The following is a 230,686-nucleotide window of genomic DNA, read 5'->3' as shown; positions in this document are numbered from 1 at the left end:
GCGCCGTCCCCAATTACTTACGCAGCGACCTTCTCGGCGACCGGTTCAGACTGTTTCAACCACGGGGCGGCCAACTTGCTCCAGCACGGGTTGTTCAAGGTCATATCCATGTCGCGGGCGAAGATGGCGAAGCCGTCGTAGCCGTGATACGGGCCGGAATAGTCCCAGCTGTGCATCTGGCGGAAAGGGATGCCCATCTTCTGGAAGATGAACTTTTCCTTGATGCCGGAGCCGACCAGGTCGGGCTTGACGCGCTTCACGAACTCTTCGAACTCGAAGCCGGTGACGTCGTCGTACAGCAGAGTCGAGTTGCCCATCTCCTTGATGGTGCGGTCGTAGTCATCGTTGTGCGCGAACTCGTAACCGGTGCCGACCACTTCCATGCCCAGATCTTCGTAAGCGCCGATGATGTGGCGCGGACGCAGGCCGCCGACGTACAGCATCACGCGCTTTCCTTGCAGGCGCGGCTTGTACTTGTCGATGATGCCCTGCATGATCGGCTTGTACTTGGCGATGACCTTCTCTGCATTCGCCTTGATCTTGTCGTCGAAGAAACTGGCGATCTCGCGAATGGATGCCTCGATCTTGGTCGGACCGAAGAAGTTGTATTCCATGTACGGGATGCCGTACTTCTCTTCCATGTGACGGCTGATATAGTTCATCGAGCGGTAGCAGTGCAGCAGGTTCAGCTTGGCCTTCGGGGTGTTCTCCATCTCGGCGATGGTGCCGTCGCCGGACCATTGCGCGATCACGCGCAGTCCCATGTCTTCCAGGATGGTGCGCGTCGCCCAGGCGTCGCCGCCGATGTTGTAGTCGCCGATGATGGTCACGTCATACGGAGTAGACTCGAACGCCTGGCCGTCGCGGTTGCCCAGCACCCAGTCGCGGATCGCGTCGTTGGCGATGTGGTGGCCGAGCGATTGCGACACGCCGCGGAAACCTTCGCAGCGCACCGGCACGACCGGCTTGTTGATCTCCTTGGCCGCCTTCTTCGACACCGCCTCGATGTCGTCGCCGATCAGGCCGATCGGGCACTCGGACTGCACCGAGATACCTTTGTTCAGCGGGAACAGGGTCTCGATCTCACCGATCAGCTTGGCGAGCTTCTTGTCGCCGCCGAACACGATGTCCTTTTCCTGGAAGTCGGAAGTGAAGTTCATCGTGCCGAATGTGTTCACGCCGGTGGTACCGACGTAGTAGTTACGGCGACCGGCGCGGGAATACTGGCCGCAGCCGACCGGGCCGTGGGAAATGTGGATCATGTCCTTGATCGGGCCCCACACCACGCCCTTGGAACCGGCGTAGGCGCAGCCGCGAATGGTCATCACGCCCGGCAACGATTTGCGGTTGGAGGTGATGCACTTCTTGGACTGTTCGATGGATTGATCGTTGACCGCCAGATGCTTGGCGCGGTCTTTCTTCGCTTTCTCGGGATAGACCTCGAGCACCTCCTGGATGAGGGCTTCGGTCTCTTCGCGTGTCAATGCAGACATTTCGTTCTCCTTTGACGACCCACCAATATGTGGAGACGTCTATCAGGTTTAGTCTCGGTAAGGATGGCGGGCCGTACCCAACAACCAACGGCCCGCCGTCCTTAACACCTTGCTATCAGGCTGCGGCAGCAGCCTTGCCGATGATGGATTCGTCTTCCGCTTCCATGATGCCGAACTCCATCAACAGTTCTTCCAACTCGTCCATGGTGATCGGAGTGGGGATAACGAACTTCTTGTTGTCCACCACCTTGCGAGCCAGAGCGCGGTACTCGTCGGCCTGCTTCGCCTTCGGGTCGTATTCGATCACGGTCATGCGGCGGATCTCGGCGTGCTGCACAGCGTTGTCGCGCGGCACGAAGTGGATCATCTGGGTGCCCAGGCGCTCGGCCAGCGCGATGATCAGCTCGTCTTCGCGGTCGGTATTACGGCTGTTGCAGATCAGGCCGGCCAGACGCACGCCGCCGGAGTTCGCATACTTCACGATGCCCTTGGCAATGTTGTTGGCGGCGTACATCGCCATCATTTCGCCGGAGCAAACGATGTAGATCTCCTGCGCCTTGTTCTCGCGGATCGGCATCGCGAAACCGCCGCACACCACGTCACCCAGCACGTCGTAGAACACGAAGTCGAGTTCGTCGTCGTACGCACCTTCTTCTTCGAGGAAGTTGATGGCGGTGATCACGCCGCGGCCGGCGCAGCCGACGCCAGGCTCAGGACCACCGGACTCGACGCACTTCACGCCGCCGAAACCAACCGACAGCACATCTTCGAGTTCCAGGTCTTCCACGCTGCCCGCTTCGGCCGCCAGTTCCATCACGGAGTTCTGTGCCTTGGAGTGCAGGATCAGGCGAGTGGAGTCAGCCTTCGGATCGCAGCCGACGATCATTACCTTCTTGCCGGCTTCGGCCAGAGCCGCCACCAGATTCTGGGTGGTAGTCGATTTACCGATACCGCCCTTCCCGTAAATTGCGCATTGACGCAGTGCCATGTTAGTCTCCTTAGAGGTTGCTGAATTTGAATCGCGATTGAAAACTGTCGCTCGCCCCCCTACTTCCGCAAGCTCCATGCCAGTCCGCGCCACGCCACTCAACACATTGAAATGCAAACGGAAAATCATTCCACCTCAAGCGCAAAAGCGGATGGGGAACGCGACAAAGAAATCGGCTTTGTAGGAGTGCCGACAACGTCCGGTGCCCCGGCGATCCCGCTGCCGAAGTCCGCGCGCCTGCCGATCAACCGTTGCAACCTGCCCGCCGCCATCCTCGGCAGCCTCACCTTCCAGCACGCGCCCGTAGCGCTCGAACTCGACGGCGTGAAGGAACTGCATCGCGGCCTGTTCGAACTGCTGGATAAACTCGACGACGTAAAGGAGCGCGCACATGCCTTCATGCTGCACATGAACGCCTCGTTCTTCCTGGGCCAGCCGGAACAGGCCGGTTTTACCGCCGACTCCACGCTGGACCGCAGCCGGGCGGATTACCTGAGGATGGTGCGCGGCTGGGCATTCGATGCGGACGGGCGCGAAGGCGCGGTGATGAAGGGCTGGGTGGAATCGCGCTTCGGCCTGTTGCAGCGCTACCACGGCGGGCCGATACGCGACTTCTCGGACGACACCTACCGCCGCTACCTGGAGATGCGCTCCGCCGGCCTGTATGGAACCAATGCGCTCGAAGCGCAGCTCGACCTGCTCTACACCTATTGCCAGTACGAACTCGCACGATCGCATCCAGGCAAGATGCACCTCACTCTATACCGCGGCGTGAACCGCATGGACGACCACGAGACGCTGGCGCAACTGGACGGCAAGCGCCGCGTGGTGCTGCTCAACAGCCTGAGCTCCTTCACCGCCAATAAAGAACGCGCCGACGAATTCGGAGACTACCTGCTCACCGCCGAAGTGCCGCTGAGCAAGATCGCCTATTACACCCGGCTGCTGCCGGACATGCTGCGAGGGGAAGAGGAATACGCGGTGATTGGCGGGTTGTATGAGGTGGGGATGGCGGCGTATTGAAAGGTGGGCACGCTGTCGCGCCCACGCGGAATACCCAACAGCGTGGGCACAGAATACGTGCCCACCCTACAGGAAACTAATGGGGCAGCATCGCTGTTCCACCCTGGCGCGACACCCGCAGGCATTGCGCCCTTCCGCTTATTTCACGATACCGAGTTTTCTTGACCACCACGGCGTGATTGCCGGGAGCAGGGTCAGTGTCCAGATGACGACCCAGGCGGTCAGCGGCATGAGCTGCGTCATTTCCGGGAACTGCGCGACGGTGATGACGGCCAGCACCACCGGGATGACTCCCGTCTCGCGCACCGCGCTCAAGAAGAGTTTGTCCTTGATGCTGAGGTTGGTGGGCAGCATGGAGAGCAGGACGGCCACGGGGCGGGCGATGAGAATGAAGGCGAGCGACACCAGCAGCCCGAGCACGGCGGTCTCCCACAGGTTACCCAGCGAGACGAAAGGACCGACCATCATGAAGATGGTGGGCTTGGCGATACTCTCGATCTTGATCTCCATGGTGTGCAGGGTCTTGTGGAAGTATTCCTTGCCATGGTTGTAGTTGGCGAGCAGACCGGCGACGAAGGCCGCCAGGAAGCCGTTGCCGTGGATCATCTGCGCCAGCAGGAAGGTGACCAGCGGGATCGCCAGCACCATCGCGAAGTCGTAGGCAGTCTCACCCACGTTGCGTGCGTTGTCACGCGATTTGTAGATCTCGTATCCGTACATGGCGACCCAGCCGATGACACCGGCGAAGGCGCCGAACAGGAACTGGCCGCCGAGGTGCATCATGTTCTCGGCGCTGAACAGGCCGGAAACAAGAGCGCCCAGCGAATCCAGTGAATTGCCCGCCAAGATCATGGAAGCGATGGCGGCCACGAAGATGGCGCCCACCGCATCGTTGATGGCGCTTTCGGCCACCGAAATGTTGGCGAGGCGCTTGTACTCGTCCTTGAAAGCAATGGCTTTCAGGGTCGGGATCAGCGCCGCCGGGTCGGTGGAGCCGATGATGGCGGCGAGCAGGGCCGCGAGCTTGCCGTCGAGTCCTAGCGCCAGCAGGATGGGGAACATGACGAAGAAGGTGATGAGATAACCCACCAGCGCGATCATCACGGTGGGAAAAGCAATCTTCACGAAATCGCGCCGGTCGACCTCGTCGCCGCCGCCCTTCAGGATGATGGCGGCAAGCGCGGTACAGACAACCACAGCGAGCATCATCTGCGAGGCGATGGGCGCCAGTGCATCGTGCAGGACGATGCCGATCAGAAGTTGCAGGGTGAAGCTGGGGAAAACGGTGCCTTCGGCGAACTTGCTGCACGCCCAGCCGAATCCCAGGAACAATCCCAGACACCACAGGGAGTTGGCGATGGCCGTTTCCGTGCCGCCCAACTCGGCTATGCGTTCAAGCAGGGTCGGAGCAGCGAGATCCAACATATAAGCGACAACGAACAGGACTGCGATCTTCAGGTATTTCATTTTGAAATTTCCAGGGATAACGAAAACGGGGGGGGAAATCAGGGGCGGATTATTTGATATGGGTGTGCGCTTGTCCATCAAATTTGTCGGTTCTTTGGTTTGGTGAATATGCCATCAAAAATCTGTTGGGATCGAATCCGGATGAGCGGCAACTGCACTTCAGCTTCCGGCGATCTGGCCCTCTGCTGCGGTGTTTGCAGCCGCAAAGCTCCCTACCCCCGCCCCTTGTGCGACAAGCATTTCGACTTTGTCGTATTCGCTCCAAACCCCACCCCACTGCAACCAGCGCCGATACTGGATGCACGCGCTGGCGCGATTATTGCGAATGATCCCGCATCAACGCCACAAGGAGTCATTCCTATGAGTACCGCATTTGAAAGCATCTTTTCCGGCCTGTCCGAAGGCAGCGTAGTCCCCTATCTCGGCCCCGGCGCGCTCGACGGTGTGATCGACCCGGCAACCGGCAAGACCATCCCCGCCGACAGCGACAGCCTGATCCTGGCTATGAACAACGGCCAGCCGATGGCACCCAAGCTGATGTTCGAGTTCCCGCGCGCGGCGATGAACGTGGAACTGAAGCGCGGCCGCTCGACGCTCAATCGCTTTCTCGACACCACTTACCGCGATACGCAATGGAGCAACTCCGCACTGCACGGCTGGCTGGCGCAACAAAAACTGCCCTGCATCGTCGACGCCAACCGCGACACACAGCTGCAAAAGCAATATGCCGCCACGCCGCACACGCTGGTCGTCGGCGTCGCGCGCATCTCCAGCAAGGAATACCGCTTCCGCCTCTTCCACTACGATGGAGCTAGTTATTCTGCCGTCGAGCAGGAAGCGGTGGATGCCAGTCTGCCCATCCTGTTCAAGCCGCTGGGCACGCCCTTGCCGGAATCGAACTACATCGCTTCCGATGCCGACTTCGTCGATTACATCACCGAGTTGATGGGCGGCTTCGCCATTCCTTCGTTCGTCAAACGCATGCGCCAGAACAAACGCTACCTGCTGCTGGGCCTGCGTCTCAACCGCGACACCGACCGCATGGTGTTCTCCGACATCATCTTCGGCGCGGACAAGCCCGCCGGCTGGGCGCTCATCCCCCATCCCACCGACAAGGAGAAACGTTTCCTGGGAAGGCTCAACATCGAGATCGTGAATGCCGACGTGGCGGACTTCCTCACCGCCGCACAAAGCCTGGACGGCAGCCTCGCCGCAGCATGAGCAAGCATCACGCGATCTGGAATGAATCGCGCCACGCGCTGAATGTGGCGCAAATGGATCTCACCCATCAGGAGTTCATCCGGCAAGTGGCCGCGTTGATCGGCGCGAGCGACGCGGAGTTTCCCGCCCTGTTCCAGGCTTTGATCAACCATACCCGCATCCACTTCACCGAAGAAGGCCGGTTGATGCGCGCCTCGAAATACAGGGGGCTGCCGGAACACGAAAGCGAACATCACCGCGTGCTGGGCGAACTGCAACAGCTCAACCGCAGCCTCAGGCGCGGCCGCATCCTGCTGGTGCGGGCATATGTGCGGGAAGGATTGATGGAATGGTTCGACTCACATCTGGCGATGATGGACAGCGCGCTGGCGATGCATCTGAAAAGCGCGTCGAACGGGGAATATGTGAACGGATTCTCATCCTGCTTGATTGCTGGCGTTGCGGGAACTTAACTTCCCCCTTGGGCGGCAGTCAACTTTTCCGAGACGAACTCGGCCCTTGATGTGGCGTTGTTTTCCTGGCTGTTCAGCGCGCACCACGCCGCAAACTCTTGCGGAGCTATCAGGCATTCGATCGCGCGCACCCCGGAACGCTGAAACTCTCTGCGAGCCGAGACGGCCATTGCTTTCCACTTTGCAAATGACTCCTCGAAACATTCCGGATCCGATGCGGTAGCCTTTACCTCGGCCCAGGTTTCCTCGGTGTACCAGGTGAGTCCTATCACAAGCGACTGGCTGCGTCTCTTTGCCCTCAGGCGCTGATGTAATGTTGGTTTTTTCATGTTCGAGTAGTGGAAGCCGGGAAATGGTCGCGCTGCTATTCGTCGTCATCGCCGGCGATCACGCGGCGCGGCACAGTTGCCGGATCGGCGGTGATAGCGCGATAGATCTCCACCCGATCTCCTGGCCTGAGCGCCGCATCCAGTTCAGCCACTTTGCCGAAGATGCCGACCTTGTATTCCGCCAGATCGATATACGGAAATTTCTTGAGGATGCCGGACTGCTCGATGGCTAGTTGCACGGTGGCCTCCTCGGGCACTTCGATGCGCAGCCAGAGTTGTTGTGCGGGTTCGGAAAAAGCGACGCCGATTTGCATGATCTCTCCTAACTCGCTGCCGATTCGGCAGCAACCAATTGGGCACGCGCCGCGCGGCGGCTCTCGAGGACGCGCTTGCCTGCCAGCAGGAATCCCAGCACCATGAAACCGCCCGGGGGCAGGATCATCAGCAGGTAGCCCTTGTATTCGGGAATCACCGTGGTCTCCAGGAATGCGAAAGTCTGTCCCAGCAACAAATGAGCATTTGCGAATAGCGTGCCCGCACCCAGCAGTTCCCGGATACCGCCAATCAGCGTCAGCGCGAAGGTAAATCCCAGTCCCATCATCAAGCCGTCCATGGCCGAAGCGGCCACGCCGTTCTTGGCGGCGAAGGCCTCGGCGCGTCCGAGCACGGCGCAGTTGGCCACGATCAGCGCGATGTACAGGCCGAGCACCTTGTACAGGTCGTGCGCCCATGCATTCAGGCTCACGTCCACCAGCGTCACCAGTGTGGCGATCAGCACGATGTAAACCGGGATGCGCACGTCCGGGCTGATGAGGTCGCGCGCCGCCGAGATGATGGCGTTGGCGGCGAGCAGCACTGCCGTGGTCGCCAAGCCCATGCCAAGGCCGTTGGTGGCGCTGCTGGTCACGGCCATGGTCGGGCACATGCCGAGTATCTGCGCGAAGACGATGTTGTTGTCCCACAAGCCGTCGCGCGTGATGCGTCCGTAGTTCTCGCTCATTTCTCGCCTCCTTCCGTTGCCGCACCTTCAAGCAGCGCGGTTCGATTCTGTTCGAAGAATTCCAACCCGCCCTTCACCGCCTTGACCACGCCGCGCGGGGTGATGGTGGCTCCGGCGAACTGGTCGAATATGCCGCCGTCTTTCTTCACCGCCCATTTCTCCAGGGGCGGGTCGCCCAGCCAACGCCCCTCGAAAGCGTGTATCCAGTTGCCCTTGGCCGGCTCGATCTTGTCGCCCAGCCCCGGCGTTTCCTTGTGGCTGATGACGCGCACACCGAGGATCTTGCCCTCGCGCGACACACCCATCACGCACACGATGTTGCCCGCGTAGCCATGGCCGATCACGCGATACACGACCGCTTCGACCTTGCCCGCACGGCGTCCGCGATACACCAGCACCGCGCCCTCTTTGCCGGGCAGTTTGATCGTGTCCTTGAGCAGGTCGTTTTCGTATTCGCCCGGCAGCACTTGCGTCAGCGACAGCTTGAGGTCAGCTGCTTCCGCCGCCTTGATGTCCGCTTCGGTGATGCGGGCCGCATAGGCCAGCGCCGCGCTGGTCAGCAGTGCCACGCCACCCAACAGGATGCCCTGATAACTCAGCTTGCCGCGCAATTCTTCGAGTTTCATCTCACGCCTCCTTTTTCACGGGCATCGCTGCGCCCTTGCGGTCGCGTCCATAGATGCGCGGCTTGACGTATTGGTCGATCAGCGGCGACACGGTATTCATGATCATTACGGCGAACGCCACGCCTTCTGGATAGCCGCCCCAGGTGCGGATGATCCAGGTCAGCAGGCCGCAGCCCAAACCGAAGATGAATTGCCCCAGCGCGGTGTTGGGCGAAGTCACCGGATCGGTGACGATAAAGAACGCCGCCAGCATCAGGCCGCCGGAGAGCAGGTGGTACATAGGCCCGGCGTAATGGTTTCCGTCGATGGTGTTGAACAGCAGCGCAGGCACGGCCACCCCGAGCAGCATGGCGACCGGCGCATGCCAGGTGATGATGCGGCGCGCGATGAGGAACAATCCGCCTGCCAGCAGCAACACCGCAGCCGTTTCGCCCAGACTGCCCGCACGGCTGCCCCACAGCATATCCATCGGCGAGTAGTAACCAGTAAGCGCCTGTTCCAGTCCGATACCGCGTGTGAACTCGGTCTTCACATGGCCGAGCAGCGAAGCACTGGCCATGCCGTCCAGTGGCTGGCTGAGAAAGGTTATGCGCAGGCTTTCCAGCAGGCCCGGCGCGTGCGCCGAACCGAATGGTGCGGGTGCGACCCAGGTGGTCATCTCCAGCGGGAAAGAGATCAGCAGCATCACGCGCGCCGCCATCGCCGGATTGAACACGTTCTGCCCCAGCCCGCCGAATACCTGTTTGCCGATAACGACCGCGAACAGGCTGCCCAGCACGGCAATCCACCAGGGCGCGAACGGCGGTAGGGAGATCGCCAGCAGCCACGCGGTCAAGATGCCGGAACCGTCCATCAGTGCGGGACGCACGGCACGTCCTTGCAGACGTACTGCGAAGGCTTCGCCGACGATGGCTGCGATCAGCGACACCGCCCACAGATTGATCGCAGGCCAGCCGTACAGCCAGAAACCGAAAAACGTGGCGGGCGTGAGCGCAAGCATCACCGTTCCCATCACCTTGCCTATGGAAACGGGTGCGTGCGCGTGCGGGGAATGGGCGATGGGATTCATGCGGTCTCCGTTGCAGCTTGATCTTGGGCTTTCTGGGCGGCTTCCTTCGCGGCGCGCTCTTTGGCTTCACGCGCCGCCTTGCGCTTCGCCGCCGCTTCGGCGCGTTCTCGCTCGATGCGGGCCATGCGCTCGTTGCGCGCGTCCGCCAGTTTCTTCGTGGCTTCCTGTTTCAGCTTGGCGCGTTCCTGCGTGGCGAGGTCGCCTTTGGCGTAGTTGAAGAAATGCACCAGTGGGATGTGCGCCGGACAGACATATGAGCATGAACCGCAGGAGATGCAATCCTTGAGTCCCAGATCGACCGCACCGGACAAGTCGGAAGCGCGGATATGCGCCGCCATCTCCAGCGGCAACAAACCGACCGGACAAGCACGAACGCAGGTCGAACAGCGGATGCATGGCGAAGCTTCCGTCTGCCCGATCTCTTTTGCCGTCAGCGCGAGTACGCCGCTGGTGCCCTTCACCACCGGCACTGCGGTATTGGTGAACTGCTGCCCCATCATCGGCCCGCCCAGCACCAGGCGTGCCGCAGGCTGGGTATAGCCGCCGGTGTACTCGATCAACTCCTGCACGGGGGTGCCGATCAAGACTTCCAGATTGCACGGCTGCCTGATCGCGCCGCCGCTGACGGTGGCGATGCGCGAGATCAACGGCCTCCCGTAACGGATCGCCTGCTGCACGGCAAAGGCAGTCGCGACGTTGTGCACCAGCACGCCGATGTCGGCGGGACGTCCGCCTGCGGGAATCTCCTTGCCGGTGAGCACCTGGATGATCTGCTTCTCCGAACCCATCGGGTACATGCTGGGCATCGCCACCACCTGCACCGCGCTGCCCCTCGCCGCAGCCTGCATCGCGGCGATGGCTTCCGGCTTGTTGTCCTCGATACCGACCAGTACTTCTTTCGCTGCGACGGCGTAGGCGATCAGGCGGATGCCCTCGACGATCTGAACCGCGCGTTCGCGCATGATGTGGTCGTCGCAGGTGAGATAGGGTTCGCATTCGCCGCCGTTCATGATGAGCGTCTGCACGCCGCTGCTGCGGCTGAGATTGAGTTTCAATGCAGCCGGGAAAGTCGCACCGCCCAGACCGACGATGCCTGCAGCACCGACGCGCGCGGCGATGTCTTCCGGGGAAAGTTCGAACGGATCGGCCACCGCTTCCATCTCGATCCACCGATCTTCGCCGTCGCTTTCCAGCGTGATGGTCGGCACCGGCAAACCGGAAGGATGCGGCGCTGGATGGTCGCCCAGCGCAACGATCACGCCGGATGTCGGCGCATGGATGGATGAGGACACCGCGCCTTGCGCCGCCGCAATGAGCTGGCCTTTCAGCACCTGGTCGCCGACGTTCACCATGGGTATCGCCGGTGCGCCGATGTGCTGCTGCAAAGAAACATATAGTCGCCTGGGCAACGGCAACGAACGGATGGGACGGTCCGCCGACAACTCCTTGCGGCCCTCCGGATGCACGCCGCCGCGCAGATTGAACAGTTTGGCTACGGCGTTACCTGAAGGTAAGCCTGCGCCGCAACAAGTCGCTACGCGCCGTGTTGTCATGCTGCACTCCCTGTCTGTGGTTTATGCCAGTGCCACGATTGCAGCGTCACCGGGATGGGCTGCAACTTGATCGACTCGGTCGGGCACACCTCTTCGCATTTGCCGCAGGCGGTGCACGCCTCGCGGAACACCACATGGATCTGCTGCGCAGCACCCATGATGGCGTCGGTGGGACAGACCTTGAAACAGCGCGTACAGCCGATGCAGATTTCTTCCTTCACCTCGGCCATCATCGGCACGCTGTCTTTCACGTCGGACAGATTGGCTTCGACCCCCAGTTTAGCTGCCAGCGCCTGCACCACCGCACGGCCGCCGGGCGGGCACAGCGTGATGGGTGCATTGCGATCCGCCAATGCCTGCGCCGCACCCGCGCATCCGGGGAAGCCGCATTGCCCGCACTGCGACCCAGGCAGGATGGCCTGTATCTCGGCAACCAGCGGATTACCCTCCACTTCGAGGCGGCGCGCGGCATAGCCGAGGAACAGCCCCATGGCCGAACCGAGAAGAGTCAGACTGACGACAGCGATGAACATTTCTTTCTCCCGTTAAACAAGTCCGGCAAAACCCATGAAGGCCAAGGCCAACAGGCTGGCGGTGATAAAGCCGATCGGCGCGCCACAGAATGCGGGCGGCACCTGCGCCAATGCCAAGCGCTCGCGCAGCCCGGCGAATAGCACCAGCACCAGGGTGAAACCCGCAGCCGAACCGAAGCCGTACAACAGACTTTCCACAAAGGGCAGCTTCTCTTGCGTGGTCAATAGCGGAATGCCCAGCACTGCGCAGTTGGTGGTGATGAGCGGCAGGTAGATACCCAGCACCTGGTACAGCGCCGGATTGGTCTTGCGCACCACCATCTCGGTGAACTGCACCACGACGGCGATGACCAGGATGTAGACGAGGATGCGCAGATACAGCATGCCAAGCGGCACCAGCAGCCAGTGCTCCAGCATCCAGCAGGACGCCGAGGCCATGGTCATCACAAAGGTCGTGGCCAGCCCCATGCTGAGCGCGGTATCGACCTTCTTGGAAATGCCCATGAACGGGCACAGCCCCAAAAACTTCACCAGCACCACGTTGTTCACCAGCACGGTACTCAGCAACAGCAACAGGTATTCGCTCATATCGATCATCTCCTGCCCCTTCTGTTGCAAACGTCATGCCAGCGCCCACACACGAAACGGAGGCACACAAAATCAGGCGCTTGATGCATGAGCGCACCAATGGGGTGCAAAAAACCTTTGTCGTTGTCGGGGCGACACATGCACCGATGTCGCAAACGCGACAACGGGCCTGCATTGAGAGAAAACAGAAAATCTGCGGCATGGATATTGCTGAATTGCTTGTGTCACCAAGAACCGGAGCCATCATGGCCAAGCAACCCGCCGCACCGAATACGCCCGCAGAAACAGGCGACGCCTTGCCGGCGCACATTTTCCGCCAGGCAGTGGAGCAATCCGCGCTGGCGATCTCCATCACCGACGGGGACGCCAACATCCTGTACGCCAACCCATCATTCCAGCGCACCAGCGGCTACGAGCAGCAGGAACTGGTGGGGAACAACGAGTCCATCCTGTCCTACCGCGTCACGCCCAAGCTGGTGTACGAAACCATGTGGGCTCAGATCAAGCGGCAGCGCCCATGGAACGGCCTGCTGGTAAACCGGCGCAAGGATGGCAGCCGCTATCTCGCCGACCTGACCATCTCGCCGGTGGTGGACGAGGACGGCAACACCACGCATTACCTCGGCATGCACCGCGACGTCACCGAGGTGCACCGGCTAGAACGTCAGGTGCAGAACCAGAAGACCCTGATCGAATCGGTGGTGGATGCGGCGCAGGTCGCGATCGTGCTGCTCGACGAGCGTGAACACGTGCTGCTCGACAACCAGGAATACAAGAAACTGATCGGCGACCTCGGCAAGGAACCTGCCGTGAAGCTGCTCGCCGCTCTGCGCGAGCAGATGGGGGAAGCATTCGCGAAGGCCTATGACAAACACCGCAACATCGCCGCGCGCGAGGTGTGCATCGAGCTGCCGAAGCGGGCTTCGCGCTGGTTCTCCTGCTCGGTGTCCTGGTTCGAGGAACAGGATGCCGGCGCGGATGCCTTCTACGAACCGCTGCGCCGCCATTACCTGCTGCTCACCATCCAGGACATCGGCGAACTCAAGCAGCAGCAGGAGACGATACGCATCAACGGCCTGCGCGCGCTGCTGGCGGAACAGGAGCGCGTGCAGGGGCTACGTGAGACGCTGGCGGGCGCGGTCTACCAGCTGGAAGAACCGCTCAACATGCTGAGCGCCGTCGCCAACATGCTGGAACGCCGCCGCGACGCGGGCAGCGAACTGCCTGCCGTCAATGCGCTGGAAGAAGCCATGAAGAAGAGCCGCGAGGCGCTGGAAACCTTGCGCGCCTGCATCCCGAGCCAGGACGGCGAGGCGATGCAGCCTACCAACCTCAACGAGATATTGCCGGACGTGCTCAAGCTCGCCACCGCCAGCCTGCTCGGCGCGGGCATCGTGGTGGAATGGCTGCCGTCGGATGTGTCTGCCGTGGTGCACGGCCATCCGGCGCAACTGACTAACCTGTTCAAACAGCTCGTCGCCAACGCCATCGAAGCGATCAACGAGCGGCGCAGCGGACGGCGCGAACTGCGCATCGCCTGCATGACGCGGCCGGATTGCATCGAGGTGTACGTCGAGGACAGCGGCCCCGGCATCGCCGAAGAACTGCGCTACAAGGTATTCCAGCCATTCTTCACCACCAAGGGCGCGGCAAGGCAGCATCTGGGCCTCGGCCTGGCAATGGCGCAGGAGGTCGCGACGCACCACGGAGGGGCCATCGACATCGACCCAGACTACCGCAACGGCTGCCGCGTGCGCGTGCAACTGCCACGCTCGGGAGAACATCATGGTTGAGCACGATACCAACGCACTGCGCGAAGGCTGGTCCGAGCTCGAACTCGAGATGCTGCGCACCGAGCTGGAGACGCTGTACCAGGTGAGCCGCGTGCTGTCGCGCTCGCTCGATTTCAAGCAGACGCTGGACGGCGTGCTGCACGCGCTGCACGACGGCGTCGGGCTGGAGCGCGGCATGGTCAGCCTGATGGACGCGGAGAGCGGAGAGCTTCAGGTGTCACTGGTGTACGGCGTGTCCGATACCATCACCGAGGAGGTCAGCTATCTGCCCGGCGAGGGCGTGGTCGGCTCCATCCTGAAGACCGGCAACAGCATCGCGGTGGAGCGCATCATGGACGAGCCGCGCTTCCTCTCCCGCCTCGGCATCTACAACCCGATGGGCGCCTTCGTCGGCGTGCCGATCCGCGTCGGCAAGAAGGTGGTGGGCGTGCTCGCGGCGCAGCCGGCGCCAGGCGCGGAGATACTGCTCAACGAATACGAGCGCTTCCTGGAGATGGTCGCCAACCTGATCGGCCAGAGCGTTCGTCTGTCGCAGGACGTGGCGCAGGAGAAGCGCGAACTGACCGAGGAGCGCGACGTGCTGCGCCGCACCGTGCGCGGGCAGTACGGCTTCGACAACATCATCGGTCATACCCAGTCGATGCGCCGCATCTTCGAGCAGGTTCGGCTGGTGGCGAAGTGGAACACCACCGTGCTGATCCGCGGCGAGACCGGCACCGGCAAGGAGCTGATCGCCAACGCCATCCATTACAACTCGCCGCGCGCGCGAGGCAACTACGTCAAGCTCAACTGCGCGGCGCTGCCCGAGACCCTACTGGAAAGCGAACTGTTCGGCCACGAGAAAGGTGCGTTCACCGGCGCGGTGGCGCAGCGCAAGGGACGCTTCGAGCAGGCCGAGGGTGGCACGGTGTTCCTCGACGAGATCGGCGAGATCTCCGCCTCGTTCCAGGCCAAGCTGCTGCGCGTGCTGCAGGAGGGCGAGCTGGAACGCGTCGGCGGCACGCAGACCATCAAGGTCGACGTGCGCGTGGTCGCCGCCACCCACCGCGACCTGGAGGCCGAGGTCGAAGCCGGCCGCTTCCGCGAGGACTTGTACTACCGCCTCAACGTCATGCCGCTTTACCTGCCGCCGCTGCGCGAGCGCATGGAAGATATCCCGGAAATCGCGCGCTTCCTGGTGGAGAAGGTCGGCACGGGGCAAGGCCGCCAGCTCGGTCTTACCGACACCGCGCTGCGCGTGCTGATGCACCACGACTGGCCGGGCAACGTGCGCGAGCTGGAGAACTGCCTGGAGCGCGCCGCAGTGATGACCGAAGGCGACACCATAGACCGCGACGCCATCCTGCTCACCGGCATCGACGAAAAGATATCGGCGAGCCGGGGCGCGATCCAGACGCTGGACCTCGACGACCCCAACCTCGACGAACGCGAACGCGTCATCGCCGCGCTGGAACAAGCCGGCTGGGTGCAGGCCAAGGCCGCGCGCCTGCTCGACATGACCCCGCGCCAGATCGCCTACCGCATCCAGACGCTGAACATCAAGGTGAAACAGATTTGAACGTGCACACCCAACCGTCCCTGCTGGCCGAGATCGGTATCGATGACGACGAGATCACACAACGGCAAGCCTTCCTGTCATTCGACGAACACGATGCAGCCATGCTCCAGTCCCTGCACGGCATACTTGAAGGCCAGCGCGAAAGGCTGATCGAGGCGTTTTACGACCACCTGCAGCTCTTTCCGGAAATACGTCCGCTGCTGGGCGACGAGGCCAAGCTGGCGCGGATGAAACAGTCGCAGATGACGTATTTCAGCCAGCTGACCGAGGGCCGCTACGACCGCGCCTATGTGGAGAACCGCCTGCATATCGGCGTGGTGCATCAGCGCGTCGGTCTGACGCCCAAGTGGTACATGAGCGCCTATTGCAAGTATCTCAGCGAGGTCATGCCGCTGGTGCTGGAGCATCACGCCGACTCGCCCAGGCTCGCGCTGGACGCCTGCCGCGCGCTGCTGAAGGTGGTGTTCTTCGACATGGGGCTGGCGCTGGACACCTATTTCCATGCCGAACACAAGGCGCTGACGCTGGCCCGAAGCTACACCGAACAGATCGTCAGCAGCATGCCTATCGGCTTCATCGTGCTGGACGCTCAAAGCCGCATCCGGCTGGTGAACAACGCCGTGCTGCAGATGTTCGAGCTCACCGGCAACGAGTCATGGCGCAACAGGACGCTGGGCGCGTTCCTCGATGTCCCCGCCCTCGACGAAAAGATCGTCAAGGTCATCACAAGCGGGAAACATTGCAACGAGCACGGATTCGACCGCCCCATCGGCGGGAAGATGCGTTCCTTCCTGGCCGACATTTCGCTGGCGCACATGGGCGAGGAGCATGTCGTGCTGTTCATGGTGCAGGACATCACGATACGCAAGCAGTCCGAGGAGGAGATCCATCGCCTCGCGTTCTACGATGCGCTGACGCAGCTGCCCAACCGCCGGCTGCTGCACGAACGCCTGCTGCAAAGCATGGCCATCAGCGCGCGTAGCGGCAAGCACGGGGCCGTGATGTTCATCGACCTGGACAACTTCAAGACGCTTAACGACACGCAGGGGCACGACGTCGGGGACCTGCTGCTGAAAGAGGTCGCCCGGCGGCTGACGCGCAATGTGCGCGAGGGCGATACGGTGGCGCGCCTCGGCGGGGACGAATTCGTCGTGGCGCTGGAATCGCTGAGCGGCGTCGAACAGGATGCCGCGGCGCAGGCTGAACTGATCGCCGAAAAGATCCGGGCCGAGCTCGTCCAGCCTTACCGGCTCAAGGATATCGAGCACCAGAGCTCGCCCAGCATCGGCGTCTGCCTGTTCCGCGGCCACCAGAACAGCCTGGACGAGGTGCTGAAACAGGCCGACCTCGCGATGTACCAAGCCAAGTCGTCGGGCCGCAACATGGTGTGCTTCTTCGATCCGGAGATGCAGGCCGAAATGGAACAGCGCGCCGAACTGGAAAAGGACCTGCGCGCCTCGATCCGCCTGAATCAGCTGATGCTCTACTACCAGATGCAGGTGGACGAATCCGGACGCATCGTCGGCGCGGAGGCACTGATCCGTTGGCGGCACCCGCGCCGCGGCATGGTCTCTCCCGCCGAATTCATCCCGCTGGCGGAAGAGATCGGCATGATCATCCCCATCGGCGACTGGGTGATCGAACAGGCCTGCGCACAGCTCAAGCGGTGGGAAATGGAGCCCGCGATGCGCAAAATCTGCCTGTCCGTCAACGTCAGTCCGCGGCAACTGAGCCAGCCCTGGTTCGTCGAACAGGTGAAGGATGCCATCGAAAAGACCGGCATCCGCGCCTCGCGGCTCAAGCTGGAACTGACCGAGAGCTTCGTCCTGGACGATGTCGAGGAGGCCATCGAGAAGATGCAGGAGCTGCGCGACATCGGCATCCGCTTCGCAATGGACGATTTCGGCACCGGCTATTCCTCGCTGGCCTATCTCAAGCGGCTGCCGCTGGAGCAGCTCAAGATCGACCAGTCCTTCGTGCGCGACATCGCCTCGGACAAGAGCAACGCGGTGATGGTGCGCACCATCATCAGCATCGCGAACAACTTCGGCCTGGAGATCGTCGCGGAAGGCGTGGAGACCGACGACCAGTTCGCATTCCTGATCCAGTATGGCTGCAACCGCTTTCAGGGCTACATGTTCGGCAGGCCGGTGCCGCCGGACGAATTCGAACGACTCTGCAAACCATCCGGAGAACCGCAAACATGACAGAGACCATCCGCCATTTCGTCACTTATACCGGCATCAGACTGCCGTTCCGGCTGGTCAATGAGCTGGAGCAGCACGAAGTGCAAAACCGCAATACCTTCTTTCGCGGCTATTTTGACGCGCAGGAAAGGATCACCGGATTCGACATGTTCTCTTACGGCGAGATCGAACTCGCGCACCACTACGAATACCACGGCAACGGCAAGCTGAAGCAGGCCGAGATCACCGACATCGACGGCGACGTGACGGTGCTGGAATTCGATTCGGACGGCAATCCCGCATAGGGCACGGACATTGAAAACGAATGCACGCATCGATCCGGCGCCGTTTGTCGCCTTCCCCACAAGCCCCGCCGGATGTCATGTGCCGTTTGCAACAGTTGAGCGCACCCCAGGCGTACGCCCCATATAAAACAACAGGTTAAAAGCTCGTTTTATCCGGGCACGCAGTTTGCTTTTATTCCTTCAGACCCACCATGAAGGAGCAAACGTGGAATTGCCAGTCATCAATAAAGCCTCAGCCGAAGCCCCCAAAGGCGGATGTTCCGCAGGTTCGTGCGGCTCGACCGACGACCAGATGAGCCATCTGCCGGAGCACATCCGCCAGAAGGTGTTCAACCATCCCTGCTATTCCGAAGAAGCACACCACTACTTTGCGCGCATGCACGTGGCGGTCGCCCCTGCGTGCAACATCCAGTGCAACTACTGCAACCGCAAATACGACTGCGCCAACGAATCGCGCCCCGGGGTGGTGTCCGAGGTATTGAAACCGGTGCAGGCGGTAAAGAAGGTGCTGGCCGTCGCGGCGACCATTCCGCAGATGTCGGTGCTGGGCATCGCCGGCCCCGGCGATCCGCTGGCCAACCCGGAACGCACATTCGAGACGTTCCGCATGCTTTCCGAACAGGCGCCGGACATCAAGCTGTGCGTTTCGACCAACGGCCTGTCGCTGCCCGAACAAGTGGAAGAGCTGGCGAAGTACAACATCGACCACGTGACCATCACCATCAACTGCGTCGATCCCGACGTGGGCGCACAGATCTATCCGTGGATCTTCTGGAGGAACAAGCGCATCAAGGGACGCGAAGCGGCCGAGATACTTATCGAGCAGCAACAGAAAGGGCTGGAGATGCTGGTGGCCAAGGGCATCCTGGTCAAGGTGAACTCGGTGATGATCCCCGGCGTGAACGACAAGCATCTGGAAGAAGTCTCGAAGATCGTCAAGGCCAAGGGTGCGTTCCTGCACAACGTGATGCCGCTCATTTCGGAAGCCGAACACGGAACCTTCTACGGTCTCACCGGCCAGCGCGGTCCGACCAACGAGGAACTGCAAGCCTTGCAGGATGCCTGCGAGGGCGACATGAACATGATGCGGCACTGCCGACAGTGCCGAGCCGATGCGGTGGGCTTGCTGGGCGAGGATCGTGGTGCCGAGTTCACGCTGGACAAGATCGAATCGATGGACATCGACTACCCTGAAGCGATGAAGATGCGCGCCGAGGTGCATGCGGCCATCAATGAAGAGCTGGAGAGCAAGCGTCTGGCACGCGAAGCCAAGGTACAACTGGTCAGCATCCAGGGCACCAAGACCAAGGAAGGGGCGCGTCCGGTACTGATGGCCGTGGCCACCAAGGGCGGCGGCATCATCAACGAACATTTCGGCCACGCCGGCGAGTTCCTGATCTATGAAGCTTCATCTTCCGGCGTACGTTTCATCGGCCACCGCAAGACCATCCCCTACTGCGAAGGTGGCGACACCTGCGGCGACGGCGAAAGCGCGCTGGACAAGACCTTGAGAGTATTGGTCGGCTGCGAAGTGGTGCTGTGCAGCAAGGTCGGCTACGAACCCTGGGGGCCGCTCGAAGCCGCCGGTATCCAGCCCAACGGCGAACACGCGATGGAACCCATCGAAGACGCCGTGACTGCGGTATACGAAGAGATGCGGGTAGCGGGCAAGCTGGCACCCAATCCACCAGAACAACAAAAGGTCGCCTGAGGAGATAGACATGGCACTCGAAATCATCGAATCCTGCACCAGCTGTTGGGCCTGCGAACCGCTGTGCCCGAGCAAGGCGATCTACGAGGCGAAACCGCACTTCCTGATCGACGCAAGCAAATGCACGGAATGCGCGGGCGATTTCGAAGACCCGCAGTGCGCCACCATCTGCCCCATCGAAGGCGCCATCCTCAACGAAGACGGCGTGCCGCTGAACCCGCCCGGTTCGCTCACCGGCATCACGTTACAGAAGCTGGCGGCCTGAGGAGATCGAAAATCATGGCGACGGTGATCTTTTACGAAAAGCCCGGCTGCGGCAACAACATCAGACAGAAGGTGTGGCTGGCCGCGTCCGGCCACACCGTGCTGGCGAAGAACATCCTCACCGAGAAATGGACTGCGGATCGGTTGCTCGCCTTCTTCGGCAAACTGCCGGTAGCGCAGTGGTTCAACCCGGCCGCGCCGCGCGTGAAATCGGGCGAGGTCGATCCTTCCGCGCTGGACGAAATCGAAGCGCTGGAGCTGATGCTTTCCGAACCGCTGCTGATCCGTCGCCCGCTGATGGAAGTGGAAGGCGTGCTGTGCGCCGGCTTCGACGCCAAGGCCGTAGATGCGTGGATCGGCCTGAACGATACTCATCCGAAAACAGAACCCTGCCCGGTGTGCCATCGTTCCGAACCCTGCCCGCCACCCGAGGAGGCCAGCCATGCCTAAAGCAAACGTCACTTTCGAGAAACTCGGCCTCACCGTCACCGTGCCTGCCGGAACGCGCCTGATCGAGATTTCCGAAAAGATCGGCGCGGGCATCACCTACGGCTGCCGCGAGGGCGAATGCGGAACCTGCATGGTGCGCATCGTCTCCGGCATGGAGCACATGAGCGAACGCTCGGTGCTGGAAGACAAGGTACTGCAGGAGAACATGGCCGGCCGCGACCACCGCCTTGCCTGCCAGGCGCAGGTGCTGGGCGGCGACATCGTGGTGCGCGGCTGAGGACTCCATCATGCAACCCAACGTCATGCTTCCGCAGAAATCTCCCGCACAGCCCAATGGTTTGTATGCTGAGCTGATGGTGCACGCGGTGGGCCTGCCAAACGACGAACTGTTTGCGCAGATGATCTCCAGCCAGATCAATGGCATTGGTGCGCTGCCGCCTGGACTCAGCCTGGATGAAAAAGGCTTCTCTGAGCTGCTGACGAACCACTTCCCCGGAGTTGAACTGGTGATCCGCTGCACGGAGAATGTTCCCGATCCGCGCGCACTGGAGCGCGACGACGTCCTCGCGCTGCTGCTCGAACACCGCGCATTCAAGGACAGCTCGGAAGAATGGATGGCCGGGATCGTCACCGCCGCCTGCATGGCCAGCGACCACCTGTGGCAGGACCTCGGCCTGTGGTCGCGCGACCACCTCAGCCGCCTGATGATGCAGAACTTCCCTGCCCTCGCGGCGAAGAACGTGCACGACATGAAGTGGAAGAGATTCCTCTACAAGCAGTTGTGCGAACGTGAAGGCATCAACGCCTGCCGCGCGCCGAGTTGCGAATATTGCGCCGATTACCTGAAGTGCTTCGGGCCGGAGGAATGATCCCCCGTAGGGGCGCGATTCATCGCGCCCATTTTTCGATGGCATGTCAGGGCGCGATAAATCTCGCCCCTACGAGAAACGCATGACCACCGACCGCGCCATCGCCGCCTACCTCGGCCTCGCCATCGGCGACGCGCTGGGCGCGACGGTGGAGTTCATGACGCCGCGCGAGATCGCCGCGCAATACGGCGTGCACGACAAGATGATCGGCGGAGGTTGGCTGCACCTCAAGCCGGGACAGGTCACCGACGACACCACCATGTCGCTCGCACTGGGCGAGTCCATCCTCAAGCAAGGCAGGGTGGATGCACTCGCCGCCGCACAGGCCTTCGATGCCTGGATGCGTGCTAAGCCCGTGGACATCGGCAACACTGTACGGCGCAACCTGCTGCAGTTCCGCAAGACGGGCAACCCGGAAGCGCTCTATTCCGACCATGACGCCGGCAACGGCGCCGCGATGCGCGTGCTGCCCGTCGCGCTGGCTACCTTCGGCCAGACGGAAGAAGCCGTGCGCGCCGCCTGCCGCGCACAGGCCCACGTCACCCACTACAGCACTCTCTCCGATGCCGCCTGCGAATGCTTGGCGTTCATGGTGCAGGACGCGCTACGCGGCGCAAGCAAGAACGATCTGCTGCATAAACACGCCCACCCGCTCGCCGCACAGCATCCCGAATTCAGGTTCCGCGCAGTACGCCAAAGCCGCAACCCCAGCGGCTATGTCGTCGACACGCTGCAAGCCGTGTTCCAGAGCTTCTTCGACACCGACGATTTCCGCGACTGCCTGATCGACGTGGTCAACCGCGGCGGCGATGCCGACACCACGGGGGCGATCGCGGGGATACTGGCAGGGGCGGTGTATGGGCTGGAGGCGATACCCGAAGCATGGCTGAAGGCACTAGATACGAACATCCGCCGGTCATGCGAGGGGCAGGCATGGGCGCTAATTAAACTGGCAGGTAAGTCGTAGAATCTTTCGCGGATAGTCAAAACACGTCAACTCCGGTACATTTGGAACATCCAACCAACCACAATCACCTGTGACGACATTTGCCGACCTATTCACATCCCTGAAGGATGAGCTTGCAGCGAGATATAGAAGCCCAGTTTGGGGCGCCGCCCTTATCGCACTCGCTGTATATCACTGGAAAGTGATCGTATTTTTCCTTACTGAAAATCCGAGCGCCAAAGATGCAATCGCGTTTATTGAAGCAAACGTCTCTGGCACTAGCATCACCGCCGCCATCGCAATTGCGTTGTGTTATGTCATCACATTCTCTTGGGTTGAGCTCTTCATTGCACGCACTGCGTCATTTGGGAAACGCGCGCGTAACGACTTCCATACGGAAGAACGTGAGCGGGAGATTGGACGGCGCAAGCTGATCGCTCAAAAACAAGCCCAACTAATTGAGATAGAACTCAAAACCAAGAGCGACCAATCAAAGTTGGCTGACATTGACTTAGCTAAGAGCTACCAGAATATGCTTTCAGGAGAGAACTTCGGAAGGTGGCTGAAGGATTTACAGAATGGCGCTATTAACAGCAGCCTGAGTGGCTCAATATTCAGCTACCTAAACAAGGTGGACACAATTGAAGGGAAATTTATTAATCCAGAAATCGAGTTAGCTCACGCCAACTTTGTGAGTAATCTTTCTTCGCTGGGATCTGCACTCAGTGAAGGAGGTCTTACAATGGACGAAGCTCGGCAAGCAAACCTTATAAAATTTAGCCGCAATGTTATTGATTCTCAAAAAGACTACCGCCAAAAAGTTCGCGACCTGCTTGGAGTTTAAGAAAGCAACGTTGAGATCTGAAATTGGCAGATGCGATGGTTTCTTCTAGGTCTTCTCTCAGTCGCCTTTCTATTTTTTCTCCAGCAACTGCTTGACCCACGCCTGCTGACAAACCCGTTTGCGTTTCTGTTCCATCAGCTTGCGGATGTGAGGACGGGCCTGGGACAGACTGAGCACGCCGGCTTCGGTGATGACGTCGCAGCGCAGGACGTGGAAGCCGAGTTCGGACTCCAGCACGCCACTCACCTCACCCGCATTCAATTCGAATAAGGCTTTATCCAGTTCCGGGAAAAGCTTGCCGCGCGGCAGGTCGCCCAGTTTTCCGCCGTCCAGCGCGGTCGGACACTCGGAGTGCTTTAGCGCCTGTTCCTCGAAGCGCTGGGGTTCTTTCGCCAGCCGCGCGGCGATGGCATCGATGCGCTGCCGCGCCGCCACTCTCGTGTTCTCGGCGATGTTCTCGTTGATGGTGATGAGGATGTGGCGCGCCAGCCGCGTCTCGGGACGGCGGAACTGGTCCGGGTGGTAGTGGTAATACAGCTCCACGTCCATGTCGCTGATGTGCGCGGCGCGCGTGCCGACTTTTTCCAGGATGGCCTCGACTTTCAGCTCGCGCTCCAGCGCGGCGGCAAAGCCCGCCTCGTCCAATCCATTACGCTCCAGATCGCTGAAAAAGTCTTCCTCGCTGGGATAGCGGCCGCGGATCTCATCCATCGCCGCGCTCAGCGTGGCGGGCGGCACCATCGCGTCGCGCGCTTCGGGAGCGGCAAGCACGCGAGTTTCGAGTTGATGCTGCTGCTGCGCCATACTCTGCACGCGTTCGAACTCGTCCGGTTTCAGGGCATCCGGGATCTTGCCGTAAAGCTTCTGGGCAGCCTTCAGCGCAAGATAAGCCACGCCGGACTCAATGACTTGCGGCATTCGTCACCTCTTCGTCGTCATAGACATGCACCGCCTCCAAAGCGGCTTCCGGCACTTGCAGCACATGGTCGTGGAAAATGACCTGGTACTGCACGCCCCCCGCTTCGTCGCGCAGCACCTTCAATATCTCGCCTTCCGCCCCGGGCGTGGCGCGCACGCAGCCTTGCACGGCGAGCGTGACCTTGCTGCGCACCTTCTCCCGGCTCTCGAATCGGCTTGGAACCCAGGGTTCTGCGATGCCGATGAGTTCTTCTTCGCGAAAGCCGACGATCTTGTCCTGGTCGAGGAAGTTCACGGTGTAGATCAGCTGGTCCTGCAGGAAGGTGCCGACGTTGATGACGAAGCCGGTGCTGCCGCGCCGGATCAGCAATTGGCCCGTGGGCACGCCGGGATAGGTGCCGTCGTTGCGCACGTTGCGGATGATGCGGACTTCTTCGCCGAATTCGAATTTAGGCAGCATGGAGGGTTCCTTGCTCACTCATCCAATGTTGTCCATTTGGGTACCACAGGCCGTTCGTGGTGAGCTCGTCGAACCATGAATGGCCCTTCGACATCGCCTTTAGTCCTGAGCTGGGTCGAAGGATCAGGGCGAACGGTTGGCATGAACAGTCTGGATTCATCACACCCCCGCTTTGTTCACCGTGATCGAACTCAGCGGCACGAATTTCACCTGCGGCTCGTGCATGTGGAACACCTTGAACACCTTTTCGGTGAGCGCGTCGGATTTCACGAAATCCTGGTACGCCTGCTGCAACAGCGTGGCATACACCACGCGCCGCGCCGCCTCGACCGCAGACTGCGTTCCTGCCTTGGCGAGGTAGTCGTGAAAGCGTTGCAGGATGTGCAAACGGTTTACCTGCACCACCGACGGTTCGTATTCGATGCCGAAGTATTCGAGAAAATCCTCAGCGGTCGACAACTCCTCGAGCGCCTCGTCCAGTGTCAGTTCGTCCATCATGCGCTCCTTTCCAGAGATTCGTAACTCGCGGCCAATTCAGTGCGTATCAGTTCCAGCAATGCCTTCCCTCCGATGCGGTCATGGCTGTCCAGTTCGACCAGTTTCTCCAGCATCGCCTGCCCCTCTGCATAGTTGCCTAGCCGCAGGTTGACGTATCCGGCGGCCTTCAACACCATCAGGTAGAAACGCACCAGCCCCATCGACTGCATCACGCCCGAGCTCACATTCGCGATGCGCAGATGCATCCAGTTGTAGGGAAATTCCAGCCGACGCCCGGCCACAGCCAGCGTGCACTCCGCCACCAGCAGAGCGTCTTCGAGGCGGTGCTGGTAATAGTAATAACGGTACAGCGCGACCAGCACCGTCAGTTGCCGCGGCGCCATGAAGTTGGCCAGCAACAGTTTAGACTCGGCCTCCTCGCTGCCGTAGCTGTTCGCAGCCTCCTGCAGCAGCTGGGCAACCTCCGCGCTAAGCGGCTCGTCGAAATAAAGCTCCGTCTGTTCGAAATCCAGCAAGTCCATCATTCTTTCCTCAATTGACGCGCCACTTCGGTGCCGCATAACTCGTCCCCCTCACAGGTGCGGCATTGCCCGTCCACCTGATCAGCCTGCTTGCACAACTGTCCTTCCAGCACCTCGATGCGTTCCATCAGGCAGGCGATGGCGCGCCCCACCGGATCGGGGATCAGGTGATGGTCGAGGTTGATGCCGTAGATGTTGTCTGCGTTTGCTTCTTCGGTGCGTAGCACAACCTTGGCGGGAATGCCGACCACGGTGCGGTGCGACGGCACATCTTTCACCACCACCGAGTTCGCACCGACGCGCACATGCTCGCCCAGCGTGATCGCCCCGAGTATCTTCGCGCCCGCGCCGACCACTACGCCGCTTTCCAGCGTCGGATGGCGCTTGCCCTTGTTCCAGGTGGTGCCGCCCAGCGTCACGCCGTGATACAGCGTCACGTCGTCGCCGATCTCTGCGGTCTCGCCGATCACCACGCCCGCGCCGTGGTCGATGAAGAAGCGCCGGCCGATGGTGGCGCCCGGATGGATGTCGATGTTGGTGAGCAGGCGCGCGAACCAGGAGAGGAAACGCGCGGGGTAGCGCAGCTTCACTTTCCATAAACGGTGTGCAATGCGCTGCAGCAGGATGGCGTGCACGCCGGGATAGGTGGTCAGCACCTCGAAGCGCGAACGTGCCGCCGGGTCGCGCTGGAACACGCAGCTGACGTCTTCGCGCAGCAGCCGCAGCAACGAGGGCTGCGCTGGTTTTTCTATCACGGCTCCGGCTGTCATCACTTCGTCCATGATGTCCCTCTAATGTCCAGCGCCGGGCTGAGTGCGCCCGATGTAGCGTTGGTAAAGGAACAACAGTTCCTGATCGGCTGGCGAACGCTTCGCGCGCTCGGCGAAGGCGCGGATGTCCGGCAGCAGCGCGCGCGCTTCTGCCTGGCTCAGGTTCAGCCCCATGCCGGCATAGGCGGCGATGACGCCTTGCGCGCCGGAATGCTTGCCGACTACCAGCTTGTGGCGGCGGCCGACCTCGACGGGATCGAAGCCCTGATAGGTATCGGGGTCCTTCAGCAGACCATCGACATGGATGCCCGCCTCATGCGTGAACACCCCCTCGCCCACCACGCTCTTCTGCCAGGGCACCGGGCGGCCCGAAGCGGCGGCGACCTTCTCCGACAAGCCGGTGAAATGCGCGAGGTCAATGCCGGTTTCCATGCCGTAGAGCTTTTTCAGTCCCAGTGCAACTTCTTCCAGCGGCGCGTTGCCGGCACGCTCGCCGAGTCCGTTCACCGTGGTATTGAGGTGCGTCGCGCCCGCCAATGCGGCGGCGAGGCTGTTGGCGGTGGCCAGTCCGAGATCGTCGTGCGCGTGCATCTCGATCTCGAGGTCGCAGGCGGCACGCAATGCTGCAATGGCCTTGTGCACGCCGAACGGCTCCATCACCCCCAGTGTATCGGCGAAGCGGATGCGCTGCGCCCCTCCAGTCTGCGCAACCTCGGCCACCCGCAACAGGAATTCGGGATCGGCGCGCGAGGCGTCCTCGCAGCCGACGATGATGCCCACGCCCTGATCGCAGGCGAAGGACACCAGGTCGAGGACAGTATCCAGCACCCAGTCCCGGTCGCGCCCCAGTTTCTTGCTGATCTGGACGTCCGATACCGGGATACAAAGGTCGATGAGCTGCACGTCGACTTCTTCTGCAGCCAGGATGTCTTCCCTGCACATCCGGCACCACGCGATAAGTTTCGCATTGAGGCCGAGTGAAGCCACGGCGTTGATGCTGTCGCGCTCTTCCTCGCCCATTGCCGGGATGCCGACTTCCAGTTCCGGCACGCCCAGCGCATCGAGCTGGCGCGCAATGTCCAGCTTCTCATCCAGCGTGAACGCCACCCCGGCGGTCTGTTCGCCGTCGCGCAGGGTGGTGTCGTCGATGATGATGGTGCGGGACATGATGTTTGCCTTACGCGTAGGTCGGCGCGAACGCCTCTTCCTTGGGGCCGTCTCCATCCCAGTACGGCGACAGCTTGCGCAGTTGCGCGATGATCTCGGGCACCACGGCGATCACGCGGTCCACTTCGGCCTCGGTGCTGTAGCGCGACAGCGAGAAGCGCACCGTGCCGTGCGCGGCGGTGTACGGGATACCCATCGCGCGCATCACGTGCGACGGCTCCAGAGAGCCGGAGGTGCAGGCGGAACCCGAACTCGCGGCAATGCCAAACTTGTTGAGCAGCAGCAGGATGGCCTCGCCCTCGATGAACTCGAATGCGATGTTGCTGGTGTTGGGCAGGCGGTCGTCCGGATTTCCGGTGACGAAGGAACGCGGCACCTTCGCGAGGATGCCCGCCTCCAGCTTGTCGCGCAGGCGCTTCACCTCGGTGTTCTCGTATGCCATCGCTTCCATCGCCATCTCGGCGGCCTTACCCAGCCCGACGATGGAGGTGGTGTTCTCGGTGCCCGCGCGGCGACCTCGCTCCTGATGGCCGCCGCGCAGCAGTGGACGGAAACGCGTGCCGCGCTTCAGGTACAGTACGCCGATGCCCTTGGGCGCATGCAGCTTGTGGCCGGATACGGAAAGCATATCGATCTTGGTGTCCTTCAGGTTCAGCGGCACCTTGCCCACGGCCTGCACCGCATCGGTGTGGAACATCGCGCCGGCCGCGTTCGCCAGCTCGGCCATTTCGACCACGGGGAAGAACGTGCCGGTCTCGTTGTTCGCCCACATGGCCGACACCACGGCGACCTGGTCGGTGAGCCGCCTCCTGTATTCGTCCAGATCGAGGCGTCCTTTTCCGTCCACCTTGAGGTAGTGCACCTTGTAGCCTTCCTTCTCCAGATAGGCGCAGAGGGTAAGGATGGCCGGATGCTCCACGGTGGTGGTGATGATTTCCTTGCGTTCAGGCTGCGCCTTCAACGCGGAGAGGATCGCTGTGGAATCCGACTCGGTACCGCAAGAAGTGAAGATGATCTCGGAGTCGTGTTCCGCACCGAGCAGCTCCTGCACCTGCATGCGCGCCTTCTTGATCGCGAGGCCGACCTTGTTGCCGAAGCTGTGCATGGACGAAGGATTGCCAAACTGCTCGGTGAAATACGGCAGCATGGCTTCCACCACCACCGGATCGACCCGCGTAGTCGCATTGTTGTCGAAATAGATGCCAGTCATGCTCGCTCCTCAAGGATGACAGCTGGCGCGGGTCAGCGCACCGGCCTTGGTCGGCACGATCTTGATGAACTCTTTCAGCTCCTCCATCAACTTCTGCTGGATACCTTGCAGCGTCAGTGCTTCCATCTGGCAACCGGAGCACGCGCCGGTCATGTTGACGTAGATGGTCTTGCCGTCCACATCCACCAGTTCGATATCGCCGTGGTCGCGCTGCAACTGCGGACGCACGGACTCCAGCACCGCTTCGATCTTGCGGATGCGCTGCAGGTTGGTCATGCCAGAAGGAGCTGCTTCCTCTTTCGTTCCGGCACCCGGCTTGAACGTCTCGCCACGCTCGGCCATCACCTTCACCAGGATTTCTTCGATGCCTTCGTGGCAGGAGGAACATCCGCCGCCCGCCTTGGTGTAGTTGGTCACGTCCTGCACCGAGGACAGATTGTTGGCGCGAATGGTGTCCTCTATCATCACCGCATCGATGGCGAAACACTTGCACACCAGCGCGCCTTCCTCGTGGTCGTCGCTCCACGCTTCGCCGCGATAGTTGGCCACGGCCGCTTGCAGCGCCTCGCGCCCCATCACAGAGCAATGCATCTTCTCCGGCGGCAGGCCGTCGAGGTAATCCGCGATGTCCTGGTTGCTGACCTTCAGCGCCTCGTCCAGCGTCTTGCCCTTGATCATCTCGGTGAGCGCGGAAGAAGACGCAATCGCCGATCCGCAACCGAAGGTCTGGAAATGCGCATCAAGGATGATGTCCGTATCCGGCTCCACCTTGAGCATCAGGCGCAGCGCATCGCCGCAGGAGATCGAGCCGACGTCGCCCACGCCATTCGCCCCTTCGAGCGGTCCCGCGTTGCGCGGCTGGAAGAAGTGTTCCTTGACCTTGTCCGAGTAGTCCCACATGGCGAGGCTCCTATGCCGAGAAAGATTGGCCGCACGCACAGCTCGAGCTGGCATTCGGGTTTTCGAACTTGAAGCCGCGGCCGTTCAGGCTGTCGATGAAATCCACCGTCACACCTTCCAGCAAAGGCGCCGAGAGCGGATCGACCAGCAGCGTCACCGCGCCGTACTCGACCACGACGTCGTCTTCATTTTTGATCTGCTCCAGCGACATCGCATACTGGAAGCCGGAGCAGCCGCCGCCGGAAATGGCGATGCGCAATCCGGCCACAGGCACGTCCGAGCCTTTGATGAATTTCTCCACGGCAGAGAGTGCATTGGAGGTCAGGTTGATCATGGTTCGCTCCTATCAGGGTGTTAGTGCCTGATACTCCGCAAACTGCGTGCCAGCCTTGAGACGACGCTTTAACCAACTGTTTAATTGTGAAATTACTGCAATATCGCACTCAACCCGCATGTGCGGAACAAGACGGGGGCGGGAGGTTGTAGGGTTTACGACAAGAAACAATGCACCGAAGACCGAACAGGAGACGGTCGCGTGCCAGGGTTATAGTCTGCTATTGGCCTGATCGACTTGGCCTAGTTTCTTCAGATGCCTCAAGTATGGACGACAATGTTTTGCCCAGCACCAAGGCGATGCGTTCCATATTGTCCACAGAAATGTTTCGTTCACCACGCTCGACAGAGCCAATGTAGGTCCGATGCAAACCGCAACGATCAGCCAACTCTTCCTGAGACAAACCTAATGCCTGACGTCCCGCCTTCATGTTGCGGGCAAAAATCATTCGTGCCGATGGAAGCTCATTTAGCTTTTTCATGCTGTTGAGACTGCCATCTTGACTACTTTGAGTCGACAGACTACGTGAGCTGCTGGATGCCCTGAATCTAATTACAGATGAGCGCAACCGGATCAACGCGAATCTGGAGATGCTTTTTAGGGAAAAGGCTGAGTCCCTTCAAAGTTCCTTCGAAAGAAAAAACGGGCTAGACCGTTTCTGATCTAACCCGTTGTTTATATGGTGCGCCCGAAGAGATTCGAACTCCTGACCCCTTGGTTCGTAGCCAAGTACTCTATCCAGCTGAGCTACGGGCGCGTGTAAAACTTTACTTCTGATAAAAACGGGTTAGATCATTTCTGATCTAACCCGTGTAATTTCTGGTGCGCCCGAAGAGATTCGAACTCCTGACCCCTTGGTTCGTAGCCAAGTACTCTATCCAGCTGAGCTACGGGCGCATCTAACAACATTACTACTGGTACCTTGGCGGAGAAGGAGGGATTCGAACCCTCGATACAAGTTTAAGCTCGTATGCGCCCTTAGCAGGGGCGTGCCTTCGACCTCTCGGCCACCTCTCCGAAGGCCGCGAATAATAGTGCAAACGTTCGGAAAGGTCAAACTGATTATGCGATTTATGCGTCTTCTTGATCCAGATCGAAGGCCTTGTGCAACACACGCACGGCCAGCTCCAGATATTTCTCGTCGATGACGACGGAAATCTTGATCTCTGAGGTGGAGATCATCTGGATGTTGATGCCTTCTTCCGCGAGGGTGCGGAACATCTTGCTGGCGATGCCGACGTGCGAACGCATGCCCACACCGACCACGGACACCTTGGCCGCCTTGTTGTCGCCGACCACTTCACGTGCGCCGATGTGCGGTTGCACCTGGTTCTTCAGGATGTCCATCGCCTTGGCAAATTCGTTGCGATGCACGGTGAAGGAGAAGTCGGTCGTGCCGTCTTCGCTGACGTTCTGGATGATCATGTCCACGTCGATGTTGGCGTCGGAAACCGGCCCCAGGATCTGGTAGGCGATACCGGGTTTGTCGGGCACGCCCAACACGGTGATCTTGGCTTCGTCGCGATTGAACGCGATCCCGGAGATAATGGCTTTTTCCATTTTTTCTTCATCCTCAAAAGTAATCAGCGTGCCCTCGCCCTCTTCCTCGAAGCTGGAGAGCACGCGCAGCTTGACCTTGTACTTGCCGGCGAATTCCACCGAGCGGATCTGCAGCACCTTGGAACCCAGGCTGGCCATTTCCAGCATTTCCTCGAAGGTGATGGTCTTCAGGCGGCGCGCCTCGGGCACGACACGCGGGTCGGTGGTATAGACGCCGTCCACGTCCGTATATATCTGGCACTCGTCGGCGCGCAGCGCGGCCGCGATCGCCACGCCGGTGGTGTCGGAACCGCCGCGACCCAGCGTCGTGATGTTGCCGTCCTCGTCCATGCCCTGGAACCCTGCGACCACGACTACGTGATCATTCTCCAGGTCGGCACGGATGTTCTGTTCGTCGATGCTGACGATGCGCGCCTTGGTGAAGGCGCTGTCGGTCAGGATCTTGACCTGGCCGCCGGTGTAGCTCTTGGCCTTGAGACCGATGTCTTTCAGCGCCATCGACAGCAGGCCGATGGTGACCTGTTCGCCGGTCGAGATGATCACATCCAGCTCGCGCGGATCAGGATGCTTCTGCATCTCGTGCGCGAGAGCGACCAGGCGATTGGTCTCGCCGCTCATCGCGGAGACCACCACCACGACCTGATGACCCTGTGCCTTGAATTTCGCGACGCGGCGCGCCACGTTCTTGATGCGGTCCGGACTTCCGACCGAGGTACCGCCGTACTTCTGAACAATCAATGCCACGATTTTTATGCCTGACTTAAAAAAGTGGGCGCGATTCTAGCTCAATTGCCCGAAAAAAACGAGGCGGCGAATTGCCGCAGTTTGCTACACTCGCCGGAATTTCCAGTATCCCGAACCGCCGCCCCATGACAGCCATCACCCCGCGCGACATCCCTGCGCCCGCCCTTCAATACCTGCTCGACAGCGGCTACCCGCCCGCCCTGGCACGAGTCTATGCGGCGCGAGGCATCGCCGACAGCAAGGAACTGGATACTGCACTCGGCGCCCTGCTCCCCTTCGACGAACTGAAGGGCGTGCACGAAATGGCGCGCCAACTGGCCGACGCCATCGCCGCACGCAAACAGATCCTCGTCATCGCCGACTACGACGCCGACGGCGCGACCGCCTGCACGGTGGCCGTGCGCGGGCTGCGCAGCTTCGGCGCGCGGGTCGATTTCATCGTGCCGAACCGTTTCGAATACGGCTACGGCCTGACGCCCGAGATCGTCCACCTCGCAGCACAGCAAAGCCCTGACATCCTGCTCACCGTGGACAACGGCATCGCCAGCGTCGATGGCGTCACCGAGGCCAACCGGCTGGGCATGCAAGTTCTGGTCACCGACCACCACCTGCCCGGCGACACGCTCCCGGACGCGGCCTGCATCGTCAACCCCAACCAGCCCGGCTGCACCTTCCCCTGCAAGCACCTCGCGGGCGTCGGCGTGATCTTCTATGTGCTGCTGGCCTTGCGCGCGGAACTGCGCACGCGCGGCGCATTCGCCGACCGCCCCGAACCCAGGCTCGCCGACCTGCTCGACATCGTGGCATTGGGCACCGTCGCCGACGTGGTGAAGCTGGACCAGAACAACCGCATCCTCGTGCAGCAGGGCCTGCTGCGCATCCGCGCCGGACGCGCGTGTCCCGGCATCAATGCGTTGCTGCAAGTGGCGAGGAAAAATCCGGAGCGCGTCTCCAGCCAGGACCTCGGCTTCACCGTCGGGCCGCGACTGAACGCGGCAGGACGGCTGGACGACATGAGCCTGGGCATCGCCTGCCTGCTGACCGATGACCCTGCCACCGCCTTGCGGATCGCCACGCAGCTGGACGCGCTCAACCGCGAGCGGCGCAGCATCGAAGCCGACATGCAGGACAGCGCGCTGGCGACGCTCGAACAGTACGACCCGCAAGACAGATACAGCCTCGCCCTGTTCGACGAGAACTGGCATCAGGGCGTGATCGGCATCCTCGCCTCTCGCCTCAAGGACAAGTTCCACCGCCCGGTGATCGCCTTCGCGCGCGCCAATAACGGCGAGATCAAGGGCTCGGGCCGCTCCATTTCCGGGCTGCACCTGCGCGACGCGCTGGACCTGGTCAGTAAACGGCATCCTGCGCTGATCAGGAAGTTCGGCGGCCATGCCGCAGCGGCTGGGCTGAGCATCGCCGAAGTTGACTTGGCCGATTTCACCGCCGCCTTCGAGCAAGCCGCGCGCGACATGCTCGATGCAAAAGACCTGGCGCGTCGCATCGAGACCGACGGAGCGCTGGCGCAACAGGATATGACGCTGGAAGTGGCGCACCTGCTGGACGAGCAGGTGTGGGGCCAGGGCTTCCCAGCACCACAGTTCAGCAATGACTTTGCCGTGATGAATCAGCGCGTGGTCGGCGAGAAGCACCTCAAATTGCGCCTGAGCGCGAACGGCCAGCCCGTCGAGGCGATGCTGTTCGGCCACAACGAGGAGCTGCCGGAACACATCCACGCCGTGTACAGCCTGAGTGTCAATGAATACAATGGATCGCAAAGCCTCCAACTCCTCATCCGCCACTGGCAAACGAAGGAATAAACGATGGACACCGCTTTCCTGCAAGTGCACGGCATCGAAGCGCTGCCGCAGTTCCTCACCAGCTTCGCCATCGGCCTGCTGATTGGGCTGGAGCGCGAACGTAACCCGTCGGCCAAGGCCGGTCTGCGCACCTTTACGCTGGTCGCCATATTCGGCACGCTGTGCGCGCTGCTCGCCAGCAAGGCGGGCTCGCCCTGGATACTAATCGCCGGACTGGTCGCGGTCGCGGGCATGATCGTCGCGGCCTACATCAACGCACCGCCCGATCCGACCGAACCGGGCACCACCACGGTCATCGCCCTGCTGATGAGCTACGGGCTAGGTGCGATGATCTGGTACGACCTCGCCAAACTCGCCGTAATGCTGGCGATCGGCATCACCGCCCTGCTCTACTTCAAACCCGAACTGCGCGGCATATCGCAGAGACTGACGCGCCGCGACCTCGTGGCGGTGCTGCAATTTTCCGTGCTCACCTTCATCGTGCTGCCCATCCTGCCCGACGAGAACTTCGGGCCGTACAACGCCTTCAACCCGTACCAGGCCTGGCTGATGGTGGTGCTGATCTCCGGCATCAGCCTCGCGGGCTATGCCGCATTGCAGTTGATAGGCACGCGCTACGGCGCGCCGCTGCTCGGTTTTCTCGGCGGGCTCGTATCCAGCACGGCCACCACGATGATCTATGCGAAACATAGCAAGAGCGATCAGGCCATGCTCAACCTGGCCGCATCGGTCATCGTCATCGCCAGCATGGTCGTGCTGCTGCGACTGCTGGTGGTCAGCTCCGTGGTGGCCTACGGCAGCCTGCCGGGACTGATCGCGGTGTTCGCCGGCGGCCTGTTGGCAGGACTGGCGGTTGCCATATACCACTGGCGACAGTTGCGCAAAGGTACAGAACTCTACGTGCCGGCAACCGCCAACCCTGCCGAACTGCACGCTGCATTCGGCTTCGGCCTGCTGTATGTCGTGGTGTTGTTCGTTTCGGCCTGGATGGCCGACATCGCCGGCAGTCAGGGTTTATATGCCGTGGCACTGGTGTCCGGACTGACCGATGTGGACGCCATCACCCTGTCGAGCCTGCGCCTGTTCAACCTCGGGCAGTTGAGCGAGCAACAGACCGTCATCGCGATCGTCATCGCCTTCCTCTCCAACCTGGCATTCAAGTTCGGCATGGTCGTGTTCATCGGCGGCTGGAATCTCGCCAGACAGGTCGCCGTCGGCTTCGCCGCCATCACCGGCGGGGTGTTGATAGGTCTGTTTGCGCTATAATCGCGGCCTTTCTCAGCAAGCGACAAAATCATGGAAGCCGAACAACTCAACGCCCTCTCTAACCAGCTGCAAGACCTCGCCTCCCGCAGCGCCGAACTACGGAGGTATCTTTGACTTCGATACTAAACAGGAACGTTTAGTCGAAGTCTGCCAACTCGCCGAAGACCCCGCCATCTGGAACGACCCCAAGCGCGCCCAGGAAATGGGACGCGAGCGTAAGTCGCTGGAAGACGTGGTGCTCGGCCTGACGCAGATCGGCCAGAACCTGGCCGATGCCGCCGAATTGTTCGAGATGGCGAAGGCCGAGAATGACGACGACAGCCTGAACAGCATCGCTGCCGACGTGGAGGATATCCAGAAGCGTGTCGAGGCGCTCGAATTCCGCCGCATGTTCTCCAATCCGGCAGACCCGAACAATTGCTTCATCGACATCCAGGCCGGCGCCGGCGGCACCGAGGCCTGTGACTGGGCCTCGATGCTGCTGCGGCAATACCTCAGGTACTGCGAACGCAAGGGTTTCAAGGTCGAGGTGCTGGAGCAGACCGACGGCGACGTCGCCGGCATCCGCAGCGCCTCGCTGAAGGTCGAGGGCGAATATGCCTATGGCCATCTGCGCACCGAGACCGGCGTCCACCGCCTCGTGCGCAAGTCGCCCTTCGATTCCTCGGGCGGCCGCCACACCTCGTTCGCCAGCCTGTTCGTCTATCCCGAGGTGGATGACTCCATCGAGGTGGAGATCAACCCTGCCGACCTGCGCGTCGACACTTTCCGCGCTTCAGGTGCGGGCGGACAGCACATCAACAAGACCGACTCGGCGATCCGCATCACCCACATCCCGACCGGCATCGTGGTGCAGTGCCAGAACGACCGTTCTCAGCACAAGAACCGCGCCGAAGCCATGTCCATGCTGAAATCGCGCATGTACGAAGAAGAACTGCGTAAACGCCAGGCCGAACAGCAGAAACTGGAAGACACCAAGTCCGACGTCGGCTGGGGCCACCAGATCCGCAGCTATGTACTCGATAATTCGCGCATCAAGGATTTGCGCACCAACGTCGAAATCGCCAACACGCAGAAGGTGCTCGACGGCGACCTCGATCCCTTCATCGAAGCCAGTCTGAAGCAAGGCGTTTGATCCATGTCGGAGCGTGAAGTAGCGGGCCACGCAGGCGCGCCGCTTGGCGGCGGCCCGCAGAATTCGCTGGCCGAGTTTTTCGCACCCGGCATCGTCCCCCAGGACGTTCCCCAGCTTTTTCCGCTGGTCGAAGCCAAGCCGTTGATCGGCGCGCTGATCGCGCTGTTCCGCGGCGGTGACGAGGAAGTACTGGTGCGCCTTGTGGTGTTGCGCGAGATCGGCCTGCGGGCCGATGCGCCGGACTGGTCGCCGCGCGAACTGGAAACGCATTTCGCCTATTTCGCCCCGGCGAAGCTCAACACCGTCCTTGGCCGCCTGCGCGAACACGAACTGTTGCTGTGGGACGCCGAGCGCCGCGTATATCGGCTGTCCAGCGCAGGGCGTATGGTGCTGGCGGCGTTGTCCAGCCTGCTGTCGTTCAGCGGCGAAGCGGACAGCGAGCTGGGCTTCTATGCCGCGCAGGTCGCTGCGGGTTCCGCGGTCGGCAAGCTTTCCCCGGAAACGCTGTCTCACCTGCTGGCGCGCCTCACCGAACTTGAAGAGTCGTTTGCCCAAGCCGTCGCCTCCGGTTCCGAGCACCGTCTGCGCGCCGCGCAGAGCCAGCTCGAATCCGTCTGGAAGTGGATGGAGAAAGGCAACGAGGTGCTGAAGAACCTCGGCGAATCCGGCTTTGCCGACGATGCCAGCTGGCGCCTGGCACAGGAGATCGGCTCGCGCCAGTCGCGCATCATGCGCATGTCCTCGGTGTTCCAAAGAGAGCTGGCCGCTATCGCGCGCCAGCAGGTTCATCTGTCGCAAGGCGGGCTCACCTCCTCCGAGCTCGCTGCCTGGCTCGGAGAGCGCACGATCGACGAGCTGGTCGCCTTGTCCGCGCAGCAACTCGCAGTGGTACCGGAGATGACCTTTGTGTTGCCAGACGTGATGCTGGACAACGCCGAGGAATTCATCGAGCGCGAGCAACCCACACGTCGCGTTTCCGCGTTGCCGCCGCCCACCGGCATCAACCACACCCAGGAAGTGCCGCTCGAACCGCCGCCGCAACTGGCCGCACTCACCCGCCTACTCGCCGCATTGCCGGAGGTGACACCGCTGCGCGATGCCGTGGTCGGCGACGATTTCAGTTCGGCTTCCTATCGCATGTCCCTGCTCGCCTTCCTCGGCGAACAGAACGTCGATCCCGAACTCGCGCCCCTGGCAGCGCTGCCGCTGACCGTGCGCTGGGACCACAGTAGCCACGAATTGACACCCGTAAATCGCAACGAGGTCGCTGCCATGAGTAGCGGCGAACTCGTTCCCCTGCAGGAGAACCCGAAATGAACCACGATCCCGCCGTGCGCCTGATCGCGCGCCTGATGGCGATGCGCTACTTGCCGCGCGAGGACGCCGAGATACGCCGCCTGCTGGTCGACGGCAGCTTCCGCGACGAAGTGGAGCAGCGCCTTGCCGGCTGCGGAATGCGCCTGCTCGCGCAACCCTTTGCCGCACATGTTGGCGTTGCCCTCATCCGCAGCACCGAAAGCGCGGTGTTCGAGCAGAACGACACCTGGCAGGCCAGCAACATCGGCCTGCCGAAGGATGCAGTGGCGCTGCTGGTGATCCTGTGGGCGCTCATCATCCTGCCCAAGCGCGAACGCCAGTTGGCCGGCGAAGCCGCACAGCAGGAATCGCAGAGCGAGATGTTCGAGACGGTGAAGCTCACGCCGCAAGCGTATGAAGCCTCGCGCGGCATCGCCGAGAACATCCTGCTGGAGGACTACGGAAAGCTGCTGGGCGGCAAGGCGCGCATCCAGTTCGCTTTGCCGCAATTGTCGCGACTCGGCTTCATCGAACGCCGCAACAAGACCATACACGAAGGCCCGCTGCTCGACCTCGCCTTCGACTACGCCGAAATGGCGCCGCGCATCCTGCAGGGCGCGCTGGCCGACCTGCTGAAAAAGCGCGGCATCCTCGCCGATGCCGCAACGGAGACTCACTGATGTTCCGACTGCTCGAACTGGAAACCGTACACTGGGACTACTGGCAGCGTTTCAAGCTGCCGCTGGACGCTTCCATCATCACCATCGTCGGCCCCAACGGCTCTGGCAAGACCACGCTGCTCGATGCGCTGCGCACCCTGCTCGCGCTGGAATGCTCGAAGAAGCGCGACTACAAACGCTACGTGCGGCGCAACGGCGAAGACTTCTGCTGGCTGCGCGGCGTGGTGGACAACCAGCGCCCGCCCGGCTCAAGCCGCCGCCCCTTCGGACTGCCCTACCAGCAGGACCGCATCACACTGGCCTGCCGCATCGACAAGAAAGGCGGCGACTGGATACGCAAATACTGGGTGGCCGAAGGCGAAGTCGCACTGGAGGACATCGAAAAGCTCGGGCAGGAATTCGGCGTGCGCGATTTTCAGCGCCTATTGCATACCGCAGGCCTGTCGCCCGCCATCGCGCGCGTGCTGTCGCTGGAACAGGGACAGACCGACAAACTGTGCGAACTGTCTTCCAAGGAATTGCTGGAGCTGGTGTTCCAGGTGTTCGGCGACAAGGAGGTGCTGGAACGTTATCAGGAAGCGCGGCACCACCAGGAACACACCTCGCACGAACTGGATGCAGTGCAGAACCAGCTGGAGGCCCTGGGCAACAGCCTGGAGCGACACGAACAGAAAGTGAACCGCTACCGCGAATGGCAGCGCCTGAACGAGGAGCGCACGCTGCTGGTGTCGGAAACCGGGCCGCGTCTGGAGCATTGCCTGCTGCAAAAGGAAGCCGAGAACGCGGGGCGCACCCTGCAGACGCTGCGCCGCGACTGGCACAGCAAGCGCGTTGAGAAACTGGCGCTGGCGCTTGACCTGCAAGTGCAGCAACAGGCACTGCAAGCCGCGCAATTGCGCAAGCAGGCCGCCCACGAGAACGAACAGGCGCAACAACGCACGCTGAACGAACTCAACCGCGAACTGGGCAACTGGGAAGCCGTCGTCAAACAACACGACCGCTTGCTGCAGCAAGCCGAAAGCGCGGGCGGCAAGGTGGCCGATGCGCGCGAACTGGAACAGCTGGAGAACGAGCGCGACCGCCTGCGCCTGCGCATCGCCGAACTGGAGCAGCAGCAACGCCGGCTAGACGAGATGCTGGAAAATCTCGCCGCCGGCCGCCGCACCGACCCCGCCGATGTCGCCGCCTTCCGCCAGGCATTGAGCGGTGCGGGCATCGCCCACGACCTGCTCACCGACCTGGTGGAGATCGCCGATCCTTCCTGGCAGGCTGCGGTAGAAGCCGTGCTCGCGCCCTTCGCGCACATCGTGCTGCTGGGCAGGGAAAAAGATACCGAAGCGGCGATGGCGCTGGGCGAGAAGCTGCGCTACCGCCATTTCATCGTGCCGGAACGAACAAAGCCCGGCCTCGCTCCGCAAGGCTCGTTGCTGGAAGTGGTGCGCTTCAGCCAGCCCGTGCCGGACTGGCTGCTGCGTTTGCTGGAACGCATCCGCCGCGTCGAAGATGCGAGCGCCGGCGCCAAGCTGCCGCGCGGAGAGGACTGGATCACGCGCCAGGGCTATCTGCGCGAGCGGCGCGGCGGACGACACGCAGCACCGGAACAGGCTCGCTTCGGCAAGGCTGGCCTGGAATCGCTGCGTGAGCAACGCGCCAATCTGGAAAAGGCGCTCGCGCCGTTGCGCCAGCAACGCGACGACTTGACCGGCCGCATCCGCAACCTGCAGGCACAGCTCGCCGGGGAAAGCGCCGGCGCACAACTGGCGGCACGTGCGGCCGAATTCGCCGAGGCGCGCCAGCACTACGACGCGCTGGTCGTCAAACGCCGCGACAACGGGGTGTATCAGGCACAGCAGGACCGAGAACAGGCCGACGAGGCGGTGGTGGCGGCGCACAGCACGCTGGAAAAGATTCGCCTGCTCATGCAAAGGCTGGACAAGGACATCGCCGAGAAGGAGAACCGCCCGGCCCGCGAGGAACAGGCAAAACGCCTGCTGCGCCTGCGCCGCGACCGGAGGCAGATGCCCGCCGCGTGGCGCGATGCCGAGGCCAACCGGCAGATCGCCGAGCTATGGCGCGACAGCACCAACATCGAGCGGCGCATCCACGAGATCGAAGCCCGCTTCGCCGACGAATCGTGGGAGACCGATGCCACCGTGGTCGCCCTGCGCGACAAGATCCGCGACGACTACGCGCACATGGAAAGCGACCTGGCCGCACGCCGCCGCGACAACGAGCTGGCGCGCAGCCACACCGAAGCGGCGCGCGAGCAGTACATCGCCGTGCTGCGCCACACCGTCACGCGCTATGTGAAGAACGTCAAGACATTGGGCGACATGGTCGGCATCAAGGTGGAGCACGAACCCGTCCTGCTCGCCAGCGACGACGTCACACTGTCGCAAGCCGGACTGGCGGTGCGCTTCGATTTCGACGACAAGGGCTTCATGGGCATGAACGACGGCGACGCCTCCGGCGGCCAGCAGGTGATGAAATCGCTGATCCTGCTCGTCGGCCTGATGATGGAAGAGTCGCGCCCCGGCGGCTTCGTCTTCATCGACGAGCCGTTCGCCCACTTGGACATCGTCAACATCGAACGCGTCGCCTCCTTCCTCAAGGCGACCCGCGCGCAATACCTGCTCACCACACCGGTCACGCACAACGTCAACGTGTACGACCCGTCCATGCTGACCCTGGTGACCTTCAAAAAGAAGGCCAATGACGCCTGGGCGCCGCGTATCGGCGTGCTGGTGCGCGAACAGGAAGGGCATGCGTAGTCCGGAAAAGGCCTCCCCTGTGCTATATTTCACGCCGCTAAAATTCAATTCAACATTCAGATCATCATGAGCACCGAACAAAACCTGCCAGTCCAAGACGAAAACCAGATCATCGCGGAGCGCCGCGCCAAGCTGAGTGCGATCCGCGAGAAAGGCATCGCCTTCCCCAACGATTTCGATCGCAAGCATTACGCCGGCGACCTGACTGCCGAATTCGGCGAGAAGACGCATGACGAACTGGAAGCCGCGCAGATCCACGTGGCGGTGGCCGGCCGCATGATGCTGAAGCGCGTGATGGGCAAGGCCAGCTTCGCCACCATCCAGGACGTGAGCGGCCGCATCCAGCTGTTCGTCAGCAACGGCGACACCGGCGAAGAGGCGCATGCCGAGTTCAAGCGTTACGACCTGGGCGATATCCTCGGCGCCGTCGGCGTGCTGTTCAAGACCAAGACCGGCGAGCTGTCGGTGCGCGTCACGCAGATCCGCCTGCTGACCAAGGCGCTGCGCCCGCTGCCCGAGAAGTTCCACGGCCTGACCGATCAGGAGCAGAAATACCGCCAGCGCTACGTCGACCTCATCACCAACGAGCAGACGCGCAACACCTTCCTGATCCGCTCGAAGATCATCCAGGCGATCCGCGAATTCTTCGCGCGCCACGATTACCTCGAAGTCGAGACGCCGATGATGCACGTCATCCCCGGCGGCGCTTCGGCCAAGCCCTTCATCACGCATCACAACGCGCTCGATATGCCGCTCTACCTGCGCATCGCGCCTGAGCTGTACCTGAAACGGCTGGTGGTCGGCGGCTTCGAGAAGGTGTTCGAGATCAACCGCAATTTCCGCAACGAGGGCTTGTCCACACGGCACAACCCCGAGTTCACCATGATCGAGTTCTACGAGGCGTATCGCGACTATCGTTACCTGATGGACTTCACCGAGAAGCTGTTCACGGAAGTGGCCCGCAAGGTGCTGGGCACCACGGTCATCAGCTACCAGGGCAAGGAACTCGACCTGGGCAAGCCGTTCCACCGGCTGACCATGGTGCAGGCCATCCAGAAATATCATCCGCAGTTCACCGACGCGCAGCTGAATGACCGCGAGTTCGTCATCAGCGAACTGCAGGACCTCAAGGCCAAGTACAAGCCGGAAGACGGCATCGGCGGCCTGCAACTGTCGTTGTTCGAAGAACTGGCCGAGGGACACCTGTTCGAGCCGACCTTCATCGTCGACTATCCGGTCGAGACCTCGCCGCTGGCGCGCGCTTCCGACGCACGCCCCGGCATCACCGAACGTTTCGAGCTGTTCATCGTCGGCCGCGAGATCGCCAACGGGTTCTCCGAGCTGAACGATCCGGAAGACCAGGAGCGCCGCTTCGACGCACAGGTTGCCGCGAAGGAAGCGGGCGACGAGGAGGCGATGTTCAAGGACGCCGACTACGTCCGCGCGCTGGAATACGGCCTGCCGCCGACCGCCGGCGAAGGCATCGGTATCGACCGCCTGGTGATGCTGCTGACCGATGCCGCGAGCATCCGCGACGTGATCCTGTTCCCGCACATGCGGCCGGAGTGACACGGTCACTCAGTCATCCATGCTGACTGGAGACATCCAGAAACGCCTGTTGCAGCACTACCCGATGCTGTGCGAACTGCCCGCCGCCGAGCTGGATTCGCTGCTGGCAGTAGCAAACGTGATGCAGATTCCGGCAGGCACCACGGTGTTCGACGAAGACCAGCCGTGCCAAGGCTTTCCGCTGCTGCTTTCCGGCAACATCCGCGTCATCAAGGCCGCGCCCAACGGGCGCGAACTTCAACTCTATCGCGTCGTGCCCGGCGAGAGCTGCATCCTCACCAGCAGCTGCCTGCTGGGACATACACGCTACCAGGCGCGGGGCATCACCGAACAAACGCTGGAAATGGTGCTGCTGCCCGCCGCTGCGTTCCACAAGCTGCTCGACAGGCATGAGGCGTTCCGCAGCTATGTGTTCCACCTATTCTCCGACCGGCTCACCGACCTGATGCAACTGGTCTCCGCCGTCGCTTTCCAGAAACTGGACCAGCGTCTGGCCGCCCTGCTCACCGCCAAGCCCAACCCGATCCACGCCACCCACCAGGCTCTCGCCGACGAACTCGGCAGCGCGCGCGAAATGGTCAGCCGCCTGCTCAAGGGCTTCGAAGAGCAGGGCTGGATCAGGCTGGGCCGCGAACAGATCGAAGTCATCAACGCTTCCGCCCTTCAAAAGTTCTCCTCGCTGTAACCCTCTGTGACGTTTCTCACAGACGCAGCCCTCGTGGCTCCCTATCATGCGTCCGTAGTCGAAATGGAACGCAGGATTAGTTCGTTACTCAAATAGTCAACGTTAACCACAGGAGAGCATCATGAAAATCAATGTAGGCGGTGTCGACCGCATCGTACGTATCGTCGTCGGTCTGGTTCTGATCGGCCTGGCGGCCACCGGAATGATCGGCGTGTGGGGCTGGCTCGGCGTCGTTGTGCTCGCGACCGGCGTGTTCAAGTTCTGCCCGGGCTATGCGCTGTTCGGCATGAGTACCTGCCCGACGGACAAGAAATAACCATAGTCTCATCCCCAATTGCGCCCGGTGTTTCATCGGGCGTTTTTTATTGGCCTCACCTGAAGCCAATATGACGAAAAAATCGTACTGACCACCCAGTCCCCCGCCCGCTCTGGCAATCGTGGTAAATTCGGTGCGATATGGAAACACGAACCGGTCACGCCGAACTTCAGATCACCGGGATGCACTGCGCATCCTGTTCCGCGCGCCTCGAGAAGGCGCTAAACCAGCTCCCCGGCGTCACCGCCGTGGTCAACATCGCCACCGAGAAGGCCAGCATCGCCTTCGACCCGATTCAGTCCGACGTTGAGCGCCTGATCGCCGCCGTGCGCGACACCGGATTCGACGCGCACCCCGCGCGCGACTTCGCCGCCGAAAAGGCAGCGCGCATGCAGGCCTGGCGCCGCGAGGTGATGCAATTCGGCATCGCCCTGCTGCTCACCCTGCCGCTGGTGATCGAGATGCTGCTGATGTTCTTCGGCATCCACCTGATGATGCCCGCCTGGCTGCAATTCGCGCTCGCGACACCGGTGCAATTCTGGGCAGGCGCGCGGTTCTACCACGGCGCATGGGGAGCGCTGCGCGCGGGCGGCAGCAACATGGACGTGCTGGTCGCGCTGGGCACCAGCGCGGCCTACTTCATGAGCTGCGCCGTGGTGGTGCTCGACCTCGACCAGCCGCTGTATTTCGAGGCGAGCGCCACGCTCATCACACTGGTGCTGCTCGGCAAACTGCTGGAGGCGCGCGCCAAGGGCAAGGCCTCGGCGGCGCTCGAAGCGCTCTTCAACCTGCAGCCCAAGATGGCCCATGTCGAACGCAACGGCCAGATGCTCGAAGTATCCGCTGGGCAGCTGCGCCCCGGCGAAATGTTCTTCGTGCGCCCCGGCGAGAGCGTGCCGGTCGACGGCGAGATCGTGGAAGGCGCATCCAGCCTCGACGAAGCGATGCTCACCGGCGAGAGCCTGCCTCAGGCGAGACAGGCCGGCGACAAGGTATACGCCGCCACAATCAACCAGCACGGCCTGCTCAAATGCCGCGCCATCGCGGTCGGCTCGCGCACCCAGCTCGCCGCCATCATCCGCCTGGTGGAACAGGCACAGGGCTCGAAGGCCCCGATCCAGAAACTCGCCGATCAGATCTCCGGTATCTTCGTGCCCGTGGTGCTGATCATCGCCGCGCTCACCTTCACCGGTTGGTGGCTCGCCGGAGTCGGCTTCAGCATCGCGCTGATCAACGCCGTGTCGGTGCTGGTCATCGCCTGCCCCTGCGCGCTGGGCCTCGCCACGCCCACCGCCGTGGTCGTCGCCACCGGGCGTGCCGCCCACGCGGGTATCCTGGTGAAGGACGCCGCCGCGCTGGAGAACGCACACAAGCTCTCGGTGCTGGTGGTGGACAAGACCGGCACGCTGACCGAAGGCAAACCCGCGCTCACCGACCTGCTGCCCGCCGACGGCATCGCGCCGGACGAACTGCTGCGCATCGCATCCGGCCTCGCGCAAAGCTCCACCCACCCGCTGTCGCGCGCCCTGCTCGATCACGCCAAGGCACAACAGATCTCGCCCGCCCCGGTGCAGGACTTCAGCGAGCGCTCCGGTAGCGGCGTGCAAGCCTCGATAGACGGCGCAACCTGCCTGCTCGGATCGCCCGCCTACATCGCGCAATCCGGCGTCGCGCTCGACGAGCCTCATCTGCACGCGTTGCAACTACAGGGCAAGAGCGTCATCGCCGTGACGCGCGGCGGTTCGCTGCTCGGCCTCATCGCCTTCGCCGACCGGCTGCGCGACACCAGCCGCGACGCCGTCGAAAGGCTGCGCAGCATGGGCATCCGCGTAGTGATGCTGAGCGGCGACAACGCCGCCACCGCGCAGGCCATCGCGATACAGGCGGGCATAGACGAATTCCGCGCCGAAGTGCTGCCGCAGGATAAGGCCGCCGTGGTGCAGTCGCTGAAAACGGAAGGCAGGCTGATCGGCATGGTCGGCGACGGCATCAACGACGCCCCTGCGCTGGCCGCCGCCGACGTTGGCTTCGCCATGAAGAGCGGCAGCGACATCGCCCTCGAAGCCGCCGACCTCACGCTGATGCGCAACGACCTTGCGAGCGTCGCGGACGCGATCTCGCTGTCGCGCGCCACGCTGAAGAAGATACGCCAGAACCTGTTCTTCGCCTTCGCCTACAACGTCCTCGGCATCCCCCTCGCCGCCGCCGGCATGCTCAACCCCGTGATCGCGGGCGCGGCGATGGCGATGAGCTCGGTATCCGTAGTGAGCAACGCCCTGCTGCTCAAGCGCTAGCACGGCTCGCGGTGACCCGTTAACGGGTCATTCACCCCATTGCTTCCGCCTGGGCCATTTGTTAGGTTGCGGAAGCAGCTTCCCATGTGCGGGCGATTCTGGGCCTGTCGCAGACGCGACGCCGGTCCCGAACGCTTGTGCATCCCGTTGAGTCATCTATCGATCGGGGGTCGACTCCGTGGCTATCGCGCTCGCATCGAAGTTTCGCGCCCTATTCTGTATCGGCCTCCTGGGCCTGATCGGGAATGCATGGGCAGCGGAAGTGCGCGTCGGCGTCTACGAGAACTCCCCCAAGATCTTCACCGACGCGAAGGGCATCCCTTCCGGCATCCTGATCGACATCCTGAAGGCGATCGCGGACAAGGAAGGCTGGCAACTCTCTTACGTCCGCTGCGAATGGGAAGCCTGCCTGAAAAAGCTGGAAACAGGCGGCATCGACCTCATGCCCGACGTCGCCTATTCCGCGGACCGGGACCGCCACTTCGATTTCCATGCGACGCCTGCCCTGTATAGCTGGTCGCAGCTCTACCGCCGCAGCGATGTCGAGATTTCGTCCATCCTCGACCTCAAGGGCAGACGCATCGCCCTGCTGGGCGGCGGCATACAGGAGAAGGCCTTTGCGGACATGCTGGCCGGATTCAACATCGACGCACAGCTGATTCGAACCAGGACGGTGGAAGACGCCTTCCGGCTGACGCAGTCCGGCCAGGCGGATGCCGCGATCTCCAATCAGTATTACGGCGAATTCCACAAATTCAAATTCAATCTCGTAGAAACGCCGATCATTTTCCAGCCCGCCCGCTTGTACTATGCAACGGCACAAGGACGGCGGGCCGACCTGCTGAACGGGATAGAAAAGCATCTTTCGGCCTGGCACAACGATCCCGATTCCCCCTACTTCGCGATCATCAAGCGCTGGGGCGGACAGGCGCCGGAAGCATTCATTCCTCCCGTTCTTTGGGAAGCGCTCATCGCCGCCATCGGCCTGTTGCTGGCGGCGATGCTCGGTGTCGTCGTCCTGCGCCGGCAGGTCCGCGCCAAGACCCGCGAGCTGTCCCTCTCGAACGCCGAGCTCCGGCGCAGCAGCGGGCTCTACGCGGCTTTGAGCCAGTGCAACAAGGCCATCGTCCACAGCGCCAATGAAACCGAACTGTATCCCCGGATCTGCCGGAGCGCGGTCGAGTCCGGCGGCATGAAGATGGCCTGGGTCGGCAAGGTGGACGCGCAAACCAGACAGGTGACTCCTGTCGCCTCGTTCGGAACCGGCACGGAGTACCTGGAAAATCTTCGTATCCCGCTCGATGGCGATGACCCGGCCGCACAGGGACCGACCGCCACTTCCTTGCGCGAGAACAAACCGTTCTGGTGCCAGGACTTCGCGCATGACCCGGCCACAGCCCCCTGGCATGAAAGAGGCGCACATTTCGGCTGGGGGGCGTCGGCCTCGATTCCCCTGTCATGCCGCGGAGCCGTCGTCGGTGCACTGACGCTGTATGCCGGCGAGCCGAACGCCTTCGACGAAGCGGCCCGCGATCTGCTGCTCGAGATGGGAATGGATATCAGCTTCGCGCTGGACCGGTTCGCCAGTGAAGCCGAACGCGAAGAGATCGAGAAATCCCTGGTCCAGCTGTCGCAGGCGGTGGAACAAAGCCCGGACACCGTCATCATCACCGACCTTGATGCCAACATCCAGTACGCCAACCAGACTTTCACCAACGTGACCGGATACACGGCCGGCGAAGTGATCGGCAGCAATCCGCGCATCTTCAAGTCGGACAAGACGCCCCAAAAGACCTATGACGACATGTGGGCACACCTGACCCGCGGAGAGCTATGGCGCGGCGAACTGATCAATCGCCGCAAGGATGGCTCCGAACACGTCGAGTCGGCGACGATCTTCCCGGTGCGCCAGTCCGATGGTCGGATAACGAACTACCTGGCCATCAAGGAAGACATCACAGAGAAGAGGCAGAACGAGGAGCGCATCGAAAGCCTGGCGCATTTCGACCAGCTCACCGGCCTCCCCAACCGCGTGCTGCTCGACGACCGCTTCAAATTCGCCATCAGCCTGGCACAACGGAGCGGGGAAAAACTGGCGGTCATGTACCTCGATCTCGACAATTTCAAGACCATCAACGACACCTTGGGGCACTCCATCGGGGACCAGCTGCTGATGGAAGTGGCCAAGCGGCTCAAGGCGACGCTGCGCGAGGAAGACACGGTGTCGCGCCAGGGGGGGGACGAGTTCTTCCTGGTGCTGCCCGGCACCGATGAGAACGGCGCCGCCAACGTCGCGACAAAGCTGATGGAGGCCGTTTCCCGTCCATGCCAGATCGAGCAACACGAACTGGTTTCCACCGCCTCGATCGGTATCGCCGTCTATCCGCACGACGGCGAAGACTTCGAGATGCTCTTCAAGAACGCCGATGCCGCGATGTTCCGCGCCAAGCAGGACGGCCGCAACAATTTCCGTTTCTTCACCCCGGAGATGCAGACCCACTCGGTCCGCATCCTGCAGCTGAGCAGTGCCTTGCGTCACGCGCTCGCCCGCAATCAACTGCAGCTCCAGTACCAGCCGCAAGTCTCGATAAGGGATGGCCGCATCATCGGCGCAGAGGCGCTGCTGCGCTGGCAACATCCCGAATTCGGCTTGGTCTCGCCGGCCGAATTCATCCCCCTTGCCGAGAACAATGGCCAGATCGTCCAGATCGGCGAATGGGTGCTCAACACCGCGACCAGGCAGCTGAAAGAGTGGATGGATCAGGGACTGCCCCCCATGGTGATGGCGGTGAACCTGTCTGCCGCTCAGTTCCGTCAGCCCAATCTGGTGGACCGGGTCACCCGCATCCTGGGCGAGGCCGGATTGGCGCATCAGTATCTGGAACTGGAGCTCACCGAAGCGGTCGCCATGCATGACCCGCTGGCAGCGATAAAGACCATGGACGAACTCCACGCGTGCGGCATCCACATGTCCATCGACGATTTCGGCACCGGTTACTCCTCGCTGAGCTACTTCAAGCGCTTCAAGGTGTACAAGCTGAAGATAGATCAGTCCTTCGTGCGCGACATCACCCGCGACCCGGACGACAAGGCCATCGTCACGGCCATCATCAACCTCGCCCGTAGCCTCGGCATACGGACCATCGCGGAAGGCGTGGAAACATCGGAGCAGCTGGCCTACCTGCGCCAGGTCGGCTGCGACGAGGTCCAGGGCTATTACTTCAGCGAGCCCCTGCCCGCAGAATCGTTCGCCGCCTACCTGAAAGAACAGAAGTGATCTGGCTCGGCATGGCCCGACCCTGCTCAACTCAGAGGGCGGTTCGCTATATCCGATTATCTAGATAATCCGGTCTATTGTTCCGGGCACTCGCATCGAGTAAGGTGTCGCCCGCCAAGCGCCTCGAAGACGCAGTCTTTCATGCCATTTAGGGTGTCTACTTAACGTTAGAGCACAGGACAAATGAGTAAGCCGGACACAAAGAAAATCGCAATTACCCTCCTAGTTGTATTGGCCAGTATTTGCCTCTTGCTTCTTATCTCAAGCAAACGCGTGCTAGTTTGGGAAACAAAGGTGGAGCCTGGGGAAATTTATGTTTTACCTGAGTGGGGCGACTTAGGGAAAGCTCAGCAAACTCAATTAGTATGCCGATATTTCACAGGCCGTAGCATCAAGCTCAGCGTTTATTGGTACTCTCCAAATAGTATTATGGGGAAAGATCAATGCCCCTTCCTGTCGAGTGAAAATGAGCTCTAACCCATCCATCAAACGGGACTGGCTAAGGCCAGTCCCTTATGTCAAACGTTAGCCATCTGTCGTGATCGATCCTCCATTACATTTCCAGAAATTCGAACTGCCATTTAAGGGCGTGCACATCCAATGTCTAGACTGGGATGGTCAGCCGATAAAAGGAGCATTTGCAAGCGGCTTTATTCGTCGCGAAGGCGAATACCACTTCCTTTACACGTGCTGGCACGTTGTAACCGGTTTCGACATGCACAACTTGCGCATTCGCAACCAACTCCCTAATCGCGCAGCGCTGAAGGTAACGTTACAAAACTCCGAGAACAGGCAACCTGGTGTGACTGTCGTTGGGGGCAATCAGGAGCTGATTGTTCCTCTCTATAAGAATCACAACACACCGTTTGAGCCACTCTGGTATCAAGACAAGCAAGACACTCCGCAACCAGACCTAAATGCAATTGGGCTGCGTGTCCCTTTTTGGCACGATGCCGTAAAGGTTAAGCTCCCCGCCACGCTTAACGTATCTGAAGTGCAAGTGGTCGACGAACGTCGCTGTTTAGAAAGCTTGCTTTGCCCCTGTGATCAAGTCTTCGTCGTTGGATTTCCATATGGCTATAGCGCTCTCGGCATGGGCCAGCCAACGCCAATAGTGCTTACGCGCCACATCGCAGCCACGCGAATTGAGGGGCGCCAGAGAGAAATCTTGTTGGATAGCACCGGCGCTGGCGGTATGTCCGGAGGCCCTGTCTTCGTAGAAACTCCGACCGGTTTCCTTCTCGTAGGGCTCTATACAGGACTAATCTACCCAGATCACGTTGTTGAGAAAAACGAAAGGGTTACCGCACTCGGAACCTACTGCGATCTGGCGCTTTGCTGGAAGACCCTTGCTTTGGAGCCCTATGCACATGCCAATGGCTAACCTCTCGGCCAACCGAACCGCCTGCAAGCTGCTCCGCGCTTCGCGCTCCGGCGGCCGGTTACCTCAAACATTAGACTACACAGGTAATACGCCCGCTCGCATTGGCTCCCCATGAGAATATTAAAATCATTCTTTTACGTTGGCGTATACGACCCTTTGAAATTTGAGTCGTGGCCTTATTTTTTTGACGAAGGTATTTACTTATCGACGAACAAAAGAATGTGCTCCTTTCGCAAGGCCATTTCATTTGAAACGCCAAATGAAGCCAGAGAGTTCTACCACGCGTGGCTCCATAAAGAGAACCACAGACTTGAAGTTGTCGAGCTAAAAGAATGGGTTGATATAGCAGACCCAGATTACCCCGAAAACCATCCAAGAAGCATCATCAAGTCAATCAAGGATGGCGAAAAATCAAGCAGGTTGGTTATAGCTGCACTTCTTTGGATTTCTGGGGCCGACCCAGCCGAACACTATAGTGACAGAACAAAATCCAAATACCGCAAGAAATTACTTGAATACGGAATTGACATCTTTAATCCACCAAGCGCCGAGATGGTTCGGCTGTGGACTGAATCGAAACCGGAAAAATATAGCGACTATCAATTCATGACCACTGCAAAGCCAAGGTTAATCAAGTGAATCTGCCACAAGGTATTACCTAACCTTTCAGTTAACCCGACCGCCTAAAGCTGTGCCTTGGATTCCCTCCATCGCTGCGCAACTCCGGCAGCGAGTTACTTCCAACGTTAATCAGCACGTTGTGCTCCCTGCAAAAACGACGCCCCGCGCATGCCGATTGAAAATCAGGAAGCGCATCGTTAGACTCCCGCCCTTTCGTATAACAACCCGCGGCATGACAAAGCCGCCCTAACGTACCTCCAAATGACCCGCGCAGAACCCGCATTTAAGATCAAGAACGCCAATTTCCCCCTGTTCGTGCTCCACGTCCACACGACCGACATGGACAGATTCAAGAGCGAACTGGAGGCGCGCCTCACCCAGGCGCCCGGATTCTTCACCGAAACGCCGGTGGTGCTGGGGCTCACGCCCATCGCCGATTCCGGCGTCACACCGGACATCGCCGGCTTGGTGGCATTCATGGGCGCGCACGGCATGCGCGCGGCGGGGGTGCTGGGTGGCTCGCAGGAGCAGCGCGACACCGCGGTGAAGGCGGGACTGGGACTGTTTCCCGACGCCCCGGCGCGCCGAGCGCCGCAGCAAACCGAGGCAGTCCCCGAGGCGCCCGCCGAAGCCCCTCTCCCGGCGCCCACGAAACAGCCCGAACTTCCGGGACTGGAAGCAGCGCCGGAAGAGGACGAGCCCGCCCAGGCTCCCGCTGCAAGCCAGGCCGAAGCGCCACAACCGGAGAGCCTGCCCGCTGCGCCAGCCTTGAAGCCCACCATGGTGATCGACAAACCGGTGCGCACCGGCCAGCGCATCTATGCCAAGGATGCGAACCTGGTGGTGCTCGCCATCGTCAACGCCGGCGCGGAGCTGATCGCCGACGGCGACATCCATATCTACGCCCCGCTGCGGGGCCGCGCGCTCGCAGGCGCGCACGGCAACCAGGATGCGCGCATCTTCGTGCATAAGCTGGAGGCGGAGCTGATCTCCATCGCCGGCTGCTTCCAGGTGTTCGAGAACGGGGTGCCGGAGAACGTGCGCGGCAAGCCGGCGCAGGTGCGCCTCGACGGCTCTCGCCTGATTCTCGAACCGTTAGCCGTCTAGGTTCTTTGTACGGCGCTTTGCGTGTAAAATCACGCATCTTTTTTTCAGGGATTGAAACGTGGCTAAAGTCATCGTAGTTACCTCCGGCAAGGGCGGTGTGGGCAAGACCACCACCAGCGCCAGCTTCTCCAGCGGTCTCGCCCTGCGCGGCAACAAGACAGTCGTCATCGACTTCGACGTCGGCCTGCGCAACCTGGACCTCATCATGGGCTGCGAGCGGCGCGTGGTGTACGACATCATCAACGTCATCAACGGCGAGGCGACGCTGAAGCAGGCCCTGATCAAGGACAAGAACTGCGACAACCTGTACATCCTTCCCGCTTCGCAGACGCGCGACAAGGATGCGCTCAACCTCGAAGGCGTTGAGCAGATCATCAACGAACTCAAGGAGAGCTTCGACTGCATCGTGTGCGACTCGCCCGCGGGCATCGAGTCCGGCGCGTTCACGGCGATGTATTACGCCGACGAGGCGCTGGTGGTGACCAATCCGGAAGTGTCGTCGGTGCGCGACTCCGACCGCATCCTCGGCATCCTCGCGGCGAAGTCCAAGCGCGCCGTCGAAGGGCTGGAGCCGGTGAAGGAACACCTGCTGGTGACCCGCTATGACCCCAAGCGCGTGGACGCGGGCGAGATGCTGTCCGTGACGGACATCCAGGAAATCCTGCGCATCCCGTTGCTCGGCGTGATCCCGGAATCGGAATCCGTGCTGCAGGCATCCAACTCGGGCACCCCCGCGATCCATCTGGAAAAGGCCGACGTGGCCGAGGCCTACCAGGACGTGGTGGCCCGATTCATGGGCGACGAAGTGCCGATGCGTTTCCTGACCGCCGAAAAATCGGGATTCTTCAAACGTCTGCTGGGAGGCCGCTAACATGTCCATGATCTCTGGCCTGGTCGACTACCTGCGCGGCAACGAAAAGAAGACCGCCTCCGTCGCCAAGGAACGTCTGCAAATCATCCTCGCCCACGAACGCGCGGGGCGCGGCGCGGCTACTCCGGACTACATGCCTGCCCTGCAGGAAGAACTCCTGGCGGTGATCGCGAAGTACATCCACATCGACCGCGACAGCTTCAAGGTCCAGCTCGAAAAGCACGGCGATTACGAAGTGCTGGAACTGAACATCACCCTGCCGGAAGGCGTCCGCAACTAGCACGCCCCCCCCAAAGAACTAGGGCAACCCTTTCGAGGGTTGCCCTTTTCTTTTGGCAACCGGATCGAAAACGCGCTTTATTCCATCTCTTCGACCTTGATCAGCACGTTGCGCTGTTCCTGAGAGCGCGCCGCGCTGCGGGTGGAGATGGTGTTGCTGTCGTTGTTCGTACCCCGACCTATCCCACCCACTACCATCCATTCGCCGAGGCGGCCGGAAACGGTGCTCGAGGTCTGCTGCGTGCGCGTGGTCGGGTAGGCGCCGCCACCCGGCGCAAGAGCATCGTTTTGCGTGCTGATCTCCAGCGTGACGCGGTCGCCGCTGATACGCGGCAGCACATAGAAGCCGCTTTCCACCTGCCGGTATTCGGTGGTTTCGACGACCTCGGTGCCCCACGGCCGCTGAATCACCTGGCGCACCGGCACGGGCACGCTCAGGCCGCTGCTCACCAGCGCGCGGTTGCCTTCCAGCACTTGCATCTGCTGCGTCTTGCGGTCGGTCTCGAGCGAACGGGTTGAGTACACCCTCGCGCGCACCCTGTCCTGTCCGCGCCCAGCCTCGACGTTCAGCCCGCCGGTATCGCCGCTGCCAGGCACGGTGACGCGCGCATCGCGGCCCACCCCGACGCTGCCGGAGACTTCGGTCAGGCGCGCGATGGTGTCACTGTCGACGTCCTGCATCACGGTGATCCTCAGGCGGCGCGGCGCGGAGTCGAGGCTCTCCAGCAGCTTCTTGATCTCGGCTATGCGTTTGGGCGAGGCGCGCAGGATGAGCCGGTTGTTCATGCCGCTGGCGACATCTTCCTTGTCCAGCAGCGGGCGGACGATGGGCAGCATTTCTTCCGCGCTGCGGTGCCGGAGTTCGATGACTTCCAGCTCCGCCCAGACAGGGGCTGAAAGCAACAACAGAGCAAGGCTAATGAGGAGTTTTTTCATGGCTATTCTTCCTTTACAGATGCAGGCACTTTACCGTAAATTGCGCACCATGCAACGCCTCGCCCTTACCCTCCTCGCCCTGCTGCTCGCTGCCTGCGCCACGCCCAGCCATTCCCCGGAACGCGCTTCCGGCGGGGATACGAACGAGGTCGCACTCTATGCCATGAGCCTCGCCGATACGCCCTATCGCTATGGGGGCAATTCGGCCGAGAACGGCTTCGACTGCAGCGGCTTCGTGCAGCACGTGTACCTGAATACGCTGGGGATGAAACTGCCGCGTACCAGCCACGAGATGAGCCAAGTGGGGGTGAATCTCGAGACCGGCCAGTTGCGTCCCGGCGATTTGGTGTTCTTCAATACGCGCAAGAAGCCGTTCTCGCATGTGGGCATCTATGTCGGAGAGGAGCGCTTCGTGCATTCTCCCAGCAGCGGCCGGGCGATCATGGTGACCAGCATGCGCGAGGATTACTGGCGCAGCCGCTATAACGGCGCGCGCCGGGTCACTTCGGCGAACTAGTAAAAACTACTGCGGTGGTCATCTGCGGCGTTGCCCGGTACTCGCTTCCTCGCCTACCTACAAGGTATGTCTCGGTCGCTCCGTTCCGTGCGCCTTGCATATGACCATCCTCGCGACGTTTTTCAACAGCCACCAACCTAACACACGCTCCGTGAAGGATCGGACAAGGCTTAGCGACGCGTTTTCTTTATTTCCTCTGCCAGCTGCAGCACCGTCATCGCATAGAAGTCGCTGTTGTTGTAGCGCGTGATGACGTCGAAGTTGTTGAACGCGAGCCAGTATTCCTTGCCCTCACCCACGGTGAACTCGATCAGGCGCGCGCTCGTCTCCGGCGGGAGCTTGCCTTCTGGCACGATGCCCGCCGCCGCCCAGGCCGCCAGCGTGCGGGGCGTGGCGGTTTCGCCGGGGCCGATCGCACCGTTCACCTGCGCGCGCACCGCGACCGGCGCGTCCTTGATCCAGCCATAGCCTTGCAGGTAGTTCGCCACGCTGCCGATGGCGTCCCGCGCCTCATGCCGCAGGTCGGTCTTGCCGTTGCCGTTGAAGTCCACTGCATACTTGCGGTAGCTGCTGGGCATGAACTGGGGGATGCCCATCGCGCCCGCATAGGAGCCGCGGGTATCGAGCAGGTCGAACTCCTGGTCGCGCGACAGCAGCAGGTACTGTTCCAGTTCGCCGCGGAAGAACTCGGCCCGGCGCGGATAATCGAACGCGAGCGTGGTCAGCGCGTCCAGCACACGGTAATTGCCCATGTTTTCGCCGTAGATGGTCTCCACGCCGATCAGCGCAACGACGATCTCCTGCGGCACCCCGTACTTCTTCTCGGCACGGCGCAACGTGAGGGGGTATTTCTCCCAGAATTTCAGCCCGAGCTTGATGCGTTTCTGGTTCACGAAGGCGGCACGGTATTCCAGCCAGGGTTTGACGGTGAACGGGCGCGAGATCGCCTCGATGATCGCGGGGCGGTACTGCGCGCGGGCGAACACCTTTTCCAGCTCGTCGCGCTTGAATTGGTGCCTGGCGACCATTTCGTCGATGAACTGGGGAATACCGGGAAGTTCGGCCGCAGGGGCGGCTAGAGGACACAACAACAGGAGGAATAACACGAGGCGGATCATGGCCGCATTTTAACTCGACAGTCCGGCGCGTCGCTGTTAAATTTCGCCAGTTAACTTAAATCCGAAATGAAAGTCCGCATCATGGAAAAGACCACCCAGCACCATCGCCTCATCATCCTCGGCTCCGGCCCGGCGGGTTATACCGCTGCCGTGTATGCCGCGCGCGCCAACCTGAACCCCGTGCTGATAACCGGCCTCGCCCAGGGTGGCCAGTTGATGACTACCACCGAGGTGGACAACTGGCCCGCCGATCCGAACGGCGTGCAGGGGCCGGAACTGATGCAACGCTTCCAACAGCACGCGGAGCGCTTCAATACCCAGATGATCTTCGACCATATCCACACCGCCAAGCTGCAACAGAAGCCATTCCTGCTGGTCGGCGATTCGGGCAGCTACACCTGCGACACGCTGATCATCTGCACCGGCGCATCGGCGCAATACATCGGCCTGCCGTCGGAACAGGAATTCATGGGACGCGGCGTCTCGGGCTGCGCGACCTGCGACGGCTTCTTCTATCGCGGCCAGGAGGTCGCGGTGATCGGCGGCGGCAACACCGCCGTCGAAGAAGCGCTGTACCTGGCCAACATCGCCAACCACGTGACGCTGGTGCACCGCCGCGACACCTTCCGCGCCGAGCGCATCATGGTCGACCACCTGATGGAAAAAGTGAAGGAAGGCAAGATCACCCTGCAACTCAACAGCACACTGGACGAAGTGCTGGGCGACGCCAGCGGCGTGACCGGCATGCGCATCAAGAACGTACAGTCCGGCGAAAAACAGGACATCACGCTCAAGGGCGTGTTCATCGCCATCGGCCACAAGCCCAACACCGACATCTTCGCCGGCCAGCTGGAGATGGACAACGGATACATCCTCACGCGCGGCGGCTCGAACGGCAACGCCACGGCAACCAGCATCTCCGGCGTGTTCGCGGCGGGCGACGTGCAGGACCAGATCTACCGCCAGGCCTGCACCAGCGCGGCGACCGGCTGCATGGCGGCGCTGGATGCGGATCGTTATCTCGCCTCCATCGGCAAGATTTGAAAAGACCTCTACACAACTACTGCGCTCACTGATACGGCGTTAAAAAATGCCTCGAAATCCTCATTTGCCAACAGCAAACTCCGGTTTCTCGGCCTTTTTCGCCTTGTCTCAGTTTCGCTCGTAACGTTGTGAAGAGGTCTTTACCTCCGCTACAAGAAACCGACGACGATGCCGCACTGTTCCGCGCGGCAGTCGGCGACGTGAAGCCGCTGCCGCAACAGAACTGCATCCTTCCGCAAGCCGCGCCGCGCAAGCCGTTCCGGCACAGCACCGCCGTTCCCGACGCCATCCCCGACATGCTGTCCGACTTCGCTCCTGAAGAGACGGCGGACGAATACCTCGGCAACGGCCTGTCGCGCATGACCCTGCGCAAGCTGCGGCGCGGTTTCTGGCCGGTACAGGACAGGCTGGACCTGCACGGGCTGAACACGGACGCGGCGCGCAAGCTGTTGCAGGAATTCCTGCACGAGGCGATGCAGCACGAGGCGCGCTGTGTGCTGGTGGTACACGGCAAAGGGATTAACAGCCGTGGCGGCGAGGCGGTGCTGCGCAAGCTGACGCGCCACTGGCTGACGCAGCATCCGCGCGTACTGGCCTGGTGCGACGCGCCGCCGCAGGAAGGCGGCAGCGGCGCAGTGCTGGCGCTGCTGAAGACGTCCGGCTAGCCTTCTGTGCTAGACTTTCGCGCACATTCCGTTTGATCATCCTACTCAGGAGCCTATGCCATGAAGAGATACCTGACGATCCTGTTGCTGCTCTCCAGCACGACCGCATTTGCCGCACTCAGCAAATGGGTGGATGAGAAAGGCGAGGTGCATTATTCTGATGCGCCGCCCCCCGCCAACGTCAAGGCGAAAACACTGCGCCCAAGTGCAACGACACCTGAAAGTACTACGGCGCCGGCGAACACAACTCCGGCAAGCGGCGCGACCGCAGCCAGTGCACCGGCCGGCCCCAAGACCATCGCGGAACGCGAAGCGGAATTGAAGAAGGCGCAACAGGCGAAGAAGGAAGCCGCCGACCGCGCCGCCAAGGAACAAGCCAACAAGGAAACCGAAAAAGCCAACTGCGCCGAAGCTCAGCAGAGCTTGCGCACCCTACAGGAAGGGAGGCGAATAACGGAAATTGATGCTCAGGGAGAATACTCTTACCTTGAAGACGACCAACGCCAGCAGCGCATCGCCAAGGCTCAGGAATCAGTCAAAAACTGGTGCAAGTAAACCAAGGTGAGCGCTAAGCGACGACCTGTTCGTCGCGCATGCGCAGCGCCTCCTCGATGTCCACGGCGACGACCTTGGACACGCCCTTCTCCTGCATGGTCACGCCGACCAGCTGCTTGGCCATCTCCATGGTGATCTTGTTGTGACTGATGAAGATGAACTGGGTGTGCTGAGCCATCTTCTGGATCAGCGCGCACAGGCGTTCGGTGTTGGTGTCGTCCAGCGGCGCGTCCACCTCGTCCAGCAGGCAGAACGGCGCGGGATTGAGCTGGAACAGCGAGAACACCAAGGCGATCGCGGTGAGCGCCTTCTCGCCGCCCGACATCAGGTGGATCGAGCTGTTCTTCTTGCCCGGCGGCTGCGCCATCACCTGCACGCCGCTGTCGAGGATCTCCTCGCCGGTCAGCACCAGGCGCGCCTCTCCCCCCGCGAACAGCACCGGGAACATCTCCGAAAGGTGCTGGTTGACCTGGTTGTAGGTATCCATCAGCAGGTCGCGCGATTCCTTGTCGATGCGGCGGATCGCATCCTCCAGCGTGGCCATCGCCTCGTTCAGGTCGGCCGCCTGCGCATCGAGGTAGGTCTTGCGCTCGGTCGCCGCCTGCAGCTCCTCGAGCGCGGCGAGGTTCACAGCGCCTAGCGCCTCGATCCCTGCATTCAGGCGATTGAGTTCGTTCTGCAGCGCGCCCGGCTTGTTGTTGCCGGACTCCAGCAGCGGCAACAAGGCCTGTTCGTCCACGCCCTGCAGCTGCTCGGCCCACTGTTCGAAATGCAGCCGCGCCTCCTGTTCCTTGAGCGTCAGTTCGCTGAGCTTCTCGCGCAGCGGATTGAGCTTGTGCTCGCAGGCCAGGCGTTCCTGTTCCAGCTTGTGCAGTTCGACCGTGGCGTTCTCCAGGATATTGCGCGCCTCGGCCAGTGCCTGTTCGTAGCCCTCGCGCCCTTCGAGCGCGGCCTGCAGCTGCTCCTTGGCGATTTCGTCCTCGCTGCCTTCCAGGTCGGTGTGCAGCTGGCCCAGATCCAGCTCGAACTGAGCCAGCGCCGCGGCGATCTGCTGGGTGTTGTGCTGCAGGTCGGCGATCTTCTCCGTACAGGTCTTGGCGAAGAAGCGAGCCTCCTGCAGGGCATGCTGCGCCTGCTGCGCGCGGCTGCGCTGGTCGCGCAGCGCGAGGTCCTGCGCGCTCGCCTGGCGCTGCGCCTCGTCGACCTGCTCGCGGAACTCGGCGATCTGCTCGCGCAGGATCGCCATCTGTTCGTTCGCGCCCTGCTGCTGTTGCTGTTCGCCAAGCATCATCTCGGCCACTTCCTGCATCTCGCTCTCGATCTGCGCACTGCGTTCCGCGCTGCGCTCGTTCGCCTGGTTCAGCTTGAGTATCTGCATCTGCAGACCGTGCAGACGCTGCTGCAACTCGTTGCCCACACTGCGCAACGGCGGAATCTGTACCTCGATGGACTGGTGACGCTGCTCGGCCTGTGCCACCTGCTCGCGGCTGTATTCCGCGCCCTTGGTCTGCTCGGCCAGCTCCTGTTCGAGCTTCTCGATCTCGCGCTGGCGCGCCAGCACGCCGTGCAGCTGACTGTCCGGCGCATGGAACAGCACGCTGTGCGCGCCGACCAGATGGCCCTGCGGCGTGACGAACCAGCCGCCCTTGGGCAGCTGCGCGCGTTGCGTATAGGCCTCGGCCGCATCCGCAACCGCGTACACATGCGTCAACCAGTCGCGCACTGCGGGCAGTACACGCGCATCCTGGCATTCAACGTAGTTCAGCAACGGGGTGAGTTGCGCGGGAACGTCACCGGAAACCTGCGCAGCATCGTCAGGCGCGAACAGCGCCAGCTTCGCGGGCGGCGCATCGCTCCAAGCGGCGGCATCGGCCAGCCCGGGCATGGCGATGGCGTTCAGCCGTTCGCGCAGCACCGCTTCCAGCGCGTCTTCCCAGCCGCTCTCGATGCGGATGGATTGCCACAGGCGTGGCAGCTTGTCGAGTTGGTGGTGCTGCAACCAGGCGTTGAGCTTCTGGTCGTTGTCGAGCCGCTGCTGCAATTGCTGCAGGGCATGCAGGCGCGCCTCGGTCTGCGCCAGCATGCGCTCCTGCTGCTGCAGCGAGCCGCGCTGGTTGCGACGCTCATTGTCGGCCAGCGGCAACTGCTCCTGCAGTTGCGCCAGCTTCTCCACCTGCTCCGCGCGCTCGATCTCCAGTTCGGCGACCTGCTGCTGCGCCTCCTGCAGCGCGCCGGTATCGGGACGCGGCAGGTTGTCCTTCTCCATCAACAGGCGCGAACGGCGCGATTCCATCTGCTGGATGGTGCGCTGCAGGTGCTCGCGCTGTGTGTCAGCCAGTTGCAGCTGCTGTTGCAGTTGCATCTGCTCGCGCTGCAGCGTGTTGTAGCGTTCCTGTGCGGCGCGCGCGGCCTCTTCGGCCTGCGGCAGGCTGGCACCTTCCGCTTCCGCATGCTGCTCGGCTTCCGCCAGCTGGACGACCGCCCCCTCCTGCTGGCGCTGCCAGTGGTCCAGCAGCGCATGCACGCCCTGGCGCTGGTGTTGCTGCTGCTCGATCTGACGCTTGGTGTTGGCGATCTGCTGCGTCAGGCGCTGGCGCTGGTCGGCGACGTGCCTGATCTGCTGCTCCAGCCGCGCGATCTCGGCATTCGCCGTGTACAGCTCGCCCTGCTTGACGTGCACCGCGTCGGAAAGCTGGTAATGCCCGGCGCGCACGGCTTCCAGGCGGCTCTCGATCTCGCGCAGGCGTGCGGTCTCGGCTTCCAGCTCGTTGCGGGTCTTTTCGGTGGACTGCACATGGCGGACGCGCTGCGACTCGGCTTCCTGCTTCTTCACCAGCCAGAACAGCTGCTGGCTGGTGTTGCGCTGCGCTTCCAGCGCGCGGTATTGCTTAGCCACCTCGGCCTGCTCGCCCAGGCGCACCAGCTGCTTGTCCAGTTCCTGCAGGATGTCGGACACGCGCAGCAGGTTGTCGCGCGTATCGCCCAGCCTCAGTTCGGTCTCGCGGCGGCGGTCGCGGTATTTCGATACACCCGCGGCCTCTTCGAGGAAGATGCGCAGTTCCTCGGGCTTGGCCTCGATGATGCGCGAGATCATGCCCTGCTCGATGATGGCGTAGGCCCGCGCCCCGAGGCCGGTGCCGAGGAAGATGTCGGTGATGTCCTTGCGGCGGACATGCTGGTTGTTGATGTAGTAGCTGGAATCTCCGTCGCGCTGCAGCACGCGCTTGATGGAGATCTCGGCGTAGGTGGACCACTGACCGGCCGCCTTGCCCAGCGAGTTGTCGAAGATCAGTTCGACGCTGGCGCGCGACACCGGCTTGCGCTTGCTGGAACCGTTGAAGATAACGTCCTGCATGGTCTCGCCGCGCAGCGCCGAGGCCTTGGATTCGCCCAGCACCCAGCGCAGCGCGTCGATCACGTTGGACTTGCCGCAGCCGTTCGGCCCGACGACGCCCACGATCTGACCCGGCAGCGGAATGTGCGTGGGATCGACGAAGGACTTAAAACCGGCTAGTTTGATCTGGGTAAGACGCAATTTGGCAGCCACAACGTTTTATAATGCGCACCATTCTAACCGAACCGGACAGGCATACCAACATGACCACACAACCGAACAAGACCCTCGAAACCTTCCCCAATCCCAACCCCGGCCGGGACTACCATATCCACATGGAGATCCCCGAATTCACCTGCCTGTGCCCCAAGACCGGCCAGCCGGACTTCGCCACGCTGATCCTCGACTACATCGCCGACCAGCAATGCGTCGAGCTGAAGAGCCTCAAGCTCTACATGTGGTCGTTCCGAGAGGAAGGCCATTTCCACGAGGACGTCACCAACCGCATCCTCGACGACCTGGTCGCCGCAACCAATCCGAGATTCATGCGCCTGACCGCCAAGTTCTACGTGCGCGGCGGCATCTTCACCAACGTGGTGGCCGAACACCGCAAGGCGGGCTGGCAGCCTGCCCCCTTCGTCGAACTCAGCCAGTTCAGCACGCAGTCGAACACCAGGGGATAGGTTTAAATCGCCAGGTGGGTGGCTGCGCAGCCACCCATGCGCTAGTGGTGGGTTTCGCTGGCCGCAACGGGAACGGCCGCGGCAAACAGCTGTGCCGCATCGACCTTGTCGAATTCGTAGCGATGATTGCAGAATTCGCAATGCACCTCTATGGTCTGCCGTTCGGACAGGAGCGTCTCGACTTCTTCCTCCCCGAGCATCCGCAGCATCTGCGCGACACTGTCGCGCGAACAAGTACAGCCGAAAGAGACCGGCTGCACTTCGAACAACCGCACAGTCTCCTCGTGGTATAGCCTGCGCAGCAACTCCAGCGCAGGCAACTGCAGCAACTCATCGTCACGCAGTGTGTCGGCCAATTGGGCCACGCGCGACCAGGCATCGGCATCTTCCTCTGCCTGTTCCGGCAGCTTCTGCAGCAACATGCCTGAGGCCGCATGATCGTCCGCCGCCAGCCACAACCGCGTTTCCAATTGTTCGGAACGGGTCATGTAGTTCTGCAATATTTCCGCGACACTTTCCCCTTCCAATGCCACGACGCCCTGGTACGCCTGCTTGCCATTCTTGGGGTCGAGGGTGATGACGAAACGCCCGTCCCCGACAAGCTCAGGCAAGCCGCCATGCAATGGGCCTTCCCACTTCGCCGTAGCACGCAGCTTCAGGTCTCCGCTACATTCCACCACCAGTAATTTGATCGCGCCGCGCCCCTGTATCTGCAGCACGAGCGAGCCATCCAGCTTGAGCGTAGCCGCCAGCAACACGGCTGCCGCGCACAATTCCCCCAACATCTGTCGCAGCAGCGGCGGATAGTCGCGGCGTTCCAGCACGCCACGCCAAGAGGCATCCAGATGCACCAGCTCGCCACGGATCGGCGCATGTTCAAACAGGAAACGGTGTAGGGAATCGGATTGGGTTTTCATGGCGCGCGATGATAGCACGCAACAATCCGCCTCCTTCATCGAAGCTCAATGATTCCGGCTCCAAATCGGCAATACCGTGCCACTCCGCATTTTTTGTTTTGGTATATTCCGGCCTTCACAAGCACATACGACTTTAAACGCTCATGCCCCTTTTCCTCGGCCTCGACTTCGGCACCTCCGGCGCGCGCGCCTGCGTCATTCGCGAGGACAGGTCCGTCGTCTGGGAACAGCGCATCGCCTACCCGGATGCGGACAACCAGACACCGCTGGACTGGCGCACTGCGCTGCATGGTCTGCTGGGCGCGCTGCCGCGGGACATCGCCGCAGGCTTGCGCGGCATCGCCATCGACGGGACTTCCGGAACGGTGCTGCTCTGCGACAAGAATCTCGTCCCGCATTCCCCCGCCCTGCTCTACAACGACGCCTGTGCGCAACCGCAGGCCGAGCAACTCAGAAGCATTGCACCCGCTGCACACGCCGGGTGCAGCGCGACATCCGGCCTCGCCAAGTTCCTGTGGTTGACGCAGCAGCCAGAGGTGGAACATGCGGCGTATTTCCTGCACCAGGCCGACTGGCTCACTGCACTGCTGAGCGGCAAGCCAGGTATCAGCGACTGGCACAACGCGCTGAAGACCGGTTACGACGTGGAGCGCCTGCGCTGGCCGGACTGGGTGATGACGCTGCCGCACATCCACCTGCTGCCGGAAGTGCTCGCGCCCGGGGCGGTCATCGGCTCCATCCGCCCCGACATCGCTGCTCATTTCGGCGTCGCGCCGCAATGCCTCATCCATGCGGGAACCACCGACAGCACCGCGGCCTTTATCGCGGCCGGCGTGAACGGGACCGGCATTGGCGTGACTTCGCTTGGCACCACGCTGGTGCTGAAGCAACTCTCGGCAAAACGCATCGAGGCGGCCAAGTACGGTGTGTACAGCCACCGCTACGGCGACCTGTGGCTGGTGGGCGGCGCCTCCAACGCCGGGGCGGGCGTGCTGCGGCAGTTCTTCGACGACGCCGAGATCGCCGAACTGAGCGCCCGGATCGACCCCATGCATGACAGCCCGCTGGACTATTACCCGCTGACGAAACCGGGCGAGCGTTTCCCCATCAACGACCCGCGACTCGCGCCGCGCACGGCACCGCGCCCCGCAGACGATACGCAATTCCTGCACGGGATGCTGCAGGGGTTAAGCCGCATTGAAACGGCGGGTTATGCAAGGCTAGCCGAACTGGGCGCGCCGCCGCTCAGTCGCGTGATCACTAACGGCGGCGGCGCGAAGAACGAAGCATGGAGGAAGATGCGAGAAAGGCTGCTGGGCGTGCCGGTCAGCACGGCGGCGCATTCGGAAGCGGCCTATGGCAGCGCCCTGCTCTGCCTCTAGCGCAACGACGCGGCGAACTGCTCCAGCGGGACCGGCTTGCTGAACAGGTAGCCCTGGAAGGCGTGGCAGCCGTGTTTGTCCAGAAAGTCCCGCTGCGCTGCAGTCTCCACCCCCTCGGCAATCACGTTCAGGCCCAATGCCTGGGTCATCGCGATGATGGTCTGCACGATGGCGGCATCGTTGGGATCGCTGGTGACGTCGCGCACGAACGATTGGTCGATCTTGATCTGGTCCAGCGGCAGACGCTTGAGGTATTGCAGCGATGAATAGCCGGTGCCGAAGTCGTCCATCGAGAAACTCACGCCGAGCAGCTTGATCTCGCGCATCTTGGTGATGGTGTCTTCGACATTCTTCAGCACCATGCTCTCGGTCAATTCGAGCTTGAGCAATGATGGCTTTGCCCCGCTTTCCAGCAGCACGCTTTGTACCTGTGCCACGAAGTCTGGCTGACGGAACTGCCCCGCACTGACGTTCACCGCCAACGTCAGGTCGCGCGTCATGGCATCTTGCTGCCATGCCTTGAGTTGTGCGCAGGCGGTTTGCAGCACCCACAATCCGATCGGCACGATCAGGCCGGTGTCTTCGGCCAGCGGGATGAATTGCGCAGGAGAAACCAGGCCGCGGACTGGATGTTCCCAGCGCAACAGGACTTCCGCGCCCAGCGGGCGGCCCAGGCTGTCCACCTGGATCTGGTAGTGCAAACGGAACTGTTGCTTGTCGAGAGCCTGGCGCAGCTCATCTTCGATGTCGGCGCGCGCTTCGATGGCAGCCTGCATCTCGGGATCGTAAAAGCGGATGGCGTTGCGCCCTTCCGTTTTGGCCTGGTACATGGCGCTGTCGGCATATTTGAGCAAATTGTCCAGGCTGTCCTGATGCCCCCTGAACATCACGATACCGATGCTCGGGGATGTGTAGTGAATATGCTCTTTCAGCATGTAGGGCTCGTTCAGCTTGTCTCGCACTTTCTCGGCGACCAGTTCCGCCTGTGCCGCCGCCTCGGCTGCAAGCGCACTCAGCGATTCCAATACCACCACGAACTCGTCGCCGCCCAGGCGGGCCACGGTGTACCCTTCGCGCACGCACGACTTCAGGCGTTCCGCCACTTCGATCAGCAATAAGTCGCCGATGTCGTGCCCCTTGGTGTCGTTGAGCGTCTTGAAGTTGTCCAGGTCGAGGAACAGCAGCGCGCCATGCCGGGCGGAGCGTGCACTCGACGCAAAAGCCTGCTTCAGGCGGTCCATCAACAAGCGTCGGTTGGACAACCCGGTGAGCGGATCATAGAAAGCGAGCTGGTGCACCTGGGCCTCGGCATGATCCCGCGCCTCGATCAGGCTCTTCGCATAAGCATCGCTGCTGCGGCACAACAGGATGGCCTTGGACAAGAGTGCCATCACCGGCTGCAGCATCTGCTCCAGCGGCAACTGGGTTTCCGGCATTTGCTGGGCAAGCAGGATGAGCACCCCGCGGCCGTCGATAGGCAGCCTGAGATACGACTTATAGTGCGCATGAGCGCTTGGCAGCGCCGCCAGCAAGGCCGGGTGGTCTGCTTCGCGCACGGCGCTGCCGCACAGCAGCGCCCGCGGCAGGCTCACCTCCTTGCCGACCAGACCTAGCAGGTCGTAGTCGCCCACCGCCGCATCGATGCGCACCGACATCTCGCCGACCTCGTCGCTGCAATCCGGAATGTCCAGGCAGATGAACCCGGCGGGAAACGAGGTGTAGTAGAGCAGGCGCTGCAGAGTGCGGTCGAGCAAGGGCTTGAGGCTGGTCTCGCCGCCGATCACGACGGCGAGGTCATACATGATGGGAAGGATATGCTGGCGTTCCAAGCGCTAGCCCCTATGCCACAGCGATGCCACGAGGGTGGCGTTATGGAACAGGGGGTATCCCCAAGTTGTCGAGCCGCCGATCTCGCCAAGAGAGACCGCGCCGGCGATCTGGTTTTCCCCCAGGCGATGCTGCAGTTCCTGCAACTCCCCGGTCGCGGTCTCGTTGCCGAGATGCAGGCGCCGTCCTGCGCAGTAGAACAGCAGCAGTTCCGCATCGGAGAGATCGCCGTTCAGCGCACGCAGGCCGTCGACCAGGGTCTGCAAGGTTTGGTTGGTGTCCACCGACGGGCGCTCCAGCAGGGTGAGTACCGAGTTCGGCGGCACTTCGCCGACGCAGAACAGCGAACCGTCCTCGCCCAGCATCACCGGGATGCGCACCAGCACGTGATGGTTGGCCCGCACGATGCCGAAGGGAAAATGCACGCCATGCTGATAGAAGTTCTCCGCAGTAATCTCGACGCCATACTGCGCGCGCACCAGTTCCTGGTATACCTCGAAGGCCGGCCGCCAGTCGATCTGTGCGATGCGGTTTCCTTCGGTGGAGGTGGCATACACGGTATGGTCGGGGGCGCGGTAGCCATGTTCGAGGATCGCGCCGCTATGCGGCTTGAGCAGCATGACCAGCACGCCGTGCTGGACGATGCGCTCGCCGTCGAACAGGCAGGGCATGGGCTGGAACGTCTCGCTGCCGGCATTCGCGCCGGCATAGTGGACCCGGTTCGCCAGTTGCAGGTACAGGCTGTCCAGGAAGGTGCTGATGTTCGGCACCATGGCGTCGAACAGCATGAACAGCGTGACGTCCGGCGTGTGGTCGATCTGCCCCCGTATGCCCGCAGCAATCCCGGTCACGGCGAGTTCCACACTTGCGGCATCCGTCGGGAGGTTTTCGTAGAGGGCGGTATAGGGCATCTGTTCGAAGGCCAGCAGACAGACGCCCGTGGCATGGAACTCGCCGTTGTCGACCAGCGCGGGGAATATCCCTCCGGCCAGCGGCACCCGATGTCGCGCGCAAACCGACTGCAGCACAGCGACCCGGTCTTTTTCCGCTTCGCTCAGCAAGGCGCATATGCCCAGTTGCGGATAACGCGAACGCCATTCCGTCAGCACCTCGTCGATAGCGGCATCTTCCACAGCCGGAAGATAACGCATCATGTCCGTTCTGCTCATCCCCTCTCCCACAGCCTTGACCAGATTTCTATCTATTCAAAAACCATACGGCATAAGCGGATTATATCCACACAGGCATTCTGTATGCGGATAAATTTATCCACGCCGATCAATCAGAGCTGGCGTCTTTTTCCCTGATGCAGCAATGCCTCGAACTGTTCGATCGGCACCGGCTTGCTGAACAGGTATCCCTGCAAACTAGCGCAGCCATAGCGCTGCAAGGCCTTGAACTGCTCCTCGGTCTCGACGCCTTCGGCGATCACCTCCACCTCGAAGTTCATGCCGAGATCCACCATGGTCATCACCATCACGGCATCACCATTGTCGGTGGTGACGTCGCGCACGAAGGACTGGTCGATCTTGATCTGGTCCAGCGGCAGCCGTTTCAGGTGCGACAGAGACGAGTATCCCGTACCGAAATCGTCCAGCGACAGCTTCACGCCATACTCTTTCAGAGCGCTCATCTTGGTGATGGCATCATCGGTATTCTCCAGCACCGTGCTTTCGGTCAGTTCCAGTTTCAGCAGCAGCGGATTGATCCCGTGGCGCTCCACCGCAGCGGTCACCTGTTGGACGAAATCCTCCTGGCGAAATTGTTTCGCACTGACATTGACCGCCAGCGTCAGGTGGCGAGCCGCGGGATCCGCCTGCCATTTCGCCAGTTGCGCACAGGCAGTATCGAGCACCCAGTGCCCGATCGGCAGAATCAGGCCGGTCTCTTCGGCCAGCGGAATGAACTGCATCGGAGGAATCAAGCCGCGCCGCGGATGCGCCCAGCGCAGCAAGGCTTCCGCACTCTGTGCGTGGCGCGAGTTGTCGACCTGAACCTGGTAATACAGGCGTAGCTGCCCATTCTCCAGGGCGGCACGCAATTCCTCCTCCATCGCCACGCGCGCCTCGATGGCGGCCTGCATGTCGGGATCGAAGAAACGGATGACATCGCGCCCGGAATTCTTGGCCTGGTACATCGCCATGTCGGTCCACTTGAGCAGTTCTTCCACACTGTTGTCGCGATCGCAGAACACCGACAAACCGATGCTCGAAGTGCAGGAATACTCGATGGACTCGCTATCGCCCGTCGCAGAAGTTCGCCTCAGATGATAGGGCTGCGCCAAGGCGGCACGGATCTTTTCCGCAACGGACTCGGCCTGCTGTGCGGCTTCCTGCACGCTCTGACTGAGGTCTTCGAGCATGACGACGAATTCGTCGCCGCCGAAACGGGCGGCGCTATCCTGCTCGCGGATGCAGCCAATGATGCGCCGCGCCACTTCAACCAGCAGCAAGTCGCCGATGTCATGCCCGTGGATATCGTTGAGCTTCTTGAAGTGATCGAGATCGAGGAACATCAGCGCGCCGTGGGTGCGGCTGCGGCTGGACGCAACCAGGGCCTTGCCCAGCCGGTCGAGCAGCAGACGGCGATTGGGCAAATGGGTAAGCGGGTCGTAGAACGCCAGGTCGTGCATCTGCGCCTCGGCATGCTTGCGCTCAGAGATATCCTGCTTGACCGCAATGAAATAGGCGACCTTCCCGCTTTCGTCCCGCAGGGAAGTGATGGTCATTTCTTCGTTGTACAGCGAGCCGTCCTTGCGCTGATTAACCAATTCGCCGTGCCAGGTATGCCCGGACAGCACCGTTTTCCAGAGCGTCTCGTAGAAGGACTGGTCCTGCATGCCGGACTTGATCAGTTCCTTGGGTTTGCGTCCCAGTGTTTCGCCGCTGGCATATCCGGTCAACGCAGTGAATGCCTCGTTGGCCCAGAGTATCTCTCCACTGGTATCAGTGATGATGATGGCATTGGCCGCCGCATTGAGGGCGGCATCGCGCAGGCGCAGCTTGGCCTCGGCGGCATGACGCTCGGTGATGTCGTGGACGATTGAGAACAGCAGAGATCTCCCCTCCACTTCGACCGGCGAGGAATGCACTTCCACCACGCGCAACTCACCGCTGGCCAGGCAATGCGGGAAGATGAAATGTTTGCGTTCTCCACGCAATGCCCTGTCACGGTCTTCGGCGATCTTGCCCGCCGGCAGCGTGTTGATCTGCGACATGTTCATCTGCCGCATCCGCTCCATCGTGTAGCCATAGAATTCTGCCGAGGCAAGATTGGCATCGACGATCCTGCCGCTGTCCGAATCGATCAGCAGCATGGGCGAAGCGTGGTGCTCGAACATCTGGCGGAAGCGTGTCTCGCTGGATTGCAGCTGCCGGGTTCGCTGCGCGACCTTCTGTTCCAGCGTGGCGTTGGCTTCGGACAATTCGACCGCGAGCTGATCGCGCTCCCGGTAGGTGCGCCGCAAATGACGGTAGTTGCGCCCGAGGTAGATCGCCGTAGCAAGCATTGCCAGCAGCAGTGCTGCCGCACTGCTCAGCAGCGGGAATGCGTACTTGCGCGACACATCGCGCCAATCGAAATCGTGCACCCTCCCCCGCAGTACCCCGAGCCGCAGCATCATCGCCTCGACCGGTGCGTAATTGCCGGGCGGAGTGAAACCATAGTACTTGCCGGCACGAGCAGCTTCGTCTTCGGGCGCGATCTTCAGCAATGCCTGCATCACGATCTTGCTCAACGCATCGGAAGTCTCTGGCGTCGCCGAAAAAGGCCATTCCGGGTAAAGCTCGGTGGACAAAAGTTGCGGGAACGCCCGCTTCTGTTGGAGATTGAGCACCCTGACCTGATCGAGCCGGAGCTTGCCTTCGCGCGCCATGCTCTCAAGTATGCCGGTACGCACGAAACCGGCATCCGCTTTCCCGTCCAGCACATCCATCACCGCCTTGTCCTGCGGCATGCCGGTGAACCTCATTTTGCCGATGTCAGCGATCGCCATCCCCTGCCCGAAGAGCGTCCAGCGCTGCATCAGGTAACCGCCCAGGGATTGTTCGCTGGGGGAAGCCACCGTCTTGCCGCGCAAGTCCGCCAGATCGACGATATCGGCACGGTTGGCGCGGGTGAAGATCACGCCGCCGAAACTGCTGACCGGGTGCCCCTCCGCAACCGGCATCAGGGTGGCGATCGCGGCCAGGCCATGATCCAGCCGCGTCTCGACATAGTGCTCCGGATTGGTCAATATGAAATCGAACCGGTGCTGGTTCACCGCGGCATCGAGTTGCGGAAAGAACATCGGCTCGATGCTGAAACGATAGCCGGGCACGTTGGCATTCAGGTAATCGGCGGTAGGCTGCCACTGCTGGCGGGTCAGTTCCAGCTCACGGAACGACAGCACGCCGATGCGAACCTCACGGTCTGCGGCCTGAACCGGCTGACACAGGCCTGCCAGCAACAAGACACAGAGGATGGACGCCATGTGGCGCATCAATAGCTTCATTATCACTTTTCGTACTCCAGCTGCAGCGACGCTTCAAGCCGCCCACGCATTAGCTGCTCGTGAAATAGCATGGCAAACAAATCGATCAGTACAACCGGGATGAAAAGCCAGACCAGCGAAATATTCCAGAAGGTGGGCAAGACTGAATATCAGGTAAATCAAAACGTTCCTGCAATGCTAACCCAAAACCCTTGCTTCGGGGTCCCTCTCAAACAATCGCAAGGAAAATCGGCCGCACCGGCCGTATAAGTGCAAATCCGGATACAAGGCCGGCACACAACCTCTTATAATTGCGCCCTTATTTTGTCCCGCCACTTCGGAGTTTGCCATGTCGCACAACCTGTTCAATACCCGCCAGTCATTCACCCTCGCCTCCGGCCGCCAGGGCACGCTGTATTCCCTGCCCGCGCTGGAAGCCGCGGGTATCGGCAAAATCTCGCGCCTGCCGGTCTCGATCCGCATCGTGCTCGAAGCGGTGCTGCGCAACTATGACGACAAGAAGGTGAGCGAGGCGCATGTGCGCCAGCTGGCGAACTGGCAGCCGAACGCGGCGCGCACCGAAGAGATCCCCTTCGTGGTCGCGCGCATCGTGCTGCAGGACTTCACCGGCGTGCCGCTGCTGGCCGACCTCGCGGCGATGCGCGATGCCGCTGCGAAACAGGGCAAGAACCCCAAGATCATCGAGCCGCTGGTGCCGGTGAACCTGGTCGTGGACCACTCGGTGCAGGTCGACTATTACAACCGCCCCGACGCGCTGAAGCTCAACATGGGACTGGAATTCGAGCGCAACAACGAGCGCTACAAGTTCATGAAATGGGGCATGCAGGCGTTCGATACGTTCAAGGTCGTGCCCCCCGGCGTCGGTATCGTCCACCAGGTCAACCTCGAATACCTCGCGCGCGGCGTGCAGCAGAAGGAAGACGTCTATTATCCCGACACCCTGGTGGGCACCGACAGCCACACCACCATGATCAACGGCATCGGCGTGGTAGGCTGGGGCGTGGGCGGCATCGAGGCGGAAGCCGGCATGCTGGGCCAGCCCGTGTATTTCCTGACGCCTGACGTCGTCGGCGTGCACCTGAAGGGCAAACTGCGCGAAGGCGTGACCGCGACCGACCTGGTGCTGACCGTCACCGAACTGTTGCGCAAGCAGAAGGTCGTCGGCAAGTTCGTCGAATTCTTCGGCGAAGGCACCGCCGCCCTCACCCTGCCCGACCGCGCCACCATCGCCAACATGGCGCCGGAATACGGCGCGACCATGGGTTTCTTCCCGGTCGACGACGTGACGGTGGACTACATGCGCTACACCGGCCGCACCGACGAAGAAGTGGACGCATTCAAGAGTTACTTCCAGGCACAGAACCTGTACGGCATCCCGCAGGCCGGCGACATCGACTACAGCAGCGTGGTGGAGCTCGACCTCGCCACCATCCAGCCGTCGCTGGCCGGCCCGAAGCGTCCGCAGGACCGCGTTGCGCTGTCCGCGATGAAGGAGACCTTCAACACGCTGTTCAGCAAGCCCGTCGCGGAGAACGGCTTCAACAAGCCCGCATCCGAGCTGAACAAGCGCTACACCACCGCCCTGCCGGACCGCAGCAACACCGTGTGCGTCCCGGTCTCCGGCGGCGGAGCTATGGATAACGCCAAATACCGCACCGAAATGGCGATGACCGACGAGCACCCCACCGCCTCGGTGCGCTGCGAGACACCGGACGAGATGCTGCCGCCCGTCGAGATCGGCAACGGAGACGTGCTGATCGCGGCGATCACATCCTGCACCAATACTTCCAACCCGAGCGTGCTGCTGGCCGCGGGCCTGCTGGCGAAAAAGGCGGTGGCGAAGGGCCTGCGCGTCAAGCCGCACATCAAGACTTCTCTCGCCCCCGGATCGCGCGTGGTGACCAAGTACCTGAGCGATGCCGGCCTGATCGAGCCGCTGGCGCAACTCGGCTTCAGCATCGCCGCCTACGGCTGCACCACATGTATCGGCAACTCCGGCCCGCTCGACGCGATGCTGGAAGAGACCATCGTCAAGAATGACCTGATCGCCGCTGCCGTGCTGTCCGGCAACCGCAACTTCGAAGCGCGCATCCATGGCAACATCAAGGCCAACTTCCTGGCCAGCCCGCCGCTGGTGGTGGCCTACGCCATCGCGGGCAAGGTCAACATCGACCTCGACACCGAGCCGCTGGGCTCGGGCAAGGACGGCCAACCGGTGTACCTGAAGGACATCTGGCCGAACAGCCACGAGGTGTTGTCCGTGATGAAGTACGCCGCCGATCCGGCTGCATACCGCACGCTCTACAGCGACCTGACCAAGGACCTTCCGCTGTGGAATGCGATCCAGTCCTCTACAGGCAACCAGTACCAGTGGGACGACTCCACCTACATCGCCTGCCCGCCGTTCTTCGATGGCTTCGGCATGCAGCCCGGCAAGATCGGTGACATCAAGGGCGCGAAGCCGCTGGGCATCTTCGGCGACTCCGTCACCACCGACCACATCAGCCCGGCGGGCGCCTTCAAACCCACCACTCCGGCGGGCAAGTACCTGCAGAGCAAGGGAGTCGAGGTGAAGGACTTCAACAGCTATGGATCGCGCCGCGGCAACCACGAGGTGATGATGCGCGGCACTTTCGCCAACGTGCGCATCAAGAACCTGATGCTGCCGCCGAAGGAAGACGGTTCCCGCGTCGAAGGCGGCTATACCCTGTACAAGGGCGAACAGATGGCGATCTACGACGCCGCGATGAAGCACATCGCCGACGGCACGCCGACCGTCATCTTCGCGGGTGAGGAATACGGCACCGGTTCCAGCCGCGACTGGGCTGCCAAGGGCACCCAACTGCTGGGCGTGAAGGCGGTGATCGCGAAGAGCTACGAGCGCATCCACCGCAGCAACCTGGTGGGCATGGGCGTGCTGCCGCTGCAATTCAAGGGCGGCGACAGCGCGGCCTCGCTCGGCCTGACAGGCGACGAGGCCTTCGACATCACCGGCATCACCGATGACCTGAAGCCGCAGCAGGATGTGACGCTGACCATCACACGTAAGGATGGCAGCTCGCAAAGCGTCGCGCTCCTCCTCCGTATAGATACGCCGATCGAGGTGGACTACTACAAGAACGGCGGCATTCTGCCCTTCGTGCTGCGCGAACTGGTGTCGAAATAAGCTGTAGGGTTCAATGACGCTATTGAATTATCGATAGGAAAAACATTATGACCACCAGAACGGAACGCGACTCCTTCGGCCCCATCGAGGTGCCTGCCGAACACCTGTGGGGCGCACAGACGCAGCGCTCGCTGCAGTACTTCCACATCTCCAGCGAGCGCATGCCGGATGAGGTCGTCCTCGCGCTGGCGGAGGTGAAACGCGCCGCCGCGCTGGTCAACCGCGAACTCGGGCTGCTGAGCGAGGAGAAGGCCAACGCCATCGTGCAGGCGGCCGACGAGGTGCTCGCCGGCCAGCATGCGCAGGAGTTCCCTCTGTCGGTGTGGCAGACCGGCTCGGGCACGCAGAGCAACATGAATATGAACGAAGTGCTCGCCAACCGCGCCTCGGAGATGCTCGGCGGCGTGCGCGGCACGGCGCGCAAGGTACACCCCAATGACGAGGTGAACCTCGGCCAGTCGTCCAACGACATCTTCCCCACCGCGATGCACGTCGCCGCGACAGGCGCCGTCGCGCATCGGCTGTTGCCCTCGCTTCGCACCCTGCGCGCGACGCTGGCGCAGAAGGCCGAAGCCTTCGCCGACATCGTCAAGATCGGCCGCACCCACTTGCAGGATGCGACGCCGCTGACGCTGGGACAAGAGTTCTCCGGCTATGTGGCGCAGTTGCACCATGCAGAAGCGGCGATCACGGCCGCCCTGGGGCCGCTGCACCAGCTTGCGGTGGGCGGCACCGCCGTCGGCACCGGGTTGAATACGCATGTCGAGTTTGGCGACCGCGTCGCCGCCGTGCTCAAGCTCAGCAGCGGCCTGCCCTTCGCAAGCGCTTCCAACAAGTTCGCCGCGCTGGCCGCGAATGATGAACTGGTCGCAGCGCACGGCGCGCTCAAGACCCTCGCCGCCGCGCTGATGAAGATCGCCAACGACGTGCGCTGGCTCGCCTCCGGCCCGCGCTCCGGCCTGGGCGAGATCACCATCCCCGAGAACGAGCCGGGCAGCTCGATCATGCCAGGCAAGGTGAACCCGACGCAGTGCGAGGCGCTGACCATGCTGTGCTGCCAAGTGTTCGGCAACGACGTCGCCATCAACTTCGGCGGCGCCTCCGGCAACTTCGAGCTGAACGTGTTCCGTCCGATGATCGCGCACAACTTCCTGCAGAGCGTGCGCCTGCTGGCTGACGGCATGGCGAGTTTTGAGGAGCACTGCGCGCGTGGCATCGAGGCCAACGAGACGCGCATCGAAGAACAGATGGAAAAATCACTGATGCTGGTAACCGCGCTGACGCCGCACATCGGTTACGACCGCGCCGCCGAGATCGCCAAGCGTGCGCACCACGACGGCAGCACGCTGAAACAAACGGCCATCGCGCTGGGCTATGTCACTGCGGAAGATTTCGACCGCTGGGTGATCCCAGCGGAGATGGTGCACCCGACAAGGTAGAGTGACTGCTCATTTGTGGCGATCCGCCTGCTGCCGTAGGATGGGTTGACGAAGGATACCCATCAGGAGAACGATAGGTATCGCGATGCTCAACCCATCCTACGCAAGCTGCGAAGATGGAGCATCCAAACGCGGGATAACGTAAGCTAACTGACGAAACCGTACCATCCGGCTGCGATCATGCAGCCGAACAGCAGCAGAAGCCATGCGGCCCTCATGCCGGGAATCGCCTCTTCGGGATGGCCGCGCTTGTAGCCGGTCACCATGCCGCGGATCAGGTTCTCGCGATGCAGCAGGCTGCTCGCGATGGCGCCCGTGACATGCAGGCCGACCAGCCCCAGCATGACGTTCACCAGCACTTCGTGGACATCATCCAGTTCTTCCGGCCCCACCTCGGCATAGGCTGCCCAGCCGCTCAGTATCACCGAGAAGCCCAGCAGGATCAGCCCATATATCGCATAGCTGCCCGCGGGGTTGTGCCCCACCCAATGACGGCCCTCGCCTTTCAACAGCCCCTTCAGGTAAGCCGCAGCATCGCGCGGGGAGAACAGAAAGGACGAGAAACGCGCATGGCGCGAACCGGCCAGGCCCCAGAAGATACGGAACACCAGCACGCCTGCCATCACGTAACCCGCAACGACATGCACCAGCCGCCAGTGCTCGCTGTCCCCGCTCAACCAGGCCACGGTAAAAGCGATCACCAGCGACCAGTGGCCGACGCGTGTGGGCAGATCCCAGACCTTCACTTTATCCATGGCACGCTCCTCATTTTTGACAACAGGACGGACGATCAATCGTCGTCATCGTCGTCGCCCATGCGCCGCCCGCCCGGCATGCGGATGTCGCGCTCAGACCAGATGTTGCGCGCGACGTTCTGGTGGCAGGCCGAGCAGTTCGAACGGCTCTTCACCTGGGGATGAACCCACTCATTGGGAGACACCTCGCGGTGCTCGCGCTTGAACCAGGGCGTGTCGGTTATGCGCAAGCTGGCTGCACTGTATCGTTCGCCGCTGCCCGCATTGCGTTCCAGAAAGGCCAAAATCTCCTTGTTGTCCTTGGCGTCGAGCTCGGCATTCGCACCGAAGTGCTTGTTCAGCCCCCCCATCAGCTTCCGCCAGTTATCCGCCGTCAGCAGCTTCGGCGGATAGGCGATATGGCAGCTGCCGCATTCTTCCTTCCACTTGACGTTATCCGGGATCGCCATCTTGTGGCCTTCCGCGTGCGCGAAGTTCATCCCCGCCAATGCCAACAACAATACTGCTAACCGTTTCATGCCTTGCCTCCCTTGATGGCGAACTGGATGAAGTCAGCCTTCTCGGCGGCCGTGCATTCACGGCCGATCACATCGTTGCAGTTACGCTTGAACCACTTCGCGACCTTCTTCGCCGAAGTGAAGCGCTCCGGATTGACGGCCGGCGCGAGAGGCTCGATGGTCTTGCCAGTGGTGACGTGCTTGCCCGCGGCATTGATATCCTTGGTGTGGCATGCGGCACAGCTCGGCATATCCTTGGACACGCCCCAGTCCTTGAGGAACAGGCTCTTGCCCCGCTCGGCGGACGGAACGTAACCGCTGCCGGCTTCGGCGCTGTAGGCGGAAAGGATATCCTTGGGAGTCTCCGCCATTGCGGTGGAGGCACCGGCCAGCAACATCAGGGTGATACAAAGTTTTTTCACAGTCATAATAAGCTCCTATCGAGTGCACGAATTTACCACGTGCGCAGTGTGGCGAGCGATTCTTAACCGCCGCTTAATGACTGAAAAAATATTGGGAGAATCATGAGAATCCTGCTGGTGGAAGACGATGCCCTGCTCGGGGACGGCACCCGGAAAAGCCTCGGCCATCTGGGCTTCACCGTCGACTGGCTGCAGGACGGACGGCAGGCCCTGAATGCCCTGTCCGGCGAGGAATACGATGCCATCGTGCTGGACCTGGGCCTGCCTCACCGCGACGGTTTCGCCCTGCTGCAGGCGGCCAGAGAAAAGGGGTTGCGCACGCCCATCCTGATCCTAACGGCGCGCGACGACAAGCTCGACAAACTCAAGGGCTTCAGCCTGGGTGCCGACGACTACGTCATCAAACCCGTGGACATGGAAGAACTCGCCGCCCGCCTGCGCGCCTTGATCCGCCGCACTGCAGGACGCGCCACGCCGCGCATCCAGGTCGGCGATGTGGAACTCGATCCGGATACCCGCCAGGCATGGCTCAAGGGCAACATCGTCGAACTCTCCACCAAGGAATTCGCCGTGCTCGAATTATTGGTGCAGAATGCCGGACGGGTGCTGACCCGCGCCCAGCTGGAGCAGAGCATCTACGGCTGGGGAGACAGCACCGACAGCAACACCATCGAGGTGTTCATCCACCATCTGCGCAAGAAGCTGGGCAGCGATTTCATCCAGACCCTGCGCGGCATCGGCTACACCGTGAGGCAGCCGTCATGAGCAAGCAGACAATGTCGTTGCAGAACCGCCTCGCCCTGCTGCTGCTCGGTGCCGTGATGCTGTTCGGCATCATCGCGGGCTACGAAAGCTACAGGAACGCGCTGCACGAGGCGGACGAGCTGTTCGACGCTCAGCTGGCCCAGTTTGCCCAAAGCCTGCTCTCCGTCGCAACCGACCTGGACGATGACCGGGCGGCGCCACTCCCGCCGCCTGCACACAAATACCAGCAGGATTTTGTATTCGAGATATGGGACACCGAGGAAAAGCCGGCGCGTGTGCTATTGCGCTCGAACAGCGAATTCACCATGCCCATACACCAGTTGCCCGAGGAGAAATTCAGCAGCGGCGAATGGAACGGAAGGCACTGGCGCTTCTACCGGCAACACGATGAGGAGCGCGATATCGACGTGCTGGTTGGGCAAAGCGATACGGTGCGCGAGGAACTGGCGCGCGAAGTGGCGCTGCACAACGTCACGCCTTTCCTGTTCGGATTGCCGGTGCTGGCGCTGTTCGCCATCCTGGCGATCCGGTTCGGCCTGAGCCCGCTGCGCCGTCTCACCGAGTCTCTGCGGCGACTCTCGCCTGAACAGCTCACTACGGTGACGCCGGGCGACACACCGCGGGAAATCACCCCCGTCGTGGAAGCGCTGAACAGCCTGCTCGTCCGCACTGCGGGGGTGCTCGAAAACGAGCGCCGCTTTACCGCAGATGCCGCCCACGAGTTACGCACCCCGCTCGCCGCGTTGCAAGCTCAGCTGCAGGCGGCGCAGCTTTCCTCCAGCGACATCGAGCGCAGCGAATGCCTCGCCAAGTCCCTGCAAGGAACGGAGCGCATGTCGCATCTGGTCGGGCAGTTGCTCACGCTGTCCCGGCTCGACGAACTCACCGCCCCTGCGCTGCTCGAGCCGGTCGACCTGGTCGAACTGGCACGGTCATGCAGCGCGGAACTCGCGCCGGATGCGCTAGCGAAAAACATCGCTCTGGAGCTTCGTGCCGAGACGCCCATCAAGATTTCCGCCTCGGAAGAATTGCTGCGCATCATGCTGCGCAACCTGCTGGACAACGCCATCCGCTACACCCCGCGGGGCGGACATGTAACGATTGCGCTCGAAGGGAAAACGCTGGCCATCACCGACAGCGGCCTCGGCGTGGATACGGACAAGCTGCCTCTGCTGGGCAAGCGCTTCAGCCGCCTTGATCCGTCCGGGCCGGAAGGGGTCGGGCTGGGACTGTCCATCGTGTTGCGGATCGCCGCCCTGCACCATGCGAATGCCGAATTCAGGCAGGCCACCGGACACAGCGGACTCGCCGTGTCGGTACACTTTCCGGAAACTCGGTAAGCCGCCGCTCAGGGGCGGTCAAGCGGCTCGTCCGACAAGGACACGGGGTCTTCCTTCGGCTCCAGATGAGTCGTCACATGAGCGTTGGGCACTGCATTCCGGATGTCAGCCTCGATCCGTTCCAGCCAGTCGTGGCCTTGCTGTACCGTCCATGCGCCGGGTACCAGGACATGCAGCGTGACGAAGGCGCGCATGCCAGCCTGGCGCGTGCGCAGAGCGTGGAATTCGATCCCTTGGTGGCGGTAACCTTCCAGCACAGCCATGACCGCCTTGCGCTGCTCCTCTGGAATGGATGCGTCCATCAGCCCCGAAGCGGACCGGCTGAGCAGCTGCCAGCCGGTCCACACGATATTCGCCGCCACCAGCAGCGCGATGACCGGGTCGAGCCATAGCCAGCCGGTCAGCCACACCAGGCCCACACCGGCGATGACGCCCACGGAAGTCCACACATCGGTAAGCAAATGGTGGGCATCCGCCTCCAGCGTGATGGAGTTGTGTTTGCGCCCCACCGACATCAGGGCGCGAGCAGTAAAGAGATTGATCAGTGAAGCCGCCACCGATACGAGCAGGCCGATGCCGACCGATTCGAGTGCCTGCGGATTGAGCAGGCGCTCGATCGCCGCGTAGCCGATGCTGACGGCAGCGACAAGGATGAGGAAGCCTTCAAAAGCGCTGGAGAAGTATTCCGCCTTACCGTGTCCGTGTGCATGATCCTCGTCCGCCGGCACCATCGCCAGCGACAGCATGGCCAGTGCCATCAGCGCCCCAGCCAGGTTGACGAAGGATTCGAGCGCATCGGAAAGCAGGCCGACGGAACCGGTCAGCCACCAGGCCACCCCCTTGAGCAGGATGGTGGAAAGCGCAGCCGCGATGGAAAGATAGACGTAACGCTTAAGGTTAGTGGCGAGCATGTTTTCCTATGGCTGAAAGCAGGTCAACGAAAGCTAGAAGTCGAACATCTTGTGCCAGATGCTTTCCTGTTTGCCGTGGGAATAGCCATGCTGGTCGTGACCATGTTTTTCATGGCCATGTTTGTCGTGGCCAGGATGGCCATAACTTTGATGGGGTTGGCGTTCACGCCCTTCATAGCTGCGCTCCGCAGCCGACATCCGCTCGATCAGTTTTTCCAGCTCGCCTCGATCCAGCCATATTCCGCGGCAGGTCGGACAATAATCGATCTCCACCCCTTGCTTGTCAGTCATCAGCAAGTCCACATTGCATACAGGACACTTCATTTACCCACTCCTTTCAATCAAGACGACCATTGTCGCAAGATGGTTACTTTAGTCGGACTATCTTAACAGCCCCTTAAAAAATAACGGGCAGGTAAGCCTGCCCGTTTTGACCTTCTACACGATGCGCCCGGCTCAGATGGCGATCTTCTGGCATTCCTTGTAGCAGGCTGCGCAGCTCTCGCCGCAGGCCTTGCAGGACTCGTGCTTGTCCGCGTGTTTCTTGCATTCGTCTTCGCACTGCTTGCACACGTCCATAGCAACGGCAGCCAGCTTTGCCGTATGAACCGAGTTCTGGTTCGCCAATTGCTGCAGTGCAGTGCACACCGCCATCGCCTGGCTCACGCTTCTGGCACAGGCCGCCATGACCTTGTCGCCTTCTCCCAGCAGGTCGTAGCAGTGGTTCAGGCAGACCTCCCCCTTCTGCACGCAATCCGCGGCAGCGGTGGCCAACCCGGCCTGGGCCGGTGCACCGTGATGATGCATGTGCTCGTGCGTCGCAGCTTGTGCGCGCCCTACCATCGCCGCACCGGCCAATGCCACCCCGCCCAACAACAATTCCCTTCTGTTCATGGCTCTCCTCCTTTGGTTAATCGTCCTGCATCTCGCGTCCGGGAAACAGTTCCTCGGTGTAGCCGAAACGGCCCATATCCGTCATGCGCATCGGGTAGAGCATACCGTCCAGATGATCGCATTCGTGTTGCACCACGCGCGCATGGAAACCGCTCACCGTCCGGTCTATCGGCGTGCCGTGTTCATCGTATCCCCGATAACGGATGTTGCGAAAACGCGGAACCAGCCCCCGCAATCCTGGCAGGCTCAAACAGCCTTCCCACGCCTCTTCGAGCTGGTCGTCCAGCGGCGTGATGACGGGATTGATCAGCACCGTCTCCGGCACACTATCGGCATCGGGATAACGTGAATTCCGTTGCACGCCGAAGATTACCACGCGCAGCCCCACGCCGATCTGCGGCGCCGCCAAGCCCACGCCGTTCGATGCCTGCATGGTGTCGCGCATGTCCTGCAGCAATTCGCGCAACTCGCCGTTGCCGAAGTTGCTGACCGGTTCCGCCGACTGCTGCAGGCGCACATCGCCCATGCGCAATACTTCTCTGATCGCCATTTCCGCCTACTCGTGACTCTCGCCGACGCCGTTCACCACACGCTCGAGAATGCTGCGCACTCGCTCCATCGCCGCGCTGGCGGTGGCATTGACGCTCTCCATGTTGATGCCGTTCTTGCTGTCGCCTCGTCCCGCGGCATAATTCGCGACCACGGCGATGGCGGCATATTTGAGCTCCAGTTCCATAGCCAGTGCGGTTTCGGGCATGCCGGTCATGCCGACCATGTCCGCGCCGTCGCGTTCGTAGCGATTGATCTCGGCGACGCTGTCCAGGCGCGGCCCCTGGGTCGCGGCATACACACCGCCATCCAGGCAGAGCTGTTGTGCGGTGCGCGCACTTCGCAGGATGCGTTTGCGCAGCTCCGCGCTATACGGCTGGGTAAAGTCGATATTGGTATATATCTTGTCGCGGGTGTCGAAGAATGTGGCATCGCGACCGTGGGTGTAGTCGATGATCTGGTCCGGCACGACGATGGAGCCGGGAACCAGGTCTGCGCGGATGCTGCCCACCGTGGCGACCGACACGACCTCGCTCACGCCCTGCTCGCGCAATGCCCACAGGTTGGCGCGGTAGTTCACGAGGTGCGGCGGAATGGTGTAGCCGTAACCGTGCCGCGCGAGGAAGATCACCTCATGCTGGTTGAGCGTGCCGAACAGAAACGCACCTGAAGGCTCGCCATAAGGTGTGCGCATCACCTGCCGGTGCGTAATTTCCAGATTCGCCAGTTGTGTCAGACCGCGACCACCAATCACTGCCAACATACTTTATCCTTCCCTGACTGCATAAATCGCGGGCAGATTGCGCCACGCGCCTTCGACATCCATGCCGTACCCGAACACGAAGCGGTCGGGCACTTCCAGTCCGACGAAATCGGCATGGATGGGTTTATCCCGGCCATGCTGCTTGTCGACGAACACCGCGCTATAGAATTTGCTCGCCCCCAGTTCCATCACCCGCTGGCGCACTGCGTCCAAAGTATGGCCTTCATCGAGAATGTCGTCCAGCACCAGCACCACGCGACCGCGCACCGTCTCGCGCGGTGCGACCTTCCAGTGCATCTGTCCGCCCTGCCGCGCATCGCCGTAGCGCGACACGTGGACGTAATCGAAGTCCAGCGGAAAATCGAGCAACGGCAGCAGCTGGCCGGAAAACACCACCGCGCCGCCCATCACCGACAGCACCAGCGGCTGGGTCTCCGATAATGCGGCATTGATCTCGCGCGCAACATTGCGCAGCGCCTCCTGAACCTGCTCGGCCGGATACAGCAACTCCGCCTGTTGCAGGAGTTCGCGCGCATGCCGCATCGAGACACTCATGTGCTATGCCCTATTTCAGGCTGTTCAGGTAGGCAGCGAATTCGTCGCGCAATTCCGGGTGCTGCAGCCCCAGCGCCACCGTGGCCTGCAAATAGCCCAGTTTGGATCCGCAATCGTAGCGCGTGCCCTTGAAGCGGTAGGCCAGCATCCGCTCCTCCTGCATCAGGGCAGCGATGCCGTCGGTCAGCTGGATCTCGCCGCCCGCCCCGGCCTGCACTCTTTGCAAATGATGGAAGATGCGCGGCGTCAGGATGTAGCGCCCGACCACCGCCAGCGTGGATGGCGCATCTTCCGGCTTGGGCTTCTCGACGATGGCTCGCACCTGTTCGATATCCGGTCCCAGCGGCATGGCATCGACGATGCCATAGCTCCCGGTCTGATCGCGCGGCACGTTCTGAACCCCGAGGATGGAACATTGATGCTGATGGAATACGTCCACCATCTGCCTGACGATGGGGGGATGAAGCTCCCCGTCGATCAGATCGTCGGCGAGTATCACGGCGAACGGTTCGTCCTTCACCACCGGCATTGCGCACAACACGGCATGCCCCAGACCCAGCGGCTCGGGCTGGCGGATGAAGATGCAATTGATGTGATTGGGAATGATCTCCTGAACCAGGCGCAACAACTCGTCCTTGCCGCGCATCGCCAGTTCGGCTTCCAGCTCGTATGCCTTGTCGAAATGGTCTTCGATCGCGCGCTTGTTGCGCCCGGTGATGAACACCATGTCGGTGATGCCCGCGTCCACGGCCTCTTCCACCGCGTACTGGATCAGCGGCTTGTCCACGACGGGCATCATCTCCTTCGGGCTGGCCTTGGTCGCAGGCAGGAAGCGGCTGCCCATCCCCGCCACAGGAAAAACCGCCGTGGTGATCTTCTCGCCACGCCGTTCAAAGCGGCCTTGCTGTCTCTCCGAACTATCGGCAGGAACTACCCAGGTCATCACTTGTTCTCCTCTAGCATCTGCATAAATTTTTCCTCGTCCAGCACCGGAACGCCCAGCTCCAGCGCTTTGTCCAGTTTGCTTCCCGCCTCCGCTCCCGCCACCACGTAGCCGGTTTTCTTCGACACGCTGCCCGCCACTTTCGCGCCGAGTGCTTCAAGTTTTTCCTTGGCCTCGTCACGTGTCATTCCGCTCAGTGTGCCGGTCAACACGAAGGTCTTGCCGCCGAGAGGCGATTCTCGCACAGCCTGCACCTCGTGTTCCGCCCATTGCACGCCGTGGGCGCGCAGCGCCCTGACGACTTCGATGTTGTGCGGCTCCGCAAAAAAAGCAACGATGCTTTGCGCCACCACGGGGCCGACATCGGGCACCTGCTGCAACGCCGCTTCATCGGCATCCATCAGATTCTCCAGTTTGCCGAAATGCCGCGCCAAATCCTTCGCCGTCGCCTCGCCCACGTTGCGGATTCCCAGGGCATAGATGAAACGCGCCAGCGTGGTGCGCTTGCTCTGCTCGATCGCGCCCAGCAGGTTGAGCGCGGATTTCTCGCCCATGCGTTCCAGATCGACCAGCGCCGACATGCCCAATTGGTACACATCAGCGGGCGTCCGCACGATTTGCTGCTCCACCAGCTGCTCGACCAGCTTGTAGCCCAGCCCTTCGATATCCATCGCGCGGCGGCTGGCGAAATGCAGCAGCGCCGCCTGGCGCTGCGCGGGGCAGAACAGGCCTCCGCTGCAACGCCAGTCGGCCTCGCCTTCCTCGCGCACGATGTGGCTCCCGCACACCGGACACTTGCCGCCCAGACGCCTGTGGAGGTCGAACGGCTCGCCGGCATTCGCCGGGCGCTTCTCGAGCACCACGCCAACCACCTCCGGAATCACGTCGCCCGCGCGGCGCACGATCACCGTGTCGCCGATGCGCACGTCCTTGCGCCGCGTCTCGTCCTCGTTGTGCAGCGTGGCATTGCTGACCGTGGTTCCGCCGACGAACACCGGTTCCAGCTTGGCCACCGGCGTCAGCTTGCCGGTGCGCCCGACCTGGATGTCGATGTCGCGCACTACGGTCATCTGCTCTTCCGCCGGGAATTTATGCGCGACCGCCCAGCGCGGCTCGCGCGAGATGAAACCGAGCTCGGCCTGCAGCCCGAGGCTGTTGACCTTGTACACCACGCCGTCGATGTCGAACGGCAAGCTGTCGCGTTTGGCCGCGACGCGCTGATGGAATTCCACCAAACCCTGCGCGCCCCGCACCACCGCTCGCTCGCCGCTCACGGGCACGCCCATCTTGTCCAGCGCATCGAGCACAGCGCTGTGCGTCGCGGGCAATGCCCAGCCCTGCACTTCGCCCAGCCCGTAGGCGAAGAACGACAGCGGACGCTGCGCTGCCAATGCAGGATCAAGCTGGCGTATGCTGCCCGCCGCGCCGTTGCGCGGATTCACCAGCGTAGGCAGTCCCCGCTCGCGCTGCTTTTCGTTGTAACGCTCGAAATCGGGCCGGCTCATGTACACCTCGCCGCGCACCTCCAGAACAGGCGCTTCGCAGCCTTGCAGGCGCAGCGGTACCTGATGGATGGTACGCACGTTCTGCGTCACGTCCTCGCCGGTCTCGCCGTCGCCGCGCGTGGCTGCCTGTACCAGCAGGCCGCGTTCGTAGCGCAGGTTGATGGCAAGACCATCGAACTTCAACTCGCAGTTGTATTCGACCTGCGCATCCGTCTCGCCCAACCCCAGTTCGCGCCGCACCCGCAAGTCGAACGCGATGGCGCCCTCGTCGCTGATGTCGGTCTCGGTGCGGATCGACAGCATGGGCACGGCATGACGCACCGGCGCGAAGCCGTCCAGCACCTTGCCGCCGACGCGCAGGGTCGGCGAATCCGGCATCCGCAGTTCGGGATGTTGTGCTTCAAGAGATTGCAGTTCGCGGAACAGCTTGTCGTATTCCGCATCGGGAATGGTCGGCGCATCCAGCACGTAATAGGCATGATTGTGCCGCTCGATCTCGACGCGCAGCTGTGCGATGCGTGACGCGACGGACATCAGGCGAACAGCCTGCGCGCTTGGGCACTGCCCGGTGCGATGCCGTGCTCCGCCATCTTCGCCTCGACGGCGGTGATCTGGTCGCAGATCAGGTTCAGCCCGCCGTCGCTCAATACCACGCGGCGGTCATCCACCACGTTGACCTGAAGCTCGCGGGCGAACTCGCGCGCCGTCTCCAGCATGCGATCGAACAGTTCGGCCGGATGCGCCACTCGCGGCACGTCGAGCAGCAGCGTGACGCCACTTGTGGTGAACGTTTCCTGCGTGTGGTGCTGGAACGGCTTGCTGTCGTGATTGATCAGACAGAACAGACTGTGCCCCTGCGCATCCAGCGCATGGAAGGCACCGTCCGCCTCCAGCGACATGCCGAGCATTGAGGCCGCCTGCGCGATGCGGCTGCCGTTCAGCTGGCGCTCGCCCGGCGGAACCAGGTTGATGCCGACCATCTGGTCCACTTCGGCACAGAACGTATCCAGTTCCACCGCATGATGATGAGTCTCGTGTACATCGGGAACGGCGGCATCGGCCTTGATGTGTTTGGCGATGCCCGCCACCAGGTCGCGGAAGTCGCCCAGTTTCGCCGCGCTGATCGCACCACCGCGATCCACCAGTTGCACGGCAATGCGGAATCGTTCGTACAGCGTCTGGCTCTCGGCGATTGCGCGCTCCCAATGCTGCGCGTTCAGGGTCAGGCCGCACACCTGCACCGGCTTGCCGAAATCGAACTTGCGCTGCCACAAACCGTCCAGCACCGCGGCGGGACTCGGCTCTGCGAGACTCAGTTCGATGATGAAATCACTGCTCGCATCCAGCAGCGCGCAGGATTCGTCCAGCGCCTTGGCGTAAGAAAGCGGCACGGATGGAGTCTCTGCGACGGGCTCGATGACGGCCTCAACGGACTCGACGGGTGCCACATGCGCATCCGCCTCCGGAGCAACTTCCTCGACCGGCTGCGACACGGCAGTCTCAGGCTCGAGCTCTGTCACGACATGTTCTACCGGCGCAGCCGCCGGTTTTGCCGCGCTTTCCTGATACAGCGCATCGGCATGGCTCGCCTTGAATGCCGCGCCGAACTTGCGCCGGTATTTGCGCTGCTGCCACCAGCCGAACGCATACACCGCGACGATCACGCCGAAACCGATTGCCAGCAAAGCTGCCTGTAATTCACTCATAGCAGGAACCATAACAAGATATTCAGGATGGCGGCGATTATCTCAAGCCGCACCGCAATAGGGAACCGCTGATTCAGCGATTTCCCCGTCTTCGGCTACACCAGCGGCAACTCCGCGTTGCTCTTGCCGATAGCCGAAACCTCGCCCAGCGCCTTAAGAAAATGCGACTGCTCGTGCAATGCCACCAGCGATTCCGGATGCGCCGTGCCGCGCATCTGGGCGAGGCGAGCCTTGCTCGCGGCGGGCATCTCCCAGTGCAGCCCCTGCAGCAACTCGTCCGCCGATTCCGGCTTATTGCATACCAGCACCATGTCGCAACCCGCATTCAGCGCCGCTTCGGCCCTCTGAACGATGCCGCCCGCAACGGTCGCGCCTTCCATCGAAAGGTCGTCGCTGAAGATCACACCCTCGAAACCGAGCTGCCCGCGCAACACATGCTTCAGCCAGATCGGCGAGAACCCCGCGGGGCGGCTGTCCACCTTGGGATAGATGACATGCGCCGGCATCACCGCGGTCAGGCCGTAGTCCACCATCCGCCGGAACGGGATCAGGTCGCACATCTCGATGTCGACGAACTCGCGCTCGTCCACCGGAATGTCGAGGTGCGAATCCGCCGTAACAAAACCGTGCCCGGGGAAATGCTTGCCCACCGTGTGCATGCCGCCCTGCTTCAATCCCAGCAGCAGGCTATGCGCCAGTTCGGCGATGGCCTGCGGATCGCTGTGGAAAGCGCGGTCACCGATCACTGAACTCTGCCCGTAGTCCACGTCCAGCACCGGCGTGAAACTGAAGTCCACGCCGCAGGCGCGCAACTCGGAAGCCAGCACGTAACCCACCTGCTGCGCCAGATGGCGCGCGCGCTGCGGATGAGCATCCCAGACCTTGCCCAGCTCGCGCATCGGCGGGATCTTCGTGAACCCCTCGCGGAACCGCTGCACCCGCCCTCCCTCGTGGTCCACCGCGATCAGCAATGGCGGTGTGCGCGCCGCGCGTATCGCCGCCGTTAGTTCGCACAGTTGCGACGGCGACTCGTAGTTTCGCGCGAACAGGATCACCCCGCCCACCAGCGGATGCCGCAACCGCGCCTCATCCTCAGGCGTCAGCTGCTTCCCCACCACGTCCAGCATCACCGGCCCCAAACCCATAGCACTCCCCGATTGGATTAATTTGAATGCGGCGGATTATAAGGGGTTTGGCACCAAAACCGCGCCAGCTTTGGCAGAGAAAATATCTAGGCCGTTTGGCATATTGACCACTGTTGCGAATGCTGCAACTATGTAAATGGGAAGGCTTTAAGGCCTATTCCTGCGCCTTAACCTATAACAAAGGGAGAAACGAAATATGCAGTGCCCAAAATGTAACTCTGAAAACACACAAAGGTTGGAAGTTGTTTTTCACGGTGGCACCCAAGAGATAAACACTACTGGAACTACAGTCGGTGGTGCGCACGGTGGTGCTTTTGGTATAGGTGGCGCGGTAACAAAAACCAAGGGACAATCCCAATCCATCCTAGCTCAGAAATCAGCCCCTCCATCAAAAAAGAGTTTCAAGGCCGCAGTGATTCTGTTCGTTATTGGCATACTAATGCTCGGTGGGCAAGGAGCAACAGCCTTTTTGGGATTCTTATTAATTGCTGCAGGTGCCTATCTCGGATACAAAAATTTTCAGTTTAATTCGAAGGAGTGGCCTTCTCTTTATCAACAGTGGCTAGACTCATGGCTATGCCACAAGTGCGGGACTACATATCACCACGCCGTCTAAGCCTGTATTAGGAGAATTGATTAAAGAAAAACCCATCATTTTTTGATGGGTTTTTCTTTTTGTTTTTGAATTTCTTCCCCTGTGCGCCGCTGAGTAGCACAGGCTGGCCAGGGGATGTCGGCGAGGACTGTTTGAGCACGTGGCCGCGTAGCGGATCGTGCGAGTTCCGCAGCCGCCTGACCAGTCGAGCAACGCAGGGAACCGCGTAGCGGCGGCAAACCGGGGGCGCCTTTTCTTTGGTTACTTTCTTTTGGCGACGCAAAAGAAAGTGACTAGCTGTCGGGCTACCCCCGACGGTTTGTTTTTTTGATGTTGCCGTTCATGGTTCGATACCTCACCACGAACGGGGAAAAGCTACCTAATTGCGTTCCAGCACCACAAACGCCACCACCATCTCCCGCTCATCGCTGATGGAAATGTGCTGTCCGTTGATGCCCCGTTCAGCTAGCCACGCCCCCAGCACCTCATCGAACTCCATCACCGGCTTGCCCAGCTTGTCGTGCCCGACACCGACGCGATGAAAACTGACGGGATACCGCATGCCCATGCCGACCGCCTTGGCGAACGCCTCCTTCGCCGCGAAGCGCTTCGCGAGCATCCTTGCCGGAGCCGGATGGATGGCCAGCGCAGGCAGCTCGCTCTCGCTCAGGATGCGCTTCGCGAAACGCTCGCCGTAGCGCACCCACAGCGCTTCAATTCGCGCGACCTCGACGATGTCTGTGCCAATACCGTAAATCATCCCTGAACTAGCAGCGCCTTCATCTTCCTTACCGCTGCATCCAGGCCGATGAACACGGACTCGGCGATGATGGCGTGGCCGATGTTGAGCTCGACGATGTTGGGAATGGCGACGATGGGCTGCACGTTATGGTAGTGCAGGCCGTGGCCGGCGTTCACCTGAATCCCCTGCGCATGGGCGTGTTCCGCCGCGGCGCGGATGCGCTCGAGTTCGTGGGCACGCTCCGGCACGCTGTCGGCGTCGGCATATTTTCCCGTGTGCAGCTCGATCACCGGAGCGCCGGCGCGGCGTGCGGCGTCGATCTGCTTCAGGTCCGGGTCGATGAACAGCGAGACACGGATGCCCGCCTCGGTGCAACGCTCGGTGGCGGCCTTCACCGCGTCGAAATAACGCACCACGTCCAGCCCGCCTTCGGTAGTCAGCTCCTCGCGCCGCTCCGGCACCAGGCAGATGTCGTGCGGCTTGATGCGCACCGCGTTGGCGATCATCTCGTCGGTGACGGCGCATTCGAGGTTCATGCGCGTCTGCAGCATGCCGCGCAGGATATCGACATCCGCATCCTGGATGTGGCGGCGGTCTTCGCGCAGGTGCAGGGTGATGGCGTCCGCCCCTGCCTCTTCGCAGATCAGCGCGGCGCGCACGACGTTGGGATAGCGCGACCCGCGCGCCTGGCGCAGAGTGGCGACGTGATCGATATTCAGTCCGAGTTTTACCATTTTCGATGCCTCCATTTATTCCATAGATTACGCGGATCCCGCAGATTCGATCTGCGGACGACGGTCTTCCGGTTCTATAGCTTCTGCAGATCCTTGATGAGTTCGCGCGTGTGCAGTGTCTTGCCGCCGAGATGATGGTTCAGCAGCACACGCATCAGCTGTTTGCTCTGCTGTGCGGTGACGGGATCGGCGTAATCGTCCGCCGCCATGTCAAGCAGGGTCTTGCCCTGCACCGGCAACCCGATTTGCGTATCGCCGTCGTCCGGCACGGCGCCACGCTCCACGGCATAACGATAACAGACTTCGGGGTGGATCGCTTTTTCGCCGCCCGCCTCGCGCTCCAGCGTCAGCGCATAGCCCAGCTCCTGCAGCATATGCTTCTCGAAACAGCGCAGGGTCGCGGCGTGGTCCGTCTCGTGCGCCAGCCGGTACAGGGTGGCACGGTAGTAGTCGAACAACCGATCATGCGGGTCGTCGCGCGCCATCAGGTTGAGCAACAGCTCATTCAGGTAGAAACCGCACATCAGCGCCGTGCCCTGCAGGTAGGGCTGGCCGCCCTGCCACTCCGCGCTATGCAGGGTGCGCACCTCGCCCTTGCCGAACCAGGAAAGCAGCAGCGGCTGGAAATTCATCAGCACGCCGCGCAGTGCCGACCTGGGACGCCGCGCGCCGCGCGCCATGATCGCCAGCCGCCCGTGCTGCCGGCTGAACACGTCGAGGATCAGGCTGGTTTCACGGAACGGGTAGCTATGCAGCACGAAGGCAGGTTCGTCCTGCTGCTTGTGCCGGTTCGCAACGGTCATTCGTAGCCCAGGCTCTTCAGCACGCGTGCGTCGTCCGCCCAGCCGCTGCGCACCTTGACGAACACTTCGAGGAACACCTTGCCGTCGAACAATTTTTCCATGTCGAGGCGCGCTTGGGTGGCGATCTCTTTCAGCTTCTCGCCCTTCTTGCCGATCAGCATAGCCTTGTGCGCTTCCTTGTCCACCAGGATCGCGGCATGGATGCGGCGCAGCTTGCCTTCCATCTTGAATTGCTCGATCACCACGCTGGTTGAATACGGCAGTTCCTCACCGGTAAAGCGGAACACTTTCTCGCGCAGCATCTCGGCCGCGAGGAAACGTTCGCTGCGGTCGGTGATGTCGTCCTCGCCGTAGATCAGCTCGCCCTCGGGCAAGTGGCGATACAGGGCATCGCGCAGTTCGTCGAGCTTGGTATTTTGCTTGGCGCTGACCGGGACGATTTCGGCGAACTTGAAGTCCTTGGCGATGCGCTCCGCAAATTCGAACAATTTTCCCTTGTCCTCGACCTCGTCGATCTTGTTGATCACCAGCAGCACCGGGCGGTTGTCCGGCAGCAGCTTGAGCACCTCCTGGTCGCGCTCGTCATAGCGCAGCGCTTCCAGCACGTAGACCACCACCTGCACGTCGCGCAGGCTGCTGGTGACGACGCGGTTCATGCCGCGGTTCAGCGCGTTGAGGTGCTTGGTCTGGAAGCCGGGCGTGTCGACGAACACATATTGCGCACGCTCGTCGGTGAAGATGCCGTGGATGCGATGGCGCGTGGTCTGCGCCTTGCGCGAAGTGATGCTGACCTTCTGCCCGATCAGGTGGTTGAGCAGCGTGGACTTGCCCACGTTGGGACGCCCGACGATGGCGATGAAGCCGCTGCGGAATTCTGTTGTCTGTTGTTCGGTCATGATGTCCTGGCCAGTTGTTGGTAGGCGGCCTGAGCCGCCTGTTGTTCGGCGCTGCGGCGGCTGCTGCCCTCGCCGCGCGTGCTGATCTTCAATTTGGGGATGGCGCACTCCACCTGGAAAGATTGCTCGTGCGCCAACCCGCCGGTAGCAATGATGGTATAGGTCGGCAGGGGTATACGCTTGCCTTGCAGATACTCCTGCAACAGGGTCTTGGCATCCTTGCCCAGCGTGTGGATGTCGACCTTCTGAAGGTAAGGCACGAACAGCCCAAGCACGGCCTTCTCGGCCTCGGCGTAACCGCCATCCAGCAGGATCGCGCCGAACAGCGCCTCCATCGCATCGGCCAGGATGGACGGCCGGCGGAATCCCCCGCTCTTGCGCTCGCCCTCGCCGAGCCGCAAAAGGCTGCCGAGCTTGAGTTGCTGGGCAAAGGTCACCAGCGTCTCTTCCTTGACCAGGTTGGAGCGCAGCCTCGAGAGCTCGCCTTCGCTCAACTGCGGGAAGGCGTCATACAGGTGCTTGGCGATGACGCAGCCCAGCACGCTGTCGCCTAAAAATTCCAGCCGCTCGTTGTGCTCCGGCGCGTAACTGCGATGGGTGAGCGCGCGCTCCAGCAAGCGAGGCTGCACGAAGACATGCCCCAACTGCCTGCAGAGTGCGTCGCGATCCTTATTTGGCACTGCTGGGCTTGAAGTCCATGAACAGGCTGACGTTGGCAACCAGCGGGACCTTGACGGAGTAGCTCGCGCTCAACACCAGGCGACCATCCTCCTTGACGATCTCGATGTCGTCGGCGCGGATTGCTGTGATGTCGTCGATAGAGGCGCGCTTGTCAAAGGACGCCTTGATATCGCGTACGTTGGCGTTCTGCATCTCGGGATCGTTGGCGATGGTGATGAACAGGTTCTTGATCTGCTCATACTGCATATAGGCCGGGATCATCTTCAGTCCGGTGATGCTGACCAGAACCAGAATCACCGCCCCGAACAGGAAACCGAACAGACTCAAACCGCGTTGTGTTGCTGGCATTGCTGCATTCATATTGCCCCTCCCGACTCAGTTAATGGACAGTCCGACGCGCTTCAGGTCGGAAAAATTCATCCAGATGAAAAACGCCTTGCCGACGATCTGGTTGTCCGGCACGAATCCCCAGTAGCGGCTGTCGCGGCTGTTGTCGCGATTGTCGCCGAGCATGAAGTACTGCCCCTCCGGCACCTTGCAGCGCACCATATCGTCGTCGTAGCTGCAGTTCTCGCGCCCCGCGAACTCTGCTACCGAGCCCAGGTGCAAGGTCGGCAATTCGGGATTGACCAGCACGGCATGCTTGCGTTCGCCCAGGGTCTCGACGCGCTTCTCGGTATGCACGAAATTCAACCCGGTCTCGACGTAATTGTAATCGCCATCCGCCTGTTGCGCTTGCTCGACGCCGTTGATCCGCAGACGCTTGTTGCGGTATTCGACGGTATCGCCCGGCAACCCGACCACGCGCTTGATGTAGTCCTTGGAGGGATCTTCTGGGTAGTGGAACACCATCACGTCGCCGCGCTGCGGGTCGTTGATCTGCACCAGTTTCCGGTTGACGATGGGCAGGCGGATGCCATAGGTGAACTTGTTCACCAGGATGAAATCGCCGACCTGCAGGGTGGGAATCATCGAGCCGGAAGGAATCTTGAACGGCTCGACCAGGAAGGAACGGATGCAGAACACCACCAGGATCACAGGAAAGAAGCTCTTGGCGTATTCCACCCACCATTGCTGGGCCACGCCCGCGGGGCGCTTGCCCGCCAGGACGAAACGGTCCAGCAGCCAGATGGCGCCGGTGGTCACCAGCAATACAAACAGAATCAGTGCAAAATCCATCGTTACTTGTCCTCAACTTGCAGGATAGCGAGGAAGGCTTCCTGCGGAATCTCCACCGTGCCCACCTGCTTCATGCGTTTCTTGCCGGCCTTCTGCTTCTCCAGCAGCTTCTTCTTGCGCGTGATGTCGCCGCCGTAACACTTGGCCAGCACGTTCTTGCGCATCGCCTTGACGTTCTCGCGCGCGATGATGTTCGAACCGATGGTCGCCTGGATCGCCACGTCATACATCTGGCGCGGGATCAGCTCGCGCATCTTGGCGGCGACCTCGCGGCCGCGGTGCTGGCTGTTCGCGCGGTGCACGATCACTGCCAGCGCGTCCACCTTGTCGCCGTTGATCAGCATGTCCACCTTGACCACGTCGGCTGCTCGATACTCCTTGAACTCGTAGTCCATCGAGGCGTAGCCGCGAGACACCGATTTCAGCCTGTCGAAGAAGTCCAGCACGATCTCGCCCATCGGCATCTCGTATTTGAGCAGCACCTGCTTGCCGTGATAGGTCATGTCGATCTGCACACCGCGTTTCTGTGTGCACAGCGTGATCACCGAGCCGACATACTCCTGAGGCATGTACAGGTTCACCGTGACGATGGGTTCGCGGATCTCTTCGATCTTCGACGGGTCGGGCATCTTGGACGGATTGTCCACCATCAGCACCGTGCCGTCGCGCAGCACCACCTCGTAGATCACCGTCGGCGCGGTGGTGATGAGGTCCATGTCGAACTCGCGCTCCAGGCGCTCCTGCACGATCTCCATGTGCAACAGGCCGAGGAAGCCGCAGCGGAAGCCGAAACCCAGCGCCTGAGATACTTCGGGCTCGAATTGCAGCGCAGCGTCGTTGAGCTTGAGCTTCTCCAGCGAGTCGCGCAGCGCCTCGTACTGATTGGACTCGACCGGGAACAGTCCGGCGAACACCTGGGGCTGCACTTCCTTGAAACCGGGCAGAGCGGCGGCTGCGGGTCTGGCCTGATGAGTGATGGTGTCGCCCACCTTGGCGGCCTTGAGTTCCTTGATGCCGGCGATGACGAAGCCCACCTGCCCCGCACTCAGCGACTCGCGGTTCTGCGACTTCGGCGTGAACACGCCGATGTGCTCGGTCAGGTGCTGCGCACCCGTCGCCATGAACAGAATCTTTTCCTTCGGCTTCAACGTACCGTTGACGATGCGCACCAGCATCACCACACCGACGTAATTATCGAACCACGAGTCGATGATCAGCGCCTGCAACGGCGCGTCCGGGTCGCCTTGCGGCGCGGGCACCTTGGCGATCAGGGATTCCAGTACATCTTCCACGCCCAGTCCGGTCTTGGCGGAGCAGTGCACCGCATCGTGCGCATCGATGCCGATCACGTCCTCGATCTCGGTGATGGCATTGTCCGGATTGGCGGATGGCAGATCGATCTTGTTCAGCACCGGCACGACTTCCACGCCGAGGTCGAGCGCGGTGTAGCAGTTCGCCACGGTCTGCGCCTCCACGCCCTGCGACGCATCCACCACCAGCAGCGCGCCTTCGCAGGCGGACAGCGAGCGCGACACTTCGTAGGAGAAGTCCACATGCCCCGGCGTGTCGATCAGGTTCAGGTTGTAGACCTGGCCGTCGCGGGCCTTGTAATTCAGCGCGGCGGTCTGCGCCTTGATGGTGATGCCGCGTTCGCGCTCGATGTCCATCGAATCGAGTACTTGCGCTTCCATTTCGCGATCGGACAAGCCGCCGCACAGATGAATGATTCGATCCGCCAGCGTGGATTTGCCGTGGTCGATGTGAGCGATGATGGAAAAGTTACGGATGTGCTTCAAGGTTAAAAATCCTGCCGAAACCGGCTTTTGCGCAAAGCGCGAATTCTAGCCGATTTAGACTCGGCTCGCTGAAGAGAGAAAGGAACCTCGAAGAACCGTAGCGAGCGGCTTGAGTGCAAGGCGCACGGAGCACAGCGACCGAGACAACTCGCCTTCGCGAGTTGCGGCGGAGACTAACCTTCAGGTTACGTCGAAGCCACATACCCTGTGGGTAGGCGAGGAAGCGAGCACCGCGCAACGCTGCAATCAAGCCGCGCAGTAGGTTATTCGAGGTGCCTATTACTTCTCGTCCAGCCGGATCGCCACATAGGAAGCGCTGTCTCCGCGCCTGACCAGCAGTGCGACATTGCGCCCTTTCGGCACCTGCTTGAGGATGTCATTGAACTGCGCCAGCGAACGGATCGGCATATTGCCGATCGCCAGCAGCACATCGCCCTGATGCAATCCTGCCGCGCGCGCTGCGGAGCCCTTGACCTCTTCCACCAGCAGCCCGCCATTCACTTGCAACCCCTGCATCTGATCACGGCTCAATTCGCTGACCGCGATGCCGAGACGCGCAATCATTTCGGCCACGTCATCGGCCAGTTCCTTTGCGGCCCGCGCCAGCTTGTTCTCTTCCGGCATCTCGGCGACCACCACGGCCACCTGCTTCACCGCGCCCTTGCGCCATAATTCGATGGTCACCTTGCTGCCCGGTTTGGTCGCCGCCACCATGCGCGGCAGATCGGCAGAGCTGTCGACCGGCTTGCCGTCGTACTTGAGGATCACATCGCTGGCCTCGATGCCCGCCTTGTCGGCCGGGCCATTCTTTTCCACGTTGCTGATCAGCGCCCCGGACGGCTTGCTCAAACCGAACGAATCGGCCAGTTCGCGTGTCAGTTCCTGGATCATCACGCCGATGCGGCCGCGCGTCACCTTGCCGGTGCTGCGCAGTTGGTCGACCACCTGCGTCGCCACGTCGATCGGGATGGCGAAAGACAGTCCCATCGAACCGCCGGATCGCGTATATATCTGGGAGTTGATGCCGACCACTTCGCCGTTCATGTTGAACAACGGACCGCCGGAGTTGCCGGGATTGATCGCCACGTCAGTCTGGATGAACGGCACGAAATTGTCCTGCGGCAGGGAGCGTCCCTTGGCGCTGACGATGCCCGCCGTCACGCTGCTGTCGAAACCGAACGGAGAACCGATGGCAACCACCCATTCGCCGACCTTGAGCTTGTTCGGATCGCCGATGCTGACTCTTGGCAGGCCGGTCGCCTCGATCTTCAGCAACGCGATATCGGTGCGCTTGTCGGCACCGATGACTTTGGCGCGGAATTCGCGCTTGTCGGTCAGGCGCACGGTGATCTTGTCGGCGCGGTCCACCACATGCGCATTGGTCATGATGTAGCCGTCTGCGCTGATGATGAAACCGGATCCCAGCGATTGAGATTCCTGCTCGCGCGGCATCTGCGGAGCGAAGCGGCGGAAGAACTCGTAGAACGGATCGTCTTCGGAAATCCCGGGAAATCCCTGTGCGTTGCGGATGATCTGCGAGGTGCTGATATTGACGACGGCCAGGCCCTGTTTTTCCACCAGCTCAGTGAAATCCGGCAGTTCCTTCGTGAGCGCGGGCGAGCTGACTATCATTCCGACCATCAACACGAACAGGCTCAACAGTTTTTTCAGCATATTTTCAGCCTCCATTCACCAACAAAAGAACCGAATCACTCCCCGCGCCATTGCCTGGCGATGTAAGGCCGCTGGCGCCTCAGCCGCACAGCGAGCCATTTGGACAGGAAGAAACCACAAACCAAGCCGATCAACGCACCTGCCGCCGCGTAACCATCCTGTTGTTCGACCTGAGGAGCGGCAATATTCCCGAGAGCGGCGCCCACCGCCAACAACAGCAATGGCAGCAGATAGACCAGGCCGATGCCGCGCAGCACCGTGCCATCCGCAACCGAGACGACCACCTGGTCGCCGACGCGTGCATTGATCGGATTATCTACCTGGAATTGGCGCGGCTGGCTGCAGAACAGCTGGGACAGTTTGGCCGTCCCGCAGCCTTTGCCGCTGCATTGACCGCAACCTCCGCCCTGGCTGGCCTGCACAAAGGCATGCTGCCCCTCGACCTGCACGACAACGGCTCGCGTTTCCAGCATGGTTACTTGCCGTTATAGCGCAGCGAATCGAGAACCTGCATCACCGTACGCGGAGGCACTTCGCCGACCACTGTGATCAGGTTCCTGTCCACCAGCTTGTGGTACAGATTCACCGCACCGCGGCTGGACAACCCTTCCACATCGTCTTCGTCGCTATCGATCGGCTCGATGAAAATGGAGATCGCGCTCAATCCGTCCGAAAACACCAGTTGCGTCACGGGCGCATGCTTGCCGCGCATCGGACGCTGGATCTCCATGGTTTTCTTGAAACCAGCCGGCAGCGCATCCACGATCCAACCGCTATTGACTGCTACGCCGCTCTTGACTGCTTCGGGAGCAGGCAAGGCCGAAGCGCTCGACTTCACCCAGGAGCTGTCGATATTTCCACCGATCTGCAATTGGGTAAAAGCATATTGTTCGACCAACTGGTTCTTCTCGCCCAGCACGGCGGCCTTCAGCAACAGGCCGGAATCGGTGTGCACCCATATCTTGTGCACATAACGCGAGTTGTCTTTGGGCTGGAACAGGATGGCGTGCGTGTTATATCCCGCCACGCGTTCTGCCCCCCCCTCCTTGACCTGATAATTCGCGCTCAGTGCGGAAAGCTGATCCGGCAACAGCGAGGGGAACCTGCTGCGCCCTTGTTGACTGCCCACCTGCACCATCTTGTGATTGATATAGCACCAGACCTGGCCGTGATGCCTGATGATTTCGCGCTTGGGACCGTCCAGGCTTTCCAGCTTCTCGTATTCGCTGTCCGACTCGACCACATGCGTGATGCGGGATGTTTCGACGCGATTGTCATACTGGTAAACGAACACGCCGCTGTAATCGGTCTGGTGTGCCGCAAAGGCCACCGTCTTGAGCCAATCGAGACTGACCTGCCGCTCTTCGGCGTGGACATTGGCGACAGCCAGCAACAGTCCACAGAATATGGTGCACAACCTCATCGCCATCTCCCCCGCCCTATTTCTCATCCGGACTATAGGAAACCGTGCGGATGTAGGAGGCACCGCCGTTCATGTCGGTGCTGGGAGAGAACTCCTGATGTGCCATCAGGTAATCATTGGACTTGGACAGTATCTGCATGTTGACCGGACGCAAGGCGGTTTGTTGCATCGCAAGCTGTGGAGCCGTCTCTGGAGTGATCTGCAACGACATCCACGCCACCACGCCAACCGCCACCAGCGAGGCTGCAGCCGATAGCGCGAAGGTGCGCATTTTCTGTTTCACCGCGCGACTGCGCGGCGCCAGCACGACAGGCTCATCCTGCATGCGTTCGCGTACGTTCTCGCTCAAATCACAATGGATATGTTCGGGCTGGCGCAGCACATCTCCGATCAGGTGATAGAGCGCCCAGTCATGGTGAGTATCGGAATCCCGTTTGATCCGGTCGAACAAACCCTCTGCTTCATCCTCGAACAACTCGCCGTCCATCAACGCAGAAATTTCTTGTTTCATCGCTACCACCTCTTACCCTTACTGGTTTCCAACAGCGGCCGCAGATTCTCCGCTACCGCTTCACGCGCCCTGAATATCCTCGACCGCACCGTGCCGATCGGGCAGTTCATCACACTGGCGATTTCCTCGTAACTCAACCCCTCGATCTCTCGCAACGTCAGGGCACTGCGCAGATCTTCCGGCAGTTGCTGTAACGAAGTTTGCACCACATCGACAACCTGCTTGCTCATGAGTTCATTCTCAGGTGTGCTGACCTCATGCAACAGGCCGGCATCCTCGAACGACTCGGCTTCATCAACATCGAACGGTGTGCTGGTCGGCGCACGCCGCTTATTCGCCAGAAGGTGGTTCTTCGCCGTATTGATTCCGATGCGATAAAGCCAAGTGTAGAACGCACTGTCGCCACGGAAGCCGGGCAACGCCCGATACGCCTTGATAAAGGCGTCTTGCGTGACATCTTCTGCCTCCGCAGGATCGCGGACAAAACGGGAGATCAGCCGCCCCAGCTTGCGCTGGTACTTGGATACCAGCAAGTCGAAGGCGTGCTTATCGCCGCGCTGAACGCGCTCCACCAATAGCTGATCGACTTCCTTCTCTGCCATCGCTGACTATTCCGGTTATTCCTATAATCGCCGCGCCATTCGCGGAAGCTGGAGTATAACCGCTCCGCCAGATGCACGTCAGCCAGCTTCGATATGCGGGCAATGCGACTGGCAAAAAGGAAATAAGTTCCCAACTTGGCAATCAGGCTCAGCCTCAGGCCAGTCTTTTGCTATAGTTTCGCCTTTGGCAAATACATCTGGACTCCAATTGCTGCGTTTCGACACATTGATCATCGGTAGCGGCCTGGCCGGCCTGACGCTGGCCCTCAAGCTGGCCGAGCACCAGAAAGTGGGGCTGATCACCAAGAAGTCCCTGCTGGACGGTGCAAGCAGCCGGGCCCAGGGCGGAATCGCCGCGGTATTGTCCAGCGAGGATACTCTGGACGCGCACATCCAGGACACCCTGACCGCGGGCGCAGGCCTGTGCGACGAGGCCGTCACGCGTTACGTCGTCGAGCACGGCAAGGCCGCCATCGACTGGCTGATCGACCAAGGCGTACCGTTCACCAGGGACAACTCCAGCCTCATGGGCTATCACCTCACCCGTGAAGGCGGTCACAGTCGCCGCCGCATCATCCACGCTGCGGATGCGACCGGCCATGCCGTGCAAGAAACGCTGGCCGCGAAAGTACTGAGCCACCCGAACATCACCGTGCTGGAGCACCACCTGTCGGTCGACCTCATCACCGGCAGGAAGCTCGGCCTGGCAGATAACCGCTGTTACGGCGCCTACGCCTTGAACAGCCTGAGCGGCGAAGTCGTCACCATCGCCGCCCGGGATACCATCCTTGCGACAGGCGGCAGCGGTAAAGTTTACCTTTACACCACCAATCCGGACACCGCAACCGGCGATGGCATCGCCATGGCCTGGCGCGCCGGTTGCCGCGTGGCAAACATGGAGTTCATCCAGTTCCACCCTACGTGCCTGTATCACCCTCATGCCAAATCGTTCCTCATCAGCGAGGCGGTACGCGGCGAAGGCGGCATCCTCAAATTGCCGGATGGCACGCGGTTCATGCCGCATCATGATGAGCGCGCGGAACTCGCGCCTCGCGACGTGGTGGCGCGCGCGATCGACTTCGAAATGAAGAAGCATGGACTGGATTGCGTCTATCTGGACATCTCGCACCAGTCGATCGAGTTCCTCGAAGAGCACTTCCCGACCATCTACTCGCGCTGCCTCAGCCTGGGCATCAATATCAGCAAGGAACCCATCCCCGTCGTCCCCGCCGTGCATTTCACCTGCGGCGGCGTCATGGCGGACCTCAATGCGCGCACCGACGTGGACAATCTGTATGCGGTGGGCGAAACCGCCTACAGTGGTCTGCATGGCGCGAACCGGCTGGCCAGCAACTCGCTGCTTGAATGTCTGGTGTTCGCCAACGCCGCGGTGCGCGACATCCTGGACAAGCCCCAGCAAGCGTTGCGCGAATTGCCCGCTTGGGACGAAAGCCGGGTGACCGATGCCGACGAGCAGATCGTCATCTCGCACAACTGGGCCGAGCTGCGCCACTTCATGTGGAACTACGTGGGCATCGTGCGCACCAACAAGCGCCTGCAGCGCGCCCAGCACCGCATCCAGTTGCTGCAGGATGAGATTGACGAGTTCTACGCCAACTTCCACGTCAACCCGGACCTGCTCGAGCTGCGCAACCTGGTGCTGAATGCGGAACTGATCGTGCAAAGCGCCTTGGCGCGCCATGAGAGCCGCGGCCTGCACTTCAGCAAGGACTATCCGACGGCACAGCCGAACCCGCAGCCCACCATCCTGACCCCTCGCACCCGCTAGGCAAACCTCAGGCGCACGCACAACTCACGAAACCTGTCTCGCCCCACCGCATCGGGAAAGACAACGCGAAAAACCGGCAAGCGCCTGCCCTCCAGGCAGATGCCCAACACGACGAAATAGGGACTGACGACAGTGTCGCCGGAGATTTGTCCGGTGAGGCGTGTATGAAGCGTAGCCGACACCTCGCCGGAGGCAAGCGATATCTCGCGCCATGAATCCGGCAACAGTTGCAAAGCATCGCGCGCCAGGTAATAAACTAGGCTCAACACGATCAGCAGGAATGTCGCCAGCTTGGGTGGCACCGGCAACGCGGTCAGAAACACCACGCCAGCAACCAGCAGGTGGAACAGCAGCAGCAATATGGCCAAGCTCGGTGAAGGCTTGAGCGCCATGCGGGGGGTAGAGCTAGAAGATTACGATAGCCACGATGCCCATCAACACCAGCGCCACGATAATCATCAGCAGGAAATTCCCGCTGCCATGCTTGACCGGAGGACGCGAGGGAGCATGGTGTACCTGAGGGCGCGGGGCTGCGGGCGCGGGCCGAGCCGCAGGAGCGGCTTGCTTGATGGCTTCCGCACTCGGCCGCACCATCTTGAAGGTCTTGGACAATTCGTCCACATCTTCGTTGGTCGCAGTCAGGGCAGCCAGGCGCATGGTTGCGGCGGCGGAATCAAAAGCTTGCGATAGTCTTGCCGTCGATGCTGCTTTCGCATCCTCCCCTGCCGCATCCAGATTGCCGGTAATGCTGATCGCGTCGGGCAATTTCTTCTCGCCGCCTGCGGGAGCTATCGATACATCCTGAAGCTTGGAACGCGGCAAGGTGTCGCGACAGGCGCGCAGGTCGTCGGCAAAATCCCTAGCATTCTGGTAACGGTCTTCCAGTCCTTTCGCCAGCGCCTTGGCCACGATGAAATTGAGCATCTCAGGCACGGCAGGATTCAGCGTATTGGGGGGAACTGGTACGGCGTTCAGGGTCTGGTACATGATGGCGTTGACGTTCTCGCCATTGAAGGGAGCCTGCCCGGTCAGCATCTCATAGAGCATCACGCCCAGCGAAAAGATATCCGAACGCTGGTCGATCGCCTTGCCCATCACCTGCTCGGGCGACATGTATTTGGGCGAGCCAAGCACCATGCCGGTCTGGGTGCGCACTGCCGAGGAAGCCATGCGCGCAATGCCGAAGTCGGTGATCTTCACATGCCCATCGCGCACTACCATGATGTTCGAAGGTTTGACATCCCGATGTACGATGTCGTGTTCATGCGCGTAAGACAAGCCCAGCGCCACTTGAGCAACGATGTCCAGCACCTGGTCGACCGGCAGCAGCCCGCCATCATTCATGATGTCGCGCAATTCGCGCCCTTCCAGGAATTCCATGGCGATGTAGGCGACATCGCCGCTCTTGCCCACGTCGTATATGGTCACGATGTTCGGATGGCTGAGCCGGCCGGCCGCCTTGGCCTCCTGGTAGAAGCGCCCCTCGTATTCTTCTTTCTCGTCCAGCGCGAGCCCCAGGTTGATCGTCTTGATCGCCACGACGCGGTCGATCAACGGGTCCTTCGCCTTATAGACGATACCCATCGCGCCCTGTCCTAGCTCGCCCAGCACCTCATAACGCCCCAATTGGCTAATCATCGCGCTCACCCGAGAAAAGCTTCTTCGTCATATTCTTCTGTATGAATCTGGTAGTCAGGGCCTGCTAATCACAAAAGCTCGGCCTGAGGCGTAACGTCTTGCCCGTGTCAAGTTCGACACTTTGCGTATAAATACCGCCGGCGGGATGACTCACGATCACCGTGTGCCTGCTGTCCGGGGAGATTGCCACCTTCAACGCGCCCGAAGTGATCTTGCCTTTCTGAGAACCATCCACAAACACTTGGGTTCCTTCCTTGCAGGTGACGACGACATAAGCTTCGGCACCCTGAGCTGCACCGCCACTCTCATACCACGGCTTGCTTGGCTCGGCGGCTTTGGGCTTGGCTTGGGCTTGCGCCTGCTTAGATTGGGCTTGAGGCTGCTTGGCCTGACCATTGGTTTTTTTGCCGTTAGGTTTGCTCTCGGCGAGCTTCTTTTCCTCCGGCGTGGCCACTGTGGTCGGCTGAGTTTCCTTTACAGTAGCAGTCTTTGCGGGAACGAGCGATGCAACTGCAGACGCCGCTTGCGATCCATTCGCAGCCTGGATCTGAGCGGCGCTCGGCAAGGGGGCTTCTTTATACAGCGCAAACTTCAGCGCCACTCCGCCGATCAGCAGCACCGGAACCGCGACCGCAGCCACATAGATGGCGCGCTGCTTCGAGTCAGCCTGCCGGTAACGCTCACGCAGCGCCCCTGCGAGCACATCCAGCTTGGCCGCTGCAGTATTCCAGCCAAGTTTGGCTTTCTCCACCAGGGCGGCATAACGGTTCGCGACCTGCCCGGTGACGGCACCGCCCTCCGTATGCTTCACTGTCTGTTCGCCCGGATAACCGATGGCATAAATCTCGTGTTCACGCACATGCTTGTCCGTGCGCGATCCCTGGTAATGGAACATCCCCGCGTACGTCGGGGAAAGACGCGAGACCGCATCGAAGTAAGAACGCGAAACCAGTATCTGGCTGGCATCGGCAAAGCCCATCACGCGTTGAGCGACGTTGATGCCATCGCCCACGATATTTGGCTGCCCGTTGATATCCCTGACCAGGCGCACCGGGCCAAGATTGATGCCCATGCGCACCAGCAGGGGGTGCTCCAGGCCAGGCTCTTCGTTGAGCAGGCTTTCGCGCAGGCTCAGCGCCGCCCTCAATGCATCCTCGACGTCGCCAAGAAAATTGATAGCCGCGCCATCGCCGGTGTCGAGGATGATCCGGTCAGCCACCGGCACGTCGCGAATGGCGGCGGAGAGGTAGTCGTTAAACCTGTCCTTCAACGAAATTTGCCCAGCCACCGACTTCTTGGAATATTCGACGATATCCAAGAACAGCACACTGCACATGATGGTCTTATTGCCGCGCTCTTGCATTCAGTTTTCCAGAATCCCAAGTAGTTGCCATAGTTTCATAGCATTCAATACTGCCCGCAGATCACAATGATTTGAATTTTAGTGATAGTCAGCGTTTTACACCAGTTTTACTTTTTCCGCTGCTTGTGCGGGGAATGGATGCCCCGCCCTTCCGTCCGGCGGTATGCGTCCTTTCCCTGCCTCCAGCAGCCTTCCGGCCATGCATGGCCGGAGGTACTGCGACTTTGGGTGTCTCGTCTTCGTCAGCCGTCATTCCGACCCAATCCAGCACCTGCCCCACTTCCCCTTCACCCAGTTCGGCGGTCATGCCGCGCTTAAGGCGCGATGGCAGATTGATTATACCGAAGCGCACCCGCATCAGACGGCTGACCGGCAGCCCCAGCGCATCAAAAGTGCGGCGCACCACGCGATTGCGTCCCTCTTTTAGCATCACGCGATACCAATGATTGAACCCTTCGCCTCCCTCGTCATCAAGCTTCTCGAACTTGACCAGGCCGTCCTCCAGTTCCACGCCCTGTTTGAGCACTTGCTTCATCTGCTCGTCCGTCATGGTTCCCTGCACGCGAACGGCATATTCGCGTTCGACTTCGAAGCGCGGATGCATCAGTCGATTCGCCAACTCGCCGGAGGTGGTAAAGATCAGCAAGCCGCTCGTGTTGAAATCAAGCCGCCCAATGGCGATCCACTTCTGGCCGCGCAGCTTGGGCAACTTGTCGAATACGCTCGCCCGCTTATCCGGATCGTCGCGACTGACGATCTCTCCCTCCGGCTTGTGATACAGCAAGACGCGTATCGCATGCTCTTTCTCTCCGACACGGATTGTCCGGCGATCCACCCGCACTAAATCCCCTTCCACCACGCGCATACCCAGCGTGGCGGGCTCACCGTTCACGCTGACGCGCCCGGCGGAGATCCACTCTTCCATGGTGCGGCGCGAACCGAATCCCGCTTGCGCCAATACTTTCTGTAATTTTTCGCCCTGCTCGATCATGCCAATACCTCGCGCCGCTCCAGCATGGCCTGCGCCAGCGTTCCGCTATCCACCTGCTCCAACTCCCCGCCCACCGGCAAACCGCGGGCGATACGCGACACCTTAACACCTTGAGATTGCAGCAAGGTTGCCAGATAATGCGCCGTGGCATCGCCTTCTACGGTGAAATTAGTCGCCAGAATCACTTCGCAGGAATGTTCCTGTACACGTTTGACCAACCGGTCGAAATGCAATTCCCTGGCGCCGATGCCATCCAGCGGCGAGAGCCGCCCCATCAGCACGAAATACATACCGCGATAGCATTGGGTCTGCTCCATCATCAGCAGATCCGCCGGCATCTCGACCACGCACAGCAAGCCCGCATCGCGCTTGGGCGACGCGCACAACGCGCAGACCTCTTGCTCAGAGAAATTATTGCACTTGGAACAGTGCTTGATGCTCGCCATGGCGCGCTCCAGCGATTGCGCCAGGTGCTGCGCGCCAGCTCGGTCGCGCTGCAGCAGATGATAGGCCATGCGCTGGGCGGACTTAGGCCCAACACCTGGCAAACAACGCAGTGCAGTGATCAGTTCATCCAGATGGGAAGGCATCATCCCGATCATCAGAACGGCAGCTTCATGCCAGGCGGCAAGCCCATGCCGGCGGTAAAGCCGCTCATGCGCTGCTGCGAGGTCGCCTCGACCTTCTTCATCGCGTCGTTCAGCGCCAACACGATCAGATCTTCCAGCATCTCCTTATCGTCGGACAGAACGCTGTCATCCAGCGATACGCGGCGCACTTCATGTCCACAGGTCATGGTGACCTTGACCACGCCGGAACCGGCCTGCCCTTCCACCTCGATGTTGGCCAGTTCAGCCTGCGCCTTCTGCATGTTCTGCTGCATCTGCTGCGCCTGCTTCATCAGCCCGCCCAATCCGCCTTTCAACATATTCATCTACTCCTTAAAACTTACTGTATTGGTTCAATCGAATCCGCCATCAGGCTGGCATCCAACTCCGCTTGTGCCGCACGCACAAAACCATCCTGTGCGATCGAATCGCCAGCCTGTTGCTGCCGTAACTGCTTGACCTGTTGCTCGATAACGGCGGGCGTCGCTGCTTCGTCCTTGCCCAGCACGATATTCAACCTGACCGGCTTGGCGAAGTAATCGCTCAATGCGGCCTGCAGCTTGTCAGTCGCCATCTTGTTGGTCTGGAAATGCCGTTGATCCTGCGACAGGCGCAAGGTGACCTGCCCATCGGAGAAACTTTCCAGCACACAATGCTTCGCCAACTGTTGTGCCATACCCTGCACGTTCAATTGCGCCAGCAACACACCCCAATCCGGCCGGCCGGGTGATACAACCTCGGTCGTTGCCCGCGCTGCTAACGGCGCTTCGGGAAGCCTCTCAGGCTGGTTTGCAGGCGGTGCCGCGCGCACCGGAGCGGGCGGGACGGCCATGACCGCGCGCTGAGCTCCCTTCGCCGGCGCAAAAGCCAGCATGCGCAATAGCGTCATGGTAAAACCCGCGTATTCGTCCGGCGCCAGGTCGATCTCGTCGCGCCCATGTATGGCGATCTGATAACAAAGCTGCACATCCTCGGCCGTGAAAGCTTGCGATAGTTCCAGCAAGCGCGCGCGTTCCGGCTCATCCTCGGCAATCGCCTGCGGCACGGTTTGCGCCAGCGCGATGCGATGCAGCAATGTCGCCAACTCCGGCAATGCCGCGTCAAACGACACGCTGCGCGCAGCCATGCTGTCGGCGATCTCAAGCAACGCAACGCCATTCTGTCCACGCAAAGCATCCAGCAAATCGAAGAGATAGCTCTGGTCTATCGCCCCGAGCATGGTGCGCACCACCATCTCTTCCACTTTGGCATCGGAAAAGGCGATAGCCTGATCCATCAGGCTCAGTGCATCGCGCATACTGCCCTGCGCCGCCCGCGCGATCAGCGCGACAGCTCCCGCCTCGAAAGCGATCTGCTCCTGCTCCAGCACATGCTGCAAATGCGCCGCTATCAATGTCGGCGGCAGCTGCTTCAAATTGAATTGCAGGCACCGCGACAACACGGTAACGGGAATCTTCTGCGGATCGGTAGTAGCCAGGATGAATTTCACGTGCCCCGGCGGCTCTTCCAGCGTCTTCAGCATCGCGTTGAATGCCGACTTGGACAGCATGTGCACTTCGTCGATGATGTACACCTTGAAGCGCCCGCTGGTCGGCGCATACAGGGCGCTTTCCAGCAGTTCGCGCATGCTGTCCACTTGGGTATTGGAGGCGGCATCGAGCTCGATCAGATCGACAAAACGGCCGCTGTCGATTTCCCGGCAGGCACTGCACTCGCCGCAGGGTGTCGCAGTGACTCCTGTCGCGCAGTTCAGCGATTTGGCGAAGATGCGCGCGATGGTGGTCTTGCCGACCCCCCGTGTGCCGGTGAACAAATAGGCATGATGCAGCCGATTTTGCGCCAGCGCGTTGCTGAGCGCCTTGACCACATGCTCCTGCCCCGCCAATTGCGCGAAGGTTTTAGGACGCCATTTACGCGCGAGAACAGTTGTGGCTGACAAGTTGCACCACGTTAGAAGTGATAGGTAAAACGAACCTGGTTGAAATTGATACCCTGATTCGGCTTCTTGATCCCGCCGTTAGAAAGATGTTGATAGCGATACCCCAGGTCAAATTGCTGATGGTCGCCGAAACGCACCCCGACCCCGAGGTGATCGCCGAACTGGAACGAACTGCCGAAGTGGCGGTTGGCGTAAATAAAAGTCGGGGTAATCAAATGAAAACCGATAGCCCCCTCCGCATAGGGAGCGAATCCGACCGGATTCTTTTGCTGCAAACGGAATACCGGGGTCACGCCCACGTCGGTAATCGTCTGATTATTGCCTATTGCGCTCTTCCCGCGCCAGGACCCGACAGAGGCCTCCCAGAAGCCCGTCACCAGCCAGTTACCCTCGGTGAACCACTGCTTATCCCAATTCCAGAGGGCTCCGACGCGCGCCATCTCGGTCGCATTGCCTTTGCCATACTCGACAGAAACGCCGTCCACCGCAAGCACGCTACCGCTGAACAGCATTGCACCTAACAACAAACCAACTTTTCTCATCGCCCCCCCCTGGACAAAAAATAGGAGGCGAGCCTTACCCCCGGCACTTGCAGTGATCGGTTATGGCTGCTTCCTTCCGGACCTGACCAGGTTCACCGACCTGCAATGCGGGGAGACCCGCCAATTCTTTTACGAATTTAATCGACGCGACATGATAAATGAAGCGCCGAGTAAAATCCATGCCGAAAGCGATATTAACGCCGAATCGAAGCCAAAATAAAAAGGACTTAGGGGGTACCTAAGTCCTTATATTTGGTGGGCCGTGAAAGATTCGAACTTTCGACCAACGGATTAAGAGTCCGCTGCTCTACCAGCTGAGCTAACGACCCGTTTTTACAGCTTCAAAACGGCTTGCGTTGTCTGAATTGCCACCGCATTTCAAATGCATGGCAATCCCAGATCGCATTAAATAACAACGCCCTCTTCAATGAGGGCGCTGCCTTGTAAGGAGTCTGACGATGACCTACTTTCACATGGGAATCCACACTATCATCGGCGCGGAGTCGTTTCACTGTCCTGTTCGGGATGGGAAGGAGTGGGACCAACTCGCTATGGTCGTCAGACAAACTGTTCGGCAATCGACGGTGTTCTGTCGCCTGCCATGTCTGTGGTTCATCGGTTGAGTTTTGAGGCTCTTGCGCTGAACCGTATCTGGAAGAAGTAAAGTTTCTGTGTCTTTGATTGTGCGTTGCGAAACGCCTTTGTTACTTAACGTTATAGGATCAAGCCTCACGGGCAATTAGTACTGGTTAGCTTAACGCATTACTGCGCTTCCACACCCAGCCTATCAACGTCCTGGTCTCGAACGACCCTTCAGGGGGGTCAAGCCCCCAGGGAAATCTTATCTCAAGGCGAGTTTCCCGCTTAGATGCTTTCAGCGGTTATCTCTTCCGAATTTAGCTACCCGGCAATACCACTGGCGTGATAACCGGTACACCAGAGATTCGTCCACTCCGGTCCTCTCGTACTAGGAGCAGGTCCCTTCAAATTTCCAACGCCCACGGCAGATAGGGACCAAACTGTCTCACGACGTTTTAAACCCAGCTCACGTACCACTTTAAATGGCGAACAGCCATACCCTTGGGACCGGCTACAGCCCCAGGATGTGATGAGCCGACATCGAGGTGCCAAACTCCCCCGTCGATATGAACTCTTGGGAGGAATCAGCCTGTTATCCCCAGAGTACCTTTTATCCGTTGAGCGATGGCCCTTCCATACAGAACCACCGGATCACTATGACCTACTTTCGTATCTGCTCGACTTGTCAGTCTCGCAGTTAAGCATCCTTTTGCCATTGCACTATCAGTACGATGTCCGACCGTACCTAGGATACCTTCGTACTCCTCCGTTACAATTTGGGAGGAGACCGCCCCAGTCAAACTGCCTACCATGCACGGTCCCCAACCCCGATAAGGGGTCTAGGTTAGAACCTCAATGACACCAGGCTGGTATTTCAACGTCGGCTCCACGATGACTGGCGTCACCGCTTCAAAGCCTCCCAGCTATCCTACACAGGTCCCATCAAAGTCCAATGCAAAGCTACAGTAAAGGTTCATGGGGTCTTTCCGTCTAGCCGCGGGTAGATTGCATCTTCACAAACATTTCAACTTCGCTGAGTCTCGGGTGGAGACAGTGTGGCCATCGTTACGCCATTCGTGCAGGTCGGAACTTACCCGACAAGGAATTTCGCTACCTTAGGACCGTTATAGTTACGGCCGCCGTTTACTGGGACTTCAATCAAGAGCTTGCACCCCATCATTTAATCTTCCAGCACCGGGCAGGCGTCACACTCTATACGTCCACTTTCGTGTTTGCAGAGTGCTGTGTTTTTATTAAACAGTCGCAGCCACCATTTCACTGCAACCCCATCGGCCTTCGTCCGCGAGGGACTACAACCTACCGGGGCGCACCTTCTCCCGAAGTTACGGTGCTAATTTGCCGAGTTCCTTCACCCGAGTTCTCTCAAGCGCCTTAGAATTCTCATCCTGCCCACCTGTGTCGGTTTGCGGTACGGTCCCAATATAACTGAAGCTTAGTGGCTTTTCTTGGAAGCTTGGTATCAGCAACTTCGCAGCACAAGGCCGCTCGTTATCACGCCTCAGAATTGACCTCCCGGATTTGCCTAAGAGATCTCCCTACACGCTTGAACTAGGACGTCCAACACCTAGCTTGCTTAACCTTCTCCGTCCCCACATCGCATTATATTGAGGTACAGGAATATTAACCTGTTTCCCATCGACTACGCTTTTCAGCCTCGCCTTAGGGGCCGACTCACCCTGCGCCGATGAACGTTGCGCAGGAAACCTTGGGCTTTCGGCGAGGGAGCCTTTCACTCCCTTTATCGCTACTCATGTCAGCATTCGCACTTCTGATACCTCCAGCATCCCTCACGAGACACCTTCGCAGGCCTACAGAACGCTCTCCTACCATATGTACAAAGTACATATCCGCAGCTTCGGTGCACAGTTTGAGCCCCGTTACATCTTCCGCGCAGGACGACTCGATCAGTGAGCTATTACGCTTTCTTTAAAGGATGGCTGCTTCTAAGCCAACCTCCTGACTGTTTTAGCCTTCCCACTTCGTTTTCCACTTAACTGTGTCTTGGGGACCTTAGCTGGCGGTCTGGGTTGTTTCCCTCTTGACACCGGACGTTAGCACCCGATGTCTGTCTCCCATGCTCGCACTTCTCGGTATTCGGAGTTTGCAATGGTTTGGTAATCAGCAATAGACCCCTAGCCATAACAGTGCTCTACCCCCGAGAGTGATACATGAGGTACTACCTAAATAGTTTTCGGAGAGAACCAGCTATTTCCAGATTTGTTTAGCCTTTCACCCCTATCCACAGCTCATCCCCTAACTTTTCAACGTTAGTGGGTTCGGACCTCCAGTTGGTTTTACCCAACCTTCATCCTGGCCATGGATAGATCATCTGGTTTCGGGTCTACGCCCAGCAACTATCGCCCTTATCAGACTCGGTTTCCCTACGCCTCCCCTATTCGGTTAAGCTCGCTACTGAACGTAAGTCGCTGACCCATTATACAAAAGGTACGCAGTCACCCTTGCGGGCTCCCACTGTTTGTATGCATGCGGTTTCAGGTTCTATTTCACTCCCCTTCCGGGGTTCTTTTCGCCTTTCCCTCACGGTACTGGTTCACTATCGGTCGATTACGAGTATTTAGCCTTGGAGGATGGTCCCCCCATGTTCAGACAGGGTTTCTCGTGCCCCGCCCTACTTGTTCCAAACCTAGTTCCACTCCTGTATTTTCGCTTACGGGGCTATCACCCACTATGGCCAGACTTTCCAGACTGTTCTTCTAATACAGAAGCTAAAGTTTGCAGGCTCTTCCGCGTTCGCTCGCCACTACTTACGGAATCTCGGTTGATTTCTTTTCCTCCGGCTACTTAGATGTTTCAGTTCGCCGGGTTCGCTTTACCCTGCCTATGTATTCAGCAGGGAATGACCCAAAGGGCCGGGTTTCCCCATTCAGAGATCTACGGATCAAAGCTTTTTGCCAGCTCCCCGTAGCTTTTCGCAGGCTAACACGTCTTTCATCGCCTGTAATCGCCAAGGCATCCACCACATGCACTTATTCGCTTGACCCTATAACGTTAAGCCCTCGACCTTTCGATCGAAGCGCCATAGGTGTTTCGCATTTGTGTCCGATTCATACGACTAGCATGAATCGACTTGATACAATCAAAAACCCATTTAGTTTTTCCACTTCCACTCAGACGGTTGCCCATCCTCGTTTCAGTGAGAATCACTTTCTTTACTTCTTCCAAATTTTTAAAGATCAAACTTTCGTCGTTAGACGTTAGTCGGTAGCTCTCAGAATTCCAATGCAGTTGCGGCTGCATCTCTAAAAACTAGCGACTAATGACTAAAACAAGGTATTGGTGGAGGTTGACGGGATCGAACCGACGACCCCCTGCTTGCAAAGCAGGTGCTCTCCCAGCTGAGCTAAACCCCCGTTTTACTACTCTGGTGGGTCTGGTTGGACTCGAACCAACGACCCCCGCGTTATCAACACGGTGCTCTAACCAGCTGAGCTACAGACCCAAACTTACTTCGAGCCTGCTTCGAGCCTAAGCCCTTACCAGCTCGTTACCTTGTTAAACAACCGATGAGTGTAGGCACTCAGTCCTGGATATCTCTAGAAAGGAGGTGATCCAGCCGCACCTTCCGATACGGCTACCTTGTTACGACTTCACCCCAGTCATGAAACCCAGCGTGGTAAGCGCCCTCCTTACGGTTAGGCTACCTACTTCTGCCAGATTCCACTCCCATGGTGTGACGGGCGGTGTGTACAAGACCCGGGAACGTATTCACCGCGACATGCTGATCCGCGATTACTAGCGATTCCGACTTCATGCTCTCGAGTTGCAGAGAACAATCCGGACTACGATCGGCTTTCTGAGATTAGCTCCCCCTCGCGGGTTGGCAACCCTCTGTACCGACCATTGTATTACGTGTGAAGCCCTACCCATAAGGGCCATGAGGACTTGACGTCATCCCCACCTTCCTCCGGTTTATCACCGGCAGTCTCATTAAAGTGCCCAACTGAATGATGGCAATTAATGACAAGGGTTGCGCTCGTTGCGGGACTTAACCCAACATCTCACGACACGAGCTGACGACAGCCATGCAGCACCTGTGTCCAGGTTCCCTTTCGGGCACAATCACATCTCTGCGATCTTCCTGGCATGTCAAGGGTAGGTAAGGTTTTTCGCGTTGCATCGAATTAATCCACATAATCCACCGCTTGTGCGGGTCCCCGTCAATTCCTTTGAGTTTTAATCTTGCGACCGTACTCCCCAGGCGGTCAACTTCACGCGTTAGCTGCGGTACTAAAGAAGTCTCCTTCCCCAACACCTAGTTGACATCGTTTAGGGCGTGGACTACCAGGGTATCTAATCCTGTTTGCTCCCCACGCTTTCGTGCATGAGCGTCAGTGTTAGCCCAGGGGGCTGCCTTCGCCATCGGTATTCCTCCACATCTCTACGCATTTCACTGCTACACGTGGAATTCTACCCCCCTCTGCTACACTCTAGCCTTCCAGTTCCAAATGCAGTTCCCAGGTTAAGCCCGGGGATTTCACATCTGGCTTAAAAAGCCGCCTGCGCACGCTTTACGCCCAGTAATTCCGATTAACGCTCGCACCCTACGTATTACCGCGGCTGCTGGCACGTAGTTAGCCGGTGCTTCTTCTGCTGGTACCGTCATCCGCATCTAGTATTAATAGATACGTTTTCTTTCCAGCTGAAAGAGCTTTACAACCCGAAGGCCTTCTTCACTCACGCGGCATGGCTGGATCAGGCTTGCGCCCATTGTCCAAAATTCCCCACTGCTGCCTCCCGTAGGAGTCTGGGCCGTGTCTCAGTCCCAGTGTGGCGGATCATCCTCTCAGACCCGCTACGGATCGTCGCCTTGGTGAGCTTTTACCTCACCAACTAGCTAATCCGATATCGGCCACTCCGAAAGCGAGAGGTCTTACGATCCCCCCCTTTCCCCCTCAGGGCATATGCGGTATTAGCGTAACTTTCGCTACGTTATCCCCCACTTCCGGACATGTTCCGATATATTACTCACCCGTTCGCCACTCGCCACCAGGTGCAAGCACCCGTGCTGCCGTTCGACTTGCATGTGTAAAGCATGCCGCCAGCGTTCAATCTGAGCCAGGATCAAACTCTTCAGTTCAATTCCTGTTACTTGATTCATTTAAGAATCTGGTCTTACTCAAAGTGAATCATTGACATGATTCTTTTCGACTTTGCGTAAGTACTACTATATTTTTAAAGTCGTTTCGTCAGCCTCAAGGACCTTCGAAACTTCCCAAAAACCAAGCACCTACACTCGTCGGTTGTTTGTTTAACTTTTAAAGAGCAGCTGCCGTGGCAGCGAAGAGGTGCGCATTATAGTGACTAAAAACTTGCTGTCAACTTTAATTTCGAACTTCTTTTTTGCCCCTCGCCGACTTGTCAGCAAGAGACTTTGAATCCGGGTTGCGGGGACAGGATTTGAACCTATGACCTTCGGGTTATGAGCCCGACGAGCTACCGAGCTGCTCCACCCCGCGTCAGAAGGAGGCGAACTATAGCAAAGCCGCCCAAGCCCGTCAAATGCTATCTGCATTTTATTTTGTTAGCACGCGGCCTGGATGGTTGAGGGAGGCCATCGCACCGCCAGTTTGATCAACATGTACCGCACTGGTGATGGCGCTAAAATTCGGCTAAAGTGCGGCGACATTATGAATACCATTCCCGATATCAAACCCGAACAATCCGTCGAACTGCTCAAGGAACTGCACATCCTCACGCGCGACGGCAAGCTTAACCAGGACAGCCGCCGCAAACTCAAACAGGTCTATCACCTGTTCCACTTCATCGAGCCGCTACTCAATGAAGTCATTGGCTCTCAGCCGAACCTGACGCTGGCGGATCACGGCGCCGGCAAATCCTATCTGGGCTTCATCCTCTACGACCTGTTTTTCAAGGCGCGAAGTACCGGACATATATATGGCATCGAAACGCGCGAGGCCCTGGTGGAGAAATCGCGCGAGTTGGCGCACAAGCTGAACTTTGCGCGCATGTCCTTCCTCAATCTGTCGGTGGAGGAATCCATCCACTCGCCGCTACTGCCGGAACGCATCGACGTCGTCACTGCACTGCATGCCTGCAACACTGCTACCGACGACGCGATCCGGTTCGCACTCCATAAACAGGCCCGGTTCGTCGTGCTGGTTCCATGCTGCCAAGCCGAAGTCGCTTCGGTGCTAAATAAACGCAAGAACCAGTCATTCGGATTGACCCCACTCTCCGAGATCTGGCGCCACCCCATCCACACCCGAGAATTCGGCAGCCAGCTTACAAACGTGCTGCGCTGCCTGCTGCTGGAATCGCATGGCTATCAGGTGACAGTGACGGAACTGGTCGGCTGGGAACACTCGATGAAGAACGAGCTCATCATCGCCCGCCGCCAGGGCGCACCGCGCAAGAATGCGCGGGAGCGGCTGGAGCAGATATTGCGCGAACTGAACCTGGAAGAGCTTCGGGATCGATTTATTTACTGATAAAAACTGTTGGGCGTCTGACTGGTCAAGCAAGCGACCTCGCCTAGTCGTTGGTCCTAAACTGTTGGGCAAGCGCCCACACCACATGTTCGCGCACCAGCTCTGACGGATGCTCCACACGCGCCTGCAAGGCAGCCACGATCTCCGCACTCTTCGGCGCATTGCCTAATGCAATTGCAATGTTCCGGAGCCATTGCTCAAAACCGATACGGTAGATGGCACTGCCTGCAAGGCGGAACTTGAACTCGGCTTCATCCCACGCAAACAGCTCCACCAGCGACACGTCGTCCAAGCCGTGGCGCACGGCGAAATCGGGCTCCAGCGTCGTTTGTGCAAAACCATTCCACGGGCACACCAACTGGCAATCGTCGCAACCGTAGATGCGGTTGCCGATCAGCGGGCGCAGTTCCACAGGAATGCTGCCCTTAAGCTCAATGGTGAGATAGGAGATGCAGCGGCGCGCGTCCACCCGGTACGGCGCAACGATGGCCCTGGTGGGACACACGTCGATGCAACGCGTGCAAGTACCGCAATGCTCCTGTTGCGGCACATCCGGCGGCAGCGGCAGGTTCACGTAGATCTCGCCGAGAAAGAACCAGGAACCGCGTTCGCGCGACAGCAACAAGGTGTGTTTGCCGCGCCAGCCCAGACCGGCCTTGCTCGCCAGCTCGACTTCCATCACCGGCGCACTATCGGTGAACACGCGCCCATCGAATTCCGCGACTGCTCCACGTATCTTGTCCGCCAGTTTCGCCAGCCGGTTGCGCAGTACCTTGTGATAATCGCGTCCCAGCGCATAGCGCGAAATGAAGGCGCGATCGCCTTCCGCCAGAACCTGCCGGCTGTCGCGCGCAGCGGGCGGCGCATAGTCCATGCGCAACGAGATAACCCGCAGCGTGCCCGGCACCAGCTCCGCCGGGCGGCTGCGTTTAGTGCCGTGATTTGCCATATAATCCATCTCGCCGTGCATTCCGAGGGTGAGCCATTCCAGCAGGCCGTTCTCCGCCGCGGACAGGTCAGTGTCGCTGATGCCCACGGCCTGGAAACCGAGTTCATGCGCCCACGCGCGTATCTGCGCTGTGAGCGCCGCGTAGTCTACCTGTTGAGGATGTTCGATTTGCATAGTTCAGATGATAGCCGAATCAGCCTCGCTCTCGCCGACGAAGGCGCGACCCTCGCCTTGGCACAACGCCTCGCTTCATGTCTCGAACCCGGCATGGTGATCTACCTGCACGGCGACCTCGGTGCAGGCAAAACCACACTGGTGCGTGGCGTGCTGAACGCGCTGGGCCACCAGGGACGGGTCAAAAGCCCGACCTACACGCTGGTTGAGCCGTATCAGGCGGCTGGGTTAGACTTGCGCCACTTCGACCTGTACCGCCTGCGCGACGAGGAAGAATGGGAATCCGCCGGATTCCGCGACGAGTTCGATGGTCATAACGTATTCCTCATCGAATGGCCGGAGAAGGCGCAGGGACTGATTCCGCGGGCCGATGTGGAGATCGACCTTGCGATCCTGAACGAGGGACGCGAAGCACAGATTCGAGCCAACACAGAGATGGGCAAACGATGCTTAGAGCGGTTGTAACACTCTTCACCTTTACGGCACTGCTGTGGCTGCCGCAGACTCATGCCTCCACCGCAATCACGTCGGCGCGTGTCTGGCCGGCGCAGGACTATACGCGCCTGACGCTGGAATCGAAGCAGCCCATCCAGCACAACATGTTCTCGGTGAAGAATCCCGAACGCCTGGTGATCGATCTGGAAGGCGTCGAGATCGGCGACGCGCTCAACGGCCTGACCAAGCTCGTCGGCAGCACCGATCCTTACATCCGAAGCGTGCGTGTAGGCCGCTTCAAGCCTGGTGTAGTGCGCCTGGTGCTCGACCTCAAGGGCGAGGCCAAACCACAACTGTTCGACCTCAAGCCCGTGGGCGAATATGGACACCGCCTAGTGTTGGACGTCTACCCTGCCCAGCCGTCCGACCCACTGATGGCGCTGCTGGAGCAGCCCAAGGATGCCGCACTGCAGCCCCCGTCCACGGCAGCCAAGCCAAGCGCCCAAGTGGAAATCGAGGGAAAACCCAAGCTGGAACAAAGCCTGAGCATCGCAGCCAGCGCGCCGGCTGCAACTTCACCGGCGATGCCGGAACTGCGAGCACGCACGCTGATCGTCGCGATCGATGCGGGACATGGCGGCGAAGACCCCGGCGCAATCGGCCGGAACGGTTCGCACGAAAAGAATGTCACGCTCACGATCGCCCGCAAGGTCAAGGCGATGGTGGACGACCAGCCGAATATGCGCGGCGTGCTGATCCGCGACGGAGACTATTTCATCCCGCTCGGCAGACGCGTCGCCAAGGCACGCAAGGTGAATGCCGACCTGTTCCTCTCGATCCATGCCGATGCATTCATCAAACCGGACGCGCGCGGCTCGTCCGTATTCGCGCTGTCCGAACACGGCGCGACCAGCACCGCGGCGCGCTGGCTCGCAAAGAAGGAAAACGAGGCCGATCTGATCGGCGGGGTGAACATCGCCGTGAAGGATCCGTATCTTGCGCGCACGCTGCTCGACCTGTCACAGACCGCCACCATCAACGACAGCATGAAGCTGGCCAAGCATGTGCTGAATGAACTGGGCAACATCAACGACCTGCATCGCGGTCATGTCGAGCAGGCTGGCTTCGCCGTGCTGAAATCGCCGGACATCCCGTCCATCCTGGTCGAGACCGCCTTCATCAGCAACCCTGACGAGGAGCGCCGCCTGAACGACGAGGAGTATCAGCAGAAACTTGCGGGGGCCATCATCGGCGGAGTCAAACGCTACTTCGCGCAGAACCCGGCCTTATCCAGATCCAGGATCGCGCAGGCCGAGTACTGATCGGCAAAATCGTACGGTTTACAGCCAGCCGCTGGCGCGGGAGATGCCGATCACGCCGACCATGATCCAGAACACATTGAGCAGGGTATAGGCGGCATCCTTCTTCAGCGCGGAGCACCACGACAGCATCACCGCATCGATGGTGTTGAACACCCAGACGAACAGGAACGGGCTCTCCGGCCCCAGCCAGCTCACCAGCGTGAAACTGAATATGCGCATCAACACCCCGACCATCTCGATGGTCTTGAGATAGCGAAGTACCAGGCCGTTTGCCAGCCGCAATGTCATGCGGGGAACACGCCGGTGGAGAGATAACGATCGCCGCGGTCGCACACGATGAAGGCGATCACCGCATTCTCGACCTGCTGCGAGATGCGCAGCGCGGCACTCAACGCGCCGCCGGACGAGATGCCGCAGAAGATGCCCTCCTCGCGCGCCAGGCGGCGCGTCATCTCTTCCGCATCCGTTTGGCTGACGTATTCGAGCTTGTCCACATTCTTCGGACTGTAGATTTTCGGCAGATAAGCCTCGGGCCACTTGCGGATGCCGGGGATCTGCGCCCCCTCTTCCGGCTGCACGCCGACGATCTGGATGTTCGGATTCTGTTCCTTGAAGAAACGCGCGCAGCCCATGATGGTACCGGTGGTGCCCATGCTGCTGACGAAGTGCGTGAGCCGGCCCTGCGTGTCGCGCCAGATCTCCGGCGCGGTGCCCTCGTAGTGCGCCAGCGGATTGTCAAGGTTGGCGAACTGGTCGAGGATGATGCCTCGCCCGGCGTCGCGCAGATGCTCCGCCGTGTCACGCGCCAGTTCCATGCTGCCTTCCTTCGGCGTCAGCACCAGTTCTGCGCCGAACGCGCGCATGGTCTGGCGGCGTTCCACACTCTGATTCTCAGGCATCACCAGGATCATCTTGTAACCGCGCATCGCCGCGGCCATCGCCAGCGCGATACCGGTGTTGCCGGAAGTCGCCTCGATCAGGGTGTCTCCCGGCTTGATGTCACCGCGCGCTTCGGCATGTGTGATCATCGACAGCGCGGGCCGGTCCTTCACCGAGCCGGCGGGATTGTTGCCTTCCAGCTTCGCCAGAATGACATTGGAAGTTTCGCCGGGAATGCGCTTGAGCCTGACCAGCGGCGTGTTGCCGACAAAGTCTTCTATGGACGGGTACATCTCAGGAAGCAGCCTTGAGCATCTGTTCCACGTAGCGCGCCACGCCCTGCTCTACGCTCAGGAACGGCTCGGCATACCCCGCATTGCGCAGCGCTCCGATGTCGGCCTGCGTATAGCTCTGGTACTTGCCGCGCAAGGCATCGGGGAACGGAATGTAGCTGATCAGTTCCTGCTGCTGCAGCTCGGCGAGGCTCAGCGCCGGCTTACCTTCGGCCTGGCGCAGAGTGTTGACGGTCGCCACGGCTACGTCGTTGAAGCTCTGTGCCAGACCGGTGCCGAGATTGAAGATGCCGGATCTGTGCGGGTTGTCGAGGAAATACATGTTCACCTTGACCACGTCCTCGATCGAGACGAAGTCGCGCAGCTGTCCGCCGTTGGCGTAGCCGTCGCAGCCCTCGAACAGACGCACGCGCCCCTCGGCGCGATACTGGTTGAAGAAGTGGTAGGCGACCGAAGCCATACGCCCCTTGTGCTGTTCGCGCGGACCGTACACATTGAAGTAACGCAGACCGACGATCTGCGCGCTGCGCTTGTGCCAGCGGCGGCGCACGACCTGGTCGAACAGGAACTTGGAATAGGCATACACGTTCAACGGCGACTCGTATTCGCGGCTCTCCTTGAACACGCCGCCGCCCCCGTATACCGAGGCGGACGAAGCATAGAGGAACGGCACCTCCTCGTTCTGGCAGTAGTTCAGCAACTCCAGTGTGTACTGGTAATTGTTCTCCATCATGTATCGGCCGTCCGTCTCCATGGTGTCGGAACACGCGCCCTGGTGCAGCACCGCGCTCACCAGACCGTCGAAGAAACCATCCTGCAGTTTCTTCAGGAAATCTTGCTTATCGAGATAGTCGGCGATCTCGCAATCCACCAAATTCTTGAACTTGTCGGCGCGCTTGAGATTGTCCACCGCGATAATGTTGTTCTCGCCGCGCTCGTTGAGCGCTTTGACGAGGTTGGAACCAATAAAGCCGGCAGCGCCGGTGACGATGTAATACATGACATCCCCTCTAAAATTCAACCGTAGAAGCGCGATTAACCAGCCACTTATCCATCGTTTTTTGATGGATTAGTGGAATGGCTATGCAGAGCCATCGCGCCCGATGCACCAAAAAATGGGCGCGATGAATCGCGCCCCTACAACCCCATGTCTTGAATGATCTCATCACGGCTGACGACCGCCGTCCCCAGCTTGCCCACCACGATGCCCGCCGCGCGGTTGGCGATGCGCATCGCCTCCGGCAAGCCCTCACCGGTCGCAAGCATCACCGCCAGCGTGGCGATCACGGTGTCACCCGCGCCGCTGACGTCGAACACTTCGCGTGTCTGCGTCGGCTCGTGCAGCGCACCGCCGGCGCGGTACAGGCTCATGCCTTCTTCGCTGCGCGTCACCAGCAGCGCGTCGAGCTCCAGTTCCTTGCGCAGATTTTCGGCCCTGGCAGTGAGATCGTCCTCGCTCTTCCAGCTGCCTGCCACCTCGCGGAATTCGCTGCGATTGGGGGTGAGCAACGTCGCGCCGCGATAACGCGCGTAGTCGTCGCCCTTGGGGTCGACCAGCACCGGCTTGCCCGCTGCTCGCGCCAACCGGATCATCTCGGCGATGTGCGCCAAGCCGCCCTTGCCGTAATCGGACAACACCACCACATCGGCGCCCGCCAACTTGGCGCGGAAATCCGCGAGCTTCGCGTTCAGCACTTCATGGCTGGGTGACGTCTCGAAATCGATGCGCAGCAGTTGCTGTTGCCGCGCAACAGCACGCAGCTTGATCGTGGTCGAGATGGTGTCGTCGCGGTGCAGCATCGCGGTCACCTTACCCTGCTCGGTCAGCAGCCGTTGCAGGCAGTCACCCGCCTCGTCCGCACCGACCACCGAGAGCAATGTGCAATGCGCCCCCAGCGCGGCGATGTTGCGCGCCACGTTGGCTGCGCCGCCGGGACGCTCTTCCACTTTGCTCACCTTCAACACCGGCACCGGCGCTTCCGGCGAGATGCGGCTCACATCGCCGAACCAGTAACGGTCCAGCATCACGTCGCCGACTACCAATATTTTTGCCTTTTCGAATGTTGGCAACGCGGTCATGCCTGCCCTCCGGTTTTCTTATTATTCGATTCCATTGCGATGGTTTCAGGGCGCGATGAATCGCGCCCCTACGATTTCCTGATTGATCGCCAGCAAGGCCTGCAAGGGATCTGCCGCCTTGGTGATGGGACGCCCGATCACCAGATAGCTGGAGCCTGCCTGAAGCGCGGCCTGTGGCGTCATCACGCGCGACTGATCGTCGAGGCTGGCCTGTGCGGGACGGATGCCCGGCGTCACCAGGCAGAATTCGCTGCCGCAACGCTGGCGCAACATCGCGGCTTCCTGCGCCGAGCACACCACGCCGTCCAGTCCGCTGTCGCGCGCCAGGGTCGCCAGGCGCAGCACCATCTCTGCCGGTGTCGCCGCGATGCCGATGTCTGCAAGGTCCTCCTGCGCCATGCTGGTGAGCATGGTCACGGCGATCAGCTTGGGCTGGTGTGCGCTGTTCGCGACCGCCTCACGCGCCGCCTCCAGCATCTTGCGCCCGCCCAACGCATGCACGTTGACCATCCACACGCCGAGGCTCGCGGCGGCCTTGCATGCCTGCGCGGTGGTGTTCGGGATATCGTGGAATTTCAGGTCGAGGAATATCTCGAAACCGCGCTTCATCAGCTGCTCCAGCAGAGCAGGTCCGGTGGCGGTGAACAGTTCCTTGCCGACCTTCAGGCGGCACTGCGAGGGTTGCAGCCGGTCGGCCAGAGCCAATGCCGGTGCGGCCTCGGCATAGTCGAGGGCGATGATGATTTTCGGGTCGTTCATATTTGTATTCCTGTTTCTTCGGTGCGTCGCGGCGGGTAACTGTCCCAGGCCTGGCAGGCCGGGCAATGCCAGTAGAACTGGCGCGCCTTGAAACCGCAGTGGCCGCAATGGTACGACGCCAGGTTGCGCGTGCGTTTGTGCACCAGGTCCTTCACCAGTTCGACATCGGCGCGACGCTCCATCGGCACTTCCAGCAATCTGGCTTCGAGCAGCTTGTCCAGCCCGATCAAGGTCGGATTGCGCTGCAGTTCTTCACGCACCAGCTGGTACGCCGCGGACGAACCTTCGTTCTTCAGCACGCCGTCGAACACCACGTTCATCAGGTCCACCGAGTGGTATTTGGTCAGATAGCCGCGCAACAGTGCGATGCCTTCGGCCTCCCGCTCAAGATCACGATAAGCGTTCAGCAAACGCTCCGCCACCAGCGGCAGATATTGCGCATCCTGCGCCTCGACGTTCTTCCAGATGGCGATGGCCTCTTCCAGCTTGCCCTCGCCTGCAGCCAGGTCGCCCAGCATCATGCTGGCACGCACCGCCTCGGGACAAACCTCCAAAGCCTGCTGCAGATGGGCGCGGGCCGCAGCCGCATCTCCCGCGGCGATCTCGTCGCTCGCGAGCTCGCAATAGAAAAAGGACGCCTGCTTGCCATGCGATTCGCCGGACACTACGGACAGGCGTTGAGCGACCTCGATCGCCTTGAGCCAGTCGTGTTCCTTCTGGAACAGCTCCAGCAGGAATTCCAGCGACGGTTTGCCATACGGCGTTTTCTCCAGTTCGCGGAACAGGGTCTCGGCGCGATCGAGAATGCCGGCCTTCAGGTAGTCCTGCGCCAACTCGAAGATCGCCTGCTGGCGCTTGTCGTTGTCCAAGTCGGCGCGGTCCACCAGATTGTGGTGCATGCGCAGCGCGCGATCCACTTCGCCGCGCCGGCGGAACAGGCTGCCCAGCGCGAAGTGCAGCTCGACGGTCTGCGGATCGACCTTGACCACTTCGATGAAGGCCTCGATGGCCTTGTCCTGCTGCTCGTTGAGCAGGAAGTTCAGCCCCTGGAAATACGATTGCGGCAGCGCATGCGATTCCGAGAGCAGGTCCTTGATGTCGATGCGGGCCGCCAGCCAGCCCATCCCGAAAAACAACGGGAAGACCAGCAGCATCCAGGGTTCGAACTCCATACTTGAAAAATCTGTCAGGAAGGTTGAATAGGTGTTTGCTGCGTCTCGCCGACACCGGCGAGTGTGTTCTTGACGCGGATATCGCGCTTCAGGCGCGCGATCTCGCGGCGCTGTTGCAAGACATTGGCGAACATGGCCAGCACGCCGACCGCCGCACCGGCGGCAAAAAAGACCAGCAATACAACCACCAGCGATGAGTGCCACTCATAGCCGAAAAAATAGCGCAATGCGACCGGTTGATCGTTCTTGATCGCGAATCCCAGCAGGATCACGAACAGCACCGCACGCAACAGCCAATTAAGATAACGCATCGTTATTCATCCGCGAAAAATCGGGCTAAAGATAACACGAACAGACAAGAAAATGGCGGCGATACCTTGCGATATGCCGCCACTCGAACTGCTTCAGCTCAAAATCAGGATTCGTGGTCGCTGACCCGCTCCCGCAACTCCTTGCCCGCCTTGAAATGCGGCACATACTTGGCCGGAACCTTCACCTTGTCGCCGGTCTTGGGGTTGCGCCCCTGACGCGGCGGACGGTAGTTCAGGCCGAAGCTGCCGAAACCGCGAATCTCGACGCGCCCGCCGCGCGCGAGCGTGGCGGACAACGTGTCCAGAATCACCTTGACGGCATACTCTGCATCCTTGGCCAGCAGCTGCGGATGCAGCTCCGCCAAGCGGGCAATGAGATCGGAACGAGTCATGACTTAACTCCGACCTTATTCGCTCTTGCCGCCGCTCATCTTGGCCTTCAGCAAGGCGCCCAGGTTGGTGGTACCCGCACTGGCGTTGCTTTCAGCGGAGAACTTCTGCATCGCAGCCGATTCTTCAGCCTTGTTGAGGGCCTTGATCGACAGGTTGATGCCGCGGTTCTTGCGATCCACGTTGATGATGACGGCGGTGACGCTGTCGCCTTCCTTCAGGTGGTTGCGGATGTCTTCGACGCGGTCGGCGGAAACTTCGGAAGCCTTCAGATAGGCTTCGACGTCGCCTTCCAGCGCGATCACAGCACCCTTGGCATCCAGAGACTTCACGGTACCGGTGACCACTGCGCCCTTCTCATTGCCGGAAACGAAACCGCCGAACGGATCACCTTCCAGTTGCTTGATACCCAGGGAGATGCGCTCGCGCTCCACGTCGATCGCCAGAACCACGGCTTCGACTTCGTCGCCCTTCTTGTAGTTGCGCACCATTTCTTCGCCAGGCTGGCTCCAGGACAGGTCGGACAGGTGAACCAGACCGTCGATGCCGCCTTCCAGGCCGATGAACACGCCGAAGTCGGTGATGGACTTGATCTGGCCCTTAACCTTGTCGCCCTTCTTGTGGTTGGCAGCGAAGTCGTCCCAAGGATTGGACTGGCACTGCTTCATGCCCAGGGAGATACGGCGGCGTTGCTCGTCGATCTCGAGGATCATCACTTCCACTTCGTCGCCCAGAGAAACGACCTTGGACGGATGAACGTTCTTGTTGGTCCAATCCATTTCGGACACGTGCACCAGACCTTCGATGCCTTGCTCGATCTCAACGAATGCACCGTAGTCGGTCAGGTTGGTCACCTTGCCGAACAGGCGGGTGCCTTGCGGGTAGCGGCGTGCGAGGCCGTTCCACGGATCGTCGCCCATCTGCTTGATGCCCAGGGAAACGCGGTTCTTCTCCTGGTCGAACTTGAGGATCTTGGCTTCGACTTCGTCGCCAACGGACAGCACCTCGGACGGGTGCTTGACGCGGCGCCATGCCAGGTCGGTGATGTGCAGCAGGCCGTCGATACCGCCCAGATCAACGAATGCACCGTAGTCAGTGATGTTCTTGACCACGCCCTTGACGATCGCGCCTTCCTTGAGGTTTTCCATGATCGCTTCACGGTCGGCACCCATAGTCTCTTCCAGCACTGCGCGGCGGGAAACAACCACGTTGTTGCGCTTGCGGTCCAGCTTGATGACCTTCAGCTCCATGGTCTTGTTTTCGTACGGAGTGGTGTCCTTGACCGGACGGATGTCCACCAGGGAACCCGGCAGGAACGCGCGGATGCCGTTGACCATCGCGGTCAGGCCACCCTTGACCTTGCCGCTGACGAAGCCTTCGACGATCTTGCCTTCTTCCATGGCCACTTCCAGATCGTGCCATGCGGCCAGACGCTTGGCCTTTTCGCGCGACAGCTTGGTCTCGCCATAACCGTTTTCCAGCGACTCGATCGCGACGGTGACGAAATCACCAGCCGCAACTTCCAGCGCGCCCTTGTCGTCGAGGAATTCCTCGACCGGAATCAAACTTTCGGACTTCAGTCCGGCATTAACGACCACCACGTTGTGATCGACGCGCACGACTTGTGCGGTGATCAGTTCGCCCGCGCGCATTTCCTTGCGCGTCAAGCTTTCTTCGAACATAGCGGCAAAACTATCGGGATTTTGTACAGCGGCTGCAGTTGCGGTTGCGTTCATCGGATACACCTAAGATAAAATTTCTGCTCACGCAGAGGGTTGGTTGACGATCCCGAAAGACGGAGAGTCCGACGGGGCCTATTTCTTCGCCCGGTAGCGCGCCAGCACTTCGGCAACCGCCTGCTCGATGTTCAGAGCAGTGGTGTCCAGCAGGCTCGCACCCGGCGCCTGTTGCAGCGGAGCTGCGCTACGTTGAGTGTCTCGCTCGTCGCGCGCCCGGATATCCTGCAAAAGGGCGGCGATATTAGCACTCATTCCTTTTTCCTTCAACTGCTTATAGCGGCGCTCGGCGCGCGCCTCGGCGCTGGCGGTCAGGAATATCTTCAGCACCGAGTCCGGGAACACCACGGACGCCATATCGCGCCCGTCCGCCACCAGCCCCGGCGCGCGGCGGAAGGCCCGCTGCTTGGCCAGCAGGGCCGCGCGCACCTGGTGCAGGGCGGCGACCTTCGAGGCCGCAGAGCCCGCCTCTTCGGTGCGCAACTCGTCGCCCACCTTCACGCCGTCCAGCCAGATGTCCTCCCCCTCGAAGCGGATATCGATCTGCCCGGCCAGCTTGGCCAGTTGCGCTTCCGCATCCAGCGCGACGCCGCGCCGCTGCGCCGCCAGGCCCAGGAGTCGATACAGCGCGCCGCTGTCGAGATAATGCATGCCCAGCGCAGTCGCCACGCGTTGCGCCACCGTGCCCTTGCCCGAGGCGGAGGGGCCATCGATGGCGATGACCGGCACAGCCTGCGTCATGCCGGCGAAAGCGGAGAAGTATTCGGGGAAGGTCTTGGCGACGCAACCCGGATCGTTGATGCACATCCCTTCCGTGCCGAACGCCGCGAGCGAGAAGCACATCGCCATGCGGTGGTCGTCATAGGTGTCGATGGCCGCATGCCTGATGTGCGCGGGCGGCGTGACACGAATATAGTCCGCGCCCTCCTCCATCGTCGCGCCCACCTTGCGCAGTTCAGTCGCCATCGCCGCGATGCGGTCCGTCTCCTTCACGCGCCAGCTGGCGATGTTACGCAGCGTGGTCGTGCCCTCGGCGAACAGCGCGGCCACCGCCAGCGTCATCGCCGCATCGGGAATGTGGTTGCAGTCAAGGTCGATGGCCTTGAGCTTTCCGCTCTCAGGCCCGCGCGCCTCCATCCAGTTCGGCCCCATGGTGATCTGTGCGCCCATCAGCGCCAGCGCATCGGCGAAACGGACGTCGCCCTGGATGCTCTCGCTGCCCACACCCTCGATGCGCAGCGGCCCGCCGCCGATCGCCCCCGCGGCGAGGAAATACGAAGCCGACGAGGCATCGCCCTCGACATAGACAGTGCCGGGCGAAACATAGCGACTGCCCGCCGCAACGGTGAAGCTGCGCCAGCCATCGCGCGCAACTTCGACGCCGAAGCGCTTCATCATTGCCAGCGTGATCTCTATATAAGGTTTAGAGATCAGCTCGCCCGCCACCTCCACCGTCACCTCGCGATCCAGCAATGGCAGCGCCATCAGCAGCGCGGTGAGGAACTGGCTGGACACGTCGCCGCGCACGCTGACGCGCGCCGCATCGCTCAAGGTCGCTGGGAATATCTCCAGCGGCGGGAAGCCTTCATTGTCCAGATAGTCGATGTTCGCGCCCAGCGCACGCAGCGCATCCACCAGGTCGCCGATGGGCCGCTCGTGCATGCGTGCCACGCCGGACAGCGTGTAATGCCCGCCGGACAGCGCCAGCGCTGCCGTCAGCGGGCGGAACGCCGTACCGGCGTTGCCGAGGAACAGCTCGGCTTCTTTATTCGGAAAATTGCCGCCGCAACCCGTCACGCGGAACACATGCGACTCCACCTGCTCGACGCCCACGCCCAGCTTGCGCAAGCCGTCCAGCATGCGCTCGGTATCGTCCGACAGCAGCACATCGCGCACCTCGGTCGTCCCCGCGGACAATGCCGCCAGCAGCAGCACGCGGTTGGAGATGCTCTTCGAGCCGGGCAGCGTGACCGTGCCGCGCGCGCTCAACAATGGAGGGAGATCGAGGAAGTTGTCGGATGTCATGGAGAGAAAGCCTTGCTACGGACTGCAGTTAAATCGAAGGGCGGCATGATACCGCACGCGATACCCAACACCAAAACCGCCAGGGGTTGCCCGGCAGCAAGTTACCTTTCTTGTCTTGCCAAGAAAGGTAACCGAAAGAAGGCGCCCCCGGTTTGCCGCCGCTTCGCGGTTCCCTGCGTTGTTGGCTACGACATAACCTGAAGGTTAGTCTCCGCCGCAACAAGCCGCTACGCGGCGTGTTGTCGACTGGTCAGGCGGCTGCGGAACTCGCGCTTCGCGCTCAAACATAACCAGCGACTTGGCTGGCGTCGCTTGCCAGCTTAGTCGAATGACTAGTTGTTTCATCAGTCCTCGCCGACATCCCCTGACCAGCCTGCGCTACTCGGCGGCGCACAGGGGATGAAAAGGTCAAAAACAAAACCGTTCGCCGAGTGGCCGGTTATCGGCCAAAGCGGCCGTTGAGTATCCAAAGAAGTAGTGGCCCTTTGCTTACATAAAGCTGCCGCATCAAGCTTGCCATAACAACTGCCCCCCTCAGATTTTTAGTCTGCTTATAGGGCAGCGTTTCCTTGGGTTCATCGCATCTAGGGAATCAACGACAGGTCACTGCAATTGTCTGTCAAATCACCTTTCAGTCTTCATCGGGGGTGACGATGCGTATCGGACGAGTCCCGATCTTGGCCCCGGTGACTTCATCCACGGCCACCGCTTTAATTTCTGTCCCTGTTTCAGCATCCAGAAAGCGCACCAATTTACCTCCGCCACGATATTGGCGTCCCCACGCTCCAATCATGAAAAGCACCGGCAGAAAGTCGCGCCCGGCAGCGGTCAACACATATTCCTCCCGCGGGGGGTGCTCAGAGTAGCGCCGTTTCTCTAGCAACCCCTCCTCAGTAAGCATAGCCAGCCGCCGGGTCAGGATCGTCGGGGCGATGCCAATGCTTTTCCGGAATTGATCAAAGCGCGTTAGGCCGCCATGTGCGTCCCGCAGTATCAACAGACTCCAAGCGTCGCCGGCAAAAGCCAAGCTGCGAGATATGGGGCACGGGTCATTGCAAGTATTTTTATCGTCCATACTATTTTGATAGCGACACGGTTTCAAATTGATAGTAATATCACTCTCGAATTGATAGTAACAGTTTGACAGGAAGCAACCCACCACACAAGGAGATTTAAGTCATGAGCAATAACAATAAGCGTGTCGCCCTCATAACAGGAGCATCTTCAGGCATCGGAGAAGCCACAGCGGAGCGTCTGGCCAAGGCTGGCTACAGGGTATTCGGCACCAGCAGAAGGGCAGCCCCGGGGGCCGGTCAGCGACTGTTCGAGATGCTTCCTCTGGATGTAAACAGCGACGACTCCGTCGAAGCCCTCGTTCAAGAAGTCATGCGGCGTGCCGGCCGTATCGACTTGCTGGTGAACAACGCCGGTTTCGGCGTTGCGCCAGCCGGAGCGGAAGAGGTTTCGATCGAACAGGCCAAGTCGATCTTCGAGACAAACTTCTTCGGTGTCCTCCGCCTGACCCGAGCCGTTGTGCCTTACATGCGGCAACAAGGGAGTGGTCGTATTCTCAATATCGGCTCGGTGCTTGGTTTTTTGCCCATGCCATACGGGGCGCTTTATGCGGCAAGCAAACATGCAATCGCAGGCTATTCCGAATCGCTTGATCACGAGCTGCGCACGCGCGGCATCCGCGTTTCGGTTATCGAGCCGGCCTACACCAAGACACCGTTCGATGCAAACATGCTCGAAGCTGATGCCAAGCTCGATGAATACCACGCGAACCGCGCCACAGTGAACAAACGCATACAGGAGGTGATGGCAAATGCCCAGCCTCCCAGTGTCGTTGCCGACACCGTGCTGAAAGCCGCGACCGCCGCCCACCCGAAACACCGTTACACACCCGAGGGGCTCGCCAGCAGGCTTCGATTCCTGCGCCGATTTGCACCTGCCGGAATTGTCGACGCTGCACTTCGCAAGGATCTGCGGCTCGATGATAACCCTGCGCCGCACAGTCGTTGATGTCAACGCATGAACCGTCCTACCTGACACACCCATCCCTATTTCGCAGAGAACAAACATGATGAAAGCAATAATTCTGGAACGTTATGGAAAAAAAGGCCGCATGCGCCTTGGCGACATGCCCGAACCCGAACTGGGCGAGAACGAAGTATTGGTCCAGGTGCATGCCGCTGGCGTGAATCCGTTGGACGGCAAGATCAAAAGCGGCGAGTTCAAACTCCTCCTGCCCTATCGCTTTCCACTCGTCCTTGGTCATGACGTGGCCGGAGTTGTGGTTCGCGTCGGGGGGCGGGTGAAGAAATTCAAGCCCGGCGACGAGGTCTATTCCCGGCCGGACGACTTCCGGATCGGTGCATTCGCCGAACTGATTGCGATCAAGGAAGACTCGCTCGCGATCAAGCCTAAATCACTCTCCATGGAAGAAGCGGCCTCCATCCCTCTGGTCGGGTTGACCGCGTGGCAGGCGTTGATCGAAACGGCAAAGTTGAAGAAGGGGCAAAAGATTTTCATTCAGGCTGGCTCCGGCGGCGTCGGGATAATTGCAATTCAGTTGGCGAAACATCTCGGTGCGTTCGTGGCGACGACGACGAGCACGGCCAATGTGGACTGGGTAAAGCGCCTCGGTGCCGATATCGTAATCGACTACAAGAAGGATGATTTCGAAAAAAGCCTGCTTGGCTACGATGTGGTTCTGAATAGTCAGGACAACAAGACACTTGAGAAGTCCCTGAGTGTGCTTAAGCCCGGCGGGAAACTCATCTCCATTTCCGGCCCTCCCGTTCCCGAGTTCGCAGATGCAATCAAGGCCCCCTGGTTTGTGAAGCAAGTCATGCGGCTTTTGAGCACGGGCATCAGAAGAAAAGCCAAGCGCCGTGGTATCGATTATTCATTTCTTTTTATGAAAGCAAGCGGCGGCCAGTTGCGCCAGATCGCTGCGCTCATTGATTCCGGTGCGATATGTCCTGTCGTGGATCGGGTATTTCCGTTCGAGGCGACACAGGAAGCTCTGGATTATGTCGAAACTGGGCGCGCCAAAGGCAAGGTTGTAGTGAAGATTCGATGAGTACGGCCTTGTCTGGAGAGCATCCTGAAAGTCCAGGTAAGGCGGGAATTCTTTACAAGAATCATTGAGAAAATGTTGTGGAGCGGCAAGGTCGGGCGTGATCATATCCAGGTGGCAGCAAATGCCCGCTGTTGGTTGCATTGCAGCCGCCTCTATAATTTTTGGCTCGGTCCGCTTAGGCCGATGAGCAGACGTTAGCAGAGCAATTTGAGTCGTGGGTCGTTTGTTGATCTTGGTGAGGGGCTGATTTGAGTGGATTTAGAACTGATGCCGCGCTTGCGCGGCATCAGTTTTTGGTTGATGTATTTGACTTTGAATTTCCGTTTTTCTTCCCCTGTGCGCCGCCGAGTAGCACAGGCTGGTCAGGGGATGTCGGCGAGGACTGATGAAACAACTAGCCATTCGACTAAGCTGGCAAGCGACGCCAGCCAAGTCGCTGGTTATGTCTGAGCGCGAAGCGCGAGTTCCGCAGCCCCGCTCGTTTGCGTCTGATCGAGGGCCCCCCGTAGGGGCGGCAAACCGGGGTCGCCTTTTCTTTGGTTACTTTCTTTTGGCGACGCAAAAGAAAGTGACTAGCTGTCGGGCTCCCCCCCGGCGGTTTTGATTGATGGGTAGCTTTGCATAGCCAATCGACTAGCCGCAAAATACCGCGACCAAGTCGCTGGTTATCGCTTCACGCAACCCATCCTACTTTCCGCCCGTCTCCTTCACCTCGGCCTTCGCCCATCCCTTCGCGAACGTGACCCTCAACTCGTCGCCAGCCGCCAGCGTCGCCGCATCCGACACGACGCGGCCATTTGCATCCTGAACCATGCTGTAGCCGCGAGCGAAAACCTGTTTCGGATCGAGGTAGACGAGGTGTTGCGCGATGTTCTCCAGTCGCGAAGCGTGTCGCTGCTGTGTGTTGTGCATCGCACGGGTCAGGCGCTGCGCGAGGTTAGCCTGCCGGTCCTGCAGGCGAACGAAGTCTCCGCTCGCTGCCTGCAGGCGTTGCGCCAGGGATTGCCACTGCCAGTGCTGGTGTTGCCTGCGGTAGGCGTAGGCACGCTGCAGGCGCTGGTGCAGCTGATCCAGCTGCTGGGTCTGGCGTTGCAACTGTTGCGCGGGGTGCACCAGGCGGCGCTGCAGATAGTCCGCCGTCTGCATCGCGTTCTGCAGACGGTTGCGCTGCGCGCGCCTCAGGTGTTGCGCGATGTCGCGCAAGCCGCGCATCAGGGCATGGCGGTCCGGCACGACGCGCTGCGCCGCCGCGGTCGGCGTCGGCGCGCGTTCGTCGGCGACGAAATCGGCGATGGTGAAATCGGTCTCGTGGCCGACGCCACTGACGACCGGAATGTCGCTGGCGGCGATGGCGCGCGCCACGACCTCTTCGTTAAAAGCCCACAGGTCTTCGATGCTGCCGCCGCCGCGGCAGACAATGAGCACGTCGCATTCCGCGCGCTGGTTCGCGGTGCGGACGGCAGCCGCGATCTGCTCCGCGCTGCCGGTGCCCTGCACCGCGGTCGGGTACAGCACTACCGGCACGCCGGGCAGGCGGCTGCGCAAAGTGGTCAGCACATCGCGCAGCGCGGCGGCCTGCGGCGAAGTGACGATGCCGATACGTTTGGGATATTGAGGCAACGGACGTTTGCGCGCCGGATCGAACAGGCCTTCGGCTTCCAGCTTCAGCTTGAGTTGAGCAAAGCGCTCATAGAGCACGCCCAGTCCGGCCGGACGCATCTGCTCGACGGTGAGCTGAAAATCGCCGCGCTGCTCGTACAGGGTGGCGACGGCCAGGACCTCGACCTGCGAACCATTGGCAACCGGCGCACTCAGGAATTGATTCTTATGCCGGAACATCACGCAGCGCACCTGCGCCTGGTCGTCCTTGAGCGCGAAATACCAGTGACCGGACGCCGCCTTCACCAGATTGGAGATCTCCCCCCTCACCCACAGCAGCGGCACCTCGGATTCGAGCAACTTCTTGATTGCACTGGTGAGTTCCGCGACGCGCAAGACGCGACTCTTTTCTTCAAAAAATAGACCGGTAGGCATATTGACAATCCAAATTAATCCACAACCCGAGGAAATTCGCGGCTTTGCGTAAAAACCCGCTATGCAAAAATACTTAACTTACGATAACTCGTTGTTTTTAATAATGTTAATGGCATGCCAAAAAATAGGCAACTCAAGGAAAACCCTTATCCGGCGCCGAGTTAAACCCCTACCGCAAAATTCATCCACAAAGTTATCCACAGCTTTTGTGGGTAAACGGAAATACTCTTTTCAAATGGCAGGTTAGCGAAATCTTGCTAAAGCTAATCCTGAGAAATGTTGCTCAACTAGGTGCGACACGCTACAGTTGCGCCCTGTCAATTTAAGCACATCTTCTGGAGAAACTGCGTGTTTGCAATCGTAGAAGCGGCCGGCTGGCCGATCTGGTTTTTAATCGTCGCATCCATCATCGCGGTAGCACTGATCGCAGAACGTTCGGTTTCCCTGCGCTCCGCCCGCGTCGCCCCTCCCGCCCTCCTGGACGAAGTCATCAAGGAACTAAAGCAGCGCGGCGTCAGCGACGGCATGTTGACCCGTCTCGCCGAAAGCTCGCCGCTGGGACGCATCTTCGCCGCCGGGCTCAAGAACATCAAGAGCTCGCCCGAAGTGATGAAAGAGTCCATCGAGGAAGCGGGACGCGCAACCACTCATGACCTGGAGCGCTTCCTTACGACGCTTGGCACCATCGCCTCGATCAGCCCGCTGCTCGGCCTGTTCGGCACGGTGGTCGGCATGATCGAGATCTTCGGCTCGCAAAGCGCCGCCGGCAACAGCCCGGCGGTCCTCGCCCACGGTATTTCCGTAGCGCTGTACAACACGGCGTTCGGCCTGATCGTGGCCATGCCCAGCATGATCGCTTACCGCCACTTCCGCGCCCAAGTGGACAGCCTGACCGTCGAGATGGAGCAACAGGCGATCAAGCTGGTCGAGATCGTCCACGGCGCAAGGGTGAAGTAATGAACTTCCAGCGCGGACGCACTCGCGAAGAACCGGAGATCAACCTGATCCCGATGATCGACGTGCTGCTCGTGATCCTCATCTTCCTGATGGTCACCACCAGCTATGCCAAGTTCTCCGAGCTGCAGATCAACCTTCCGCAGGCCGGCGGCGATGCCACGGTGGCGGAAGCCAAGCCGATCAACGTCGCAGTGGACGCATCGGAACACTACGCCGTCGACAACCAGACGATCTCCTTCAACGGCGTCGAGGCGCTTGCCGCCTCGCTGAAGAAAGCGGCCGGCGACCAGACCGATCCCACCATCGTCATCAACGCCGACGCCAAGACCCCGCACCAGGCCGTGGTCAACGTGATGGAAGCGGCTCGCCTGGCTGGTTACGGACGCATCACCTTCACCACCCAGAACCAATCCAAATAGGGATGTCCGGCCTGGAGCGACACTGGTACCGCATCACCCCGCTGCACCTGATTCTCTATCCCGTCAGCCTGATCTTCCGCCTGCTCGCGGCCCTGCGCCGCGCGCTGTACCGCGCCGGCCTGCTGCATAGCGTCAGGCTGCCGGTACCCGTCGTCGTGGTCGGCAACATCAGCGTCGGCGGGACCGGCAAGACGCCGCTCACGCTAGCCTTGGCGCAACAACTCATCGAGCGCGGCATGCATCCGCTCATCGTCAGTCGCGGCCATGGCGGCGACACTGGGCAGCCCCGCGCCGTCACATTGGACAGCGATGCGCGCAGCGTCGGCGACGAACCCCTGCTGATGGCGCGACGCCAACTCTGCCCGGTATGGGTGGGCAAGGATAGAGCCGCGGCCGCGCAAACCGGACTGCAAGCCAACCCGCAATGCGATGTAGTGTTGTGCGACGACGGATTGCAACACTACCGCCTCCAACGCGATGCGGAGATCGCGGTCGTCGACGGCGCGCGCGGCCTGGGCAACGGAATGTTGCTGCCCGCCGGCCCGTTGCGCGAACCTGCCGGGCGCCTGAGGACGGTCGATGCGGTCGTTGTGAACGGCGGAGAGACAACATCCGGCCAATACGCCATGAACCTGGACGGAGCCGTTTTCTATAACCTGCTCGATCCCGCCCGTATCGTCACTGCCGCGCACTTTCATGCGCTGCGCAATCACGCGGTCGCCGGCATCGGCAATCCCCGGCGCTATTTCCTGCACCTGGAGTCGCTCGGCATCGCGTTCACGCCACACCCCTTCCCCGACCACCACCCCTATCGTGCGGAAGAACTCGCCTTTGCCGATTGCGATGCGATACTCCTCACCGAAAAAGATGCGGTAAAATGCGCCGCGTTCGCTGACGAGCGATACTGGGTGTTGCGTGTGGACGCCCGGATCGATCCAGCCCTGACCGCTCACATACTGCGAAAGATCGCCCCTCATGGACGCTAAACTGCTCGACATCCTCGTTTGCCCGCTGTGCAAATCCCCGCTGATCTACCACAAGGCCGAGAAAGAACTCATCTGCAAGGCGGACCGTCTGGCCTTCAGGATCGATGACGGCATCCCGGTGATGCTGGCCGACGAAGCGCGCAAGCTCACGCCGGAAGAAGCCGAAAAACTCTGATGGTCGCTTTTCACGTCGTCATCCCGGCGCGCCATGCCTCCACCCGCCTGCCGGGCAAACCGCTGCTGCCCATCGCCGGCAAGCCGATGGTGGTACGAGTCGCGGAACAGGCCGCACAAAGCGGCGCGCAGCAGATATGGATCGCCACCGACCATCACGCCATCGCCGGCGTGGTGCATGAGCATGGCTTCAAGGCCTGTTTGACGAAGGATACGCATGCCAGCGGCACCGACCGCATTGCCGAAGTCGTCGAGCAGCAGGGCTGGACTGATGAAACGATAGTGGTCAATGTACAGGGCGACGAGCCGCTGATGCCGCCCGCGCTGGTGCGCGCCGTCGCCGAACATCTGCATGCGCACCCGGAATGCGCCATCGCCACGGCCTGCCACGCGATCCACGACGAGGCAGCGCTGCGCAACCCGAACATCGTCAAGACCGTGCTGGACAAGCACGGCAACGCGCTGTATTTCAGCCGCGCCCCCATCCCCTACCCGCGCGACGCGTTCGCCGCACAACAGCCGTTGCCGCAGGACATGCCCGTGCTGCGCCACATCGGCATCTACGCCTACCGCGTCAGTTTCCTGCGCGCCTACGGCCGGCTCGCCCCGGCGGCGATCGAACAGTTCGAGGCGCTGGAACAATTGCGCGCGCTGTATCACGGCTACAAGATCGGCGTGTTCGTCGCCGAAGAGGCCCCGCCCAGTGGCGTGGACACCGAACAGGATTTACAGGTAGCTCGACAAATTTTCGAAAAAAGAACCAACGGAGGAACCACCAAATGAGACTGATACTGCTGGGCGCACCGGGTGCGGGCAAAGGCACGCAAGCCAACTACATCAAGGAAAAATTCAACATCCCGCAGATCTCCACCGGTGACATGCTGCGTGCCGCGGTCAAGGCTGGCACGCCGCTGGGCCTCGCCGCAAAGAAGATCATGGATGCGGGCGCGCTGGTGTCCGACGACATCATCATCAATCTGGTCAAGGAACGCATCAAGGAATCGGACTGCGCCAACGGCTTCCTGTTCGACGGCTTCCCGCGCACCATCCCTCAGGCTCAGGCGATGAAGGATGCGGGCGTGCCCATCGACTACGTGGTCGAAGTGGACGTGCCGGACAGCGAGATCATCAAGCGCATGAGCGGACGCCGCGTGCATCCGGCTTCCGGCCGCACCTATCATGTGGTATTCAACCCGCCCAAGGTGGAAGGCAAGGACGACGTCACCGGCGAAGAGCTGGTGCAGCGTCCTGACGACGTCGAAGACACCGTGGTCAAGCGCCTCAACGTCTACCACGAGCAGACCAAGCCGCTGGTCGATTACTACTCCGCATGGGCCAAGTCCGGCGAGGCGAAAGCACCCAAGATCGTGCACATTCCGGGCGTGGGCAGTGTGGAGAACATCCGCGACCAGATCTTCCGCGCGCTGGGGGCGTAAGCATGGCGACCAAGCCCATCCTCACGCTTGAGGACGCCAAGCGCGTCGCTGCGGCCGCGGAGGCGGAAGCGCAACGCAACGGCTGGCTTGTGGTCATCGCCGTCGTCGACGACGGCGGTCACCTGCTCTACCTGCAGCGCAGCCACGACACCCAGTTCGGCAGCGTCGAGACGGCAATCACCAAGGCGCATGCGGCGATCGCTTTCCAGCGCCCGACCAAGGCATCGGAGGAAGCCGTGCTGAGCGGACGCCTGATCCACCTCGCCCTGCCCGGCGTGATTCCCGCAGAAGGCGGCGTACCGCTGGAACGCGACGGCGTCATCATCGGCGGCCTCGGCATCAGCGGCGTGCGTTCGTTCCAGGACGGCCAGATCGCCGGTGCTGGCGCAGCCGCCTTGGCGCAAGACTGATCTAACAGCTATTGAAAAACGTAGCGAGGATGGTCAGCTGCACCGCGCAACGCCGCAGATGACCACTGCATAACCAGCGACTTGGCCGTTGTTTTTTGACGGCCTAGTCGAATGGCTAGTTGTTTCACCAGTAGTTTTTCGGCTACGCCGGAACGCGGTAATTGTCCTGCGTCATCAGGTCTATCCCGCAGGGTTGTTGCTCGACCCAGTCGAGGAAGCGGTTGACCATCTGTTTTCCCCTGAATGAACGCCCGTGTTGCGGCACGATCCACTCCACGTCCATCTCGCGCACCATGTTCACCCAGTAGCGGCAGATCTTGTTGGAGATCATGTAACGGCGGTGAAAGTCTTCCATATACGGGACGTGCGTATCGAAATCCTCCACCGGCGTATCCGCCTTGCCGTGAGGCATCAGGGAAGCGCCCATGTCGCCGCTGAACAGTATCTTGCTGATCGGATCGTAGAACTGGAAGTTGCCTTCCGAATGCATGAAGTGCGCAGGAATCGCCTTGATGATGCAATCGCCCAGCTGCAGGCTCATGCCCTCGTCCGGAATACCCTCGATACGCCCTTCGACACTGCCCACGCTGCAGAAGTGCGGAACAAAGCGCGTCCACAACTGGGAGATAAGTACCTTGCAGTCGGAGTGGATCAGCCACTTGTTCACCGAAGCGATGATGTCCGGATCGGCGTGCGACGCCAGGAGGTATTCGAGCCGCTTGGGCGGGAAGTAGCCGTGCATCGACATCAGCAGGCCGTTGTAAGTCATGTTGCCGCCCGGGTCGAGCAGCGCACCGTGGCCGTTGTCCACGATCAGGAACTGGTTGGCCTGCACCGCCACGTTGGAGGCATCGTCCACCAGATCGTCGAACATCAGGCACATGTGCTTGCCGTTATTGAACAACTCTATCGCCATCTCTCTTCCACATCCTATCTTTTTTATAGTCCGTACAGCTTCAATTCTTGCTGCGCGGTTCGCAATAATCGCACAAAATCTCCTGCACCATTACATAAGCGAAAAACAGCATGCCAGCGCCGGCAATCCGCAGTATCCTAGCCAGACGTTCGTTTGATTATCTTGCACAGGAGGGATCATGTCGGAAGGTCTGTGGTTTGCGTTGTTATGTGCAGCCGCCGCGCTGTTGTATGGCGCCGCTTCGATCAAATGGATTCTGGGCAAACCGGCCGGCAGCGACCGGATGCGGGAGATCGCCGCAGCCATACAGGAAGGCGCATCGGCCTACCTGAGGCGGCAATACACGACCATCGCCGTGGTCGGCGTCGTATTGTGCGTCACCATCTTCATTGCACTTGGCTGGCAGACGGCCCTCGGGTTTGCGATAGGCGCGCTGCTGTCCAGCGCGGCAGGCTTCATCGGCATGAACATCTCGGTGCGCGCCAACGTCCGCACCGCGCAGGCCGCGCATGACGGCCTCAACGCGGCATTGAACGTGGCGTTCAAGGGCGGCGCCATCACCGGCATGCTGGTGGTCGGTCTAGGCCTGCTCGGCGTGGCGGGCTACTACGCTTTCCTCGCCGCCACCGCGCCCGCAGGCGCCAGCACCAGCGCGATCCTCCAACCACTGGTCGGCCTCGGCTTCGGCGGCTCGCTGATCTCCATCTTCGCGCGTCTCGGCGGCGGCATCTTCACCAAGGGCGCGGACGTCGGCGCCGACCTGGTCGGCAAGGTCGAAGCCGGCATTCCCGAGGACGATCCGCGCAACCCGGCCGTGATCGCGGACAATGTGGGCGACAACGTCGGCGACTGCGCGGGTATGGCGGCCGACCTGTTCGAGACCTATGCCGTGACCATCATCGCCACCATGCTGCTGGGCGCCATGGTGATGTCCAACGCCGGAGCCAATGCCGTGATCTACCCGCTGGTGCTGGGTGGCTTCTCCATCATCGCTTCCATCGTCGCCACCTTCTTCGTCCACGCGCATGAAGGCGGCAAGATCATGAACGCGCTGTACCGCGGCCTCGCCGTTGCCGGCGGACTGGCAGCCATCGCCTTCTACCCCATCACCTCGTGGCTGATGGGCGACAACGGCAGCTACTCCGTCCTCGCCCTATACGGCTCGGCGCTGGTCGGCCTGCTGCTCACTGCCGCGATGGTGATCATCACCGAGTACTACACCGCGACCGAACACGATCCGGTACACCACATCGCCATGGCATCCACCACAGGCAGCGGTACCAACATCATCGCCGGTCTGGGCGTCTCGATGCGCGCCACCGCAGCGCCGGTGCTGGCCGTGTGCGCCAGCATCTTCGCCGCCTATGAGATGGCCGGCCTGTACGGCATCGCCATCGCCGCCACTGCCATGCTGTCGATGACCGGCATCATCGTGGCCATCGACGCCTACGGCCCGATCACCGACAACGCGGGCGGCATCGCCGAGATGGCAGAACTCCCGGAAGAAATCCGCAACATCACTGATCCGCTCGATGCGGTGGGCAACACCACCAAGGCAGTGACCAAGGGCTACGCCATCGGCTCCGCGGGACTGGCCGCGCTGGTGCTGTTCGCCGATTACACCCATGCGCTGGAAGCGCATTTCCATACTGCCACGCTGTTCGACCTGTCCGACCACATGGTCATCATCGGCCTGTTCATCGGCGGCCTGGTGCCCTACCTGTTCGCCGCGATGGGCATGGAAGCGGTAGGACGCGCGGCAGGCAGCGTGGTGGTGGAAGTGCGCCGCCAGTTCAAGGAGATCCCCGGCATCATGGAAAGGACCGCCAAGCCCGATTATTCCAGGGCGGTAGACATGCTCACCAAGGCGGCGATCAGGGAAATGATCATGCCCTCGCTGCTGCCCGTGGCCGTGCCGATCATTGTCGGTTTGACGCTTGGGCCCAAGGCCCTGGGCGGCGTGCTGGTCGGCACCATCATCACCGGCATCTTCGTCGCCATCTCGATGACCACTGGCGGCGGCGCGTGGGATAACGCGAAGAAATACATCGAGGCCGGCAACTACGGCGGCAAGGGCTCGGATGCTTACAAGGCGGCCGTGACCGGCGACACCGTCGGCGACCCGTACAAGGACACCGCAGGGCCGGCCGTGAACCCGCTGATCAAGATCATCAACATCGTCGCACTGATGATCGTGCCGCTGCTGTAAGGAGAAGGTTCCTGCAAAACGAAACAGGGCGAACCTCCGCCCTGTTTTTCATTGATAGATCAAAAAGCGTCAAGCGACGGTGTTGACCACCTGCCCCGTCACCTGTCCCTGCGTGTTCACCACAGGCTTGGCCTGCTGGTTCTGCTGCTCTCTATGTGCCTGCTCGGCTTTTCGCTGCCTGTCGAGCTCCTCGGCTCGCATCGCCTGATCCGCGGCCCTCTTGGCTTCCGCCGCCTGTCTGGTGGCATCGGACTGCTGTGTCTGCTGCGCGGCCTGGTTCGCATTGCCGCCAGAAGTAACGGGATTGGTTGCCATGATTAGCCTCTATCCTTGATGTTCACTGCCGGCAGGTCACAGCCTGCCCATTTTCGGCAATTCGCCGACCAGCGGCGCGACGTAATCCAGCCAGGCTTGCGTCACATCGTTGCCCGCCGCATTGATGTATTCATCCTTCATCGCGGTCGCCTCGCGCGCCACGGAAGACAGCGGCGTGATGAAGCATTCGCTGGAGTACGGCTTGCTGCTCAGGCGGCGGATCGCAACCGATCCCGGCTCTCCCGTCGCAACGGCATGGTTCACCGCATAGTCGCCGACCATGCGCGCCTCTTTCGCATCCACCGCCGAGACGATGGTGGGAAAGGAACGCTGCAGATAGCCAAAAGTATCGGCGCGCACGCGCACCTTCTGCCCGGGGAAAGCTTCTTTCACCAGTGCCGCGAGGGTGTCGCCCAGCGCGCCCGTGCCGGAAAGCTGGATGTTGCCGTGAGAATCGCGCTCGCCGGTGGTCGAGATCGGATTGCCGTCCTTGTCGGAAATGCCTTCGGAGGCGGCCACCACGCAGCGCCCATATTTGGCCACCACAGCGCGGACATCCTGCTTGAACTTGTCCACGTCGAACACACGCTCCGGCAGGTAGATCAGGTGCGGGCCGTCGCGCTCCTCTTGGCGCGCCAGCGCGGAGGCTGCCGTCAGGAAGCCGGCGTTGCGCCCCATCACCACGTTGACCTTGATGCCTTCCAGTGCGCGGTTGTCGCGGTCGTCGCCCATGAAGGCGAGCGCCACAAAGCGCGCCGCCGAGGCGTAGCCCGGACAGTGGTCGGTGACCTTGAGGTCGTTGTCGATGGTCTTGGGGATGTGGACGGTGCAGAAATCGTAGTTCGCCTGTTTCGCCATCTCCGCGATGATGTGAGCGGTCTCGGCCGAGTCGTTGCCGCCGATGTAGAAGAAGTAGCGCACGTCGTGCTTGCGGAACACTTCGAACACCTTCTCGCATTCGGCCTGGCCTGGCTTGAGCCGCACCGAACCCAATGCCGCCGCAGGAGTCGTGGCGACCAGTTCGAGTTGTTCCACACTTTGCGTGGTGAGATCGATGAAGTCTTCCTTCAGTATCCCCGCGATGCCATGGCGAGCGCCGAGGATACCGGTGATGTTGGACTGCTTGCGCGCCGCCAGCACAGCCCCGACCAGCGACTGGTTGATGACGACAGTGGGCCCGCCCGATTGCCCAATGACCATTTTTCCGCTCAATTTGGTAGCCATAGCATCATCTCCTTGGGAAGTAGTCGGCACATTCTAAACCTAATGCGGTTTAGCAGCATTGTCCCGCATCGCTTATAATTGCGCCTTTCTCAACCCCTTCTATCCAAGGAAACAAAATGAGCTTGAACAAGGTTCCCTCCGGCAAAGACCTTCCCAACGACTTCAACGTCATCATCGAGATCCCGATGCACGGCGAGCCGGTCAAATATGAAGTGGACAAGGACTCCGGCGCGATCTTCGTGGACCGCTTCATGAGCACCGCGATGCACTACCCCTGCAACTACGGCTACATCCCGCATACCCTGTCCGACGACGGCGACCCGGTGGACGTGCTGGTCGTCACCCCCATCCCCCTGCAAGTCGGCTGCGTCGTGCGCTGCCGTCCGCTGGGCGTGCTGAAGATGGAAGACGAATCGGGCGTGGATGCCAAGCTGCTGGCCGTACCGGTGGACAAGCTGACCGCCATGTATCGCAACGTGAAGACCTATACCGACCTGCCCGAGATCTCGCTGAAGCAGATCGAACACTTCTTCGCCCACTACAAGGACCTGGAACCCAACAAGTGGGTCAAGATCGGCGGCTGGGAAGACGGTGAATCGGCACGCGCCGAGATCATGTCCGGCGTGGCCAACTACAAGAACGCCGCAGTCAAACCCGAGTTCTGATTCGCAAGGAGATCAAGATGACCGCACGCATCATTGACGGCAAGGCGATCGCGCAGGAAGTGCGCGCCGAATGGAAGGTGCGCGCCGACGCCCTCAAGGCGCGCGGCATCACGCCGGGACTGGCCGTCATCATCGTCGGCGAAGACCCGGCTTCCAAGGTCTATGTCGCCAACAAGGTGAAGGCCTGCGCCGAGCTGGGCCTGCACTCCGAGCACATCGCCCTGCCCGCCGACACTTCCGAAGCGACGCTGCTGGCAAAGATCGCCGAGCTGAATGCCGACCCGAAGATCCACGGCCTGCTGGTGCAACTGCCGGTGCCCAAGCACATCGACAGCGACAAGATATTGAACGCCATCAGCCCGGACAAGGACGTGGATGGCTTCCATCCGGTCAACGTCGGCGCACTGGCCACGGGCAACATGCGCTTCGCGCCCTGCACGCCTTACGGCTCGCTGGTCCTGCTGCAGAAGAGCGGCATCTCCATCGAAGGCAAGCATGCCGTGGTGGTAGGCCGCAGCAACATCGTCGGCAAGCCGATGGCGCTGTTGCTGTTGCAGCACAACGCCACCGTCACCATCTGCACCTCCAAGACCGTCGACCTCGCCAAGTTCACTCGCGATGCCGACATCCTGGTGGTGGCGACAGGCAGGCCGAAGATGATCACCGGCAACATGATCAAGCCCGGTGCGGCCGTGATCGACGTCGGCATCAACCGCCTTCCTGACGGCAAGCTGTGCGGCGACGTGGATTTCGATTCCGCCAAGGAAGTCGCGGGCTGGATCACCCCTGTGCCCGGCGGCGTCGGCCCCATGACCATCACCATGCTGGTGGCCAACACCGTGCAATCGGCGGAACGCGCAGCAGGTAAGTAGTGCCCGCGCCGACGCCGCAAGCGTTACAGGATTACCTCCACGCCCACATCCCGCTGTCCAAGGCGATGGCCGTGGAGGTCAAGACTGCCAGCCCGCAAGGCGTCTGCCTTGCGGCCCCGCTGGCTCCCAACATCAATCATCGCGATACCGTGTTCGGCGGCAGCGCCTCTGCTGTCGCCATCCTCTCGGCATGGGCGCTGCTCCATGTCAGCCTGCTGGACGCGAATATCAAGGCACGTCTCGTCATCCAGAAGAACAGCATGAGCTACGACCTGCCGATGCCAGGTGAATTCTCTGCCGAAGCCGCGGCACCTTCTCCGGAGAAATGGCAACGCTTCCTCGCCACGCTGTTGAAGCATAAGCGCGCCCGCATCAGCATCCAGTCGGTATTGAATTGCGAAGGGCAACAGGCCGGCCGGTTCGAGGGCGACTTCGTCGCCGTCATCCTCCAGTAGCTTTACAGACTATCGCCCACGCGTGCAACGGCATACCAGGCGTTCAGCGTCGCTGCGTCGCGGCCCTTGCTCCAGACCGCGATATCGGATTCGCCGATCGGTGTATACGGCCCCTGCTTCACCTCGAAGATCACCCCGCCGCTATCCAGCGACAGAACGGCATGCCAGGTATTGGCCGGGAATTCCAGCACGTTGCGGCCCTCTCCCAGCACGACGCGCTCGGTGACCTTGCCCGCATCGTCGAAAGTCAGCACCACGAAGCGCCCGCGCAATGCGCTCAGCAGCTCCCAGGTCTGTGGATGGCGATGCGGCACGACCAGGGTATCCGGTTCCATCGCAATGGCGAGACGCTGGACCGGGTCGGTCAACTCGGCGTGCAGGTTACTGTTGGCGCGCAAGCGCGGCGACTGCTGCGCTTGCAGGCTGAGTGCGTCCAGCGCCGAATCGGTCAGTTGTTTCATGTTCAACCCTTCTTTCCAATGAGTTCGATCTTGTAGCCGTCGGGGTCGGCTGCGAACGCGATGACCGTCGTCCCGCCCTTCATCGGTCCCGCCTCGCGCGTCACCGTCCCGCCTAGACGCTTGATCTCGTCGCAGGAGGCATAGACGTCGTCGACCTCGATGGCGATGTGGCCGAAGCCGGCGCCCAAGTCATAGCTCTCGACGCCCCAGTTGTAGGTCAGTTCGATCACCGCCTGATCGCGCTCGTCGCCATAGCCGACAAAGGCCAGCGTGAACTTCCCCTCGGGATAATCGTGACGGCGCAGCAGCTTCATGCCCAGCACCTTGGTATAGAAATCGATGGAGCGATCCAGGTTTCCGGTCCTGATCATCGTATGCAATATGCGCATGTTCTTTCTCCTGAATTGTATGTATCAGCGGCACACTTTGTTGCCGAAGGGGTCTATCCCGCAGCGCGGGCGGCTATTCTTGTCATCGCGGGCATCCTTGCTTCCCGACTCGACCGTAGAACCTGCCGGCGTCACATTCCCGTTGCCATCCTTGTCTGCACGATCAGCCGGCACGGTGGTAACCACCCCGTCCTTATCCATGCAAACAGTATTGCCGAAATCGTCCGTGCCGCAACGTTCGGCCGCCGCTGCCGATGTCGCGAACACCAGGGCGAACAGGAATGTCAGTCGATGCATGGTCCAGGTAATGATGTGTGCGTTCTCAGGCCGGCATTATGCTGAAAAACGCCCCGGCCCGCGCGGCAAACATCATGCTTTTGCACGCTGACTGTTCAGGCTGATGATGAGCACCCCGACCAGCACCAGTGCCGATCCGGCGATCTGCAGCAGCGAGAGACTTTCCCCCAGAATCACATACGCCATGTAGATCGTGCTGACCGGCCCGACGGTACCGATCAGCGACGCGCTGCCCGAACCGATGCGCCGGATCGCGAAGGACAAAAGGAACACTGGCAGTACCGTGGAGAAGATCGCCATCGCGACGGAGAGTTCATACACGCGCAGGGGCAAGTCGAGCGCAGACATGGGACGCATCGCCACGAACTGCAGCACGCAGGCCGCGCTCGCCACCACCATCGCATAGGCCGTGAAGCGCATCGTGCCGATGCGCGCGATGGCGTGTCCTGCCCCCACCAGATAGATCGAATAGGACAAGGTGCTGGCGAACACCAGCGATGCGCCCAAGACGATACTACCCTCCTTCGCCCCCAGGTCATGCAGGAACACCAGCGCGATCCCCGCATAACTCAACGCCATTGCGGCGATGACCTTCCGTCCGATGGCGCGCTTGTAGAGCAGCGCAGAGAGAATCACCGTCATGGTCGGATAGAGAAACAGGATCAGGCGCTCTAATCCGGCGGAGATATATTGCAGCCCGAGGAAATCAAGAAAGCTGGAGCAGTAGTAGCCGATCAGGCCCAGCCCCAATACCAGCAACCGGTCATGCGTGTTCAGCGGCTCGGCATGCTGCCGCCTGGCCCAGATCGCAACGCCGATGAAGAAAGGCACCGAGAACACCATGCGCAGGGCCAGCAGCGTCACCGCATCCACGCTGTCGAGATAGGCCAGCTTGACCAGGATGGCCTTGGCCGAAAAACCGACAGCCGCGAGCAGCGCGAAGATCACACCGAGAAACACATCCCGATCAGCGAAGAGACTGCGTGTAAGACTTGCCATGATGTTAAGACCCCAAAGTATCGGCTATGCGGGTCTCTGACTAAAGCAACTACGGAAGACCCGCAGTTGCCCGGTTAAAAATGCTGACGTTAAAACAGGAGCGCGCTGCGGCAGTGGGCTAGCATGGCTAGCCACAGTCGCTTGGCGATGATTGAGTTGGCGGAGATGATTTGATGCGTTTGCATGGGTGGAATATACGGTGCCGGATTGTGCGCGTCAATTTTTCGGCGCAATGCCCGGATACTACCCCGCCAACCCCACATACACATTCTGCACGTCGTCATCCGCATCCATCGCTTCCAGGAAGGCTTCTACTTCTTCGCGTTCGGTGTCGTTGCTTAGCGTGACGGGATTCTTCGGGCGGTAGCCCAGCTTGGCCGACGCTACCGTAAAACCCTGCGCAGGCAGCGCCTTGCACACGACATCAAGGTCGGTGGTATCGGTGATAAACAGCACTGTTCCATCCTCGTCTGCCGGTTCGAAATCCTGTGCACCGGCCTCGATGGCGGCAACCTCGACATCCGCATCAGTGGAATTGGCGGTCGCTTCGATCATGCCTACATAGTCGAAGTCCCAGGAAACGGAGCCTTCCGCACCGAGCTGGCCCTTGCGGAACAGCACGCGCATGCTGGACATGGTGCGGTTGACGTTGTCGGACAGGCATTCGACGATGACGGGTACACGGTGCGGGGCGAAGCCTTCGTACACGAAACGCTCCAATTGCGCGCCTCCATCAAGCAGGCCTGCGCCCTTCTTGATGGCGCGATCCAGCGTATCTTTGGGCATGGAAGCTTTTTTGGCTTGCTCGACCACGAGACGCAGACGCGAATTGGAGGCGGGATCGGCGCCGCCGCGTGCGGCGACCATGATTTCCTTGGCGAGCTTGCCGAAGATCTTGCCCTTTGCGTTTGCTGCGATTTCTTTATGTTTGGATTTCCACTGTGCGCCCATATCGATTCTCTTGTTTGTTGGTTGTACAAATTCCCGCCCGCATCTTGCCTCAAGTGCCGACAGGCTTCAATCTCGAAAACAACGTGAACGGCTCAAACACCATTCGCCACGTCTTCCACCACCTGCAGAAACTCATCGCCATACTTCGCCAGCTTGGCCTGCCCCACTCCGCTGATCTTCCCCATCTCGTCCAGCGTCTGCGGACGGTGATTGAGGATCTCCAGCAAGGTGCTGTCGTGGAAGATGACGTAGGGCGGAACGCCTTGTTCGCGGGCGAGCTCTGTGCGTTTGGCTTTGAGGGCGAGCCACAGGGGATCGTCGTTCGCTCCGGCGAAAGGTTCGCGCGATTTGGCGCTACGTTCGGTTCGCTGGGCTTTGCGCTTGACGGGATCGGCGTCGCGGCGCAGCCAGACTTCCTGTTCGCCGCGCAGCACGGGACGCGCAGCTTCGGTGAGGCGCAGGCCGCCGTAGGCTTCCATGTCCACGTTGAGGAGTCCGGCGGCGACGAGCTGGCGATAGACGCTGCTCCACTGCGCCTGCGCCAGTGAATTGCCTATGCCGAAGGTACTGAGTTGCTGGTGGTTGAATTGCTCGACTTTGGGAGTCACTTTGCCCAGCAGCACGTCGATCAGGTGCGCGACACCGAAGCGCTGACCGGTGCGATAGACGCAGGACAGCGCCATCTGCGCGGCTTGCGTAGCGTCCCATGTGTCCACCGGTTCGAGGCAGTTGTCGCACTGCCCGCAATCGCCGGGATGTTCCTCGCCGAAGTAGCGCAGGATGGTCTGGTGGCGGCACTCGGTGGATTCGCAGAAACCGAGCAGCGCATCGAGCTTTTGCAGTTCGACGCGCTTGCGCTCCTCCGGCGCGTCACCGGAGAGCAGCATCTGTCGCATGGACACCACATCGCCCAGACCGTAAGCCATCCACGCATTCGCGGGCAACCCATCACGACCGGCACGGCCAGTCTCCTGATAGTAGCCTTCCATGCTCTTGGGCAGATCGAGGTGGGCGACGAAGCGCACGTTGGGCTTGTCGATGCCCATGCCGAAGGCGACGGTGGCGACCATGATGACGCCCTCCTCGCGCAGGAATCGCTGCTGGTTCCTGTTGCGCGTGACGGCATCCAGCCCGGCGTGATACGGCAAGGCATCCCAACCCTGCTCCTTGAGCCAGGCGGCGGTCTCCTCGACCTTCTTGCGCGACAGGCAATACACGATGCCCGCGTCGTCGGGATGCTCGGTTTCGAGGAAGGACTGCAACTGCTGGCGCGCATTGTTCTTCTGGGTCACGCGGTAGCGGATGTTGGGGCGGTCGAAGCTGGAGACGAACTGCTGCGCCTGCTCCAGCGCCAGCCGCTCGACGATCTCGCGCCGCGTCGGCGCGTCCGCCGTAGCCGTGAGCGCGATGCGCGGCACCTCGGGAAAGCGCTCGTGCAGCACCGTCAGCGCGCGGTACTCGGGGCGGAAGTCGTGCCCCCACTGTGACACGCAATGCGCCTCATCGATGGCAAACAACGCGATGCGGCTCTCCTGCTGCAAGCCCTCCAGCAGATTCAGAAAACCTTCGGTCATCAGCCGTTCCGGCGCGACATACAGCAGCTTCAGCTCGCCGCGATGAATCTGCCGATACACCTCTCGCGCGGCATCGGCATCCAGGCTGGAGTTGAGGAAGGCCGCCGACACGCCGAGCTGCTTGAGCGCATCGACCTGGTCCTGCATCAGCGCGATCAGCGGCGATACCACGATGCCGACGCCATCGCGCAGCAAGGCTGGGATCTGGTAGCACAGCGACTTGCCGCCGCCGGTGGGCATCAGCACCAGCGCGTCGCCGCCGCTTATTACATGCTCGACGATGGCCTGCTGCGCACCGCGAAACGATGCGTAGCCGAAAACGTCATGGAGGATTTGTTGTGGAGAGGAAGTTGCCACGAATGCCGCCGGAATGAGCCGCGGCTAATGGCTCGCGGGCTTGGCCTCAGCCACGGCGGAAACCGCCGGCGGCTGCTTGCCGATGAATTGGAAGAACACTTCGTCGCGCTTGACCATGCCAAGCTCACTGCGGGCGCGTTCCTCGACCGCCTCGGTGCCCTGTTTGAGGTCGCGCACCTCGGCATCCAGCAACGCGTTGCGTGCCTGGGTCTGCTGGTTGGTTTGCCGCTGTTCCTCGACCTGGCGGTTGAGGTCCCACACTTTCAACCAGCTGCCCTTGCCCAGCCACAGCGGGTACTGCAACAGGAGCAGCAGGGCAGCCAGTATCAGTGTGACTGCGCGCACATCAGCCCAACTGGTAGTAGGCCTCGCGTCCCGGATAGGAAGCGGTGTCGCCCAGATCTTCCTCGATGCGCAGCAGCTGGTTGTACTTCGACATGCGGTCGGAACGCGACATCGAGCCGGTCTTGATCTGCATCACATTGGTCGCCACGGCGATGTCGGCGATGGTGGTGTCTTCGGTCTCGCCGGAGCGGTGCGAGATCACCGCGGTGTAGCCCGCGCGCTTCGCCATTTCGATCGCCTCGAAAGTCTCGGTCAGCGTGCCGATCTGGTTGACCTTGATCAGGATGGAATTGGCCAGGCCCTGCTTGATGCCTTCGCGCAGGATCTTCGGGTTGGTGACGAACACGTCGTCGCCCACCAGTTGCACGTTCTTGCCCAGGCGCTCGGTCAGCAGCTTCCAGCCTTCCCAGTCGTGCTCGCTCATGCCGTCCTCGATAGTCACCAGCGGGTACTTGTCTGCCCAGTTTGCGAGATAGTCGACGAATTGCGCGGAAGTCAGCTTCAGGCCTTCGGAATCGATATGGTACAGGCCGTCCTTGTAGAACTCGGAGCTCGCGCAGTCCACGCCGATCGCCACGTCGGCGCCGGGCACGTAACCTGCAGCCTCGATGCCTTCGACGATGAGCTGCAAGGCCGATTCGTTGCTCGGCAGGTTGGGCGCAAAGCCGCCCTCGTCGCCCACGGTGGTCGGCATGCCCTTGGCGTCGATCAGCTTCTTCAGCGCATGGAACACCTCGGCGCCGTAGCGTACGGCTTCGCGGAAGCTCGGTGCGCCCACCGGGATGATCATGAATTCCTGCATGTCGATGTTGTTGTTGGCGTGCGCGCCGCCGTTGATGATGTTCATCATCGGCACCGGCATCTGCATCTTGGCGGAACCGCCGAGGTAGCGGTACAGCGGCAGGCCGCTGTCTTCAGCGGCGGCGCGCGCCACGGCCATCGACACCGCGAGGATCGCGTTCGCGCCCAGGCGCGATTTGTTTTCCGTGCCGTCCAGTTCGATCATGGTGCGGTCGATGAAAGCCTGCTCCGCGGCGTCCAGGCCGATGATCGCTTCAGCGATCTCGGTGTTCACGAATTCCACAGCCTTCAGCACGCCCTTACCCAGATAGCGCTGCTTGTCGCCGTCGCGCAGTTCGATCGCTTCCTTCTCGCCGGTGGATGCACCGGACGGCACTGCAGCGCGTCCCATCACACCGGATTCCAGCAACACGTCCGCTTCTACGGTCGGGTTGCCGCGAGAATCTAGGACTTCACGAGCGATCACATCAACAATTGCACTCATCTTTTTCTTTCCTTGTTTGTTTTAACTAAACGTTTCTCAAATCGATTTTTTCTTCGATCAACCCTTGCTGCTTGACTGTCGCATCGATGGCCATCAAGGTCTGCAACATCGCCTTGAGATGGCCGAGCGGGAATGCGTTCGGCCCGTCCGACAATGCCTTGGACGGATTGGGATGCGTCTCCATGAACAAGCCGGACACGCCCGCCGCCACCGCCGCACGCGCCAGCACCGGCACGAATTCGCGCTGACCGCCGGAAGCCGTGCCCTGCCCGCCCGGCAGCTGCACCGAGTGAGTCGCATCGAACACCACTGGGCAGCCGGTATTGCGCATCACCGCCAGCGAGCGCATATCGGACACCAGGTTGTTGTAGCCGAACGAAGCACCGCGCTCGCACACCATGATGTTGTCGGCGCCGCTCGCGTCGCGCGCCTTCTCCACCACGTTCTGCATATCCCAAGGCGACAGGAACTGGCCCTTCTTGATGTTCACCGGCTTGCCGCATTTCGCCACGGCCTGAATGAAATCGGTCTGGCGGCACAGGAATGCGGGCGTCTGCAGCACGTCGACCACGGCGGCGGCCGGCGCGATCTCGTCCTCGGCATGCACGTCAGTCAGCACCGGCACGCCGATCTGCTGCTTCACCTTCTCCAGGATCTTCAGCCCGGGCTCCATCCCGAAGCCGCGGAACGACTTGCCGGAACTGCGGTTGGCCTTGTCGTAGGAGGACTTGTAGATGAAGGGCAGCTTCAGCTCGTTGCATATCTCTTTCAGTGCACCGGCGGTGTCCAGCGCCATCTGCTCAGACTCGATCACGCAAGGACCGGCGATCAGGAACAGCGGGCGATTCAGCCCGACTTCGAAATTACAGAGCTTCATGCGGCCACCTTGCTTGCGGACTGGTGCTGCAAGGCCGCTTCGACGAAGGCCTTGAACAAGGGATGTCCGGCGCGCGGCGTGGAGGTGAACTCGGGGTGGAACTGCACGCCGACGAACCACGGATGGGTGGACTGCGGCAACTCCATCATCTCCGGCAGGTCCTCGGAAGGCGTACGCGCGGAGATGATCAGCCCGGTCTTTTCCAGTGCGGGAACGTAATGGTTGTTCACCTCGTAGCGATGGCGATGGCGCTCGTTCACTTCGTTGCCGTAGATGCGCTGCGCCAAGGTGCCCGGCTTGATCGGGCAACGCTGCGAGCCGAGGCGCATGGTACCGCCCAGATCGGAGTCGGCGCTGCGCTTGGCCACCTTGCCGTCGCGGTCCAGCCACTCGGTGATCAGCGCGACCACGGGATGTTCGGATTCCAGGTTGAATTCGGTGCTGTTCGCATCCGTCATACCCGCAACATCGCGCGCATATTCGATCACGGCGAGCTGCATGCCGAGACAGATGCCGAGGTACGGGATCTTGTTTTCGCGCGCATAGCGGATCGCGGCGATCTTGCCTTCCGTGCCGCGCTTGCCGAAACCGCCGGGCACCAGGATCGCGTCGAAGTGCGTCAGCCCCTGGATGCCGGATGCTTCGATGTCTTCCGAGTCGATGTATTCGATATCCACCTTGGTCGAGGTATGGATCCCGGCATGACGCAAAGCTTCGATCAACGACTTGTAGGACTCGGTCAGATCGACATACTTCCCGACCATGCCGATGGTGATGTGGTGCTGCGGGGTCTGCTGCGCGTCGACGAGCTTTTGCCACACCGACAGGTCGGCGGGCGGCGCATCCAGCGCCAGCTCTTCGCAGACGATGCGATCCAGCCCCTGCTCGTGCAACACCTGCGGGATCTTGTAGATACTGTCCACATCCCACATCGAGATCACGCCCTCTTCGCGAATGTTGGCGAACAGCGAGATCTTGGCGCGCTCGTCGTCGGGGATGCGGCGGTCGGCGCGGCACAGCAAGGCGGTCGGGAAGATACCGATCTCGCGCAGCTTCTGCACGCTGTGCTGCGTCGGCTTGGTCTTCAACTCGCCCGCAGTGGCGATATAGGGAACCAGCGTTAGGTGCACATAGGCGACCTGGTGACGTCCCATGCGCAACCCCATCTGGCGTGCCGCCTCAAGGAACGGCAGCGATTCGATGTCACCCACCGTGCCGCCGATCTCGACGATGGCCACGTCCGCCTTGCCGTCATGCGAAGCGGCAGCGCCGCGCTCGACGAAGGCCTGGATCTCGTTGGTGATGTGCGGAATCACCTGCACCGTCTTGCCCAGATATTCGCCGCGCCGCTCCTTGCGGATCACGCTCTCATATATCTGGCCGGTAGTGAAGTTGTTGGCCTTGCGCATCTTGGCCGAGATGAAGCGCTCGTAATGTCCCAGATCCAGGTCGGTCTCGGCACCGTCTTCGGTGACGAACACCTCGCCGTGCTGGAACGGGCTCATCGTGCCCGGATCGACGTTGATGTACGGATCCAGCTTGAGCATTGTAACTTTGAGGCCACGCGACTCAAGGATGGCCGCAAGTGAGGCGGCGGCGATACCCTTACCCAAGGAAGAGACAACGCCGCCGGTAATAAAGATGTACTTAGTCATGGGGCGCAATTGTACTGCAAAACCTGCGCCCCTCAAAACCGAGTCGTTGTCCGCCTGCTAAAAATCCATTTCGCGGAATTCAAAATCAGGCGCAACAAATCCTTACGCGAATCTTACACAAATAACGTCAATTAGCTAAATTTAGCGAATATTTAGCGCAGGTTGTTGACACCACGAACCAAAAAAACCTACATTAGCCGAAAGGTAATTATTCGACCTTTCCAACGGTCACGATAGTCAAAACGATAAATCAATTTGTTTAGGAGATCAGTATGTCCAATATCCAGTCTGTCTTGCATGAAACCCGCGTATTCACTCCTTCTGACGAGTTCGTCAAGCAGGCGAATGTATCCGGCATGAGCGCCTACCAGGCGCTGGTGGATGCTTCGCAAAAGGATTATGAAGGATATTGGGCAAAGCTCGCGCGCGAAACCCTGCAGTGGAAGAAACCTTTCACCAAAGTGCTGGATGAGAGCAACGCGCCGTTCTACAAGTGGTTCGAGGATGGCGAACTCAACGTTTCCTACAACTGCCTCGACACACACCTCACCACACAGCCGGAAAAGACAGCGATCATCTTTGAGGCCGACGACGGCTCCGTGACCAGGATCAATTATCGCGACCTGCACGCGCGCGTCTGCCAGTTCGCCAATGGCCTGAAGTCGCGCGGCATCAAGAAGGGCGACCGCGTCGTCATCTATCTGCCGATGAGCATCGAAGCCGTGGTCGCGATGCAGGCCTGCGCCCGCATCGGCGCGATCCACTCGGTGGTATTCGGCGGCTTCTCCTCCAAGAGCCTGCACGAGCGCATCACCGATGCCCAGGCCTGCGCCGTGATCACCTCCGACGGCCAGTTCCGCGGCGGCAAGGCGATGCCGCTGAAGCCCGCCGTAGACGAAGCGCTGGGCATGGGCGGCTGCGAAGGCGTGCACTCCGTCATCGTCTACCAGCGCACCAATAGCGAAGTGACCTGGGGCGGCAACAACATCTGGTGGCACGACTTGGTCACCGGCCAAGGCACAACCTGCGAACCCGAATGGGTCAGCGCGGAACATCCGCTGTTCATCCTCTACACCTCCGGCTCCACCGGCAAACCCAAGGGCGTGCAGCACTCCACCGGCGGATATCTGCTGGGCGCCATGCTGTCGATGAAGTGGGTTTTCGACTACAAGGACAGCGACGTGTTCTGGTGCACCGCCGACGTGGGCTGGATCACCGGCCACAGTTACGTCACCTACGGCCCGCTGGCCATGGGCGCGACCGAAGTGATCTTCGAAGGCGTGCCGACCTATCCCGATGCAGGCCGCTTCTGGAAGATGATCCAGGACCACAAGGTCACCACCTTCTATACCGCCCCGACCGCGATCCGCTCTCTCATCAAACTGGGCGGCGACCTGCCGAGGAAATACGACCTGTCCTCGCTGCGCCTGCTGGGCAGCGTAGGCGAACCGATCAACCCGGAAGCCTGGATGTGGTATTACACCGAAGTCGGCCAGTCGCGCTGCCCCATCGTCGACACCTGGTGGCAGACCGAAACTGGCAGCCACATGATCGCCCCGCTGCCCGGCGCGATGCCGATCAAGCCCGGCACCTGCACGCTGCCGCTGCCCGGTATCCAGGCCACCATCGTCAACGAGAATGGCGACGAAGTGTTCGACCAGCATGGCGGCTTCCTCGTCATCAAGCGTCCCTTCCCCTCGCAGATCCGCACCATCTGGGGTGACCCGGAGCGCTACAAGAAAGGCTACTTCCCTCACGAGATGCGCGGCTATTACCTCGCCGGCGACTCCGCACACCGCGATGAAGACGGCTATTTCTGGATCATGGGGCGCATCGACGACGTGCTGAACGTCTCCGGCCACCGCCTGGGCACGATGGAGATCGAATCCGCGCTGGTCGCCAACCCGCTGGTAGCGGAAGCCGCCATCGTCGGCAAACCGCACGAGATCAAGGGCGAAGCCGTGGTTGCGTTCGTCGTTCTGAAGGGTGCGCGTCCTGCCGATGCGGCTGCGGCGAAGAAACTTGCGGAGGATTTGCGCAACTGGGTCGGCCATGAGATCGGCCCCATTGCCAAGCCCGACGAGATCCGTTTCGGCGAGAACCTGCCCAAGACCCGCTCCGGCAAGATCATGCGCCGCCTGTTGCGTGCTATTGCCAAGGGCGAGGAGATCACCCAGGACGTATCCACGCTGGAAAATCCGGCCATTCTGGAACAGCTAAAAGAAGTGGTGCGCTAACAACCTAGGGCACCACTTCCCACAAAGCTGTGCAGGCCGGATTTCGGCGCAGGCTAACATGGTGCGTCAGCGCCATGTTAAGCGCAGCGGCCGAAGCCAAAACCCCGTCTGAGCACAACAGAGGGCGGGGTTTGGTTACGACATAACCTGAAGGTTAGTCTCCACCGCAACACGCCATGCGGCGTGTTGTGGCGAAGGTTCGCCCGCGCAAGCGGGCGTTATACCGAAGTCAAAACCGTCGCCCCAACCAATTCAATTCAGCAATTTGTCTATTATTTCAAATAGATAACAAAATTCCGCACAAACAAGAAGGATTGTGCGTCGCAAAATACGCACAATCCCCACTTTACATCTACTATTCAGATTGACCCGCACCACATACCTCGGCTACCATCGCGGGAATTTTTGAAGTTGCAGGAGGCGCGCCCGTGTCATTGATTCGATTAATCTTTTCCGCACTGCTCGCCGCCAGTGCTTCGTTCACCCTCCCACAAGCTCACGCCGAAGAGAAACTCGCCCTCAGCACTTCGCTGACAGCCCCGGCCGACCCTCTGACGCTTTCGACCGCGCGCAACATCAAGCTGGAACTGATCCCTGAAGACGACAAGGCGATGGGGGACTTGTGGACGCGCATCCGCGGCGGGTTCGCTATGCGCGACCTCGACAGCCCGCTGATCGCCAACCACGAAAAATGGTACGCCAGCCGCCCCGATTATGTCGCACGCATGACCGACCGCGCGCGCCGCTATCTTTATTACATCACCGGCGAAGTGGAGCGGCGCGGCATGCCGAGCGAGATCGCACTGCTGCCGATGATCGAAAGCGCGTTCAATCCCGGCGCCTACTCCACCAGCCGCGCATCCGGCATCTGGCAGTTCATCCCATCCACCGGCAAGCATTTCGGCATGCAGCAGAACTGGTGGTACGACGGCCGCCGCGATGTTGTCAGCGCAACCAACGGCGCCCTCGATTACCTGCAGAAGCTGCACGACATGTTCGGCGACTGGGAACTGGCGCTGGCCGCCTACAACTGGGGTGAAGGTGCCGTGCAGCGCGCGCAGGCGCGCAATCGCAAGCGCGGCCTGCCGGTGAACTACACTAGTCTTCGTATGCCGGACGAGACCCGCAACTACGTGCCGAAACTGCTGGCGGTGAAGAACATCATCTCCAACCCGGCCGCCTTTGGCCTGGTGCTCCAGGACATTCCTAACGCCCCCTACTTCGCCGCCATTTCGACCGCCAAGCACATCGACGTGAAGCTCGCAGCACAGCTCGCCGACATCTCGATGGAAGAATTCACCGCGCTCAACCCGGCACACAACCGTCCGGTGATCCTGCAGGACAACAGCGACGTGATCCTGCTGCCGATGGACAAGGTGGAGACCTTCCGCGCCAACCTAGAAGCCTATGACAAACCACTGGTCAGCTGGCAGGCCTACCAGCCCAAGAAGGGCGAACGCCTGGACCATCTGGCGCCGCGCTTCGGCCTTTCCGTGGAGAAGCTAAAGTCGGTGAACGGCCTCTCCGGCCGCGCCCAGGTCAGCACAGGACAGACCCTGCTAGTGCCAATCAACGGTGAAGAGGCGGAAACCGAGAGCGAATTCGCAGCCTTCAATATGCACCTTTCCCCCATTGCCGAGGAGCGCACACGCACCCTCAGTCATACCGTACGCAAGGGGGAGACACTGGCCAGCATAGCGCGCCGCTATCGCGTCAGTATCGCCAGCCTGAAAAACCGCAACGGCCACATCCGCCAAGTCAAGGCAGGACAGACGCTCACCATCGTGCAATCGGCGGTGCGCACGAAATATAGCCGCCCGGGCAAGCTGGCGAAGCGCGGCCAGAACAAAAAGTATGCATCCGGCAAAGCAGCCAAGCGGGTGCATGTCGCTTACAACAAGCGTTAATCACGCGGCGGACTCTGCTCTCTCATCTCCCGGCAGCACGTGGGGGCCGCCACATTTCGGATCAATGCAGGCGTGATATGAATGCCTCTGCCTCGGCTGCAGGCATCGGCTTGGCGTAGTAGAAGCCCTGAACCTCGTTACAACCTAGCACCTCCAGAAACTCCATCTGCTGGGCGTTTTCCACCCCTTCGGCGATCACCGTCAGCCCCAGCCCGTGCGCCATGCTGATGATGGCGCGCACGATGGCGGCATCATCCTCATCCACTGCAAGATCGCGCACGAACGACTGGTCGATCTTGAGCTTGTCGAGCGGCAGTTTTTTCAGGTGGCTCAGGCTGGAATAGCCGGTACCGAAGTCGTCGATCGACAATGCGACACCCAGAGCACGCATCTCGCCGATGAACTGCATCGCAGCCTTCTCGTCATCCAGCATCATGCTTTCGGTCAGTTCCAGTTCCAGAGTCCATTCAGGCAGATTGGTTTCGGCCAGCAACGAGCGCATGAAACGCACCAACCTATCCCCATTGAGCTGGCGAGCGGAAAGGTTCACGGCGACCGGCACCGGCGACAGCCCTTGGTCGTGCCAGACGCGCGCCTGGCGACACACTTCGCGCAAGACCCATTCGCCCACCGGCACGATCAGGCCGCTTTCCTCGGCGACCGGGATGAACACGGCAGGAGGCACCATGCCATTTTGCGGATGATTCCATCTCAGCAGCGCCTCGAAGCCGATCAGCTTCCTGTCCGACATTCTGATCTGCGGCTGGTAGTACACCATGAGTTGCCGCTGTTCCAGCGCAATGCGCAGGTCGCGTTCGATGTTGAAGTGCGACATGGCGCGCTCGTTGATCTGCTCCGTATAGAACTGGAAATTGTTGCGGCCTGCCGCCTTGGCGTGGTACATCGCCACATCGGCATGCTTGATGAGGGTCTCCACATCCGCGCCATCGTGCGGGTACAGACTGATGCCGACGCTGGCCTCAGTACTCACTACCGTCCCACTCACCTCGAAGGATTGCGCAACTGACGCGAGCAATTTCTCGGCGACATACAAAGCCCCCTCCGCGCCTGTCTCGCGCAACAGGATGACGAATTCGTCGCCTCCCAGCCTGGACACGGTATCACCCTCCCGTACCGCGCCAACCAGACGTGTAGCGATCACTTTGAGCATCTCATCGCCGGCCTGGTGGCCCAGCGTGTCGTTGATGTATTTGAAGCGATCCAGGTCGAGGAACATCAGGGCGAACTGGTCATTGTCGCGGTGAGCGGCGGCGACTGCCTGGTTTAGCCGGTCATACAGCAAGGTCCGGTTCGGCAAACCGGTCAACACATCATAGTAAGCCAGCCGCTGGATATCTTCTTGTGCCGTCTTCCACTCGGTGATGTCCTGCACCGTGCCGGTGCCGGATACGGCGCGGCGGTGAGCATCGAAAGTCATCTCGCCGCGCTCCCTCACCCATTTCAGCTTGCCGTCCGCCCATATGCGATGCTCGACGTCATAGGGCATACCCTTCATGGCATGGCGCCAAGCCAGATCGACCATCTCGCGGTCTTCCGGATGGACGTGCTGCAGGAATATTTCGTAGTTGACCGGCTTGTCGCTGCTGATACCGAAGATCCGGTAAGTCTCGCCTGACCACTCCAGCATCTTTTTGCGTATGTCGAAATGCCAGCTTCCCACACCACCCACGGCCTGCGCCCGCTTGAGAGTTTCTTCGCTCCGCCGTAGCGCCTGCTCGACACGATCGCGCCGACCGTTCAGTACCGCCACGCTCATGGCCGTCAGCCCGAACAGCAGGTTGTACAGCCAGACGTAATCGACCAGCACATCCATCCTGTCGGCATGCAGGTCGCCCAAGGCCAGTAAACCGAGAATGGAACTGACGAACACCAGCGTCAGGGCAAGGCTGGTGAAGCGGAGGTTGAAATTGAGCGCGACCCAGATCAGGATGGGAAAGAACAGGCCGAGTTCCAGCAAGCGGTTTTCCAAATCTGAAAATATCAGCAAACTGGCAGTCACCAGCACCACAGCCACCAGCACCGCGCGCTGCACACGCTCTTTCGTCCACTCGATGGCGCCGCCGCGCAGCCATGCCAGGACCAACGGCGTGAACAGCGCGATGCCGAGCGCATCGCCCATCCACCAGTATTGCAGGATATGCAGATAGTCGCCCCAGGAACCGCCGATGGCATACTTGATCCACCAAGCGCCGTTCACAGCAGCCACCAGGGGACTGAGCAGCGCACCGAATACGAACAGCAGAGCGACATCGCGCAGGGTATGCAGCCCTTCGTCGAAACCGAAGCGGTGGCGCAACAGGTAATAGCCGAGCAGCCCCTCCAGCGCATTGCCGCAGGAAATGCCAGCCAGGCTGGAAAGCGGCAACCCCATCGTCAGGCTGGCGAGGAACTCACCGATGGCGATGGCGGGAAAGACCCGCCAACCGAATATCAGCAGCGCAGCCAGGGCAATGCCGGAAGGCGGCCAGAACAGGGTAACGGTGTTGTACACCAGGGCCAGTGCAAGCCCCAGCTTGGCCGCCAAAAAATAAACCGCACTGAGTACCGCGATATGCAGTACGTGAGTGCGGCTGTAGTTCAACACTTCCGGTTATCCCCGCTAGGCTTTCAGCGCGACCAGGACCTCTTCCAGCGTCTTCTTGGCATCGCCGAACAACATGCGGTTGTTCTCCTTGTAGAACAGCGGATTGTCCACGCCCGCATAGCCGCTCGCCATGCTGCGCTTCATCATGATGGAGGTCTTGGCCTTCCAGACTTCCAGCACCGGCATGCCGGCGATGGGGCTGCCGGGCTCTTCCTGGGCGGCCGGGTTCACGATGTCGTTGGCACCGATCACGATTGCGACATCGGTATCCGGGAAGTCCCCGTTTATTTCATCCATCTCCATCACGATGTCGTAAGGCACCCTGGCTTCGGCCAGCAGCACGTTCATGTGGCCGGGCATGCGGCCGGCCACCGGATGGATGCCGAAGCGCACGTTGACGCCCCTCTCGCGCAGCAACTGGGTGATCTCGTAGACCGCGTGCTGGGCCTGGGCTACGGCCATGCCGTATCCCGGCACGATGATGACGTTCTTGGCGGAGCTGAGCAGCTCTGCCGTCTCTGCCGCACTGATGGCGACCACTTCGCCGGCCGGTTGCGCATCACCGCCGGCCTTGGCCGGCTTGCCACCTCCAGTGCCGAATCCGCCTGCAATAACGCTGATGAAGTTGCGGTTCATCGCGCGGCACATGATGTAGGAAAGGATAGCACCGCTGGATCCCACCAGCGCACCGGTGACGATCAGGAGGTCGTTGTTCAGCATGAAGCCGGTTGCCGCTGCCGCCCAGCCGGAGTAGCTGTTCAGCATGGACACCACCACCGGCATGTCGGCGCCGCCGATGGCCATCACCATGTGGATGCCGAACAGCAATGCGATCACTGTCATCACGGCCAGTGCGATCATGCCCGCACTGATGGTTTCGGCGTGCAGGAACTGCCAGCCGAACGCGATGACGACCAGCAGGCCCAGCAGGTTCAGGAAGTGGCGTCCCGGCAGCAGCAGCGGCTTGCCGCCGATCTTGCCCGACAGCTTGCCGAAAGCGATGAGGGAGCCGGAGAGGGTCACCGCGCCGATCAGGATGCCGAGATAGACCTCGATCTCGTGGATCGCTTTTTCGGCACTGGACAGATTCAGAGCCGCCATCGGGTCGATGTAATTGGCGAAACCGACCAGACAGGCAGCGAGACCGACCAGACTGTGCATCAGCGCGACCAGTTCGGGCATCTGTGTCATTTGCACCTTGCGCGCTGCATAGAGTCCGACGCTGCCTCCCACCACCATCGCGGCTATGATCCAGGGAATCCCAGCCATCGAAACACGGGGACCGAACACCGTCGCCAGCACGGCGATCGTCATGCCGATCATGCCGTAGAGATTGCCGCGACGCGAAGACTCAGGACTGGACAGGCCGCCCAGGCTGAGGATGAACAGAATGATTGCACCAATATAAGAAACAGTTGCCAAGCTTGCAGACATATTTATCTATCCTTATTTGCGGAACATCGACAGCATGCGCCGGGTCACGGCAAAGCCACCGAGCATATTGACCGCAGTGAGCGCGATGGCCACCACCGCCAACCCGCGTATCCATCCCTCCGGACGATCCAGCCCGAACACCTGCGGCGGCGCGATCTGCACCAGCGCGCCGATGACAATGATGCTGCTGATCGCATTGGTGACACTCATCAAGGGGGTGTGTAGCGCCGGGGTGACATTCCAAACCACCATATAACCGACGAAGCAGGCGAGCACGAACACCGTGAAGTGCCCAAGGAACGCGGCGGGCGCGTAAGCACCGATGAGCAGGAACAGCAGTGCGGCGGCACCGAACATCGCAGCCACCTTTCCTGCCGCAACAGGTGCACCGCCACCGTGACCATGAGCGGCAGGCGCGGCGACAGGCTTGGCCGCAGCAGGTTTGGCCGCTGGGGCCGGCAATTTCGGCGCAGGCGCCGGCCAGGTAACTTCACCGTTCTTGATCACCGTCAGACCTCGGATGGCATCGTCTTCCATGTTGACGTTGATGATGCCGTCCTTGGTCTTGCACAACTCCTCTGTCAGGCGAAGCAGGTTGTTCGCATACAGCGTGGATGACTGTCTGGCCAGACGGCTGTTCAGATCGGTGTAACCGACGATGGTCACACCGTGCTTCACCACCACCTTGCCCGGCTCGGTCAGTTCGCAATTGCCGCCCCGCTCCGCCGCCATGTCGACGATGACGCTGCCGGGCTTCATGCTCTGCACCATCTCGGCGGTGATGAGTCTGGGCGCAGGCTTGCCGGGAATCAGCGCAGTCGTGATGATGATGTCCACTTCCCTAGCCTGCTTCGCGTACATCTCGCGCTGCGCCTGCTGGAAGCCCTCGCTCATCACCTTGGCGTAGCCGCCGCCGCCGGAACCCTCTTCCTCATAATCGACTTTCACGAATTCGCCGCCCAGCGATTTGACCTGATCGGCCACTTCGGCGCGGGTATCGTTGGCGCGCACGACGGCGCCCAAGCCTGCGGCAGCGCCGATCGCAGCGAGACCGGCCACGCCGGCACCCGCGATGAAGACCTTGGCCGGCGGAACCTTGCCCGCGGCCGTGATCTGGCCATTGAAGAAGCGCCCAAACACGTTGGCGGCCTCGATGACAGCCCGGTAACCGGCCACGCCGGCCTGCGAGGTCAGGGCGTCCATCTTCTGTGCACGGGAAAGCTGGCGCGGCAGGCAGTCCATAGCCAGCACGGTCGCCTTCCTGGCGGCGAGCTGGTTCATCAATTCCGGATTTTGCGCAGGCCAGACAAAGCCGATCAGGGCGCCGCCTTCGCGCATCAGGCCAACCTCCTCGCTTGTCGGGGCATTCATCTTGAACACGATGTCGGAGGCAGCCCACAACTGGGGGGCGCCCTGGATGATTTCGGCGCCTGCCGCACGGTAGGCCTCGTCACTGAAATTCGACCCGTCTCCGGCGCCGGACTCGACCACGACCTGGAAGCCCAACTTGATGAGCTTCTCCACAGCCTCCGGCACCGTCGCGACCCGCTTCTCGCCTGCGCGCGTCTCCGCAGGAATGCCTATACGCATGAATCTCTCCTTGACTTTCTTGTTGCCCCTGCAGCCGGCTTGCATACGGGGGCGCTTGGAATTAAACCGAGAATTATACCGATAATCGCACGACATAAAACCACTATAATCCCATCCTGATTTCCCGCTACGCTTCGCCCTATGTCTTCCTCCATCCGCCTGCTGCCCGACCTGCTGATCAACCAGATTGCCGCCGGCGAAGTGATCGAGCGTCCCGCCTCCGCACTGAAAGAACTGATGGAAAACAGCCTCGACGCGGGCGCGACCGACATCGCGGTGCAGCTCGAAGGCGGCGGCGTGAAACTGCTGAGAGTGCGCGACAACGGCAAGGGCATCGCAAAAGAAGAACTGCCGCTGGCGCTGATGCGCCATGCCACCAGCAAGATCGCCAGCCTCGACGACCTGCAGCGTGTCGACAGCATGGGTTTCCGCGGCGAGGCGCTGGCCAGCATGGCCGCGGTAGCGCAACTGGCACTCTCCAGCCGCACGGCACAGGACACACACGGCTGGAAGGTCGAGGCGATAGACGGACGCATCAGCGAGCCCGTTCCCTCCAGCCAGCCGCAGGGCACCACGGTGGAACTGCGCGAGTTATATTTCAATACTCCGGCGCGGCGCAAATTCCTGAAATCCGACTCCACCGAATTCGCCCACTGCGAAGAGACTTTCAAGCGCATCGCGCTGTCGCGCCCCGACGCTGCCTTCTCGCTGCAACACAACGGCAAGGCCGTCTGGCAGCTGCCAGCGCAGCCCATCGCAGCGCGCATCGCCGCCATACTCGGCGACGAGTTCGGCCATGCCGCCGTGACGGTGGAACGGCAGGTTGCGAACTTGTCGCTGCAGGGCTTGGCCGCCCTGCCCGCGTATTCGCGCGGCACGCGCGACGCGCAGTACTTCTTCGTCAACGGCCGCTTCGTGCGCGACAAGGTCGCCAGCCATGCGTTGCGCCAGGCCTACCAGGACATCCTGCACCACCAGCGCCACCCCGCCTTCGTGCTGTTCCTCGACATGCCGCCGGAGCAGGTGGACGTGAACGTGCACCCGGCCAAGAGCGAGGTGCGCTTCCGCGAAAGCCAGGGCATCCACCAGTTCATTTTCCACACCTTGCATGAGGCGCTGTCGATTCCAGCATCCGTCGGCGAACCGGATGCGGCCGATGCACAGAGTTCCATAGGGGCGGGTTTCCAACCCGCCCCTATGCCGTCTCCTTACCGGCCGCAACAGCAGAACATCGGGTTCGGCGCAGCCCAGCAGCAAGCGACCTACCGGCTGTGGGAAGCACAAACGGAGAAAGACAACGTAGGATGGGTGGAGCATAGCGATACCCATCACCCATTGGCTCAAACAAACGATGGGTATCGCTCCGCTCCACCCATCCTACAAGAAACGGAACACCCGCTAGGCTACGCAATCGGCCAGCTCTCCGGCATCTACATCCTCGCGCAGAACACACAGGGGCTGATCGTGGTGGACATGCACGCCGCGCACGAACGCATCGTCTACGAGAAGCTGAAGGCCGCGCTGGATGCCGAACGCATCGCCACGCAGCCGCTGCTGGTCCCGGTCACCTTCTATGCCGAGCCGCTGGATATCGCCACCGTCGAGGCGAACCAGGACGCACTGCATCAACTTGGCTTCGAGCTCGCGCCGCTGTCGCCCACCCAGCTCGCGCTGCGCGCCATGCCGGTGATGCTGAAGCAGTCCGAAGCCGAGGCAGTGGCATTCGAGGTGCTGCGCGAACTGCGCGAATACGGCGCCTCGCGCGCGCTCACCGAGCGGCGCAACGAATTGCTCGCCACCCTCGCCTGCCATGCGGCGGTACGAGCCAACCATAGCCTGAGCATCACCGAGATGAACGCGCTGCTGCGCGAGATGGAACAGACTGAGCGCGCCGGCCAGTGCAATCACGGCCGCCCGACCTGGTTCCAGATGACCATGAGCGATCTGGACAAGATGTTCATGCGCGGAAAGTAGCCGCATGATCTCGACCACGCGCATCGCCTTCGCCAGCTTCATCGGCACCGCCATCGAGTTCTACGATTTCTACATCTACGGCCTCGCGGTGGCGTTGGTGATCGGCCCGGTGTTCTTCCCCAACAGCGATCCGGCGGTGCAGGCGCTGAACGCCTTCCTCACCTTCGGCATCGCCTTCATCGCCCGTCCGTTCGGCGCGCTGCTGTTCGGGCATTTCGGCGACCGGGTCGGGCGCAAGACGACGCTGGTTGCCTCGCTGCTGGTGATGGGCATCTCCACCATGCTGATCGGCGTGCTGCCGAGCTACGAGATGGTCGGCTGGGTCGCACCCGCGCTGCTGTGCCTGCTGCGCTTCGGGCAGGGCATCGGGCTGGGTGGTGAGTGGGGCGGCGCAGCCTTGCTGGCGGCGGAATACGCACCTGAAGGCCGACGCGGCTGGTTCGGCATGTTTCCGCAACTGGGGCCGCCCGTCGGCTTTCTGTTCGCGGTCGGCAGCTTCCTCCTGCTCGCGAATACGCTCGACGATGTGCAGTTTCGCGAATGGGGCTGGCGCATCCCCTTCCTCGCCAGCGCGGTGCTGGTGGTCATCGGCCTCTATGTGCGCCTCAAGCTCGCGGAGACGCCCGTGTTCACCAAGGCACGGCAGTCGCATCAGCCGGTGAAACTGCCGCTGGCGCAACTGTTCGCGCACCACGCAAAGCCGCTGATCCTGGGCGCATTGCTGATGGTGGTGTGCTACGCCTTGTTCTACATCACCACGGTGTTCTCGCTGAGCTACGGCGTCGCCACGCTCGGCATCCCGCGTCCGCAGTTCCTCGGCATGCTGTGTGTGGCCGTCCTCTTCATGGCCGCAGCCACGCCGCTTGCAGCATTGGGGGGCGACCGCTATGGCCGCCGTCCGGTGCTGCTCATAGCGGGCAGCGCGGCACTACTGTCCGGATTCCTGATGGAACCGATGCTGGGTAGCGGCTCGCCGATATTGATCACCGCGTTCCTCTCCATCGAGCTGTTCCTGATGGGCGCGACCTTCGTGCCGATGGGCGCCTTGCTGCCGGAACTGTTCCCCACGGCCGTGCGCTACACCGGCGCGGGCGCGGCCTACAACCTGGGCGGCATCCTCGGCGCATCGCTCGCGCCCTATATAGCGCAGCAACTGGTGCAGCATGGTGGACTGGCCTGGGTGGGCGGCTATATCTCCGCCGCCGCAGCGATCAGCCTGGTTGCCGCGCTGCTCATCCATGAGACACGAGATAGCGATTTGGCATGAATCTGAACCATCCGACAACCCAATCCACAGCAGGAGCGAACCCAGCTCGCGACTGGGAAGATCAATCGCACGCAGGGGGTACTCCTACATGAAGACTCAGCCCCCAGCCATTTTCCTCATGGGCCCCACCGCCAGCGGCAAGACCGGCGTGGCGGTTGAACTCGCGCAACGCCTGCCGGTGGAACTCATCAGCGTGGATTCCGCGCTGGTGTATCGCGACATGGACATCGGCACAGCAAAGCCGGATGCCGCCACCCTCGCCCGTGCGCCGCACCACCTGATCGACATCATCAATCCCACCGAGGCCTATTCCGCCGCCGCCTTCCGCCACGATGCGTTACGGCTGATAGCGGACATCACCGCGCGCGGCAAGATACCGCTGCTGGTAGGCGGCACCATGCTGTACTTCAAAGCGCTACGCGAGGGCCTGAGCCCGCTGCCGCAGGCCGATGCCGCCGTGCGCGCCGAACTCGACGCCGAGATCGCGCAGCACGGCATCGTGCACCTGCACCGCCGGCTCGCCGAAGTGGATGCAGAAACAGCCGCGCGCCTCGCTCCCACCGACACACAGCGCATCCAGCGCGCGATGGAGATCTACCGCCTCAGCGGTCAGCCGATGTCGGAACTGCTGAAACAGCAGACGCAGCACGAGCTTCCTTACGACATCCTGTCCATCGCGCTGGTACCAAGCGAGCGCAGCACGCTGCACCAACGCATCGCCGTGCGCTTCCAGCAGATGCTCAAGGATGGCCTGATCGAAGAAGTGCGAGCGCTGCGCGGCAAATACCCCTTGCACCACGACCTGCCCTCGATGCGCTGCGTCGGCTACCGCCAGGCCTGGCAGTACATCGACGGCGAGATCGACGAAGGCCAGCTGCAGGAGACCGGCATCGCCGCCACGCGTCAGTTGGCGAAACGTCAACTCACCTGGCTGCGCTCGATGCCGGACAACGTCGAACTGGATTGCCTGCAACCGGATCTCTTTCAACGTGTCGTACATACCATTGAACAGGCGAGAATCGCCCACTTCTAACGAAAGGAGGACACCATGACCGCCATCAATTTCAAACGCGAGATCGCGGATACCGTCGACCATGCCGTCGAGCGCACCACCAGGGCGCTGGGCGCCGAAGGTTTCGGCATCCTGACGCGCATCGACATGCACAGCAAGATCAAGGAGAAGACCGGCAAGGACATCGTCCCGACGGTGATCCTCGGCGCGTGCAATCCCATGCTGGCCTACGAGGCCTACACCGCGAATAGTGACGTCGCGAGCCTGTTGCCATGCAACGCGGTGATCCGCGAGATCGCGCCTGGCAGGATCTCGGTGGAGCTCGCCGCCCCGTCGGGCATGATGCACATCCTCGGCGACGCAAAGCTCACAGAACTGGCCCGCGAGGCCGATATGAAGATCCAGCGGGCGCTGGCCAGCGTGTAGGCGGCTGACGCCCTTGCTCATTCTGCGGCATAATGCGCGCCATAATTTTTATAGCGCGCTAACGTTCAATCCATGAAGATCGCCATTGCCGGTACCGGTTACGTAGGCCTTTCCAACGCCATTCTGCTTGCCCAGCATAACGAAGTCGTTGCTCTCGATATCGTCCCTGAAAAGGTCGAGATGCTCAATCGCAAGCAATCCCCCATCGAAGATGTAGAGATCGAGGATTACCTGCAGCACAAGACGCTCAACTTCAAGGCCACGCTGGACAAGCGCGAAGCCTACGCCGGGGCAGACTATGTCATCATCGCCACGCCGACGGACTACGACCCCGACACCAACTACTTCAACACCCGTTCGATCGAGGCGGTCATTCAGGATGTCCTGAGCATCAACCCGCAGGCAGTGATGGTAATCAAGTCCACCATTCCGGTCGGATACACGGTCAATGCCCGTGCCAGATTCAAGTGCGACAATCTGATCTTCTCGCCGGAGTTCCTGCGCGAAGGCCGGGCGCTGTATGACAACCTGCATCCCTCTCGCATCGTTGTCGGCGAACGCTCCAAGCGCGCGGAGATCTTCGCGAATCTGCTGAAGCAAGGCGCAGTCAAGCGTGACATCCCGACCCTGTTTACCGACTCGACCGAGGCCGAAGCGATCAAGCTCTTCGCCAACACCTACCTCGCCATGCGCGTGGCCTACTTCAACGAACTCGACACTTATGCCGCGACCCACGGGCTGGATACGCGGCAGATCATTCAGGGGGTAAGCCTCGATCCGCGAATCGGCGATCACTACAACAACCCGTCGTTCGGCTACGGCGGCTACTGCCTGCCCAAGGACACGAAACAACTTCTGGCCAATTACCGGGACGTCCCGCAAAACCTGATCCACGCCATCGTCGAGTCCAACACGACGCGCAAGGATTTCATTGCGGAAAGCATCATCAAGCGCAACCCGAAGGTGGTCGGCATTCACCGCCTAGTCATGAAGAGCGGGTCAGACAACTTCCGCTCTTCCAGCATCCAGGGCATCATGAAACGCATCAAGGCAAAGGGCATCGAGGTCATCGTCTATGAACCCGCGCTCAAGGAGCCGGACTTTTTCCACTCCAGAGTGGTGAACGACCTGGCGCAGTTCAAGAAAGAGGCCGACATCATCGTTGCCAACCGCATCACCGACGATATCCGGGACGTGGCTGGCAAGGTTTTTAGTCGTGATTTGTTCGGCAAGGACTAAGTCGGCTCTGGCGAAACATGCGACGGTTGCCGCCTAACCGGCAACCTGATCCGGCTGATCGGACGCTTTCCGGCTCGGGCACTGCTCGCACCGCGCTTCCGTTAGTTCACGTTTGATGCAGCAGTAGTCGCGGTACTTCATATCCTCGTTTAACAGGTGGTCGACCAGCGCCTGTTTTACTTTCAGTCCGGCGGAAACCCACTCGTACTCCGAACCGTCGTGGTTGAATTGACTCATGATGTCGTGCAACGCCTGGGTCACGGCGGCATGTTTCATCGCATGCTCTTCGGCATTGGGGTAGTGCCACTTCCTGAACAACGCCTCTTCATGGGCAAAATGTTCAACAGCGTCATCCAGAATACGCTGCATCCTTTTCTGTATCTCGGCCCGCCCCAGTCGATCCACGATAGCCTCGTTCAGGTCATTGACCAGGCGAATGAAGCGTCTGTGTTCGCTATCGATCTCGGGAATGCACATACTCAGACTCTCGTCCCAGTCCAGCCGCCATACAGGCGTAGTTCCCATATTTCCCTCCACGAATCAACGCTCAACCCGGCAGCCCCCCCCAACGGGTAAAACGAAAAAATTCAGTGCGGATTGCTGAGGTCGCAGGCGATGCCCGCCTCAGCCTCCAGCATCACCATCACTTGGGCAGCGGGAATACGCAACAGTTCACCGATATCCTTGTAGTCGTCCGGCAGGGCGGCGTCATCCCAGCCGTTGGCCGAGTGGCGCGCCAGATTGACCGCCAGCACCACGTTGCGCACGCGCGGCTGGTTGGCGCTGGAGTCGTTCATCAGGATCAGCAGCAGTTCAGGCAAGCCCCATTGCAGGGCCAGTTCTTTTTGCAGATCGGCCAGCGCGAAGCCCAGCACTTGCTGCTGGACATCGCGGCTGCGCAGCGCCTTGTCTTTCTGCTGCATGTCGCGAATCTTCAGCATCTGGTCCGGCGCGAAGCACCACATCAATATTTCGCTGATGTCATGCAGCAGTGCGGCGATGCGTACCTCTTCGTAATGCAGGTCGCGCAGGCGCACCGCCCAGTCCTTGGCATATTCGGAGGCTCGATGGGAACGGTGGATGACACGTAGCATCGGCGGCAGCGCCACGATGTGCGACCTGAGCATCTCTTCCGCCACGGGCTGAGGCGAGACGTTATTAAAGAAAGGTTCGACCCCCAGCATCAGCAGGGCCTGCTCGACCTGGACGACTTCGGCGGTTTGCACCCGGTGCTTGTGCTGCTGGAGATAGCGCAGCAGCTTGACGGTCATCATGGGATCGCGGGCGATGACATTGGCGATGGAACCCGCCGTGAGCCTGTCCTCGTCCTCGCGCAACTCGGCAAGGTCGCGCGCGGTCTGTTTCAGCACCGGCAAGTCCGCACGGGAAAGCACCGAGACCCAACGTTCCAGTTCCTTGTTATCAGACATATCGCACCCCGCCTGTAGTTGGGTGCCAATATACCTGCGAATGCGGTGATGCGCTATATGTCTAGAGCGAGACCGCCAGTGTTCCGCTGCGTCCCTCTATCTCGCGCAGGGCGACTTCACGGCGCGGCAACGCACCTGCATCCAGCCCCTGCAGATACTGGCGCATCGACACCAGCTCGTAGCCCTGCGCCTGCCAGCCTTGCAGCAGTTGCTCGAATGCCGGCATCCACTTGCCGCCTTCCAGTTCGGCATGCAGGGTGTATACATGGCCTGTCGCGGAGGGGTTGCCCGTCAGCGCCAGCACATGCTGTGCCACGTTTTCCGGCGTAATGCCGTCACACCCGACGAGTTCGTCCAGCGTCGGCAAGGTGGTAGGCAGTTGGGGGCAGGCGATGATCTCGGCATTCCAGGTCGGAATGAAAGGTTGTGTGCCGCGAGTGTCCGAACTGTAATCGAAGCCGAGGCGCTGCATCATGCGCAGCGCGTGGCGATTCATCTGCCAGCCGGCTGCTGCATGGGCATGCGGCGCCTCGCCGAAGATCTCGACATAGCGTTCCACCGCAAGCCGTAGTTCACGCTCGGTCCACACGGCATCCTTGCCAGCCACGTTATCCTGCCAGCGGATATGGTCGTAGCAATGTATGCCGGTCTCAAAGCCTTCGTCGCGCACCGATCGCATGATGTCGGCACATTTCCTGCCGATATCCGGCCCCAGCAACAAGGTGCCATACAACAGCGTCTTGATACCGTAATGCTCGACCACCGAGGTACGCGACACCTTACCAAGGAAGCCGGGACGAAACACGCGCTTGATTGCGCGTCCGGTATGGTCCGGCCCGAGGGAAAAGAAGAAGGTTGCTTGCGCGTTATGGCGCTTCAGCACTTCCACCAGGCGCGGCACCCCTTCCCGGGTACCGCGATAGGTATCGACGTCGACTTTGAGGGCGAGTTGTTTCATATACGGTAGGGGCGTGATTCATCACGCCCTATAGTGACCGGGCCGCGATAAATCGCGCCCCTACAAATTAATCCACCAGGCCGCGCGCCTCGGCGATCTGGTTGCGGTAGGCGTCGAAAATCTTGCGCAGTGTGTCGGCCATGGTGGTGGTCGGTTTCCAGCCCAGTTCTTCGCAGGTGTTGGTGATCTTCGGCACGCGGTTCTGCACGTCCTGATAGCCCTTGCCGTAGTAAGCGGCGGAAGTCGTTTCGACGATCTTCACCTTCTTGGCGGAATCCTTGTACTCGGCGTACTCGTTCGCCAGCTTCAGCATCATGTCGGCCAGGTCGCGGATGGCGTAGTTGTTGGTCGGATTGCCGATGTTGTAGATCTTGCCGGTGGCCACGCCGTTCTTGTTCTCGATGATCTTCATCAGCGCGTCGATGCCGTCGTCGATGTAGGTGAAGGCGCGTTTCTGGTGGCCGCCGTCGACCAGGCTGATGTTCTCGCCTCGGATGATGTGGCCGAGGAACTGGGTCACCACGCGCGAGCTGCCTTCCTTCGGCGTATTGATGGAATCCAGGCCGGCACCGATCCAGTTGAATGGACGGAACAGGGTGAAGTTCAGGTTATCCTGCATGCCGTAGCCCCAGATCACGCGGTCCATCAGCTGCTTGGAGTTGGAGTAGATCCAGCGCGGCTTGTTGATCGGGCCGCAGATCAGTTCGGAATTGTCCGGGTCGAATTCTTCATCGTGGCACATGCCGTAGACTTCGGAAGTCGACGGGAACACCAGATGTTTGTTGTACTTCACGGCAGCACGCACGATGGGCAGGTTGGCTTCGAAGTCCAGCTCGAACACGCGCAGCGGTTGCTTCACGTAAGTGGACGGCGTGGCGATCGCCACCAGCGGCAGGATCACGTCACACTTCTTGACGTGGTATTCGACCCACTCTTTATTGATGGTGATATCGCCCTCGAAGAAATGGAAACGCGGCTTGCCGATCAGGTCGGAGATGCGGTCGGTGCTCATGTCCATGCCATAGACTTCCCAGTCGGTGGTGGCCAAGATGCGGTTGGACAGATGGTGACCGATGAAGCCGTTCACGCCGAGGATCAATACCTTTTTCATTACCGTTTCCTTAACAATTAAATTCAAATCTTGCGTTGCCATGCTCTGCGGCGAACTCCACCGCGCTCATCTCGACACCATCCAGCTCGAAGCGCACCACGCGCAACACACCGCTACCGCAGATCGCGTACGCCTTGCCTTCCTTCACATAAAAGGCGGGCTGTTCCTCGCCCGCTGCCGTGCATTTCGTCACCAGCGTCTGCAGAATGCGCATGGGTTTGCCCAACAGTTTAGTCGTCGCTCCCGGATAGGGGGGCGCCACCGCGCGCACCAGGTTGTGTATCTGCTGCGCGGACTGCGACCAGTCGATGACGCCATCCTCCGGCCTACGGCCACCGAAGTAGGCGCCCTTGCTCAAATCCTGTTTCACTGCTTGAGCCTTGCCCGTCAGCAATGCGGGCAGCACATCGTTCAACGCGATCTCTGCCGCCACCGTCACCTTCTGGAACACCTCATGCGCAGTATCGTCGGGAAGGATGGGCACGGCCTGTTGCGCCACGATGTCGCCGTTGTCCGGCTTCTCGGTCATGTAATGCAGCGTTGCGCCCGTTTCCGTCTCGCCGCGGATTATCGCCCAATTCACCGGTACACGCCCGCGATATTTCGGCAGCAGCGAACCGTGCATGTTCAGCGCGCCCTGCTTGGGAATCGCCAGCAGCGGCGCTTTCAGCATCTCGCGGTAGTAGAAGGAGAAGAAGAAATCAGGTTGCAGTGCAGCAATCTGCCCCACCACTTCCGGCACGTTCGGATTGTCCGGCGTGATCACCGGAATGCCGTGCAACTCGGCCAGTTTCTGCACGCTATCGAACCAGATGTTCTCATTAGGATTGTCGCGGTGCGTCACCACCAGCGCCACGTCCACGCCGTGCGCCAGCAGCACATTCAAGCAACGGTATCCTACGTTATGGTAGGCGAATACAACCGCTCGGCTCATTCCTGCGCGTCCGAGAACAAAGATGGATGCGCTGTTTCGTCGGCGGCCTTGGCTTTTCTCTTTTTCGGTTCGGCAACGGCGAAGGGATTGACCTCTCCCGCAACTACGTCAGCCTGCGAACTCTTCACTCGCCTGCCCTTGCCCTTCTCCTGCTCCTCCAGAACTGCCTCAATCAGGTAGCGCGGCCGGTGGCGCACCTGCTGGTAAATTCGTCCGATGTATTCACCCAGCAAACCGATGCCGAACAGAGCGATGCCGATCAGGAAGAACATCAATGCGAACAGGGTGAACAGGCCTTCCGCTTCAGGGCCGATCACCAAGCGGCGTATCGCCAGGAACACGAAGAACAGGCCGGAGAATACCGAGATCAGCATCCCCATCATGGAGAACATCTGCAACGGCACCAGCGAGAAACTGGTCATCAGGTCGAAGTTGAGACGGATCAGGCTGTAGAGCGAATACTTGGATTCGCCTGCCGCGCGCTCCTCGTGCCCCACCACCACCTCGGCGGGATTGCGCGCGAAGGTATAAGCCAGTGCTGGGATGAAAGTGCTCACTTCCTTGCAACTATTGACCGCATCGACGATATGGCGGTCGTACGCGCGGAACATGCACCCCTGGTCGGTCATCTTGATACGGGTGATGCGCTCGCGCAAGCCGTTCATGGCGCGCGAAGCGATGTGTCGCCAGGCACTGTCGTTGCGCTGGCGGCGGATCGAACCGACGTAATCGTGGCCCTCGTCCATCTTCGCCAGCAACAGGCCGATATCCTCCGGCGGATTCTGCAGGTCGGCGTCCAGCGTCACCACACGCTGCCCGCGGCTATGTTCGAAGGCAGCCATGATCGCCATGTGCTGGCCGAAGTTGCCGTTGAACAGGATCACCCGCGTCACTTCGGGCCGCTTCTGGAACTGCTCGCGCAGGATGGCGGCGGAACGGTCGCGGCTGCCGTCGTTGACGAACAGTACCTCGTAGCCGATGCCGAGCTTGTCCAGCGCCGGATACAGACGGTCGAACAAGGCCTGCAAACCTTGCTCTTCGTTATAGACGGGAATGACGACTGAAAGTTGGAGAGCGCTCATAGGGGCGGCATTTTACCGCATGGGGCGCAGTTAGCGAAATTACAAATCTTGTTACAAATCCGGCCGGAACTATAGGCAAAATCCTGTCATCCTACTCGCGTCGCCTGATTGCATGGCCTGGCTGCCGGCCCGGGAAACCGCCGGACATCCGAATCGCAAAGCTGGTGGCAGAAATTTGATCTGTTAATTATGAAAGGAAGCAAGATGCGCAAGATTCAATTGATGACTTCTATGTTGGTGGCCGGTGTTGTTTACGCAGGCGGAGCCATGGCTGCGGATGCGGACGGTGGCGCACTGCTGAAGAAGAACAACTGCCTGGCCTGCCATGCAATCGACAAGAAAGTGGTCGGCCCTTCTTACAAGGATGTGGCTGCCAAGTATCGCGGCCAAGCCGATGCAGAAGCCCAGTTGATCGCCAAGGTAACCAAGGGCGGCAAGGGCGCATGGGGCAGCATGCCGATGCCTCCGCAGACAGCCAAAGCGGACGAAGTCAAGACGATGGTTCAATACATCCTGTCGCAGAAGTAAGTCTATCCAGCGAACAACGCCTGCCCTGTGCAGGCGTTGTTGCTTTAACCTCCCGCTGCATCAGATTTTTCGCCGTATCAACCCGGTGACAGGATCTCCCTCACCGCCGCAACCACGCGTTCCACATCCGCCTCACTCATCCTGGGGAACATCGGCAGACTGACGATGTGCCGCCCTACGCTTTCGGCGATGGGGAACATACCTTCCCTGAAGCCGCGTTCGCGGTACATCTTGAACAGGTGGATAGGAGGGTAGTGCACGCCGCAACCGATATTGCGCGCTTTCATCTTTTCCATGAAATCGGCACGCACCACGCCTTGCGGCAGCACGATCTGGAACATGTGCCAGTTGGTATTCTCGAAATTCCGAATCGGCAGTTGCACCCCGGTCTTCTTTTCAAAATCCGCACCGAAGGTCGCGAAGTAATGTCTGGCCAGCGCATGGCGGCGCGCGGTGATGGCGTCCAGTTGCGGCAGTTGGCTCAGGCCGATGGCGGCGGCCACATCGGTCATGTTGTACTTGCCGCCCAGCACGTCCACTTCCATGCCGTCGAAGCCGCTGCGTGTCACGCCTTGCAATCGATACTTCTCCGCCAGGCGCGCTTCGTCGTCGTTGTTCAGCACCAGGCAGCCGCCTTCGGTCGTGGTGAGGTTCTTGTTGGCCTGGAAGCTGAACGAAACGAAATCGCCGAAACTGCCGATGCGCTTGCCCCCCCACTTCGAACCGATCGATTGTGCCGCGTCTTCCACCACGCGCAGATTGTGCTTGGCTGCGATGGCATACAGCCGGTCGCGATCCACCGGCAGGCCGGAAAGATCGACCGGGATGATGGCCTTGGTGCGCGGCGTGATGACTGCCTCGACCTTGTCCAGATCGATGTTGCGCGTGACCGGATCGATGTCGGCGAACACTGGGGTCGCGCCGACTTCGAGGATGACGTTGGAGGTCGCCACCCAGGAGATGGGCGTGGTGATGACCTCGTCGCCGGCACCGATGCCTGCAATGCGCAAGGCGATCTCCATGGTGCAGGTGCCGGAATTGAAGGTGCGCACCGGGCGCCCGCCGAAATAGGCGGAAAGTTGTCTCTCGAACTCGGCGACTTTGGGGCCGCTGGTGATCCAGCCGGAACGCAGCACATCGCCCACTGCAGCGATGGCGGCTTCGTCGATATAGGGCTTGGTGAAGGGCAGGAATTCAGACATGATCAAGCTCTCGAAATGATGATAACGCCGAGGATGATGACCCCCATGCCGACCAGCTTGGTCGGGTTGAATGCTTCACCCAACAGGTACCAGGCCGCAATTGCATTGACCACGTAGGCCATAGACAGCATCGGGAAAGCGATGCTGACCGGCACGCGCGACAGCGCGAGTATCCACACCACTACGCTGATGCCATAACAGAACAGGGCGGTGACGATGTGCCACTCGGTCGCCAGCTTCCAGCCGATGGGCAGGATATTCTCGGCACTGAACTCGAAATGACCGATGACATTGGTCCCTGCCTTCATCAGGATCTGCGCGGCAGCGTTGAGCATCACGCCTGTGAAGATCAAACCGAAGCTGACAAGGTTCATGGCTTCTTCACCACAATGTGTTGTGTATCTTCAAAAATGATCTGCATGGGTATGCCCAGTTGCTGGATTTGCGGATAGACATACGCCGGCATGATCGCCAGCGCAGCAGGCTGCGCCGCCCACGCCTTGGCGAACTCCTCCAGAGTAGGAATGTAGCGCTGCGGTTCCTGCTTGATGCCGTAGGCCATCTCATCCTGGTACTGCACCAGCGTGAACGTATGCTTGATATAGAACGGAAGCGTCTGCTCGTAGGTCAGCACCGAATAGAATGGGACGTCAGGCTTCACCTCGGCGCGGATCGCCTCGGCGATATGCTTGGCGGAACGCTCGCGTGCCACGGTTTCATAACCGGACAGGGCGATCTGCGCAGCCACCAGCGCACTCAAGGCCAGCACCGGCACCGCAATGACTTTTTTCCCGCGCCAGAGCAACAGCAGCCCCCCCACCAGACCGGCCAGCGACACCATCGCGGCTGTCACCAGCCAGGGCGCGTAATGCGGATACAACTCGGCCTGGTTCGGAGTATCGGCCAGCTTGCCCACATTCAGCGCCAGTGCCAGCAGCGCCAGCGGAACCAGCAACGCCGGCATCACCTGCCAGAACAGCACGCGCTCGCGCATCTCGGCGATGCGCTTGCCCATCAGCAACGCCAGCACCGGGAACATCGGCAGCAGGTAGGACGGCAGCTTGGAACCGGAGATGGAGAAGAAGACGTAGACGAACACCGCCCAGACCAACAGGAAGCGCTGGCTGTTGAACATCTGCTCGGGCAGCTTGCTGTTGCGGACGGTACGCCACACGCTGTCGAACATCAGCACTGTCCAGGGTAGCGCGCCCGCCAGCAGGATAGGAATAAAGAAATACCAGGGCTGGTAGCGCCCCAGATCCTTGGTGGTGAAGCGCGTGTAGTGTTCATAGATGAAAAATCGCTCGAAGAATTCCGGATTGGCCTTCATCACCAGCACGAACCAAGGCACGGTGATCACCGCGAACACCGCAAGTCCCGGTAGCCAGTGCATGCGTTTCAATACGCCGAAATCGCGCTGCACCAGGCAATAGATGAACAAGGCTGTACCCGGCAGGATGATACCCATCAGCCCCTTGCTCAGCACCGCCAGTGCCATGCCCGCCCAAGCCAGCATCATCCAGTTGCGCTGCTTCCTCACGTCGGCCTGCGCCTGGCCCAGCAGCAGGCCGGCAATACCCAGCGTAATGAAGAACGTCACGCCCATATCCAGCGTATTGATGTGCCCCATCAGCACATACAGCAGGCTGCTGGACAATAGCAGCGCGGCATAACCCGCCGCCTCGCGCCCGAACAGGCGCAGCCCGGCGAACCACACCAGCAGGATGCCGGCGAAACCGGTCAGACCTGTCCACAACCGCGTGGTCCACTGGTGTTCGCCGAACAGGGTATAGGCCGAGGCCGTCGCCCAGTATTGCAGGGGCGGCTTCTCGAAATACTTGAGTTCGTTGAGGCGCGGGGTCACCCAGTCGCCGCTCACCACCATCTCGCGCGGAATCTCGGCATAGCGCCCTTCGTCCGGCTTGATCAGCGTGCGGTATTCGAGGTTGGCGAACCAGATCACTGCGATGGCGATGACCAGCCACCAGACTTGCTTGCTTGAAATACGATCCATCATTGTCCTTGTCGTTCTGCCCATCCCGCGCGCAATTCGCGCGCAGTACGGAAAATCTGTTCGAGTCGTGCCGCGTCGCCCGCTTCCAGCGCGCTGCTCATCATGGTCAATTCGCCGATGTAGGCCTGCAATTCACGCAATAGCGCCTCTCGGTTGGCAAGGCTGATGTCGCGCCACATCTCAGGGGAACTCGCGGCGATGCGGGTGAAATCGCGGAAGCCGCTGGCGGCAAAGGAAAGCAGCAGATCGCGGTCATCGCGTTGCGCCAGGTCATGCACCAGCGCGAACGACAGCAGATGCGGCAAATGACTGACGGCCGCAAACACGGCATCGTGCTGCTCGGCGGTCAGTTCGCTCACTACCGCGTCGCACGCTTCCCAGGCTAGGCGCACGCGCGCCACGGACTCATTCGAATTTTCCGGCAGCGGGGTCAGCACCACTTTCTTGCCGACATAAAGATCAGCCATCGCCGCAGCCGCACCGCTCTTCTCCGCCCCCGCAATGGGATGCGCAGGAACGAACTGCGAGATCCTGCCGCCCATGTTTGCGCGAGCCGCAGCGACCACGTCGCCCTTGGTGCTGCCGCCGTCAGTGACCAGCGTATGTGCGCCGAGATGCGGCGAGATGCGTGCCATCAGTTCTGCCATCTGCCCGACCGGGGTGGCGAGCAGCACCAGGTCGGCATCCGCCACTTCGCACGCCACATCCTCGCCGATACGATCGATGATGCCAAGCTGTCTGGCCTGTTCAAGCGTCGCTGCGCTGCGCCCGAAGCCGACCACCTCGGACACCGCATGCGCCTTGCGCAAGGCAAGTGCAAACGATCCGCCGATCAGGCCGACGCCGAAGATCACTATTTTTTTGAACGATTGCGCCACAAAACCGCCACCAGTAAAAGTTCGAATTATACTCGAGCCGTCCCCTATTCCCTCCCGTTTTCGCTCTTCGCCTCAGCACAGATACGGCCTGACACGTAGCGCGCACAACCTGACTAAAATGGTGTACATTTTCACTCACTGTCCACATCGGGAGTTAGTCATGAAGAAGCCGCTCATTCGTTTGACCGCACTCGCCCTGATCTTCAGTTTGACCGGCGCACCAGCATACGCTGTCACCGAAACCGCCACCTTCAATGTCACCGCAACCGTCCCGACCAGCTGCTCCGTAACAGCTGGAAACAATCTGGATTTTGGCAACTATACCGGCACCGCCGATGTAGACGGAGCGACCCACATCCACGTCACCTGCACCAATGGCGGCAGTTACACCGTAGGTCTCGACTATGGTGCGCATCCCACCGGAACGCAACGCAAACTGGATAGCGACACGACAGCAGGCAATTTTTTGAACTATGAGCTTTACAGCGACGCGGGCCGAACAACCCCTTGGGGAAATGACGCCAGCTCCTGGGTGGCAGGCACCGGCACCGGCTCGGAGCAAACACTGGACGTTTATGGCCGAATCCCCACCGGCCAGACTCCCCCCATTGCCGGCACTTACCATGACGTCATAACAGTTACGGTCACGTTTTGACGATTGACATACCGCTGCGTCGGCACCAGGCGGGTACGATCAACATGAAATTTCATAATTGAGAGGGATCAATGTTCTCAGTCTCATCCGTTTCGCGCTTGGTAGCCACCGCCCTACTGTTGCTGATGGTCACCGCCGCAGCACAGGCCGCGTCGCTGTCCATCAGCCCGCTGGTCGTCATGCTGGATGAGAAAAAGCATTCCGCCGCGCTGACGCTCAAAAATGAAGGCAGCGAAGCAAAAGTCATCCAGACGGAGCTGCTGCGCTGGACTCAGGAGAATGGCGAGAACGTCCACACTCCCAGTCGAGACATCCTGGTCAATCCCCCTATCGCCAAGCTTCAACCCGGCCAGACGCAGGTCATTCGCATCGGGTTGAACCGCAAGGCGGACAATGCACAGGAGTTAGCCTATCGGCTCTATATCAGCGAAGTCCCTCCGCCGCCCAAGGAGGGTTTCACCGGCTTGCGCATCGCGCTGCGTCTGGGACTCGCCGTGTTTGTTAACCCCAGGGCCAAGCCGGTTGACAGGCTGGAGTGGAAGGCCGCGCGCAGCCCGGAAGGGATGCTGCAATTGACGTTGCTCAATGGCGGAAACCGACACATGCGCCTGACCAGCCTCAAAGTACGCGACACAGGCGGTGACCGGCAGTTGGCGGAATGGAAGGAAGGGCCGTTCACGCTGCTCGCCGGGCAGGCACGCCAAGTCATCCTGGCCCTGCCAGCCGACTGGCAGGGCCAACAACTTGGCTTGGTCGCCGGCACCGATGAGGGCCTGACAGAGACCAGAGTTGGACTGGAGCAACCCGCTCGCTAGCTACCGCTTCTGCACAGAGGAGACAAGGATGAGGTTACACCGGATTCTTTCCAAATCGCTCCTCGGCCTTTCCATCGCGCTGGCTGCAATAGCGCCGGCATCGGCCCAGTTGCAGACCTCCTTCCTGGTCACTGCAAGCATCGCAGGCACCTGCAGCGCAGCGACCGCAACCGAACTGGCATTCGGCAACTATGACGGCGGCCAGAATGACCGGACGTCCACCATCACTGTCACTTGCAGCACCGGCACCAGTTACGAGATCGGACTGAACGACGGCGCAAATTACAACGCCCCCAATCGCCGCATGAAACACGGTGCCGCCGATTACCTGAACTATGAACTTTACAGCGACGCCGGCAGAACGACCCGCTGGGGCAATGACGACAGCGGCGACGTACACATGATCAGCGACGGCACTGCACAGAACATCGACGTATATGGCCGCATGCCGGCCGGCCAGAATGGTCCGATCGGCAGCTATGCCGACACGATCACCGTGACTGTGACATTGAGCAACTAAGGGACACACTACCAAGGAGACCACATGAAACGACTATTGCGTTATAAGAGCCTGATCGCCGTCATCGTCTGCCTGTTGGGCCTGCCCAGCCCTGCCCGATCCACCAGCCTCAGTGTCACCCCTGTTGGAGCGGTGCTGGACGCCCGCCACCGCTCGATCGCGCTCACCCTTCAAAACGAAAGCAATGAGGTGAAGGTCATTCAAACGGAGCTGGTACGCTGGACCCAGCAGGATGGCAACAACGTATATGCGCCCAGCAGTGACCTGCTTATCAACCCACCCATGTTCACGCTCAAGCCCGGAAAACGACAGGTGATCCGCATAGGCCTGAAACGGAAGACAGATCTGAAGGCCGAACTGGCTTACCGACTGCGGCTGACCGAAGTCCCGCCCCCCCCCAAGGAAGGATTCACCGGCCTGCGCATCGCCCTGCGCCTTGACCTGCCGGTCTATGTGCAGCCGAAAGAAACCGAGAAGAACCAGTTGAACTGGAAAGCCAGCCGCAACGACAACGGTGAAGTGCTGCTCACCCTCCACAACATGAGCAACCACCACATCCAGGTAAAAGACATCAAAATGAGCGAAGCTGCAGGGGGCTGCCAGCTGGCGGATTGGCAGCCCCACAGTTTCGTGCTGCTGGCTGGGCAGTCGCGCCAGATCAAGCTGAAGCCCGACATCGAATGGAATGGCCGGCAACTCGAATTCACTGCGCACATCAACGATGGAATGGTTGCCGCCAAAGTCGAATTGGAACCGACCGGACAAGACCAAGTTGCGCCATAGGCCGCCCTACTTCCTTGCACCGCTGGCGCTGCTGTATCTGGCGGCTGGCGGCGTCGGTTACGCCCAGACAGCGGCAACACCCGCGACAACTCCGCCTCCCGCCGCCAATAAGAAGGCTGATTACACCTGTGAAGCCGAACTGCTGCTGGCAATACGTATCAATGGCGTCCCGCGGCTGGACTGCGAGCACATCGCCACGCTCAGTAACGGACGATTGGCCGCCAATGCCGAAGCCCTGAGGCACTGGCGCCTGCGCATTCCCCCAGTCGAACCCATTCTCTATGAGGGCGAAAACTATTACCCGCTCGACGCCATCCCGGGGCTGCATTACCAACTGGACGAAGCGGCGCAGGAACTTCAACTGGAAATTCCGGCCTCAGCCTTCGAGTCCAGCAGTTTCAATCTGACCGCGGGATTGCAACGCAGACCCCATGTTTCCCCGGGCGGCTTTTTCAATTACGACCTGCTCACCCAGCAAAGCACCAACAGCCAGAACATCAACGGCCAGCTGGAGGCAGGCGTATTCAACCAGCAGGGAGTGGGCACCACCACCGTCCTGTGGAGGAACCGCGGCACGCCGCACAATTTCACCCGTCTGGAAACCGCCTGGACCCATGACGATCCGGAATCCATATCGCGCTTCCAGCTGGGCGACAACATCAGCCGCGCCGGCACCTGGGGCCGCGCGATACGCTTCGGCGGCCTGCAGTGGCGCAGCAACTTCGACACCCAGCCGGGTTTCGTCACTTTCCCCCAGCCCAGCGCAACGGGCATCGCGGCCCTGCCTTCCACAGTGGACGTGTATGTCAACAACGCACGACGGACCAGCCAAGCAGTGCAGTCCGGCCCGTTCGAGATCAGCAACGTACCGGTCATCACCGGCGCCGGGGAAGTACAACTGGTGGTCACGGACTTGCTCGGGCGTCAACAGATCATCAGCCAGCCCTATTACGCCAGCCCTTCCATGCTGCGCGAAGGACTGAGCGATCATTCCTATGAGATCGGCTTTGACCGCCAGGATTACAGCCTGCTCAGCAATCGCTACGGAAAACCGTTCACCACCGCCACTCACCGCTATGGCATCAGCAACCGTTTCACCCGCGAGCTGAGGGCCGAAGTCCTGGCCAGTCAGCAGACTGCCGGGATGGGCGGCGTCTACCTGTGGCCGAGCTTCGGCACCGCCCAGACCGCGGTCGCCGCTAGCCATAGCCCGGACGGAAACGGCGCATTGTTCATGGCAGGCATAGAGCAGGTCAGCCGGAAATTTTCCTGGAGTGTGCAGGAGCAGATCAGCAGTCCCCGGTTCACCGAATTGAGCTGGGTATCCGGCAACGTTCGGCCGCGCAGCACGCAGAGCCTGCGCCTGGGCTTCCCCCTCGGCGAGCAGGGCGGCTCGCTGTCGCTCAATCACGTCAACCAGCAATACTGGGGACAGCCCGGCAATCGCATCTGGTCCGTCAACTACAGCCGCAACCTGTTCCGGGAGTTCTACCTGCTGCTGTATGCGACCCGCAGCGCAAGCGGAGCCAGCAGCAACCGCACCATCGGCTTCAACATCAGCTACTCTTTCGGCGACCGCACATCGGCCAGCGCCCAGTACAACCGGCAGAATGCAGGCAACGACCGCACGCTGCAAGTCCAGAAGAACCTGCCGGAAGGAGCCGGTTTCGGCTACCGCGTGCTGGCGCAGGAAGGCCTCAGCCGGCGCGAGGAAGCCAACGGTTCGTGGCAGACCGATCACGGCACCTACACCGCGGGCGCATCTCAGACTCCCAACGACTCCACTACAAGGCTGGGCGCCAGCGGCGGGATTGCGTTCCTGGGCGGATCGACCTTCGCCAGCCGCCGCATCGACGGCAGCTTTGCCGTGGTTGACACAGGGGGCTACCCTGACGTGCGTGTCTATCACGAAAATCGCCCCGTCGGCACCACCGACAGCAAGGGGCAGGCACTGATCCCGCATCTGCGCCCTTACCAGTTGAACCGCATCAGCATCGAACAGGAAGACCTGCCAATCGAGGCGCAGGTCGAACAACTGGAACTGCAGATCACGCCGGCGCTGCGCAGCGGCACTGTTGCCGAATTCCCGATCAAGAAGACCCGCGGCGGTACGCTGGTCATCGTGCTGGAAGACGGCTCATTCATCCCGTCCGGGGCGACGGTGATGATGCTGGACCATGAAGAAGAATATCCCATCGGCCAACGCGGAGAGGTGTTCCTGCCAGATCTGTCCGAATCCAACGAACTCCTGGTAAATTGGAAAGGTAAAGGATGCCAGATCAACATCAAGCTGCCGCCCGACAGCCCGCCTCTAGCCGATCTGGGCAAATACACCTGCGAGGGAGTGCTGCCATGATGAATTGCTCTTGCTATGGGAGGATGCCATGAAGAATAGACTGCTCGCCGCCCTGCTCTTGTTGCTGCCGCTGCCGGCATCGGCAGTGTGTCTCGGCTGTTCGTGCTCGATTGCCATCAATTCGAGCGTTGCATTCGGTGTTTACGACCCGCTTCCAGGCAACTCACAGGATGCCGCTGGCAGATTCACGGTCTCATGCACGGTGGGATTACTCAGTCTGCTCGGCACTTACACCGTGGATTTGAGCACTGGCGGGAGCGGCAGTTACTCCCCGCGGAAAATGAGTAGCGGCGGCAATACGCTCAACTACAATCTCTACATGGATGAAGCGCGTACTACTATTTGGGGTAACGGCACCGGTGGTACCTCCCACGTGAACAACCCCTCACTAATCGAAATCGGTACTACCACTGTTATCTCGTATGACATCTACGGCCGTATCCTGGCCAATCAGCAGTCCACACGTACCGGCAACTACACGGACAGCATTGTGATAACTGTTAGGCTCGAATAAGCGTTTGCCGCCGACGTGTCTACGCAGGGAGCCCGCAGTTGTTGAGGAGATGATCGCCACACCGGCGCCCCCTTCGGCCATCCCGGAGGCCAGTGACGCACCTCCAGGACAGACCAGCGATTGCATCGCGCAGCCGCAACCGGGATTTACAGCGTACGCCCGATCGCCTGGGCAATGCCGCCCAGCGTGCCCATCAGGTTCTTCAGTTCCTGCGGGGTCAATGCCTGGTCGGCGTCGCACCACGCCTCGCAGGGATTCGGGTGCATCTCGATCAGCAGGCCGTCCGCGCCCGCGGCGACCGCGGCCTGGGACAATGCAGCCACCATCCATGCCTTGCCGCCCGCGTGCGAAGGGTCGACGATCACCGGCAGGTGGGTCTCCTTTTTCAGCACGGGGATGGCGGTCACGTCCAGCACGTTGCGGTAGTAGGTCTCGAAGGTGCGGATGCCGCGTTCGCAGAAGATGATGTTGTGGTTGCCGCCCGCCGCGATGTATTCCGCCGCCATCAGCCATTCGGAGATGGTCGCCGACATGCCGCGCTTCAGGATGACCGGCTTGTTGCAGCGGCCGACTTCCTTCAGCAGGTCGAAGTTCTGCATGTTGCGCGTGCCGATCTGGATCACGTCCACGTCATACTCGAGGAAGGTGTCCAGCTGACGCGCATCCATCAGTTCGGTGACGATGGGCAGCTTGTATTGGCCCGCTGCCTTGCGGAACATGTCCAGACCTTCGGCGCCGTGGCCCTGGAAGGCATACGGACTGGTGCGAGGCTTGAACGCGCCGCCGCGCATCAGGCGGCAGCCCGCCTCATGCACGTACTTCGCCGACAGGTCCATCTGCTCCTGCGTCTCGACCGAGCAGGGGCCGGCGATGATCTGGATCTGCTTGCCGCCCAGCGGCACGCCCGCGATGTCGATCACGGTGTTCTCGCGGTGAGATTCGCGCGACACGATCTTGTACTGCTTGGCGATGTGCATCGCCGATTCCACGCCGGGCAGCGGCGTGAACATCTCTTCGCTCAATTGGCGCTCGTCGCCGATGGCGCCGATCACGGTGCGCTCGATGCCGCGCGAGATGTTGGCCTTCAGGCCGGCCGTTTCAAGTTTCTTTACCACCGCACCGATCTGTTCGTCGGTGACTTCCCTACCCATCACGATAATCATTCTTGCTCTCCAAGTGCCTGCTTCAGCGCAGACAGAAATTTCTCATTTTCCGTTTCCAGACCGATGCTCACGCGCAACCAGTCCGGCATGTCGTAGTTCGATATCGGGCGCACGATCACGCCCAGTTCGAGCAAGCGTCGGTAACGCGCCGTCGCCCCGCCGATGCGGAACGCCACGAAGTTGCCGAACGACGGGATGTATTCCAGCCCCAGCTTGGCCAGGCCCTCGGTGACCTGCACCATGCCGCGCCGGTTGAGTTCGTTGGTCTTGCGCACGAAGTCCTCGTCTGCCAGCGCCGCGACGGCGGCGGCCTGCGCGATGCTGTTGACGTTGAACGGCTGGCGCACGCGGTTCATCATGTCCACCACCTGCGCATTCCCGAAGGCATAACCCACGCGCAGCCCCGCCAGCCCATAGGCCTTGGAGAAAGTGCGGGAGACGATCAGGTTGGGGAACTCCTTCAGCCACGCAACGGAATCGTAACGGCACTCTTCGGGGAGGTATTCGTTATATGCCTCGTCCAGCACCACCAGGATCTGCGGCGGCAGCGCGCGCAGGAACTCCAGCAAATCCGCCGGACTCAGGAAGGTGCCGGTCGGGTTGTTCGGGTTGGCGATGAATACCAGCTTGGCCTTGTTCTCGACCGCGGCCTTCAGCATCGCCTTCAGGTCGTGACCGAAATCGACCGCCGGCACGCTGACACCCGTCGCGCCCACTTCCTGAACCGCCAGCGGATACACCGCGAATGCGTGAGCCGAATACACCGCCTTGTCGCCCACGGTCAGGAAGGCGCGCGCGGCCAGTTCCAGCATGTCGTTCGAACCGTTGCCCAGCACGACCTGGTTGTGCGCCACGCCGTAGCGCTGCACCAGCGCATCCTTCAACTCGAAACCGTTGCCGTCCGGATACAGGGCGATGGTCTTGATCGCCTCGTGCATCGCAGCCACAGCCTTTGGGCTGCAGCCCAGCGGGTTCTCGTTAGACGCCAGCTTCACGATGCCGGTGATGCCCAGTTCGCGCTCCAGTTCGGAGATCGGCTTGCCCGGCTGGTAAGGTGCGATGGCGCGGATGTAAGGTGGTGCCAGTTCTGCGTAATTCATTTCAACTCAACAATCATTTGGTTACTACATCATCTCCGAACCGCCAAGAACCGTAGCGAGCGGTTCGAGAGGGTTCTCATGCCGGCTTGCGCAGGACCCAGTAGGTCTCGCCGGGCCAGCCGGGGAACATCGCGCCGAACCACAGATTGAGGCGCATCCACCACTTGTAGTTCTCCAGGAAGAATCCCTTCTTGCGGATGAAGAACGCGCCGGTCAGGATCTCGACTTCCAAGCCGTTGGCCGCCGCCATGTCACGCACGCGCTTGGGCGAGAACACGCTGACGTGGCCGTACTTGCGCGCGCCGGGACGGATCTTGTCCTCACGCGACTGCGCCATCGACTCGGGCAGCGAGGGGAAGCCGCCGATCAGCATGCCGCCCGGCTTGAGGTGCGGCACCAGCTTGGTGATCAGGTCTTCCGGCTTGAACAGGTGCTCCAGCACATGCAGCAGAATCATGGCGTCGTACTGCTTGCCTTCGTCCAGCTTGAACTCCGGGCTTTCCAGGTCCACTTCATAGAAATGGTTGTAGCCGGCCCGCTTCAGGATGTCCTCGCGGATCAACGCATCCACCGCATCCCAGCTCGCCAGCGGCACCTTCTCGCCACCGTGTTCCGCCGCGGCATGCATGAAGCCCAGCATCTGACCGACATCCACGCCGATCTCGCACACGTCCAGCGCACCCTTGCGCGCGGCATCCTCGCGCAGGAAGTGGTACATGAACCAGTAGCGCACCAGGCGGATCGGATAGTTGATCTTCTTCAACTCGGCGGGGATGCCGTAATTCTCGTCCTGCAAGGTAGGATTGTCTTTGAGGAACTTCACGTCCCAACACAGCTGTGGTAATGCCATCGATAACTCCAAGAAGATCGCCTACACGGCGACCGGATATGAACCCAAAATTTTAACGAATGCGGCGGCCTGCTTCAGTTCCTCCAGCGCCGCGGCGATGCGGGCCTCCTGCTGGTGGCCTTCGATGTCCATGTAGAAGACGTACTCCCACAGGCCGGAACGCGCCGGGCGCGACTCCAGTTTGGTCATCGACACGCCGTGCTTGGCCAGCGGCACCAGCAGATCATGCACCGCTCCGGGACGGTTCGCGGCCGACAACACCAGCGAGGTCTTGTCGCCGCCGGACGGTGCCACCTGCTGGTTGCCCAGCACCAGGAAGCGCGTGGTGTTGCGCGCATCGTCCTCGATGTTGTGCGCCAGCACCTTGAGCTTGAAATGCTCCGCCGCCTGCGCGCCGCCGATCGCCGCCGCGAACGACTCTTCCGCCGCCAGACGCGCCGCATCGGCATTGCTGGAAGCGGTGATGCGTTCGGCATGCGGCAGGTGCGTGTTCAGCCAGCCCTGGCATTGACCGAACGACTGCGGATGCGAATAGACCTTGCGGATCAGCGACAGGTCGTTCTCGTTCGACATCACGCACTGGTGCACCTGCAGCATCACCTCGCCGCAGATCTTCAGGTTGCTGTTCAACAGCAGGTCGAGCGTGCGCCCCACCGCGCCTTCGGTGGAATTCTCCACCGGCACGACGCCGTAATGCGCCGCGCCGCTCTCCACGGCGTGGAACACGTCGTCGATGGTCGCGGACGGCTGCCCCTGGATCGCGCTGCCGAAACGCTTCAGCGCAGCCGCCTCGGTGAACGTCCCCTGCGGGCCGAGGTAGGCGATAGTCAGCGGCGCTTCCAGCGCGCGGCACTGCGACATCACTTCGGTGAACAGCTGCGCCACGGCGGCATTGCCCAGCGGCCCGGCGTTCTGCTCCTGCAAACGCTGCAGCACCTGCGCCTCGCGCTCGGGGCGCAGCACCGGGCCATCGCCCTTGGTGTGACCGATCTGCTGCGCCAGCGCGGCGCGCCGGTTGAACAGCTTGAGCAGCTCGTCGTCGATGCTGTCGATCTGCTCGCGGTATTTTTTCAGTTCATGGGACATGGACGATTCAACCTTTGCGCTGCGCGAACTCGACCATGAAATCCGCCAGTGCCTGCACGCCCGCCATGGGCATGGCGTTATAGATGGAGGCCCGCATGCCGCCCGCGAGCTTGTGCCCCTTGAGCTGCAGCATGCCGCGGGCTTCCGCCTGCTTGAGGAACTCCGCATCGGTCGCTGCATCTGCGGTCTTGAACGGGACGTTCATGCGCGAGCGGTCGGCTTTCGCCACCGGGCACACATAGAAACCGCCGCTGGCGTCGATGGCGTCGTACAACAACTTCGCCTTGGCGATATTGGTCTTCTCCATCGCCGCGACGCCGCCGTTCTTCTTCAGCCACTGGAACACCAGACCGGACATGTAGATGCCGTAGGTCGGCGGCGTGTTGTACATCGAATCGGCATCGGCATGCGTCTTGTAGTTCAGCATGGTCGGCAGGCGCGGATCGGCATGGCCGACCAGGTCGTCGCGCACGATCACCAGCGTCACGCCGGCCGGGCCGATATTCTTCTGTGCACCGGCATAGATCAGGCCGAACTTCGACACGTCATAGGGACGCGACAGGATGTTGGACGACATATCCGCCACCAGCGGCACGTCCCCGGTGTCAGGCACCCAGCCGAACTCCACGCCATCGATGGTCTCGTTCGGCGTGTAGTGGACATAGGCCGCATCCTTGTCCAGCTTCCAGGACTTGAACTCCGGAACGTAAGTGAATTTCCTGTCGGCGCCGCTGGCAGCCTCGTTCACGTGGCAGAACTTCTTCGCCTCGTCGATGGCCTTCTTCGACCAGATACCGGTGTTCACGTAATCGGCGGAAGCACGGCCAGCGAGCAGGTTCAGCGGGATCATCGAGAACTGCAGGTGCGCGCCGCCCTGCAGGAACAGCACCTTGTAGTTCCTGGGGATGCCCATCAGCTCGCGCAGGTCGGCCTCGGCCTGGGCGTGGATGCCCATGTATTCCTTGCCACGGTGCGACATCTCCATCACCGACATGCCGCTGCCGTGCCAGTCGAGCAATTCCGCCTGGGCCTGCTGCAACACCTCTTTCGGCAATACCGCGGGGCCTGCGCTGAAGTTGTAAATGGTCATGTTGCTTACTCCGGCAAGTCAGATTCTTCTTCCGGCTCGGCGACGCGGCTCAGGCCGGCCAGCTTGTCGCCCTTGTCCAGATTCATCAGCGTCACGCCCTGGGTCGCGCGGCTCATCTCGCGGATCTCCTTGACGCGGGTGCGGATCAGCACGCCGTTGGTGCCGATCAGCATGATCTCGTCCTCGGGCTGCACCAGCGTCGCGGCAACCACCTTGCCGTTGCGCTCCGAGGTCTGGATCGCGATCATGCCCTGCGTGCCGCGGCCGTGGCGCGTGTACTCGGTGATCGGGGTACGCTTGCCGTAACCGTTCTCGGTCGCGGTCAGCACGGACTGTTCTTCGTTCTCGGCCACCAGCATCGAGATCACCTTGCCGCCCTTGGCCAGGTTCATGCCGCGCACGCCGCGCGTATCGCGGCCCAGCGCGCGCACGTCGTTCTCGTCGAAGCGCACCGCCTTGCCCTCGTCGGAGAACAGCATCACGTCGTGCTTGCCGTCGGTGATCGCCACGCCGATCAGGAAGTCGCCCTCGTCCAGCGCGATGGCGATGATGCCGGCCTTGCGCGGGTTGGAGAACTGGGACAGAGAAGTCTTCTTCACCGTGCCCTCGGCGGTCGCGAAGAACACGAACTTGTCCTCGCTGAACTCCTTCACCGGCAGGATGGCGTTGATCTTCTCGCCCTCCTCCAGCGGCAACAGGTTGACGATAGGCTTGCCGCGCGAGATGCGGCTGCCCTGCGGCACTTCGTAGACCTTCAGCCAGTATGCGCGACCGCGGTTGGAGAAGCACAGGATGTAATCGTGCGTGTTGGCGATGAACAGGTTGTCGATGAAATCGTCTTCCTTGGTCGCCGTCGCCTGCTTGCCGCGTCCGCCTCGCTTCTGCGCGCTGTACTCGTCGAGCTTCTGCGCCTTCATGTAGCCGCCGTGCGACAGCGTGACCACCACGTCTTCGGGCGCGATCAGGTCTTCCATGCTCATCTCTTGCGTGTGCGTGATGATCTCGCTGCGGCGCTTGTCGCCGAACTGCGCCTTCACCGCCGCCAACTCCTCGCCGATGATCTGCGTCACGCGTTCCGGCTTCGCCAGGATGTCGAGCAGGTCGGTGATCTTGTCCATCACCTCGCGGTATTCGCCGACGATCTTGTCCTGCTCCAGGCCGGTCAGGCGCTGCAGGCGCAATTCGAGAATGGCCTGAGCCTGCGCGTCGGAAAGATGGTAGCCCTTGCCCTTCGCCAGCCCGAACTCCGGCGCCAGACCTTCTGGGCGAGAGGCGTCGCTCACGCGGGAGAGCATGTCCTCGACCAGCGACGAGCGCCATGCGCGTCCCATCAGCTCGCGCTTCGCATCTGGCGGCGTCGGCGCCGCCTTGATCAGCGCGATGATCTCGTCCACGTTGGACAGCGCGACTGCCAGGCCTTCCAGGATATGGCCGCGCTCGCGCGCCTTGCGCAGTTCGAATATGGTGCGGCGCGTGACGACTTCGCGGCGATGGCGCAGGAACGCGTCGATCACTTCCTTGAGGTTCAGCAGCTTGGGCTGGCCATCGACAATCGCGACCATGTTGATGCCGAAGCTGTCCTGCAACTGGGTCTGTTTGTAGAGATGGTTGAGCACGACTTCCGGCATCTCGCCGCGGCGCAGCTCGATCACCGCGCGCATGCCGGACTTGTCCGACTCGTCGCGGATCTCGGTGATGCCCTCGATCTTCTTCTCGCGCACCAGCTCGCCGATCTTGATCAGCAGGTTCGCCTTGTTCACCTGGTACGGCAGCTCGTCGATGATGATCGCCTGGCGGTCGCCCTTGCCGATATCCTCGAAGTGGGTCCGTCCGCGCATGATCACGCGACCGCGGCCGGTGCGGTAGCCTTCCTTCACGCCGGCCAGTCCGTAGATGAAGCCCGCGGTCGGGAAGTCGGGGGCAGGCACCAGCTCGATCAGCTGCTCGATGTCCATGTCCGGATTTTTCAGCAGCGCCATGCAGGCATCCACCACTTCACTCATGTTGTGCGGCGGGATGTTGGTCGCCATACCCACCGCGATACCGGAAGAACCGTTCACCAGCAGGTTGGGGAAGCGCGCCGGGAAGACCAGCGGCTCTTGTTCGGAACCGTCGTAGTTCGGCCCGAAATCCACCGTCTCCTTGTCCAGGTCGGACAGCAGATCGTGCGCGATGCGCGCCATGCGGATCTCGGTGTAACGCATCGCCGCCGCGTTGTCGCCGTCCACCGAGCCGAAGTTGCCCTGTCCGTCGACCAGCGTGTAGCGCAGCGAGAAATCCTGGGCCATGCGGACGATGGTGTCGTACACCGCCGTATCGCCGTGCGGGTGGTACTTACCGATCACGTCGCCGACGATACGCGCCGACTTTTTGTAGGCGCGGTTCCAGTCGTTCGACAGCTCGTGCATCGCAAACAGTACGCGGCGGTGCACCGGCTTCAGGCCGTCGCGCACATCAGGCAGCGCGCGTCCCACGATAACGCTCATCGCATAGTCCAGGTAGGACTTGCGCATCTCTTCTTCAAGGCTGACCGGAAGTGTTTCTTTGGCGAATTGTTGTTCCATGAATTACCCTGATAATTAGCTGCTGACGCTATAAAACCAAAGCGCGCATCTTAGCACAGCGGGACACCCCGAAGGAACCTCCGGGACACCCCGGAGCCGGGGCGGAATGTTTAGCCAAAACAGGCGAGTTTTGATAAAGTTGCCCCCTCTCTGACAAGGCACCCGCCATGACCAACGCCGACCCCATCGAACTGGAAAAATTCTCGCAACTGGCCCACAAGTGGTGGGACCCGAACAGCGAGTTCAAGCCCCTGCACGACATCAACCCGCTGCGCCTCGGCTACGTCGACCGCCACGCCAAGATCGCCGGCAAGACCGTGCTGGACGTGGGCTGCGGCGGCGGCATCCTGTCCGAGGGCATGGCCGCGCTGAACGCCGACGTCACCGGCATCGACCTCGCCGACAAGTCGCTCAAGGTCGCCAAGCTGCACCTGCTGGAGAGCGGCCGCCAGGTCAACTACCGCAAGATCGCCGTGGAAGACCTCGCGGAAGAGCAGCCCGGCCACTACGACGTGGTCACCTGTCTGGAGATGCTCGAACACGTGCCCGACCCGCAGAGCGTGGTCGCCGCCTGCGCCAAACTGGCCAAGCCCGGCGGCTGGGTGTTCTTCTCCACCCTCAACCGCAACCCGAAGTCCTACCTGTACGCCGTGCTCGGCGCGGAATACATCCTCAACCTGCTGCCGCGCGGCACGCACGACTTCGCGAGATTCATCAAGCCTTCCGAACTCGCCCAATGGTGCCGCAACGCCGACCTCACCGTGAGCGACCTCATCGGCATGAGCTACGACCCGTTCAGCAAGGTTTACTCTTTGGGCCGCGATACCAACGTGAACTACATGATCGCCTGCCGCAAAGACCCTGAGTAAGCCGTTGTGATCCAAGCTGTCCTTTTCGACCTCGACGGCACCTTCGCCGACACCGCGCCCGACCTCGCCGCCGCGCTGAACCACACCCGCGCCACGTGCGGCCTGCCGCCGCTGTCGCTGAAGACGATCCGCCCGCAGGCCTCGCACGGCTCGCGCGGCCTGCTCAAGCTCGGCTTCGGCATCGACCCGGACGCGCCCGGCTACGACGCGCTCAGGGACATCTTCCTCGAACACTACGAGCAGCACATCAGCGCCCACACGAGGTTGTTCCCCGGCATGGCCGAACTGGTGAACGAACTCGAAAGCCGCGGCATCAAGTGGTGCATCGTCACCAACAAGCCGCACCGCTACACCCTGCCCCTGATGCAGGCCTTGGGCTACGCTGACCGCGCCGCCTGCCTGGTCAGCGGCGACACCTGCGAGTATTCCAAGCCCCACCCCGCCCCCCTGATCCACGCCTGCGAACTGGCCGGCGCCGATCCCGCGCACTGCCTCTACCTCGGCGACGACCTGCGCGACATGCAGGCCGCCAACGCCGCCAACATGCCCGGCATCATTGCCAACTACGGCTACGTCGGCAGCGACGCCTCGGTCGATAACTGGCAGGCCAAAGGCAGCGTGGACAACCCGCAGGAACTAATCCGCTATCTGGAACTCTGACTCAGCGTGCTACAATTCGGCACGGCTGCATGAATCGCTTGTGCAGCAGGTTGTAAAACACACCGGGGGCGACTTGGCTTCGACGTGGGTTGCAAAGCAGCGTAGGGCATACCGAGGACCCGCCACCTCGTAAATCAGCTGGAAAAAACTAGTCGCAAACGACGAAACTTACGCTTTAGCTGCTTAGTCAGCTAGACCTCGCACCTTCTCTCCCATGGGGAGGCTCGAAGCCGCAAGGCTGAGATGAGCGAGGTCCTAACATGGGATCGTGTCGAACAGGGTCACTTTGTTCGAAGCTAAAACTAAGGTGACTCGTCCGGTTGCAGCCTGTCGGTTGGCGTCAAACGGATCAAATCAAACAACCAGACTAAGTATGTAGAACTATCTGTAGAGGGCTTGCGGACGGGGGTTCAATTCCCCCCGCCTCCACCAACAAAACAAAAGAGCTCACCCGCAAGGGTGGGCTCTTTTGTTTTGCTTGGAGCGCGGGGAGGGATTGAACCCCCTTGGGTTCACAACACGCCTGCGCAGCAGGCTTGTTGCGGCGTAGGCTAACTTGCGCAGCAAGTTAAGTCCGCAAGGACGGCCGAAGCCAAATCCCGCCGCCGCTCGACTTGCACACTGGCGCGCCCAAAGAGAGATAAGTCTGGGCGCTGGAAGCTGTTAATTGATTTAGCCCTAACTTAAGAAATCTGTGGTGCTTCGCCAATTTTGATTCTAAGGGCATTACCCCTCAATTCACCACTTTCGGTTTCAGCCAGAACTCGCAAGACACACTCTTTTTCAACAGAAAATGGTGTAAGCATGAAGGTGAGGTTCATAGCAATTCGCCGATCAGGATTACCTTTATCTCCATTTTCGATAATCTCTGACTGAGGCTGATTTAACTGCTCTTCGGTCATAGGTGCTTCAATTAACGATTCACCGTCCTTGGTAACCTTTACAGTTAATTTTCTCAAAGGGTTATCAATAGGGGTAACCAAGATTACGACAATACACAACTTAGGCAATGTGGCAGGAAATTCGTGAACAAACAAATCACTAGCATATAGCCCCATTAAAGACTGTTTATTCCCGACTTCCAGCCGAATATCATCGCAGTAAATGGTGTGTAAATAGCGATCCATGGTGCCGTTACTCCGTTTTGTTTATTGATCTCAAAATCACATCAGCTGTAATCCCAAGAACATCCGACAGTCGCTTTAACGTATCCGCACTTGGCTTTCGTTTCCCAGCCTCGAATTCACAGATATTGGGCTGCTTCATGCCAACTTTCTCAGCCAGTTGAGCCTGCGAATACCCGGCACGAAGTCGCAACACTTTTAGTGAGTCAGGCTGATCTTCATATAAAACATCAGCAACCACTTTTCGAGCACTTTGCAAGTCAGAATCCAATGCCTCATTCTGAGCCAGTAACTCACCAATGAGATCGTCAATGTCTTTGGATTTATTTTGTTGCTGCCCAACCTGAGGGATTACAAAAAATAATCCAGCGCAATTCGTAGTTGCCTTAGTGTTTATACTTCCCGACGTAATGGGATTTGAATACAGGAAGCCCGAGCTCGTTGTATGCCTTAAGAATTCGCTGGGTAATTGGATGGTCGTGTTCATAATCGTAACTCCTAGGGTCGTTATGACGCCGATAAACTATAGCTAGAACGCGAAAAGCTGTGCATTTTGAGTCGTATGCATAGATGATTCGATATGGAATAACCGTCTTGTTAGTTTGAGATATGTCCCACTCAAACGTTTTCAGCCGCCACACATCACGATCACGCCAGATACTTTGAAAGCGGCTAACATTAAAACTCTTGTTTTCATACTCATGAGTTAGCAACTCGCCAAGCAAACTTTGATCCGCTTTCAATTGTTGCAAGAAGGCCAGAAGAATTGCTGCAAATTTCCTGCTTTGCCCGCCCTGTTCAACCATAAGTGCCAGGTCATTTTGGGCATCATGTTCAATACTCAATTTGTACACCATACCGACCTAGGTATATTTCGTCAAGTTCCCCAACTTATTTACCCCGTCCAAGCAACACGGAGACTCTCCAAAAAATCCCACGCAATCTACCATCCACCCCTTAACTTATCCATGTGAAAAAATGCATATGCATTTTGCCCTATCACTTTTCACAGCCCTCTCAAAACCTCAGCCCTTAAATTAAAGGCACATCTCCGCTCGGGAAGATTTCCTGCAGGAAGGAGCACCTGTACTGTTTCCGCAATCCGCGCAAGCCCCGAAGTTGTCCCGCCACGCGGGGATTTTCAATCACTGGATTCCCGCTTCCGCGGGAATGACGGAGCAAAGCTAGGCATTCCCACCCAACCACTCAAACCCCACCTGCTCATAATCCTCCCCCTCCGCGATCAAACTGGTGAGTTTGATATCGCGACTCTTCTCTCCCATCAGCGCCTGGTAGATGTTGCCGTTCACGTAGCTGCCCGATTCCATCAGCATGGTGGCGTGCTGGTAGGTGTTCTGCGCGTCGGGCAGCAGGATGGCGGGCAGATAGGTGTATTCGAACGAGCCGGAGCTGGTCTCCCAGTTGGAGGCTTTTTCCGCGCCCTTGCCCAGCGCGCGCAGCCAAACCGACAGCGGTTTCTTCGCGAGCACGTCGAGGCCGACATGCACCGTACCCTTGTCGTCGGTGTGCAGGCGGCGGATCGCGGCGACCCACCACAGCGGGCCGTTCTGCGGCTTGAGGCCGCACAGGTCGCCGATCTTGGCCCAGGCGCCCGCGCTCCTGGACAGTGTCGCGCCGAGGCCATCTGCGCTGGCGTCGGTGACGCTCCAGGCCTCGGTGGTGTACTTGATGTCTTCCGTTGCGGCGAGTCTGACCTTCGCGCGTTCGCGCGCCGCGGCCTCTTCGTCGTTGTCGAGACTGGTCCTGGTATCGAGGTCGATGCGCGTCACCACCTGGCTGACGACACGGAAGCCGTGCGCCACTTCGATGGGGACGCTGATGCCGCGGCGATCCAGATGGCGGTGCGGCGGTTGCTGCGCCCAGTAGCTGCTCAGGTGCTTGAGCACGGTGAGTTTGCCGCCCGGGGTGAATTCGCTGCCGAAGCGCCGCTCCTGCCACGCCGGGTCGCTCTCGTTCTGGTCGATGATCTTGTCCACCGCGGGCTTCGCGCGCACCGCGCCGAACCAGCGCGTGTCCGCCGTGGGCGGAGGCCCGGACTCGGCGTGCTGTGGCGGAAGCGGTACGCCGAGATCGATGCGGTAGGGGCACTCGGCAGCGGGTTCCGTCTTGAGGTCGAAAAAGCTGACCATGCGCCCGGCGATGCGGTAAGCGACCTCGATCTGGTCCGCCGCCAGCGTCCCCGGCGATGAGGTATACAGCACCAGCGCGCGCAGCAGTTCGCGCTGCGGGCTGGTGTGGATGACGTGGCCGGGATAGGCGTGCACCATGCTCCCGGTACACTGCTCGGCCTCGGCGAAGCGCTGGCAGTCGCCCAGCAGTTGCCAGACCGACGGCTCGACGTCGACATAGCGCATCAGTTCCAGTTTCATCTGCTCGGCGGCGGCGCGCATCAGGCGCACGCAGAGCAGCGGCATCTGCTCCCTCAGCTCCACCGGTTTCTTTTCGGCCTGTTGATATTCGCGCATGTTCGCGCCATAGGCTTCGGCCAGCGCCTTGGCGTAGGCGTGGATGCCCTGCCACAGGTGCAGCCCCTGGAAGTCCTGCAGGTGCGGTGCGGCGAGGTACTGCCGGAGTTGCTCGGTGTAGAGCGTCAGCATGGTCTCATCCACCAGCATGACGATGGCGGCGCGCAACTCGGCGGGGAAACCGGCGGCGTCCCTGATCGACTCCAGCCAGAAGGTGACGTCGTCGAGCGCCTTGTGCGGCTCGTCCTGTGGCAGCTCGGCAAGCAGCCGACGGGCTTCGTCGAGGTCGTACATGGGATGGTCGGGCTTTTCGCCGAAGAGATTGAACACGCTGCGCCTTTCAGTGGTTGGACATGCCGCCTGCGCGGGGATGATAAAGCAGCGCGCCGCAAACAAAAAGGCCAGCCTCGCGGCTGGCCTTCGGATGGATTGAGCGCCCGGAGACTTACATCCCCGCCTCCCATATCCGCACACAGTTCCGCCCGGCGGACTTGGCGGCGTACATGGCCTTGTCGGCACGATCTATGGACGTTTCGACCGGAGCCTCGGAATCGAGGAGCGCCAGACCGAAAGATGCGGTGATACGAACCTCCGTTTGACCGTCGATATCGACAGACATTGCGGCCAGCCCTTCACGCAAACGCTCCAGCATGTCGTAGCCAAGCGCCAATTCGGTGTGCTGCAGGAAGAGCAAGAACTCCTCTCCACCATAGCGGAACACCTTGTCGTAAGGGCGGAGATGCTCGATGACGTAGTGAACCGTTGCGGCCAACACCTGGTCGCCGACAAGGTGCCCATGGAGGTCGTTGACGGCCTTGAAGTTGTCCAGGTCCATCATGGCGATGCAGCAAAGCTGGGTCTCGCGTTTTATCAGTTCCTGCTGCTCGCGCAGCGTCGGCAGGATGCCGAAGCGCGTGATGGCGCCGGTGAGCGAATCGTGGTTGTACAGCGAGTCTTCCAGTTCGCGCTCCAGAGCGGCGATCTCAAGCCGCAGCCGGTCGAGCGCATTGGCGAAATTGTCGAAGTCGAAAGTGGCGACCGTTTTCCCGGCTCTTGCCTCCATCAGCAGGGTGGCGGCCAGCTGGTGCATGCGCCGGTGCTCCTCGCCCATGGCGATGAACCCGGCGTGATTGCGCAGCTTTTCCGGCACCTTGCCGTAATACCACTGACCGAAGCGGCATTCCTGATGGGCCTCGGGATTGAGATCGTGTCGGTCGCCCGGCAGATTGCAGACGAGTGTGCGTATCAGCGCAGCATGCCATTGCTGGTGGTTGTAGAGTGCCTGTTCCAGTTGCGCAAGGATGCCTTGCAACTCATCCCGGGTGACATCGTAGAGTGCCATTGTTGCCCTCCATGACTTTATTGCCGAACGCCAAAGTGACGCCAAGGAATGAACACCCTTTCCGGGCATCTACAGGAACCGGCTATGAAAGAACCCCGCCACTCCGTTCAAACGACACGAAGCCGGCGAAGACCGGCTTCCAGTATAAGCACATTTCAATTCGCCACAAATCGATCAAAACACCTAGACCTTCCGGTGATCGCTCTGTCGGTCAGAAAAACCTGCCGGACTCAGGTTCCCCGGCCTGCCTTGTCCATTTCAGCCTCGTTGAAACAATCGTGTCGCCAGCGGCATGCGCCTTCTTTCTTCTTGTCGCAATTTTCGGAATTTGGTGTGGCATAACAAGGAGCCTGCCCCTGCTCTTCCTGGATCTGCCTGATCAGCTCGGCCTGCATGCTGAAACTGCGCTCGCTTTCCTCTTCCATGTCGCACCTCCACCGAAGTTGCCACGATCGACCATGCTGCACGCGGCATCCTAGCAACGGGGCGATGTAATAGAAATATGCCGAAATATCTATGCAATCCGGCCTAGTAAGGAGTGAGTATGGGCAAACAAAAAGGCCAACCTCTCGGTTGGCCTTTTTTGCTGAGCCGGAAGGCGCTTAGGCGCGCTTGCGGAACTCGTTGGTACGGGTGTCGATTTCGACCTTGTCGCCGATCTCGATGAACGCCGGAACCTGGAACTCGAAGCCGGTGTTGATCTTGGCCGGCTTCATCACCTTGCCGGAGGTGTCGCCGCGGGCAGCGGGTTCGGTGTAGATGATCTCGCGCACGATGGTGGTCGGCAGTTCGACGGAGATCGCCTTTTCGTTGTAGAACACCACTTCGCACGGCATGCCGTCTTCGACGTAGTTGAGCGAGTCGCCCATGCTCTCGGCTTCGATCTCGTACTGGTTGTATTCCTGATCCATGAACACGTACATCGGGTCGGCGAAGTAGGAATAGTTGCATTCCTTGCGATCCAGGATGATCTGGTCGAACTTGTCGTCGGCTGCGTACACGGTTTCCTTGGCGGATTCGGTCAACAGATTCTTCATCTTCATCTTGACCACGGAACCGTTACGGCCGGAACGGCTGTATTCCGCCTTCAGAATGACCATCGGCTCGCCGCTGACCATAATCACGTTACCCGCGCGGAGTTCTTGTGCTGTTTTCATGTTTTACTGCCCCTCAATTTTGAAGGCGCGCATTTTACCGATTTCCCCAGAAAAATCCAGTAAATTCAACGCCAGATTATTGCCCGCCAGAAGCCTTGCCCAGTCTTGCGCGCGGCGGTCCAGTTCATCGCGGACCGCCGCGAACGCAGGCCAGGCCTGCCCTGCCATACCTTCGTCGTTCCATTCCCGCCACAAGCCTTGTACTGCCTGGCTTGCAGCGGGACTGAGCGGCGCCAGATAGAGCTTCAGGAAGGCCTGCAGCTTGTCCCAATGCACCGCGTCGTGCTGCGGATAGATCTGCCATACGAACGGGCGCGATGCCCATTGTGCCCGTACGCAGGAGTCCTCACCACGGACGCAATTGACATCGCAGGCCCACAAGAGTTCATCGTAACGTTCCTGTTCGACGAACGGCAGCACGCACACCCTCAGATTGCCGCGCTGATAGCCGCTGCCGGCGCATGGTGCGGCGTCGCCGAAGTATTGCCCGACCTGCGGCAGGATGCGCCCTTCCGGCACCAGGCACAGCACCGGCTGGGCGGATGCCGCCCAGGCATCGAACAGCCCTCCCAGCGCGGCGTTCTCGTAGCCAAACAGCGATACCTTGAGCGTGCCCGCCTCCGGCATGTCCAGGCCGAGCGACTGCCAGTACGCCCGCTGCCGCGCGGGATCTGCCTGGAATGCGTCGCGCCGGGCCAGCAGGTCGCGCTCCAGCAGCAGGCCGCCGGTCTGCCGGGTGAAGCCGGGAAAGAAGAAGTATTTGGTCAGCGGCAGGCTGGGATGCGGCGAGGGCAAGCCGTGGCAGCCCTCGGCCCAGTCCTCGGCGGTGAGGTACTCGAGGTTGATCCACACGGGTTGCTCGGCCGTCGCCGCCATCGCTTCGACATAGCTTTGCGGCAATTTGCAGCCGAAGGCTTCGATCACCAGTTCGGCAGGTTGCACTTCGGGGAAGGGTTCGCGCCACCGCCGCACTTCCACGCCGCGGCAGCGCTGGCTGTCCTGCGCCGCATCGGCCTCGGGACACAGCTTGGCGAAGCTGGCGAGATCGTCCACCCACAGCCGCACGCTCAGGCCCTGCTCGTTCGCCAACTGGCGCGAAAGCCGCCAGGTCACGCCGATGTCGCCGTAGTTGTCGATGACGTTGCAGAAGATGTCGCCGCTGCGCGGCAGTTTGTTCTCATTCGGCATGCAGGGCCTCCACTGGGTCGAGCCTCGCCGCGCGCATCGCGGGCACCACGCCCGCAGCCAGGCCGATGCTGACTGCAGTCAGTTCGGCGAGCGCGGCGTATAACCAGGGCGTATGCACCGGCAGGGCCGGGAAAATGAGGTGCAGTCCCTGCGCGATGCCGGCGCCGAGGGCCAGCCCGGCAAGGCCGCCCAGCGCGGACAGCAGGATCGCCTCACCCAGGAATAGCGTCAGCACCTGCTTCTTCTTCGCGCCCAGCGCGCGCAGCAGGCCGATCTCGGCGGTGCGCTCGGTGACCGCCATGGTCATGATGGTGAGGATGCCGACCGAACCGACCAGCAGGGAGATGCCGCCCAGTGCGCCGACGGCGAAGGTGATGACGTCGAGCACCGAGCCCAGCACTTCGAGCGCCTCCTCCTGCGAGATGATGGTGAAGTCTTCGCGCCCGTGCCGCTCCTTCAGACGCTCTGTGATGAGACGTATCACCGTGTTCACATTCACATCGGCGCGGTAGCTCACCTGCACTTCGATCAGTCCCGGCCGGTTGAGCAGCTCCATCGCGCGCGCGGCGGGAATGAACACCGTGTCGTCGAGATCGAGGCCGAGCACCTGCCCTTTCGGTTCCATCACGCCGATGACGCGATAGCGCTGGCCGCCCACGCGCAGATATTGTCCCAACGGGTTCTGCCCGGCGAACAGTTCCTGACGCACCTTGGCCCCGAGCACGACCAGGGCGCGCGCCTGCTCGTTGTCCTCGTCGGGCCAGAAGCTGCCGCTCTGCACCTTCATGGTGAAGGCTTGCGCAAAGTTGCGTCCTTCGCCGAACACCGTGATGCGCCGCGTCTTGCCGTTGGCGCGCACTTCGGCATTGCCCATCACGCTGGGATTGACGTTCTCGACATAGGGCAAGCCCCGCAACGAATCCGCATCCTCCAGCGACAGCTGCCTGACCGAACTGATGACGCCGACGTTGCTGCCCTGCACCTGCGTCTTTCCCGGCTGGATGGAGATGATATTGGTGCCGAATTGCGAGAATTCGGCCAGCACGAACTGGTGCAGACCCTCGCCGATGGAAGTGAGCAGGATCACCGCCGCGATGCCGATGGCGATGCCCAGCCCCGTGAGGAAGCTGCGCAGCCGGTAGGCGAGGAAGCTGGAGGCGGTGAGGTTGATCAGGTCGCGCAAGAACATCGCCTCTTACCTCCCGGCCAGTGCCGCCACCGGATCGAGCCGCGCCGCGCGCCGCGCCGGCCACACGCTGAACAGGATGCCCGTTCCCAGCGCCGTGCCGCACGCCGCGAGCACCGCCCACCAGGGCGGACTGACCGGCAGCACCGGATAGATCTGGGCGATTACCGTGCTGCCCGCATAACCCAGCGCCACGCCGGCCACGCTACCCATACTGGACAGCAGCGCCGCCTCGGCGAAGAACAGGTTGCGTATCTGCCTGGCCGGCGCGCCCAGTGCCTTGAGCAGGCCGATCTCCTTGACGCGTTGCGCGACGGCAATCAGCATCACGTTCATGATCAGCACTCCCGCCACCGCGAGGCTGATCGCGGCGATGCCGCCCACCGCCAGCGTCAGCGCGCGCAGGATGCGGTCGAAGGTGGCGAGCACCGCGTCCTGCGTGATCACCGTGACGTCCTTCTCGCCGCCGTGGCGCTGGAACATGATCTGCTCTGCATCGCGTTTGGCCTGCTCGATGGAGTCGCGGCTCTTCGCCTCGATGAGGACGCGGAACAGGCCCGAGGTGTTGAACAGCATGTGCGCCGAGGCAACCGGGATGATGACCAGTTCGTCGGTCCGCATACCCATGGACTCCCCCTGCTCTGCCAGCACGCCGATGACGCGGAAGCGCCGGTCGCCGAGCCGCACCCACTGCCCGATCGCGGGCTCGTTGCCGAACAGCTCGCGCTTCATCTGGTTGCCCAGCACGCACACCGAAGCGCTTTCGTTGATGTCGCCCGCCGGCAGGAACTTGCCCACGCCCATGCTCATATGCCGCACTTCGAGCAGGTTCGAGGTGGAGCCGAGCACGACCACTTCGCGGTTCAGCGCGCCGCGCGAAAGCGTGGCGGAACCGACGGTCAGCGGCGCGATGCGTTTGACGGCGCGGCTGCGCAACAAGGCCTGGGCATCGTCGAGCGTGATCTCGCGCGGAACCTGGCCGAGCAGCATGCCGGGGCCGATGCCTGCGGTCTCGGTGCGTCCCGGCAGCACGATCACCAGATTGGTACCGAGCGATGAGAACTGGCCCACCACGTAGCGGCGCGCACCCTCGCCCAGCGCGGTGAGGACGACGACGGCCGCCACGCCGATGGACATGGCGAGGATCATCAAGAGCGTGCGGGTCGGGCTGCTGCGCAGGCTGAGGGAGGCGAACTGCAGCGTGTCGGCCGGTTTCATGGCGCGCGCTGATCGTCGGAAAGGATGCGTCCGTCCAGCATATGCAACTGCCGTTTGGCACGCGCGCCGATCTCCGCATCGTGGGTGACGATGACCAGCGTGATGTTGCGCTCGACCAGTTGCTCCAGGAGTTTCAGCACCTCCCAGCCGGTGGTGCGATCAAGGTTGCCGGTCGGCTCGTCGGCCAGCAGCACGCTGGGCTGCATCACCGTGGCGCGCGCGATCGCCACGCGCTGGCGCTGCCCGCCGGAAAGCTGGTCTGGACGGTGGTCGGCGCGATCGGCCAAGCCGTAGTTCTCCAGCAGCTGCCGCACGCGTGCCTTGCGCTCCTCGGCATCGACGCCCGCGAGGATCAGCGGCAGTTCGATGTTCATCGCCGCGGTCAGGCGCGGCACCAGATGGAACGACTGGAACACGAAGCCGATCTTTTCGCGGCGTACGCGTGCCTGCTCCTCGTCGCTCAGCTCCGTGACATTGCCGCCGTCGAGGCGGTAATCGCCGGAGGTCGGGCGGTCGAGCAGGCCGATCAGGTTGAGCAGTGTGGATTTGCCGGAGCCGGACGGCCCCATGATGGAAACGTATTCGCCGCCACCCAGTTGCAGGTTGATCTCGCGCAAGGCGGAGACCTGTTGGTCACCGACGGTGAAGATGCGGCTGACGTTTTGCAGTTCGATCATTTCGCTGGCGTGGGTGCTTCCGGCTTCACGCGCGCCCCGGCCTTCACCCCCGCCTGGTCGAGGCTCAGCACGATCTGGTCGCCTTCTTTCAGGCCGGAAGTGATCTCGGTATATTCCCAGTTGTTCAGTCCGGTCTGCACCGTACGCTCAGACAACATGCCGTCGAGGGGGCGATAGAGCAGCACGCGCTTGCCCTCCAGCAGCGTCTGCGTCGGGATGCGCAGCACCTTGTCGCGCACGGTGTGCACGATCTCCACATCCGCGCTGTAGCCCACCAGCAATGCCACGTCGGGGGGGAGTTCGTTGAACTCCACTTCCACTTCCACGGTGCGAGCCTGCTTCTCCAGGTCGATCACGTAGGGGGCGATGCGCTTGACCTTGCCCGCGAACGATTTGCCCCTGATCGCATCCAGCGTGATGCGCGCGGGCAATCCCACTTTCACCTGCGCCGCATCAACCTCGTCGATGGGCGCGCTGACGAACAGGCAGCGGTCGTCGATCAGGTCGATGGCAGGCGGCGTGGGAATACCCGGGGGCGATGGCGTGGCATATTCACCCAGTTCGCCGCTGATGTCGGCGACGATGCCGTCGAACGGCGCACGCAACACCATGCGCTGCAATCCCGCGCGTGCCACGGCAATGCGGGAACGCGCCTGACCGATCTCGCTGCGAGCCGAGGCGCAGGAAGACTGCTTAGCATTCGCGTCCGCCTCGGCACGATCCAGACCCTCCGGCGAGATGAAACCGCGCTCGCGCAACTGCCGCGCCCGCACCGCATCCCTGCGGCTCACCTCGGCGAGGGTGCACACCTCGTCGGCGCGCGTGCCGGCCGTTGCGAGCTGCTGCACCGCCAGTCGCTCCTGGGCCTGCAGGTCCTCGTCCCACAGTTCCAGCAGCACGTCGCCGGCCTTGACCCGATCGCCCTTCTTCACCCGCATTTGCGAGATCTGCCCGCCCGCAGGAGGAGCGAGCTTGGCGCGGCGGCAAGCCTTCACCGTGCCCGCGCGCGTGTTGCTCACCGTAGCCTCGACGGCACCGCGCTCGACCTTGACCAGTTGCACGGGAAGCGCATCGGGGCGCGAAAAGAACCAGATCGCCAATACCAGCAAGACAGCGCCCGCCGCCCATGAAAGGTAGCGGAAGAACGCGGTGCGGTTACGGTGTTGAGACAAGGCCATGCATCCCCCTGTAGATATCCTCCGGGCCATGTGCCGGACAGACGGTTGGAGCAGCTGAATCGTGCTCCACGATGCGTTTGGATGGTGGTGCCGGGGAGAGGAATCGAACCTCCGACCTACGCGTTACGAGTGCGTTGCTCTACCAACTGAGCTACACCGGCACGAAACAGGAGTGATTATACGGGAGACGGCGTCTATCGCCAACGATAGACGCTGGTATCGAACGGTTGAGGTTCACCTTCGATCTCGTTGCGCAGCAGTTCCGCGCTGGCAAGCGACATGGTGACGCCGTAACGGAAATGCCCGGTGTTGGCGTAGAGATTTTCGAGTTGCGGATGTCGCCCGATGGTGGGGACGTTGTCCGGCGAACCGGGGCGGAAACCCGCCCACTGGCGGATCGGCTCGGCCTGCCAGTCCGGGAAGATTTCGCGTACCTGCCGCATCATGTCGTCGAACGCCTCGGTCGTGACCGATTTGTCGAAACCGGCGTCTTCCAGAGTGCTGCCTACCAGCAGGTGTCCATCGCGGCGCGGAATGAAGTACAGGCCGTCCCTGAACAGGATCTGACGGAACGGCGGCGCATCGAACTTGAACAGCAGCATCTGGCCGCGTATCGGGCGGATATCGAGGTTAAGCGCATATTCACCCAGCAGCACCTTGCTCCATGCCCCGGCGGTGACGACATAGCCCCCCGCTTCCAGTCTGCCCCGCGAGGTTTGCAGCGCGGCGACGCGCCCCTCCATCAGCTCGATTTTTTTCACCTCGCAGTGTTCGAGGATGGTGCCGCCGAGCATTTCCACGCGATGGCGCAAGGCGCGCAACAGGCGCGGGTTGCGCACCTGCGCGACCTCCGGCAGCAGCAGGCCTTCGCCGTATTGTTTGGGAAGGTAATCGGCCAGTTCGACCAGTTGCATGGGGAAGCGGTGCTGCTCGCACCACTGCACCGCAACATCCTTGCGGTAGGGAGGCAACAGCAGCATGCCGCAGCGCTGGTATTCGGGATCGATGCCGGTAGTGGCATGCAACAGGGCCGCCGCGTCACCCAGCATCCCCATGCCGCGCAGTGCGAGGCGGTTGACGGCTTCCTGGTAATCCCATGGACACAGCGGCGACATGATGCCGCCCCCCGCCCAGGAGGCCTCCTGCCCTACCTCACCGCGCTCCGCCACGGTCACGCGATACCCGGCCTCCAGCAGGGACAGCGCGCTGGTCAGGCCGATCGCGCCGGCACCGGCGATGAGAAAATCAGACCTGTCGGACATCAGATTTGCAGCGCCTTGGGAATGGGGAACACCACGTTCTCTTCGATGCCCTGCAATTCGGTGACTTCGGTCGCGCCCATCTCATGCAGACGCGCAACCACGTCCTGCACCAGCAGCTCCGGCGCAGATGCTCCCGCAGTGACGCCGACGCGCGCTTTGCCCGCGAACCACTCGGGCCGCAGGCCGCGGGCATCGTCCACCAGGTAGGCGGGCACGCCGACCTTGGCGGCGACTTCGCGCAGGCGGTTGGAGTTGGAGCTGTTCGGCGAGCCGACGACGATCACTACATCGCATTGCCCGACCAGCAGCTTCACCGCATCCTGGCGGTTCTGCGTTGCATAGCAGATGTCGTCTTTCTTCGGCCCTGTGATATTCGGGAAGCGCGCCCTGAGCGCGGCAACGATGCCGCTGGCATCGTCCACCGACAGCGTGGTCTGCGTGACGTAGGCAAGGTTGTTCTCGTCGCTCACCCGCAGCGTCTGCACCTGTTCCGGCGACTCGACCAGGTACATGCCGCCTTCGGCCTGTCCCATGGTGCCTTCCACTTCCGGGTGCCCGGCATGGCCGATCATGATGATCTCCTTGCCCTGTTCCCTCAGCCGCTTCACCTCGAGGTGAACCTTGGTCACCAGCGGGCAGGTCGCGTCGAAGACCGTCAGGCCGCGCGCCTCTGCCTCGTGCCGCACGGATTGCGGCACGCCGTGCGCGCTGAAAACCAGCACGCTCCCCGGGGGTACGTCGGCCAGGTCTTCGATGAACACCGCGCCTTTCTTGCGCAAGTTGTCCACCACGAAGCGGTTGTGCACCACTTCATGGCGCACATAGACCGGGGCGCCGTGCAACGCCAGCGCGCGCTCGACGATGGTGATGGCACGATCCACGCCGGCGCAGAAGCCGCGCGGATTGGCAAGCAACACTTGCATGAAACTATCCTTGGATTTGGTAACGGAGTGCCCGAATCTTACCGCAAAACGGGGTAGCTTACTCCCGCCAGCTCTCGATGCCGAGGGCGGTCTGGAATGACGGCATCTTTTTCAGGAATTTCGACAGGGCGAAGGCAGCGGTGGGCTGCATGTTGATGCATATCATCGTGACGTTGACGGCTTGTACCGCGCGGGCCAGCGCATCCAGCCATGCGTAGTACAAAGGGTCGATCAGCGAGAGGTCGGACAGGTCGTAATACAGGCGCGTGGCGCGCGCCTGCAGCAGATGTGCGGCGATATCCTCGATCAGCCTGTCGCTGTCGCGGATATTCAGGCTTTTCGAAGGATCGAGCAGGAAATCGCCACGCCCGATCTGCGTGAGATGCAACCCAGGAATCGACATTTAGTGTGAAACCGTGATTCCCATGCGGCAGAACGCTTCTTTCAGCCCGTCGGACATGCTGGCGCGCGTGGTGATGTTGTTGAAGTCGATGTTCAGGCTGACCAGCGCGCGGGCGATCTCGGGATGGATGCCGGTGACGATCGCGTCCGAGCCCATCAACTGCACAGCGCGAACCATCTGGATCAGGTGGTGGGAGACCTGCGAATCGATGCGTTTCACCCCGGTCAGGTCCATCACCACCGCCCTGGCGTGGTCTTTTGCGATGCGGTTGAGCAAGGCTTCCATCACCAGCATGGTGCGGTTCGAATCGAGCGTGCCTATGATCGGCAGGGTCAGCACGCCATCCCATATCTCGGTGATGGGCGTGGCGGTTTCCCTGAGTTCTGCCTGCTGCGCCTGGAGGGTGTTTTCCCTTTCCTCGAGGTAGGCGCGGAATACGGCCATGATGAGTTCGTTGAAGATGCCGGTGAAGTACAGCAGCACCGAGCGCGATTCGCTGAAGGGAATGCCGCTCACCTTCTGCAGCACGTCGATCAGGGCAAGCTGCAGCGACTGGGTATAGCGCACCACATCTTCCACATGGCCGCCGCGCATCAGCACGCGTTGCGACAGGCCGCCGAAGAAGGATTCCAAAGCATGGAATTCGGGAGACTGCATGTCGCTCGGATCTTTCGAGCCCAGCAGGGATACGATCAGGCTTTCGAACTCGTGGCTGAGATCGGCCACTTCTTCGGGATCCATCAGGCGCTGGTCGCCGCAGAAGAATTTCAAACCGGGCGCTTCGAGCTCGGCGGCGATGCCGCTGATCTTGAGCTCGAACAGTGCCTTGACTTTTTCGCTGAGATTCTTCCTTGCTGCCATTGCATTTCCCCCTGATTGTTTAAGTTATTTACCGACTACCGAAACACAGATCGACTGGTCATCCGAAACGCGCCCCATGATATTCCCCAGCGTGTAGGCAATCAACTGGGGATGCTGGTTGAACAGCCCGACGAAATTCCCTGTATCCCAGTTGCGCCGGATACCGTCGCTCGCGGTCACAACCACGCTCCGCTGTCCGAGCGTGGCCCGGAACGGCGAGGTCGCCCGATGCTCCCGCCCCAGAATGCCGGGGGCAAAAGAGACATACTGCATCTCGTCCTTTTCGAAGATGCGGGCATGCATATCCCCCACGCCTAGCAGCTGCAGGTCGCGCCGAGCCGTGTCGATCTCGCATACCGCGGCCACTGCGCCGCGCGTAGGGACCAGCTGACGGTCCACTCCGGCCAGAATCGCCTCGAGTCCCTCCGGATGGTCGACATGCGAGGCCAGATTGGCGGTGGCACTCTGCGCTTCCGCGCCATGCCCCAAGCCGTCGAGATGCAGCCAGCGCAACCGGCCATCCTTCTTCTGCAGATAGATGCGATCACCGTTATGGCGTGTGTCGGACAGCGAGCGGGAGAACATACCGATGTCGTTGCCCAGCACCCCGCTCTTGTCGGCGGCAAGATGAAAACGGGCGAGAAAGACGGTCCCGCTCCACTTGGTCACCGGCCCGGAGCCGTTATGCTGCGAGTAGAAATAGGATTCGTCGCTCAGGCGGCGGATGGCACCCAGCCCCTTGCCGAAAGTGTTCGCGGTGGAAAAGCCATCTTGCTCGGCCTGTGCGATATCGGCGATGCCGGGACCGTAATCCAGCGAAAGGATGTCCAGCACCGGGCCGGGCTGCTGCCACACCTGGATCATGCCGCGCCCATTGGCATGCTTGATGTTATTGGTCGCCAGCTCGGCAGCGACCAACAGAATGTCCTCGCGCCTCAGGTCGGAAATGCCCAAGCGTTTGGCGATCGCAAATATCTTGGAACGCAGCAGCACCAGCGTGCTCTCGTCCTGGGTGGGGCCGCTGTGCAGCAGCTTGCAATCCAAGGCGCTGTCGATTATCCGGGTCATGCGCAACACCCCATTTCCGGGCAGGGCGCCCGGCATGTCCCGTTCGCCTGCGAGGTGCAAGGCTCGACCACAGTCCGCCCGCGCCCCCGTCGCTTCGCCTCGTACAGCGCGTTGTCTGCGCGGCGGATGAAGTCGTCGATCGACAGATCATCGCTGGTATCCTTGTTGATAGTAGCGACCCCGACACTCACCTTGCCCTCCATCATTCCCAGCACCTGTTTCGCCTTGTCGCAGGCATGCGGGTAATCGGCGAAGATCACCACGGCGAACTCGTCGCCGCCGAACCTGAAGGCGAAATCCACGTCTTCGCGAATCACCTTGCGCAGCACATTGGCCATCTTGGCCAGATGCTCGTCGCCGACCTGGTGACCGAACTGGTCGTTGATTTCCTTGAAATGGTCGAGATCGAAGAACAGCAGAGAGACCGGTGCGCTTTTCTGCCGCATGGTGTGCAGGAATACCTGCTTGAGCCGTGCATCGAAAGCGCGGCGGTTGTACAGGCCGGTCAACGCATCGGTTTCGGCCTGACGCATGATCTCCATCAGTTCGCTCTGCCGCCGTTTCAGGGACCGCTGCAGGATTTCAAGTTCCCTTTCCGCATTGGCTCGCGTCTCGTCGAAATGCCGCATCATGTCGATGTTGCGTTGCAACAGTATCTCGGGATCGACCATGGCGACGGAATTCGCCAGAAAAGTGCGCAATTCGGTGACCAATTCCGGGCTGGGCAGTTTGGCCAAGGTCACGATCCTGGTCTGTTCACCCTTGCCCCATTGCACGATCAGTTGCCTCTCCCGCAATGCCAGACTGACCGTCATCGGGCGGCCGACCGCCGCCCCGGCATGGCGCAATCTTTCCAGCAGGTGAAGCAAAGCGACAGCGGCGGCGAACGCGTTCCCCTCGAGTTTGTGTACGCTTTTCAGCACAAACTCGATGAAGTTCTGCAAATCCGGCTCGATTGCCAGGTTTTGCTTCAGAATCTCTTCCGCTTCCACCAGAAATCCCCCGCCAATGCCACAAGTCATTGAAGCGTGGATTGAAACACAAATTGCAGGCCCTGCCTATCGCGCAAAATGCATATATATTTTTTATATCCTTTTTAACAAAAGGATATGATTCGATTGAGAATCAAACAGATGACATCAGTCGCCGCTATGGCGGGCAGAGCGCAGACTGTCCAGGATCAACAGCCCGGCGCCTATGGTGATCGCCGAGTCGGCGACATTGAAGGCGGGAAAGTAGTGCTCGTCCCAATGGAACGCCAGGAAATCCACCACGTGGCCGTAGGCGATGCGGTCGATCAGGTTGCCCAGCGCGCCGCCGAGAATCAGGCTCAGCGCCAGCGCAAACAGCATCTGGGCCGAATGTTTGCGCAGCAGCACCACGATCCAGGCCGAGGCAACGACGGCGATGCCACCGAACAGCCAGCGCTGAATTCCGCCCGCGTCGTGCAGGAAGTTGAACGCCGCACCGGTGTTGTGCGCCAGCACCAGGTCGAACACGCCGAGGACGTAGAGGCTTTCGCCGAGGACGAAGTGGTGGGTGATCCACAGCTTGCTCAGCTGGTCGAGCACGATCACCAGCGCCGCGACAGCCAGCCAGCGGCTAAGCATGACTGCGCGCCTCGCCGCTGCCGAACAGATTGCTCACGCAACGTCCGCACAGCGCGGGATGCGCGGCATCCGCGGCGACGTCTTCCCGGTAGTGCCAGCAACGCTCGCATTTGTCGTGCAGGCTGGCGGAAACGTCGATGTGCTGTTCGGCTTCGCTCTCCGCATGATGAACCGTGGCGCGCGAGGTGATGAATACGAAGCGCAGGTCGTTACCCAGGCGCGCCAGCACGTCATAATCCTCGCCGAACGCATACACATCCACCTCGGCGGCCAGCGCGGAACCGATCATTCCCGCCGCCCGCGCCTCCTCCAGCTGCTTGTTGACCTTCGCGCGCCAAGCCTCAACCTTCAGCCATGCAGCGATCGCTTCGGCATCCAGTTCCGCATCGGGCAACGCATGCCATTCGCCGATGAACACGCTCTCGTCGTCCTTGCCGGTCAACGCCGTCCATACTTCCTCGCCGGTGAAACTGAGGACCGGCGCCATCAGCCGAACCAGACTGTGGGTGATGTGATACAGCGCGTTCTGCGCCGAGCGGCGTGCCTTCGAATCCTCGCCCGCGGTATACAGGCGGTCTTTCAGGATATCGAGATAGAAGCCGCCCAGCTCTTCCGAGCAGAAGTTCTGCAGCTTCTGCGCAACCAGGTGGAACTCGTAGCGCCCGTAATCCGCCACGATCTCGTCCTGCAACTTACGTGTCAGCGCCAGCGCATAGCGGTCGATCTCCAGCCATTCGGATACCGGCATGGCATGTTTCGCGGTGTCGAAATCGGCGGTGTTCGCCAGCAGGAAACGCAGCGTGTTGCGGATACGCCGGTAGCTTTCCACCACGCGCTTGAGGATCTCGTCGGAGATGGTCAGCTCGCCGGAATAATCGGTGGAAGCCACCCACAGACGCAGGATATCGGCCCCCATGGTGTCGAAGATCTTCTGCGGCGCGATCACGTTGCCCTTGGACTTGGACATCTTGTGCCCCTGCCCGTCCACCACGAAACCGTGCGTGAGCAGCGCCTCGTAAGGGGCGCGGCCGTTGATGGCGCAGCCGGTCAGCAGGGACGACTGGAACCAGCCGCGATGCTGGTCGGAACCTTCCAGGTAGAGGTCCGCGGGCGAACGCAGGTCTGCACGCCGCGCCAGCACCGCCGCATGCGTGCTGCCGGAATCGAACCACACGTCCAGCGTATCGGAGAGCTTGCGGTAATGCGCCGCATCCTCGCCCAGCAGGTCCACCGAGTTCAGGCTGAACCACGCCTCGATGCCGGACTGTTCGACCAGCTCGGCGACCTTTTCCAGCAATTCCGGCGTGCGCGGATGCAGCTGACTGGTCTCCTTGTGCACGAAGAACGGCATCGGCACGCCCCAGTTGCGCTGGCGCGACACGCACCAGTCTGGGCGATTGCGAATCATCGCCTCGAGGCGGGCACGGCCCCACGCGGGGAAGAACTTCGTGTGCTCGACTGCCTTGTTCGCGAGGTCGCGCAGACGCTGCCCATCCTGCGATGCGTGACGCCCCTCCCGCACCAGCTTCTCGACATCTGCATCCACCGGATAGGCGACGCTGTCCATGCCGATGAACCATTGCGGCGTGGAACGGAAGATGATCGGCGTCTTGTGACGCCAGCAGTGCGGATAGCTGTGCTTCAGCTTTTCCTGGTGCAGCAGATGTCCGCTCGCTTCCAGCGTATGCAGCACGATGTCGTTCGCCTTCCACACGAACACGCCCGCCAAGGCCGTATCGCCGACCGGCTGCGTGGTCGAGATGAATTTGCCGTCGTCGCCCACCGGATTGTCGTTAGGCAGGTTGTACTTCTGCCCCACGAAGTAGTCGTCCAGACCGTGCGCCGGCGCGGTGTGGACCAGGCCGGTACCCGCTTCCAGCGTGACGTGCTCGCCGCAGATGATGGGCACGATGCGGTCATAGAACGGGTGTTGCAGCGGCAGATGTTCCAGCGCCTTGCCCTTGCCGCTGCCAGCCACCTCGCCGGTCAGCTGGTAGCGCTGCAGACAGGACTCCATCAACTCCGCCACCAGCAACAGATAACCCTTTCCGGTCTTCACCAGACGGTATTCGTGCTCGGGGTGCACGCTCACCGCCTGGTTGGCTGGCAGCGTCCACGGCGTGGTGGTCCAGATCACCGCATAGACCTTCGCATCGCCCGGCAGCGACACGCCGAATGCCTTCTCCAGCGCATGCTTGTCCTTCACCTCGAAGCCGACGTCGATGGCGGGCGAGACCTTGTCCTCGTATTCCACTTCCGCTTCGGCCAGCGCGGACTGGCAATCCAGGCACCAGTTCACCGGCTTGCGCCCCTGGTACAGGTAGCCGCGCTCGTAGATGCTGCCGAGCGCACGCATGATGTCGGCCTCGGTCTTGAAGTCCATGGTCAGGTAGGGATTATCCCAGTCGCCCAGCACGCCGAGGCGGATGAAATCCTTCTTCTGGCGCTCGATCTGCTCCTTCGCATATTCGCGGCACAGCTCGCGGAACTTCGCCGGAGGGATCTCCTTGCCGTGCTTCTTTTCCACCTGCAGCTCGATCGGCAGGCCGTGGCAATCCCAGCCCGGCACGTAGGGCGCGTCGAAGCCGGCCAGCGTCTTCGATTTGATGATGATGTCCTTAAGGATCTTGTTCACCGCATGGCCGATATGGATGTCGCCGTTCGCATACGGCGGGCCGTCGTGCAGGATGAACTTCGGCTTGCCCAGCTTGGCCGCGCGTATCTTCTGGTAGCGCTGCTGTGCCTGCCATTGAGCCAGCATCTGCGGCTCACGCTTGGCGAGGTCGCCGCGCATCGGGAACGGGGTATCGGGCAGGTTGAGGGGGTACTTCTTCTTTTCGTCAGTCATGTTGTTCAAACCACTTTTTCGCATGCGCCACATCGAGCGCGATCTGTTTCGTCAAACTTTCAAGGTCGGGGTATTTCTCTTCGTCGCGCAGCTTCTGCAGAAATTCCACGCGCAGGTGTTTTCCATAGATCTGCTGCGCGAACTCGAACAGGTGCACTTCCAGCACCGGCTTCGCGTCCCGGGTCACCGTCGGGCGCACGCCGAGGCTCGCCGCCCCCTGCAGTACGCCCATCCCTTCGGCATGCACCTGCACCACGAAGATGCCGGACAACGGAGGACGGTTATGCTTCAGCTGGATGTTCGCTGTGGGGAAACCCAGCTTGCGCCCCATGCCGTCGCCATGCACCACGCGCCCGCTGATGCTGTAGGGCCGTCCCAGATAGCCTTGCGCCTCGCGCATCTGCCCCGCCGCCAGCGCCGCGCGGATCCCCGTGCTGGAGACGCGCACGCCGTCGTGCAGCACGCTGCGCACGGCCTGCACCTCGAAACCGCGCTGCGCGCCGATCTTCTCCATCAGCCCGAAATCGCCCGCACGCCCGCTGCCGAAGCGGAAGTCGTCGCCGATCAGCACGAACTTCGCATGCACCTTCTCGTGCAACGCCAGAATAAAATCCCCCGCGCCCATTTGCGCAAAACCCGCATCGAAGCGGCACACATGCACGCGATCGACGCCGATGGCTTCGAACAGTTCCAGCTTCTCGCGCAGACTGGTCAGCCGCGCCGGCGCCTGCTGCGGCGCAAAGAACTCGCGCGGATGCGGCTCGAAGATCACCGCCGCCGTCTGCAGACCGAGCCGAACCGCCGCCGAGCGCAACTCACTCAGCAATGCCCGATGGCCGAGATGCACCCCGTCGAAATTACCGATGGTGAGAGCGACAGGCTGTGTGCTTGGAGAATAAAGTCCGCGTAGAATCTGCATAACGGCGCGGATTATACCGCGAGACCGGCACGCGCCGCTCAACTGGACAGAGAAAGGAAACCATGACCAGCCAGCACGACATCGCCAACCTGTTCGACCACACCCGCTTCATCGAACTGCGCGAAGCGGTACTCGACCTGTTCGACCGGCAGGCGCCCGACGCGGACATAGCCGCGCAACTGGGCGAATTGCTGCAACACATACAGCAACAGTTCGCCAGGGAAGAACGGGCCATGGAAACCGCACAGTTTCCGCCCAGCGCAGCACACAAGCGTGATCACGACCGCGCGCTGGCGGATTTTTCGGAACGCATCGCGCAATGGCGGCAGGAGGGAGACATGGCGAACCTGCTGGACTACATCGAAGCCGGCCTCGCCGACTGGTTCGTCCGGCACGTCAACACGCGGGATTACATCACGGCGCGACATCTTGCGATGAAGTAGGCCGAACAGATTTTGGGTTGGCTGTCTAAATTAACGTGTCCTTGATTTAGAATCACCGGTACACAAGGAGATCAATATAATGAAATTCAAGCACGGAAAACTTCGCGATGAGCGCGACTCGACGCTCAGAATAAGCGCCAAGTCGAAAGAACCCAAACTGACTTGGAGGGAATCTCTTCCCTCGCTCGCACTTATCGCATTGATCGCACTGATCGTTCTGATTGCATTCTTGCTGCTGGCACGCTAGCAGCACACCTGACTTTGCGGCAGGAGGCAAGCAACGCCTATGCCGTACCACCCACGGTCAGTCCGTCGATGCGCACCGTCGGCTGGCCCACGCCCACTGGGACGCTCTGGCCCTCCTTGCCGCAGGTACCGACACCGGGATCGAGCGCAAGGTCGTTGCCTATCATGGAGATGCGAGTCAGCGCGTCGGGACCGTTGCCGATCAGCGTCGCGCCCTTCACCGGATGCGTGACCTTGCCGTCCTCGATCATATAGGCCTCGGTGGTGGAGAACACGAACTTGCCGCTGGTGATATCAACCTGGCCGCCGCCGAAATTCACCGCATACAGTCCGTGCTTGACCGAGGCGATGATCTCCTCGGGCGTCTTGTCGCCGTTCAGCATCATGGTGTTGGTCATGCGCGGCATCGGCAGGTGCGCGTAGGATTCGCGCCGCGCGTTGCCCGTGACCGGCACGCCCATCAGCCGCGCGTTCATGGTGTCCTGGAGATACCCCTTGAGGATGCCGTTCTCGATCAGCGTGGTGCATTGCGTCGGGTTGCCTTCATCGTCCATCTGCAACGAGCCGCGACGCGACGCGATGGTGCCGTCATCCACCACGGTGACGCCCGGTGCCGCGACGCGTTCGCCGACCCGCCCGGAGAACGCCGAACTGCCCTTGCGGTTGAAGTCGCCTTCGAGCCCGTGGCCGATGGCCTCGTGCAGCAGGATGCCCGGCCAGCCGTTGCCCAGCACCACGGTCATCTCGCCCGCCGGAGCGGGGGCGGCATCAAGGTTGACCACGGCCTGATGCACCGCTTTGGCAGCGTAGTCGCGCAGCATCCCGTCGTCGAAATAGGCGTAGTCGAAGCGCCCGCCGCCGCCGGCCGAACCCTGCTCGCGCCGGCCGTCACTCTCGACGATGACCTGCACCGACAGGCGCACCAGCGGGCGGATATCGGCGTTCAGCAGGCCGTCGTTGCGAGCCACCATCACCACTTCATATTCTCCGGCAAGGCTGGCCATCACCTGGGTGACGCGCGGATCGAGGTCGCGCGCATAACGTTCGACGCGCTCGAGCAATGCGACCTTGTCGGCGTCCTTCAGGCTGGCGATGGGGTCGTGCGGCAGGTAGATCGCACGCCGCGAACCGTGGTGCATGGCCGGAACGGATTGCGTGCCGCCTTGGCGCGCGATGGCACGCGTGGCCTTAGCCGCGCTCTCCAGCGCGTTCAGACTGATATCGTCGGAGTAGGCGAAGGCGGTCTTGTCGCCGCTCACCGCGCGCACACCCACCCCCTGGTCGATGTGGAAACTTCCGGACTTGACGATGCCTTCTTCCAGCGCCCAGCTCTCGGCGCGGCTGTACTGGAAATACAGGTCGGCATAGTCGAGGCGGTGAGCCATCATGCTGGCGAACACCTGCTCGATATGGCGCGACTCGATGGAATATGGCAGCAGCAGCGATCGCTGGGCCGTGGCGAAGAGTGTGTCGAACTGCTTTGATTTGCTCAAGGTATTCATCCTAGCAACCGTAGATGATGCGATGCGACAGCGCGGGCAGGCTGTTGCGCAGGCTGGTCTGGTATGACGGGTTGATGTCGGCGATCACCACGCCGGAACCGCGCGGAAGCCGGTCCAGCACCCTGCCCCAGGGATCGACGACCATGCTGTTACCGTGCGTCTCGCGGCCGTTGACGTGATAACCGCCCTGCGCAGCGGCGACAACATAAGCGAGATTCTCCACGGCACGGGCGCGCACCAGCACTTCCCAGTGCATCTTGCCCGTGGTCTCGGTGAATGCGGAGGGCAGCACGATGATGTCCACGCCCTTCATCGCTCGGAACAGCTCGGGAAAGCGCAGGTCGTAGCAGATTGCCAGGCCGATGCGTCCGAACGGGCTGTCGATCACCACCACCTGGTTGCCCGGCTCGATGGTTTTGGCCTCGTTATAGCTCTCGTTGCCCAGCTCCAGGTTGAACAGGTGGATCTTGTCATAGCGCGCCACCTGCTCGCCCTGTTCGTCGAACACCAGGCAACTGTTCAGCACCTTTTCCGGCGCATTGCCCGCCAGCGGGATGGACCCGCCAACCAGCCATATCTTGTGCCGGCGCGCGGTCTCGCTGAGGAAAGCATGGACGTTCCCCTCTCCCGGCTGCTCGCGCACCGCTACTTTGTCCTGCTCGTTCATGCCCATGATGGCGAAGAATTCCGGCAGCACCACCAGGCGCGCGCCCTGCTCGACGGCCTTGGCGATGAGGCGGCGCGCCTCGGCCAGGTTACCCTCGACATTGGGGCCGGAGGCCATCTGCACGGCGGCGACCTTGAATGCGTTGGCCTGCGCGGCGATCCTTTGTTGCGTGGAATTACCTTGGGACATGATGACCTTTACTGTGGCTTGCTTTCTTTTGGCTTGACCGGAACCTCACCCACTTTGACCACCTTGGGGTCGCTCCAGGTTCCGCTGACATTGTATTCAAACGACACCAACTTATCGAGCGGCTCGCCCAGCACCTTGTTCATCAGCAGGGCGCCGACGCCCACCGCCGGACCCGCCGCAAACGCACCCAGCAGCGACACGCTGTCCCCCACCGCGGGCAGGATGCGCACCCGCAGGTCCTGGGTCTCGCGATTCATGTCCACGCGGCCCTTCATGGTCACCTTCGCAGCCGAACCGTCGAGGCGCAGATCCTGAGTGTCGAGCACGCCGTTGCTGACCTGGGCGTTACCCTTGATGCTGTCGAACTGGAAACCGTCGCTGAACACATCGTTGAAATCCAGCGTGATGCGCTTGGGCAGGGCTTGCAGACTGAGGATGCCGAGCAGCTTGCCGATGCCGGGGTCCATCTTGAGGAACTGCCCCTTGCCGGTATCCAGGTTGAGCGTGCCGCTCAGCGTGGCATAGTGAAACTCATCCGGCGCGCCGGCCCACGACAGGTTCGCAGCCAGCCTGCCGCTTCCGCCCTTGACGGTGTTGGGATAGCCGGAGCGCGCCAGTATCTTCCCGGCATCGCTGATATCCAGCAGCAGGTTGACGCTGGTCCTCGCGTTCGCCTCGCTGCCGTGCCAGACGCCATCGCCGCTGAGCGAACCGTCCGGGTTGGTGATGCGCAGCCGGCGCAGGCGCCAGTCATTGCCCTCAGGATGGCCGACCAGTTCGAAGCGGCCGATCTGCTTGCCTTTCACTTGCAGGTTCTCGATGCCGACCTGCAGCGCGGGCAGATTGTCGGGCGAGATGGGCATCGATTTCTCCGGAGCGGTTTGCACGCTACGGTCCCCGTTCCATGTCAGGTTCTGCAGGCGTGCCGTCAACTTGCCTTCGCCGCGCGACTGCCATTCCACTTCGCCGTTCACCTCGTCGCTGATCAGCCTCGCGACGATGCCGTCGCCACGCCTGTCGGCGGCGATGCGCAGATCATCGATATTCATCCCGAAACCGCTCGCCTTGTCGACGACCAGGTCAGCCCCTGCGATCGGGAGGCCGTCTGTCGTATCGCCAGCCGCACCGAGCAGTCCGCCCCAGCCTTCCAGCGACAGCACCGGCAACCGTCCCAGCAGCCAGACGCCATCCTGATCCGGCCAACGGCCCTGTCCCCCGAAGTTGACTGCGCCACGCTTGACCACCATCTCCCCGTTCTCGTCGCGCCGCGCCAGCCGGACATTGAGCAGCTTGCCGAGCTGTACGGTGAGGACATCCTGGCCGTCGGTGACATTGTTCTTTTCCATGCGCAGCGGCATCGGCTCAAAGGCGCGCTTGGCAAAGGGCTGCGGCAAAGTGGAGTTGATGCCCACCAGGCTGGAATTGATCTGCATCTGGGCCGATTTCTTCGCCACCACGATATTGGCATCCCAGGCCGCCCCGCCACGCAGGTAATTCAACAGCGGATGCGGTTCACGGGTGCGCAAGGCATCGAGATTGACGCGTCCTTGCGCACTGGCATGCACCACGCCACCTTCCGCCGTCCGCACGTCGATGGTTGCATTGCCGCCCAGTATCTCCGCCGATACGCCCTCAGACTTCATCCCCGCCTCGGTGAACGACAGCGCGCCGCGCGCCTTGCGCAGCCACGGCACGCCCTTGCCCAGGTCGATATCGTTATCCTGTACACGTACCGTACCGGCCACCTGCACCGGCTTGTCGCTCAGCAGAGGGATGCGCGTGAACAGATTGAGATGGCCATTGCCGCTGGCGTGCATACCGTCGGTAAAGCCGGAGATGTAGCCGCGCACAGGGCTCTGCTGAATGAACCGCAGGAAAGTTTCGCTAGTCGCGTCCGCCTCGCCCCGGATTTCCAGCGGCAGGTCCTTGCTCATCAGATCCGGCATGGCGACGGTGAGGTTATGCAGGCGCGCGCCCAGCATGGTCGCGGAGTCGGATTTCACTTCCAGCTTGTTACCGCGTATCCAGAATTCGCCGTCGATGTTGTCGACCTTCGGCCAACGCTTGTCGAACTCCAGCACCACGCCGCTCGCATGTCCACCGATCTCCAGCAGCGCATCTTCGGTCCCGTGCAGCGGAAAATCGCTCAGGTTGCCCTTGACGCGCACGCGAAAATCATCGGTATGCCCCGCCAGCAAGGCGCCGTTCAGCCAGTCGTTGTCTTTTCGGTCCAGCGCCACCAGCGGCGTGTAACGCGCCGCACGGCGCACATCGCCGCGAGTCAGGGCCACGGTCAGGTCGAGCATGCCCAGCGTCCCGGCTTGCGTCCGATAGCTGCCGTACAGGTTGCCCGCCAGGTCGTCATTGGTGACCGCGACGTTGTCGACGGTGACCAGGAGCTCGTCGTGCTTGCGCTGCCAGCCCGCCTGCCCGGTCAGGGTGGTGAACAACAGCGGCTCGCGCAGGGCTTCCGGCGCATCCACCACCAACTGACGCGAGTTGATGTGCAACCTGCCGCTGGTCTCGCTGCCATTAACGTCCATCGACAGCCCGGAGAATCCCGGCATCCGCCCAACCTGACGCAGCGCAAGCCTGTCGAAACTGCCCTTGATCCGGTAGCTGTCCGGCTTTTCCAATGCCCCCTGCCATTGCGCATCAAGACCGCTCACCTGTCCCCTCGGCGCATAGGCCTCCAGGCGGGCGCGCAAGCTTGCATCCAGCGGCAGGAAGTTGGACAACGCCGCCAGAGTTTCCAGCTGCAACAGGTTGGCGCGCAGCTCGCCGCTTGCGGGGCGTTCCCCGTTCGCGCGTGCGGTACGGAAATAGAAATCGGTCGGCTGGAGTTCGATGCCGTTGTATAGCCGCATCGCCAGACGCCGGGTGGATACCTCCAGCTCATCCGCCGCATACTTCCACGCGGCGCGGCCGCGCAGCTTCAGCACAACCATCTCAGGCACGTCTTCGGCCAGCCGGGTGACCACGCCGTGCAGATCCAGATCGGCAGTGACCTTCGCCACCTTGCCGCCCTCTATACCCAGCCAACCTCGCAACGCGCCGCGCCCGCGGCTGAACTCGCCGGGCAAGTCCAGCCAGGGCCGCCAGGCGGTGACGTCGGTGTAGTCGAGCTGCGTAAACAACTGGCCGCGCCACGCCGCCAGGTCATCGAAGCTCTCCCCATGAAAATCGCCGCGCACATCCAGCGGGGTCGCCAATTCCGCGGGCGGCAAGGCACGCAAGGCGAAGCGGTGCCGGTCGAACAAACCGTTCTCGATATGCAACTCGACGTGACGCAACACCAGAGGCGGCGCATCGCGCTGTTCGTCCACCCAGACGATGAGCGCATCGCGCACCACCATGTACGACTGGTGCAGCAGCCAGTCAGACAGGTCGTTATTGCTCCCCTGCTGTGACAGCGCAACGCCGCCGATGAACAGTTTCCCCTGAGCATCGCGCCGAACCAGCAGTTCCGGCCGGTCTACCTCCAGACTCGCCAGGCGCAGTTCGGCGGTGAGCAAGGACATCCACGACACGCTGCTATCGATACGCGACAACACCAGGGCCGGCTGACGCTGCTCGTCCAGAATATGCACATCGGTGAAACTCAGACGCGGACGCAGCCCCTGCCAGTCGGCGGTGATCTTGCCGATGACCACCGGATTGCCGATGGCCTGCGACAGGGATAGCGTGATCTTGTCGTGATGCTGTTCGATATCCGGCAGCACCCAGTAGCGCAGCACGACGATGGACATCGCGATCAGCACGGCCAGCGCCGCCGCTGAGACGATGGCCAGCCGCGTCAGCCAGTTCAGGCTGTGCCAGAGTAATCGCACTGGAAGAGAGTTCAACATCGATAGTGTGCCGCGCAACCGCGCCTGAATCTGTGACTGGGACTTATAATCGGGAAACCTCGCGCATTCTAACTTGAAATGAATACCTCACACTCGCCGTCCGCAACCTTCGCCGAACTGCTGCAAAAGACCCTGGATTGCAGCCGCTATGCCAAACGCGTGCTGGAAGCAGACCAGCAATTGCAGAATTGGTTGCAGGAAAATTTTGCCCTGCCCTGCGATCGCGCAGAAATGCTCGACATCCTGCGACAGTCCGGCCTGAATCTTGAGGACGAGGCCGAGCTGTCGCGCGCCGTGCGCCGCTTGCGCAAACAGATAATGGTCAAGCTGATCCTCCGCGACCTCAACGGATTGTGCGACCTGAACGAGGTGATGCAGGCGATGACCGCACTGGCCGAGGTATGCGTGCAACAGGCGCAGCACTGTGTGATGCAGGCCCTGCAACGGCAATTCGGCACGCCGCTCGGCGAATCAGACAAGGCACCCCAGGAACTGCTGGTGATCGGCATGGGCAAGCTGGGCGGTGGCGAACTGAACGTCTCCTCTGACATCGACCTGATCTTCGTCTACCCCGAGGACGGCGAGACCGACGGTCCGCGTACTTTGAGCAACCACGAATTCTTCACCCGGCTGGGGCGCAAGCTGATCAACCTGATCAACGAACTCACCGCAGACGGTTATGTGTTCCGCGTGGATATGCGGCTGCGCCCCTACGGCGACAGCGGCCCGCTGGTGATGAGCTTCGCCGCGCTCGAGGAATACCTAGTCAGCCAGGGGCGCGAATGGGAACGCTATGCCTGGATCAAGGCGCGCGTCATCTCCCCCGCCGAACATCCGCAGATCAACGAGCTGATGCGGCTGGCACAGCCGTTCGTATTCCGCAAATACCTCGACTTCGGCGCGATCGACTCGATGCGCAAGCTGCACGCGCAGATCCGCCAGGAAGTGCAGCGCCGCGACCGGATCAATAACATCAAGCTTGGCCCCGGCGGCATCCGCGAGATCGAGTTTGCCGCACAGGTGTTCCAGCTGATCCGCGGCGGACGCGATGCAAAACTGCGCATCCGTCCGACCCAGCGCGTACTGCAGGCACTGGTTGAGAACGGCCAGTTCGACCCAGAGGTCGTTGCAGACCTCAATGCGGCTTACATCTTCCTGCGCAACCTCGAACACCGGCTGCAATATCTCGACGACCAGCAGACTCAGGAACTGCCGGAAAAGCCCGAAGATCAAGAGATCATCGCCCGCGCGATGGGCTATGCGGACTACCCCGCGCTGCTGCGGGAGCTCGACCGCCATCGCGCGCTGGTCGGCAAGCAGTTCGAGCAGATTTTCGGCGCACAACATGGGGACCAAGGCGACGGACAACTCTGGCGCGACGGCGTCACTGCCGATGAATTGACCGCCCACCTTTCCGGCCTCGGCTACCGTACCGCTGCGGACGGCGCGCAACACCTGCTGCAATTGCGCACCGGCAACCGCTATCGGCAATTGCCCGATGTCAGCCGACAACGGCTGGACAAACTGGTCCCGCAATTCGTAGCCCTGTGCGCCCAGCAGTCCAATCCGGACGAGACGCTGTCGCGCATGCTCGCCCTGCTGGAAACCATCAGCCGCCGCGCCTCCTATCTCGCTTTCCTCGCCGAATATCCGCAGTCGCTCCGGCTGCTGGCCAAACTAATCGCCGCGAGCAGCTGGGCCGGAGAATATTTGATGCAACACCCGGCGCTGCTGGACGAGCTGCTGGATGCCCGCGAGATGTACCGTGCACCGCAATGGCAGCAGATCGACCACGACCTGAGGGCCCGCCTCGACGACTGCGGCGAAGATACCGAACGCCAGCTGGACGTACTGCGACAGGCACAACAGGAGCAGACCTTCCACCTGTTGGCGATGGACCTGCAAGGCCTGCTGCCGCTGGAAAAGCTCAGCGACCATCTCTCCGACCTCGCCGACCTGATGCTGCGCCATGTGCTGCGGCTGGCCTGGGCTGGTGCACGCAAGAAACACCGCGACGACGCGCGCTTCGCCATCATCGCCTATGGCAAGCTGGGCGGAAAGGAACTGGGCTATGCCTCAGACTTGGACCTGATCTTCCTGTACGACGACGATCACCCCGACGCGCAGGAGAACTATGCGCGTCTGGCGCAGCGCATCAACACCATGCTGGGCAGCTATACCTCATCCGGGCGTTTGTACGAGACCGACCTGCGCCTGCGCCCGAACGGCGCGAGCGGCTTGCTGGTAAGCTCGGTCGAAGCGTTCGGGGAATACCAGCGGCAAAGCGCCTGGGTGTGGGAGCATCAGGCATTGACGCGCGCGCGCTTCAGCGCCGGCGACACACTGGTCGGCGCGGCGTTCGAGGAAATCCGGAAACAGGTGTTGTGCCAACCTCGCGACCCGTCGACGTTGCGCAAGGAGATACTGGCGATGCGCCAGAAGATGATGGACGGACATCCCAACGACAGCGGACTATTCGACATCAAGCACGACCGCGGCGGCATGGTGGACATCGAGTTCATGGTGCAATATCTCGTGCTGGCCCATGCCCACCTGCACCCGTCACTGACCGCGAACATCGGCAACCTGGCGCTGCTCAAGCTGGCCGCCGAGCTTGAATTGATTCCAGTCGGCCTCGCCGAACAGGTCCGCTCGCTATACCGCACGCTGCGCCAGACCCAGCACCGCATGCGACTCAACAACCATTCGCCGTGCCGCGTCGAGCAGGGCGAGATCGACAGTACCGCCTGCCGTCATTTGTGGAAGATGCTTTTCGAGGCAATTTAGACGGTGGTAGATGCTTCCTGAGAGGCGTAGCCGTTCAGGCGGTACATCACCATCTCGCCCTTGCCCTTAACGAAGATGGTGGCGGGCGGCTCGAAGGCGTAGTCGTGCCTGATACGGTTGTAAGTGGTCCTGTCGACCTGGATGACGTCCCGCACCGCCTCGTCGGTCAGGCGGCTGGCGATGTTCACGGTATCGCCCCACAGGTCATAGATAAAGCGCTTGGTGCCGATCACGCCGGCGACCACCGGCCCGGTAGCTATCCCGATGTGGATGCCGAGCTTGAACCGGGCCAATTCCGGATGCGTATTCACGTATTGGCGCATCTCCAGCGCCAGATCCGCGATATCGCGGGTGTAATCGGTACCTTCATGATTCAACCCGCCGACCACCATGTAGGCATCGCCGATGGTCTTGATCTTTTCCACACCGTGTTTTTCGCTCAGCCCGTCAAAACCGGAGAAGATGGTATTGAGCAGGGAGACCATTTGTTCGGGAGAAAGCGACTCGGTCAGCTGTGTGAAATTCACCAGGTCCGCGAACATCACCGTCACATCAGCATGGCCGTCCGCAATTGCCCCCTGATGGTCCTTCAACCGTTGCGCGATGCTACTCGGCAGCACATTGAGCAGCACACGCTCCGACTTCTTTTGTTCTTCAGCCAGCAACTGGTGCTGGAGGTCAAGCTGCATCTTGATCTTGTCCATCTCGAGGACGAAGTAACGCACCAGGAAGTAGATAATGGAGGACATCGCGGCGAAATTGAGCGCGAAGAATAAGCCGATGGTCTTCATCGGCACACCCGCATTGCCTCCGGTCGCGAGATAGAAATCGAAGAAGCCGGAGATCACCGTCATCACGATGTAGGCAACAAACCAGGGAATGGAATCACGCCAGCCGGACACCACCAGCGCACTGATAGGCGCCAGCAGCGCCCAGAGCATCACCCCGCTGGCAGTGACGGCGCTGCCGATGCTCCATTGCATCACGAAAGGTGTGAACAGGAACAGGCTGAGCTGGATGAAGCGAAACACCTCGAACCGCTTTGTCCAGAGGTAATAAACCAGCGAAGTTACCGAGACAAGCTGGTACCCCAAAGGCACATTGGTAGAAAAATGCAGCCCCATCAGCCAATAGATGGCGAGCCACAGTACCACCGCAAAATTCATGAATCCGCAGGCGAACACCAGCAGGTGCTTGCGCAACCTGTCTTCCTGTGTATCCATCGGCTCTTCGGGAGTGGTCAGAAACGCCACCATTTGTCTGGCATCCTTCCGCAGGGATTAATCGCGCTCAATCATACCCGAACCGTTCACCATTAAAACATCAGGCATGTTAGGTAATTTTGGCTTCGTGCTTCATAAACCTGCCGGAAAAGGCTAGAATTTGCTTTTTGCAACCGACCCATCAAAGGAATTCCATTATGTCGATGTCCGACCGCGACGGTTTTATCTGGTATGACGGCAAGCTCGTGCCCTGGCGCGACGCGACCACCCATGTGCTGACCCACACCCTGCACTACGGCATGGGCGTGTTCGAGGGCGTGCGCGCCTACAAGGCAGCCAAGGGTACGGCCATCTTCCGTCTGCGCGAGCACACCGACCGCCTGTTCAATTCGGCTTACATCTTCAAGATGAAGATGCCGTTCGACAAGGAAACGCTGATGGAAGCGCAACGCGAAGTGGTTCGCGCCAACAAGCTGGAGTCCTGCTACATCCGCCCGATCGTGTTCTACGGTTCCGAAGCGATGGGCATCGCAGCCACTGCCATCAGCACACACGTTGCCGTGGCTGCGTGGCCGTGGGGCGCATATCTGGGCGAGGAAGGCATGGCGAAGGGCATCCGCGTGAAGACCTCGAGCTTCACCCGCCATCACGTGAACATCAACATGTGCCGCTCGAAATCGGTGGGCACCTACACCAACTCCATCCTGGCGCACCAGGAAGTGGCGCATGACGGCTACGACGAGGCACTGTTGCTGGACGTGGACGGCTACGTGGCCGAGGGCGCGGGTGAGAACATCTTCATCGTGAAGAAGGGCAAGCTCTACACCCCCGACCTGACTTCCTGCCTGGAAGGCATCACGCGCGACTCCATTCTCACGCTGGCCAAGGAAATGGGCCTCGAAGTGATCGAGAAACGCATCACGCGCGACGAAGTGTATTGCGCCGACGAAGCCTTCTTCACCGGCACGGCAGCGGAAGTCACCCCCATCCGCGAACTGGATACCCGCGTCATCGGCAGCGGTTCTCGCGGCCCGATCACTACCAAGCTGCAGCAGGCCTTCTTCGACTGCGTCGCGGGCAAACATCCGCAACACGCCGATTGGCTGGACTACGTTTAAGGGGGCGCCATGGGCAAACAGGACATCACCCAGCGTTACATCGAAGTCACCGCGGACGACCTGCCGCTGACCTGCCCGATGCCGAACATGAGCCTGTGGAACGCCCACCCCCGCGTGGGCATCCCGCTCAACCACGGCGGCGAGGCGCGCTGCCCATACTGCGGCACGCTCTACAAGTTCAAGGGCGAATTGCCCAAAGGACATCATTAACACGTAGGATGGGTTGAGCGCAGCGATACCCATCTCATTCACGTTATTGTTGGGTATCGCTACGCTCAACCCATCCTACAACTTACCCATGACCAGAATCCTCGTCATCGCTCCAAGCTGGGTCGGCGACTGCATGCTGATGCAGCCGATGCTGATGCGGCTCGCGCAGCGCCATCCGGGCTGCCGCATCGACGTGCTGGCGCCGCCCTGGACGGAAAAACTTCTTCGCCAGATGCCCGAAGTCAACGAGGTCATCACCAATCCCTTCCCGCATGGCAAGCTGCAACTCGGTGCACGCTACCGGATCGGCAAGGAATTGCGCGCGGCACGCTACGACCAGGCCGTCGTGCTGCCCAACTCGCTGAAGTCCGCGCTCGTGCCGTTCTTCGCGCACATCCCGGTGCGCACCGGCTTCGTCGGAGAGATGCGTTATGGGCTGCTCAACGATGCGCGCAAGCTCGACAAACAGAAACTGCCGCTGATGGTGGAACGCTTCGCGCAACTGGCCGAGGGGGCGCATGGCGAAATCCCGCGTCCGCTGACGAACCCGCGCCTTGCAGTTTCCCCGGGACAGCGCGACGCCGCGCTAAGCAAGCTCGGTCTGACGCAGGACAAACCCGTCGCGGTGTTCTGTCCGGGTGCGGAGTATGGCCCCGCCAAGCGCTGGCCGGTCGCCTACTACGCCGAGATCGCGCAACGGCTGACATTGCAAGGCTATGAAATATGGCTGGTCGGCTCTCCCAAGGACAAGGAGGTCGGCGACAACATCGTCGCCCTCGGAAACCCGGATTGCCGCAACCTGTGCGGCCGCACCGACCTCGCCGACGCCATCGCCCTGCTCTCCTGCGCAAAGCTGGTCATCAGCAACGACTCCGGCCTGATGCATATCGCCGCTGCGCTGGACCGACCTATGCTCGCCCTGTTCGGCTCCAGCAGCCCGCAGTTCACACCGCCGCTGTCGGACAAGGCACGCGTGCTCAAGCTCGACCTCGTATGCAGCCCCTGCTTCAAGCGTGAATGCCCGCTGGGGCATTTCGACTGCATGGTGCAGCTCACGCCCGATCGCGTATGGAACGAACTTCAACCCCTGATGGAGTGACGTGCATACGCAATCGCTGCCGAAGGAAATCTTTAAAGCCTATGACATCCGCGGCATCGTCGGCAAGACGCTGACTGACGAGATCGTTGAAGCCGTCGGCCACGCCATCGGTTCGGAGGCAAAGGCGCTCAAACAATCCACCATCGCCATCGGGCGCGACGGACGACTGTCCGGCCCGGATTTCACAAAAGCACTGGCGCGCGGCATCATGAAGAGCGGCATCAACGTCATCGACGTAGGCATGGTCGCCACACCGATGACCTACTTCGCCGCCTTCCAGCTCAGAACCGATTGCGCAGTGATGATCACCGGCAGTCACAATCCTCCGGATTACAACGGCCTGAAGATGGTGCTTGCAGGAGAAACCCTGTCGGGCGAAACAATCCAGAAACTGCGGTCACGCATCGAGCAGAACGATCTGACGCACGGCAGCGGCAGCTACTCGCAATATGACATCGCACCGGAATACCTGGCGCGCGTCATATCCGACATCAAGCTGGCACGACCGGTGAAGATCACCGTGGATTGCGGCAACGGTGTGGCGGGCGATTTCGCCGCAAAGCTATATCGCGGCCTGGGTTGTGAGGTAACAGAAATGTACTGCGAGGTGGACGGTCACTTCCCCAACCACCATCCCGATCCTTCCGATCCACACAATCTGGAAGACCTGATCGAGGCGCTACGCAGCAACGACAGCGAACTGGGACTCGCCTTCGACGGCGACGGCGACCGCCTCGGCGTGGTCACCAAGGACGGCAAGATCATCTATCCCGACCGCCAGCTGATGCTGTTCGCGGCCGACGTACTCTCCCGGAATCCCGGAGCGGAAATCATTTTCGACATCAAGTCCACGCGCAACCTGTTCGACTGGATACGGTCGCACGGCGGCAGGCCGACGCTATGGAAGACCGGCCACTCGCTGGTGAAGGCGAAGATGCGCGAGACCGGTGCACTGCTGGCGGGCGAGATGAGCGGGCACGTGTTCTTCAAGGAGCGCTGGTACGGCTTCGACGACGGGCTATACAGCGGCGCGCGCCTGCTGGAGATACTGAGCAAGG

214 protein-coding genes, 8 tRNA genes, 3 rRNA genes and 2 other RNA genes (1 of these 227 cut by a window edge) are annotated in these 230,686 nt (G+C 61.0%); 83 read left to right on the top strand and 144 right to left on the bottom strand.

From position 1 onward, the window contains the following. Positions 1-17 precede the first annotated feature (17 nt). Positions 18-1,493 carry a nitrogenase molybdenum-iron protein alpha chain gene (gene nifD, locus FGKAn22_RS05480; RefSeq protein WP_212786956.1) on the bottom strand — a complete coding sequence of 492 codons (1,476 nt, stop codon included), beginning with the start codon at positions 1,491-1,493 and terminating at the stop codon, positions 18-20. A 115-nt stretch (positions 1,494-1,608) separates the two neighbouring features. Further along, positions 1,609-2,481: a nitrogenase iron protein gene (gene nifH / locus FGKAn22_RS05475; protein WP_212786955.1), complete on the bottom strand. Its 873-nt coding sequence runs from the start codon at positions 2,479-2,481 to the stop codon at positions 1,609-1,611. 186 nt (positions 2,482-2,667) lie between these two features. Between nifH and FGKAn22_RS05470 the strand changes: the two genes are divergently transcribed. After that, on the top strand, positions 2,668-3,504 hold the full coding sequence (locus FGKAn22_RS05470; protein WP_246487469.1) for an NAD(+)--dinitrogen-reductase ADP-D-ribosyltransferase: 837 nt from the start codon (positions 2,668-2,670) through the stop codon (positions 3,502-3,504). 138 nt (positions 3,505-3,642) lie between these two features. On the opposite strand, the gene FGKAn22_RS05465 is transcribed toward FGKAn22_RS05470, so the two are convergent. Next, complete coding sequence (locus FGKAn22_RS05465; protein WP_212786953.1) at positions 3,643-4,971, bottom strand: cation:proton antiporter domain-containing protein; 1,329 nt, start codon at positions 4,969-4,971, stop codon at positions 3,643-3,645. A gap of 360 nt (positions 4,972-5,331) precedes the next feature. On the opposite strand from FGKAn22_RS05465, the gene FGKAn22_RS05460 reads away from it, so the two are divergent. After that, positions 5,332-6,192 carry an SIR2 family protein gene (locus tag FGKAn22_RS05460; RefSeq protein ID WP_212786952.1) on the top strand — a complete coding sequence of 287 codons (861 nt, stop codon included), beginning with the start codon at positions 5,332-5,334 and terminating at the stop codon, positions 6,190-6,192. After that, positions 6,189-6,644 (top strand): bacteriohemerythrin, encoded by a 456-nt coding sequence (locus FGKAn22_RS05455; RefSeq protein ID WP_212786951.1) that lies wholly within the window; start codon positions 6,189-6,191, stop codon positions 6,642-6,644. The genes FGKAn22_RS05460 and FGKAn22_RS05455 overlap by 4 nt, the downstream gene beginning before the upstream one ends. Here FGKAn22_RS05455 and FGKAn22_RS05450 read toward each other — a convergent pair. From FGKAn22_RS05450 to rsxA, 8 genes are read right to left on the bottom strand one after another with little or no spacing between them, the layout of a single operon-like run. Then, positions 6,641-6,973, bottom strand: a complete 333-nt coding sequence (locus FGKAn22_RS05450) for a hypothetical protein (RefSeq protein WP_212786950.1) — start codon at positions 6,971-6,973, stop codon at positions 6,641-6,643. The genes FGKAn22_RS05455 and FGKAn22_RS05450 overlap by 4 nt on opposite strands. 35 nt (positions 6,974-7,008) lie before the next feature. Beyond that, positions 7,009-7,287 (bottom strand): RnfH family protein, encoded by a 279-nt coding sequence (locus tag FGKAn22_RS05445; RefSeq protein ID WP_212786949.1) that lies wholly within the window; start codon positions 7,285-7,287, stop codon positions 7,009-7,011. Positions 7,288-7,295: 8 nt separating this feature from the next. After that, positions 7,296-7,973 carry an electron transport complex subunit E gene (locus FGKAn22_RS05440; RefSeq protein WP_212786948.1) on the bottom strand — a complete coding sequence of 226 codons (678 nt, stop codon included), beginning with the start codon at positions 7,971-7,973 and terminating at the stop codon, positions 7,296-7,298. After that, the gene (locus tag FGKAn22_RS05435) at positions 7,970-8,599 is read right to left on the bottom strand and encodes an RnfABCDGE type electron transport complex subunit G (RefSeq protein ID WP_212786947.1); all 630 of its coding nucleotides are present in this window, start codon (positions 8,597-8,599) and stop codon (positions 7,970-7,972) included. Before FGKAn22_RS05435 ends, FGKAn22_RS05440 begins: the two co-directional genes overlap by 4 nt. 1 nt (position 8,600) lies before the next feature. Then, complete coding sequence (locus FGKAn22_RS05430) at positions 8,601-9,668, bottom strand: RnfABCDGE type electron transport complex subunit D (protein WP_212786946.1); 1,068 nt, start codon at positions 9,666-9,668, stop codon at positions 8,601-8,603. Continuing rightward, positions 9,665-11,221, bottom strand: coding sequence for an electron transport complex subunit RsxC (rsxC, locus tag FGKAn22_RS05425; protein ID WP_212786945.1), 1,557 nt, complete (start codon positions 11,219-11,221; stop codon positions 9,665-9,667). Before rsxC ends, FGKAn22_RS05430 begins: the two co-directional genes overlap by 4 nt. Continuing rightward, positions 11,218-11,754, bottom strand: coding sequence for an RnfABCDGE type electron transport complex subunit B (locus tag FGKAn22_RS05420; protein ID WP_212786944.1), 537 nt, complete (start codon positions 11,752-11,754; stop codon positions 11,218-11,220). Before FGKAn22_RS05420 ends, rsxC begins: the two co-directional genes overlap by 4 nt. Before the next feature lie 12 nt (positions 11,755-11,766). Further along, a complete protein-coding gene (rsxA, locus tag FGKAn22_RS05415) occupies positions 11,767-12,342 on the bottom strand; it encodes an electron transport complex subunit RsxA (RefSeq protein ID WP_212786943.1) in 576 nt (191 codons plus the stop codon). A gap of 245 nt (positions 12,343-12,587) precedes the next feature. Here rsxA and nifL point away from each other — a divergent pair, with 245 nt between their 5' ends. From nifL to FGKAn22_RS05360, 11 genes are all read left to right on the top strand, one after another. Next, on the top strand, positions 12,588-14,135 hold the full coding sequence (nifL, locus tag FGKAn22_RS05410; RefSeq protein ID WP_212786942.1) for a nitrogen fixation negative regulator NifL: 1,548 nt from the start codon (positions 12,588-12,590) through the stop codon (positions 14,133-14,135). Beyond that, positions 14,128-15,693, top strand: a complete 1,566-nt coding sequence (gene nifA, locus FGKAn22_RS05405) for a nif-specific transcriptional activator NifA (RefSeq protein ID WP_212786941.1) — start codon at positions 14,128-14,130, stop codon at positions 15,691-15,693. The genes nifL and nifA overlap by 8 nt, the downstream gene beginning before the upstream one ends. 2 nt (positions 15,694-15,695) lie before the next feature. Beyond that, on the top strand, positions 15,696-17,900 hold the full coding sequence (locus FGKAn22_RS05400) for an EAL domain-containing protein (RefSeq protein ID WP_246487484.1): 2,205 nt from the start codon (positions 15,696-15,698) through the stop codon (positions 17,898-17,900). Continuing rightward, positions 17,897-18,184, top strand: coding sequence for a DUF6156 family protein (locus tag FGKAn22_RS05395; protein ID WP_212786939.1), 288 nt, complete (start codon positions 17,897-17,899; stop codon positions 18,182-18,184). The genes FGKAn22_RS05400 and FGKAn22_RS05395 overlap by 4 nt, the downstream gene beginning before the upstream one ends. A 205-nt stretch (positions 18,185-18,389) precedes the next feature. Next, positions 18,390-19,895 carry a nitrogenase cofactor biosynthesis protein NifB gene (gene nifB / locus FGKAn22_RS05390; protein WP_212786938.1) on the top strand — a complete coding sequence of 502 codons (1,506 nt, stop codon included), beginning with the start codon at positions 18,390-18,392 and terminating at the stop codon, positions 19,893-19,895. Between the two features lie 10 nt (positions 19,896-19,905). Then, a complete protein-coding gene (locus FGKAn22_RS05385) occupies positions 19,906-20,160 on the top strand; it encodes a 4Fe-4S dicluster domain-containing protein (RefSeq protein ID WP_212786937.1) in 255 nt (84 codons plus the stop codon). A gap of 14 nt (positions 20,161-20,174) precedes the next feature. Next, positions 20,175-20,609: an ArsC/Spx/MgsR family protein gene (locus FGKAn22_RS05380; protein WP_212786936.1), complete on the top strand. Its 435-nt coding sequence runs from the start codon at positions 20,175-20,177 to the stop codon at positions 20,607-20,609. Further along, the gene (locus FGKAn22_RS05375; protein WP_212786935.1) at positions 20,602-20,886 is read left to right on the top strand and encodes a 2Fe-2S iron-sulfur cluster-binding protein; all 285 of its coding nucleotides are present in this window, start codon (positions 20,602-20,604) and stop codon (positions 20,884-20,886) included. The genes FGKAn22_RS05380 and FGKAn22_RS05375 overlap by 8 nt, the downstream gene beginning before the upstream one ends. A gap of 10 nt (positions 20,887-20,896) precedes the next feature. Next, the gene (locus tag FGKAn22_RS05370) at positions 20,897-21,478 is read left to right on the top strand and encodes a nitrogen fixation protein NifQ (RefSeq protein WP_246487468.1); all 582 of its coding nucleotides are present in this window, start codon (positions 20,897-20,899) and stop codon (positions 21,476-21,478) included. 82 nt (positions 21,479-21,560) lie between these two features. After that, positions 21,561-22,445 (top strand): ADP-ribosyl-[dinitrogen reductase] hydrolase, encoded by an 885-nt coding sequence (gene draG, locus FGKAn22_RS05365; protein ID WP_212786934.1) that lies wholly within the window; start codon positions 21,561-21,563, stop codon positions 22,443-22,445. Between the two features lie 70 nt (positions 22,446-22,515). After that, positions 22,516-23,268 (top strand): hypothetical protein, encoded by a 753-nt coding sequence (locus tag FGKAn22_RS05360; RefSeq protein ID WP_212786933.1) that lies wholly within the window; start codon positions 22,516-22,518, stop codon positions 23,266-23,268. A 69-nt stretch (positions 23,269-23,337) separates the two neighbouring features. On the opposite strand, the gene nifM is transcribed toward FGKAn22_RS05360, so the two are convergent. The 14 genes from nifM to FGKAn22_RS05290 all read right to left on the bottom strand — a co-directional run bounded on the left by nifM (position 23,338) and on the right by FGKAn22_RS05290 (position 32,350). Further along, positions 23,338-24,186, bottom strand: coding sequence for a nitrogen fixation protein NifM (gene nifM / locus FGKAn22_RS05355; protein WP_212786932.1), 849 nt, complete (start codon positions 24,184-24,186; stop codon positions 23,338-23,340). Beyond that, a complete protein-coding gene (locus tag FGKAn22_RS05350; RefSeq protein WP_212786931.1) occupies positions 24,170-24,646 on the bottom strand; it encodes a nitrogen fixation protein NifZ in 477 nt (158 codons plus the stop codon). The genes nifM and FGKAn22_RS05350 overlap by 17 nt, the downstream gene beginning before the upstream one ends. A gap of 159 nt (positions 24,647-24,805) precedes the next feature. After that, complete coding sequence (gene nifW / locus FGKAn22_RS05345) at positions 24,806-25,144, bottom strand: nitrogenase-stabilizing/protective protein NifW (RefSeq protein ID WP_246487467.1); 339 nt, start codon at positions 25,142-25,144, stop codon at positions 24,806-24,808. Further along, positions 25,141-25,668: a hypothetical protein gene (locus FGKAn22_RS05340; protein ID WP_246487466.1), complete on the bottom strand. Its 528-nt coding sequence runs from the start codon at positions 25,666-25,668 to the stop codon at positions 25,141-25,143. The genes nifW and FGKAn22_RS05340 overlap by 4 nt, the downstream gene beginning before the upstream one ends. After that, positions 25,665-26,447 (bottom strand): serine O-acetyltransferase, encoded by a 783-nt coding sequence (gene cysE / locus FGKAn22_RS05335; RefSeq protein ID WP_425513852.1) that lies wholly within the window; start codon positions 26,445-26,447, stop codon positions 25,665-25,667. Before cysE ends, FGKAn22_RS05340 begins: the two co-directional genes overlap by 4 nt. A gap of 9 nt (positions 26,448-26,456) precedes the next feature. Next, positions 26,457-27,602: a homocitrate synthase gene (nifV, locus tag FGKAn22_RS05330; protein WP_212786930.1), complete on the bottom strand. Its 1,146-nt coding sequence runs from the start codon at positions 27,600-27,602 to the stop codon at positions 26,457-26,459. A gap of 10 nt (positions 27,603-27,612) precedes the next feature. Further along, the gene (gene nifS, locus FGKAn22_RS05325; protein ID WP_212786929.1) at positions 27,613-28,812 is read right to left on the bottom strand and encodes a cysteine desulfurase NifS; all 1,200 of its coding nucleotides are present in this window, start codon (positions 28,810-28,812) and stop codon (positions 27,613-27,615) included. A gap of 9 nt (positions 28,813-28,821) precedes the next feature. Then, a complete protein-coding gene (gene nifU, locus FGKAn22_RS05320) occupies positions 28,822-29,712 on the bottom strand; it encodes a Fe-S cluster assembly protein NifU (protein ID WP_212786928.1) in 891 nt (296 codons plus the stop codon). A 10-nt stretch (positions 29,713-29,722) separates the two neighbouring features. Continuing rightward, positions 29,723-30,046: a HesB/IscA family protein gene (locus FGKAn22_RS05315; protein ID WP_212786927.1), complete on the bottom strand. Its 324-nt coding sequence runs from the start codon at positions 30,044-30,046 to the stop codon at positions 29,723-29,725. A gap of 220 nt (positions 30,047-30,266) precedes the next feature. Further along, positions 30,267-30,527, bottom strand: coding sequence for a helix-turn-helix domain-containing protein (locus tag FGKAn22_RS05310; protein ID WP_212786926.1), 261 nt, complete (start codon positions 30,525-30,527; stop codon positions 30,267-30,269). Positions 30,528-30,726: 199 nt separating this feature from the next. Then, positions 30,727-30,803: transfer RNA gene (locus FGKAn22_RS05305), tRNA-Arg, on the bottom strand. Between the two features lie 63 nt (positions 30,804-30,866). Then, positions 30,867-30,943 (bottom strand) — tRNA-Arg (locus FGKAn22_RS05300). Positions 30,944-30,969: 26 nt separating this feature from the next. Continuing rightward, positions 30,970-31,063, bottom strand: a tRNA-Ser gene (locus FGKAn22_RS05295). A gap of 54 nt (positions 31,064-31,117) precedes the next feature. Further along, complete coding sequence (locus FGKAn22_RS05290) at positions 31,118-32,350, bottom strand: aspartate kinase (protein ID WP_212786925.1); 1,233 nt, start codon at positions 32,348-32,350, stop codon at positions 31,118-31,120. Positions 32,351-32,475: 125 nt separating this feature from the next. Here FGKAn22_RS05290 and recJ point away from each other — a divergent pair, with 125 nt between their 5' ends. The 16 genes from recJ to minE all read left to right on the top strand — a co-directional run bounded on the left by recJ (position 32,476) and on the right by minE (position 53,722). Next, a complete protein-coding gene (gene recJ, locus FGKAn22_RS05285) occupies positions 32,476-34,170 on the top strand; it encodes a single-stranded-DNA-specific exonuclease RecJ (protein ID WP_212786924.1) in 1,695 nt (564 codons plus the stop codon). A 3-nt stretch (positions 34,171-34,173) separates the two neighbouring features. After that, positions 34,174-35,436 carry an MgtC/SapB family protein gene (locus tag FGKAn22_RS05280; protein ID WP_212786923.1) on the top strand — a complete coding sequence of 421 codons (1,263 nt, stop codon included), beginning with the start codon at positions 34,174-34,176 and terminating at the stop codon, positions 35,434-35,436. Between the two features lie 30 nt (positions 35,437-35,466). After that, a protein-coding gene (gene prfB / locus FGKAn22_RS05275) for a peptide chain release factor 2 (RefSeq protein WP_212786922.1) occupies positions 35,467-36,571 on the top strand; the annotation gives its coding sequence in 2 pieces (ribosomal slippage) (positions 35,467-35,547 and positions 35,549-36,571; 1,104 coding nt in all). Between the two features lie 3 nt (positions 36,572-36,574). Next, entirely contained in the window at positions 36,575-37,888 is a 1,314-nt protein-coding gene (locus FGKAn22_RS05270; RefSeq protein WP_212786921.1) for a hypothetical protein, read from the top strand. Continuing rightward, entirely contained in the window at positions 37,885-38,547 is a 663-nt protein-coding gene (locus FGKAn22_RS05265; protein ID WP_212786920.1) for a hypothetical protein, read from the top strand. Before FGKAn22_RS05270 ends, FGKAn22_RS05265 begins: the two co-directional genes overlap by 4 nt. Then, the gene (locus tag FGKAn22_RS05260; RefSeq protein WP_212786919.1) at positions 38,547-41,318 is read left to right on the top strand and encodes an AAA family ATPase; all 2,772 of its coding nucleotides are present in this window, start codon (positions 38,547-38,549) and stop codon (positions 41,316-41,318) included. The genes FGKAn22_RS05265 and FGKAn22_RS05260 overlap by 1 nt, the downstream gene beginning before the upstream one ends. A 66-nt stretch (positions 41,319-41,384) precedes the next feature. Beyond that, positions 41,385-42,887 carry a lysine--tRNA ligase gene (gene lysS, locus FGKAn22_RS05255; RefSeq protein ID WP_212786918.1) on the top strand — a complete coding sequence of 501 codons (1,503 nt, stop codon included), beginning with the start codon at positions 41,385-41,387 and terminating at the stop codon, positions 42,885-42,887. A gap of 19 nt (positions 42,888-42,906) precedes the next feature. Continuing rightward, positions 42,907-43,572, top strand: coding sequence for a Crp/Fnr family transcriptional regulator (locus FGKAn22_RS05250; protein ID WP_212786917.1), 666 nt, complete (start codon positions 42,907-42,909; stop codon positions 43,570-43,572). Between the two features lie 121 nt (positions 43,573-43,693). Next, positions 43,694-43,888 carry a YgaP family membrane protein gene (locus tag FGKAn22_RS05245; RefSeq protein ID WP_212786916.1) on the top strand — a complete coding sequence of 65 codons (195 nt, stop codon included), beginning with the start codon at positions 43,694-43,696 and terminating at the stop codon, positions 43,886-43,888. Between the two features lie 140 nt (positions 43,889-44,028). Then, positions 44,029-46,182: a heavy metal translocating P-type ATPase gene (locus FGKAn22_RS05240; RefSeq protein ID WP_212786915.1), complete on the top strand. Its 2,154-nt coding sequence runs from the start codon at positions 44,029-44,031 to the stop codon at positions 46,180-46,182. A gap of 178 nt (positions 46,183-46,360) precedes the next feature. Beyond that, on the top strand, positions 46,361-49,459 hold the full coding sequence (locus FGKAn22_RS05235; RefSeq protein ID WP_246487465.1) for an EAL domain-containing protein: 3,099 nt from the start codon (positions 46,361-46,363) through the stop codon (positions 49,457-49,459). A gap of 538 nt (positions 49,460-49,997) precedes the next feature. Beyond that, the gene (locus FGKAn22_RS05230) at positions 49,998-50,843 is read left to right on the top strand and encodes a trypsin-like serine peptidase (protein WP_212786914.1); all 846 of its coding nucleotides are present in this window, start codon (positions 49,998-50,000) and stop codon (positions 50,841-50,843) included. A gap of 111 nt (positions 50,844-50,954) precedes the next feature. Continuing rightward, positions 50,955-51,482, top strand: coding sequence for a hypothetical protein (locus FGKAn22_RS05225; protein ID WP_212786913.1), 528 nt, complete (start codon positions 50,955-50,957; stop codon positions 51,480-51,482). Positions 51,483-51,725: 243 nt separating this feature from the next. Then, on the top strand, positions 51,726-52,571 hold the full coding sequence (minC, locus tag FGKAn22_RS05220) for a septum site-determining protein MinC (protein WP_212786912.1): 846 nt from the start codon (positions 51,726-51,728) through the stop codon (positions 52,569-52,571). A 58-nt stretch (positions 52,572-52,629) separates the two neighbouring features. Further along, on the top strand, positions 52,630-53,442 hold the full coding sequence (minD, locus tag FGKAn22_RS05215) for a septum site-determining protein MinD (protein WP_212786911.1): 813 nt from the start codon (positions 52,630-52,632) through the stop codon (positions 53,440-53,442). 1 nt (position 53,443) lies between these two features. Then, on the top strand, positions 53,444-53,722 hold the full coding sequence (gene minE / locus FGKAn22_RS05210) for a cell division topological specificity factor MinE (RefSeq protein WP_212786910.1): 279 nt from the start codon (positions 53,444-53,446) through the stop codon (positions 53,720-53,722). Positions 53,723-53,799: 77 nt separating this feature from the next. Here the strand turns inward: minE and FGKAn22_RS05205 are convergent, their stop codons facing one another. Then, positions 53,800-54,657, bottom strand: coding sequence for a secretin N-terminal domain-containing protein (locus tag FGKAn22_RS05205; RefSeq protein ID WP_212786909.1), 858 nt, complete (start codon positions 54,655-54,657; stop codon positions 53,800-53,802). On the opposite strand from FGKAn22_RS05205, the gene FGKAn22_RS05200 reads away from it, so the two are divergent. Beyond that, positions 54,656-55,174 carry a C40 family peptidase gene (locus tag FGKAn22_RS05200; protein ID WP_246487464.1) on the top strand — a complete coding sequence of 173 codons (519 nt, stop codon included), beginning with the start codon at positions 54,656-54,658 and terminating at the stop codon, positions 55,172-55,174. The two genes, FGKAn22_RS05205 and FGKAn22_RS05200, sit on opposite strands and share 2 nt — an antisense overlap. Before the next feature lie 170 nt (positions 55,175-55,344). Here FGKAn22_RS05200 and mltB read toward each other — a convergent pair whose 3' ends face one another. Next, entirely contained in the window at positions 55,345-56,280 is a 936-nt protein-coding gene (gene mltB, locus FGKAn22_RS05195) for a lytic murein transglycosylase B (protein ID WP_246487463.1), read from the bottom strand. Between the two features lie 78 nt (positions 56,281-56,358). Here mltB and trxB point away from each other — a divergent pair, with 78 nt between their 5' ends. The 3 genes from trxB (at position 56,359) to FGKAn22_RS05180 (ending at position 58,556) form a co-directional block, all read left to right on the top strand. After that, the gene (gene trxB, locus FGKAn22_RS05190; RefSeq protein WP_246487462.1) at positions 56,359-57,336 is read left to right on the top strand and encodes a thioredoxin-disulfide reductase; all 978 of its coding nucleotides are present in this window, start codon (positions 56,359-56,361) and stop codon (positions 57,334-57,336) included. 128 nt (positions 57,337-57,464) lie between these two features. Next, complete coding sequence (locus tag FGKAn22_RS05185; RefSeq protein ID WP_212786907.1) at positions 57,465-58,001, top strand: Smr/MutS family protein; 537 nt, start codon at positions 57,465-57,467, stop codon at positions 57,999-58,001. Positions 58,002-58,061: 60 nt separating this feature from the next. Then, on the top strand, positions 58,062-58,556 hold the full coding sequence (locus FGKAn22_RS05180) for a DUF4124 domain-containing protein (RefSeq protein ID WP_212786906.1): 495 nt from the start codon (positions 58,062-58,064) through the stop codon (positions 58,554-58,556). A 13-nt stretch (positions 58,557-58,569) separates the two neighbouring features. Here FGKAn22_RS05180 and smc read toward each other — a convergent pair whose 3' ends face one another. Continuing rightward, positions 58,570-62,091 carry a chromosome segregation protein SMC gene (gene smc / locus FGKAn22_RS05175; RefSeq protein ID WP_212787156.1) on the bottom strand — a complete coding sequence of 1,174 codons (3,522 nt, stop codon included), beginning with the start codon at positions 62,089-62,091 and terminating at the stop codon, positions 58,570-58,572. A 62-nt stretch (positions 62,092-62,153) separates the two neighbouring features. Here smc and queF point away from each other — a divergent pair, with 62 nt between their 5' ends. Next, positions 62,154-62,573 (top strand): preQ(1) synthase, encoded by a 420-nt coding sequence (gene queF, locus FGKAn22_RS05170; protein WP_212787155.1) that lies wholly within the window; start codon positions 62,154-62,156, stop codon positions 62,571-62,573. Between the two features lie 41 nt (positions 62,574-62,614). On the opposite strand, the gene hslO is transcribed toward queF, so the two are convergent. After that, entirely contained in the window at positions 62,615-63,490 is an 876-nt protein-coding gene (gene hslO, locus FGKAn22_RS05165; RefSeq protein ID WP_212786905.1) for an Hsp33 family molecular chaperone HslO, read from the bottom strand. Between the two features lie 143 nt (positions 63,491-63,633). Here hslO and FGKAn22_RS05160 point away from each other — a divergent pair, with 143 nt between their 5' ends. Continuing rightward, a complete protein-coding gene (locus FGKAn22_RS05160) occupies positions 63,634-64,872 on the top strand; it encodes an FGGY-family carbohydrate kinase (RefSeq protein ID WP_212786904.1) in 1,239 nt (412 codons plus the stop codon). Here the strand turns inward: FGKAn22_RS05160 and FGKAn22_RS05155 are convergent. The 3 genes from FGKAn22_RS05155 to FGKAn22_RS05145 form a co-directional block, all read right to left on the bottom strand. Beyond that, positions 64,869-66,674, bottom strand: a complete 1,806-nt coding sequence (locus FGKAn22_RS05155) for a putative bifunctional diguanylate cyclase/phosphodiesterase (RefSeq protein ID WP_212787154.1) — start codon at positions 66,672-66,674, stop codon at positions 64,869-64,871. The genes FGKAn22_RS05160 and FGKAn22_RS05155 overlap by 4 nt on opposite strands. Positions 66,675-66,704: 30 nt before the next feature. Beyond that, complete coding sequence (locus FGKAn22_RS05150) at positions 66,705-67,868, bottom strand: FIST signal transduction protein (RefSeq protein ID WP_212786903.1); 1,164 nt, start codon at positions 67,866-67,868, stop codon at positions 66,705-66,707. A gap of 113 nt (positions 67,869-67,981) precedes the next feature. After that, positions 67,982-71,191 (bottom strand): EAL domain-containing protein, encoded by a 3,210-nt coding sequence (locus FGKAn22_RS05145; protein WP_212786902.1) that lies wholly within the window; start codon positions 71,189-71,191, stop codon positions 67,982-67,984. 328 nt (positions 71,192-71,519) lie between these two features. Here FGKAn22_RS05145 and FGKAn22_RS05140 point away from each other — a divergent pair, with 328 nt between their 5' ends. Next, a complete protein-coding gene (locus tag FGKAn22_RS05140) occupies positions 71,520-74,357 on the top strand; it encodes an aconitate hydratase (protein WP_212786901.1) in 2,838 nt (945 codons plus the stop codon). 47 nt (positions 74,358-74,404) lie between these two features. After that, positions 74,405-75,796: a class II fumarate hydratase gene (fumC, locus tag FGKAn22_RS05135; protein WP_212786900.1), complete on the top strand. Its 1,392-nt coding sequence runs from the start codon at positions 74,405-74,407 to the stop codon at positions 75,794-75,796. A gap of 146 nt (positions 75,797-75,942) precedes the next feature. On the opposite strand, the gene FGKAn22_RS05130 is transcribed toward fumC, so the two are convergent. Genes FGKAn22_RS05130 through FGKAn22_RS05120 form a run of 3 tightly spaced genes read right to left on the bottom strand, consistent with a single transcriptional unit; the run spans position 75,943 to position 77,476 of the window. After that, positions 75,943-76,551, bottom strand: a complete 609-nt coding sequence (locus tag FGKAn22_RS05130; protein WP_212786899.1) for a cytochrome b/b6 domain-containing protein — start codon at positions 76,549-76,551, stop codon at positions 75,943-75,945. A 35-nt stretch (positions 76,552-76,586) separates the two neighbouring features. Further along, positions 76,587-77,069 carry a diheme cytochrome c gene (locus FGKAn22_RS05125; RefSeq protein ID WP_212786898.1) on the bottom strand — a complete coding sequence of 161 codons (483 nt, stop codon included), beginning with the start codon at positions 77,067-77,069 and terminating at the stop codon, positions 76,587-76,589. After that, positions 77,066-77,476, bottom strand: a complete 411-nt coding sequence (locus FGKAn22_RS05120; protein ID WP_212786897.1) for a DUF1924 domain-containing protein — start codon at positions 77,474-77,476, stop codon at positions 77,066-77,068. The genes FGKAn22_RS05125 and FGKAn22_RS05120 overlap by 4 nt, the downstream gene beginning before the upstream one ends. Positions 77,477-77,572: 96 nt before the next feature. On the opposite strand from FGKAn22_RS05120, the gene FGKAn22_RS05115 reads away from it, so the two are divergent. Then, positions 77,573-78,235 (top strand): response regulator, encoded by a 663-nt coding sequence (locus FGKAn22_RS05115; RefSeq protein ID WP_212786896.1) that lies wholly within the window; start codon positions 77,573-77,575, stop codon positions 78,233-78,235. Further along, on the top strand, positions 78,232-79,575 hold the full coding sequence (locus FGKAn22_RS05110; RefSeq protein ID WP_212786895.1) for an ATP-binding protein: 1,344 nt from the start codon (positions 78,232-78,234) through the stop codon (positions 79,573-79,575). Before FGKAn22_RS05115 ends, FGKAn22_RS05110 begins: the two co-directional genes overlap by 4 nt. Before the next feature lie 8 nt (positions 79,576-79,583). Here FGKAn22_RS05110 and FGKAn22_RS05105 read toward each other — a convergent pair whose 3' ends face one another. From FGKAn22_RS05105 to nagZ, 10 genes are all read right to left on the bottom strand, one after another. Beyond that, positions 79,584-80,486, bottom strand: a complete 903-nt coding sequence (locus tag FGKAn22_RS05105) for a cation diffusion facilitator family transporter (protein WP_212786894.1) — start codon at positions 80,484-80,486, stop codon at positions 79,584-79,586. 33 nt (positions 80,487-80,519) lie between these two features. Next, on the bottom strand, positions 80,520-80,810 hold the full coding sequence (locus FGKAn22_RS05100) for a TFIIB-type zinc ribbon-containing protein (RefSeq protein WP_212786893.1): 291 nt from the start codon (positions 80,808-80,810) through the stop codon (positions 80,520-80,522). 132 nt (positions 80,811-80,942) lie between these two features. Continuing rightward, positions 80,943-81,380, bottom strand: a complete 438-nt coding sequence (locus FGKAn22_RS05095; RefSeq protein WP_212786892.1) for a four-helix bundle copper-binding protein — start codon at positions 81,378-81,380, stop codon at positions 80,943-80,945. Positions 81,381-81,396: 16 nt separating this feature from the next. Further along, positions 81,397-81,930 carry a peptide deformylase gene (gene def / locus FGKAn22_RS05090; RefSeq protein ID WP_212786891.1) on the bottom strand — a complete coding sequence of 178 codons (534 nt, stop codon included), beginning with the start codon at positions 81,928-81,930 and terminating at the stop codon, positions 81,397-81,399. Between the two features lie 6 nt (positions 81,931-81,936). Then, on the bottom strand, positions 81,937-82,692 hold the full coding sequence (locus FGKAn22_RS05085) for an S-methyl-5'-thioinosine phosphorylase (protein ID WP_212786890.1): 756 nt from the start codon (positions 82,690-82,692) through the stop codon (positions 81,937-81,939). A gap of 3 nt (positions 82,693-82,695) precedes the next feature. Beyond that, the gene (locus FGKAn22_RS05080; protein WP_212786889.1) at positions 82,696-83,247 is read right to left on the bottom strand and encodes a hypoxanthine-guanine phosphoribosyltransferase; all 552 of its coding nucleotides are present in this window, start codon (positions 83,245-83,247) and stop codon (positions 82,696-82,698) included. Positions 83,248-83,257: 10 nt separating this feature from the next. Further along, a complete protein-coding gene (gene galU / locus FGKAn22_RS05075) occupies positions 83,258-84,190 on the bottom strand; it encodes a UTP--glucose-1-phosphate uridylyltransferase GalU (RefSeq protein WP_212786888.1) in 933 nt (310 codons plus the stop codon). Continuing rightward, positions 84,190-86,229 carry an NAD-dependent DNA ligase LigA gene (gene ligA / locus FGKAn22_RS05070; protein ID WP_212786887.1) on the bottom strand — a complete coding sequence of 680 codons (2,040 nt, stop codon included), beginning with the start codon at positions 86,227-86,229 and terminating at the stop codon, positions 84,190-84,192. The genes galU and ligA overlap by 1 nt, the downstream gene beginning before the upstream one ends. Further along, the gene (locus FGKAn22_RS05065; protein WP_212786886.1) at positions 86,229-87,401 is read right to left on the bottom strand and encodes a cell division protein ZipA C-terminal FtsZ-binding domain-containing protein; all 1,173 of its coding nucleotides are present in this window, start codon (positions 87,399-87,401) and stop codon (positions 86,229-86,231) included. The genes ligA and FGKAn22_RS05065 overlap by 1 nt, the downstream gene beginning before the upstream one ends. A 95-nt stretch (positions 87,402-87,496) precedes the next feature. Next, positions 87,497-88,546, bottom strand: a complete 1,050-nt coding sequence (nagZ, locus tag FGKAn22_RS05060) for a beta-N-acetylhexosaminidase (RefSeq protein ID WP_212786885.1) — start codon at positions 88,544-88,546, stop codon at positions 87,497-87,499. Positions 88,547-88,742: 196 nt separating this feature from the next. Between nagZ and FGKAn22_RS05055 the strand changes: the two genes are divergently transcribed. Next, positions 88,743-89,162: a hypothetical protein gene (locus FGKAn22_RS05055; RefSeq protein ID WP_212786884.1), complete on the top strand. Its 420-nt coding sequence runs from the start codon at positions 88,743-88,745 to the stop codon at positions 89,160-89,162. Positions 89,163-89,520: 358 nt separating this feature from the next. On the opposite strand, the gene acpS is transcribed toward FGKAn22_RS05055, so the two are convergent. The 13 genes from acpS to rpoE form a co-directional block, all read right to left on the bottom strand. After that, positions 89,521-89,901 carry a holo-ACP synthase gene (gene acpS, locus FGKAn22_RS05050; RefSeq protein WP_212786883.1) on the bottom strand — a complete coding sequence of 127 codons (381 nt, stop codon included), beginning with the start codon at positions 89,899-89,901 and terminating at the stop codon, positions 89,521-89,523. After that, entirely contained in the window at positions 89,898-90,617 is a 720-nt protein-coding gene (pdxJ, locus tag FGKAn22_RS05045; RefSeq protein ID WP_212787153.1) for a pyridoxine 5'-phosphate synthase, read from the bottom strand. The genes acpS and pdxJ overlap by 4 nt, the downstream gene beginning before the upstream one ends. Positions 90,618-90,691: 74 nt before the next feature. Next, the gene (recO, locus tag FGKAn22_RS05040; protein WP_212786882.1) at positions 90,692-91,420 is read right to left on the bottom strand and encodes a DNA repair protein RecO; all 729 of its coding nucleotides are present in this window, start codon (positions 91,418-91,420) and stop codon (positions 90,692-90,694) included. Further along, positions 91,417-92,316 (bottom strand): GTPase Era, encoded by a 900-nt coding sequence (gene era, locus FGKAn22_RS05035; RefSeq protein ID WP_212786881.1) that lies wholly within the window; start codon positions 92,314-92,316, stop codon positions 91,417-91,419. Before era ends, recO begins: the two co-directional genes overlap by 4 nt. After that, complete coding sequence (gene rnc, locus FGKAn22_RS05030; protein WP_212786880.1) at positions 92,313-92,996, bottom strand: ribonuclease III; 684 nt, start codon at positions 92,994-92,996, stop codon at positions 92,313-92,315. Before rnc ends, era begins: the two co-directional genes overlap by 4 nt. Further along, positions 92,986-93,345, bottom strand: a complete 360-nt coding sequence (locus tag FGKAn22_RS05025) for a DUF4845 domain-containing protein (protein WP_246487459.1) — start codon at positions 93,343-93,345, stop codon at positions 92,986-92,988. The genes rnc and FGKAn22_RS05025 overlap by 11 nt, the downstream gene beginning before the upstream one ends. 27 nt (positions 93,346-93,372) lie before the next feature. After that, the gene (gene lepB, locus FGKAn22_RS05020; protein ID WP_212786878.1) at positions 93,373-94,176 is read right to left on the bottom strand and encodes a signal peptidase I; all 804 of its coding nucleotides are present in this window, start codon (positions 94,174-94,176) and stop codon (positions 93,373-93,375) included. Positions 94,177-94,178: 2 nt separating this feature from the next. Next, the gene (gene lepA, locus FGKAn22_RS05015; RefSeq protein ID WP_212786877.1) at positions 94,179-95,972 is read right to left on the bottom strand and encodes a translation elongation factor 4; all 1,794 of its coding nucleotides are present in this window, start codon (positions 95,970-95,972) and stop codon (positions 94,179-94,181) included. A 279-nt stretch (positions 95,973-96,251) separates the two neighbouring features. After that, positions 96,252-97,646, bottom strand: a complete 1,395-nt coding sequence (locus tag FGKAn22_RS05010; RefSeq protein ID WP_212786876.1) for a DegQ family serine endoprotease — start codon at positions 97,644-97,646, stop codon at positions 96,252-96,254. Between the two features lie 35 nt (positions 97,647-97,681). Continuing rightward, positions 97,682-98,119, bottom strand: coding sequence for a SoxR reducing system RseC family protein (locus FGKAn22_RS05005; RefSeq protein WP_212786875.1), 438 nt, complete (start codon positions 98,117-98,119; stop codon positions 97,682-97,684). 2 nt (positions 98,120-98,121) lie between these two features. After that, on the bottom strand, positions 98,122-99,069 hold the full coding sequence (locus tag FGKAn22_RS05000) for a MucB/RseB C-terminal domain-containing protein (RefSeq protein WP_212786874.1): 948 nt from the start codon (positions 99,067-99,069) through the stop codon (positions 98,122-98,124). 16 nt (positions 99,070-99,085) lie between these two features. Further along, the gene (locus FGKAn22_RS04995; protein WP_212786873.1) at positions 99,086-99,580 is read right to left on the bottom strand and encodes a sigma-E factor negative regulatory protein; all 495 of its coding nucleotides are present in this window, start codon (positions 99,578-99,580) and stop codon (positions 99,086-99,088) included. 2 nt (positions 99,581-99,582) lie between these two features. Next, entirely contained in the window at positions 99,583-100,182 is a 600-nt protein-coding gene (gene rpoE, locus FGKAn22_RS04990) for an RNA polymerase sigma factor RpoE (protein ID WP_212786872.1), read from the bottom strand. Positions 100,183-100,390: 208 nt separating this feature from the next. On the opposite strand from rpoE, the gene nadB reads away from it, so the two are divergent. Next, a complete protein-coding gene (nadB, locus tag FGKAn22_RS04985) occupies positions 100,391-101,971 on the top strand; it encodes an L-aspartate oxidase (RefSeq protein WP_212786871.1) in 1,581 nt (526 codons plus the stop codon). Here nadB and FGKAn22_RS04980 read toward each other — a convergent pair. The 16 genes from FGKAn22_RS04980 to FGKAn22_RS04905 all read right to left on the bottom strand — a co-directional run bounded on the left by FGKAn22_RS04980 (position 101,968) and on the right by FGKAn22_RS04905 (position 115,129). Beyond that, the gene (locus FGKAn22_RS04980) at positions 101,968-102,363 is read right to left on the bottom strand and encodes a protein YgfX (RefSeq protein ID WP_343214997.1); all 396 of its coding nucleotides are present in this window, start codon (positions 102,361-102,363) and stop codon (positions 101,968-101,970) included. The genes nadB and FGKAn22_RS04980 overlap by 4 nt on opposite strands. 13 nt (positions 102,364-102,376) lie before the next feature. Beyond that, positions 102,377-103,609 carry a serine/threonine-protein kinase gene (locus tag FGKAn22_RS04975; protein ID WP_212786869.1) on the bottom strand — a complete coding sequence of 411 codons (1,233 nt, stop codon included), beginning with the start codon at positions 103,607-103,609 and terminating at the stop codon, positions 102,377-102,379. Between the two features lie 64 nt (positions 103,610-103,673). After that, on the bottom strand, positions 103,674-104,972 hold the full coding sequence (locus FGKAn22_RS04970; RefSeq protein ID WP_212786868.1) for an adenylate/guanylate cyclase domain-containing protein: 1,299 nt from the start codon (positions 104,970-104,972) through the stop codon (positions 103,674-103,676). An 88-nt stretch (positions 104,973-105,060) separates the two neighbouring features. Beyond that, positions 105,061-105,963 carry a 23S rRNA pseudouridine(2605) synthase RluB gene (gene rluB, locus FGKAn22_RS04965; protein ID WP_212786867.1) on the bottom strand — a complete coding sequence of 301 codons (903 nt, stop codon included), beginning with the start codon at positions 105,961-105,963 and terminating at the stop codon, positions 105,061-105,063. After that, positions 105,960-106,556: a recombination mediator RecR gene (gene recR, locus FGKAn22_RS04960; protein ID WP_212786866.1), complete on the bottom strand. Its 597-nt coding sequence runs from the start codon at positions 106,554-106,556 to the stop codon at positions 105,960-105,962. Before recR ends, rluB begins: the two co-directional genes overlap by 4 nt. An 8-nt stretch (positions 106,557-106,564) precedes the next feature. After that, positions 106,565-106,891: a YbaB/EbfC family nucleoid-associated protein gene (locus FGKAn22_RS04955; protein ID WP_212787152.1), complete on the bottom strand. Its 327-nt coding sequence runs from the start codon at positions 106,889-106,891 to the stop codon at positions 106,565-106,567. Positions 106,892-106,911: 20 nt separating this feature from the next. Then, a complete protein-coding gene (gene dnaX, locus FGKAn22_RS04950) occupies positions 106,912-108,510 on the bottom strand; it encodes a DNA polymerase III subunit gamma/tau (RefSeq protein ID WP_212786865.1) in 1,599 nt (532 codons plus the stop codon). Positions 108,511-108,521: 11 nt separating this feature from the next. Then, complete coding sequence (locus FGKAn22_RS04945; RefSeq protein WP_212786864.1) at positions 108,522-109,052, bottom strand: acyloxyacyl hydrolase; 531 nt, start codon at positions 109,050-109,052, stop codon at positions 108,522-108,524. Positions 109,053-109,075: 23 nt separating this feature from the next. Beyond that, positions 109,076-109,174, bottom strand: an RNA gene (ffs, locus tag FGKAn22_RS04940) — signal recognition particle sRNA small type. Between the two features lie 131 nt (positions 109,175-109,305). Further along, a tRNA-Lys gene (locus FGKAn22_RS04935) sits at positions 109,306-109,381 on the bottom strand. Positions 109,382-109,502: 121 nt separating this feature from the next. Beyond that, positions 109,503-109,615, bottom strand: a 5S ribosomal RNA gene (gene rrf / locus FGKAn22_RS04930). 155 nt (positions 109,616-109,770) lie between these two features. Beyond that, positions 109,771-112,653: ribosomal RNA gene (locus FGKAn22_RS04925) — 23S ribosomal RNA — on the bottom strand. A 294-nt stretch (positions 112,654-112,947) separates the two neighbouring features. Beyond that, positions 112,948-113,023 (bottom strand) — tRNA-Ala (locus FGKAn22_RS04920). A 12-nt stretch (positions 113,024-113,035) separates the two neighbouring features. After that, positions 113,036-113,112: transfer RNA gene (locus FGKAn22_RS04915), tRNA-Ile, on the bottom strand. Between the two features lie 98 nt (positions 113,113-113,210). Beyond that, positions 113,211-114,750 (bottom strand): 16S ribosomal RNA (locus FGKAn22_RS04910). The 16S, 23S and 5S rRNA genes sit together here with 4 tRNA genes alongside, the layout of an rRNA operon. Positions 114,751-115,055: 305 nt before the next feature. Beyond that, positions 115,056-115,129, bottom strand: a tRNA-Met gene (locus FGKAn22_RS04905). Between the two features lie 171 nt (positions 115,130-115,300). Between FGKAn22_RS04905 and FGKAn22_RS04900 the strand changes: the two genes are divergently transcribed. Next, on the top strand, positions 115,301-116,122 hold the full coding sequence (locus tag FGKAn22_RS04900) for a class I SAM-dependent methyltransferase (RefSeq protein WP_212786863.1): 822 nt from the start codon (positions 115,301-115,303) through the stop codon (positions 116,120-116,122). A gap of 43 nt (positions 116,123-116,165) precedes the next feature. Here FGKAn22_RS04900 and queG read toward each other — a convergent pair whose 3' ends face one another. Then, on the bottom strand, positions 116,166-117,245 hold the full coding sequence (queG, locus tag FGKAn22_RS04895) for a tRNA epoxyqueuosine(34) reductase QueG (protein WP_212786862.1): 1,080 nt from the start codon (positions 117,243-117,245) through the stop codon (positions 116,166-116,168). Here queG and tsaE point away from each other — a divergent pair. After that, complete coding sequence (gene tsaE, locus FGKAn22_RS04890; RefSeq protein WP_343214996.1) at positions 117,240-117,710, top strand: tRNA (adenosine(37)-N6)-threonylcarbamoyltransferase complex ATPase subunit type 1 TsaE; 471 nt, start codon at positions 117,240-117,242, stop codon at positions 117,708-117,710. The two genes, queG and tsaE, sit on opposite strands and share 6 nt — an antisense overlap. Beyond that, positions 117,692-119,002, top strand: coding sequence for an N-acetylmuramoyl-L-alanine amidase (locus FGKAn22_RS04885; RefSeq protein WP_212786860.1), 1,311 nt, complete (start codon positions 117,692-117,694; stop codon positions 119,000-119,002). Before tsaE ends, FGKAn22_RS04885 begins: the two co-directional genes overlap by 19 nt. Before the next feature lie 18 nt (positions 119,003-119,020). On the opposite strand, the gene FGKAn22_RS04880 is transcribed toward FGKAn22_RS04885, so the two are convergent. The 11 genes from FGKAn22_RS04880 to FGKAn22_RS04830 all read right to left on the bottom strand — a co-directional run bounded on the left by FGKAn22_RS04880 (position 119,021) and on the right by FGKAn22_RS04830 (position 129,721). Further along, entirely contained in the window at positions 119,021-119,290 is a 270-nt protein-coding gene (locus FGKAn22_RS04880; protein ID WP_212786859.1) for a CBU_0592 family membrane protein, read from the bottom strand. Beyond that, complete coding sequence (gene cysM / locus FGKAn22_RS04875; protein ID WP_212786858.1) at positions 119,287-120,174, bottom strand: cysteine synthase CysM; 888 nt, start codon at positions 120,172-120,174, stop codon at positions 119,287-119,289. Before cysM ends, FGKAn22_RS04880 begins: the two co-directional genes overlap by 4 nt. A 1-nt stretch (position 120,175) precedes the next feature. Further along, positions 120,176-121,174, bottom strand: a complete 999-nt coding sequence (gene rfaD, locus FGKAn22_RS04870) for an ADP-glyceromanno-heptose 6-epimerase (RefSeq protein WP_212786857.1) — start codon at positions 121,172-121,174, stop codon at positions 120,176-120,178. 137 nt (positions 121,175-121,311) lie between these two features. Further along, positions 121,312-122,253, bottom strand: coding sequence for a D-glycero-beta-D-manno-heptose-7-phosphate kinase (rfaE1, locus tag FGKAn22_RS04865; RefSeq protein WP_212786856.1), 942 nt, complete (start codon positions 122,251-122,253; stop codon positions 121,312-121,314). A 45-nt stretch (positions 122,254-122,298) separates the two neighbouring features. Continuing rightward, positions 122,299-123,012 (bottom strand): orotidine-5'-phosphate decarboxylase, encoded by a 714-nt coding sequence (gene pyrF / locus FGKAn22_RS04860; protein ID WP_212786855.1) that lies wholly within the window; start codon positions 123,010-123,012, stop codon positions 122,299-122,301. Then, complete coding sequence (gene lapB / locus FGKAn22_RS04855; RefSeq protein ID WP_212786854.1) at positions 123,009-124,184, bottom strand: lipopolysaccharide assembly protein LapB; 1,176 nt, start codon at positions 124,182-124,184, stop codon at positions 123,009-123,011. The genes pyrF and lapB overlap by 4 nt, the downstream gene beginning before the upstream one ends. A 14-nt stretch (positions 124,185-124,198) precedes the next feature. Then, entirely contained in the window at positions 124,199-124,495 is a 297-nt protein-coding gene (locus tag FGKAn22_RS04850) for a LapA family protein (protein ID WP_212786853.1), read from the bottom strand. Positions 124,496-124,599: 104 nt separating this feature from the next. Then, on the bottom strand, positions 124,600-124,887 hold the full coding sequence (locus FGKAn22_RS04845) for an integration host factor subunit beta (protein ID WP_212786852.1): 288 nt from the start codon (positions 124,885-124,887) through the stop codon (positions 124,600-124,602). A gap of 15 nt (positions 124,888-124,902) precedes the next feature. Then, positions 124,903-126,621 (bottom strand): 30S ribosomal protein S1, encoded by a 1,719-nt coding sequence (gene rpsA, locus FGKAn22_RS04840; RefSeq protein WP_212786851.1) that lies wholly within the window; start codon positions 126,619-126,621, stop codon positions 124,903-124,905. A 78-nt stretch (positions 126,622-126,699) separates the two neighbouring features. Beyond that, entirely contained in the window at positions 126,700-128,646 is a 1,947-nt protein-coding gene (locus FGKAn22_RS04835) for a bifunctional 3-phosphoshikimate 1-carboxyvinyltransferase/cytidylate kinase (protein WP_212786850.1), read from the bottom strand. Between the two features lie 631 nt (positions 128,647-129,277). After that, positions 129,278-129,721 (bottom strand): winged helix-turn-helix transcriptional regulator, encoded by a 444-nt coding sequence (locus tag FGKAn22_RS04830; protein ID WP_212786849.1) that lies wholly within the window; start codon positions 129,719-129,721, stop codon positions 129,278-129,280. 104 nt (positions 129,722-129,825) lie between these two features. Between FGKAn22_RS04830 and FGKAn22_RS04825 the strand changes: the two genes are divergently transcribed. The 3 genes from FGKAn22_RS04825 to FGKAn22_RS04815 all read left to right on the top strand — a co-directional run bounded on the left by FGKAn22_RS04825 (position 129,826) and on the right by FGKAn22_RS04815 (position 132,181). Continuing rightward, positions 129,826-130,668: an oxidoreductase gene (locus FGKAn22_RS04825; protein WP_212786848.1), complete on the top strand. Its 843-nt coding sequence runs from the start codon at positions 129,826-129,828 to the stop codon at positions 130,666-130,668. 58 nt (positions 130,669-130,726) lie between these two features. Then, positions 130,727-131,731, top strand: a complete 1,005-nt coding sequence (locus FGKAn22_RS04820; RefSeq protein ID WP_343214995.1) for an NADP-dependent oxidoreductase — start codon at positions 130,727-130,729, stop codon at positions 131,729-131,731. 252 nt (positions 131,732-131,983) lie between these two features. Next, entirely contained in the window at positions 131,984-132,181 is a 198-nt protein-coding gene (locus FGKAn22_RS04815) for a hypothetical protein (protein ID WP_212786847.1), read from the top strand. A 237-nt stretch (positions 132,182-132,418) separates the two neighbouring features. Here the strand turns inward: FGKAn22_RS04815 and xseA are convergent, their stop codons facing one another. After that, positions 132,419-133,765, bottom strand: coding sequence for an exodeoxyribonuclease VII large subunit (xseA, locus tag FGKAn22_RS04810; protein WP_212786846.1), 1,347 nt, complete (start codon positions 133,763-133,765; stop codon positions 132,419-132,421). A 348-nt stretch (positions 133,766-134,113) separates the two neighbouring features. On the opposite strand from xseA, the gene FGKAn22_RS04805 reads away from it, so the two are divergent. The 7 genes from FGKAn22_RS04805 to FGKAn22_RS04775 are packed head-to-tail and all read left to right on the top strand — an operon-like array spanning position 134,114 to position 138,147. Then, positions 134,114-134,722 (top strand): MotA/TolQ/ExbB proton channel family protein, encoded by a 609-nt coding sequence (locus FGKAn22_RS04805; RefSeq protein ID WP_212786845.1) that lies wholly within the window; start codon positions 134,114-134,116, stop codon positions 134,720-134,722. Then, positions 134,722-135,141, top strand: a complete 420-nt coding sequence (locus tag FGKAn22_RS04800; RefSeq protein ID WP_212786844.1) for an ExbD/TolR family protein — start codon at positions 134,722-134,724, stop codon at positions 135,139-135,141. Before FGKAn22_RS04805 ends, FGKAn22_RS04800 begins: the two co-directional genes overlap by 1 nt. Before the next feature lie 2 nt (positions 135,142-135,143). Then, positions 135,144-136,127, top strand: coding sequence for a tetraacyldisaccharide 4'-kinase (lpxK, locus tag FGKAn22_RS04795; protein WP_212786843.1), 984 nt, complete (start codon positions 135,144-135,146; stop codon positions 136,125-136,127). Next, positions 136,117-136,302 (top strand): Trm112 family protein, encoded by a 186-nt coding sequence (locus FGKAn22_RS04790; RefSeq protein WP_212786842.1) that lies wholly within the window; start codon positions 136,117-136,119, stop codon positions 136,300-136,302. The genes lpxK and FGKAn22_RS04790 overlap by 11 nt, the downstream gene beginning before the upstream one ends. Then, positions 136,302-137,084, top strand: coding sequence for a 3-deoxy-manno-octulosonate cytidylyltransferase (gene kdsB, locus FGKAn22_RS04785; protein WP_212786841.1), 783 nt, complete (start codon positions 136,302-136,304; stop codon positions 137,082-137,084). Before FGKAn22_RS04790 ends, kdsB begins: the two co-directional genes overlap by 1 nt. Beyond that, positions 137,081-137,737: an adenylate kinase gene (gene adk, locus FGKAn22_RS04780; RefSeq protein ID WP_212786840.1), complete on the top strand. Its 657-nt coding sequence runs from the start codon at positions 137,081-137,083 to the stop codon at positions 137,735-137,737. The genes kdsB and adk overlap by 4 nt, the downstream gene beginning before the upstream one ends. A gap of 2 nt (positions 137,738-137,739) precedes the next feature. Beyond that, complete coding sequence (locus FGKAn22_RS04775; protein WP_212786839.1) at positions 137,740-138,147, top strand: GlcG/HbpS family heme-binding protein; 408 nt, start codon at positions 137,740-137,742, stop codon at positions 138,145-138,147. A gap of 142 nt (positions 138,148-138,289) precedes the next feature. On the opposite strand, the gene FGKAn22_RS04770 is transcribed toward FGKAn22_RS04775, so the two are convergent. Beyond that, positions 138,290-139,063: an oxygen-binding di-iron domain-containing protein gene (locus FGKAn22_RS04770; RefSeq protein WP_212786838.1), complete on the bottom strand. Its 774-nt coding sequence runs from the start codon at positions 139,061-139,063 to the stop codon at positions 138,290-138,292. 178 nt (positions 139,064-139,241) lie between these two features. Between FGKAn22_RS04770 and FGKAn22_RS04765 the strand changes: the two genes are divergently transcribed. Beyond that, positions 139,242-141,272, top strand: a complete 2,031-nt coding sequence (locus FGKAn22_RS04765; protein ID WP_212786837.1) for a sodium-translocating pyrophosphatase — start codon at positions 139,242-139,244, stop codon at positions 141,270-141,272. 69 nt (positions 141,273-141,341) lie between these two features. Here FGKAn22_RS04765 and FGKAn22_RS04760 read toward each other — a convergent pair whose 3' ends face one another. Both FGKAn22_RS04760 and FGKAn22_RS04755 read right to left on the bottom strand, forming a co-directional pair. After that, positions 141,342-141,587 (bottom strand): hypothetical protein, encoded by a 246-nt coding sequence (locus FGKAn22_RS04760; protein WP_212786836.1) that lies wholly within the window; start codon positions 141,585-141,587, stop codon positions 141,342-141,344. 36 nt (positions 141,588-141,623) lie between these two features. After that, a complete protein-coding gene (locus FGKAn22_RS04755) occupies positions 141,624-142,811 on the bottom strand; it encodes a 6-phosphofructokinase (protein ID WP_212786835.1) in 1,188 nt (395 codons plus the stop codon). 116 nt (positions 142,812-142,927) lie between these two features. Between FGKAn22_RS04755 and ppa the strand changes: the two genes are divergently transcribed. Genes ppa through FGKAn22_RS04740 form a run of 3 tightly spaced genes read left to right on the top strand, consistent with a single transcriptional unit; the run spans position 142,928 to position 144,803 of the window. Further along, positions 142,928-143,476: an inorganic diphosphatase gene (ppa, locus tag FGKAn22_RS04750; protein ID WP_212786834.1), complete on the top strand. Its 549-nt coding sequence runs from the start codon at positions 142,928-142,930 to the stop codon at positions 143,474-143,476. 17 nt (positions 143,477-143,493) lie between these two features. After that, complete coding sequence (gene folD, locus FGKAn22_RS04745; protein ID WP_212786833.1) at positions 143,494-144,348, top strand: bifunctional methylenetetrahydrofolate dehydrogenase/methenyltetrahydrofolate cyclohydrolase FolD; 855 nt, start codon at positions 143,494-143,496, stop codon at positions 144,346-144,348. Further along, positions 144,348-144,803, top strand: a complete 456-nt coding sequence (locus FGKAn22_RS04740) for a YiiD C-terminal domain-containing protein (protein ID WP_212786832.1) — start codon at positions 144,348-144,350, stop codon at positions 144,801-144,803. The genes folD and FGKAn22_RS04740 overlap by 1 nt, the downstream gene beginning before the upstream one ends. A gap of 2 nt (positions 144,804-144,805) precedes the next feature. Here the strand turns inward: FGKAn22_RS04740 and FGKAn22_RS04735 are convergent, their stop codons facing one another. The 10 genes from FGKAn22_RS04735 to pyrG form a co-directional block, all read right to left on the bottom strand. Then, positions 144,806-145,264, bottom strand: coding sequence for a WbuC family cupin fold metalloprotein (locus tag FGKAn22_RS04735; RefSeq protein ID WP_212786831.1), 459 nt, complete (start codon positions 145,262-145,264; stop codon positions 144,806-144,808). Positions 145,265-145,266: 2 nt separating this feature from the next. Beyond that, entirely contained in the window at positions 145,267-145,653 is a 387-nt protein-coding gene (gene gloA / locus FGKAn22_RS04730) for a lactoylglutathione lyase (RefSeq protein WP_212786830.1), read from the bottom strand. Positions 145,654-145,677: 24 nt separating this feature from the next. Further along, complete coding sequence (locus FGKAn22_RS04725) at positions 145,678-145,950, bottom strand: hypothetical protein (RefSeq protein ID WP_212786829.1); 273 nt, start codon at positions 145,948-145,950, stop codon at positions 145,678-145,680. 72 nt (positions 145,951-146,022) lie between these two features. After that, positions 146,023-146,949: a DMT family transporter gene (locus FGKAn22_RS04720; RefSeq protein ID WP_212786828.1), complete on the bottom strand. Its 927-nt coding sequence runs from the start codon at positions 146,947-146,949 to the stop codon at positions 146,023-146,025. A 243-nt stretch (positions 146,950-147,192) separates the two neighbouring features. Further along, positions 147,193-147,900 (bottom strand): YebC/PmpR family DNA-binding transcriptional regulator, encoded by a 708-nt coding sequence (locus FGKAn22_RS04715; protein WP_212786827.1) that lies wholly within the window; start codon positions 147,898-147,900, stop codon positions 147,193-147,195. 92 nt (positions 147,901-147,992) lie between these two features. Further along, entirely contained in the window at positions 147,993-149,831 is a 1,839-nt protein-coding gene (gene recQ / locus FGKAn22_RS04710) for a DNA helicase RecQ (RefSeq protein WP_212786826.1), read from the bottom strand. 24 nt (positions 149,832-149,855) lie between these two features. Then, positions 149,856-150,176, bottom strand: coding sequence for a cell division protein FtsB (ftsB, locus tag FGKAn22_RS04705; protein WP_212786825.1), 321 nt, complete (start codon positions 150,174-150,176; stop codon positions 149,856-149,858). Position 150,177: 1 nt separating this feature from the next. Then, positions 150,178-151,461, bottom strand: coding sequence for a phosphopyruvate hydratase (eno, locus tag FGKAn22_RS04700; RefSeq protein ID WP_212786824.1), 1,284 nt, complete (start codon positions 151,459-151,461; stop codon positions 150,178-150,180). A gap of 25 nt (positions 151,462-151,486) precedes the next feature. Then, positions 151,487-152,338, bottom strand: a complete 852-nt coding sequence (gene kdsA, locus FGKAn22_RS04695) for a 3-deoxy-8-phosphooctulonate synthase (RefSeq protein ID WP_212786823.1) — start codon at positions 152,336-152,338, stop codon at positions 151,487-151,489. Next, positions 152,335-153,993 (bottom strand): CTP synthase, encoded by a 1,659-nt coding sequence (gene pyrG / locus FGKAn22_RS04690; RefSeq protein WP_212786822.1) that lies wholly within the window; start codon positions 153,991-153,993, stop codon positions 152,335-152,337. Before pyrG ends, kdsA begins: the two co-directional genes overlap by 4 nt. Before the next feature lie 272 nt (positions 153,994-154,265). Here pyrG and acs point away from each other — a divergent pair, with 272 nt between their 5' ends. Together acs and FGKAn22_RS04680 are read left to right on the top strand one after the other, a co-directional pair. Further along, positions 154,266-156,230 carry an acetate--CoA ligase gene (acs, locus tag FGKAn22_RS04685; RefSeq protein ID WP_212786821.1) on the top strand — a complete coding sequence of 655 codons (1,965 nt, stop codon included), beginning with the start codon at positions 154,266-154,268 and terminating at the stop codon, positions 156,228-156,230. 428 nt (positions 156,231-156,658) lie between these two features. Further along, positions 156,659-158,137, top strand: coding sequence for a transglycosylase SLT domain-containing protein (locus tag FGKAn22_RS04680; protein WP_246487458.1), 1,479 nt, complete (start codon positions 156,659-156,661; stop codon positions 158,135-158,137). Between the two features lie 61 nt (positions 158,138-158,198). Here the strand turns inward: FGKAn22_RS04680 and FGKAn22_RS04675 are convergent, their stop codons facing one another. Genes FGKAn22_RS04675 through FGKAn22_RS04665 form a run of 3 tightly spaced genes read right to left on the bottom strand, consistent with a single transcriptional unit; the run spans position 158,199 to position 163,766 of the window. After that, positions 158,199-160,742 carry a bifunctional diguanylate cyclase/phosphodiesterase gene (locus FGKAn22_RS04675; RefSeq protein ID WP_212786820.1) on the bottom strand — a complete coding sequence of 848 codons (2,544 nt, stop codon included), beginning with the start codon at positions 160,740-160,742 and terminating at the stop codon, positions 158,199-158,201. Between the two features lie 15 nt (positions 160,743-160,757). Further along, positions 160,758-162,176, bottom strand: a complete 1,419-nt coding sequence (gene pntB / locus FGKAn22_RS04670) for a Re/Si-specific NAD(P)(+) transhydrogenase subunit beta (protein WP_212786819.1) — start codon at positions 162,174-162,176, stop codon at positions 160,758-160,760. Positions 162,177-162,188: 12 nt separating this feature from the next. Further along, positions 162,189-163,766, bottom strand: coding sequence for a Re/Si-specific NAD(P)(+) transhydrogenase subunit alpha (locus tag FGKAn22_RS04665; protein ID WP_212786818.1), 1,578 nt, complete (start codon positions 163,764-163,766; stop codon positions 162,189-162,191). Between the two features lie 141 nt (positions 163,767-163,907). Between FGKAn22_RS04665 and mutL the strand changes: the two genes are divergently transcribed. The 5 genes from mutL to FGKAn22_RS04640 all read left to right on the top strand — a co-directional run bounded on the left by mutL (position 163,908) and on the right by FGKAn22_RS04640 (position 169,684). Next, on the top strand, positions 163,908-165,740 hold the full coding sequence (gene mutL / locus FGKAn22_RS04660; protein ID WP_212786817.1) for a DNA mismatch repair endonuclease MutL: 1,833 nt from the start codon (positions 163,908-163,910) through the stop codon (positions 165,738-165,740). A 4-nt stretch (positions 165,741-165,744) separates the two neighbouring features. After that, complete coding sequence (locus tag FGKAn22_RS04655) at positions 165,745-167,007, top strand: MFS transporter (RefSeq protein ID WP_212786816.1); 1,263 nt, start codon at positions 165,745-165,747, stop codon at positions 167,005-167,007. A gap of 88 nt (positions 167,008-167,095) precedes the next feature. Then, complete coding sequence (miaA, locus tag FGKAn22_RS04650) at positions 167,096-168,040, top strand: tRNA (adenosine(37)-N6)-dimethylallyltransferase MiaA (protein ID WP_212786815.1); 945 nt, start codon at positions 167,096-167,098, stop codon at positions 168,038-168,040. 15 nt (positions 168,041-168,055) lie between these two features. Then, positions 168,056-168,445, top strand: a complete 390-nt coding sequence (locus tag FGKAn22_RS04645) for a DUF302 domain-containing protein (RefSeq protein WP_212786814.1) — start codon at positions 168,056-168,058, stop codon at positions 168,443-168,445. A 72-nt stretch (positions 168,446-168,517) separates the two neighbouring features. After that, positions 168,518-169,684, top strand: coding sequence for a nucleotide sugar dehydrogenase (locus tag FGKAn22_RS04640; RefSeq protein ID WP_212786813.1), 1,167 nt, complete (start codon positions 168,518-168,520; stop codon positions 169,682-169,684). Between the two features lie 33 nt (positions 169,685-169,717). Here FGKAn22_RS04640 and FGKAn22_RS04635 read toward each other — a convergent pair whose 3' ends face one another. The 6 genes from FGKAn22_RS04635 to FGKAn22_RS04610 all read right to left on the bottom strand — a co-directional run bounded on the left by FGKAn22_RS04635 (position 169,718) and on the right by FGKAn22_RS04610 (position 175,199). Then, positions 169,718-170,209, bottom strand: coding sequence for a bacteriohemerythrin (locus FGKAn22_RS04635; protein ID WP_212786812.1), 492 nt, complete (start codon positions 170,207-170,209; stop codon positions 169,718-169,720). 62 nt (positions 170,210-170,271) lie between these two features. After that, positions 170,272-171,114: an HDOD domain-containing protein gene (locus tag FGKAn22_RS04630; RefSeq protein WP_212786811.1), complete on the bottom strand. Its 843-nt coding sequence runs from the start codon at positions 171,112-171,114 to the stop codon at positions 170,272-170,274. Between the two features lie 61 nt (positions 171,115-171,175). Then, positions 171,176-172,072, bottom strand: coding sequence for a polysaccharide deacetylase family protein (locus FGKAn22_RS04625; RefSeq protein WP_212786810.1), 897 nt, complete (start codon positions 172,070-172,072; stop codon positions 171,176-171,178). A 67-nt stretch (positions 172,073-172,139) separates the two neighbouring features. Next, the gene (locus FGKAn22_RS04620; RefSeq protein WP_212786809.1) at positions 172,140-173,183 is read right to left on the bottom strand and encodes a bifunctional UDP-4-keto-pentose/UDP-xylose synthase; all 1,044 of its coding nucleotides are present in this window, start codon (positions 173,181-173,183) and stop codon (positions 172,140-172,142) included. A 10-nt stretch (positions 173,184-173,193) separates the two neighbouring features. Continuing rightward, positions 173,194-174,117 (bottom strand): formyltransferase, encoded by a 924-nt coding sequence (locus FGKAn22_RS04615; protein WP_212786808.1) that lies wholly within the window; start codon positions 174,115-174,117, stop codon positions 173,194-173,196. Beyond that, positions 174,114-175,199, bottom strand: coding sequence for a glycosyltransferase (locus FGKAn22_RS04610; RefSeq protein ID WP_246487457.1), 1,086 nt, complete (start codon positions 175,197-175,199; stop codon positions 174,114-174,116). Before FGKAn22_RS04610 ends, FGKAn22_RS04615 begins: the two co-directional genes overlap by 4 nt. A gap of 222 nt (positions 175,200-175,421) precedes the next feature. Between FGKAn22_RS04610 and FGKAn22_RS04605 the strand changes: the two genes are divergently transcribed. Beyond that, complete coding sequence (locus FGKAn22_RS04605; RefSeq protein ID WP_246487456.1) at positions 175,422-175,727, top strand: c-type cytochrome; 306 nt, start codon at positions 175,422-175,424, stop codon at positions 175,725-175,727. A gap of 77 nt (positions 175,728-175,804) precedes the next feature. On the opposite strand, the gene FGKAn22_RS04600 is transcribed toward FGKAn22_RS04605, so the two are convergent. From FGKAn22_RS04600 to FGKAn22_RS04585, 4 genes are read right to left on the bottom strand one after another with little or no spacing between them, the layout of a single operon-like run. After that, positions 175,805-176,929 carry a DegT/DnrJ/EryC1/StrS family aminotransferase gene (locus FGKAn22_RS04600; protein WP_212786806.1) on the bottom strand — a complete coding sequence of 375 codons (1,125 nt, stop codon included), beginning with the start codon at positions 176,927-176,929 and terminating at the stop codon, positions 175,805-175,807. A gap of 2 nt (positions 176,930-176,931) precedes the next feature. After that, complete coding sequence (locus tag FGKAn22_RS04595; protein WP_212786805.1) at positions 176,932-177,303, bottom strand: SMR family transporter; 372 nt, start codon at positions 177,301-177,303, stop codon at positions 176,932-176,934. After that, positions 177,300-178,943, bottom strand: coding sequence for a glycosyltransferase family 39 protein (locus FGKAn22_RS04590; protein WP_212786804.1), 1,644 nt, complete (start codon positions 178,941-178,943; stop codon positions 177,300-177,302). The genes FGKAn22_RS04595 and FGKAn22_RS04590 overlap by 4 nt, the downstream gene beginning before the upstream one ends. Then, a complete protein-coding gene (locus FGKAn22_RS04585; RefSeq protein ID WP_212786803.1) occupies positions 178,943-179,821 on the bottom strand; it encodes a prephenate dehydrogenase in 879 nt (292 codons plus the stop codon). The genes FGKAn22_RS04590 and FGKAn22_RS04585 overlap by 1 nt, the downstream gene beginning before the upstream one ends. Before the next feature lie 160 nt (positions 179,822-179,981). Here FGKAn22_RS04585 and FGKAn22_RS04580 point away from each other — a divergent pair, with 160 nt between their 5' ends. The 6 genes from FGKAn22_RS04580 to FGKAn22_RS04555 all read left to right on the top strand — a co-directional run bounded on the left by FGKAn22_RS04580 (position 179,982) and on the right by FGKAn22_RS04555 (position 185,464). After that, positions 179,982-180,476 (top strand): Csu type fimbrial protein, encoded by a 495-nt coding sequence (locus FGKAn22_RS04580; protein ID WP_212786802.1) that lies wholly within the window; start codon positions 179,982-179,984, stop codon positions 180,474-180,476. 71 nt (positions 180,477-180,547) lie between these two features. After that, on the top strand, positions 180,548-181,291 hold the full coding sequence (locus FGKAn22_RS04575) for a fimbrial biogenesis chaperone (RefSeq protein ID WP_212786801.1): 744 nt from the start codon (positions 180,548-180,550) through the stop codon (positions 181,289-181,291). A gap of 28 nt (positions 181,292-181,319) precedes the next feature. Continuing rightward, entirely contained in the window at positions 181,320-181,811 is a 492-nt protein-coding gene (locus FGKAn22_RS04570; RefSeq protein ID WP_212786800.1) for a Csu type fimbrial protein, read from the top strand. A gap of 24 nt (positions 181,812-181,835) precedes the next feature. Further along, positions 181,836-182,594, top strand: a complete 759-nt coding sequence (locus tag FGKAn22_RS04565) for a fimbrial biogenesis chaperone (RefSeq protein ID WP_212786799.1) — start codon at positions 181,836-181,838, stop codon at positions 182,592-182,594. After that, on the top strand, positions 182,584-184,950 hold the full coding sequence (locus FGKAn22_RS04560) for a fimbria/pilus outer membrane usher protein (RefSeq protein ID WP_212786798.1): 2,367 nt from the start codon (positions 182,584-182,586) through the stop codon (positions 184,948-184,950). Before FGKAn22_RS04565 ends, FGKAn22_RS04560 begins: the two co-directional genes overlap by 11 nt. Positions 184,951-184,978: 28 nt before the next feature. Continuing rightward, positions 184,979-185,464 (top strand): Csu type fimbrial protein, encoded by a 486-nt coding sequence (locus FGKAn22_RS04555; RefSeq protein ID WP_212786797.1) that lies wholly within the window; start codon positions 184,979-184,981, stop codon positions 185,462-185,464. 146 nt (positions 185,465-185,610) lie between these two features. Here FGKAn22_RS04555 and aroF read toward each other — a convergent pair whose 3' ends face one another. The 6 genes from aroF to gyrA all read right to left on the bottom strand — a co-directional run bounded on the left by aroF (position 185,611) and on the right by gyrA (position 193,317). Then, positions 185,611-186,627: a 3-deoxy-7-phosphoheptulonate synthase gene (gene aroF, locus FGKAn22_RS04550; protein ID WP_212786796.1), complete on the bottom strand. Its 1,017-nt coding sequence runs from the start codon at positions 186,625-186,627 to the stop codon at positions 185,611-185,613. Next, the gene (gene hisC, locus FGKAn22_RS04545; RefSeq protein ID WP_212786795.1) at positions 186,624-187,727 is read right to left on the bottom strand and encodes a histidinol-phosphate transaminase; all 1,104 of its coding nucleotides are present in this window, start codon (positions 187,725-187,727) and stop codon (positions 186,624-186,626) included. The genes aroF and hisC overlap by 4 nt, the downstream gene beginning before the upstream one ends. Before the next feature lie 76 nt (positions 187,728-187,803). Then, a complete protein-coding gene (locus FGKAn22_RS04540) occupies positions 187,804-188,577 on the bottom strand; it encodes a class I SAM-dependent methyltransferase (protein WP_212786794.1) in 774 nt (257 codons plus the stop codon). Between the two features lie 21 nt (positions 188,578-188,598). Further along, positions 188,599-189,663, bottom strand: a complete 1,065-nt coding sequence (gene pheA, locus FGKAn22_RS04535) for a prephenate dehydratase (protein WP_212786793.1) — start codon at positions 189,661-189,663, stop codon at positions 188,599-188,601. A gap of 7 nt (positions 189,664-189,670) precedes the next feature. Continuing rightward, positions 189,671-190,753 (bottom strand): 3-phosphoserine/phosphohydroxythreonine transaminase, encoded by a 1,083-nt coding sequence (gene serC / locus FGKAn22_RS04530; protein WP_212786792.1) that lies wholly within the window; start codon positions 190,751-190,753, stop codon positions 189,671-189,673. Between the two features lie 5 nt (positions 190,754-190,758). Next, entirely contained in the window at positions 190,759-193,317 is a 2,559-nt protein-coding gene (gyrA, locus tag FGKAn22_RS04525; protein WP_212786791.1) for a DNA gyrase subunit A, read from the bottom strand. A gap of 167 nt (positions 193,318-193,484) precedes the next feature. Between gyrA and ubiG the strand changes: the two genes are divergently transcribed. The 3 genes from ubiG (at position 193,485) to ssrA (ending at position 195,278) form a co-directional block, all read left to right on the top strand. After that, a complete protein-coding gene (gene ubiG / locus FGKAn22_RS04520) occupies positions 193,485-194,186 on the top strand; it encodes a bifunctional 2-polyprenyl-6-hydroxyphenol methylase/3-demethylubiquinol 3-O-methyltransferase UbiG (protein ID WP_212786790.1) in 702 nt (233 codons plus the stop codon). Positions 194,187-194,192: 6 nt separating this feature from the next. Continuing rightward, positions 194,193-194,846, top strand: a complete 654-nt coding sequence (locus tag FGKAn22_RS04515) for an HAD-IA family hydrolase (protein WP_212786789.1) — start codon at positions 194,193-194,195, stop codon at positions 194,844-194,846. A 64-nt stretch (positions 194,847-194,910) separates the two neighbouring features. Continuing rightward, positions 194,911-195,278, top strand: a transfer-messenger RNA (tmRNA) gene (gene ssrA / locus FGKAn22_RS04510). A 251-nt stretch (positions 195,279-195,529) separates the two neighbouring features. Here the strand turns inward: ssrA and FGKAn22_RS04505 are convergent. The 21 genes from FGKAn22_RS04505 to FGKAn22_RS04405 form a co-directional block, all read right to left on the bottom strand. Beyond that, positions 195,530-195,973 (bottom strand): DUF6941 family protein, encoded by a 444-nt coding sequence (locus FGKAn22_RS04505; protein ID WP_212786788.1) that lies wholly within the window; start codon positions 195,971-195,973, stop codon positions 195,530-195,532. A gap of 7 nt (positions 195,974-195,980) precedes the next feature. Further along, a complete protein-coding gene (locus FGKAn22_RS04500; RefSeq protein WP_212786787.1) occupies positions 195,981-196,457 on the bottom strand; it encodes a helix-turn-helix domain-containing protein in 477 nt (158 codons plus the stop codon). Between the two features lie 697 nt (positions 196,458-197,154). Next, positions 197,155-198,786 (bottom strand): hypothetical protein, encoded by a 1,632-nt coding sequence (locus tag FGKAn22_RS04495; RefSeq protein ID WP_212786786.1) that lies wholly within the window; start codon positions 198,784-198,786, stop codon positions 197,155-197,157. 115 nt (positions 198,787-198,901) lie between these two features. Next, the gene (locus FGKAn22_RS04490; RefSeq protein ID WP_212786785.1) at positions 198,902-199,798 is read right to left on the bottom strand and encodes a diguanylate cyclase; all 897 of its coding nucleotides are present in this window, start codon (positions 199,796-199,798) and stop codon (positions 198,902-198,904) included. A 230-nt stretch (positions 199,799-200,028) separates the two neighbouring features. Further along, positions 200,029-200,223 (bottom strand): hypothetical protein, encoded by a 195-nt coding sequence (locus tag FGKAn22_RS04485; RefSeq protein WP_212786784.1) that lies wholly within the window; start codon positions 200,221-200,223, stop codon positions 200,029-200,031. 177 nt (positions 200,224-200,400) lie between these two features. After that, positions 200,401-200,955 carry an elongation factor P gene (gene efp / locus FGKAn22_RS04480; protein ID WP_212786783.1) on the bottom strand — a complete coding sequence of 185 codons (555 nt, stop codon included), beginning with the start codon at positions 200,953-200,955 and terminating at the stop codon, positions 200,401-200,403. 3 nt (positions 200,956-200,958) lie between these two features. Continuing rightward, positions 200,959-202,143, bottom strand: coding sequence for an elongation factor P maturation arginine rhamnosyltransferase EarP (gene earP / locus FGKAn22_RS04475; protein WP_212786782.1), 1,185 nt, complete (start codon positions 202,141-202,143; stop codon positions 200,959-200,961). Continuing rightward, positions 202,133-203,332 (bottom strand): ABC transporter permease, encoded by a 1,200-nt coding sequence (locus tag FGKAn22_RS04470; protein ID WP_212786781.1) that lies wholly within the window; start codon positions 203,330-203,332, stop codon positions 202,133-202,135. The genes earP and FGKAn22_RS04470 overlap by 11 nt, the downstream gene beginning before the upstream one ends. 6 nt (positions 203,333-203,338) lie before the next feature. Continuing rightward, a complete protein-coding gene (locus tag FGKAn22_RS04465; protein ID WP_212786780.1) occupies positions 203,339-204,547 on the bottom strand; it encodes an ABC transporter permease in 1,209 nt (402 codons plus the stop codon). Further along, positions 204,544-205,224 (bottom strand): ABC transporter ATP-binding protein, encoded by a 681-nt coding sequence (locus FGKAn22_RS04460; RefSeq protein WP_212786779.1) that lies wholly within the window; start codon positions 205,222-205,224, stop codon positions 204,544-204,546. Before FGKAn22_RS04460 ends, FGKAn22_RS04465 begins: the two co-directional genes overlap by 4 nt. Continuing rightward, a complete protein-coding gene (locus FGKAn22_RS04455; protein WP_212786778.1) occupies positions 205,221-206,402 on the bottom strand; it encodes an efflux RND transporter periplasmic adaptor subunit in 1,182 nt (393 codons plus the stop codon). Before FGKAn22_RS04455 ends, FGKAn22_RS04460 begins: the two co-directional genes overlap by 4 nt. Before the next feature lie 85 nt (positions 206,403-206,487). After that, positions 206,488-206,563, bottom strand: a tRNA-Thr gene (locus FGKAn22_RS04450). A gap of 33 nt (positions 206,564-206,596) precedes the next feature. Continuing rightward, positions 206,597-207,664 (bottom strand): glycine oxidase ThiO, encoded by a 1,068-nt coding sequence (gene thiO / locus FGKAn22_RS04445; RefSeq protein WP_212786777.1) that lies wholly within the window; start codon positions 207,662-207,664, stop codon positions 206,597-206,599. Beyond that, on the bottom strand, positions 207,664-208,587 hold the full coding sequence (gene ispH, locus FGKAn22_RS04440) for a 4-hydroxy-3-methylbut-2-enyl diphosphate reductase (protein ID WP_212786776.1): 924 nt from the start codon (positions 208,585-208,587) through the stop codon (positions 207,664-207,666). Before ispH ends, thiO begins: the two co-directional genes overlap by 1 nt. Positions 208,588-208,645: 58 nt before the next feature. Continuing rightward, complete coding sequence (locus tag FGKAn22_RS04435; RefSeq protein ID WP_212786775.1) at positions 208,646-208,990, bottom strand: hypothetical protein; 345 nt, start codon at positions 208,988-208,990, stop codon at positions 208,646-208,648. Beyond that, a complete protein-coding gene (locus FGKAn22_RS04430) occupies positions 208,991-209,851 on the bottom strand; it encodes an STAS domain-containing protein (protein ID WP_212786774.1) in 861 nt (286 codons plus the stop codon). It lies immediately after the preceding gene. A gap of 24 nt (positions 209,852-209,875) precedes the next feature. After that, positions 209,876-210,955, bottom strand: a complete 1,080-nt coding sequence (locus tag FGKAn22_RS04425; RefSeq protein ID WP_212786773.1) for an ATP-binding protein — start codon at positions 210,953-210,955, stop codon at positions 209,876-209,878. Next, entirely contained in the window at positions 210,916-211,911 is a 996-nt protein-coding gene (locus tag FGKAn22_RS04420; protein WP_212786772.1) for a GGDEF domain-containing protein, read from the bottom strand. Before FGKAn22_RS04420 ends, FGKAn22_RS04425 begins: the two co-directional genes overlap by 40 nt. A gap of 147 nt (positions 211,912-212,058) precedes the next feature. Next, the gene (gene lspA / locus FGKAn22_RS04415; RefSeq protein WP_212786771.1) at positions 212,059-212,529 is read right to left on the bottom strand and encodes a signal peptidase II; all 471 of its coding nucleotides are present in this window, start codon (positions 212,527-212,529) and stop codon (positions 212,059-212,061) included. Continuing rightward, positions 212,522-215,377 carry an isoleucine--tRNA ligase gene (gene ileS, locus FGKAn22_RS04410; protein WP_212786770.1) on the bottom strand — a complete coding sequence of 952 codons (2,856 nt, stop codon included), beginning with the start codon at positions 215,375-215,377 and terminating at the stop codon, positions 212,522-212,524. Before ileS ends, lspA begins: the two co-directional genes overlap by 8 nt. Further along, entirely contained in the window at positions 215,370-216,296 is a 927-nt protein-coding gene (locus FGKAn22_RS04405; protein WP_212786769.1) for a bifunctional riboflavin kinase/FAD synthetase, read from the bottom strand. Before FGKAn22_RS04405 ends, ileS begins: the two co-directional genes overlap by 8 nt. 62 nt (positions 216,297-216,358) lie before the next feature. On the opposite strand from FGKAn22_RS04405, the gene FGKAn22_RS04400 reads away from it, so the two are divergent. Both FGKAn22_RS04400 and FGKAn22_RS04395 read left to right on the top strand, forming a co-directional pair. Further along, the gene (locus FGKAn22_RS04400) at positions 216,359-216,739 is read left to right on the top strand and encodes a bacteriohemerythrin (RefSeq protein WP_212786768.1); all 381 of its coding nucleotides are present in this window, start codon (positions 216,359-216,361) and stop codon (positions 216,737-216,739) included. A 79-nt stretch (positions 216,740-216,818) separates the two neighbouring features. Next, positions 216,819-216,986 carry a hypothetical protein gene (locus tag FGKAn22_RS04395; protein ID WP_212786767.1) on the top strand — a complete coding sequence of 56 codons (168 nt, stop codon included), beginning with the start codon at positions 216,819-216,821 and terminating at the stop codon, positions 216,984-216,986. Positions 216,987-217,023: 37 nt separating this feature from the next. Here the strand turns inward: FGKAn22_RS04395 and tldD are convergent, their stop codons facing one another. From tldD to FGKAn22_RS04380, 3 genes are read right to left on the bottom strand one after another with little or no spacing between them, the layout of a single operon-like run. Then, positions 217,024-218,478, bottom strand: coding sequence for a metalloprotease TldD (gene tldD, locus FGKAn22_RS04390; protein ID WP_425513851.1), 1,455 nt, complete (start codon positions 218,476-218,478; stop codon positions 217,024-217,026). A 10-nt stretch (positions 218,479-218,488) separates the two neighbouring features. Then, positions 218,489-219,343 (bottom strand): carbon-nitrogen hydrolase family protein, encoded by an 855-nt coding sequence (locus FGKAn22_RS04385; protein ID WP_212786765.1) that lies wholly within the window; start codon positions 219,341-219,343, stop codon positions 218,489-218,491. Between the two features lie 8 nt (positions 219,344-219,351). Then, positions 219,352-223,173, bottom strand: coding sequence for a YhdP family protein (locus tag FGKAn22_RS04380; protein ID WP_212786764.1), 3,822 nt, complete (start codon positions 223,171-223,173; stop codon positions 219,352-219,354). A 96-nt stretch (positions 223,174-223,269) separates the two neighbouring features. Between FGKAn22_RS04380 and glnE the strand changes: the two genes are divergently transcribed. Beyond that, on the top strand, positions 223,270-225,978 hold the full coding sequence (gene glnE, locus FGKAn22_RS04375) for a bifunctional [glutamate--ammonia ligase]-adenylyl-L-tyrosine phosphorylase/[glutamate--ammonia-ligase] adenylyltransferase (protein ID WP_212786763.1): 2,709 nt from the start codon (positions 223,270-223,272) through the stop codon (positions 225,976-225,978). On the opposite strand, the gene FGKAn22_RS04370 is transcribed toward glnE, so the two are convergent. Beyond that, positions 225,975-227,234 carry an adenylate/guanylate cyclase domain-containing protein gene (locus FGKAn22_RS04370; RefSeq protein WP_212786762.1) on the bottom strand — a complete coding sequence of 420 codons (1,260 nt, stop codon included), beginning with the start codon at positions 227,232-227,234 and terminating at the stop codon, positions 225,975-225,977. The genes glnE and FGKAn22_RS04370 overlap by 4 nt on opposite strands. A gap of 164 nt (positions 227,235-227,398) precedes the next feature. On the opposite strand from FGKAn22_RS04370, the gene FGKAn22_RS04365 reads away from it, so the two are divergent. The 4 genes from FGKAn22_RS04365 to FGKAn22_RS04350 all read left to right on the top strand — a co-directional run. Beyond that, positions 227,399-228,319, top strand: coding sequence for a branched-chain amino acid transaminase (locus FGKAn22_RS04365; RefSeq protein ID WP_212786761.1), 921 nt, complete (start codon positions 227,399-227,401; stop codon positions 228,317-228,319). A gap of 9 nt (positions 228,320-228,328) precedes the next feature. Next, positions 228,329-228,529 carry a zinc-finger domain-containing protein gene (locus FGKAn22_RS04360; RefSeq protein WP_212786760.1) on the top strand — a complete coding sequence of 67 codons (201 nt, stop codon included), beginning with the start codon at positions 228,329-228,331 and terminating at the stop codon, positions 228,527-228,529. Between the two features lie 88 nt (positions 228,530-228,617). Then, positions 228,618-229,628 (top strand): lipopolysaccharide heptosyltransferase II, encoded by a 1,011-nt coding sequence (gene waaF / locus FGKAn22_RS04355; protein WP_212786759.1) that lies wholly within the window; start codon positions 228,618-228,620, stop codon positions 229,626-229,628. 1 nt (position 229,629) lies between these two features. Next, positions 229,630-230,686 carry the 5' portion of a phosphomannomutase/phosphoglucomutase gene (locus tag FGKAn22_RS04350; RefSeq protein ID WP_212786758.1) on the top strand. It continues 326 nt past the right edge of the window, so the window shows 1,057 of its 1,383 coding nt (coding positions 1-1,057); its start codon is at positions 229,630-229,632; its stop codon lies off the right edge, out of view.

Source organism: Ferrigenium kumadai (assembly GCF_018324385.1).
Lineage (GTDB): Bacteria > Pseudomonadota > Gammaproteobacteria > Burkholderiales > Gallionellaceae > Gallionella > Gallionella kumadai.
The sequence above is the reverse complement of the archived record's forward strand: the minus strand, read 5'-3'. Positions and strand labels throughout refer to the sequence as shown.

Coding starts and splice junctions, on each gene's coding strand:
- nifD (WP_212786956.1), bottom strand. CDS start 1,493: ATGTCTGCATTGACACGCGAAGAGACCGAAGCCCTCATCCAGGAGGTG.
- nifH (WP_212786955.1), bottom strand. CDS start 2,481: ATGGCACTGCGTCAATGCGCAATTTACGGGAAGGGCGGTATCGGTAAA.
- FGKAn22_RS05465 (WP_212786953.1), bottom strand. CDS start 4,971: ATGAAATACCTGAAGATCGCAGTCCTGTTCGTTGTCGCTTATATGTTG.
- FGKAn22_RS05460 (WP_212786952.1), top strand. CDS start 5,332: ATGAGTACCGCATTTGAAAGCATCTTTTCCGGCCTGTCCGAAGGCAGC.
- FGKAn22_RS05455 (WP_212786951.1), top strand. CDS start 6,189: ATGAGCAAGCATCACGCGATCTGGAATGAATCGCGCCACGCGCTGAAT.
- FGKAn22_RS05450 (WP_212786950.1), bottom strand. CDS start 6,973: ATGAAAAAACCAACATTACATCAGCGCCTGAGGGCAAAGAGACGCAGC.
- FGKAn22_RS05445 (WP_212786949.1), bottom strand. CDS start 7,287: ATGCAAATCGGCGTCGCTTTTTCCGAACCCGCACAACAACTCTGGCTG.
- FGKAn22_RS05440 (WP_212786948.1), bottom strand. CDS start 7,973: ATGAGCGAGAACTACGGACGCATCACGCGCGACGGCTTGTGGGACAAC.
- FGKAn22_RS05435 (WP_212786947.1), bottom strand. CDS start 8,599: ATGAAACTCGAAGAATTGCGCGGCAAGCTGAGTTATCAGGGCATCCTG.
- FGKAn22_RS05430 (WP_212786946.1), bottom strand. CDS start 9,668: ATGAATCCCATCGCCCATTCCCCGCACGCGCACGCACCCGTTTCCATA.
- rsxC (WP_212786945.1), bottom strand. CDS start 11,221: ATGACAACACGGCGCGTAGCGACTTGTTGCGGCGCAGGCTTACCTTCA.
- FGKAn22_RS05420 (WP_212786944.1), bottom strand. CDS start 11,754: ATGTTCATCGCTGTCGTCAGTCTGACTCTTCTCGGTTCGGCCATGGGG.
- rsxA (WP_212786943.1), bottom strand. CDS start 12,342: ATGAGCGAATACCTGTTGCTGTTGCTGAGTACCGTGCTGGTGAACAAC.
- nifL (WP_212786942.1), top strand. CDS start 12,588: ATGGCCAAGCAACCCGCCGCACCGAATACGCCCGCAGAAACAGGCGAC.
- nifA (WP_212786941.1), top strand. CDS start 14,128: ATGGTTGAGCACGATACCAACGCACTGCGCGAAGGCTGGTCCGAGCTC.
- FGKAn22_RS05395 (WP_212786939.1), top strand. CDS start 17,897: ATGACAGAGACCATCCGCCATTTCGTCACTTATACCGGCATCAGACTG.
- FGKAn22_RS05385 (WP_212786937.1), top strand. CDS start 19,906: ATGGCACTCGAAATCATCGAATCCTGCACCAGCTGTTGGGCCTGCGAA.
- FGKAn22_RS05380 (WP_212786936.1), top strand. CDS start 20,175: ATGGCGACGGTGATCTTTTACGAAAAGCCCGGCTGCGGCAACAACATC.
- FGKAn22_RS05375 (WP_212786935.1), top strand. CDS start 20,602: ATGCCTAAAGCAAACGTCACTTTCGAGAAACTCGGCCTCACCGTCACC.
- FGKAn22_RS05370 (WP_246487468.1), top strand. CDS start 20,897: ATGCAACCCAACGTCATGCTTCCGCAGAAATCTCCCGCACAGCCCAAT.
- draG (WP_212786934.1), top strand. CDS start 21,561: ATGACCACCGACCGCGCCATCGCCGCCTACCTCGGCCTCGCCATCGGC.
- nifM (WP_212786932.1), bottom strand. CDS start 24,186: ATGCCGCAAGTCATTGAGTCCGGCGTGGCTTATCTTGCGCTGAAGGCT.
- FGKAn22_RS05350 (WP_212786931.1), bottom strand. CDS start 24,646: ATGCTGCCTAAATTCGAATTCGGCGAAGAAGTCCGCATCATCCGCAAC.
- nifW (WP_246487467.1), bottom strand. CDS start 25,144: ATGATGGACGAACTGACACTGGACGAGGCGCTCGAGGAGTTGTCGACC.
- FGKAn22_RS05340 (WP_246487466.1), bottom strand. CDS start 25,668: ATGATGGACTTGCTGGATTTCGAACAGACGGAGCTTTATTTCGACGAG.
- cysE (WP_425513852.1), bottom strand. CDS start 26,447: ATGGACGAAGTGATGACAGCCGGAGCCGTGATAGAAAAACCAGCGCAG.
- nifV (WP_212786930.1), bottom strand. CDS start 27,602: ATGTCCCGCACCATCATCATCGACGACACCACCCTGCGCGACGGCGAA.
- nifS (WP_212786929.1), bottom strand. CDS start 28,812: ATGACTGGCATCTATTTCGACAACAATGCGACTACGCGGGTCGATCCG.
- nifU (WP_212786928.1), bottom strand. CDS start 29,712: ATGTGGGACTACTCGGACAAGGTCAAGGAACACTTCTTCCAGCCGCGC.
- FGKAn22_RS05315 (WP_212786927.1), bottom strand. CDS start 30,046: ATGATCAACCTGACCTCCAATGCACTCTCTGCCGTGGAGAAATTCATC.
- FGKAn22_RS05310 (WP_212786926.1), bottom strand. CDS start 30,527: ATGAAAAAGCTAAATGAGCTTCCATCGGCACGAATGATTTTTGCCCGC.
- recJ (WP_212786924.1), top strand. CDS start 32,476: ATGACAGCCATCACCCCGCGCGACATCCCTGCGCCCGCCCTTCAATAC.
- FGKAn22_RS05280 (WP_212786923.1), top strand. CDS start 34,174: ATGGACACCGCTTTCCTGCAAGTGCACGGCATCGAAGCGCTGCCGCAG.
- FGKAn22_RS05270 (WP_212786921.1), top strand. CDS start 36,575: ATGTCGGAGCGTGAAGTAGCGGGCCACGCAGGCGCGCCGCTTGGCGGC.
- FGKAn22_RS05265 (WP_212786920.1), top strand. CDS start 37,885: ATGAACCACGATCCCGCCGTGCGCCTGATCGCGCGCCTGATGGCGATG.
- FGKAn22_RS05260 (WP_212786919.1), top strand. CDS start 38,547: ATGTTCCGACTGCTCGAACTGGAAACCGTACACTGGGACTACTGGCAG.
- lysS (WP_212786918.1), top strand. CDS start 41,385: ATGAGCACCGAACAAAACCTGCCAGTCCAAGACGAAAACCAGATCATC.
- FGKAn22_RS05250 (WP_212786917.1), top strand. CDS start 42,907: ATGCTGACTGGAGACATCCAGAAACGCCTGTTGCAGCACTACCCGATG.
- FGKAn22_RS05245 (WP_212786916.1), top strand. CDS start 43,694: ATGAAAATCAATGTAGGCGGTGTCGACCGCATCGTACGTATCGTCGTC.
- FGKAn22_RS05240 (WP_212786915.1), top strand. CDS start 44,029: ATGGAAACACGAACCGGTCACGCCGAACTTCAGATCACCGGGATGCAC.
- FGKAn22_RS05225 (WP_212786913.1), top strand. CDS start 50,955: ATGAGAATATTAAAATCATTCTTTTACGTTGGCGTATACGACCCTTTG.
- minC (WP_212786912.1), top strand. CDS start 51,726: ATGACCCGCGCAGAACCCGCATTTAAGATCAAGAACGCCAATTTCCCC.
- minE (WP_212786910.1), top strand. CDS start 53,444: ATGTCCATGATCTCTGGCCTGGTCGACTACCTGCGCGGCAACGAAAAG.
- FGKAn22_RS05200 (WP_246487464.1), top strand. CDS start 54,656: ATGGCTATTCTTCCTTTACAGATGCAGGCACTTTACCGTAAATTGCGC.
- FGKAn22_RS05205 (WP_212786909.1), bottom strand. CDS start 54,657: ATGAAAAAACTCCTCATTAGCCTTGCTCTGTTGTTGCTTTCAGCCCCT.
- trxB (WP_246487462.1), top strand. CDS start 56,359: ATGAAAGTCCGCATCATGGAAAAGACCACCCAGCACCATCGCCTCATC.
- FGKAn22_RS05180 (WP_212786906.1), top strand. CDS start 58,062: ATGAAGAGATACCTGACGATCCTGTTGCTGCTCTCCAGCACGACCGCA.
- queF (WP_212787155.1), top strand. CDS start 62,154: ATGACCACACAACCGAACAAGACCCTCGAAACCTTCCCCAATCCCAAC.
- hslO (WP_212786905.1), bottom strand. CDS start 63,490: ATGAAAACCCAATCCGATTCCCTACACCGTTTCCTGTTTGAACATGCG.
- FGKAn22_RS05160 (WP_212786904.1), top strand. CDS start 63,634: ATGCCCCTTTTCCTCGGCCTCGACTTCGGCACCTCCGGCGCGCGCGCC.
- FGKAn22_RS05155 (WP_212787154.1), bottom strand. CDS start 66,674: ATGTATGACCTCGCCGTCGTGATCGGCGGCGAGACCAGCCTCAAGCCC.
- FGKAn22_RS05150 (WP_212786903.1), bottom strand. CDS start 67,868: ATGAGCAGAACGGACATGATGCGTTATCTTCCGGCTGTGGAAGATGCC.
- FGKAn22_RS05145 (WP_212786902.1), bottom strand. CDS start 71,191: ATGAAGCTATTGATGCGCCACATGGCGTCCATCCTCTGTGTCTTGTTG.
- FGKAn22_RS05140 (WP_212786901.1), top strand. CDS start 71,520: ATGTCGCACAACCTGTTCAATACCCGCCAGTCATTCACCCTCGCCTCC.
- fumC (WP_212786900.1), top strand. CDS start 74,405: ATGACCACCAGAACGGAACGCGACTCCTTCGGCCCCATCGAGGTGCCT.
- FGKAn22_RS05130 (WP_212786899.1), bottom strand. CDS start 76,551: ATGGATAAAGTGAAGGTCTGGGATCTGCCCACACGCGTCGGCCACTGG.
- FGKAn22_RS05125 (WP_212786898.1), bottom strand. CDS start 77,069: ATGAAACGGTTAGCAGTATTGTTGTTGGCATTGGCGGGGATGAACTTC.
- FGKAn22_RS05120 (WP_212786897.1), bottom strand. CDS start 77,476: ATGACTGTGAAAAAACTTTGTATCACCCTGATGTTGCTGGCCGGTGCC.
- FGKAn22_RS05115 (WP_212786896.1), top strand. CDS start 77,573: ATGAGAATCCTGCTGGTGGAAGACGATGCCCTGCTCGGGGACGGCACC.
- FGKAn22_RS05110 (WP_212786895.1), top strand. CDS start 78,232: ATGAGCAAGCAGACAATGTCGTTGCAGAACCGCCTCGCCCTGCTGCTG.
- FGKAn22_RS05105 (WP_212786894.1), bottom strand. CDS start 80,486: ATGCTCGCCACTAACCTTAAGCGTTACGTCTATCTTTCCATCGCGGCT.
- FGKAn22_RS05100 (WP_212786893.1), bottom strand. CDS start 80,810: ATGAAGTGTCCTGTATGCAATGTGGACTTGCTGATGACTGACAAGCAA.
- FGKAn22_RS05095 (WP_212786892.1), bottom strand. CDS start 81,380: ATGAACAGAAGGGAATTGTTGTTGGGCGGGGTGGCATTGGCCGGTGCG.
- def (WP_212786891.1), bottom strand. CDS start 81,930: ATGGCGATCAGAGAAGTATTGCGCATGGGCGATGTGCGCCTGCAGCAG.
- FGKAn22_RS05085 (WP_212786890.1), bottom strand. CDS start 82,692: ATGTTGGCAGTGATTGGTGGTCGCGGTCTGACACAACTGGCGAATCTG.
- FGKAn22_RS05080 (WP_212786889.1), bottom strand. CDS start 83,247: ATGAGTGTCTCGATGCGGCATGCGCGCGAACTCCTGCAACAGGCGGAG.
- galU (WP_212786888.1), bottom strand. CDS start 84,190: ATGACCTGGGTAGTTCCTGCCGATAGTTCGGAGAGACAGCAAGGCCGC.
- ligA (WP_212786887.1), bottom strand. CDS start 86,229: ATGTCCGTCGCGTCACGCATCGCACAGCTGCGCGTCGAGATCGAGCGG.
- FGKAn22_RS05065 (WP_212786886.1), bottom strand. CDS start 87,401: ATGAGTGAATTACAGGCAGCTTTGCTGGCAATCGGTTTCGGCGTGATC.
- nagZ (WP_212786885.1), bottom strand. CDS start 88,546: ATGGGTTTGGGGCCGGTGATGCTGGACGTGGTGGGGAAGCAGCTGACG.
- FGKAn22_RS05055 (WP_212786884.1), top strand. CDS start 88,743: ATGCAGTGCCCAAAATGTAACTCTGAAAACACACAAAGGTTGGAAGTT.
- acpS (WP_212786883.1), bottom strand. CDS start 89,901: ATGATTTACGGTATTGGCACAGACATCGTCGAGGTCGCGCGAATTGAA.
- pdxJ (WP_212787153.1), bottom strand. CDS start 90,617: ATGGTAAAACTCGGACTGAATATCGATCACGTCGCCACTCTGCGCCAG.
- recO (WP_212786882.1), bottom strand. CDS start 91,420: ATGACCGTTGCGAACCGGCACAAGCAGCAGGACGAACCTGCCTTCGTG.
- era (WP_212786881.1), bottom strand. CDS start 92,316: ATGACCGAACAACAGACAACAGAATTCCGCAGCGGCTTCATCGCCATC.
- FGKAn22_RS05025 (WP_246487459.1), bottom strand. CDS start 93,345: ATGCCAGCAACACAACGCGGTTTGAGTCTGTTCGGTTTCCTGTTCGGG.
- lepB (WP_212786878.1), bottom strand. CDS start 94,176: ATGGATTTTGCACTGATTCTGTTTGTATTGCTGGTGACCACCGGCGCC.
- FGKAn22_RS05010 (WP_212786876.1), bottom strand. CDS start 97,646: ATGCTGAAAAAACTGTTGAGCCTGTTCGTGTTGATGGTCGGAATGATA.
- FGKAn22_RS05005 (WP_212786875.1), bottom strand. CDS start 98,119: ATGCTGGAAACGCGAGCCGTTGTCGTGCAGGTCGAGGGGCAGCATGCC.
- FGKAn22_RS05000 (WP_212786874.1), bottom strand. CDS start 99,069: ATGAGGTTGTGCACCATATTCTGTGGACTGTTGCTGGCTGTCGCCAAT.
- FGKAn22_RS04995 (WP_212786873.1), bottom strand. CDS start 99,580: ATGAAACAAGAAATTTCTGCGTTGATGGACGGCGAGTTGTTCGAGGAT.
- rpoE (WP_212786872.1), bottom strand. CDS start 100,182: ATGGCAGAGAAGGAAGTCGATCAGCTATTGGTGGAGCGCGTTCAGCGC.
- FGKAn22_RS04980 (WP_343214997.1), bottom strand. CDS start 102,363: ATGGCGCTCAAGCCTTCACCGAGCTTGGCCATATTGCTGCTGCTGTTC.
- FGKAn22_RS04975 (WP_212786869.1), bottom strand. CDS start 103,609: ATGATTAGCCAATTGGGGCGTTATGAGGTGCTGGGCGAGCTAGGACAG.
- FGKAn22_RS04970 (WP_212786868.1), bottom strand. CDS start 104,972: ATGCAAGAGCGCGGCAATAAGACCATCATGTGCAGTGTGCTGTTCTTG.
- rluB (WP_212786867.1), bottom strand. CDS start 105,963: ATGATCGAGCAGGGCGAAAAATTACAGAAAGTATTGGCGCAAGCGGGA.
- recR (WP_212786866.1), bottom strand. CDS start 106,556: ATGATGCCTTCCCATCTGGATGAACTGATCACTGCACTGCGTTGTTTG.
- FGKAn22_RS04955 (WP_212787152.1), bottom strand. CDS start 106,891: ATGTTGAAAGGCGGATTGGGCGGGCTGATGAAGCAGGCGCAGCAGATG.
- FGKAn22_RS04945 (WP_212786864.1), bottom strand. CDS start 109,052: ATGAGAAAAGTTGGTTTGTTGTTAGGTGCAATGCTGTTCAGCGGTAGC.
- FGKAn22_RS04900 (WP_212786863.1), top strand. CDS start 115,301: ATGAATACCATTCCCGATATCAAACCCGAACAATCCGTCGAACTGCTC.
- queG (WP_212786862.1), bottom strand. CDS start 117,245: ATGCAAATCGAACATCCTCAACAGGTAGACTACGCGGCGCTCACAGCG.
- FGKAn22_RS04885 (WP_212786860.1), top strand. CDS start 117,692: ATGCTTAGAGCGGTTGTAACACTCTTCACCTTTACGGCACTGCTGTGG.
- FGKAn22_RS04880 (WP_212786859.1), bottom strand. CDS start 119,290: ATGACATTGCGGCTGGCAAACGGCCTGGTACTTCGCTATCTCAAGACC.
- cysM (WP_212786858.1), bottom strand. CDS start 120,174: ATGTACCCGTCCATAGAAGACTTTGTCGGCAACACGCCGCTGGTCAGG.
- rfaD (WP_212786857.1), bottom strand. CDS start 121,174: ATGTATTACATCGTCACCGGCGCTGCCGGCTTTATTGGTTCCAACCTC.
- rfaE1 (WP_212786856.1), bottom strand. CDS start 122,253: ATGACCGCGTTGCCAACATTCGAAAAGGCAAAAATATTGGTAGTCGGC.
- pyrF (WP_212786855.1), bottom strand. CDS start 123,012: ATGAACGACCCGAAAATCATCATCGCCCTCGACTATGCCGAGGCCGCA.
- lapB (WP_212786854.1), bottom strand. CDS start 124,184: ATGGAGTTCGAACCCTGGATGCTGCTGGTCTTCCCGTTGTTTTTCGGG.
- FGKAn22_RS04850 (WP_212786853.1), bottom strand. CDS start 124,495: ATGCGTTATCTTAATTGGCTGTTGCGTGCGGTGCTGTTCGTGATCCTG.
- FGKAn22_RS04845 (WP_212786852.1), bottom strand. CDS start 124,887: ATGACTCGTTCCGATCTCATTGCCCGCTTGGCGGAGCTGCATCCGCAG.
- rpsA (WP_212786851.1), bottom strand. CDS start 126,621: ATGAACGCAACCGCAACTGCAGCCGCTGTACAAAATCCCGATAGTTTT.
- FGKAn22_RS04835 (WP_212786850.1), bottom strand. CDS start 128,646: ATGACATCCGACAACTTCCTCGATCTCCCTCCATTGTTGAGCGCGCGC.
- FGKAn22_RS04830 (WP_212786849.1), bottom strand. CDS start 129,721: ATGGACGATAAAAATACTTGCAATGACCCGTGCCCCATATCTCGCAGC.
- FGKAn22_RS04825 (WP_212786848.1), top strand. CDS start 129,826: ATGAGCAATAACAATAAGCGTGTCGCCCTCATAACAGGAGCATCTTCA.
- FGKAn22_RS04820 (WP_343214995.1), top strand. CDS start 130,727: ATGATGAAAGCAATAATTCTGGAACGTTATGGAAAAAAAGGCCGCATG.
- xseA (WP_212786846.1), bottom strand. CDS start 133,765: ATGCCTACCGGTCTATTTTTTGAAGAAAAGAGTCGCGTCTTGCGCGTC.
- FGKAn22_RS04800 (WP_212786844.1), top strand. CDS start 134,722: ATGAACTTCCAGCGCGGACGCACTCGCGAAGAACCGGAGATCAACCTG.
- lpxK (WP_212786843.1), top strand. CDS start 135,144: ATGTCCGGCCTGGAGCGACACTGGTACCGCATCACCCCGCTGCACCTG.
- FGKAn22_RS04790 (WP_212786842.1), top strand. CDS start 136,117: ATGGACGCTAAACTGCTCGACATCCTCGTTTGCCCGCTGTGCAAATCC.
- kdsB (WP_212786841.1), top strand. CDS start 136,302: ATGGTCGCTTTTCACGTCGTCATCCCGGCGCGCCATGCCTCCACCCGC.
- adk (WP_212786840.1), top strand. CDS start 137,081: ATGAGACTGATACTGCTGGGCGCACCGGGTGCGGGCAAAGGCACGCAA.
- FGKAn22_RS04775 (WP_212786839.1), top strand. CDS start 137,740: ATGGCGACCAAGCCCATCCTCACGCTTGAGGACGCCAAGCGCGTCGCT.
- FGKAn22_RS04770 (WP_212786838.1), bottom strand. CDS start 139,063: ATGGCGATAGAGTTGTTCAATAACGGCAAGCACATGTGCCTGATGTTC.
- FGKAn22_RS04765 (WP_212786837.1), top strand. CDS start 139,242: ATGTCGGAAGGTCTGTGGTTTGCGTTGTTATGTGCAGCCGCCGCGCTG.
- FGKAn22_RS04760 (WP_212786836.1), bottom strand. CDS start 141,587: ATGGCAACCAATCCCGTTACTTCTGGCGGCAATGCGAACCAGGCCGCG.
- FGKAn22_RS04755 (WP_212786835.1), bottom strand. CDS start 142,811: ATGGCTACCAAATTGAGCGGAAAAATGGTCATTGGGCAATCGGGCGGG.
- ppa (WP_212786834.1), top strand. CDS start 142,928: ATGAGCTTGAACAAGGTTCCCTCCGGCAAAGACCTTCCCAACGACTTC.
- folD (WP_212786833.1), top strand. CDS start 143,494: ATGACCGCACGCATCATTGACGGCAAGGCGATCGCGCAGGAAGTGCGC.
- FGKAn22_RS04735 (WP_212786831.1), bottom strand. CDS start 145,264: ATGAAACAACTGACCGATTCGGCGCTGGACGCACTCAGCCTGCAAGCG.
- gloA (WP_212786830.1), bottom strand. CDS start 145,653: ATGCGCATATTGCATACGATGATCAGGACCGGAAACCTGGATCGCTCC.
- FGKAn22_RS04725 (WP_212786829.1), bottom strand. CDS start 145,950: ATGCATCGACTGACATTCCTGTTCGCCCTGGTGTTCGCGACATCGGCA.
- FGKAn22_RS04720 (WP_212786828.1), bottom strand. CDS start 146,949: ATGGCAAGTCTTACACGCAGTCTCTTCGCTGATCGGGATGTGTTTCTC.
- FGKAn22_RS04715 (WP_212786827.1), bottom strand. CDS start 147,900: ATGGGCGCACAGTGGAAATCCAAACATAAAGAAATCGCAGCAAACGCA.
- eno (WP_212786824.1), bottom strand. CDS start 151,461: ATGAGTGCAATTGTTGATGTGATCGCTCGTGAAGTCCTAGATTCTCGC.
- kdsA (WP_212786823.1), bottom strand. CDS start 152,338: ATGAAGCTCTGTAATTTCGAAGTCGGGCTGAATCGCCCGCTGTTCCTG.
- pyrG (WP_212786822.1), bottom strand. CDS start 153,993: ATGACTAAGTACATCTTTATTACCGGCGGCGTTGTCTCTTCCTTGGGT.
- acs (WP_212786821.1), top strand. CDS start 154,266: ATGTCCAATATCCAGTCTGTCTTGCATGAAACCCGCGTATTCACTCCT.
- pntB (WP_212786819.1), bottom strand. CDS start 162,176: ATGTCTGCAAGCTTGGCAACTGTTTCTTATATTGGTGCAATCATTCTG.
- FGKAn22_RS04665 (WP_212786818.1), bottom strand. CDS start 163,766: ATGCGTATAGGCATTCCTGCGGAGACGCGCGCAGGCGAGAAGCGGGTC.
- mutL (WP_212786817.1), top strand. CDS start 163,908: ATGTCTTCCTCCATCCGCCTGCTGCCCGACCTGCTGATCAACCAGATT.
- FGKAn22_RS04655 (WP_212786816.1), top strand. CDS start 165,745: ATGATCTCGACCACGCGCATCGCCTTCGCCAGCTTCATCGGCACCGCC.
- miaA (WP_212786815.1), top strand. CDS start 167,096: ATGAAGACTCAGCCCCCAGCCATTTTCCTCATGGGCCCCACCGCCAGC.
- FGKAn22_RS04645 (WP_212786814.1), top strand. CDS start 168,056: ATGACCGCCATCAATTTCAAACGCGAGATCGCGGATACCGTCGACCAT.
- FGKAn22_RS04640 (WP_212786813.1), top strand. CDS start 168,518: ATGAAGATCGCCATTGCCGGTACCGGTTACGTAGGCCTTTCCAACGCC.
- FGKAn22_RS04635 (WP_212786812.1), bottom strand. CDS start 170,209: ATGGGAACTACGCCTGTATGGCGGCTGGACTGGGACGAGAGTCTGAGT.
- FGKAn22_RS04630 (WP_212786811.1), bottom strand. CDS start 171,114: ATGTCTGATAACAAGGAACTGGAACGTTGGGTCTCGGTGCTTTCCCGT.
- FGKAn22_RS04625 (WP_212786810.1), bottom strand. CDS start 172,072: ATGAAACAACTCGCCCTCAAAGTCGACGTCGATACCTATCGCGGTACC.
- FGKAn22_RS04620 (WP_212786809.1), bottom strand. CDS start 173,183: ATGAAAAAGGTATTGATCCTCGGCGTGAACGGCTTCATCGGTCACCAT.
- FGKAn22_RS04615 (WP_212786808.1), bottom strand. CDS start 174,117: ATGAGCCGAGCGGTTGTATTCGCCTACCATAACGTAGGATACCGTTGC.
- FGKAn22_RS04610 (WP_246487457.1), bottom strand. CDS start 175,199: ATGAGCGCTCTCCAACTTTCAGTCGTCATTCCCGTCTATAACGAAGAG.
- FGKAn22_RS04605 (WP_246487456.1), top strand. CDS start 175,422: ATGACTTCTATGTTGGTGGCCGGTGTTGTTTACGCAGGCGGAGCCATG.
- FGKAn22_RS04600 (WP_212786806.1), bottom strand. CDS start 176,929: ATGTCTGAATTCCTGCCCTTCACCAAGCCCTATATCGACGAAGCCGCC.
- FGKAn22_RS04595 (WP_212786805.1), bottom strand. CDS start 177,303: ATGAACCTTGTCAGCTTCGGTTTGATCTTCACAGGCGTGATGCTCAAC.
- FGKAn22_RS04590 (WP_212786804.1), bottom strand. CDS start 178,943: ATGGATCGTATTTCAAGCAAGCAAGTCTGGTGGCTGGTCATCGCCATC.
- FGKAn22_RS04580 (WP_212786802.1), top strand. CDS start 179,982: ATGAAGAAGCCGCTCATTCGTTTGACCGCACTCGCCCTGATCTTCAGT.
- FGKAn22_RS04575 (WP_212786801.1), top strand. CDS start 180,548: ATGTTCTCAGTCTCATCCGTTTCGCGCTTGGTAGCCACCGCCCTACTG.
- FGKAn22_RS04570 (WP_212786800.1), top strand. CDS start 181,320: ATGAGGTTACACCGGATTCTTTCCAAATCGCTCCTCGGCCTTTCCATC.
- FGKAn22_RS04565 (WP_212786799.1), top strand. CDS start 181,836: ATGAAACGACTATTGCGTTATAAGAGCCTGATCGCCGTCATCGTCTGC.
- FGKAn22_RS04555 (WP_212786797.1), top strand. CDS start 184,979: ATGAAGAATAGACTGCTCGCCGCCCTGCTCTTGTTGCTGCCGCTGCCG.
- aroF (WP_212786796.1), bottom strand. CDS start 186,627: ATGATTATCGTGATGGGTAGGGAAGTCACCGACGAACAGATCGGTGCG.
- hisC (WP_212786795.1), bottom strand. CDS start 187,727: ATGAATTACGCAGAACTGGCACCACCTTACATCCGCGCCATCGCACCT.
- FGKAn22_RS04540 (WP_212786794.1), bottom strand. CDS start 188,577: ATGGCATTACCACAGCTGTGTTGGGACGTGAAGTTCCTCAAAGACAAT.
- pheA (WP_212786793.1), bottom strand. CDS start 189,663: ATGTCCCATGAACTGAAAAAATACCGCGAGCAGATCGACAGCATCGAC.
- serC (WP_212786792.1), bottom strand. CDS start 190,753: ATGACCATTTACAACTTCAGCGCAGGCCCCGCGGTATTGCCGAAAGAG.
- gyrA (WP_212786791.1), bottom strand. CDS start 193,317: ATGGAACAACAATTCGCCAAAGAAACACTTCCGGTCAGCCTTGAAGAA.
- ubiG (WP_212786790.1), top strand. CDS start 193,485: ATGACCAACGCCGACCCCATCGAACTGGAAAAATTCTCGCAACTGGCC.
- FGKAn22_RS04505 (WP_212786788.1), bottom strand. CDS start 195,973: ATGGATCGCTATTTACACACCATTTACTGCGATGATATTCGGCTGGAA.
- FGKAn22_RS04500 (WP_212786787.1), bottom strand. CDS start 196,457: ATGAACACGACCATCCAATTACCCAGCGAATTCTTAAGGCATACAACG.
- FGKAn22_RS04490 (WP_212786785.1), bottom strand. CDS start 199,798: ATGGCACTCTACGATGTCACCCGGGATGAGTTGCAAGGCATCCTTGCG.
- FGKAn22_RS04485 (WP_212786784.1), bottom strand. CDS start 200,223: ATGGAAGAGGAAAGCGAGCGCAGTTTCAGCATGCAGGCCGAGCTGATC.
- efp (WP_212786783.1), bottom strand. CDS start 200,955: ATGAAAACAGCACAAGAACTCCGCGCGGGTAACGTGATTATGGTCAGC.
- earP (WP_212786782.1), bottom strand. CDS start 202,143: ATGCCGAATGAGAACAAACTGCCGCGCAGCGGCGACATCTTCTGCAAC.
- FGKAn22_RS04470 (WP_212786781.1), bottom strand. CDS start 203,332: ATGTTCTTGCGCGACCTGATCAACCTCACCGCCTCCAGCTTCCTCGCC.
- FGKAn22_RS04465 (WP_212786780.1), bottom strand. CDS start 204,547: ATGAAACCGGCCGACACGCTGCAGTTCGCCTCCCTCAGCCTGCGCAGC.
- FGKAn22_RS04460 (WP_212786779.1), bottom strand. CDS start 205,224: ATGATCGAACTGCAAAACGTCAGCCGCATCTTCACCGTCGGTGACCAA.
- FGKAn22_RS04455 (WP_212786778.1), bottom strand. CDS start 206,402: ATGGCCTTGTCTCAACACCGTAACCGCACCGCGTTCTTCCGCTACCTT.
- thiO (WP_212786777.1), bottom strand. CDS start 207,664: ATGTCCGACAGGTCTGATTTTCTCATCGCCGGTGCCGGCGCGATCGGC.
- ispH (WP_212786776.1), bottom strand. CDS start 208,587: ATGCAAGTGTTGCTTGCCAATCCGCGCGGCTTCTGCGCCGGCGTGGAT.
- FGKAn22_RS04435 (WP_212786775.1), bottom strand. CDS start 208,990: ATGTCGATTCCTGGGTTGCATCTCACGCAGATCGGGCGTGGCGATTTC.
- FGKAn22_RS04430 (WP_212786774.1), bottom strand. CDS start 209,851: ATGGCAGCAAGGAAGAATCTCAGCGAAAAAGTCAAGGCACTGTTCGAG.
- FGKAn22_RS04425 (WP_212786773.1), bottom strand. CDS start 210,955: ATGCCGGGCGCCCTGCCCGGAAATGGGGTGTTGCGCATGACCCGGATA.
- lspA (WP_212786771.1), bottom strand. CDS start 212,529: ATGCTTAGCCGCTGGCTGGCTGTCGCGGCGCTGGTGATCGTGCTCGAC.
- ileS (WP_212786770.1), bottom strand. CDS start 215,377: ATGACTGACGAAAAGAAGAAGTACCCCCTCAACCTGCCCGATACCCCG.
- FGKAn22_RS04405 (WP_212786769.1), bottom strand. CDS start 216,296: ATGCAGATTCTACGCGGACTTTATTCTCCAAGCACACAGCCTGTCGCT.
- FGKAn22_RS04400 (WP_212786768.1), top strand. CDS start 216,359: ATGACCAGCCAGCACGACATCGCCAACCTGTTCGACCACACCCGCTTC.
- FGKAn22_RS04395 (WP_212786767.1), top strand. CDS start 216,819: ATGAAATTCAAGCACGGAAAACTTCGCGATGAGCGCGACTCGACGCTC.
- FGKAn22_RS04385 (WP_212786765.1), bottom strand. CDS start 219,343: ATGTCCCAAGGTAATTCCACGCAACAAAGGATCGCCGCGCAGGCCAAC.
- glnE (WP_212786763.1), top strand. CDS start 223,270: ATGAATACCTCACACTCGCCGTCCGCAACCTTCGCCGAACTGCTGCAA.
- FGKAn22_RS04370 (WP_212786762.1), bottom strand. CDS start 227,234: ATGGTGGCGTTTCTGACCACTCCCGAAGAGCCGATGGATACACAGGAA.
- FGKAn22_RS04365 (WP_212786761.1), top strand. CDS start 227,399: ATGTCGATGTCCGACCGCGACGGTTTTATCTGGTATGACGGCAAGCTC.
- FGKAn22_RS04360 (WP_212786760.1), top strand. CDS start 228,329: ATGGGCAAACAGGACATCACCCAGCGTTACATCGAAGTCACCGCGGAC.
- waaF (WP_212786759.1), top strand. CDS start 228,618: ATGACCAGAATCCTCGTCATCGCTCCAAGCTGGGTCGGCGACTGCATG.